At 63.4% G+C, this 230,686-nt stretch carries 205 protein-coding genes, 10 tRNA genes, 1 pseudogene and 1 CRISPR repeat array (2 of these 217 running past the window's edge); of the genes and pseudogenes, 38 read left to right on the forward strand and 178 right to left on the reverse strand.

What is annotated here, in order from left to right; all coding sequences use genetic code 11:
- On the forward strand, positions 1–22 hold the end of the coding sequence (locus BN3270_RS07905) for a fluoride efflux transporter FluC (RefSeq protein WP_058986564.1). Its footprint begins 338 nt before the window's first position; only the last 22 of its 360 coding nucleotides appear in the window; the start codon falls outside the window, past its left edge; the stop codon is at positions 20–22.
- A gap of 53 nt (positions 23–75) precedes the next feature.
- Positions 76–149, forward strand: a tRNA-Gln gene (locus BN3270_RS07910).
- A gap of 265 nt (positions 150–414) precedes the next feature.
- On the opposite strand, the gene rplA is transcribed toward BN3270_RS07910, so the two are convergent.
- The 10 genes from rplA to BN3270_RS07955 all read right to left on the reverse strand — a co-directional run bounded on the left by rplA (position 415) and on the right by BN3270_RS07955 (position 4,778).
- Positions 415–1,125: a 50S ribosomal protein L1 gene (gene rplA / locus BN3270_RS07915; protein ID WP_058986565.1), complete on the reverse strand. Its 711-nt coding sequence runs from the start codon at positions 1,123–1,125 to the stop codon at positions 415–417.
- 92 nt (positions 1,126–1,217) lie between these two features.
- On the reverse strand, positions 1,218–1,709 hold the full coding sequence (gene rplK, locus BN3270_RS07920; RefSeq protein ID WP_058986566.1) for a 50S ribosomal protein L11: 492 nt from the start codon (positions 1,707–1,709) through the stop codon (positions 1,218–1,220).
- Positions 1,710–1,842: 133 nt separating this feature from the next.
- Complete coding sequence (gene nusG / locus BN3270_RS07925; protein WP_058986567.1) at positions 1,843–2,373, reverse strand: transcription termination/antitermination protein NusG; 531 nt, start codon at positions 2,371–2,373, stop codon at positions 1,843–1,845.
- 3 nt (positions 2,374–2,376) lie between these two features.
- Positions 2,377–2,784 (reverse strand): preprotein translocase subunit SecE, encoded by a 408-nt coding sequence (gene secE, locus BN3270_RS07930; RefSeq protein ID WP_058986568.1) that lies wholly within the window; start codon positions 2,782–2,784, stop codon positions 2,377–2,379.
- 89 nt (positions 2,785–2,873) lie between these two features.
- Positions 2,874–2,950: transfer RNA gene (locus BN3270_RS07935), tRNA-Trp, on the reverse strand.
- Between the two features lie 15 nt (positions 2,951–2,965).
- A complete protein-coding gene (gene rpmG, locus BN3270_RS09355) occupies positions 2,966–3,115 on the reverse strand; it encodes a 50S ribosomal protein L33 (protein WP_082673433.1) in 150 nt (49 codons plus the stop codon).
- 113 nt (positions 3,116–3,228) lie between these two features.
- On the reverse strand, positions 3,229–4,431 hold the full coding sequence (tuf, locus tag BN3270_RS07940; RefSeq protein WP_058986569.1) for an elongation factor Tu: 1,203 nt from the start codon (positions 4,429–4,431) through the stop codon (positions 3,229–3,231).
- A gap of 99 nt (positions 4,432–4,530) precedes the next feature.
- A tRNA-Met gene (locus tag BN3270_RS07945) sits at positions 4,531–4,607 on the reverse strand.
- Positions 4,608–4,613: 6 nt separating this feature from the next.
- Positions 4,614–4,689 (reverse strand) — tRNA-Thr (locus BN3270_RS07950).
- 4 nt (positions 4,690–4,693) lie between these two features.
- Positions 4,694–4,778 (reverse strand) — tRNA-Tyr (locus BN3270_RS07955).
- A 377-nt stretch (positions 4,779–5,155) separates the two neighbouring features.
- Between BN3270_RS07955 and BN3270_RS07960 the strand changes: the two genes are divergently transcribed.
- Positions 5,156–6,775, forward strand: coding sequence for a sodium/proline symporter (locus BN3270_RS07960; protein WP_058986570.1), 1,620 nt, complete (start codon positions 5,156–5,158; stop codon positions 6,773–6,775).
- 111 nt (positions 6,776–6,886) lie between these two features.
- The gene (locus tag BN3270_RS07965) at positions 6,887–8,173 is read left to right on the forward strand and encodes an aspartate aminotransferase type Ic (protein WP_058986571.1); all 1,287 of its coding nucleotides are present in this window, start codon (positions 6,887–6,889) and stop codon (positions 8,171–8,173) included.
- 196 nt (positions 8,174–8,369) lie between these two features.
- Here the strand turns inward: BN3270_RS07965 and nifJ are convergent, their stop codons facing one another.
- The 22 genes from nifJ to rplB all read right to left on the reverse strand — a co-directional run bounded on the left by nifJ (position 8,370) and on the right by rplB (position 24,553).
- Entirely contained in the window at positions 8,370–11,927 is a 3,558-nt protein-coding gene (gene nifJ / locus BN3270_RS07970; RefSeq protein ID WP_058986572.1) for a pyruvate:ferredoxin (flavodoxin) oxidoreductase, read from the reverse strand.
- 178 nt (positions 11,928–12,105) lie between these two features.
- Complete coding sequence (locus tag BN3270_RS07975) at positions 12,106–12,675, reverse strand: very short patch repair endonuclease (protein WP_082673434.1); 570 nt, start codon at positions 12,673–12,675, stop codon at positions 12,106–12,108.
- A 10-nt stretch (positions 12,676–12,685) separates the two neighbouring features.
- The gene (locus BN3270_RS07980; RefSeq protein WP_271711967.1) at positions 12,686–14,863 is read right to left on the reverse strand and encodes a cytochrome C oxidase Cbb3; all 2,178 of its coding nucleotides are present in this window, start codon (positions 14,861–14,863) and stop codon (positions 12,686–12,688) included.
- 80 nt (positions 14,864–14,943) lie between these two features.
- Positions 14,944–15,573: an adenylate kinase gene (locus BN3270_RS07985; protein ID WP_058986573.1), complete on the reverse strand. Its 630-nt coding sequence runs from the start codon at positions 15,571–15,573 to the stop codon at positions 14,944–14,946.
- Positions 15,574–15,747: 174 nt separating this feature from the next.
- Positions 15,748–17,031, reverse strand: a complete 1,284-nt coding sequence (gene secY / locus BN3270_RS07990; protein ID WP_058986574.1) for a preprotein translocase subunit SecY — start codon at positions 17,029–17,031, stop codon at positions 15,748–15,750.
- A 2-nt stretch (positions 17,032–17,033) separates the two neighbouring features.
- Entirely contained in the window at positions 17,034–17,474 is a 441-nt protein-coding gene (gene rplO, locus BN3270_RS07995; RefSeq protein WP_058986575.1) for a 50S ribosomal protein L15, read from the reverse strand.
- A gap of 158 nt (positions 17,475–17,632) precedes the next feature.
- Positions 17,633–17,824, reverse strand: coding sequence for a 50S ribosomal protein L30 (gene rpmD, locus BN3270_RS08000; protein WP_058986576.1), 192 nt, complete (start codon positions 17,822–17,824; stop codon positions 17,633–17,635).
- 3 nt (positions 17,825–17,827) lie between these two features.
- Entirely contained in the window at positions 17,828–18,355 is a 528-nt protein-coding gene (gene rpsE / locus BN3270_RS08005) for a 30S ribosomal protein S5 (protein ID WP_058986577.1), read from the reverse strand.
- Positions 18,356–18,367: 12 nt separating this feature from the next.
- Positions 18,368–18,736: a 50S ribosomal protein L18 gene (gene rplR, locus BN3270_RS08010; RefSeq protein WP_058986578.1), complete on the reverse strand. Its 369-nt coding sequence runs from the start codon at positions 18,734–18,736 to the stop codon at positions 18,368–18,370.
- Between the two features lie 20 nt (positions 18,737–18,756).
- Positions 18,757–19,299, reverse strand: coding sequence for a 50S ribosomal protein L6 (gene rplF, locus BN3270_RS08015; protein WP_058986579.1), 543 nt, complete (start codon positions 19,297–19,299; stop codon positions 18,757–18,759).
- A 14-nt stretch (positions 19,300–19,313) separates the two neighbouring features.
- Entirely contained in the window at positions 19,314–19,712 is a 399-nt protein-coding gene (gene rpsH / locus BN3270_RS08020) for a 30S ribosomal protein S8 (protein ID WP_058986580.1), read from the reverse strand.
- Positions 19,713–19,819: 107 nt separating this feature from the next.
- On the reverse strand, positions 19,820–20,005 hold the full coding sequence (locus BN3270_RS08025) for a type Z 30S ribosomal protein S14 (protein WP_058986581.1): 186 nt from the start codon (positions 20,003–20,005) through the stop codon (positions 19,820–19,822).
- Positions 20,006–20,047: 42 nt separating this feature from the next.
- Positions 20,048–20,593: a 50S ribosomal protein L5 gene (rplE, locus tag BN3270_RS08030; RefSeq protein ID WP_058986582.1), complete on the reverse strand. Its 546-nt coding sequence runs from the start codon at positions 20,591–20,593 to the stop codon at positions 20,048–20,050.
- Positions 20,594–20,713: 120 nt separating this feature from the next.
- Positions 20,714–21,031: a 50S ribosomal protein L24 gene (gene rplX, locus BN3270_RS08035; protein ID WP_058986583.1), complete on the reverse strand. Its 318-nt coding sequence runs from the start codon at positions 21,029–21,031 to the stop codon at positions 20,714–20,716.
- A gap of 14 nt (positions 21,032–21,045) precedes the next feature.
- Entirely contained in the window at positions 21,046–21,414 is a 369-nt protein-coding gene (gene rplN, locus BN3270_RS08040) for a 50S ribosomal protein L14 (protein WP_058986584.1), read from the reverse strand.
- A gap of 37 nt (positions 21,415–21,451) precedes the next feature.
- Positions 21,452–21,712 (reverse strand): 30S ribosomal protein S17, encoded by a 261-nt coding sequence (gene rpsQ, locus BN3270_RS08045; RefSeq protein ID WP_058986585.1) that lies wholly within the window; start codon positions 21,710–21,712, stop codon positions 21,452–21,454.
- A gap of 29 nt (positions 21,713–21,741) precedes the next feature.
- The gene (gene rpmC / locus BN3270_RS08050) at positions 21,742–21,936 is read right to left on the reverse strand and encodes a 50S ribosomal protein L29 (protein ID WP_058986586.1); all 195 of its coding nucleotides are present in this window, start codon (positions 21,934–21,936) and stop codon (positions 21,742–21,744) included.
- Positions 21,936–22,358: a 50S ribosomal protein L16 gene (gene rplP / locus BN3270_RS08055; RefSeq protein ID WP_058986587.1), complete on the reverse strand. Its 423-nt coding sequence runs from the start codon at positions 22,356–22,358 to the stop codon at positions 21,936–21,938. The genes rpmC and rplP overlap by 1 nt, the downstream gene beginning before the upstream one ends.
- Positions 22,359–23,066: a 30S ribosomal protein S3 gene (gene rpsC / locus BN3270_RS08060; RefSeq protein WP_058986588.1), complete on the reverse strand. Its 708-nt coding sequence runs from the start codon at positions 23,064–23,066 to the stop codon at positions 22,359–22,361.
- A gap of 3 nt (positions 23,067–23,069) precedes the next feature.
- The gene (gene rplV, locus BN3270_RS08065; RefSeq protein WP_058986589.1) at positions 23,070–23,414 is read right to left on the reverse strand and encodes a 50S ribosomal protein L22; all 345 of its coding nucleotides are present in this window, start codon (positions 23,412–23,414) and stop codon (positions 23,070–23,072) included.
- Positions 23,415–23,433: 19 nt separating this feature from the next.
- Positions 23,434–23,700 carry a 30S ribosomal protein S19 gene (gene rpsS / locus BN3270_RS08070; protein ID WP_058986590.1) on the reverse strand — a complete coding sequence of 89 codons (267 nt, stop codon included), beginning with the start codon at positions 23,698–23,700 and terminating at the stop codon, positions 23,434–23,436.
- Between the two features lie 22 nt (positions 23,701–23,722).
- Positions 23,723–24,553: a 50S ribosomal protein L2 gene (gene rplB / locus BN3270_RS08075; protein ID WP_058986591.1), complete on the reverse strand. Its 831-nt coding sequence runs from the start codon at positions 24,551–24,553 to the stop codon at positions 23,723–23,725.
- Between the two features lie 229 nt (positions 24,554–24,782).
- On the opposite strand from rplB, the gene BN3270_RS08080 reads away from it, so the two are divergent.
- Positions 24,783–26,261: a glycosyltransferase gene (locus BN3270_RS08080; RefSeq protein ID WP_271711968.1), complete on the forward strand. Its 1,479-nt coding sequence runs from the start codon at positions 24,783–24,785 to the stop codon at positions 26,259–26,261.
- Between the two features lie 116 nt (positions 26,262–26,377).
- Here the strand turns inward: BN3270_RS08080 and rplW are convergent, their stop codons facing one another.
- From rplW to rpsL, 7 genes are read right to left on the reverse strand one after another with little or no spacing between them, the layout of a single operon-like run.
- Positions 26,378–26,665, reverse strand: a complete 288-nt coding sequence (gene rplW / locus BN3270_RS08085; protein WP_058986592.1) for a 50S ribosomal protein L23 — start codon at positions 26,663–26,665, stop codon at positions 26,378–26,380.
- Entirely contained in the window at positions 26,666–27,289 is a 624-nt protein-coding gene (gene rplD, locus BN3270_RS08090) for a 50S ribosomal protein L4 (RefSeq protein ID WP_058986593.1), read from the reverse strand.
- A gap of 23 nt (positions 27,290–27,312) precedes the next feature.
- Positions 27,313–27,933 carry a 50S ribosomal protein L3 gene (rplC, locus tag BN3270_RS08095; RefSeq protein ID WP_058986594.1) on the reverse strand — a complete coding sequence of 207 codons (621 nt, stop codon included), beginning with the start codon at positions 27,931–27,933 and terminating at the stop codon, positions 27,313–27,315.
- Between the two features lie 13 nt (positions 27,934–27,946).
- Positions 27,947–28,255 carry a 30S ribosomal protein S10 gene (rpsJ, locus tag BN3270_RS08100; protein WP_058986595.1) on the reverse strand — a complete coding sequence of 103 codons (309 nt, stop codon included), beginning with the start codon at positions 28,253–28,255 and terminating at the stop codon, positions 27,947–27,949.
- A gap of 45 nt (positions 28,256–28,300) precedes the next feature.
- Positions 28,301–30,409 (reverse strand): elongation factor G, encoded by a 2,109-nt coding sequence (gene fusA, locus BN3270_RS08105; RefSeq protein WP_058986596.1) that lies wholly within the window; start codon positions 30,407–30,409, stop codon positions 28,301–28,303.
- Positions 30,410–30,420: 11 nt separating this feature from the next.
- Positions 30,421–30,891: a 30S ribosomal protein S7 gene (rpsG, locus tag BN3270_RS08110; RefSeq protein WP_058986597.1), complete on the reverse strand. Its 471-nt coding sequence runs from the start codon at positions 30,889–30,891 to the stop codon at positions 30,421–30,423.
- 39 nt (positions 30,892–30,930) lie between these two features.
- Positions 30,931–31,305 carry a 30S ribosomal protein S12 gene (gene rpsL / locus BN3270_RS08115; RefSeq protein ID WP_058986598.1) on the reverse strand — a complete coding sequence of 125 codons (375 nt, stop codon included), beginning with the start codon at positions 31,303–31,305 and terminating at the stop codon, positions 30,931–30,933.
- 361 nt (positions 31,306–31,666) lie between these two features.
- Between rpsL and sdaAA the strand changes: the two genes are divergently transcribed.
- From sdaAA to BN3270_RS08130, 3 genes are all read left to right on the forward strand, one after another.
- Positions 31,667–33,313 (forward strand): L-serine ammonia-lyase, iron-sulfur-dependent, subunit alpha, encoded by a 1,647-nt coding sequence (gene sdaAA, locus BN3270_RS08120; protein ID WP_058986599.1) that lies wholly within the window; start codon positions 31,667–31,669, stop codon positions 33,311–33,313.
- A gap of 14 nt (positions 33,314–33,327) precedes the next feature.
- Positions 33,328–34,482, forward strand: a complete 1,155-nt coding sequence (locus BN3270_RS08125) for a putative ABC transporter permease (RefSeq protein WP_058986600.1) — start codon at positions 33,328–33,330, stop codon at positions 34,480–34,482.
- Between the two features lie 81 nt (positions 34,483–34,563).
- Entirely contained in the window at positions 34,564–35,001 is a 438-nt protein-coding gene (locus tag BN3270_RS08130) for a universal stress protein (RefSeq protein ID WP_058986601.1), read from the forward strand.
- A gap of 128 nt (positions 35,002–35,129) precedes the next feature.
- Here BN3270_RS08130 and BN3270_RS08135 read toward each other — a convergent pair whose 3' ends face one another.
- From BN3270_RS08135 to BN3270_RS08200, 14 genes are all read right to left on the reverse strand, one after another.
- Positions 35,130–35,717 (reverse strand): hypothetical protein, encoded by a 588-nt coding sequence (locus BN3270_RS08135; RefSeq protein ID WP_058986602.1) that lies wholly within the window; start codon positions 35,715–35,717, stop codon positions 35,130–35,132.
- Between the two features lie 11 nt (positions 35,718–35,728).
- Entirely contained in the window at positions 35,729–36,196 is a 468-nt protein-coding gene (gene smpB / locus BN3270_RS08140; protein WP_058986603.1) for an SsrA-binding protein SmpB, read from the reverse strand.
- A 68-nt stretch (positions 36,197–36,264) separates the two neighbouring features.
- The gene (locus BN3270_RS08145; protein WP_058986604.1) at positions 36,265–38,316 is read right to left on the reverse strand and encodes a ribonuclease R family protein; all 2,052 of its coding nucleotides are present in this window, start codon (positions 38,314–38,316) and stop codon (positions 36,265–36,267) included.
- A gap of 9 nt (positions 38,317–38,325) precedes the next feature.
- Positions 38,326–39,600: a S41 family peptidase gene (locus tag BN3270_RS08150; protein WP_058986605.1), complete on the reverse strand. Its 1,275-nt coding sequence runs from the start codon at positions 39,598–39,600 to the stop codon at positions 38,326–38,328.
- A gap of 22 nt (positions 39,601–39,622) precedes the next feature.
- A complete protein-coding gene (gene ftsX / locus BN3270_RS08155; RefSeq protein ID WP_058986606.1) occupies positions 39,623–40,537 on the reverse strand; it encodes a permease-like cell division protein FtsX in 915 nt (304 codons plus the stop codon).
- Positions 40,530–41,372, reverse strand: a complete 843-nt coding sequence (gene ftsE, locus BN3270_RS08160) for a cell division ATP-binding protein FtsE (RefSeq protein ID WP_058986607.1) — start codon at positions 41,370–41,372, stop codon at positions 40,530–40,532. The genes ftsX and ftsE overlap by 8 nt, the downstream gene beginning before the upstream one ends.
- Before the next feature lie 51 nt (positions 41,373–41,423).
- Positions 41,424–42,389, reverse strand: a complete 966-nt coding sequence (locus BN3270_RS08165; protein WP_058986608.1) for a transketolase family protein — start codon at positions 42,387–42,389, stop codon at positions 41,424–41,426.
- Position 42,390: 1 nt separating this feature from the next.
- On the reverse strand, positions 42,391–43,218 hold the full coding sequence (locus BN3270_RS08170; protein ID WP_058986609.1) for a transketolase: 828 nt from the start codon (positions 43,216–43,218) through the stop codon (positions 42,391–42,393).
- Positions 43,219–43,338: 120 nt separating this feature from the next.
- Positions 43,339–44,436 carry a peptide chain release factor 2 gene (gene prfB / locus BN3270_RS08175; protein WP_058986610.1) on the reverse strand — a complete coding sequence of 366 codons (1,098 nt, stop codon included), beginning with the start codon at positions 44,434–44,436 and terminating at the stop codon, positions 43,339–43,341.
- 90 nt (positions 44,437–44,526) lie between these two features.
- A complete protein-coding gene (secA, locus tag BN3270_RS08180) occupies positions 44,527–47,343 on the reverse strand; it encodes a preprotein translocase subunit SecA (RefSeq protein ID WP_058986611.1) in 2,817 nt (938 codons plus the stop codon).
- A 139-nt stretch (positions 47,344–47,482) separates the two neighbouring features.
- Entirely contained in the window at positions 47,483–49,966 is a 2,484-nt protein-coding gene (locus BN3270_RS08185; RefSeq protein ID WP_058986612.1) for an AfsR/SARP family transcriptional regulator, read from the reverse strand.
- A 200-nt stretch (positions 49,967–50,166) separates the two neighbouring features.
- Positions 50,167–50,243 (reverse strand) — tRNA-Glu (locus BN3270_RS08190).
- A 3-nt stretch (positions 50,244–50,246) separates the two neighbouring features.
- Positions 50,247–50,320: transfer RNA gene (locus BN3270_RS08195), tRNA-Gln, on the reverse strand.
- Between the two features lie 124 nt (positions 50,321–50,444).
- A complete protein-coding gene (locus tag BN3270_RS08200) occupies positions 50,445–51,413 on the reverse strand; it encodes an NYN domain-containing protein (protein ID WP_058986613.1) in 969 nt (322 codons plus the stop codon).
- Between the two features lie 177 nt (positions 51,414–51,590).
- Here BN3270_RS08200 and BN3270_RS08205 point away from each other — a divergent pair, with 177 nt between their 5' ends.
- Complete coding sequence (locus tag BN3270_RS08205) at positions 51,591–52,961, forward strand: CCA tRNA nucleotidyltransferase (RefSeq protein WP_058986614.1); 1,371 nt, start codon at positions 51,591–51,593, stop codon at positions 52,959–52,961.
- A 39-nt stretch (positions 52,962–53,000) separates the two neighbouring features.
- Here the strand turns inward: BN3270_RS08205 and BN3270_RS09725 are convergent, their stop codons facing one another.
- Both BN3270_RS09725 and BN3270_RS09730 read right to left on the reverse strand, forming a co-directional pair.
- Positions 53,001–53,348, reverse strand: a complete 348-nt coding sequence (locus BN3270_RS09725) for a DNA repair protein RecN (RefSeq protein WP_334258428.1) — start codon at positions 53,346–53,348, stop codon at positions 53,001–53,003.
- Between the two features lie 1,087 nt (positions 53,349–54,435).
- A pseudogene (locus BN3270_RS09730) lies at positions 54,436–54,510 on the reverse strand (hypothetical protein); the annotation flags it as partial.
- Positions 54,511–54,662: 152 nt separating this feature from the next.
- Here BN3270_RS09730 and dtd point away from each other — a divergent pair.
- A complete protein-coding gene (dtd, locus tag BN3270_RS08215; protein ID WP_058986615.1) occupies positions 54,663–55,145 on the forward strand; it encodes a D-aminoacyl-tRNA deacylase in 483 nt (160 codons plus the stop codon).
- A 58-nt stretch (positions 55,146–55,203) separates the two neighbouring features.
- Positions 55,204–56,202, forward strand: a complete 999-nt coding sequence (locus tag BN3270_RS08220; protein WP_058986616.1) for an EFR1 family ferrodoxin — start codon at positions 55,204–55,206, stop codon at positions 56,200–56,202.
- On the opposite strand, the gene BN3270_RS08225 is transcribed toward BN3270_RS08220, so the two are convergent.
- The gene (locus tag BN3270_RS08225) at positions 56,199–56,627 is read right to left on the reverse strand and encodes an RrF2 family transcriptional regulator (RefSeq protein WP_058986617.1); all 429 of its coding nucleotides are present in this window, start codon (positions 56,625–56,627) and stop codon (positions 56,199–56,201) included. The two genes, BN3270_RS08220 and BN3270_RS08225, sit on opposite strands and share 4 nt — an antisense overlap.
- Positions 56,628–56,936: 309 nt before the next feature.
- Between BN3270_RS08225 and BN3270_RS08230 the strand changes: the two genes are divergently transcribed.
- Together BN3270_RS08230 and ngr are read left to right on the forward strand one after the other, a co-directional pair.
- On the forward strand, positions 56,937–58,565 hold the full coding sequence (locus BN3270_RS08230; RefSeq protein WP_058986618.1) for a glycosyltransferase family 39 protein: 1,629 nt from the start codon (positions 56,937–56,939) through the stop codon (positions 58,563–58,565).
- Between the two features lie 336 nt (positions 58,566–58,901).
- Positions 58,902–59,678, forward strand: coding sequence for a nigerythrin (ngr, locus tag BN3270_RS08235; RefSeq protein ID WP_082673438.1), 777 nt, complete (start codon positions 58,902–58,904; stop codon positions 59,676–59,678).
- Between the two features lie 140 nt (positions 59,679–59,818).
- Here ngr and uvrB read toward each other — a convergent pair whose 3' ends face one another.
- Together uvrB and coaE are read right to left on the reverse strand one after the other, a co-directional pair.
- On the reverse strand, positions 59,819–61,945 hold the full coding sequence (uvrB, locus tag BN3270_RS08240) for an excinuclease ABC subunit UvrB (protein ID WP_058986619.1): 2,127 nt from the start codon (positions 61,943–61,945) through the stop codon (positions 59,819–59,821).
- A gap of 97 nt (positions 61,946–62,042) precedes the next feature.
- A complete protein-coding gene (gene coaE, locus BN3270_RS08245) occupies positions 62,043–62,648 on the reverse strand; it encodes a dephospho-CoA kinase (RefSeq protein WP_058986620.1) in 606 nt (201 codons plus the stop codon).
- A gap of 383 nt (positions 62,649–63,031) precedes the next feature.
- Between coaE and BN3270_RS08250 the strand changes: the two genes are divergently transcribed.
- Genes BN3270_RS08250 through pstB form a run of 5 tightly spaced genes read left to right on the forward strand, consistent with a single transcriptional unit; the run spans position 63,032 to position 67,772 of the window.
- Positions 63,032–63,997, forward strand: coding sequence for a phosphate ABC transporter substrate-binding protein (locus BN3270_RS08250; protein ID WP_082673439.1), 966 nt, complete (start codon positions 63,032–63,034; stop codon positions 63,995–63,997).
- Between the two features lie 27 nt (positions 63,998–64,024).
- Complete coding sequence (pstC, locus tag BN3270_RS08255; protein ID WP_082673440.1) at positions 64,025–64,993, forward strand: phosphate ABC transporter permease subunit PstC; 969 nt, start codon at positions 64,025–64,027, stop codon at positions 64,991–64,993.
- A complete protein-coding gene (pstA, locus tag BN3270_RS08260) occupies positions 64,986–65,945 on the forward strand; it encodes a phosphate ABC transporter permease PstA (protein ID WP_082673441.1) in 960 nt (319 codons plus the stop codon). Before pstC ends, pstA begins: the two co-directional genes overlap by 8 nt.
- A 19-nt stretch (positions 65,946–65,964) precedes the next feature.
- The gene (locus tag BN3270_RS08265) at positions 65,965–66,816 is read left to right on the forward strand and encodes a phosphate ABC transporter ATP-binding protein (protein WP_271711969.1); all 852 of its coding nucleotides are present in this window, start codon (positions 65,965–65,967) and stop codon (positions 66,814–66,816) included.
- Positions 66,817–66,857: 41 nt separating this feature from the next.
- The gene (gene pstB, locus BN3270_RS08270; protein ID WP_082673442.1) at positions 66,858–67,772 is read left to right on the forward strand and encodes a phosphate ABC transporter ATP-binding protein PstB; all 915 of its coding nucleotides are present in this window, start codon (positions 66,858–66,860) and stop codon (positions 67,770–67,772) included.
- 124 nt (positions 67,773–67,896) lie between these two features.
- Here pstB and rpsA read toward each other — a convergent pair whose 3' ends face one another.
- The 10 genes from rpsA to accB form a co-directional block, all read right to left on the reverse strand.
- Positions 67,897–69,102, reverse strand: coding sequence for a 30S ribosomal protein S1 (gene rpsA / locus BN3270_RS08275; protein ID WP_058986621.1), 1,206 nt, complete (start codon positions 69,100–69,102; stop codon positions 67,897–67,899).
- Between the two features lie 265 nt (positions 69,103–69,367).
- Positions 69,368–70,654, reverse strand: a complete 1,287-nt coding sequence (locus BN3270_RS08280; RefSeq protein WP_058986622.1) for an ArsB/NhaD family transporter — start codon at positions 70,652–70,654, stop codon at positions 69,368–69,370.
- Positions 70,655–70,797: 143 nt separating this feature from the next.
- Positions 70,798–71,136 (reverse strand): P-II family nitrogen regulator, encoded by a 339-nt coding sequence (locus BN3270_RS08285; RefSeq protein WP_058986623.1) that lies wholly within the window; start codon positions 71,134–71,136, stop codon positions 70,798–70,800.
- Between the two features lie 28 nt (positions 71,137–71,164).
- Complete coding sequence (locus BN3270_RS08290) at positions 71,165–72,484, reverse strand: ammonium transporter (protein ID WP_058986624.1); 1,320 nt, start codon at positions 72,482–72,484, stop codon at positions 71,165–71,167.
- 261 nt (positions 72,485–72,745) lie between these two features.
- Entirely contained in the window at positions 72,746–74,632 is a 1,887-nt protein-coding gene (gene dxs / locus BN3270_RS08295) for a 1-deoxy-D-xylulose-5-phosphate synthase (protein WP_058986625.1), read from the reverse strand.
- 130 nt (positions 74,633–74,762) lie between these two features.
- Positions 74,763–74,984: an exodeoxyribonuclease VII small subunit gene (locus BN3270_RS08300; RefSeq protein WP_148335514.1), complete on the reverse strand. Its 222-nt coding sequence runs from the start codon at positions 74,982–74,984 to the stop codon at positions 74,763–74,765.
- Positions 74,984–75,607, reverse strand: a complete 624-nt coding sequence (nusB, locus tag BN3270_RS08305; protein ID WP_082673443.1) for a transcription antitermination factor NusB — start codon at positions 75,605–75,607, stop codon at positions 74,984–74,986. Before nusB ends, BN3270_RS08300 begins: the two co-directional genes overlap by 1 nt.
- A 13-nt stretch (positions 75,608–75,620) precedes the next feature.
- Positions 75,621–75,965, reverse strand: a complete 345-nt coding sequence (locus BN3270_RS08310; protein WP_058986626.1) for an Asp23/Gls24 family envelope stress response protein — start codon at positions 75,963–75,965, stop codon at positions 75,621–75,623.
- Positions 75,965–77,320, reverse strand: coding sequence for an acetyl-CoA carboxylase biotin carboxylase subunit (gene accC / locus BN3270_RS08315; protein WP_058986627.1), 1,356 nt, complete (start codon positions 77,318–77,320; stop codon positions 75,965–75,967). The genes BN3270_RS08310 and accC overlap by 1 nt, the downstream gene beginning before the upstream one ends.
- Positions 77,320–79,191: an acetyl-CoA carboxylase biotin carboxyl carrier protein gene (gene accB, locus BN3270_RS08320; protein ID WP_058986628.1), complete on the reverse strand. Its 1,872-nt coding sequence runs from the start codon at positions 79,189–79,191 to the stop codon at positions 77,320–77,322. The genes accC and accB overlap by 1 nt, the downstream gene beginning before the upstream one ends.
- Before the next feature lie 391 nt (positions 79,192–79,582).
- Between accB and sstT the strand changes: the two genes are divergently transcribed.
- A complete protein-coding gene (sstT, locus tag BN3270_RS08325) occupies positions 79,583–80,827 on the forward strand; it encodes a serine/threonine transporter SstT (RefSeq protein WP_058986629.1) in 1,245 nt (414 codons plus the stop codon).
- Between the two features lie 149 nt (positions 80,828–80,976).
- Here sstT and efp read toward each other — a convergent pair whose 3' ends face one another.
- The 34 genes from efp to BN3270_RS08495 all read right to left on the reverse strand — a co-directional run bounded on the left by efp (position 80,977) and on the right by BN3270_RS08495 (position 114,340).
- On the reverse strand, positions 80,977–81,537 hold the full coding sequence (gene efp, locus BN3270_RS08330; protein ID WP_058986630.1) for an elongation factor P: 561 nt from the start codon (positions 81,535–81,537) through the stop codon (positions 80,977–80,979).
- Between the two features lie 30 nt (positions 81,538–81,567).
- Entirely contained in the window at positions 81,568–82,686 is a 1,119-nt protein-coding gene (locus tag BN3270_RS08335) for a M24 family metallopeptidase (RefSeq protein ID WP_058986631.1), read from the reverse strand.
- A gap of 75 nt (positions 82,687–82,761) precedes the next feature.
- The gene (locus BN3270_RS08340) at positions 82,762–83,841 is read right to left on the reverse strand and encodes an iron-containing alcohol dehydrogenase (protein ID WP_082673444.1); all 1,080 of its coding nucleotides are present in this window, start codon (positions 83,839–83,841) and stop codon (positions 82,762–82,764) included.
- Positions 83,823–84,374, reverse strand: a complete 552-nt coding sequence (locus BN3270_RS08345; RefSeq protein ID WP_271711970.1) for a shikimate kinase — start codon at positions 84,372–84,374, stop codon at positions 83,823–83,825. Before BN3270_RS08345 ends, BN3270_RS08340 begins: the two co-directional genes overlap by 19 nt.
- Before the next feature lie 13 nt (positions 84,375–84,387).
- Positions 84,388–85,554, reverse strand: a complete 1,167-nt coding sequence (aroC, locus tag BN3270_RS08350; protein WP_058986633.1) for a chorismate synthase — start codon at positions 85,552–85,554, stop codon at positions 84,388–84,390.
- Positions 85,555–85,692: 138 nt separating this feature from the next.
- Positions 85,693–86,553: a hypothetical protein gene (locus BN3270_RS08355; protein ID WP_058986634.1), complete on the reverse strand. Its 861-nt coding sequence runs from the start codon at positions 86,551–86,553 to the stop codon at positions 85,693–85,695.
- Positions 86,550–87,083: a YqeG family HAD IIIA-type phosphatase gene (locus BN3270_RS08360; protein ID WP_058986635.1), complete on the reverse strand. Its 534-nt coding sequence runs from the start codon at positions 87,081–87,083 to the stop codon at positions 86,550–86,552. Before BN3270_RS08360 ends, BN3270_RS08355 begins: the two co-directional genes overlap by 4 nt.
- Complete coding sequence (gene mltG / locus BN3270_RS08365; RefSeq protein ID WP_082673445.1) at positions 87,083–88,324, reverse strand: endolytic transglycosylase MltG; 1,242 nt, start codon at positions 88,322–88,324, stop codon at positions 87,083–87,085. Before mltG ends, BN3270_RS08360 begins: the two co-directional genes overlap by 1 nt.
- Positions 88,318–88,764: a Holliday junction resolvase RuvX gene (gene ruvX / locus BN3270_RS08370; protein ID WP_058986636.1), complete on the reverse strand. Its 447-nt coding sequence runs from the start codon at positions 88,762–88,764 to the stop codon at positions 88,318–88,320. The genes mltG and ruvX overlap by 7 nt, the downstream gene beginning before the upstream one ends.
- Positions 88,765–88,772: 8 nt before the next feature.
- Entirely contained in the window at positions 88,773–91,418 is a 2,646-nt protein-coding gene (alaS, locus tag BN3270_RS08375; protein ID WP_058986637.1) for an alanine--tRNA ligase, read from the reverse strand.
- A 137-nt stretch (positions 91,419–91,555) separates the two neighbouring features.
- Entirely contained in the window at positions 91,556–92,956 is a 1,401-nt protein-coding gene (locus BN3270_RS08380) for an AI-2E family transporter (protein WP_271711971.1), read from the reverse strand.
- A 34-nt stretch (positions 92,957–92,990) separates the two neighbouring features.
- Entirely contained in the window at positions 92,991–93,602 is a 612-nt protein-coding gene (locus tag BN3270_RS08385; RefSeq protein WP_058986638.1) for an MlaD family protein, read from the reverse strand.
- Between the two features lie 61 nt (positions 93,603–93,663).
- Positions 93,664–94,971 (reverse strand): replication-associated recombination protein A, encoded by a 1,308-nt coding sequence (locus tag BN3270_RS08390; RefSeq protein WP_058986639.1) that lies wholly within the window; start codon positions 94,969–94,971, stop codon positions 93,664–93,666.
- A gap of 490 nt (positions 94,972–95,461) precedes the next feature.
- Positions 95,462–95,725 carry a hypothetical protein gene (locus BN3270_RS08395; protein ID WP_058986640.1) on the reverse strand — a complete coding sequence of 88 codons (264 nt, stop codon included), beginning with the start codon at positions 95,723–95,725 and terminating at the stop codon, positions 95,462–95,464.
- A gap of 14 nt (positions 95,726–95,739) precedes the next feature.
- Positions 95,740–96,639 carry a homocysteine S-methyltransferase family protein gene (locus BN3270_RS08400; protein WP_058986641.1) on the reverse strand — a complete coding sequence of 300 codons (900 nt, stop codon included), beginning with the start codon at positions 96,637–96,639 and terminating at the stop codon, positions 95,740–95,742.
- Positions 96,640–96,650: 11 nt separating this feature from the next.
- The gene (locus tag BN3270_RS08405; protein ID WP_058986642.1) at positions 96,651–97,466 is read right to left on the reverse strand and encodes a UTP--glucose-1-phosphate uridylyltransferase; all 816 of its coding nucleotides are present in this window, start codon (positions 97,464–97,466) and stop codon (positions 96,651–96,653) included.
- 1 nt (position 97,467) lies between these two features.
- Positions 97,468–97,680, reverse strand: a complete 213-nt coding sequence (locus BN3270_RS08410; protein WP_058986643.1) for a CcmD family protein — start codon at positions 97,678–97,680, stop codon at positions 97,468–97,470.
- Between the two features lie 28 nt (positions 97,681–97,708).
- Positions 97,709–98,476 carry a cytochrome c biogenesis protein gene (gene ccsA / locus BN3270_RS08415; RefSeq protein WP_058986644.1) on the reverse strand — a complete coding sequence of 256 codons (768 nt, stop codon included), beginning with the start codon at positions 98,474–98,476 and terminating at the stop codon, positions 97,709–97,711.
- A 21-nt stretch (positions 98,477–98,497) separates the two neighbouring features.
- On the reverse strand, positions 98,498–99,214 hold the full coding sequence (locus tag BN3270_RS08420; RefSeq protein ID WP_058986645.1) for a heme exporter protein CcmB: 717 nt from the start codon (positions 99,212–99,214) through the stop codon (positions 98,498–98,500).
- A 1-nt stretch (position 99,215) separates the two neighbouring features.
- Complete coding sequence (locus BN3270_RS08425) at positions 99,216–99,902, reverse strand: ABC transporter ATP-binding protein (RefSeq protein WP_058986858.1); 687 nt, start codon at positions 99,900–99,902, stop codon at positions 99,216–99,218.
- A gap of 82 nt (positions 99,903–99,984) precedes the next feature.
- Positions 99,985–102,168: a heme lyase CcmF/NrfE family subunit gene (locus BN3270_RS08430; RefSeq protein WP_058986646.1), complete on the reverse strand. Its 2,184-nt coding sequence runs from the start codon at positions 102,166–102,168 to the stop codon at positions 99,985–99,987.
- Positions 102,169–102,190: 22 nt separating this feature from the next.
- A complete protein-coding gene (locus BN3270_RS08435; RefSeq protein ID WP_058986647.1) occupies positions 102,191–102,862 on the reverse strand; it encodes a cytochrome c maturation protein CcmE domain-containing protein in 672 nt (223 codons plus the stop codon).
- A 201-nt stretch (positions 102,863–103,063) separates the two neighbouring features.
- Positions 103,064–103,768 carry a cytochrome c3 family protein gene (locus BN3270_RS08440; protein WP_058986648.1) on the reverse strand — a complete coding sequence of 235 codons (705 nt, stop codon included), beginning with the start codon at positions 103,766–103,768 and terminating at the stop codon, positions 103,064–103,066.
- A gap of 461 nt (positions 103,769–104,229) precedes the next feature.
- On the reverse strand, positions 104,230–105,063 hold the full coding sequence (locus BN3270_RS08445; RefSeq protein ID WP_058986649.1) for a TrmH family RNA methyltransferase: 834 nt from the start codon (positions 105,061–105,063) through the stop codon (positions 104,230–104,232).
- A 59-nt stretch (positions 105,064–105,122) separates the two neighbouring features.
- Positions 105,123–105,198 (reverse strand) — tRNA-Ala (locus BN3270_RS08450).
- A gap of 67 nt (positions 105,199–105,265) precedes the next feature.
- Positions 105,266–105,580 carry a Veg family protein gene (locus tag BN3270_RS08455; protein WP_058986650.1) on the reverse strand — a complete coding sequence of 105 codons (315 nt, stop codon included), beginning with the start codon at positions 105,578–105,580 and terminating at the stop codon, positions 105,266–105,268.
- A 117-nt stretch (positions 105,581–105,697) separates the two neighbouring features.
- Positions 105,698–106,591, reverse strand: a complete 894-nt coding sequence (rsmA, locus tag BN3270_RS08460) for a 16S rRNA (adenine(1518)-N(6)/adenine(1519)-N(6))-dimethyltransferase RsmA (RefSeq protein ID WP_058986651.1) — start codon at positions 106,589–106,591, stop codon at positions 105,698–105,700.
- Positions 106,581–107,150, reverse strand: coding sequence for a flavodoxin family protein (locus tag BN3270_RS08465; protein ID WP_082673447.1), 570 nt, complete (start codon positions 107,148–107,150; stop codon positions 106,581–106,583). Before BN3270_RS08465 ends, rsmA begins: the two co-directional genes overlap by 11 nt.
- On the reverse strand, positions 107,129–108,169 hold the full coding sequence (locus BN3270_RS08470; RefSeq protein ID WP_271711973.1) for a TatD family hydrolase: 1,041 nt from the start codon (positions 108,167–108,169) through the stop codon (positions 107,129–107,131). Before BN3270_RS08470 ends, BN3270_RS08465 begins: the two co-directional genes overlap by 22 nt.
- Positions 108,170–108,171: 2 nt before the next feature.
- Complete coding sequence (metG, locus tag BN3270_RS08475) at positions 108,172–109,752, reverse strand: methionine--tRNA ligase (protein WP_058986653.1); 1,581 nt, start codon at positions 109,750–109,752, stop codon at positions 108,172–108,174.
- Between the two features lie 212 nt (positions 109,753–109,964).
- Positions 109,965–110,882: a glucosaminidase domain-containing protein gene (locus BN3270_RS08480; RefSeq protein WP_058986654.1), complete on the reverse strand. Its 918-nt coding sequence runs from the start codon at positions 110,880–110,882 to the stop codon at positions 109,965–109,967.
- Between the two features lie 770 nt (positions 110,883–111,652).
- Positions 111,653–112,210, reverse strand: a complete 558-nt coding sequence (locus tag BN3270_RS08485) for a M48 family metallopeptidase (RefSeq protein WP_058986655.1) — start codon at positions 112,208–112,210, stop codon at positions 111,653–111,655.
- A complete protein-coding gene (gene rsmI / locus BN3270_RS08490; RefSeq protein WP_058986656.1) occupies positions 112,207–113,112 on the reverse strand; it encodes a 16S rRNA (cytidine(1402)-2'-O)-methyltransferase in 906 nt (301 codons plus the stop codon). Before rsmI ends, BN3270_RS08485 begins: the two co-directional genes overlap by 4 nt.
- A 1-nt stretch (position 113,113) precedes the next feature.
- Positions 113,114–114,340, reverse strand: a complete 1,227-nt coding sequence (locus tag BN3270_RS08495) for an FprA family A-type flavoprotein (RefSeq protein ID WP_058986657.1) — start codon at positions 114,338–114,340, stop codon at positions 113,114–113,116.
- A gap of 78 nt (positions 114,341–114,418) precedes the next feature.
- Here BN3270_RS08495 and BN3270_RS09720 point away from each other — a divergent pair, with 78 nt between their 5' ends.
- The gene (locus BN3270_RS09720; protein ID WP_271711974.1) at positions 114,419–114,544 is read left to right on the forward strand and encodes a hypothetical protein; all 126 of its coding nucleotides are present in this window, start codon (positions 114,419–114,421) and stop codon (positions 114,542–114,544) included.
- Between the two features lie 6 nt (positions 114,545–114,550).
- Positions 114,551–115,309 (forward strand): alpha/beta fold hydrolase, encoded by a 759-nt coding sequence (locus BN3270_RS08500; RefSeq protein WP_082673448.1) that lies wholly within the window; start codon positions 114,551–114,553, stop codon positions 115,307–115,309.
- 142 nt (positions 115,310–115,451) lie between these two features.
- Here the strand turns inward: BN3270_RS08500 and BN3270_RS08505 are convergent, their stop codons facing one another.
- Together BN3270_RS08505 and BN3270_RS08510 are read right to left on the reverse strand one after the other, a co-directional pair.
- Positions 115,452–120,209, reverse strand: a complete 4,758-nt coding sequence (locus tag BN3270_RS08505) for a 2-hydroxyacyl-CoA dehydratase (protein ID WP_082673489.1) — start codon at positions 120,207–120,209, stop codon at positions 115,452–115,454.
- Between the two features lie 27 nt (positions 120,210–120,236).
- Complete coding sequence (locus BN3270_RS08510; protein ID WP_058986659.1) at positions 120,237–120,926, reverse strand: TetR/AcrR family transcriptional regulator; 690 nt, start codon at positions 120,924–120,926, stop codon at positions 120,237–120,239.
- Between the two features lie 275 nt (positions 120,927–121,201).
- Here BN3270_RS08510 and BN3270_RS08515 point away from each other — a divergent pair, with 275 nt between their 5' ends.
- The 3 genes from BN3270_RS08515 to BN3270_RS08525 all read left to right on the forward strand — a co-directional run bounded on the left by BN3270_RS08515 (position 121,202) and on the right by BN3270_RS08525 (position 125,907).
- Positions 121,202–122,566: a PFL family protein gene (locus BN3270_RS08515; protein ID WP_058986660.1), complete on the forward strand. Its 1,365-nt coding sequence runs from the start codon at positions 121,202–121,204 to the stop codon at positions 122,564–122,566.
- Positions 122,567–122,764: 198 nt separating this feature from the next.
- Positions 122,765–124,495 carry a polysaccharide deacetylase family protein gene (locus BN3270_RS08520; protein WP_271711975.1) on the forward strand — a complete coding sequence of 577 codons (1,731 nt, stop codon included), beginning with the start codon at positions 122,765–122,767 and terminating at the stop codon, positions 124,493–124,495.
- Between the two features lie 173 nt (positions 124,496–124,668).
- Positions 124,669–125,907 (forward strand): aminopeptidase, encoded by a 1,239-nt coding sequence (locus BN3270_RS08525; protein WP_058986661.1) that lies wholly within the window; start codon positions 124,669–124,671, stop codon positions 125,905–125,907.
- Here the strand turns inward: BN3270_RS08525 and BN3270_RS08530 are convergent.
- The 7 genes from BN3270_RS08530 to BN3270_RS08560 form a co-directional block, all read right to left on the reverse strand.
- Positions 125,904–126,662, reverse strand: coding sequence for a TlyA family RNA methyltransferase (locus BN3270_RS08530; protein WP_058986662.1), 759 nt, complete (start codon positions 126,660–126,662; stop codon positions 125,904–125,906). The genes BN3270_RS08525 and BN3270_RS08530 overlap by 4 nt on opposite strands.
- A gap of 3 nt (positions 126,663–126,665) precedes the next feature.
- Positions 126,666–128,804, reverse strand: coding sequence for an NAD-dependent DNA ligase LigA (gene ligA, locus BN3270_RS08535; protein WP_058986663.1), 2,139 nt, complete (start codon positions 128,802–128,804; stop codon positions 126,666–126,668).
- Between the two features lie 32 nt (positions 128,805–128,836).
- On the reverse strand, positions 128,837–129,376 hold the full coding sequence (locus tag BN3270_RS08540) for an HdeD family acid-resistance protein (protein ID WP_058986664.1): 540 nt from the start codon (positions 129,374–129,376) through the stop codon (positions 128,837–128,839).
- Between the two features lie 31 nt (positions 129,377–129,407).
- Positions 129,408–130,277, reverse strand: coding sequence for an NAD(P)H-hydrate dehydratase (locus BN3270_RS08545; protein WP_058986665.1), 870 nt, complete (start codon positions 130,275–130,277; stop codon positions 129,408–129,410).
- A gap of 5 nt (positions 130,278–130,282) precedes the next feature.
- On the reverse strand, positions 130,283–130,885 hold the full coding sequence (acpS, locus tag BN3270_RS08550) for a holo-ACP synthase (protein WP_082673450.1): 603 nt from the start codon (positions 130,883–130,885) through the stop codon (positions 130,283–130,285).
- On the reverse strand, positions 130,878–132,701 hold the full coding sequence (gene glmS / locus BN3270_RS08555; protein ID WP_058986666.1) for a glutamine--fructose-6-phosphate transaminase (isomerizing): 1,824 nt from the start codon (positions 132,699–132,701) through the stop codon (positions 130,878–130,880). Before glmS ends, acpS begins: the two co-directional genes overlap by 8 nt.
- A 279-nt stretch (positions 132,702–132,980) precedes the next feature.
- Positions 132,981–134,027 (reverse strand): trigger factor, encoded by a 1,047-nt coding sequence (locus BN3270_RS08560; RefSeq protein ID WP_058986667.1) that lies wholly within the window; start codon positions 134,025–134,027, stop codon positions 132,981–132,983.
- Between the two features lie 198 nt (positions 134,028–134,225).
- On the opposite strand from BN3270_RS08560, the gene BN3270_RS08565 reads away from it, so the two are divergent.
- The 3 genes from BN3270_RS08565 to BN3270_RS08575 all read left to right on the forward strand — a co-directional run bounded on the left by BN3270_RS08565 (position 134,226) and on the right by BN3270_RS08575 (position 137,208).
- The gene (locus tag BN3270_RS08565; RefSeq protein ID WP_058986668.1) at positions 134,226–135,071 is read left to right on the forward strand and encodes an Mrp/NBP35 family ATP-binding protein; all 846 of its coding nucleotides are present in this window, start codon (positions 134,226–134,228) and stop codon (positions 135,069–135,071) included.
- Positions 135,072–135,226: 155 nt separating this feature from the next.
- On the forward strand, positions 135,227–135,493 hold the full coding sequence (locus BN3270_RS08570; RefSeq protein WP_058986669.1) for a hypothetical protein: 267 nt from the start codon (positions 135,227–135,229) through the stop codon (positions 135,491–135,493).
- A 917-nt stretch (positions 135,494–136,410) separates the two neighbouring features.
- On the forward strand, positions 136,411–137,208 hold the full coding sequence (locus BN3270_RS08575; RefSeq protein ID WP_058986670.1) for a PDDEXK family nuclease: 798 nt from the start codon (positions 136,411–136,413) through the stop codon (positions 137,206–137,208).
- Positions 137,209–137,285: 77 nt separating this feature from the next.
- Here the strand turns inward: BN3270_RS08575 and BN3270_RS08580 are convergent, their stop codons facing one another.
- The 17 genes from BN3270_RS08580 to BN3270_RS08660 all read right to left on the reverse strand — a co-directional run bounded on the left by BN3270_RS08580 (position 137,286) and on the right by BN3270_RS08660 (position 156,068).
- On the reverse strand, positions 137,286–137,948 hold the full coding sequence (locus BN3270_RS08580) for a DUF6580 family putative transport protein (protein WP_271711976.1): 663 nt from the start codon (positions 137,946–137,948) through the stop codon (positions 137,286–137,288).
- A gap of 68 nt (positions 137,949–138,016) precedes the next feature.
- Positions 138,017–139,462 carry an ABC transporter ATP-binding protein gene (locus BN3270_RS08585; RefSeq protein WP_058986672.1) on the reverse strand — a complete coding sequence of 482 codons (1,446 nt, stop codon included), beginning with the start codon at positions 139,460–139,462 and terminating at the stop codon, positions 138,017–138,019.
- Positions 139,444–140,322 (reverse strand): energy-coupling factor transporter transmembrane component T, encoded by an 879-nt coding sequence (locus tag BN3270_RS08590; protein ID WP_058986673.1) that lies wholly within the window; start codon positions 140,320–140,322, stop codon positions 139,444–139,446. The genes BN3270_RS08585 and BN3270_RS08590 overlap by 19 nt, the downstream gene beginning before the upstream one ends.
- Positions 140,323–141,153 (reverse strand): DUF4430 domain-containing protein, encoded by an 831-nt coding sequence (locus BN3270_RS08595; protein WP_058986674.1) that lies wholly within the window; start codon positions 141,151–141,153, stop codon positions 140,323–140,325. It lies immediately after the preceding gene.
- Positions 141,154–141,168: 15 nt separating this feature from the next.
- On the reverse strand, positions 141,169–143,418 hold the full coding sequence (locus BN3270_RS08600; protein ID WP_058986675.1) for a prenyltransferase/squalene oxidase repeat-containing protein: 2,250 nt from the start codon (positions 143,416–143,418) through the stop codon (positions 141,169–141,171).
- Between the two features lie 389 nt (positions 143,419–143,807).
- Entirely contained in the window at positions 143,808–144,212 is a 405-nt protein-coding gene (locus tag BN3270_RS08605) for a molybdenum cofactor biosynthesis protein MoaE (protein WP_058986676.1), read from the reverse strand.
- A 70-nt stretch (positions 144,213–144,282) separates the two neighbouring features.
- Positions 144,283–145,677 carry a C1 family peptidase gene (locus BN3270_RS08610; RefSeq protein WP_058986677.1) on the reverse strand — a complete coding sequence of 465 codons (1,395 nt, stop codon included), beginning with the start codon at positions 145,675–145,677 and terminating at the stop codon, positions 144,283–144,285.
- A 525-nt stretch (positions 145,678–146,202) separates the two neighbouring features.
- Positions 146,203–146,931 carry a PrsW family intramembrane metalloprotease gene (locus BN3270_RS08615; RefSeq protein WP_058986678.1) on the reverse strand — a complete coding sequence of 243 codons (729 nt, stop codon included), beginning with the start codon at positions 146,929–146,931 and terminating at the stop codon, positions 146,203–146,205.
- Positions 146,932–147,250: 319 nt separating this feature from the next.
- Positions 147,251–148,228 (reverse strand): bile acid:sodium symporter family protein, encoded by a 978-nt coding sequence (locus BN3270_RS08620; protein ID WP_058986679.1) that lies wholly within the window; start codon positions 148,226–148,228, stop codon positions 147,251–147,253.
- A gap of 8 nt (positions 148,229–148,236) precedes the next feature.
- Positions 148,237–149,082 carry a pantoate--beta-alanine ligase gene (panC, locus tag BN3270_RS08625; RefSeq protein WP_058986680.1) on the reverse strand — a complete coding sequence of 282 codons (846 nt, stop codon included), beginning with the start codon at positions 149,080–149,082 and terminating at the stop codon, positions 148,237–148,239.
- A 23-nt stretch (positions 149,083–149,105) separates the two neighbouring features.
- Positions 149,106–149,498 carry an aspartate 1-decarboxylase gene (gene panD / locus BN3270_RS08630; protein WP_058986681.1) on the reverse strand — a complete coding sequence of 131 codons (393 nt, stop codon included), beginning with the start codon at positions 149,496–149,498 and terminating at the stop codon, positions 149,106–149,108.
- Positions 149,499–150,238: 740 nt separating this feature from the next.
- Positions 150,239–150,314 (reverse strand) — tRNA-Ala (locus BN3270_RS08635).
- A 119-nt stretch (positions 150,315–150,433) separates the two neighbouring features.
- On the reverse strand, positions 150,434–151,342 hold the full coding sequence (locus BN3270_RS08640) for a dimethyl sulfoxide reductase anchor subunit family protein (RefSeq protein WP_058986682.1): 909 nt from the start codon (positions 151,340–151,342) through the stop codon (positions 150,434–150,436).
- Between the two features lie 8 nt (positions 151,343–151,350).
- The gene (locus BN3270_RS08645; protein WP_058986683.1) at positions 151,351–151,992 is read right to left on the reverse strand and encodes a molecular chaperone TorD family protein; all 642 of its coding nucleotides are present in this window, start codon (positions 151,990–151,992) and stop codon (positions 151,351–151,353) included.
- An 86-nt stretch (positions 151,993–152,078) separates the two neighbouring features.
- Positions 152,079–152,921 (reverse strand): dimethyl sulfoxide reductase anchor subunit family protein, encoded by an 843-nt coding sequence (locus tag BN3270_RS08650; RefSeq protein WP_058986684.1) that lies wholly within the window; start codon positions 152,919–152,921, stop codon positions 152,079–152,081.
- Positions 152,921–153,544 (reverse strand): DMSO/selenate family reductase complex B subunit, encoded by a 624-nt coding sequence (locus tag BN3270_RS08655; protein ID WP_058986685.1) that lies wholly within the window; start codon positions 153,542–153,544, stop codon positions 152,921–152,923. Before BN3270_RS08655 ends, BN3270_RS08650 begins: the two co-directional genes overlap by 1 nt.
- A gap of 13 nt (positions 153,545–153,557) precedes the next feature.
- On the reverse strand, positions 153,558–156,068 hold the full coding sequence (locus BN3270_RS08660; protein WP_058986686.1) for a DMSO/selenate family reductase complex A subunit: 2,511 nt from the start codon (positions 156,066–156,068) through the stop codon (positions 153,558–153,560).
- A 275-nt stretch (positions 156,069–156,343) separates the two neighbouring features.
- Here BN3270_RS08660 and BN3270_RS08665 point away from each other — a divergent pair, with 275 nt between their 5' ends.
- Both BN3270_RS08665 and mazG read left to right on the forward strand, forming a co-directional pair.
- A complete protein-coding gene (locus BN3270_RS08665) occupies positions 156,344–157,900 on the forward strand; it encodes a helix-turn-helix domain-containing protein (RefSeq protein WP_167551334.1) in 1,557 nt (518 codons plus the stop codon).
- A 63-nt stretch (positions 157,901–157,963) separates the two neighbouring features.
- Complete coding sequence (mazG, locus tag BN3270_RS08670; RefSeq protein WP_058986688.1) at positions 157,964–158,869, forward strand: nucleoside triphosphate pyrophosphohydrolase; 906 nt, start codon at positions 157,964–157,966, stop codon at positions 158,867–158,869.
- A 122-nt stretch (positions 158,870–158,991) separates the two neighbouring features.
- On the opposite strand, the gene BN3270_RS08675 is transcribed toward mazG, so the two are convergent.
- Positions 158,992–161,904 carry an insulinase family protein gene (locus tag BN3270_RS08675; RefSeq protein ID WP_058986689.1) on the reverse strand — a complete coding sequence of 971 codons (2,913 nt, stop codon included), beginning with the start codon at positions 161,902–161,904 and terminating at the stop codon, positions 158,992–158,994.
- 161 nt (positions 161,905–162,065) lie between these two features.
- Here BN3270_RS08675 and BN3270_RS08680 point away from each other — a divergent pair, with 161 nt between their 5' ends.
- Positions 162,066–162,281, forward strand: coding sequence for a hypothetical protein (locus tag BN3270_RS08680; protein ID WP_058986690.1), 216 nt, complete (start codon positions 162,066–162,068; stop codon positions 162,279–162,281).
- 51 nt (positions 162,282–162,332) lie between these two features.
- Positions 162,333–162,812, forward strand: a complete 480-nt coding sequence (locus BN3270_RS08685) for a hypothetical protein (RefSeq protein WP_058986691.1) — start codon at positions 162,333–162,335, stop codon at positions 162,810–162,812.
- A 71-nt stretch (positions 162,813–162,883) separates the two neighbouring features.
- On the opposite strand, the gene BN3270_RS08690 is transcribed toward BN3270_RS08685, so the two are convergent.
- The 15 genes from BN3270_RS08690 to BN3270_RS08760 form a co-directional block, all read right to left on the reverse strand.
- On the reverse strand, positions 162,884–163,597 hold the full coding sequence (locus BN3270_RS08690) for a hypothetical protein (protein WP_058986692.1): 714 nt from the start codon (positions 163,595–163,597) through the stop codon (positions 162,884–162,886).
- Positions 163,598–163,608: 11 nt separating this feature from the next.
- Entirely contained in the window at positions 163,609–164,913 is a 1,305-nt protein-coding gene (locus tag BN3270_RS08695) for a U32 family peptidase (protein ID WP_058986693.1), read from the reverse strand.
- Positions 164,901–165,593: an HAD family hydrolase gene (locus BN3270_RS08700; RefSeq protein WP_058986694.1), complete on the reverse strand. Its 693-nt coding sequence runs from the start codon at positions 165,591–165,593 to the stop codon at positions 164,901–164,903. The genes BN3270_RS08695 and BN3270_RS08700 overlap by 13 nt, the downstream gene beginning before the upstream one ends.
- Positions 165,594–165,646: 53 nt before the next feature.
- A complete protein-coding gene (locus BN3270_RS08705) occupies positions 165,647–167,299 on the reverse strand; it encodes an ABC1 kinase family protein (protein WP_058986695.1) in 1,653 nt (550 codons plus the stop codon).
- Between the two features lie 8 nt (positions 167,300–167,307).
- Positions 167,308–167,682: a phasin family protein gene (locus BN3270_RS08710; RefSeq protein ID WP_058986696.1), complete on the reverse strand. Its 375-nt coding sequence runs from the start codon at positions 167,680–167,682 to the stop codon at positions 167,308–167,310.
- Positions 167,683–168,027: 345 nt separating this feature from the next.
- Positions 168,028–169,794, reverse strand: a complete 1,767-nt coding sequence (locus tag BN3270_RS08715; RefSeq protein WP_058986697.1) for a proline--tRNA ligase — start codon at positions 169,792–169,794, stop codon at positions 168,028–168,030.
- A 2-nt stretch (positions 169,795–169,796) separates the two neighbouring features.
- Positions 169,797–170,864, reverse strand: coding sequence for a flavodoxin-dependent (E)-4-hydroxy-3-methylbut-2-enyl-diphosphate synthase (gene ispG / locus BN3270_RS08720; protein ID WP_058986698.1), 1,068 nt, complete (start codon positions 170,862–170,864; stop codon positions 169,797–169,799).
- Positions 170,865–170,868: 4 nt separating this feature from the next.
- Positions 170,869–171,945: a site-2 protease family protein gene (locus BN3270_RS08725; protein WP_058986699.1), complete on the reverse strand. Its 1,077-nt coding sequence runs from the start codon at positions 171,943–171,945 to the stop codon at positions 170,869–170,871.
- Positions 171,946–171,954: 9 nt separating this feature from the next.
- Complete coding sequence (gene dxr / locus BN3270_RS08730) at positions 171,955–173,109, reverse strand: 1-deoxy-D-xylulose-5-phosphate reductoisomerase (protein ID WP_058986700.1); 1,155 nt, start codon at positions 173,107–173,109, stop codon at positions 171,955–171,957.
- Positions 173,102–174,103, reverse strand: a complete 1,002-nt coding sequence (locus BN3270_RS08735) for a phosphatidate cytidylyltransferase (protein WP_082673453.1) — start codon at positions 174,101–174,103, stop codon at positions 173,102–173,104. Before BN3270_RS08735 ends, dxr begins: the two co-directional genes overlap by 8 nt.
- Positions 174,104–174,109: 6 nt before the next feature.
- Entirely contained in the window at positions 174,110–174,895 is a 786-nt protein-coding gene (locus BN3270_RS08740) for an isoprenyl transferase (protein WP_058986701.1), read from the reverse strand.
- Between the two features lie 49 nt (positions 174,896–174,944).
- On the reverse strand, positions 174,945–175,505 hold the full coding sequence (gene frr / locus BN3270_RS08745; protein WP_082673454.1) for a ribosome recycling factor: 561 nt from the start codon (positions 175,503–175,505) through the stop codon (positions 174,945–174,947).
- Positions 175,506–175,592: 87 nt separating this feature from the next.
- Complete coding sequence (gene pyrH / locus BN3270_RS08750; RefSeq protein ID WP_058986702.1) at positions 175,593–176,306, reverse strand: UMP kinase; 714 nt, start codon at positions 176,304–176,306, stop codon at positions 175,593–175,595.
- Positions 176,307–176,482: 176 nt separating this feature from the next.
- Positions 176,483–177,859 carry a S1C family serine protease gene (locus BN3270_RS08755; protein ID WP_058986703.1) on the reverse strand — a complete coding sequence of 459 codons (1,377 nt, stop codon included), beginning with the start codon at positions 177,857–177,859 and terminating at the stop codon, positions 176,483–176,485.
- Positions 177,860–178,143: 284 nt separating this feature from the next.
- Positions 178,144–178,755, reverse strand: coding sequence for an MOSC domain-containing protein (locus tag BN3270_RS08760; protein WP_271711977.1), 612 nt, complete (start codon positions 178,753–178,755; stop codon positions 178,144–178,146).
- Positions 178,756–179,092: 337 nt separating this feature from the next.
- Between BN3270_RS08760 and BN3270_RS08765 the strand changes: the two genes are divergently transcribed.
- Both BN3270_RS08765 and BN3270_RS08770 read left to right on the forward strand, forming a co-directional pair.
- Entirely contained in the window at positions 179,093–179,314 is a 222-nt protein-coding gene (locus BN3270_RS08765) for an acyl carrier protein (protein WP_058986704.1), read from the forward strand.
- 296 nt (positions 179,315–179,610) lie between these two features.
- On the forward strand, positions 179,611–180,564 hold the full coding sequence (locus BN3270_RS08770) for an endonuclease domain-containing protein (RefSeq protein WP_058986705.1): 954 nt from the start codon (positions 179,611–179,613) through the stop codon (positions 180,562–180,564).
- A 539-nt stretch (positions 180,565–181,103) separates the two neighbouring features.
- Here BN3270_RS08770 and aspS read toward each other — a convergent pair.
- The 4 genes from aspS to BN3270_RS08790 all read right to left on the reverse strand — a co-directional run bounded on the left by aspS (position 181,104) and on the right by BN3270_RS08790 (position 186,493).
- On the reverse strand, positions 181,104–182,882 hold the full coding sequence (gene aspS, locus BN3270_RS08775) for an aspartate--tRNA ligase (protein ID WP_058986706.1): 1,779 nt from the start codon (positions 182,880–182,882) through the stop codon (positions 181,104–181,106).
- A gap of 159 nt (positions 182,883–183,041) precedes the next feature.
- Complete coding sequence (gene hisS, locus BN3270_RS08780; protein WP_058986707.1) at positions 183,042–184,388, reverse strand: histidine--tRNA ligase; 1,347 nt, start codon at positions 184,386–184,388, stop codon at positions 183,042–183,044.
- A 176-nt stretch (positions 184,389–184,564) separates the two neighbouring features.
- Positions 184,565–184,888 (reverse strand): hypothetical protein, encoded by a 324-nt coding sequence (locus BN3270_RS08785; RefSeq protein WP_058986708.1) that lies wholly within the window; start codon positions 184,886–184,888, stop codon positions 184,565–184,567.
- A 201-nt stretch (positions 184,889–185,089) separates the two neighbouring features.
- The gene (locus tag BN3270_RS08790) at positions 185,090–186,493 is read right to left on the reverse strand and encodes a lysylphosphatidylglycerol synthase domain-containing protein (protein WP_058986709.1); all 1,404 of its coding nucleotides are present in this window, start codon (positions 186,491–186,493) and stop codon (positions 185,090–185,092) included.
- 138 nt (positions 186,494–186,631) lie between these two features.
- Between BN3270_RS08790 and BN3270_RS08795 the strand changes: the two genes are divergently transcribed.
- Positions 186,632–187,468, forward strand: a complete 837-nt coding sequence (locus BN3270_RS08795) for a DnaJ domain-containing protein (RefSeq protein WP_082673456.1) — start codon at positions 186,632–186,634, stop codon at positions 187,466–187,468.
- 142 nt (positions 187,469–187,610) lie between these two features.
- Here the strand turns inward: BN3270_RS08795 and BN3270_RS08800 are convergent, their stop codons facing one another.
- The 7 genes from BN3270_RS08800 to BN3270_RS08830 form a co-directional block, all read right to left on the reverse strand.
- Complete coding sequence (locus BN3270_RS08800) at positions 187,611–188,459, reverse strand: hypothetical protein (RefSeq protein WP_148335520.1); 849 nt, start codon at positions 188,457–188,459, stop codon at positions 187,611–187,613.
- A 500-nt stretch (positions 188,460–188,959) separates the two neighbouring features.
- Positions 188,960–189,943: an XdhC family protein gene (locus BN3270_RS08805; RefSeq protein WP_058986712.1), complete on the reverse strand. Its 984-nt coding sequence runs from the start codon at positions 189,941–189,943 to the stop codon at positions 188,960–188,962.
- Positions 189,936–190,556 (reverse strand): phosphoribosylglycinamide formyltransferase, encoded by a 621-nt coding sequence (purN, locus tag BN3270_RS08810; protein WP_058986713.1) that lies wholly within the window; start codon positions 190,554–190,556, stop codon positions 189,936–189,938. The genes BN3270_RS08805 and purN overlap by 8 nt, the downstream gene beginning before the upstream one ends.
- A gap of 2 nt (positions 190,557–190,558) precedes the next feature.
- Positions 190,559–191,803, reverse strand: coding sequence for a phosphoribosylformylglycinamidine cyclo-ligase (purM, locus tag BN3270_RS08815; protein WP_058986714.1), 1,245 nt, complete (start codon positions 191,801–191,803; stop codon positions 190,559–190,561).
- Positions 191,804–191,833: 30 nt separating this feature from the next.
- A complete protein-coding gene (gene purF / locus BN3270_RS08820) occupies positions 191,834–193,312 on the reverse strand; it encodes an amidophosphoribosyltransferase (protein ID WP_058986715.1) in 1,479 nt (492 codons plus the stop codon).
- The gene (gene srtB, locus BN3270_RS08825) at positions 193,309–194,193 is read right to left on the reverse strand and encodes a class B sortase (protein WP_058986716.1); all 885 of its coding nucleotides are present in this window, start codon (positions 194,191–194,193) and stop codon (positions 193,309–193,311) included. The genes purF and srtB overlap by 4 nt, the downstream gene beginning before the upstream one ends.
- Positions 194,186–195,892 (reverse strand): hypothetical protein, encoded by a 1,707-nt coding sequence (locus tag BN3270_RS08830; protein WP_058986717.1) that lies wholly within the window; start codon positions 195,890–195,892, stop codon positions 194,186–194,188. Before BN3270_RS08830 ends, srtB begins: the two co-directional genes overlap by 8 nt.
- Positions 195,893–196,134: 242 nt before the next feature.
- Between BN3270_RS08830 and ppk1 the strand changes: the two genes are divergently transcribed.
- Positions 196,135–198,813: a polyphosphate kinase 1 gene (gene ppk1 / locus BN3270_RS08835; protein WP_271711978.1), complete on the forward strand. Its 2,679-nt coding sequence runs from the start codon at positions 196,135–196,137 to the stop codon at positions 198,811–198,813.
- 212 nt (positions 198,814–199,025) lie between these two features.
- On the opposite strand, the gene BN3270_RS08840 is transcribed toward ppk1, so the two are convergent.
- Positions 199,026–200,096 (reverse strand): aspartate-semialdehyde dehydrogenase, encoded by a 1,071-nt coding sequence (locus BN3270_RS08840; RefSeq protein ID WP_058986718.1) that lies wholly within the window; start codon positions 200,094–200,096, stop codon positions 199,026–199,028.
- A gap of 39 nt (positions 200,097–200,135) precedes the next feature.
- Positions 200,136–201,416, reverse strand: coding sequence for an aspartate kinase (locus BN3270_RS08845; RefSeq protein WP_058986719.1), 1,281 nt, complete (start codon positions 201,414–201,416; stop codon positions 200,136–200,138).
- A 191-nt stretch (positions 201,417–201,607) separates the two neighbouring features.
- Between BN3270_RS08845 and BN3270_RS08850 the strand changes: the two genes are divergently transcribed.
- Positions 201,608–202,570, forward strand: a complete 963-nt coding sequence (locus tag BN3270_RS08850) for a zinc dependent phospholipase C family protein (protein WP_058986720.1) — start codon at positions 201,608–201,610, stop codon at positions 202,568–202,570.
- Positions 202,571–202,609: 39 nt separating this feature from the next.
- On the opposite strand, the gene BN3270_RS08855 is transcribed toward BN3270_RS08850, so the two are convergent.
- The 16 genes from BN3270_RS08855 to BN3270_RS08930 form a co-directional block, all read right to left on the reverse strand.
- On the reverse strand, positions 202,610–203,287 hold the full coding sequence (locus BN3270_RS08855; protein ID WP_058986721.1) for an MBL fold metallo-hydrolase: 678 nt from the start codon (positions 203,285–203,287) through the stop codon (positions 202,610–202,612).
- 16 nt (positions 203,288–203,303) lie between these two features.
- The gene (locus tag BN3270_RS08860) at positions 203,304–205,802 is read right to left on the reverse strand and encodes a RelA/SpoT family protein (RefSeq protein ID WP_082673457.1); all 2,499 of its coding nucleotides are present in this window, start codon (positions 205,800–205,802) and stop codon (positions 203,304–203,306) included.
- Between the two features lie 16 nt (positions 205,803–205,818).
- Positions 205,819–209,157: a single-stranded-DNA-specific exonuclease RecJ gene (recJ, locus tag BN3270_RS08865; RefSeq protein ID WP_058986722.1), complete on the reverse strand. Its 3,339-nt coding sequence runs from the start codon at positions 209,155–209,157 to the stop codon at positions 205,819–205,821.
- A gap of 198 nt (positions 209,158–209,355) precedes the next feature.
- Positions 209,356–210,246 carry an HD domain-containing protein gene (locus BN3270_RS08870; RefSeq protein ID WP_058986723.1) on the reverse strand — a complete coding sequence of 297 codons (891 nt, stop codon included), beginning with the start codon at positions 210,244–210,246 and terminating at the stop codon, positions 209,356–209,358.
- A gap of 5 nt (positions 210,247–210,251) precedes the next feature.
- Positions 210,252–210,809: an aminoacyl-tRNA hydrolase gene (gene pth / locus BN3270_RS08875; protein ID WP_058986724.1), complete on the reverse strand. Its 558-nt coding sequence runs from the start codon at positions 210,807–210,809 to the stop codon at positions 210,252–210,254.
- A gap of 108 nt (positions 210,810–210,917) precedes the next feature.
- Complete coding sequence (locus BN3270_RS08880) at positions 210,918–211,886, reverse strand: ribose-phosphate diphosphokinase (protein WP_058986725.1); 969 nt, start codon at positions 211,884–211,886, stop codon at positions 210,918–210,920.
- Positions 211,887–211,964: 78 nt separating this feature from the next.
- Positions 211,965–213,326 carry a bifunctional UDP-N-acetylglucosamine diphosphorylase/glucosamine-1-phosphate N-acetyltransferase GlmU gene (gene glmU, locus BN3270_RS08885; protein ID WP_058986726.1) on the reverse strand — a complete coding sequence of 454 codons (1,362 nt, stop codon included), beginning with the start codon at positions 213,324–213,326 and terminating at the stop codon, positions 211,965–211,967.
- Positions 213,327–213,351: 25 nt separating this feature from the next.
- Positions 213,352–214,257: a peptidoglycan-binding domain-containing protein gene (locus BN3270_RS08890; RefSeq protein ID WP_334258424.1), complete on the reverse strand. Its 906-nt coding sequence runs from the start codon at positions 214,255–214,257 to the stop codon at positions 213,352–213,354.
- Between the two features lie 89 nt (positions 214,258–214,346).
- Positions 214,347–215,387: a polyprenyl synthetase family protein gene (locus BN3270_RS08895; protein ID WP_408606208.1), complete on the reverse strand. Its 1,041-nt coding sequence runs from the start codon at positions 215,385–215,387 to the stop codon at positions 214,347–214,349.
- A gap of 89 nt (positions 215,388–215,476) precedes the next feature.
- Positions 215,477–215,561: transfer RNA gene (locus BN3270_RS08900), tRNA-Leu, on the reverse strand.
- Positions 215,562–215,691: 130 nt separating this feature from the next.
- A complete protein-coding gene (locus BN3270_RS08905) occupies positions 215,692–216,636 on the reverse strand; it encodes a Ppx/GppA phosphatase family protein (protein WP_058986729.1) in 945 nt (314 codons plus the stop codon).
- Positions 216,637–216,642: 6 nt separating this feature from the next.
- Positions 216,643–217,551, reverse strand: coding sequence for an FtsB family cell division protein (locus tag BN3270_RS08910; RefSeq protein ID WP_058986730.1), 909 nt, complete (start codon positions 217,549–217,551; stop codon positions 216,643–216,645).
- A gap of 169 nt (positions 217,552–217,720) precedes the next feature.
- Positions 217,721–218,518 (reverse strand): YebC/PmpR family DNA-binding transcriptional regulator, encoded by a 798-nt coding sequence (locus tag BN3270_RS08915; RefSeq protein WP_058986731.1) that lies wholly within the window; start codon positions 218,516–218,518, stop codon positions 217,721–217,723.
- 216 nt (positions 218,519–218,734) lie between these two features.
- Positions 218,735–218,989 (reverse strand): hypothetical protein, encoded by a 255-nt coding sequence (locus tag BN3270_RS08920; protein ID WP_058986732.1) that lies wholly within the window; start codon positions 218,987–218,989, stop codon positions 218,735–218,737.
- 75 nt (positions 218,990–219,064) lie between these two features.
- Complete coding sequence (locus BN3270_RS08925; protein WP_167551335.1) at positions 219,065–219,292, reverse strand: hypothetical protein; 228 nt, start codon at positions 219,290–219,292, stop codon at positions 219,065–219,067.
- Between the two features lie 454 nt (positions 219,293–219,746).
- Positions 219,747–220,001: a hypothetical protein gene (locus BN3270_RS08930; RefSeq protein WP_058986734.1), complete on the reverse strand. Its 255-nt coding sequence runs from the start codon at positions 219,999–220,001 to the stop codon at positions 219,747–219,749.
- Between the two features lie 369 nt (positions 220,002–220,370).
- Here BN3270_RS08930 and BN3270_RS08935 point away from each other — a divergent pair, with 369 nt between their 5' ends.
- Both BN3270_RS08935 and BN3270_RS08940 read left to right on the forward strand, forming a co-directional pair.
- A complete protein-coding gene (locus BN3270_RS08935) occupies positions 220,371–221,081 on the forward strand; it encodes a hypothetical protein (RefSeq protein WP_271711979.1) in 711 nt (236 codons plus the stop codon).
- On the forward strand, positions 221,063–221,257 hold the full coding sequence (locus tag BN3270_RS08940) for a hypothetical protein (RefSeq protein ID WP_058986736.1): 195 nt from the start codon (positions 221,063–221,065) through the stop codon (positions 221,255–221,257). The genes BN3270_RS08935 and BN3270_RS08940 overlap by 19 nt, the downstream gene beginning before the upstream one ends.
- Before the next feature lie 449 nt (positions 221,258–221,706).
- Positions 221,707–223,643: direct repeats of the CRISPR family, unit length 36 nt; unit sequence GTTTGCTTACCAGTCAGAACGACACTGCTCCAAAAC.
- A 49-nt stretch (positions 223,644–223,692) separates the two neighbouring features.
- On the opposite strand, the gene csn2 is transcribed toward BN3270_RS08940, so the two are convergent.
- From csn2 to moaC, 5 genes are all read right to left on the reverse strand, one after another.
- A complete protein-coding gene (csn2, locus tag BN3270_RS08945) occupies positions 223,693–224,382 on the reverse strand; it encodes a type II-A CRISPR-associated protein Csn2 (RefSeq protein ID WP_058986737.1) in 690 nt (229 codons plus the stop codon).
- Positions 224,379–224,687, reverse strand: a complete 309-nt coding sequence (cas2, locus tag BN3270_RS08950; protein ID WP_058986866.1) for a CRISPR-associated endonuclease Cas2 — start codon at positions 224,685–224,687, stop codon at positions 224,379–224,381. The genes csn2 and cas2 overlap by 4 nt, the downstream gene beginning before the upstream one ends.
- 23 nt (positions 224,688–224,710) lie before the next feature.
- The gene (cas1, locus tag BN3270_RS08955; protein ID WP_058986738.1) at positions 224,711–225,589 is read right to left on the reverse strand and encodes a type II CRISPR-associated endonuclease Cas1; all 879 of its coding nucleotides are present in this window, start codon (positions 225,587–225,589) and stop codon (positions 224,711–224,713) included.
- The gene (gene cas9, locus BN3270_RS08960; protein ID WP_058986739.1) at positions 225,579–229,682 is read right to left on the reverse strand and encodes a type II CRISPR RNA-guided endonuclease Cas9; all 4,104 of its coding nucleotides are present in this window, start codon (positions 229,680–229,682) and stop codon (positions 225,579–225,581) included. The genes cas1 and cas9 overlap by 11 nt, the downstream gene beginning before the upstream one ends.
- Before the next feature lie 593 nt (positions 229,683–230,275).
- Positions 230,276–230,686 carry the 3' portion of a cyclic pyranopterin monophosphate synthase MoaC gene (gene moaC, locus BN3270_RS08965; RefSeq protein WP_058986740.1) on the reverse strand. 96 nt of this gene lie beyond the right edge of the window, so the window shows 411 of its 507 coding nt (coding positions 97–507); its start codon lies beyond the right edge, outside the window — the gene reads right to left on this strand; the stop codon is at positions 230,276–230,278.

Here is a 230,686-nt window from a genome sequence, read left to right on the forward strand (position 1 = left end):
ATGGACCCTCATTGGCGGTTGACGAAGAGGTGTCCTGCCGATACACTAACGTTTCGCGTACCACGCGTACGCCTGTGGGCCATCGTCCAATGGCAGGACCCTGGTTTTTGGTACCAGTTATGTAGGTTCGAATCCTGCTGGCCCAGCCAAAGAACTGAGCGCCACCCGTTCATCGAACGGGTGGCGCTTTTTCGTCGAGGGGAGTCATCGGGTGCTCCCGGGCCCCTCCTAACCCAGCAACACTCGTTGGGTCAACTCCCCGCCACCCCGCTACGTAGACGCTCACTTTCAATCGGCCGTGCAAACAAGTCCCGCCTAGGGGCGTCAGCTCGCAAACAACACGCCGGATTCCCACTGGCACAAAAAAAATGGGGCGACCGAAGTCGCCCCATTCAAAAGCTGAAAGGTGTGTAATTACGCTTCCTGCGTATAGTTGCGCTGAACGCTCGGATCGACGGAAATCGACGGGCTCATGGTAGACGCCACGTTGATGGACTTCACGTAACGGCCCTTGGCAGATGCCGGCTTCATACGGATGATCTCGTCGTAGATCGCGCCGTAGTTCTCGGCGAGCTGTTCGGGCGTGAAGCTCGTCTTGCCCAGAACGACGTGGCAGATGCCGTAACGGTCGGCACGATACTCGACGCGGCCGCCCTTGAGCTCCTTGATAGCCTTGGCCACATCGTTGGTCACGGTACCCAGCTTGGGGTTGGGCATCAAACCGCGGGGGCCGAGCACGCGGCCCAGACGACCGACCTTGGACATCTGGTCGGGCGTGGCAACGGTGGCGTCGAAGTTGATGATGCCCTTCTGGATGTCCTCGATGAGTTCGGCAGAACCCACGATGTCGGCACCGGCCTCTTCAGCGGCTCGCGCAGCTTCGCCTTCGGCGAAAACGGCGACGCGGACGGTCTTGCCGGAGCCGTTGGGCAGGCTCACCATGCCACGCAGCTGCTGGTCGGCCTGACGGGTGTCGATACCCAGACGGAAATGGCCTTCGACGGTCTCGTCGAAATTAGCAGAAGCGATCTCCTTGATGGTCTTGAAGGCGTCGATGGGAGCGTAGAGCTTGCCCTCTTCGATCTTTTCGGCAGCGATCTTCTGCTTCTTGGTCAACTTTGCCATGTTTCTTCCTTTCGTGGTACGGACGAGCATCGAGCTCTCCCACGTACGCGGTTGCCTTAAGGGCAACCGTTCCTAACCTATAGGGGGACGGCCTACTTTGCGGCGTCCATGAGCTGCTGGAGCTTGCGAGACGCGGTGTAGACCTTCTTCGGCGCACGACCCTCGATGGTCACGCCCATGGAACGGGCGGTGCCGGCAACGATTTCCATAGCGGCTTCGATGTCGTTGGCGTTGAGGTCGGGCAGCTTGATCTCGGCGATTTCGCGCAGCTGGTCCTCGGTAAGCTCGCCCACCTTCTTGAGCTGGGGAATGCCGGAACCGCTCTTGATGCCCAGCTTTTCCTTGATGAGCACGGCCGCCGGCGGCGTCTTGCACACGAAGGTGAAGGACTTGTCTTCGTAGACCGTGATCTCGACGGGGATGATGGTCCCCTTCTGGTCCTGCGTCTGGGCGTTGAAGGCCTGGCAGAACTGCATGATGTTGACGCCCTGGGCACCGAGAGCGGGGCCTACAGGGGGAGCCGGGTTAGCTGCGCCGGCAGGGATCTGCAGCTTTACAAACCCGGTGACTTTCTTGTCAGCCATTGTAAAAGCTTCCTTTCAGCTGAAGTCTTTACCAGTTATGAAACAAGCACCCGAACGAGAAGCCCCTGTCCACGAGGGCGATCGTGTGCATTGTTACCGAAAAAGCGTGCTCGAAGGACCTCGAGCAGGGGCGCTAGATGCGCGCCACTTGGTCGAAGGAGAGTTCGACCGGGGTTTCGCGCCCGAAAATCGAAACCATGACCTTGACCTTGTTGGTCTCGGGAGAGACCTCGGAAACGATACCGTCGAACTCGGCGAGGGGGCCGGAGACGACCTTGATCGTCTGACCCACTTCCAAGTCGGTAGACGTCTTGCGCGGCGCCTGACGATCGGTACGCTTCATGATTTTGTTGTATTCCTCTCGCGTGAGCGGCGCAGGACTCGCCTGGCTGCCCACGAAGCCGGTAACGCCCGGCGTGTTGCGGACGGCAGCCCAGCTGCGATCGTCAAGCTCCATACGCACGAGCACATAACCCGGGAATACTTTCTTGTCGGATTCGACACGACGACCGCCATCGCGGATTTCCGTGACCGTTTCCATGGGAATCTGGATATCGAACACGTTGTTTTCAAGGCCCATGGTCTCGATACGCGTTTCCAGATTCTGCTTTACCTTGTTTTCATACCCGGAATAGGTATGAAGGACATACCATTTTTTAGCCATCGGTTAAGCCCCCAGAGAAGAGATTGCAAGCAAGAGCGGGGTGACGATCCAGTTATCAAGGATGAATACGTACACACCAAAGAACACCAAAGCGCCAACCACAACGCCACTCCAGCGAATGACATCTTGACGATTCGGCCACGTGACGCGCTTCATCTCTGCGCGCACCTCAGAGAAAAAGCCCGGCTTCTTAGCCTTTTCCTGCTTCTTGGCCGGCTTCTTTTCAGAAGCCTTAGGCTGGGTTTCGGCAGGCTTTTCGGACTTTTTAAAGAGGCCCTTCTTTTCAGGTGCTTCGGTGGTGTTCGCGGAAGAAGAATCTTCGGCCGCGAGAACTTCCTGCTCCTGCAGTTCCTTGCGCTTCGCGCGCCTTGCAGAGGCACGAGCCCTTTGCGTCTTTGATTTCTTTGCCATCTTTACCCTTCAGAATCCCTTGGGGGGATTGAAAATTACACCGTCTAAACGCCAAACAAGCAGCCTGTTAAAGCTGCTCGTAAACAAGCTGGCAGGCCAGGAGGGACTCGAACCCCCAACATGCGGTTTTGGAGACCGCCGCTCTACCAATTGGAGCTACTGGCCTATGTTGCCTAATATCTTAGCGAGTTTCCCTGTGCAGGGTGTGATGTCCACACCACTTGCAGTATTTCTTCAACTCGATACGATCGGGATTGTTCTGCTTGTTCTTCTTGGTCGTGTAATTACGGCGCTTGCACTCGGTGCAGGCAAGCGTGACCAACGTACGCATACTAAACTCCTACTATTGAATAGATACATTCAACTTGAATTGCACAGGAAAGTTAAGCAGAAAGAATGGAGCCTCCGTGTGGAGGCTCCATTCAAAACCTCATTGAAGAATGACTACTTGAGGATTTCAGTCACTCGACCGGAGCCAACGGTGCGGCCGCCTTCGCGGATAGCGAAGCGCAGACCCTGCTCCATAGCGATAGGATGGATGAGGTCGCCTTCGATTTCGACGTTGTCGCCCGGCATAACCATTTCGGTGCCCTCAGGCAGCTTCACAACACCGGTAACGTCGGTGGTGCGGAAGTAGAACTGCGGACGATAGCCATCGAAGAACGGGGTGTGACGGCCACCTTCGTCCTTGGTAAGGACGTAGACCTGACCCTTGAAGTTCGTGTGGCAGGTAACGGAACCCGGCTTGCAGAGAACCTGGCCGCGGACCACGTCTTCACGCTTGATACCGCGCAGCAGGCAGCCGATGTTGTCGCCAGCTTCGGCTTCGTCGAGCAGCTTGCGGAACATTTCGACGCCGGTGCAGGTGGTCTTCTGGGTATCCTTGATGCCCACGATCTCGAGTTCGTCGCCGACCTTGAGTTCGCCACGTTCGACACGGCCGGTCACAACCGTACCACGGCCGGTGATGGTCATAACGTCTTCGATAGCCATCAGGAAGGGCTTATCGGTTTCGCGAGCCGGGGTCGGGATGTACTCATCAACAGCGTCCATGAGCTCCCAAATGCTGTCGACCCACTTCTGTTCGCCGTTGAGGGCGCCCAGAGCAGAACCCTTGATGACCGGGATGTCGTCGCCCGGGAAGTCGTAAGAGCTGAGCAGTTCGCGGGTCTCCATTTCGACGAGCTCGATGAGTTCGTCGTCGTCGACCATGTCGCACTTGTTCAGGAACACGACGATGTAGGGCACGCCCACCTGACGGGCGAGCAGGATGTGCTCGCGGGTCTGAGCCATGGGGCCGTCGGTAGCGGCGATAACCAGGATAGCGCCGTCCATCTGAGCAGCACCGGTGATCATGTTCTTGACGTAGTCAGCATGGCCGGGGCAGTCAACATGAGCGTAGTGACGCTTGTCGGTTTCGTACTCAACGTGAGCGATGGAAATGGTAATACCGCGTTCGCGCTCTTCGGGGGCCTTGTCGATGTCGGCAAATGCCTCGAACTTAGCCGTTGCGGTGCCGTGGGAACCGTCGTTTTCAGACAGAACCTTGGTAATCGCGGCAGTCAGCGTAGTTTTACCATGGTCAACGTGACCGATGGTGCCGATGTTTACATGCGGCTTAGTACGCTCGAACTTTTCCTTTGCCATTGAAATCCTCCTTCAATGAGAACGCCCCAAAGGACGCAGTTACTAAGCAATTTGTGAAAAGCCTCCGCTCTTTCGAGCGGAGGCTTGAACAATCAAAATTGGTAGCGGTGACTGGATTCGAACCAGTGACGCCACGGGTATGAACCGTGTGCTCTAACCAACTGAGCTACACCGCCAAAAAATGGAGCCCGTGACCGGACTTGAACCGGTGACCTCTTCGTTACCAACGAAGTGCTCTACCGACTGAGCTACGCGGGCAAGATGGTGGGCGCGCTAGGATTCGAACCTAGGTAGGCAGAGCCAACGGGTTTACAGCCCGTCCCCATTAACCACTCGGGCACACGCCCATCTTGGCTTAACTTGTGCAATTTTCAAGCTGCGCCCTCGTCTGTCGAAGTTGTTCCCCGAACAAACGAGCAAGAGGATAATACGCTAGGAACCAAACCCTGTCAACAGACGACACGCCCCCGGGCGTATCTTCACTATTCCTTCGTTTTCCCAGCTCATCGCTTACTAACGAGATAGAGGGCCCATATATCGCAAAACTTTTTTGTCCGGAGTTTTTCGCGTGCCACTCCCGTGCGAGCCGGCCCTCGGCGTTTCTTGCGCGGCCTTTACCTGGTGCTTCCCCCCTTCCGTCCATCCCTGGGCGCTTTCCCCTCTTTCCGGCGTCCTTTCACCCCTATAATGCTTTGAAACCACCACATCGATATGAGGAGTAAGTATGCAAAGTGGAGACGTCCTGGTTATCGTCGCCATCCTCTTGTACTTCATCGTCGTACTGACGATCGGCTTTATCTACGCTAAGCGATCGAACTCATCGACGAGTGAGTACTTTCTCGGCGGACGAAAAGTGGGGCCCTGGTTCACGGCTCTTTCGGCCGAAGCGTCCGACATGTCCGGCTACCTTCTTATGGGCCTTCCCGGACTCGCCTACTTCTCTGGAGCAGCCGATGCCGGCTGGACGGCCGTAGGGCTCGCCATCGGAACCTACCTCAACTGGAAGCTCGTCGCCAAGCGCCTGCGCCTCTACACCGAACGTGCCGGCGATGCGATCACCCTTCCCGCCTTCTACAGCAACCGCTTCCATGACACCAAGAACGCGATCGGCACGATTGCCGCAGTCATCATCCTTATCTTCTTCGCCGTCTACACCGGCAGCTGCTTCGTCACCTGCGGCAAGCTCTTCAACGCCCTGTTCGGCTGGGACTACTCGCTCATGATGGTCCTGGGCGCGCTCATCGTCTTCCTCTACACGATGGTGGGCGGCTACCTCTCCGTCGTGGCCACCGACTTCGTCCAGGGCTGCCTCATGTTCTTCGCCCTCGTGGTGGTGATCGTAGGCTCGATCGTAAGTGCGAGCGGCATCGACAACACGGTGGCCTTCCTTTCCGATATCCCCGGTTTTCTCTCGATGACCGCCTCCGCCGTCCCCGCCCTCGACGCATCGGGCTCTCAGATCGTCGACGGTGGCGCTCCGGTATTCGGCGACCCTGCATCATACGGAATCCTTACCATCATCTCGACCCTGTCCTGGGGCCTCGGCTACTTCGGCATGCCCCAGGTCCTCGTGCGCTTCATGGGCATCCGCGACGAAAACGAGGTGCGGACCTCCCGCCGCATCGCGATCGTCTGGGTCGTCATCTCGATGGCGAGCGCGCTCGCCATCGGTCTTATCGGCCGCTACCTGCTCCCCTCCCAGCTACTCACTCATTCAGCCGCCGAAAACATCTTCATCGTTCTTTCTCAGATGATGCTCCCCTCCTTCCTCTGCGGCCTCGTGGTGAGCGGCATCTTGGCCGCATCCATGTCGTCGGCTTCTTCCTACCTGCTCATCACCGGCTCTTCGGTCGCCGAAAACATCTATCGCAGCCTCTTCAAGAAAGACGCCACAGACGATGCGGTTCTCATCGTGTCCCGCATCACGCTCGCCGTGGTGCTGCTTTTCGGCATCGCCATCGCCTGGGACGAGAACTCGGTCATCTTCACCGTCGTGTCCTACTCATGGGCCGGCTTGGGCGCCTCCTTCGGCCCCCTCACCCTTTTCTCCCTCTATTGGCGCCGCACCACCAAACAGGGCGCCATCGCCGGCATGATTACCGGTGCCGCTACCGTGCTTGTCTGGCACAACTTCGTCAAGCCCCTCGGCGGCATTTTCGGCATCTACGAACTGCTGCCGGCCTTCCTGTTGGGGTGCCTGGCCATCTACGTGGTCTCAAAGCTCACGCCCGAACCGGATCAATCGGTGCTCGACACCTTCGACCACTACATGGACGAACCGAACGCCGGCGGGCGCAACATGGACGACCGTATTCTGGAAGGCGGGCTCGACCCGGAAGATTAAAGCATACGGTTTCCTGCGTTAGTCCTTCGTGAAGACGGCGTCCCCGACCTCGTGTCAGGGGCGCCGCGTTTTAGAATGGGGCCCATGGCACCATCGATAGAAGGGACACGTATGACTTCGTACGCCCAGACGTCCTCCGATGAGCTGCACGCACTGCGCGCAGCGCTCGAAGACGAGTACAACGGATTCAAAGCGAAGGGGCTTTCGCTCAACATGGCCCGCGGCAAACCGTCGGCCGCTCAGCTCGATTTGAGCCTTCCCCTGCTCGATATCCTGTCCTCGACAAGCGACCTGCGCGCCGCAGACGGTACCGACATCCGCAATTACGGCGTGGGTACCGGCTTGCCCGAAGCCCGCACGCTCATGGCCGTCCTGCTCGACGACGACCCGGCCAACGTGATCGTCTGCGGCAACTCCAGCCTCAACATCATGTACGACGAAATCGCTCGCTGCATGAACTTCGGCACGCTCGGCTGCGCCCCCTGGGCTACGCTCGACACCGTCAAGTGGCTCTGCCCCGTCCCCGGCTACGACCGCCATTTCGCCATCACCGAGCAATTCGGCATCGAGATGATCAACATCGCGATGGATGATAACGGCCCCTGCATGGACCAGGTAGAAGAGCTCGTGGCCAACGACCCGGCAATCAAGGGCATCTGGTGCGTGCCAACCTATTCCAACCCCGGTGGCGTGGAATACTCCGACGAGGTGGTGCGTCGCCTGGCGCGTATGACCTGCGCAGCCCCCGATTTCCGCATCTTCTGGGACAACGCCTACTGCGTCCACCATCTCGATCCCGACCCGGCCCACCACGCCCATGTGCTCGACATCGGCGCCGCCTGCCGGGAAGCGGGCCATCCCGACCGCTACCTCAAATTCGCCTCGACGAGCAAGATCACCTTCCCCGGCGCCGGCGTCGCCGCTCTGGCCGCAAGCCCTGCCAACATCGCCGAAATCGCGCGGATGATGAACGTGCAGACCATCGGGCACGACAAATTCAACCAGCTGCGCCATGTCCGCTTCCTCAAGGACGCGGACGGCATCGCCGCCCATATGGCCAAGCACGCCGCAATCATCCGTCCCAAATTCGACTTGGTAGAACAAAAGCTTTCGGAGGGCCTTGCCGACGTCGACTGCCATTGGAGCACTCCGCGCGGCGGCTACTTCGTCTGTTTCTACGGTCCGGCCGGCACCGCCAAACGCATCGTCGAGCTCGCGAAGGAGGCGGGCGTCACCATGACCGGAGCGGGCGCTCCCTTCCCCTACCACAAGGACCCCGAGGATTCCGTGATTCGCATCGCCCCTACCCTGCCCCCTATCGAGGAGCTGGACCTGGCCCTGGACGTCTTCGTCTGCTGCGTAAAGCTCGCGTCCGTCGAAGCCCTCCTCAACGACTAGCGCTCCCCTCAACCGTCGTGCGCGCAACGGGTCGAAACGCAGAAGCGTTTCGACCCGTTTTTTCGTCCTTTGAGCGCATGTTCCCGGCCGCACCTGACAGGGCCGCGCCAGGCGGGCATGAAGGCGTCGCCTGTCAGGTGCGACCCTACGAAAAGAGGGCCCGCAGGCCCTCTTTCGCACATGCCTTCCGGCGAGCTTATTCCTCGTCGTACAGGGCTTTGAGCTTTTCAAGGTGCTTGAACCGGCTCATCGCCGCTTCTTCGTTTTCTTCGAAGAGCTCTTCGGCGCGCTCGGGGAATTCGCGCGTCAGACGGCTGTAGCGTGCTTCGTTCATCAGGAAGTCGCGATAACCGCCGGCCGGCTCCTTGCAGTCGAGCACGAACTTCTTGCCCGGCTTCGCATCGGGGTTGAAGCGGTAGAGGTTCCAGTAGCCGCAATCGACCGCACGCTTCATCTCGACCATGCAGTTCTTCATACCGCCCTTGATCGAATGCATCTCGCAGGGCGAGTAGCCGATGATCAGCGAGGGTCCCGGATAGGCTTCCGCTTCGGCGATGGCCTTCATGGTCTGCGCCGGCTTGGCGCCGATGGCCACCTGAGCCACATAGACGTAGCCGTAGCTCATCGCCAGCTCGCCGAGGCTCTTCTTGGCGATCGACTTGCCATCGGCCGCGAACTGGGCCACCTGGCCGATGTTGGATGCCTTGGAAGCCTGACCGCCCGTGTTGGAATAGACTTCGGTGTCGAAGACGAAGACGTTGACGTCGTCGCCCGAAGCGAGCACATGGTCGAGGCCGCCGTAACCGATGTCGTAGGCCCAGCCGTCACCGCCGAAGATCCATACCGACTTCTTGGTGAGGAACTCGCGGTTTTCAAGAATGTCTTGAGCCTTGGCCACAACCGCTTCGTCGGCATCTGCTTCGACGGCGCGTTCGAGCTGGTCAATAAAGGCAGCCGACGCCTTGCGGCTTTCGGCGGCCTTGGTGCGGGAGGCGATCCATTCGGTCGCAGCCGAGCCGAGCTCGTCGGAGGTACCGGCCAGCTGCAACAGGGCTTCGGTGTCGGCGAGTACCTTGGCACGCACGGATTCGTGACCCACGAGCATGCCGTAGCCGAATTCGGCGTTGTCCTCGAACAGGGAGTTCGACCAGGCCGGGCCATGGCTGTTGGCGCGCACCGTATAGGGAGCGCTCGAGGCTGGGTTGCCCCAGATCGACGAGCAGCCCGTAGCGTTGGCGACGAGCATGCGGTCGCCGAAGAGCTGGGTAACGAGGCGCGCGTACACCGTTTCGGCGCAGCCCGCGCAGGCGCCCGAGAACTCGAGCAGAGGCTTGGCGAACTGGCTGTCCTTGACCGACGCGCCTTCGAGTTCGGGCTTTTCGGTCACCTTGGACACGCAGTAGTCGAAGACCTTCTGTTCGGGCAGCTGGCTTTCGGCATCGACCATCGTAAGCGAGTTGGTCGGGCATTCGCCGATGCAGACCGAGCAGCCCATACAGTCGAGGGGCGACACGGCAATCGTGTATTTCATGCCGGCAGCCTTCTTGCCCTTGGCGTCAAGCAGCTTAGTACCTTCGGGGGCAGCGGCCGCTTCCTCTTCGGTAAGGGCGAAGGGACGGATCGTCGCATGCGGGCAGACGAGCGAGCAGTTGTTGCACTGAATGCAGTCGGTCGGATCCCACACGGGCACGGTAACCGCCACGCCGCGCTTTTCGTAAGCGGCGGCACCGGGCAGCCATTGGCCGGCCGCATGCTCGGCGAAGGCGGACACGGGCAGCTTATCACCTTCCATGCGCCCTACCGGCTGAGAGATGGTCTCGACCATGCGGACAAGAGCGGGATCCCCTTCAAGTTCGGCTTGCACGGGCTCGTCGGTTGCGGTGGCCCACTCGGCGGGCACGTCGACCTTCTTGTAGGCCGTAGCGCCCACCTCGATCGCCCGGTGGTTCATATCGACCACATCCTGGCCCTTCTTAAGGTAGGACTTGGTGGCCGCCTCCTTCATGTAGGCGATGGCGTCCTCCTGCGGCAGGATCTTGGCGAGGGCGAAGAAGGCCGACTGGAGAATCGTGTTGGTACGCTTGCCCATACCGATCTCGATGGCCAAATCGATGGCGTCGATCGTGTAGAGGTTGATCTTGTTGGCGGCGATATAGCGCTTGGCCTTGGCACTCAGATGATGCGCAAGTTCCTCGTCGTCCCACTGGCAGTTAATCAAGAAGGTACCGCCCGGCTTGACGTCGTAGACGATCGGGAAGTCCTTGGTGATGTAGCTGGGGTTGTGGCAGGCGACGAAGTCGGCCTTGTTGACGTAGTAGGAGCTGCGGATGGGCGCGTCGCCGAAACGCAGATGGCTGACTGTGGTACCGCCGGTCTTCTTCGAATCGTACTGGAAGTAGGCCTGCACGAACTTGTCGGTGTGATTACCGATGATCTTGATCGAGTTCTTGTTGGCGCCCACCGTACCGTCGCCGCCGAGGCCCCAGAACTTGCATTCGATCGTGCGGGGATCGGCCGTGTTGGGCGTGTCGGGGTCTTCGGGAAGCGAGAGGTTGGTGACGTCGTCGACGATACCGATCGTGAACTCGCGCTTGGGGGCGTCCTTCTCGAGTTCCTTGTAGATGGCGAAGACACTCGAGGGGGGCGTGTCCTTGGAACCCAGGCCGTAGCGGCCACCCGTAACGACGATGCCCGTCTTGCCATGTTCTTCAAGCGCGGCGACCACGTCGAGATAGAGCGGCTCGCCGATAGAACCCGGCTCCTTGGTGCGGTCGAGCACGGCGATCTTCTTCACCGTGTCGGGCAGGGCCGCCACGAACTTTTCGGTAACGAAGGGGCGGTAGAGGCGCACCTTCACAAGGCCGACCTTCTCACCCTGGGCGGTGAGGTAGTCGATAACCTCTTCGCAGACGTCGCAGAAGGAGCCCATGGCCACGATCACGCGATCGGCATCGGGCGCGCCGTAGTAGTTGAAGAGCTCGTAGTTGGTGCCGATCATCTCGTTGATGCGGTGCATGTAGTCTTCGACGATCGCCGGCAGCTCGTCATAGACGGAGTTGCAGGCCTCACGGTTCTGGAAGAAGATGTCGCCGTTCTCATGCGAACCGCGCAGCGTAGGATGCTCTGGATTGAGGGCCTGCGCGCGGAAGTCACGGACGGCGTCGAAGTCGACAAGCGTGGCCAGGTCGTCGTAATCCCAGGCGGCCACCTTCTGAATCTCATGGGAGGTGCGGAAGCCGTCGAAGAAGTTGAGGAAGGGCACGCGACCCTTGATGGCGGCCAGATGGGCCACCGGCGCCAGGTCCATGATTTCCTGGGCATCGCTTTCGCAGAGCATGGCAAAGCCCGTCTGGCGGCAGGCCATGACGTCGGAGTGATCGCCGAAAATGTTGAGCGCCTGCGTCGCGACCGTACGAGCGCTCACATGGAAGACGGCCGGCAGCTGTTCGGCGGCAATCTTGTACATGTTGGGAATCATGAGCAACAGGCCCTGCGAAGCCGTATAGGTGGTGGTGAGGGCGCCCGCCGAAAGCGCGCCGTGCACCGTGCCCGAAGCGCCGCCTTCAGACTGCATCTCGCACACCTTGACCTTGGTGCCGAAGATGTTCTTCACACCTTTGGCCGCCCACTGATCAACGAAGTCGGCCATAGGGCTCGACGGGGTAATCGGGTAGATGCCCGCGACTTCGGTGAACGCGTACGACACATAGGCCGCGGCGTTGTTTCCGTCCATGGATTGGTATTGTCTGGTCATGTAAACCTCCTGATGAAGAGCGGTCGCTCTTGGGAATCGCGAGATCGGATCCCGACGGTCCCCCCTCTTCTGCGTTGCTATCGTAGCAGTACGGGAAAACCGCTATTGACACGCCTTGCCCGCGGGCAATCTCACTCGGCGAACGGAGGGAATTGTGGCGGGCGCATGGCGGGCTCGTTCACGACCGCGTCGGGGACGTTTCCTTTGCCGCACCCGCGCATCCGAGCGACTCCGGCCGACCGTCCGCACCGCCCACCGGATGGCCGGCGCAGGTAGCGCCGTCCTCATCTGCGGTTTCAATGACGAGCGGTTTGCCCAACTCGCGCGAGAGCACGGGAAACAACACCGATACCGTAGCGTCGATGCGCTTCTTCTTCAGTTGGCATTCCCACACAACGTGCACGTGCCAGCCCGCATCCTGCAATTTGAGGATGTTTGCAACGTCGCGTTCTTGGTTGCGGGCGAACTTGACCGTCCAATATTCCACATGACGCTTGGGCAGGGAGGGATGGCAATAGGGGCACCGGTGCCAGAAGCACCCGTTGACGAAGAGGGCCACCTTTTTGCCGGGCCAGGCGATATCGGGGCGACCCGGCACCTTCCACTGGAGGCGGTAGCCGCCCAAGCCGGCCGCCCGCAAACGTTGGCGCATGACCAGTTCGGGTTTCGTGTTCGCCCGCTTGTTGCCCTGCATCGAATGCCGCACCGCCTCGCTCGATGCACGCGGTGCCGCGATATTCTCGGTCATCAGCGGTGCCCTACGTCCAGAACTGGAACATATGGATGATGCCCTGGTAAGCCCAGGGGTAGGCATCGGAATACCATCCGGTCTCAGGAACGAGACACAAAAGAAGGCTATAGGCGACGCTGATCGCCACCGTCACCGGCAGGACCTTCATGATGACGTCGTAGCCCAGAGAGCCATGGTCGAAGTTTTCGTTCATGATGAAGAACAGGAGCACGGCAACCATGAGGAACATGATGCTGAAATCGGCATAGTAGCGCTGCAGGATGCCGGCCGCTTCGGCATCGAGCAGGGCGATAAGGATGCCGGCGGTCAGAAGGACGACGATAACGCCCGCAATGGTGTGGGTGCTGCGCGTGCGCACCCGCATTTTCACGCCCATGCCCGCGAAGGGAAGCACCCACAGGATGGGCAAGCAGGCGAAGATCCCGCCGAAGGTGACCTCTTTGATCGTTTGGCCCATATAGGTCGTATCGAAGGTGACCGGCTGCAGGAAGGGAAAGACGCCCGTTGTCGTCGGCGTTTGGAAGAAGAAGGCGAAGAGGGCCGGCGCCAGGCGCCCCGCATCCATCCCACGCTTGGTCATATCGTTGGTGGTGAGGTTGTAGTTACCCCCGAAATCGGTGAAGCTGCCGAAACGGGCATGGTTGTACCACATGATGCCCGCAGCTACCACGACGTAGGGAGCGATGAGACAGGCGAATTCAGCGGCGCCTCGCTTGGTCAGGATGCGCTTGTCGACGATATAGCGTTTCCAGAAAAGAGGCACGGCCACCAACGAGAGCAAGACGAGCTGAGGACGGCAACCAACGACCAACGCCATGCAGAGCGACCCAGCGAGATACCAGCCAAAGGGTCGTTTGGCGCTGCGGCCACGCATCCACAAGTAGAGGCCCCACATGGAAAAGGCAAGCCCCAGCATGATGGGCAGCGAATAGAAGGTGGGGAATTTCACCAAATAGAGAATGCCGCAGCAGAAGACCAAGGGGAGCTGCAAAAGCAGATAGAGGCCCAAGCTCACCCGTTTGAAATGATGGCGGGCGAAGCGGTCGAGCAATGCCGTGCACCCCAGAATGAAAGCGATGCAGGCGATCCATACACCGATGGCCGTGGGGAAATCCATTCCCGTAGTCAGGTAGTAGGGCAGATAGAACAAGACGACGGGAACGACGCCGAAGTAGACGTAATAGTGGCCGTCTCGGTAGGCCACGTCCCAGAGATAGGGTTGACCCGTTTCCTTCTGCAGTTCGTCGCGTGCGCCCTTGTCGTAGGGGTTGTCCATCTGCTTGAGCCAATCAGGCGGATCCTCTTCAAGATAGAGTTGCCCATGGGCCATGGCCCGTGCCAGATCGGCGTACTGCTGGGCGTTTTCGCCCCCCACTTCGAAGGTCGTGACGACGGTCGTATCGTCCCAGGAACCCGAATTGTAATTGGCGGTCGCGACGCCTACCAGGTTCGAGCCGGTAAACAGAACAACGGAAACGAGGTAAATCTCGAAGACGTTGGCCAGCACGATCCCCGCACGGGAGGCAAACTCATGGTCGCGAATGGAGATGCGGTAGACGGTAGAGCCCGGCCGAAACAGGTAGACGAGCACTAAGACGGCAAGAGCGATACCGAAACGGGTGGCGTTGAAGGAGAAAGGATAGGTGTTGTTGAGGTAGACGGCTTTCAGCTTGATGGGATAGACCACATCTTCACCGGTGATCTCGATGCGGAGGTTGTTGGTAACGCCCGTCGTATTGAGCTTGAGATACTCGGTCGCGTCGTTGTTGGTCGCAATCGTTCGGGTGGGAACGCCGGAAGAGTACTCAGTCGAATAGAAATAGGTCTCGTGACCGGCATCGGTAAAGGCGATGTTGACTTGGACGTTCTGGGCCGACTGCGCCCCATCGAAATCGAGACGGATGTTCTTCACCTCTTTGTTGAGGTTGCTAAACTCGATGACGTGGTTGTTTTCGGTCAGTCGGTAGGTCTTATCGGAATTCTCTTGCAGCGTAAGCTGATCGGACATGTTGACGCAATCGTAGCCGAGCGTCGCCCAATGGTTGAAGTTGAACACGAAGCATTCGAGAACAAGAGCGATTGCAAGGAGCGCGAGAGCGACGCGCACGTAATGACGGACCCGCCGTGCGTACATGCGCATGAACGACTGGAAGGTGTCGAGAAATCTGTGAAGCGTGGTTTGCATAGCTTGCATTATAAAGAACGGACCCCCCTGCGCAAACGCAGGGAGGTCCGAACGCAAAGGTTTCGCGATATGGCGCGCCCCTAGAGGTTGAGCTTCTTTTTCACATCTTCGAAGACCACTTCGGAATCGCGGTCGCCGTCGATGGTCACGAGAAGGTCCTTGCCTCGATAATAGTCGGTGAGCGGGGCCGTCGAAGTCGCGTACACGTCGAGGCGGTTGCGCACCGTCGTTTCGTTGTCGTCGTCGCGCTGGTACATCTCGCCGCCGCATTTGGGGCAAACGGCTCCATCCTCTGCAGTGCCGATGTAGCCGCAGGCCTTGCACATACGGCGCGAGGTCAGACGCTTGACGATCACTTCGGGATCGACGTCAATAAGGAGAGCGGCGTTGAGCGGGCGATCAAGCGAAGCGAGCATCGTGTCGAGTGCGACGGCCTGGGTCGTCGTACGCGGGAACCCGTCGAGAATGACGCCGGCTTCCGTGTCGGGCTGCTGAATGCGCTCTTTCATAAGGTCGATGATCAGATCGTCGGGGACAAGGTCGCCGGCATCCATATAGCCCTTGGCTTTCTTGCCCAGTTCGGTTTGGTCGCGCACGGCAGCGCGCAAGATGTCACCCGTGGAAATATGGCAGAGGCCGAAACGCTCAACGAGCTTTGCAGCTTGCGTGCCCTTGCCCGCACCGGGAGCCCCGAGCAAAACGATGTTCATATCGATTCCTTTCGCCTTAGACAATGGACCCACTATACCAAAGGTCGAGCACTTTGCGTGAGCCTGCACGGACATATCAAGAGGCGGGCTCTCCCCCATCGAAGACGCCCGCTGCCTGCCAAACAAAAAGGCCCGTACCATACGGCACGGGCCCATACAATGCACAAGGAAGGCTTATTTGAAGAAGCCGTCGTAGTTGTACATCTTCAGCTGCGATTCGACTTTGCTCATCGTGTCGAGGGCAACGCCAATCATGATGAGGATCGAGGTGCCACCGAAAGCCTGAATGAGTTGGTTGTTCGTAAAAGCGAACAGGATGGAGGGGACGACGGCAACAAGGCCGATGAACATGGCACCGGGAAGCGTGACGTGCTTGATCACGTTCTTGATGTAGTGCACCGTGGCCGAACCCGGGCGAATGCCGGGAATGAAGCCGCCCTGCTTGCGCAGGTTGTCGGAAAGCTCTTCCGGATTGAACACCATCGACGTATAGAAGTAGGCGAAGAAGATAATCAAACCGAAGGTAAGGAGCCAGTTGATCCAACCCGTCGAGATAGCGTTCGCAAAGGCATCGAGCCAACCCACGTTGAAGAGGGCGGCAATCTGCGCCGGGAAGTAAATCAGACAGCTCGCGAAGATGATGGGGATAACGCCCGCCGCATTCACCTTCAGGGGAATGTAGGTGGTCTGGCCGCCCATCATCTTCCTCCCCTGCACGCGCTTGGCGTAGGACACCGGGATGCGGCGCTGGGCACGCTCCATCCAGATGATGGCCGGAATCGCCAACAGGATGACGGCAATGATGAGCAAGGTGATGGCAAGACCCATCCCCGCATCGTCCTGGCTCGTCCCGCTCGAGAAGATAGCCGAGGGAACGCGCGAGACGATGCTCGTGAAGATGATCAGGGACATGCCGTTGCCCACACCGCGCTGGGTAATCAGCTCGCCCATCCACATGATGAAGGCCGTGCCTGCCACGAGGGTGAAGACGATGATGACACTCGTGAGCCAATAGGGCACCTGGTCGCTAAAGGTAACCCCGTAGCGATCAGACTGGAAGAGGAGCAGATAGCCCACGGCGTTGAGCAGGCCAAGGGCCAGCGTGAGCCAACGCGTGGTCTGAGTGATTTTCCTACGCCCAGGCTCGCCTTCCTTCGCCCAGCGCCCCACCGTGGGGATAACGCCCTGCATCAGCTGCATGATAATGGATGCCGTGATGTAGGGCATGATGCCCAAAGCGAACACGCTGAAGTGCGAAAGGGCGCCGCCGGAAAAGACGTCGATCATCGTCATGGCGGCGCCGCCCGCCTGCTCGTAGGCATTTGCGAACTGAGCAAACGGGATTCCCGGAACGGGAATGAACGAGCCCAAACGGTACAGAGCCAAAATACCAAGGGTGAACAGGATCTTCTTGCGAAGCTCCGGCACCTTGAAGGCTTCTACCAAGGACTTAAGCAAGGCTATTCAACCTTTCCGCCTGCAGCTTCGATCTTCTGAGCGGCGCTCGCCGACACCTTGTCGACCTTGACCGTAAGGGCCTTGGTGATGTCGCCGTCGCCGAGAACCTTCACGAGGTCGGTTTCGTGCTTGATGATGCCCTTGGCCTTCAGAGCGGCCTTGTCGACCGTTTCACCGGCTTCGAACTTCTCTTCGAGACGCGAAACGTTGACCGGGAGATACTCAACATGGTTGATGTTGCGGAAGCCCGGGAGCTTGGGGAGACGCATGTAGAGGGGCGTCTGACCACCCTCGAAGCCTGCGCGCTTCTGCTTGCCGGCGCGGGACTTGGCGCCGTTCATACCACGACCAGAGGTCTTACCGTAGCCGGAGCCGTTGCCGCGGCCCACGCGCTTGCGGTTCTTACGGGAGCCAGGCGCAGGGGTGAGGTCTTTGAGTTCCATGAATACAATCTCCTTGTATCGCTGTTACGGGGGAAGCCCTCCCCCGCTGCTGGCAGCTCGCAGCCAGCACAACTACTAAATACAGAACGGAAGATTACCGTTCTCTTCAAAACGGCCTTTGGGGAATCCCCAAAGGCCGTAAAAGAAGCATATATGTTTTACGCTTCGGTGACCTCGACAAGGTGCTTGACCTTGAAGATCTGACCACGAATGGCCGGGTTGTCGGGCAGGTCGTTGGAACTGCCGATGCGACCGAGGCCGAGGGCGCGCAGGGTCCTGCGCTGGGTCTCTGCGTAGCCGATGTAGGACTTCACCTGAACGACATGCAGGGTCTTCTTGGAATCTGCCATTGGTTAGTCACGTTCCTTCCAGCCGTAGATCTGGTTGACGGAAATGCCGCGACGCTCGCTGACGGCTTCGGGGCTTTCCATAGCCTGCAGGCCAGCAGCGGTAGCCTTGACCACGTTCATGATGTTGTCGGAACCCAGGGACTTGGCGAAGACGTCTTTAACGCCGGCAAGCTCCATGACGGCACGAGCAGCACCGCCGGCGATAACGCCGGTACCAGGGGTAGCGGGCTTGATGAGCACACGACCGGCGCCGAATTCGCCGATGATGTCATGCGGCAGGGTGCCTTCGGCGGTCAGAGGAACTTTGAACATGTTCTTCTTGGCATCCTCGACGCCCTTGCGGATGGCGACAGGCACTTCGAGCGACTTGCCCATGCCCACGCCGACGTTTCCGTTGCCATCGCCCACCACGACGAGCGCGGTGAGATTCATGCGACGACCGCCCTTGACGGTCTTGGAAACACGGTTGATGTACACGACGCGCTCCTGAAGTTCAGGGGCGCCCGACTGATGTTCTTGCTTACGAGCCATTCTTACCCTCTCTTAGAATTTCAGGCCGGCTTCACGGGCACCGTCGGCGAGCGCCTTGATGCGACCGTGATACAGGTTGCCACCGCGGTCGAACACGACTTCGGTGATACCGGCTTCGGTTGCCTTCTTGCCGATGAGTTCGCCGAGGACGGCAGCGCCTTCCACGTTGGCACCGCTCTTGCCGGATGCCTTGAACTCGGGGCCGAGGGTAGACACGGCGCAGAGGGTCTTGCCCGCCACGTCGTCGATAACCTGAGCATAGATGTTGGAGTTGCTGCGGGTAACGCACAGGCGCGGGCGCTCCGGGGTACCGGAAACCTTGCCACGAACGCGAGTGTGACGGCGACGCAGACCAGCTTGCTTCTTCTGAAGCTTCTTCATATCGTTTCCCTTCACTTTCGCTATTCGGACTTAGCGGCCTTGCCGAGCTTACGACGGACGTGTTCGCCCTCGTAGCGGATACCCTTGCCCTTGTAAGGTTCGGGCTTGCGCCAAGCGCGGACATCGGCGGCCACCTGGCCGACCTGTTCCTTGCTGGGGCCCTTCACGAGGATTTCGGTCGCGCTCGGGACTTCGAAGGTAATGCCCGCAGGAGGCTCGATGACCACGTCGTGGGAGAAACCGAGCTGCAGGTCGAGGTTCTTCCCCTTGAGGGCGGCACGGTAGCCGACGCCCACGAGCTCGAGCTTCTTGCTGTAGCCTTCGCTCACGCCGATCACCATGTTGTGGATAAGCGTGCGGGTCAGGCCGTGAAGGCTCTTGGCCTCACGGGAGTCATCGGGACGGGAGACGATAACCTCTTCGCCCTCCTGCTTGATCGTGAGGATGGGGCTGAAGCTGCGCGTCAGTTCGCCGAGCTTGCCCTTGACGGTGACGGTGGAACCGTCGATGGTGACGTCGACACCCTGGGGGATGGCGACAGGCTGCTTACCAATACGAGACATCTATCGGCTCCCTTCTACCAGATGTAGGCGATGACTTCGCCGCCGATGCCCTTCTTGCGGGCATCGCGATCGGCCATGACGCCGTTCGACGTGGAAATGATTGCGGTACCGAGACCACCCAGCACGCGGGGCAGCTCGTCCTTGCCGGCGTAGATGCGCAGGCCGGGCTTGCTGATGCGCTTGATGCCGCGAATGGTGCGGGCCTTCTTGGGGCCGTACTTCAGCGTGATGGTGAGGGTGTTGCGGGGTTCAGACTCTTCAATGTCGTACCCGGCGATATAGCCCTCTTCGCGCATAATGCGGGCGATTTCAACGAGCTTCTTGCTCGTCGGCATCGACACCGTCTGATGACCGGCAGAGTTAGCGTTACGCACGCGCGTAAGCATGTCTGCGATGGGGTCGTTCATGCTCATGTGTTTCTCCTTTGGTTCGTGATGAATCGAGAATGCGGTTCACGTGAGCCCGTAGCCCACGTGCCTTCATTAACGACACACCCAACGTGAATCGGTCGTGCCTGGAACTACCAGGAGGACTTGGTCACGCCGGGGAGTTCGCCCTTGTTCGCCAGCTCGCGCAGGCACACGCGGCACAGGCCGAACTTGCGGTAGTACGCACGCGGACGCCCGCAGCGGGTGCAGCGATTGTGCTGGCGCGTCGAGAACTTCGGCTCGCGCTTCGACTTGGCGATCATCGATTTCTTAGCCATTAAATCCTTCTTTCTTTACCTCACTCGAAAGAGTGCAGTTGCTTAATCCTTAAACGGGAAACCAAGGGCGTCGAAGAGAGCCTTGGCGCTCTCGTCATCTTCAGCAGTGGTGACGAAGGTGATATCCATACCACGGGTGCGATCGATCTTTTCGTAATCGATTTCGGGGAAGATGAGCTGTTCGGTAATGCCGAGGGTGTAGTTACCGCGGCCGTCGAACGAGGTGGCCGGGATACCGCGGAAGTCGCGCACGCGCGGCAGGGCGATAGCCAGCAGGCGATCCAGGAACTCCCACATGCGGTCGCCGCGCAGGGTCACCTTGCAGCCGATCGGCTGGCCCGCACGTACGTGGAAGCCGGCGATGGACTTCTTGGCACGGCAGATCATGGGCTGCTGGCCGGTGATCTGGCGCATGTCGGCCACGGCGGCATCGAGGAGCTTGGCGTCGCCGGAAGCAGCGCCCACGCCCATGTTCACCACGATTTTCTCCAGGCGCGGAACCTGGTTGATGTTCTTGATCGAAAGCTCTTTCTCGAGCTTGGGGACGATCTCGGTCTTGTACGTTTCCTTCAGACGAGGAGCAGTCATCTTGCCATTCCTTCCGATGATTTGAACGTAGGATTTCCGACCCTACGTCCCTTGCGTCTTGCAAGGGTCATGGCAAAACCTGCCCGTAGAGTACGGACAGGTTTTGCAAACTAGGATACTTTAATCGATATCGGCGCCGCACTTCTTGCAAACGCGAATCTTCTTACCATCTTCACGCTTGACGGCCACGCGGGTCGGCTTGCCGCATTTGGGGCACACGAGCATCACGTTGGACACGTGAATCGGTGCTTCCACATGGGTGAGGCCGCCCTGGGGATTGGCCTGCGTGGGATGCATGGCCTTGGTCACAACGTTGACCTTTTCGACCACCACGCGCTCTTTGCGGGGAAGCGCACGGATCACGGTGGATTCAACGCCCTTGTCTTTGCCGGCGAGGACCTTGACCTTATCGCCCTTCTTGATTTTCATCTTTGCCATTTGCTACCCCTCCTTTACAGCGTTTCAGGTGCCAGAGACACGATCTTCATGTACTTCTTGTCGCGCAGTTCACGAGCGACGGGCCCGAAGATACGGGTGCCGCGGGGCTCGCCGTTGGCATCGACCAGGACGCAGGCGTTCTGGTCGAACTTGATGTAGGAGCCGTCGGCGCGACGCACTTCCTTCTTCTCGCGAACGACCACGGCGCGGACGACTTCGCCCTTCTTCACCTGACCGCTGGGGATCGCTTCTTGCACGGCGCAGATGATAACGTCGCCGAGGCCCGCGTAACGGCGCTTGGAGCCGCCCAGGACCTTGATGCAACGCACCTTGCGCGCGCCGGAGTTATCGGCCACCGCGAGCATGGTTTGCATTTGAATCATTGCTTAAACCTTCCTTACGAATAGTCTTGCGAGAAGACTATTTGGCCTTTTCCACGATCTCGATGAGGCGCCAGCGCTTCATCTTCGACAGAGGACGGGTTTCCATGATGCGGACGGTGTCGCCGACGCCGGCTTCGTTGTTCTCGTCATGCGCATGGAACTTCTTCGTGGTGGTGATCATCTTGCCGTAGACGGGATGCGGCTTGCGCTCGCGCACCGTCACAACGATGGTCTTGTCGCCAGAATTGCTCGTCACGATGCCCTGGCGAACTTTGCGAGAGTTGCGTTCTTCGCTCATTCTTCTCTCAAATCCTTTCAGTTCGCGCTCTATGCGGAAAGCTCACGGGCACGCATCTCGGTCTGGATGCGGGCGATGTCCTTCTTGACCTGCTTCACACGGGCCGTGTTGTCGAGCTGGCTCGTCGCCATCTGGAAGCGAAGGTTGAACAGCTCGGCGCGTGCTTCCTTCAGCTTGGCCTGCAAATCGTCGCCGGAAAGTTCGCGGATTTCACTTGCCTTCATTATTCCTGGCCCTCCGTTTCCTTCGTGACGATCTTGCACTTGATGGGAAGCTTGTTGATAGCAAGGCGCAGAGCTTCCTTGGCGGTCGCTTCGTCGACGCCGCCGACCTCGAACATGATGCGGCCCGGCTTGACGACGGCGACCCATCCTTCGGGGTTGCCCTTACCGGAGCCCATGCGGGTTTCAGCGGGCTTGTTGGTGATCGGCTTGTCGGGGAAGATCGTAATCCACACCTTGCCGCCACGCTTGAGGTAACGGGTGATGGCCACACGAGCAGCCTCGATCTGGCGGTTGGTGATCCAATGGGCTTCGAGAGCCTGGATGCCGTACTCGCCGTAGTTCAGACGCGTACCGCCCTTTGCATGGCCCTTCATGGAGCCACGCTGCACCTTACGATGCTTAACACGCTTAGGTACGAGCATTTACTTATCCCTCCTGTCGTTGTTGCGACGACGGTTCGGACGGGAGCTGGTGCCTTCCAGAGCGGGCTGCGGAAGCTTCTGGCCCGGCAGCACTTCGCCGTGGTAAATCCAAACCTGCACGCCGATAGCGCCCATCTGGGTGTTAGCGGTTGCGAAGCCGTAGTCGATCTTGGCACGCAGGGTGTGCAGAGGCACGCGACCCTCGCGGTACCATTCGCGGCGGCTCATCTCGGCACCGCCGAGACGGCCGGAGCACTGAATGCGGATGCCCTTGGCGCCGCTCTTGCGCGCGGACTGGACGGCCTTGCGCATGGCGCGACGGAAGGCCACGCGGCCTTCGAGCTGTTCGGCCACGGACTGGGCGACCAGGTTGGCATCGAGCTCGGGACGCTTGACCTCCACGACTTCGATGTTCACGGGGCCGTTGGCGACCTTAGCGAGCTTCTTGCGAAGCGCGTCGATTTCGGCGCCCTTCTTACCGATGACAACACCCGGGCGAGCGGTGGTGATGATCACCTTGATTTTGTCGCCGGCGCGCTCGATTTCCACCTTGGAAACGGCGGCACGGGTGAGCTGCTTATCGAGGAACTCGCGGATCGCGATATCGTTCGCGAGCGTCTCCGCATAGCCCTTGTCCTGGTACCAGCGGCTGCGCCAGTTCTCGATGACGCCGATGCGGAAACCGGTAGGATTGACCTTCTGACCCATGTGTTATGCCTCCTCTCGGGTGGAAACGATGATGGTGATGTGGCTCGTGCGCTTGCGGATACGAGCCGCAGCGCCCTTGGCGCGCGGACGAATACGCTTGAGCGTGGGGCCCTCGTCGACAAAGGCGGCCTTGATGACCAGATTGTTGCCGTTGAGATGCTCGTTGTGCTCGGCGTTGGCAACCGCGGAGTTCAGCGTCTTTTCGACGGTTTCGGCAACGGCGCGGTTGGTGAACGCGAGGATCTCGCGGGCCTGCACGACGGACTTGCCGCGAATCTGATCGACTACGATACGGGCCTTGCGAGGAGAGACGCGTACGTAACGAGCAACAGCTTTAGCTTCTGCCATTGTGTTCAACTCTCCTTACTTATTTATCTTTGCGGGCATGGCCCTTGAAGGTGCGGGACGGGGCGAATTCTCCGAGCTTATGGCCGACCATGGATTCGGTGATGTAGACCGGCACATGCTTGCGACCATCGTGAACGGCGATCGTGTGACCGACCATTTCGGGGAAGATCGTGCTGGAACGGGACCAGGTCTTCACGACATCCTTGGTGCCTGCTTCATTCATTGCGTCGATGCGCTGAAGAAGGCGCGGTTCCACAAAGGGACCCTTTTTCAAACTTCTGCTCACATTTACTCCTTATGCGCTCAGGCTACTTCTTGCGACGACGAATGATCAGGCGACTCGAAGGCTTCTTCGGGTTGCGGGTGCGATGGCCCTTGGTAGGCACGCCCCACGGAGAAACGGGATGGCGACCGGAAGTCTTGTTCTTGCCTTCGCCACCGCCATGGGGATGGTCGACCGGGTTCATAACGGTACCGCGGACGGTCGGACGGACGCCCATCCAACGCTTGCGACCGGCCTTGCCAATCTTGATGTTGGCATGCTCGGCGTTGCCCACTTCACCGATCGTGGCGCGGCAGGTGACGAGCACGCGACGCATTTCGGAAGAGGGCATGCGGAGGATGGCGTACTTGCCTTCCTTGCCCATCAGCTGGATGCTCGTGCCGGCGGAGCGGGCGATCGCAGCGCCCTTGCCCGGCTGGAGCTCGACGGCATGGATGAGCGTACCGACGGGAATGGAGGACAGCGGCAGGGCGTTGCCCGGCTTGATATCGGCATCGGGACCGGAGACAACGGTGTCGCCGACCTTGAGGCCGCGAGGATACAGGATGTAACGCTTCTCGCCATCAGCGTAGTGCAGAAGCGCGATGCGCGCACTGCGGTTGGGGTCGTACTCGACCGTGGCAACCTTGGCGGGCACGCCGTCCTTGTTGCGCTTGAAGTCGATGATACGATAACGACGCTTGACGCCACCGCCCTGGTGACGCGTCGTGATGCGACCGTAGTTGTTGCGGCCTGCCTTCTTGGGCAGGGGCGTGAGCAACGACTTCTCCGGCTTGTCGCAGGTGATTTCCGCGAAATCGGAAACCGTCTGGAAGCGACGACCGGGGCTGGTCGGCTTGAATTGCTTGACTCCCATCAAAATTCCTTTCTGTCTCTGTGGCTTCCGATCGCCGCTTAACCGAGGTTGGGAGAACCGCGGTTTACGACTCCGGTTGAACCACGCGCCCGGGTGTATCCATAACCCATTTAGACGCAGAAACGAATTATATCGACTTGGGGGTAGACAAACAAGGAGATTTGAGCATTCGCCAATCGCTCATACAACACCCACAATTGAAGGGGCACCGCAGGGTATGATACCACCCATGGATACCACCTCCCCCGCACAGACCGACACGCGCACCCCCGAAAGCGCCCCACGCCTTGGCCCCGAAGCCCTGGGGGCGGAGGATTTGCGCATCTTCGGCGAGATCGAAGCCTGGCGCAAGGGCGACAGCGACGCCCAGGACCAGAGGATGCGGGCCACCTATCACGTGGACAAGGAACTTGCCTTCCGCGACTCCTATCAACCGCCCCACCCCACCATTTTGATTCTGCACGCCTCCGTGGGATCGGGCCATCGAAGCGCCGCCATCGCCATCGCCCAAGACCTCTGCGACCTGCGCGACCGCCAGCTCCCCGCCTTCCCCGACGGCAGCCCGCTCGACCCCGCTACGCGCGTGGTCGTGGCCGATATTCTGGCCTGGGGCGACCACGTCTTCGACGGCAACAAGACGGCGACGAGCTTTACCGGCTCGACGCGCCCGCTCTACGACCTCACTTGGCGCTACACCTTCACCGGGCGCGCCCTGTGGGGACAGGGCACCTTCCTCAATTACGTGATGTGGCGCAAATTCACCCGCTACATCGGGCATATCAAGCCCCTGGCGGTCATCGCTACCCACATCATGGGCGCCAACATGGCGGCGGGCGCGCGCACGATCTGCAAGCAGCACTATCCCCTGGTCTGCGTGCCCACCGACTACGAAACCGAGGGGCTCTGGCCCCATAAGGCGGCAGACGTCTTTTGCCTGGGCAACGAGTCGATGGCGGAAACCCTGCGCGCCCGGCACATCGCCGAAAATCGCATCGCGATCACCGGTATCCCCACCCGGATTGATTTCCGCCGCAGCTACGACACCGCCCAGGTGCGCGAGCGCTTCGGCTTGCCTGCCGACAAGAAGATCGTCCTCGCCCTGGCCGGCGCCACCCTCCCCCAGCCCTACGTGATTTTTCGTCAGACGCTCGAAAGCGTCATTCCCGCCTTCGCCGGGCATCCCGACCTTCACTTGGTCATGGTGTGCGGCAAGGACGCCGACTACGCAGCCCATGTGCGCCAGACGTGCGCGGAACACGGGCTCGACAACGTCACCGTGCTCGACTACGTCAACGGCATGGCCGCCCTCATGGCGGCAAGTGACGTGATCGTCACCAAGTCGGGCGGTCTCACCGTCACCGAATGCCTCGTATCGCGCACGCCCATGATCCTTGTGGGTCGGGCCTACGGCCAGGAAAAGGTCAACGTCAACATGCTCACCAACGCCGGCGCCGCCATCCACGTCACGACGGCCCGCGAGCTCGTGAGCCAAATCGACCTCATTGACCAACACCCCGAACGCCTCTCGTCGATGGTGGTCAACGCCAACCTCCTGCGGCGTCCCAACGCCGCCCACGATATCGCCCGGTGCACGCTCGCCCTTACCAAGCTGCCCGCAGACGACGTGCGCCACACGGTGGTCACCAAAAAGCTCGCCTGGACCCTCTTCAACTTCTACTGGGGAGACAAACCCGCCCATATTCGCTGAGGGGTGCGCTCGAACGTCTGCAGTCGCGAACGCAGTCGCAAACGCAGTCGCCCGCTAATACAAAAGGCCCGCTGCCACCGGCAGCGGGCCTTTTCAGACATCGATCGAACAATCGACTAGTTGGCGGCGAACAGCTCGATGGAGTCGCCTTCGGCCAGGGTGACCATGGCCTTCTTCCAGGTGCGGGTCTTGCCGACGCTCGTGCGTACGCGCTTGGGCTTCGGCTTGACGTTCAAGGTGTTCACCTTGACGACCTTCACGTCGAAGATAGCCTCGATGGCCTTGGCGATTTCGACCTTGTTGGAGTTCTTAGCCACCTCGAAGGTGTAGACGTTGTCGGCCATACGGTCGTAGCTATGCTCAGAGATGACCGGACGGATGATCACTTCGCGAGGATCCTTCATTTATGCGAGCACCTCCTCGATGCGGGCCAGAGCGTCGGCAGTGAAGACGAGCGCCTTGTTGTTGATCAAATCGTACGCGTTGGATTCCGCCACGGGGATGATTTCCACGCCCGGGATGTTGCGGAAGGACAGGTACGCGTTCACGTCGTCGTTGGCGACGACGACGGTGGTGCGGCCTTCGATGCCCAGAGCCTTGAGGACCGCCACGGCGTCCTTGGTCTTGGGGGCTTCGAAACCGAAGGTGTCGACCACGTAGAGCTCGCCGTCAGCCAGCTTGGCGGACAGGGCCGAGCGCATGGCCAGCTTCACAACCTTGTTGTTCACGCGGTAGGCGTAGTTGCGGTTGTGGGGGCCGAAGACGGTCGCGCCGCCGACCCAATGGGGTGCGCGGATAGAGCCCTGGCGCGCATGGCCGGTGCCCTTCTGACGCCACGGCTTCTTGCCGCCGCCGCGAACCTGGCTGCGGGTACGGGTCTCGTGAGAGCCCTGACGCCAGGACGCACGCTGGGCACGAACGACTTCGTGCATCACGTGGATGTTCGGCTCGATACCGAACACGTCGGCGTTGAGGTCGCGCGATTCGACCTTCTCGCCACTGGCGTTCTTCACTTCGATATTTGCCATAATCTATAAACTCCTCGGGGTTCTTACGCCATGCGGATGCGCACAGTGGCGTTCTTGCCGCCCGGCAGCGCACCCTTGATCAGGATGAGGTTCTGCTCTTCGTCAACACGCACCACTTCCAGGTTCTTCACCGTGACGGTGTCGACGCCCATGTGGCCCGGCAGACGCATGCCCTTGAACACGCGGGAAGGCGTGGCGCACATACCGACCGAACCCGGAGCGCGATGGAAGTGAGCGCCGTGTCCGCCAGGGCCACCCTGGAAGTTGTAGCGACGCATAACGCCCGCAAAGCCCTTGCCCTTGGACGTACCGGTAACGTCGACGAACTTGGTGTCGGCGAAGTTGGCGACGGTCACCGTGTCGCCGGACTTGTAGTCGGCGGCGTTGTCGACGCGCACCTCGCGCAGATGGCGCACCGGCTCTACGCCCTGCTTGGCGAAGTGGCCGGCCATGGGCTTGTTGACCTTCTTCGCCTTGATGGCGCCGAAGCCGAGCTGCACGGCTTCGTAGCCGTCGGTTTCAGCAGTCTTCACCTGGCAGATCGTGTTGGGCTCGGCCTGAACGACGGTCACGGGAACCATGTTGTCGTTCTCGTCGAACACCTGGGTCATGCCCAGTTTGGTGCCGTAGATAGCGTTAATCATTCAATACCCTCCCCTAGAGCTTGATTTCGATGTCGACGCCAGCGGGAAGGTCCAGACGCATCAGCGAATCGACCGTGTTGGGGGTCGGCTCGAGGATGTCGATCAGGCGCTTGTGCGTGCGCATTTCGAACTGTTCGCGAGAGTCCTTGTCCTTGTGCGGACCCTTCACAACGGTGAACATGTTGCGTTCGGTCGGCAGGGGGATAGGACCAGAAACCTTTGCACCGGTCTTCTGGGCGGTGTCGACGATGAGCTTGGTGGACTGATCCACGATCTCATGATCGTAGCCCTTCAGGCGGATGCGAATCTTTTGATTTGCCACTTTTGTTTTCCTCCGTATAGAAGCGTTGCGCTTAAACCCGTGGGCTTAGGCGTTGCCGCCAGCCTTGCTGATGATTTCGTCTGCCACGTTCTTGGGCACCTGTTCGTACTCGTCGAACTGCATCGTGTACGAAGCACGACCCTGGGTGCCGCTGCGAAGGTCGGTTGCGTAACCGAACATCTCGCTCAGAGGCACCTTGGCCTTGATGACCTTGGCGTTGCCGCGGTCGCCCATGCCCTGAATCTGGCCACGGCGGCTCGACAGGTTGCCCATGACGTCGCCCATGTACTCTTCAGGCGTTTCGACTTCAACGGCCATGACGGGCTCGAGGATGACCGGAGCGGCCTTCTTGAGCGCGTTCTTGACGGCCATGGAGCCGGCAACCTTGAAGGCGGCTTCAGAGGAGTCGACTTCGTGGTAAGAACCGTCGATGAGCTCGACGCGAACGTCGACGACCGGGTAGCCGGCCAGGACGCCGTTGTTGAGAGCTTCCTGGATGCCCTTGTCGACCGAGGGGATGTATTCCTTGGGGATAGCGCCGCCCACGATCTTGTTTTCGAACTCGTAGCCCTTGCCCGTTTCGTTGGGGTAGAGGTTGATGACGGCATCGCCGTACTGGCCGCGGCCGCCGGACTGACGCACGAACTTGCCCTGGACGTTCTCTGCCGGCTTCGTGGCGGTTTCGCGGTAGGCAACCTGGGGTTTGCCCACGTTGGCGTCTACCTTGAACTCGCGCAGCAGGCGGTCGACGATGATTTCCAGATGCAGCTCGCCCATGCCGGCGATGATGGTCTGGCCCGTTTCCTCGTTGGTGTGCACGCGGAAGGTCGGGTCCTCTTCGGCCAGCTTCTGCAGAGCCACGGACATCTTGTCTTGTTCGGCCTTGGTCTTGGGCTCGATGGCAACGTCGATAACCGGGTCGGGGAATTCCATCGATTCGAGCACGATCGGATGATCGGGGTCGCACAGCGTGTCACCGGTGGTGGTGTTCTTCAGGCCCACGACGGCGATGATGTCGCCGGCGGAGCACTTGTCGACGTCCTGGCGCTGGTTGGAGTTCATCTCGAGCAGACGGCCGATGCGCTCCTTCTTGTCCTTGGTGGCGTTCTGCACGTAGGAGCCCGCCTCGAGCGTGCCGGAGTAGACGCGCAGGTAGGTGAGTTTGCCGACGAAGGGGTCGGTCATGATCTTGAAGGCAAGAGCGGCGAAGGGGGCCTTGGGGTCGGAGGGACGGTTGTCCTCGTCGCCCGTTTCGGGGTTGGTGCCCTCGATAGGCGGCACGTCGACGGGGCTCGGCAGGTAGTCGACGACGGCGTCGAGGAGTTCCTGCACGCCCTTGTTCTTGTAGGCGGAGCCCACGAAGACCGGGTTGAGCTTGTTGTCGATGACACCCTTGCGGATGGCGGCCTTGAGTTCGTCGACGGAGACTTCCTCGTCCATGAGGACCTTTTCCATCAGGTCGTCGTCGCAGTCGGCGGCGGCTTCCACGAGCTCGGTGTGCAGACGCTCGGCTTCGTCCTTGAATTCAGCCGGGATCTCATCCATGGCTTCGGGATAGGTCATGCCCTTGTCGTCGGCCTTGAAGTCCCAGGCGGTCATGGTCACGAGGTCGATGTTGCCCCAGAAGTTGTCTTCAGCGCCCATGGGGAGCTGAGCGGCAACGGCCTTGGCGCCCAGACGGTCGCGCATGGTGTCGATGGCATGCATGAAGTCGGCGCCCACGCGGTCGTACTTGTTGATGAAGGCGATGCGGGGGACGTTGTAGCGCACGGCCTGGCGCCACACGGTTTCGGACTGCGGCTGCACGCCGGCGACGGCGTCGAACACGGCCACAGCGCCGTCGAGCACGCGCAGGGAACGCTCGACTTCAGCGGTGAAGTCGACGTGACCCGGGGTGTCGATGATCTGAATGCGGTACTGCTGACCGTCCTTGTCCCAGTAGCAGGTCGTGGCGGCGGAGGTGATCGTTACGCCGCGTTCCTGTTCCTGGACCATCCAGTCCATCGTGGCAGCGCCGTCGTGGACCTCGCCAATCTTGTGCGTCTTGCCCGTGTAGTACAGGATGCGCTCGGTCGTGGTGGTCTTACCGGCGTCGATGTGGGCCATAATGCCGATATTACGAGTGTGGTCGAGACCAGCTTTCTTCGTAGCCATTCTAGAGCCCCTTAGAATCGGTAGTGCGAGAACGCACGGTTGGATTCAGCCATCTTGTACAGGTCTTCGCGACGCTTCACGGACGCGCCCTGGTTTTCGGCGGCATCCATGATTTCGGCGGCGAGGCGCTGCTTCATCGTGTGCTCCTTGCGGGAGCGGGAGAAGTCGACGATCCAGCGGATGGCCAGCGTGGTGGCACGGCGGGAGTTGACTTCCATAGGCACCTGGTAGGTGGCGCCGCCGACACGCTTGGGCTTGACTTCGAGGGTCGGGCGCACGTTGTCCATGGCCTTCTTAAAGACGGCCAGGGGATCGTCGCCGGTCTTTTCGGCCACGATGTCGAACGCACCGTAGACGATGCCCTCGGCGGTGGACTTCTTACCGTCCAGGAGCACCTTGTTGATCAGCTGGGTGACCAGTCGGTTGTTATACACTGCATCCGCCTGTACTTCACGGCGGGTTGCTGCTGCACGACGCGGCATGTAACTTCCTTTCGTTAACTAATGACTAAACGGAGATGCTTATTTCTTCGGCTTCTTCGCGCCGTAGCGGCTGCGGGCCTGCATGCGGCCGTCGACGGCAGCGCAGTCGAGCGCCGCGCGGATGACCTTATAGCGGACACCGGGGAGGTCCCTCACACGGCCGCCGCGGATGAGCACCATCGAGTGCTCCTGCAGGTTGTGGCCTTCACCGGGGATGTAGCAGGTAACTTCCATACCGTTGACCAGACGGACACGAGCGACCTTGCGCAGTGCCGAGTTAGGCTTCTTGGGCGTCGTGGTGAAGACGCGCGTGCACACGCCGCGCTTCTGAGGATTGCCCTGCAGCGCAGGGGTCTTCTTCTTTGCTTCCTGGTCGTGGCGGCCCTTGCGGACCAGCTGGTTGATAGTAGGCAAATCTCACTCCTTTTGTTTCGAGACTCGCGCGCGAGGCTCGCGCGCGACGTCGTTGCCTTTCATGTTCGAGTGCGTTCAGCTGTTACGCACACGAAAAGACACCCCCAAGCGGGGGTGCGTTTGGGTACTTTATCAGCCACCTTGGGGCCTGTCAAACGCCACGCATCCGGGCGTATCCATGCCTTCAAGAGAGCATATCCCCAGGTCGCATATGGCTCCTTGTCCGTGCGTCTCCCCTTTAGAGGGACCCTGCACAGAATCTTCATGGACAAACATCTTCGAATGTGTTTACCGTAGGCGCCCCACGCGCGGCGCCGCCGTGCGCTAGCATGGAACCACCACCGCGTAAGAGGAGCTGCATATGAAACAACAGCGCATCGCCGATATCATCGGCCCGATCATGGTAGGCCCGTCGAGCAGCCATACCGCCGGGGCCCTGCGCATCGCCTCGATGGCCCGCAGGCTTTCGGCCGGCACCCCTGCCCGCGTCGAATTCAAACTCTACGGCTCCTTCGCCCACACCTACCACGGGCACGGCACCGACCGGGCGCTCGTGGGCGGCATCTTGGGCATGGAAGCCGACGACCTGCGCATCCGCACCTCCTTCGAGCTCGCCCGCGAGGCAGGCGTCGAAGTGGCCATCACCCCCCTGCCCGATGCTCCCTACGACCATCCCAACACGGTCGACGTCATCATGACCGACGCCACCGGCGCAACGGTAACCGTGCGGGGGATCAGCATCGGCGGCGGCGCGGCCGTCCTCACCCAGATCAACGGAGTCGACGTCTCCATCACCGGCGAGTGCGCGAGCGTCATCGTGCGCCATCGCGACACCGTGGGCGTGCTCGCCCACATCACCCAAAGCGTGAGCCTGTTTGGCGGCAACATCGCCACCTTGAAGTCCTATCGCGAGAAGCGCGGGGAAACCGCCTACACGGTACTCGAACTCGACAGCATGCTCTCCGATGTGGCCCGCGAGGCCATCCTTGTGCACCCCCACATCCTCGACGTGCGCGCCATCCCCGCTGACGGTCCCACGGAAGCGGCCGCCGAGCCCGACGACCGGGCCGCCCAAGAGCTTGAAACGCTCGATTTCCCCACCGGCGAGGCCCTTCTCGCCTACTGCAACGACCGCCAGACGACGATCGCCCAGGCCTTCCGCGCCCGCGAAGACGCCATCGGCCGGGCGCAGGGAAAGCCCTTCGACCTCGACGCCTACCTGGCGCGCGTCTTCTCCGTTATGAAGGCATCCGCCACCGAACCGATCGAGGCCCCTGCCAAGACGATGGGCGGCCTGATCGGCGGCGAGGCCCATGCGGTCGCCCAGCTCGAGAAAAGCGGCAAGGGCATTGCGACCGGGCAGATGGCCAAGGTCACCCGCTACGCGATGGCCGTCCTGGAAACCAACGCCGCCATGGGCCGCATCGTCGCCGCCCCCACAGCCGGCTCGTCGGGCGTCCTTCCCGCCGCCCTTCTCGCATTGAGCGAAGAAGGGTCCTATACCGACGAGCAGATTGCCGACGCGCTGGTAACCGCGGCCGCCGTCGGCTGCCTGATCACCCGCAACGCGACGGTTGCGGGTGCCGAGGGCGGCTGCCAGGCCGAAATCGGCGCCGCCGCCGCCATGGCCGCCGCCGCTGCCGTCGAACTCGGCGGCGGTTCCCCCGCCCAATGTCTGGCGGCCGCGAGCAACGCGATCGCCAACATGCTCGGCTTGGTCTGCGACCCGATCGCCGGCCTGGTGGAAGTGCCCTGTCAGAAGCGCAACGCCTCGGGCGCGGCCTGCGCCCTCGTGTCGGCGCAGATCGCGCTCGCAGGCGTCGAGAATCTCGTGAGCTTCGACGAGTCGGTCGACGCCCTCTACCGCGTCGGCCGCGCTCTCCCCTTCGAGCTGCGCGAGAGCGCGCTCGGCGGGCTGGCGGCCGAACCGTCGGCCTGCAAATGGTGCGAGAGCTTCATGTGCGCCAGCCATGCCGACCGCATCGAGTCGGCACTCGCCTCGGAATAGGAGCGTACCCGCCCATGTCCCAGAAGAAGGCACCAGCCGCACACGCCCCATCGGCACAGCCCGTCCGCATCCCCTCGGCACGTCGAGGCGCCCTGCTCGACGTCGGCTTCAGCATTTCGATCGCCGTCACCGTGGCCACCCTCGTGCTCTTCAGCATCTACTTTGCGTGGGATTTCGAAAAGGAAAGCCTGCTCACCCATGCGCTCGGCATCTTTTACCTTGTGCTCCTGGCCGCCGACGCCACCGGCTGCATGACGATGGTGGTCTTCGACTTCACAACGCATATGCGGCAGGCGCGGCAGGTAGCGCGCGCCACGATGGTCGCCCTGCTCGCCACCGTCGTGGTCGGGCTCATGGTGCAGGGCGTCAACCTGGTCAACCTCGTCTTCCTCTTCCAGTTCGTCTGCCTCATCGCCTTCCAAACCACCACCGACGCTTCAATCGCCCGCAACCGTACCTTTACGGCCCCCTGGCACGTGAGCAGCGATCCGGCGCGCACCGACTACATCCCCCTCAACTTCTTCAACCTCTTCTGGGTCTTCTTCATCGCCTCGGTGCTCGGACTCATCGTCGAAGAGGTCTATTTCGCCCTCGTCTTCGACGCCTACCCCGACCGCGCCGGCCTGCTTTGGGGGCCCTTCTCCCCCATCTACGGGTTCGGCGCCGTGCTCATGACCGTCGCGCTCAACCGCTACTGGAACCGCAACATCTTCTTGATTTTCGGGGTGTCGGGCGCAATCGGCGCGGCCTTCGAATTCGCCGTGAGCTGGTTCATGGAAACCGCCTTCGGCATCATCGCCTGGGACTATTCGGGGACCTTCCTCAACATCCAGGGGCGCACCAACTTCGCCTTCTTCTGCGCCTGGGGCTTTTTGGGCCTCATGTGGGTGAAGGTGTTCTTGCCGAGCGTCCTGCGCCTGGTCGACGCGATTCCCATCCGCTGGCGCATCGCGCTCACCTCGATCTTCGCGGTTTTCATGATCGCCGACGGTCTCATGACGCTGATCACCGTCGATTGCTGGTACGAACGTGAAGCCGGGCATGCGCCGGTCACCACCATCGAGCAGTTCTGCGCCGAAAGGTTCGACGACAACTTCATGGCGCACCGGTTCGCGTCGATGGACCTCGACCCCTCCCGCGCTCAGCGCGTAGAGGACCCGCGTGCCTGATAACCTGCATTTCTGCAGTTCAGACAGGGCAAACAGTACTACAATGGCCCTTAAGAACAGAACCCGTAAGAGAGGTGGATCATGTCTGCTGAATACCATCGCATCTTCGTCGCGCTCGACGGAACGGAAGCCCAGAAGGACGTCGCGCGCAAGGCGGTCGCCATCGCCTCCGACAACCATGCGGCGCTCCGATTCGGCCACGTCGTCGACGCCGTTCCCGCCGAGGCCAGCGCCGTCGACTTCGAAGAGCTCTGCAACACGGCCAAGGAAGACGTCTCGTCTCAAATCGCCGACCTGCTGAAAGCCGCCGAAGAAGACCCCCAGATCCCCAGCGTCGACGTCGCCGTCGAAGCCGGTTCGATCAACGACACGCTCGACAACCTCCTCATCGCCCCCTTCGATCCGGACCTGATCGTTTGCGGCGCACGCGGGCTTTCCAACATCAAGTACGCCTTCGTGGGGAGCGTGAGCACCCATCTCATCCGCACCCAGGAATGCGATGTCCTCGTCGTGAAATAGGCGATCGCCTCATCGAAGGCGAAGAGCCCGGCCCCTTAGGAGGCCGGGCTCTTTTCACATGGGCGTGACAACGGGGACGGAGGGTGTCGTCACACAGTGACGACACCCTCCGTCCCCGTTGTCACGGTCTACTTGCCCCAGTTCTTGAAGTCGAACATGCCCTGAAGGTCGTCGACGACACCCTTGAGCTCGCGAGCCGTCTGAATCCCCTCTTTGGCGATCGCGTTGAGGTCTTCGGTCGTGCGCTGCACGCGATCGTAGGTTTTCTTGCCCTCGCTCGGCTCTTCCACCTCGACGAGGTCGAAGGCAGCCCGTTCCTCTTCCGAAAGCGACTCCCAATCGACGGGATTGCCCTCTTCGTCGACGTAGACGACCTCGTCTTCGGCAGGCAGCGGGTTGCCATCAGCGTCAACCGGGTTACCGTCCTCGTCGACGTAGACGACTTCGACATCCTCGTCGTCGGCCGTCCCAGCTTCCTCTCCTTCAACCTGGGAGGCCGCGGCCGCCGCAGCTTCTAAGGGAGCCGACTCTTCCTCGATCAGGGGATTGCCCTCCTCGTCGAGCGGGTTGCCTTCCGCATCGACGGGGTTCCCCTCTTCGTCGACGTAGACGACTTCGACGTCCTCGTCGTCGGCGGAATCGAAGACAACGACTTCTTCCTCCCGCCGGCGCTCGGCGCAAGACGCTTCCGATGCCTTTTTCTTGAACAGACGCATGCCGTCCCTTCCTATCTCATACGGTCTTTGAGCGAACGCTCGATCTCCCGTTTCGCATCGCGGGCCCGCATGTCCTGCCGCTTGTCGTAGAGCTTTTTGCCCTTGCAGACGGCGAGCTCGACTTTTACCAGGTTGTTCTTGGCGAAGTATATCTTCAGGGGGACGAGGGACATGCCCCGCTCCCGCGTCTGCTCGGCCAGCATGCGAATCTCTTTACGGTGCAAGAGGAGCTTGCGATTGCGGTCGGGGTCGGGGTTGCTCAGATTGCCGTGGCTGTAGGGATGGATGTGAAGGTTGACCAGCCACACCTCGCCCTTCTTGATGATTGCGAAGCAATCGGTGAGCTGACAGTTGCTCTCGCGCAAACTGCAGACTTCCGTGCCGGTAAGCGCAATACCCGCTTCGAGCGTGCGCAGGACCTCGTAATCATGGAAGGCCTTCCGGTTCTTCGCAATGAGTTTTTCCTCTCGATGGGCCATACCCGTAGCCTCAACCTTTCGTTCGATTATGCGTTGGCCATTATACCCAATCGAGAAAACCAGTGCGCTCAGGCCAGGCGAAGCAGGAGCTTGCGGGCATGGGCCGGAGCCGCCTTGATTACCACGCGGACCTTTTGGCCCATGCGAATCCTGAAACCCGACTGGTCGCCCGTGAGGGCATAGCGGGCCGCGTCATAGGAGAAATACTCGCGACCAAGGTCGCGTACGGGGATGGTCCCCTCCACGGTGTTGGGCAAACGGACGAACACGCAGGAAGGCGTCACGTAGGAAACGATTCCCTCGCACGTCTGGCCGACGAAACGACCCATATACTCCACAAGCTTGATCTCCTGGGATTCGCGCGCGGCGGCATCGGCGATCCGCTCCATTTCCGACGCGTGGTCGGCGATCCAGGTCGCCGCATCCCGCTCTCGGAAAAGGGCTGCCGGGGAATGTCCCTGCAGGTGCGCTTTGAGCACGCGGTGAACGAAAAGATCGGGGTAGCGGCGAATCGGGCTGGTGAAGTGACAGTAGGCCGCGCTTGCCAGGCCGAAATGGGGCTCGCAGACGGGTTTGTAGACCGCACGCTGCATGCTTCGCAGGACAAGGGACGAGACGAGCTCCTCTTCCGCCGTGCCGCGCGCCAGGTCGAGAACCGCCTGAAGGGCCACCGGGTCGCCCGACACGAAGGAATCGACGCTCACCGCGCGCGCGAAGCCGAACTCCTCGAGCAAGGGCACAAGGGCGGCGAGCGATGCGGAAGCGGGCGCCCCATGCACGCGAAAGATGCCCGGAAGACCGTTCTCGATGAGAAGGCGAGCCGTGCATTCGTTGGCGAGGATCATGGCCTCTTCGATGCAGCTAGTGGCTTCGGTGCGCGTGCGCAGGCGCACCCCCTGGGCCTGCCCCTCCCCGTTGAGCACAACCTTGGCCTCGCGGGAGGCGAAGTCGATGCCCCCGCGCGCCCTGCGTTGCGCCCGCCGGCCGCGGGCGAAGGCCAAAAGCTCGCCCAGAGCCTGCGCCGCGTCCGCCACCGCGTGCGCGTCGAGCGGCAGGGACCCGTGCGGCGTGTCTTCGGCAGACAGAGCGCGCATAAGGCCTTCCGCCGAATCACCCCTCTTCACGCCGTCAAGCAGAGCCTGCGCCTGGTCGTAGGACAGGCGCGCCGCCGAGGAAACGATTGATTCGTAGCATTCAAAGGAAGACACGCCCCAGGCGGCATCGAGCACGACGTCGATCGTCAGGGCCCGCCGCGCCGTGCCGGGCACAAGAGAGCAGAGGTCGTTCGAGAGGCGTTCGGGCAGCATGGGCAGCACGCGATCGGCCAAGTAGACGCTCGTCGCCCGCGTCCGGGCATCGCAGTCGATCGGCGATTCCCAGCTGACGAAGGCACCGACATCGGCAATATGGACGCCCAAGCGCAGCGCGCGCGGCGAGAGCCTCTCGACGGAAACGGCGTCGTCGAAATCGCGGGCGTCGACGGGGTCGACGGTGAAGACGAACCGGTCGCGCAGGTCGCGATAGCCCGAAGCGAGCGCTTCCTCGATGTCCACACGGCACCCTTCTGCCTGGGCGAGGGCCTCCGCAGAAAAGCTCGTCGCCAGCCTATGACGGGTGACGATGGTGTCGATGTCGCCGCGTGGATCGTCGCTCCGACCGATGACGTCTTCGATTACCCCGGTCGCGGCGCTGTTCCTATCGGGAAAGGTCTTCATGCGCACGCGCACAAGCGCCCCGTCGGGCACCGTGGGATTGTCGGCGCGGATCGTGAAGATGTCGTAAGGGATGCGCGGATCGTTCGGAACGACCACGCCGAAGGGGTCGGCCACTTCGTAGCGGCCGACAATGAGCTCGTGCGCTCGCTGAAGGACGGTAACCACGCGGCCGGTTGGAAGCGCGCCCACCTTGTTGTGGGCCTTGCCCTCTTGGGGCCGTGAAGGGTTCACGTGAACGGGAGCCACCTCGACCAGATCGCCGTAGAAAGCGCCGCCCATCTTGGAAGCGGGTATGAACAGCGAGCCTTCGGCCGTACGGACGAACCCGTAGCCGTCCGAGGCAACGCTCAGCACGCCGTGGGGATTACTCCGAGGCCGACGGCGGGTGCGGGGGCGTTTCGCCACGAGACCTCCTTAGGAACGGACGAGCGATTGGGCGGTTTCCAAAGCGAGATTCTTCTGGTTGTCGACGGCAGCATCGGTCGAGCGGGCAACCTGCACGTCGGGGGTGATGCCGTTGCCGTCGATGGCGTACCCCAGAGGCGTCTTGTAGTAGGCCGACGTATAGCGCAGAGCCCCGCCGAAGGAAAGCTCCTGGATCGACTGGACCGAGCCCTTCCCCATCGTCTTGTCGCCGCAGATGGTGGCACGATGGTTGTCCTGCAGGGCGGCAGCGATCGTCTCAGCCGTGGCCGCGGTATTACCGTTGACCAAGACCACAAGGGGCGCATCGGTAATCGAGGAACCCGTGGCCTGGCGCGAGGACGTGGCTTCTTTCGTTTGAATCTGCACCACGACCCCGCTCTTCAAGAAGAGCGAGGACACGTTGACCGCCTGCGTGAGGTAGCCGCCGGGGTTGTCGCGCAGGTCGAGCACGAAGGACTGGGCGCCTTGGGCGGCAAGCGAGGTCACCGCAGACGACACGAGGGAATCGGCGTTCTGCGAGATCTGGGCGAGCTTGACGTAGCCCACCGAACCGTCGAGTTCGGACGTGACGTTGGGCTCGCTGTAATCAGTGCAGGTGAGCGTCACCGTATACTCGTCCCCACCCTGGGCATCGATGGTCGACGGCCGACGGAAGGTGATCACCGCCGACGACCCCTCGTCGCGAGCGAGGGCCTTGATGGCTTCAGATGCCGACCACCCGCCGTTGCCGCCCCGGTCGCCGTCGATAGACACGACGAAATCACCCACCTCGACGCCGGCCGATTCCGCTTCCGACCCGCTGAAGACGTCGACCACGTAAGCCTGCCCGTTGTTTTCGGCAAACAAGAGGCCCACGCCCGCATAGGAGGCGGATACGTCCTTCAGATACGTGGCGTAATGGGAGGCGTCGTAGTAATGCACCGACGTGTCGTTGGTGGTGGCGGCCAGGGCGCCGATGACGTTGCCCGTTGCCGTGTCGAGGTCGTAGCCGTCGAGGCTGCTCGTATCGAGGATGCCCTGCACTTCGGCAAGACGGGCGGACACCGAGTTGTAGGTGTTGCCCGAAACGGTCATCCCTGGGTTCTGGATTTTGGGCGCGGCGTCATCGCTCATGCCCAAACGGTCGAGCACGGCCGAATTGCCCCGCAGGGTAAAGCCGAGGACGAAAGCGCCAACGATGAACAACAGGCTGACCATGAACTTGATCAGCCTGAAGTTCCGCTCGCTGCGCTTTTGCAACGTGATATGAGATCCACGCGACATGGGATTCGCTCGCGCGCCTTTCCTACACCTTCAGGTAGCGGCGCATCGCAAGCGCCGAACCGAGCAAGCCGATAACGAGGCCGCTCACGAGCAGCATGAGGTAGATGAGACCGAAATCGGATCCGGGGATGTTGATGGGCAGCCAGGGAAGCGAGTTCTGAATCTGCGGCAAGGCGACGCGACGAAGCACTTCCATGAGGACGATCGCGAGACCGGCGCCGATGATGGCGTGCAAGGCGCCCTCCATCAGGAAGGGCCCGCGAATGAAGTTGTTCGAGGCGCCCACCAAGCGCATGATGGCGATTTCCTTGCGACGGGCCAGGATCGACAGGCGAATCGTGTTGTTGATGAAGACGAAGGCGATGAAGATGAGCAAGACCACAAGGGCAACGCCGATCGTGCGAATGTAGTTGGTCACCGTGAAGAGACGGTCGACCGTCTTCTGCCCGTACTTCAAGGAGTCGGACGGATCGTTGGCGTTGTCGGCGATCTTCTGGAAGGTCTCGTTCGATTCGATTTGGCTCGCCACCGATTCCACCATCTGGGCGTCGGAAAGCTGAACGTCGATCGAAGCGGGCAGCGGGTTCTGACCGTCGAGCTGATCGACGATCTCCGGGTTGCTCGTCATCGAGTTCTTGAACTTTTCGAGAGCCTGGTCCTTGGTCGTGAAGTCGATCGAAGCGACGCCGTCGAGACCGGTGATGTAGTTCTCGACCGCATCGATATCGTCCTGGCTCGCGTCGTCAGACACATAGGCCGTGATGGAAACCTTGTCTTCAACCGAGTTCACGATGTTGTCGACAACGAGGCCGCCGATGAGGAAGACGCCAATGATGAGCAGGGACAGGAAAATCGTGACGATCGAGCCGAGCGCCGTGGAGAGGTTGCGCGCGAAGCCCTTGAGGGACTCGCTGAAGAAATACGCGAAACTAGACATCGAAACCGTACACACCCCTGTCCTGGTCACGGGTCAAGCGACCCTTGTCGAGCGCGATGACGCGCCGACGCATGTTGTCGACCATTTCTCGGTCGTGCGTTGCCACGAGCACCGTGGTGCCCGTGCGGTTGATGCGCTCGAGCAGGTCCATAATGCCGCGCGAGGTCTGCGGGTCGAGGTTGCCGGTGGGCTCGTCGCACACGAGCAGCGGCGGGCGGTTGACGATCGCGCGGGCGATCGACACGCGCTGCTGCTCGCCGCCGGAGAGCTGGTCGGGATACTTGTCGAGCTTGTCCTGCAGGCCGACGAGACGCAGCACTTCGGGCACCTGGGTGCGAATGACGTGCCGGGACTTGCCGATGACCTCCAGGGCGAAGGCGACGTTTTCGAACACCGTCTTGTTGGGCAGGAGCTTGAAGTCCTGGAAGACCGTGCCGATATTGCGGCGCAGATAGGGAACGCGCCAGTTGCGCATCGTGGAAAGGTCTTCGTCGGCGATGTAGATATGGCCTTCAGTCGGCTTGATCTCGCGGATGATCATACGCGTGAGGGTGGTCTTGCCCGAGCCGGAATGGCCTACAAGGAAGACGAATTCGCCGGCAAACACCTGCAGCGAGATATCGTAGAGCGCAGGCTTGCTCGGCTGGGCCGGGTACACCTTGGTCACATGGTCGAACGTGATGACGGGCGTACCGGAAGGCTGAGCGACGGTGTCCAGATCGAGGTCCGGCAACTGGGCGGACAGCTGGGCCGTGAGATTGGGCCGCGCCGGTGCTTTCGCCCCCGCGGAATGGCCAGCGTGAGCAGGCATTCCTTGGTTGTTAGCGTTAGTCACAAATAGCTCCGATCACATAGTTGAAACGGATAAATACGAAGTCTAGCAGACCTATTTCTCGGCTATCGCCCTCTTCACAGCATCGACAATGGCAGCCGAATCGAGGTTGAAGAAGTTCATAAGCTCTTCGAACGACCCCGATTTGCCGAAACGGTCCTGCATGCCCACGTACTCCATGCGCACCGGATGACGCTGGGAGAGCGCCTGGGCAACGGCGCTGCCCAGGCCGCCGATCACCGAATGCTCTTCGGCGACGACGACGGCGCCCGTTTTCGCGGCGCTCGCCGCAATCGTGTCGGCATCGAGGGGCTTGACGCTGAAGGCGTCGATGACCTCGACCGACACGCCCTCGCGCGCCAGCTCGTCGGCCGCGAGCAGGGCTTCGCGGATTTCAACACCCATGGCCACGACCGTGACGTCGGTGCCCTCGCGCAGGACGTAGGCGTGCCCCACCTCGAGTTCGACCCCGGGCGCGTAGACCGCCGGCAGGGCGGCGCGGCCCATGCGCACGTAGACCGGGCCGGGCGTGGCGGCTGCCAGCTTGAGGGCACTGCGCGCCGCTTCGTAGTCGGCCGGCACGAGCACGCGCATGCCCGGCAGGGCCCGCATGAGGGCCACGTCTTCGAGCATCTGGTGGCTGCCGCCGTCGGGGCCCACCGATACGCCGGCGTGGGTCGGGCAGATCTTCACGTTGAGGCCCGCGTAGCAGACCGTGTTGCGAATCTGGTCGTAGGCGCGGCCGGTGCCGAACACGGCGAAGCTGCCGGTGAAAGCCGTCTTGCCCGTGAGCGAGAGGCCGGCGGCGACGTCGATCATGTTCTGCTCGGCGATACCGACGTTGAAGAAGGAGTCGGGATGGGCGGCTGCGAACTTGTTGAGGGTGGTCGACCCCGAAAGGTCGGCGTCGACGGCGACGATCGGCTCGCCGGCCTCGGCGAGTTCGTTGAGCGTAACGCCGAATGCGGCGCGCGTGGCCTTCTTTTCAGCCTTCTGTTCTTCGCTTGCGAAGCGCACCATGCTATGCCCCCTGCTTCTCGAGTTCGGAAAGTGCTTCCTTGAGCTGGTCGCCGTTAGGCGCCTTGCCGTGCCAACCCACCTGGTTTTCCATGAAGGAGACGCCCTTGCCCTTCACGGTGCGGGCGATCACCGCATGGGGGACGTCGCCGCCCTGCCCCTTCAAGCGCGACAGGAGGTCGACCAGCGCGTCGATGTCGTGGCCGTCGACGTGGCTGACGTCCCAGCCAAAGGCCTCGAACTTGCTGGCGAGCGTGCCGGTCTGGACGACGTCGGTCACCGGGCCGTCGATCTGCAGACCGTTGGCGTCGACGATCGCCACGAGGTTGCCGAGCTTTTCATGGGCGGCGAACATGGCCGCTTCCCACACCTGGCCCTCTTCGCATTCGCCGTCGCCCAGCAGGGCGAACACGTGCGACGGATTGCCGTCGATACGCAGGCCGCAGGCGATGCCGCTCGCAATGGAGAGGCCCTGGCCCAGCGAACCGGTCGAGGCCTCGACGCCGGGGACGAGATGCATATCGGGATGGCCCTGCAGCTTGCTGCCGAGCTTGCGCAGGGTCGCGAGCTCTTCACGCGGGAAATAGCCGGCCTGGGCGAGCGCGGCGTAGAGGGCCGGCGCCGCATGCCCCTTGCAGAGGATGAACCGGTCGCGGGCCGGATCGTCGGGTCGGGCCGGATCGTGGTTGAGCACGCCGCCGAAATAGAGCGCCGTCAGGATGTCGGCGCACGAGAGAGACCCGCCCGGATGGCCGCTGCCGGCCTCGGCGATCATCTTCACGATGTCGATTCTCATCTCGTTCGCGGCATGCCGCAATGCATCTGAGTTCATACAAGAACCTTCCCTGGGTGGACGAGCCCGCTCTGCGGGCACGGAATCGACCCTATTGTGGCACGCTTGCCGCCATGCGCCACACCGGGGAGGGGAATAGACGAAAAAACCGAAAGGAGGCTACTGCTGGGACGCTTCCGCACGCCAACGGTGGTAGCCGATGACGAATTCGTCGATGTCGCCGTCGAGCACCGCGTCGACGTTGCTCGTCTCCACCCCGCTGCGCAGGTCCTTGACGAGCTGATAGGGATAGAGGACGTAGTTGCGTATCTGGCTGCCGAAGGAGTTCTCGAGCTTCTCGCCGCGCAGGGCGGCGATCTCCTCCTGGCGCTTGCGCTCCTCGAGATCGTAGAGGCGCGAGCGCAGGACCTGGAAGGCCACTTCCCTGTTCTGAATCTGAGACTTCTGGTCCTGGCAGGTGACGACGATGCCGGTGGGGATATGCGTGAGGCGAACCGCCGAGTCGGTCGTGTTGACGCACTGGCCGCCGGGACCGCTCGAACGGTACACGTCGACGCGCACGTCGTTGGGGTCGAGGTTGACTTCGATGTCGGTCGGCAGAAGAGGCATGACCTCGACGCTCGCGAAGGTGGTATGGCGGCGCTTCTTCTCGTCGGTGGGCGAGATGCGCACCAAGCGGTGCACGCCGATCTCGCTGCGCAGCATACCGTAGGCGAACCGGCCGTCGACGCGGAAGCTCGCGCGCTCGAGCCCGATTTCGGTGCCGGGGACGACGTCGAGAAGCTCGATCTTCCACCCCTTCGACTCGCAGTAGCGCACGTACATGCGGTAGAGCATATCGACCCAGTCTTGGGCTTCGAGCCCGCCCGCACCGGGATTGATCGTCACGATCGCCGTGCCTTCGTCGAACTTGCCGGTGAACCAGGATTCGATCTCGAAACGCTCGAGCAGATCGTCGAGCGCGCGCGACGCCGCTTCGGCATCGGCGGCGAACTCGGGGTCCTCTTGCGCCAGCTCGAGGGCGGCGCGGCAATCGTCGGCCAGGGACCGCGCCCGCTTGTAGGCCGCGAGCAAATCGCGCAGGTCGCTCGCCCTCTTCGAGACCTGCTGGGCATGGTCAGGGTCGTTCCAAAAATCGGCCGCCGCGCTCTCGTCGTCGAGCTTTTTGAGCTCGGTCTGCTTCTCTTCGATGTGAAGGAAGGCATGCGCCTGGTCGAGGCGCGTTTCCTGGTCGTGTATTGTCTTTTCGTCTACCATTCGATCTCCGCCTGTGCTCCCCTGCGCAGGGCAGGGGATTAATCTTCCCGTAACTTGAATCGGCCATGGGCCGAAAAGCGAGGAAGCACGTCAGAAGCGGTTGCGGCCGTGGCACTTCTTGAATTTTTTGCCGCTGCCGCAAGGACAAGGATCGTTGCGCCCGACGTTTGCATAGGGGTCGTTCTTGTCCTTGACGTACGTCGCGGGCTTTTTGGGCTGCGCGGGCGCAGGGGCCGGCTGGGCGACGGGGGCTCCTTGGGCCTGACGGGCGGCGCTCTGCATGCGTTCGGCCGTGGACAGCGACGAATCGTCGAGGGTCTTTTCGGGCGAGCTGTAGTTCATACGGTGCTCGGTGGGATCGCGCTCTTCGGGCATGGCGGGCTCGGCCTTCTTGGCGATCTGCAGGCGAAGCATCGTCTGCAGGAAGGACTCGTACATGCCGGCGGTCATCTCGCCGAAGGCCCGGTGCGCTTCGGTCTTGTATTCCACGAGCGGGTCGCGCTGGCCGAAGGCGCGCAGGCCGATGCCCGTGCGCAGGTAGTCCATGTTGGAAAGGTGCTCCATCCAGCGGGTGTCGATGATGCGGAGCATAACCTGGGCTTCGAGGTTGCGCATGAGGTCGTCGCCCAAAAGGGCGCGCTTCTCTTCATACACCGAAAGGAGCCGATCGGTCGTTTCCTCGATGACCACCTCGGGGTCGTCTTCGTGGTCGATGTCCTCGATCTTGAAGTCGGTGCGGCCGTCCATCTGGGCGATCCACCGGTCGACGGCAGCCATATCCCAGTCGTCGCTCGGCACGCGCTCGGGGCAGTTCTCCTCAACGACGGCCTCGACGCAATCGTGGGCGATTTCGGGTACGCGCTCGCTCATGTCCTTGCCGTCGAGGAGGGCGTTGCGCTCGCCGTAGATGGCGGCGCGCTGCAGGTTCATGACGTCGTCGTATTCCAAGACGTTCTTTCGGGCGGCGAAGTTCATCTGCTCGACCTGCCGTTGGGCGCCCTCGATGGCCTTGGTGACGATCGAGGCCTGAATGGGCATGTCGTCGGGCAGGTTGGTGCGCTCCATGGCGGCGCTCACCTTGTCCATGCGGTCGCCCGCGAACAGGCGCATGAGGTCGTCTTCCAGGCTCAGGTAGAACTGGGTGGCGCCCGGGTCGCCCTGACGGCCGGAACGACCGCGCAGCTGGTTGTCGATGCGGCGGCTTTCGTGGCGCTCGGTGCCGATGACGCACAGGCCGCCGGCAGCGACGACCTTGTCGTGCTCGTCGCTCGTAATCGCGCGCGTTTTGGCAAGCGCGGCGGCACGATCGTTGTCGGAGGGCGCAGGCAGACCGCCTTCGGGAACCTCGGCACCGGCGGGCAGGTCGGGGTCGAAGCCCTCGTCGCGCAGGACGTCTTCGGCGAGGACCTCGGGGTTGCCGCCGAGCAGGATGTCGGTACCGCGGCCGGCCATGTTGGTCGCGATGGTGACGGCGCCCAAGCGGCCTGCCTGGGCGACGATATGGGCCTCGCGCTCGTGGTTCTTGGCGTTCAGGGTCTCGTGTTCGATGCCCCGTTTGTCGAGCAGGCGGGAGAGGCGTTCGGAGCTCTCGATCGACACCGTGCCGATCAGGCACGGCTGGCCTGCGGCGTGGCGGGCGGCCACTTCGTCTGCCACGGCGTTGAACTTGGCGTCGATCGTGCGGTAGACCAGGTCGTCTTCGTCCTTGCGGATGACCGGCTTGTTGGGCGGGATGGCCACGACGGGCAGCTTGTAGATCTCGCGGAACTCGGCATCCTCGGTCATGGCGGTACCCGTCATGCCCGAGAGCTTGTCGTAGAGACGGAAGTAGTTCTGCAGGGTGATCGTGGCGAGCGTCTGGTTCTCCTCTTTGACGAGCACGCCTTCCTTGGCCTCGATGGCCTGGTGCAGGCCTTCCGACCAGCGACGGCCTTCCATGATGCGGCCGGTGAACTCGTCGACGATCTTCACTTCCCCGTTGGCGACCACGTAATCCTTGTCGCGGTGGAAGAGGTACTCGGCCTTCAAAGCCTGCTGGAGATGGTTGGGCATCTGGCCGGTGGGGTCGTTGAAGAGGTCTTCGACGCCCAGACGGTTCTCGATCTTCACCAGGCCCGATTCGGTCGCCATGATCGTGCGCTTGGCCTCGTCCATCTCAAAGTCGACGTCGCGCACGAGCCCCCGGCAGGCGCGGGCGAAGCTCTTGTAGGTATCCGCCGCGCGCGAACCCGGGCCCGAGATGATGAGCGGGGTGCGGGCCTCGTCGATGAGGATCGAGTCGACCTCGTCGACCACGGCGAAATGGTGGCCGCGCTGCACGCGACGGTCGGCGCGCGTGACCATGTTGTCGCGCAGGTAGTCGAAGCCGAATTCGGAATTGGTGCCGTAGGTGACGTCGGCCCGGTAGGCGGGCACCTTGTCCTCGAGGCGCATGCCATTTTGAATCAGGCCCACGTTCATGCCCAAGAACCGGTAGACGTTGGCCATCCACTCGCTGTCGCGCTTGGCCAGGTAGTCGTTGACGGTCACGATGTGGACGTTGTCTCCGCCGAGGGCGTTGAGGTAGCCGGCAAGGGTGGACACGAGGGTCTTGCCTTCGCCGGTCTTCATTTCGGCGATCTGACCGTCATGCAGGGTCATGCCGCCGATCAGCTGGACGTCGAAGTGGCGCAGCCCGATGGAGCGGCGCGAAGCCTCGCGCACGGTGGCGAAGGCTTCGGGGAGGAGCTTGTCGAGCTTTTCGCCATTGTCTATACGGGTACGGTATGCGCCGGTCAGAGCCCGCAGCTCCGCGTCCGAGCGTTCCTTCATCTGCGGTTCGATATCGTTGATACGGTCGACGACGGCACGGTACTTTTTTACCTGCTTGCCCTCGCCCGCCGTGAGGATCTTCGAAAAGAAACCCATTGCCGCCTAACTTTCTTCTTGGTGGGGCGTGCGCCGGCACCGGCCCGTCCACGCCCCTGAACAGTCATTCGTACTCTAGCATAGCCCCCTGTCCTGCAGCGGAAATACACACCGCCGCGCCCGAGGCGTCACGCTCGCGTTACGCAAGCACGGCCACGTCGCAGGACCCGTCGACGATGCTGTCGTAGAGCGAGCGGATGGAGGGCGAGGCGTCGAGCCCGGCAGCATCGACTTGCGCCAGATAGGCCTGCCAGGTTTCGACGACGTTCATTCGCAGGCCGCAGGCCGCCTGCGCCCGCATGAGCTCGGCGTAGGCGATCTCGCAGTTGGCGTCCCATTCGATGACGGCGCGGGCCATGGGAAGGACCTCGCCATAGGCGCCTTCGGAGGAAAGGGCGCGCATCGCGCTCGCCACCGACGCCACCACCTGCCGCCGCACCGATGCGCGCACCGCCTCGGTGAAGGCATCGGTCCCGCTGGCGGGCATGAAGGTGCCCCGGCAAATCTCCTCGATGCGCTCGAAGGAGCGGGCGCGGGCCTCCGGCTCGATCACCTTCGACGATGCCACCCGACACAGCTCGCTCAGCTCGTGGTAGTCGCTCTTCAGCAGATCGCTGCGCAGGCACACCACCCCCTGGGAGCGCGCCACGTAGGGCTCGGCCCCCGACGGCAGAGTGAGCGCCGTGCGCACATGGGAAAGCGAGTTGTAGAAGTTGTGCAGCGCCTTGGAGGGCACGCTGCGCGGCCAGAGCTTTTCGGCGACCGCCCGGCAGCTGACCTCTTTACCTGCGTTGACCACGAGAAGGGCGAGAAGGGTGCGGTCCTTGCGGCGCGAAAGGGCCGAGAGGTCTGCCTCTACCCCGTCGAAGGCAATCGACAGACGGCCGAACAGCTGCACCGAGAGCACGGGGAAGGAACCGCGCGGCTCCTGGGACGGCGCCTGTCCTGTCGCCTTGGCCCGCGGCCCCTGCCCGACGAGCATACGCGTATAGGAGACGCTCTGGTCCTTGAGAGCCCTTTCGAGACGGTCGTCTTCGAGCGGTTTGGGGAGCAGGGCCGGGTGGGAAGACAGGCCCGCCGGGCCGAGCGCGGCGAGGGCAGCCCGCAGAAGGTGCTGCTCCATCGTGATGCCCGACCCCGCCTCGAGCGCCGCGAGGGCCCGGCGCTCGAAATCCGCGGGCACGGGGACGCCCTGCGCAAGAGCGGCCCGCGCGGCACAGGCACAGGCGAGGGAGAAGGTCGTGGCGGCCCTCTCCGCCCCCTCGAGGGCCGCCACGCGCGAGAAAGCCGTCGGGAGGTCATGGGCATGGGCCCAGAAAGCGAGCAGCACGCGCGCCTCGGGCGCCAATCGCTCGGCGGGCACCCAACGCCCGACGGCGGCGATGCCCTCGGTCGTGCCGGCCTCGGGCTGGGCGCGGTCGACATGCGAGCCGAGCAGATAGGCCCAACTTGCCGCGGCAAGTCTTACGCAAAGGGGCGCTTCCCCCTTGTGCGCCAAACGCGCAAGGGATTCGACGGCGTGCCGGTCGCCCAGAAGGGAACGGCGCACGAGCGACGCCGCCCGCACGTCGGTCGCCTGCGCATGGCGCTCGGGCTGCAGGCTGCGGTAGAGGGATTCGCCCGCCAAAAGCGCCGGGGCCGAAAGCAGGTCGGCCTCGTGCGCTTCAAGCCATGACGTCCGCGCGTCAGAGGAGGCAAGGGCGACGAGCAGCCGGGCGGCGCGGTCGAAGGCGCCCGACGCGACGAGCGCGTCGGCAAGCCCCACCACGAACCCCGTGCTCACGCCCTCGGGGGACACATAGGGCACGCACGACCGCAGGACGGCCTCGAAGGGGATGCCGCGCGCGGTGATCGTGCCATCGACGGGATGCACCTCGACAAAGGGGAAGAAATCTCCGGTCAGATCTTCTCGAGCGATGCCGCAAAGCTCATGGACCGCATCGACCGTCGTTTCCTCGAGGACGAGCAAAGCGCAGGTCGCGCGACGCCGAACGGGGTCCTGGTCGAAAAGGAGCTCGGCCAAGAACTCGTCGTAGGAGCGCACGCCATGCAGGGCAAGGCCCGGAACCCAATCCGCGGGCTTGGCATGGTCGAGAGGAGGGACGAAGGAGGGCTCGCATTCGCGCAGGGCCTGCATATCCGCACGACCATAGACGAGGTCGTGCGCCCTGAGTACGAGACAGCGCTCCGCAAAGGGGGCAAGCGGGTCGGCGCCGGGCGTGGTGGTCACGATCACTTCGGCGCCATGGGAAAGAAAGCTGCCGCAGGCCTCCCACAACAAGCGCGCAGTCGCTTCGTCGAGCTCCGGCACGTCTTCGATCACCACCAGGCCCCCATCGACGTGGGCCAGCCCCTCTTCGACGAGGAGGCCCGACACCAGGTCGCGCTGGAAGCAGGCGCTCTTTCCGTTGAACCAGAGGGTATGGGCGTACTGGAAGACGACCTCGGCATAGGTTGCCGCAAGAGCGGTCTTGCCGCAAAGGGAAGGCGCAACGAGGTAGCGCACGGAGCCCCTGTTGCGCATCATCGCCGACAACAGCGCATTCCGATAGAAGAAGTGCTTCGCCGCAAGGGCGCGCGGGCGCGCGCCGTCACACACGGAGTGCATGATGAAGTTATTCATAGGTCCTCATTCCTGAGAACCGGTTGCGTGGGGGCGCCCTCACCATACGATGCCCCGCGACTCCCTGTCCACGACTTTTCGGCGGGATGGGGGAATTTCGGATGGATTGGCGGGAGTATGCAGGAACAGGCATGCGCACGGCTCGCACCTGCGATACGCACGAAAAAGGCCGCCGGTGAAACCGACGGCCTTGACATGTGTGGTAGCCCGTACCAGATTCGAACTGGTGATCTCCGCCTTGAGAGGGCGGCGTCCTGAACCGCTAGACGAACGGGCCAAATGGCTGGGGTAGCAGGAGTCGAACCCACACATACGGTACCAGAAACCGCTGTACTACCATTATACGATACCCCAATGGCATGTGTTACACAACGAGGAACGCTCCGTAACGCGAGTGATAATATTACGCAGGGTATACCGCTCTGTCAACACCTTTTTTCGATTCGGCGAAAATCGCCCGCGGACCGACGGCGCTCCCCTAGTCGTAATCGGGCGTGACGCGCACCGATCCGCCCTTCGACGTGACGATGACCCCATCGACGTCGTGCTTGACGTACTTTGATAGCTTGGCGAACCCATAGTCCTTCATGCTGAACGTCGGGAATGATTCGCCGATGGCCTGCCCCAGTTTGCCGAGCGCTACGCCCTCGGTGCCGTGGGCGCGCACTTCCTGGCGGATGAAGGCGTTGACCTCGTCGCGCAAATCGTCGTTGCCCCGCAGGCTCACGAGCACCGCCGTGTCGCGCTTTTCGAGCTTGAGGTTGTCGAAGCTTTCCAAAAAGCGCGACAGCTGGCTGTAGCCGAAGGCGCGCACGTCGAAATCGGGGTAAATGTTGGGCAGCCGGTTGCCCACCGCCCCGAGCGCGACCTGGCCTTGGGCATTGCCCTCTTCGTTGACCATGTCGACAATCGCGCCGAGGATCTCGCGCTTGGTCACCGTGGTCGCCCCGTCGCCCGCAGCGTCGTCGCGAACGTCTTCGGAGGGCGCCTCGTCTTCGTCGGCCAGGAGCAGTTCAAGGCCGGTAAAGACCGTGCAGGCGTTGCGGAAAGACCGCGGGGTCTTCTTCTCGCCCATCCCCACGACCACCATGCCCGCATCGCGCAGGCGGCTCGCCAAACGCGTGAAGTCGCTGTCGCTCGACACGATGCAGAAGCCCTGCACCTTGCCCTCGTAGAGGATGTCCATGGCGTCGATGATCAGAAAGCTGTCGGTGGCGTTCTTTCCCTTGGTGTTGGGGAACTGCTGCATGGGCGTCAGGGAGAACTCGGCGAGCACGTCTTTCCACTTTGCCATCTGGGGGCTCGTCCAGTCGCCGTAGATGCGACGGTAGGTCACCTGGCCATGCCGGCTCGTGAGCTCGTTCATGATGCCCTGAATGTACTTTGCCGACACGTTGTCCGAGTCGATGAGCAGCGCAAACGATTTGCGCTCTTCGGTTTCCGTCACCTTGCACTCTCCTTTCGCGCCGCCGGCGCTCGCTTTTTCCACCGATTCTAGCGCACCGCACCCCGAGCGCTTGCAAAACCGTTGCCGCATGCCCACAATCGAAGGACAGTTACTCCGCGCGCACGCGCGCTGCCCGCGGAGCGTCGAGGCGGCCCTGCCGCAGCGCGCGAGGTCCCCGTGCCCGAACAGATTCCAAACCCCACGCATACCCCCGCCGTCCCCGCGTCGGCCCGACGGGTCATCGACGCCCTCGAGGACGCCGGCTTCGAAACGTGGATGGTAGGCGGCTGCGTGCGCGACGCGCTCTTGGGCCGTCCCGTCAACGACATAGACCTGGCCTGCGCCGCCCGCTGGCAAGACACCCAGCGGGTCTGCGAAGCGGCGGGCATGAGGACCTTCGAGACGGGCGTTGCGCACGGAACGCTCACCGTGGAAGCCGACGGCACCACCTTCGAAGTGACCACCTTCCGCACCGACGGTGCCTACACCGACGCGCGCCACCCCGACGCGGTTCGCTTCGTCGCCGACGTCCGCGAGGACCTGGCCCGCCGAGATTTCACGATGAACGCGATCGCCTTCCATCCCGACCGGGGCCTGCTCGACCCCTTCGGGGGGCGCAACGACATCGAAGCGGGGACGATCCGCGCCGTGGGCGACCCCTCCCTGCGCTTTCGCGAAGACGCCCTGCGCATCCTGCGCGGCGTCCGCTTCGCCAGCCAGCTGGGCTTCGCGATCGAGCCGGCCACCGAAGCGGGCATGCTCGACGCGCGCAACCTCCTGCGCAAGGTATCCGCCGAACGGGTGGCGCACGAGCTCGACGCCATGCTCTTGGGCGACCACATCCATGATGCGATCATGGGCTATCCCGGCGTTCTTGAAGCGGTCGTCCCCGAACTCGGGCCCATGCGCGGCCTCGACCAGCTCACCAAATACCACATCTACGATGTGCTCGAGCATTCCGCCTGGGCCTGCCAGCTCATTCCCGCCACCCCCCTGCTGCGCTGGACCGCCCTTCTGCACGACGTGGGCAAGCCGAGCACCTTCTTCACCGACGACAACGGGATCGGCCATTTCTACGGGCACGCCGAAGCGGGCGTCGACATCGCCGCGGGCGCGCTCAAGCGCCTCAAGAAGAGCCCCCGCTTCATCCACGACGTGCGCCTCTTGGTGCGCTACCACGACACGCCCGTGCCCGCGCAGCCCAAATACGTCAAGCACATGCTGCGCATGTTCGACGGCCGCATCGATCTGGTGCGCGCCCTGTGCGACGTGAAGCGGGCCGATTCGGCCGCCCATGCCCCCCGTTACCAGAGCGGCATCCGCCTGGCCAACGATATCGACGCCTGTCTGGACGAAATCGTCGCCAAGGACGAGGCCTTCACCTTGAACCAGCTCGCCTTGAACGGCACCGACATCATGGCCCTGGGCGTGACCGCCGGCCCCTCGGTGGGCCGCATCCTTCGCGCCGCCCTCGCCGCGGTCATCGACGGCAAGGTGGCCAACGTCCACGACGACGTGGTGGCCTACGTGCGCGACCGCCTGATCTAGGCCGCCCGACCCACGGGCGAAGCGGTTGCAAGGGGCACGCTAGTCCCTGCGCGCCTCGAGCATCTGCCGGGCATGCGACAGGGACGCCTGGCTTTCGTCGCCCGAAAGCATCCGGGCGATTTCGCGCACGCGTTCTTCGCTCGACAGGCGCACGAGCTGCGTTTCGGGTGCATCGTCTCCTTCCTTGCGCACCAGGTAGTGCACCGAGCCCGCCACGGCGACCTGTGCCAGGTGGGTGACGACGATGACCTGGTGCGTGCGCGCCAAATCGACGAGGACATCGGCGAGCGCGCGCGCCACGGCACCGCCTACCCCGGCGTCGACTTCGTCGAACACGAGCGTGTCGACCGCGTCGGCCTCGCCGAGCACCACCTTGATTGCGAGCATGACGCGGCTCACTTCGCCGCCCGAGGCTATTTTCGCAAGCGGGCGCGCCGTCATCCCCGAGGCGGGCTGGAAGAGAAACTCGACGTCGTCGGGGCCGTGCGCCGTCCACTTGGCGCGCGGAAGCTCTTCGACCGCGCAGACGAGCCGCGCGTGGCCGAGCTCGAGCCGGGCCATCTGGGCCGTTACCGCTTCGGAGAAGCCGGGGGTCGTAGGCTTCCCGCACTTCCTTCATCGTGGGGCCCCATTTGCGCATGAGCAGCTGAAGCTCGCCCATGCGGTTCTGCATGGCTTCGAGGTCGGCCTCGTCGAAGTCGACCGCATCGCCCCATGCGCGCACGTCGCGCGCCACGTCTTCGACGATATAGCCCGCTTCGCGCAGGCTCTGGGCGAGCGCGCCCAGATCGGCGTCGACCGACGCCACCCCCTCGAGCAGGGCCGCTGCGCTCCCGATCGTCTCGATCGCGCCCCCGTCGCCGGAAAGCGCCTCGCGGGCGCCCTCGACAGCGCGGGACAGGTCGGCCGCATTTTCGACCTTGACCACCTGTTGGGAAAGCTCGTCGTACTCGCCTTCGAGCGGGTGCACCTCGTCGATGCGGGCGAGGACGAACCGGGCCGCTTCCACCGACTGGGCGTCGAGGCGCCCCGCCTCGCGCACCGCTTCAACCGCGCGCGCGGCCTCCTGCGCCCTCTTGAAGGCGTCCCGATAGGCGTCTTGGGCGGCGCCCACGTCCCCTTGCGCCCATTCGTCGAGCACGGCCCGATGGTGGGCCGATTTCATAAGGCGCTGGTGTTCGTGCTGACCGCAGAGGTCGATCGTGGCGCCCACCGTCTGGGCGAGTTGCTTGACGCTGGCGATCGACCCATCGATGCGCACGCGGCTGCGGCCGTCGGCGCTCACCGTGCGCTCGGCCACGCAGCCCTCCGCCTGCTCCGCTTCCCCGCCGCCGTGAAGGGGAAAGAGGCGGCCTTCGACCCGCAAGCCCTCTTCGCCCTCGCGCACCATGGCGGCGTCGGCGCGATCGCCGCCGAGCAGTTTGAGCGACCCGAGCAGGGCCGTCTTACCGGCGCCCGTTTCGCCCGTGATCACCGTAAGCCCGCGGGCGGGTGCGAGCGTGGCGTCGCGTATGAGCGCAACATTCTGGACATGCAGTTCGTCGATCATGGGCGCTCCTTTTTGCCTCAGGGTGGTAACGCGAACAAGTGTACCATTTCACGAGCCAGGGAAAAGCTTAGTGCACTTCGCGCGCAAACCTAGCGAAAAGCTATCGCCGCCTGCGGTATGCTGTGCCCACACGCGATTTGAGGGAGGCACCCATGAGGGCTTTGCTGCAGTGCGCGACGTACGCATCGGTCAAGGTAAACGACGATACCGAAGGAACCTTCGAGGGCCTCATCGACGGCGCTCCGGCCCGGTCGATCGACCGGGGACTCGTTATCTTCCTGGGCGTGGGCACTTCCGACGGCAAGGCCGAGGCCGAAAAGCTCTGGCGCAAGATCTCGAAGCTGCGCATCTTTCCCGACGAGAACGGGAAAACCAACCGCTCTCTTTCCGACGTGGGCGGGGGCGTCCTCATCGTGTCGCAATTCACCCTCTACGCCGACTGCAGGCACGGCAACCGGCCGAGCTTCACGGCGGCAGGCGACCCCGCACGCGCCCGCGACCTCTACCGCTCCTTCGTGGCCCTGGCCCAAAGGGAGGTCGAGAACGTTGCTGTAGGGGAATTCGGCGCCGACATGAGCGTCTCCCTCACCAACGAGGGCCCCTTCACGATCTGGCTCGACACCGACGCCCTCTAGCCAGCACGCCTACCCGCGCACGGCCCGCCGCCCTGCGTCCTGCGCAAAGGAACCACCGATGATCTTCTACTTCACGGGAACGGGAAACTCGTTCGCCGCCGCCCATACCATGGCCGAAATCACCCATGACGAGCTCGTCGACATCGGCGAGTCCTATCGCATGGGCCGTTTCGGCTTCCGCGTCGAGCAGGGCGAGACCCTGGGCTTCGTCTTCCCCGTCTACGACCGCGCCGTCCCCCGCATCGTAAGCGCCTTCATCGACTGGCTCGCCTTCATCACACCCAACGGCAACCCCTTCGTGCCCGGCTACTGTTTCTGCGCAATCACCTGCGGGGAGTCGGTGGGCACGGCGGCCAAGGCGTTCGCCAAGGAGCTCAAGGCCGCCTTGAACATCCGCCTGGATGCCTCGTATTCGATCGAAGACGTCGACAACTGCATTATCAAGCACTCGCCCGGGTCGCCCGAGGAGCGCCGCATGCGCAACCACGCCGCCCACCGGCAGGCCCGCGCGGTTGCCTTTTCAGTCAACGCCAAGCGCATGGGAAGCATGGAGAAGAAGGGTGCCTGGAGCGCAGCCGTAGGGGCGCTTTCGGCCTTGGGCTCGCATGCGATCGACATCGAGCCCTTCACCGTCGATCGGTCCGTCTGCGTGGGCTGCGGGACCTGCGCCCGCCTCTGCCCCACGCATACGGTGACGATCGAGAACGGCGCGCCGCGCTGGGACGGAGACCAGTGCACCCTGTGCCTGGCCTGCCTGCAGCGCTGCCCGGTGTTCGCCATCGATTACGGAACGCGCACGCACGACCGCGACCGCTACGTGAACCCCGTCTTCAAGCGCACGCCCACCCGCCTGACGGCGCTCGCCGCGAGCGTGGACATGACCGTCCCCGACCCCGACGACGTCGTGCGCCAAGGCGAATACGAGGAACCAGACGTCGACGAGCCGAGCGCGGCGGCCCTTTCGCCCTATGCCGCGCCTGACGCCGGCGCGACCCCGGACGATCGCGCTTGCGCACACGAAAACGGAGCGGCCGAAACCGACCGCCCCGCTCGCTAGCCCGCTTGGGGAACGCGCACCTGCTTGCGCACCATATCGTCGACCGAAACGCTGTCGACGTAGCTTTCGATGGTTCGGTCGAGCCCGGTCCAAAAGTCGACCGTCTCGCATTCGCCGCGCATGGGGCAGATGCCCGCGCCTTCTTCCAGGCAGGCGACGGTCGCCATGCTACCTTCGCTCGCCCGCAGGATATCGCCGGCCGTGACCTCGGTCGCCGGACGCGAGAGGCTGTAGCCCCCATGGGCCCCGCGCGTGCTGCGCAGCACCCCGTAGCGGGTGAGCTGGCCGGCGAGCTGTTCCATATACTTGACGGAAATGCCCGTGCGTTGGGCGGATTCACGCAGCGCCACCGGCCCCTCGCCGGCATGTTCGGCGATATCGATGACCATGCGCAGGGCGTAGCGGCCTTTCGTGGAAATCTTCATGCGTCGTCCTTTCAGAGCTTTTGATGAGAGTATGGCACAGCTTCGACGTCTGCTGGCAGTAATTCCCAGTAAATGATTAGGAATTGTGAGGTTCCCGCGACCTCGCCCGCGGGCGCCCGGGGCACGGACGGCTATGGGAGCCCGCAAGCTTTCGCAGGAGCCCTGCCCCCGCACGGTCCGCGGCCTGAGCGCAAGCCGCGACATTCGCGCGCCCACGCCGCGCCCTTCCCGTGCGCCTACGAAGGTCGCTATTTCGTGGATGTTCCGTCGAAGAGATGTGGCGGCGGCGCGAGCGGGTACCATACGCCTATGGCTTCCAATCGACACCCCCTGCTCTCCTCCCGCTGGTTCCACCTCCTCGTGCTGGCGGTCGGCGCCGCCTACCTGCTTTCGGGCGCCTTCCACGACAACATCTGGTTCGACGAGAGCTACTCGGTCGCAATCGCCAACTACTCCTTCCCGGAAATCTGGCACATCACGTCGGGCGACGTGCACCCGCCCCTCTACTACTGGGCCCTGCACGTCATCCACCTTTTGGGCGGCGACATCACCGCCTACCGCGTCTTCACCGCGCTGGGTTCGGTGGCCATGGCCGCCATCGGCTTCACCCACCTGCGCCGCGATTTCAGCTGGCGGGCCGGCCTGCTCTTCACCATCTTCGCCCTGTTCACGCCTTACGTGTCCTTCATTGCCATCGAAGTGCGCATGTACGCCTGGGCCTCCTGCCTGGTCATGCTCACCTTCGTCTACGGCCTGCGCATCATCCGCTGCAAACCGACGCCCGACGGGGCGCGCCGGACCCCCCGCTCGACCTGGGTCCTCTTCGCCGTCTGCTCGCTTGCAGCGGCCTACCTGCACTACTTCGCCGTCATGTCGGTCTTCCTCGTCAACCTCGAGGTGCTCGTCTGCCTCTTGGTCAAGCGCCGCGAGCGCGCAGCCGACCTTAGGGCCTTCGTTATCCAGGCCGTTGCCCAAGTTGCCCTCTACACGCCCTGGCTCGTGTCCTTCGTCTCCCAGCTCGGCGTCGTGTCGAACACCTACTGGCTCAACTTCGAATTCCCCGGCACCCTCATCTCGCTCGCGCGCTACCCCTTCATCACGATGCAGATCGACTTCGCCTGGAAGGGCGACTACGGCATCGTCGCCCGCATCGCCGTCTGGGTGCTCATCGTGTGCGCAAGCATCCTGCTCATCGCCCTTGTCTACCAGGTCGTCAGGGCCGTGCGCGCCCACCGGCACCGCTCGGCGCAGCCCCGAACCCGCAACCCCTTGGCCCGTTTCGGCGACTGGCTCGCGTCGCCAGCGGTCCTGCCTGCCTTCCTGGGCATCGCGGTCTACGTGGGCCTGTTCGCCCTGTCGGGCGCGGCCTCGGCGCTCATGCATTCCTTCATGGTGTACTTCCGCTACGTGTTCATCGGCATCGGGCCCTTCCTCTTCGGCCTCGTCATCATTCTGCGCCGCGTCGACTCGAACGCCCTCACCGCTTCCGCCTGCGCGGTGCTCATCAGCATGGCGCTCGTGGGCCAATCCCTCATCCTGCGCGACGACTACTCCAACCAGAACCGCGAGCTCTTCCAGTACATGCAGGCCAACATCGGCGCCGACGACCTCGTGATCTCGAGCGACATCGGCATCGAGGGCGTCACCGCGGTCGAGCTGCCCGACATTCCCCAGTACTACATGGAATGGCAGAAGGGTAACTGGGATTTGGCCTATTCCTGCTACGAACCCACGCTGCGTATCGTGCACAGCTGGGAAGAAGTCCTCAACGACTACCACGGCTATTTCTGGGTGCTCGGCCAGTCGACCGATGCGGTTCCCCCGCGCGACGTCGACGACCTAAAAGCCAAGGACGGCATCTCCCTGATCGACACCCAGCTCTTCTACCGCCCCTACGAGCGCGGCTACTACACGATTGCCCTCATGTACAAGGAATAGGCTGCGCGCTCTCGGACCCCTCCTTAAGCGAAAGCCCACGCTCTCAGAGCCGTATCGCACGGGCGGTCGCTCCTTCGGGCGAGCGTATGGCCGGGATGCGCTCCATCACCGACTGGATGACGTATCCCCGTCCACACCTTGGGGGGCAGGCGCATCCTGAGTATCTTAACTAATGGTAAAGGCTCTTATTATGACAGGAAAATTCTGTCGTCACCAGTATGGTATCCCTCTTCTTATTAATATAGATTATCAATATCGACAGTGAGAGAGCTATCGTAACGCAGACGGCGTGCGAACTCTGCAGCATCGCACGCCGCATACACATGAGGAGGAGTCATGTCCGAACTGTCACGCCGCGACTTTATGAAAGGTGCCGTCATCGGCACCGCCGCCCTTTCCGCTGGCGGCCTCTTTGTTGGTTGCGCACCGAAGTCGTCCGCATCATCAAGCGCGAGCTCTCAGACGAGCAGCTCGAGCAGCGCAACGACGGACACCGCTTCCTACGTGCTCGACCCGAAGACCGCACCCGATGCCAGCACCGGACACAACTTCGACGTCGCGCCCGACAGCAAGACGACGGTCGGCACCACGCTTGAAAACCTGAAGTCGGCCATCGCCGGCGAAACGGCCGCCACGACCAAGTACGCTACGTGGGCCCAGGCCGCCGAAAAGGAGGGCTTCCCCGAGCTCAAGCGCCTGTTCACCTGCACGTCCGACGCCGAGAAGATCCATATCGAGCTGGAATACGCCCTGGCCAGCAAGCTGGATCCCAGCTACCAGAAGCCGGCGGTCCCCGACGTGCCCACCTACACGAGCGGCATCAACCTGATTGAAGCGGCCAACGGCGAGATTTACGAGACGTCGGACATGTACCCTTCCTTCATCAAGGCCGCTCAAGCCGAAGGCAACACCGAAGCCGTGCAGATCTTCACGCGCGCCAAGCTGGCTGAAGCCTATCATGCCGAACGCTATCTGAACGCCTACTCCATGATCGATACCCCAAGCGATGAGAAATACTATCTCTGCCCCGTGTGCGGCTACATCCACAAGGGCGAAAACTTCACGGCCTGCCCCATCTGCCTGACCCCCAAGGCTTCCTTCAAAGCCTACTAGGTTCCCTTTTCTCCTGTATTCCTTCCCTTCCTTCCCAGAACCGGCCGCGCACGCACCTGCGAGCACGGCCGGTCTCTTTGCCTCGCCCTACCAGGGGAAGGCCCTTCCGTTCGGTTACCCCAGCCGGAAAACGCGCGCGCTCACTTCCGCTTGCGCCTGCCGAAGTCGCTGCCCTTGCGGGCGCTCTTGCGCAGATCGGCCAAGGCGCTCTCCTCAGTCGAGCCTTCCACCTGGGCGCGCAGCTTGACGACCTGGTCGCGCAGGGCGGCGGCGCGCTCGAAGTCCATATCGGCCGACGCCTGCCGCATCTCCTCTTCCATCGACGCCACCACGCGGTTCACCTCCGACCGCGACAGGTTGGCCAGCTCGCGGTTGACCTCTTCGGCCGTGCGGTTGCCCGCATCCTGCTGGACGTAGTCGAGAATGTCGTTGACGTCCTTTTTAATCGTCTTCGGCACGATCCCGTGCTCCTGGTTGTAGGCCATCTGGATACTGCGGCGTCGCTCGGTTTCGGTGATGGCCAGATCCATCGAATCGGTGCGCTTGTCGGCGTACATGATCACCTGACCATGGGCGTTGCGGGCCGCGCGGCCGATCGTCTGGATGAGCGAGCGATAGTTGCGCAGGAACCCTTCTTTGTCAGCGTCGAGAATCGCCACCAGGCTCACTTCCGGCAGGTCGAGCCCCTCGCGCAAGAGGTTGATGCCCACGAGCACGTCGAACTTGCCCAGGCGCAGGTCGCGCAGGATGTCGACGCGGTCGAGCGTGGCGATGTCGGAGTGCATGTAGTTGGCCCGGATGCCCTCGTCGAGCAGGTGGTCGGTGAGGTCTTCGGCCATCTTCTTCGTGAGCGTGGTGATGAGCGTGCGCTCGTGGCGCTCGGCTCGGATCCGCGCCTCGTCGATGATGTCGTCGATCTGGCTGGCGGTGGGCCGCACGATAATCTCTGGGTCGAGCAGTCCCGTGGGGCGGATGATCTGCTCGACGCGGTTCTCGCTCACGCGCTTCTCATAGTCGCCCGGAGTGGCGCTCACGTAGACGAACTGGGGAATGCGCTCCTCGAACTCGTCGAAACGCAAGGGGCGATTATCCAGGCAGCTCGGGAGGCGGAACCCGTGCTCGGCGAGCGTGACCTTGCGGCTGCGGTCGCCTTCGTGCATGCCGCGGACCTGGGGCACCGTCACATGGCTTTCGTCGATCATGCAAACGAAGTCTTTGGGGAAATAATCAAGCAGGGTGTAGGGAGGCTCGCCGGGCGCGCGACCGTCCAGATGGCGGCTGTAGTTTTCGATGCCACTGCAGAAGCCCATGGTCTCCATCATTTCCAGGTCGTAGGACACGCGCATCTCCAAGCGCTCGGCTTCGAGCAGCTTTCCCTCCTCTTTGAACTGGGCCAGACGCTCGCGCAGCTCCTCGCGAATCGTCTTGATCGCATGGTCCATCTTGGGTTTCGCCGTCACGTAGTGCGACGCGGGCCAGATGGGAAGGGCCTCGTACTCGTTGACCACATGCCCGGTGACGTTGTCGACTTCGGTGATCGACTCGATTTCGTCGCCGAAGAACTCCACGCGCACCGGGTTGTCGGCGTAGGGCGGGAAGACGTCGAGCGCATCGCCGCGCACCCGGAAGGTACCGCGCGTCATCTCGTAATCGTTGCGGTCGTATTGGATGTCAATGAGGTCGCGGATCACGTCGTCGCGCTCCGCAGGCTTGCTCTTGTCGAGAAAGACCGCCATGCCCGCATAATCCATGGGGCTGCCGATGCCGTAGATGCAGCTCACCGAAGCGACCACGATCACGTCGCGGCGCGACAGCAGGGCGCTCGTGGCGGCATGGCGCAGCTTCTCGACCTCTTCGTTGATCGAGGCGTCCTTCTCGATGAAGGTGTCGGTCTGCGGGACGTAAGCCTCGGGCTGATAGTAATCGTAGTAGGACACGAAGTAGACCACGGCATTGTCGGGAAAGAACTCGCGCAGCTCGGCCGCGACCTGGGCCGCCAGGGTCTTGTTGGGCTCGAGTATGAGCGTGGGCCGCTGGGTGGCCTCGATCGTCTTGGCCATCGTGAAGGTCTTGCCCGAACCGGTCACGCCCAGAAGCGTCTGGTAGCGCAGGCCGTCTTCGATGCCGCGCGCCAAGCTCGCGATCGCCTGGGGCTGGTCGCCCGTGGGCTCGAAGGGGGCCACCACCTTGAAGGGCTGGGATGAAAGGCGCACTTCGGGCAGTTTGCCTTCCATTTCCGCCCCGTCAATATTTGAAAGATGCGGCATCGCTGCCTCCTTGAGTTCGCATCGCAGAAGCGGTCCCCACGGACGCCGCCTTCCGGCACCCGTGGGGACCGCACCCCAAGCCGTTATACCACGCTGGCTAGCGCTTCAAAATCTGTTCCCACACTTCGTCGACGCGAGCGCGCAAATCGTCGAGCGACCCCTTGTTGGAAATGACGTAGTCGCTCCAGAGGGCGCGCTGCTCGTCGGACACCTGACGCTTGATGCGGTTGCGCACGTCCTTTTCGGAAAAGCCCTTGGCTACGGCACGCTCGATGCGCAGGCGCGTGGGCGCCGTAACGCAGACGATGCCGTCGTCGCCGCGGAAGAGGGGGGCGAAGGTGCCGTCGGGGCCGTCGTAGGCCGAAATCTCGACGAAGGAAATCGCGCAGCCCTCTTCCTCGAGCTTTTCGAGGCGGTCTTCGGCCACCTTGAGCAAGCGCGGCTGCGTGATCTGGTTGAGCTTGACCGTCGCGCTCGGGGTGGCGAACGCCTTGGCCGCGAGCTTCTTGTGGTCGATTTCCCCGTTCGCGTCGAGGATGTCGCTCCCGAAGGTTTCGGCCAGCATGCTGATGACTTCGGGCTTCAGGAGCACTTCATGACCGCAGTCGTCGAGATCGACGCACTGGGCCCCATGCTCTTGCAGCATCCGCGAGACGGTTGATTTTCCCGAACCGATTCCGCCGATGAGCACGCATCTTTTCATAAAGTACCCCCCTTGCAGGCACCGTGCCGACCTGCGTGCACGGGCCAACTCGAACCCTCCGTATGGAACTCCTTCATCCTATCACGCGTACACCCGCCCGCACGCGATGGCCGAAATCGGTTCGGTAACCGTGCACCGTCAGGGGCCGCTTCGGCCCCCTAGCGACGATCGGCGGATTTTGCCCAATCTTTTCGCTTGCGGGGAATGTCACGGATGGGTCATGAACGGGCAAAGGCAATTCGTCGGCCGAAAGCAAATGGGCGCCCGAATTCAAAATCAGGGCAATATCTGCCCGCCGTCTTTCCCCACGCGTCCACGATGTCCCTATGATGCCGACCTGATGGGCCCTGAAGAGGCACCACGTAGATCGAGAGGATTAAGGTATGTCATATCGCATCGAAGGCACGCAGTTCTCACGCCGTTCGTTCTTGGGTCTGATGGGCGTCGCGGGCGTCACCGCGCTCAGCATGGGCCTGACCGGCTGCGGTTCCAGCTCGTCCAGCTCCGCCGGCTCGAGCTCGTCCACCTCTTCGAGCGCCAGCTCGAAGGCGCTTTCGGGCAGCATCACCGCCGTGGGCTCCACCGCCCTGCAACCACTTGTCGAAGCTGCGGCCGAACAGTTCATGCAGCAGAACCCCGGCGTGCAGATCACCGTTCAGGGCGGCGGCTCCGGCCAGGGCATCACGCAGATCTCCCAAGGCGCCGTGCAGATCGGCGATTCCGACGTCTTCGCCGAAACCAAGCTCTCCAGCGCCGACGACCTGGCCAAGATCAAGGACAACCAGGTCTGCATCGTGGGCATGGGCCCGGTCGCCCACAAGGACTGCGGCGTGACCAACCTGAGCATGGAACAGCTCCAGGGCATCTTCACCGGCAAGATCGCCAACTGGAAGGAAGTGGGCGGCGCCGACCAGGCCATCGTCGTCCTCAACCGCGCTTCGGGCTCCGGCACCCGCGCCACCTTCGAAGACGCCGTCCTGAAGGGCGTCGACGTTCCCGAAAGCTTCAAGCCGCAGGAGCAGGATTCCTCGGGCACCGTGGCCAAGATGGTCAAAGAGACCCCGGGCACCATTTCCTACCTGGCCTTCTCCTATTTCGACAAGGACATGGTGGCCCTTTCGGTAGACGGCGTCGAGCCCAAGGAAGACAAGGTGGAAACCAACGACTGGAAGATCTGGGCCTACGAGCATATGTACACCGCCGCCGACCCCGACGAGACCACCCAGGCCTTCATCGACTACATGATGGGCGACGACGTTCAGGGCAGCCTGGTCGAGCAAACCGGCTACATCCCCGTGACCGGCATGAAGATCACCCGTGACAAAGACGGCAACGTGAGCAGCAAATAACCCTGCACGATCGTTCGGAGGACAACGATGGCCGAAGCAGCACAGACGGCACGGGCGTCCCACCCCTCGCCCGAAACGTCGAAAGCGCGCGTTAAGCGCATGATGCCCAAAAGGCGCGTCGAGCTTTTGGGAAGGGGGATCAGCGGGGCATGCGCGGGCTTGGCGACCCTGCTCGTCGTTACGCTGATCTTCATGGTCGCCCAGCACGGCTTGGCGACCTTCACCGCCGACGGCATCTCTTTGGCCTCCTTCTTCGGGGGGACCACCTGGAACCCCCATGCCACCGACGACGCCGGCGCGCCCCTCGTGGGCGCGCTGCCCATGATCGTCGGCTCCTTCGGGGTGACGATCATGTCCACCCTGTTCGTCTTCCCCTTCGCCATCGGCGCCGCGATCTTCGTAGTGGAGATCCAACCCGCCTTCGGGCGCACGGTCCTGCAGCCCGTGACCGAGCTGCTCGTCGGCATCCCCTCGGTCGCGTTCGGCCTCATCGGCCTGACCGTGGTCGTGCCCTTTATCCGCGGCATCGCGGGCGGCACCGGCTACGGCCTGCTCGCCGGCTCCATCGTGCTCGCCGTCATGGTGCTGCCCACGGTCACCTCCCTGTCGATCGACGCCATCGCCGCCGTTCCCAACAGCTACCGGGAAGGCTCCTACGGTCTGGGCTGCTCTCGCTGGCAGACCATTTGGAAGGTCGTCCTGAAAAGCGCCCTGCCCGGCATCATGACCGCCCTCATCCTGGGGATGACGCGGGCGTTCGGCGAAGCGCTCGCCGTGCAGATGGTCATCGGCAACGCCGCCGTGATCCCCACCTCGCTCGTGACGCCGGCGGCGACCCTTACCTCCGTGCTCACGATGGGCATGGGCAACGAAGCCATGGGCACCCTGTACAACGACGTCCTCTGGTCGCTCGCCCTCGTGCTGCTCGCCATGTCGCTCGTCTTCATCCTCATCGTCCACCTGATCGGCCGCAAGGGAGCGAAGATCAATGGCTAACCCCGCAACGCCCGCACCCACCCCTCATGGCCTCATCGACCCCGATGCCGTCGTCGCCCACGTGACCCGGGCACGCCGGCAGAGCGCCGCGGCCACCGCCGTACTCACGGCGATCGCCGGCGCGATCTGCGTCCTGCTCGCGGCCATCCTGATCTACATCATCTCCGCCGGCGCGTCCAAAGCCTTCGACCCCGCCTTCCTGACCGGCCCGCCCCAGCAGTTCAAAGAGGGCGGCGGCATCGGCCCCGAACTGTTCAACTCCTTCTACCTGCTCGTGCTCACCTTGGCTATCTCGATCCCCCTGTCGCTGGGCGCCGCCATCTTCCTGGTGGAATACGCCCCCGACAATGCGATCACCCGCGCAGTGAAAACGGCAATTGAGGTGCTCTCCAGCCTGCCCTCGATCGTTGTGGGCCTGTTCGGCTTCCTGTTTTTCGTCCTGCAGATGGGCTGGGGCTTCTCGATCATCTCCGGCGCACTCGCGCTCACGATGTTCAACATCCCCATCCTGCTGCGCGTGATCCAGCAGGCGCTCGAAGCGGTCCCCACCGACCAGCGCGACGCCGGCTTGGCGCTCGGAATGACCCGATGGGAGACGACGGTACATATCCTGCTCCCCTGCGCCATGCCCGCGATCATCACCGGCGTGATCCTGTCAGCCGGCCGCGTGTTCGGCGAGGCGGCCGCCCTCATCTACACAGCCGGCCAATCGGCGCCCGCCCTCGACTTCACGAGCTTCGACCTCGCCAACCCCGCCTGCCCGTGGAACATCTGGCGCCCCGCCGAAACCCTGGCCGTGCACATCTGGAAGATCAACTCCGAAGGCGTGGTCCCCGACCTCACGGCCGTATCCGACGGCACGGCGGCCGTGCTCGTGATCTGCATCCTCGCCTTCAACCTTATCGCCCGTTTCGCCGGCCGCCGCATTTCCAAGAAGCTCACGGCCGAATAGAGAAAGCTGATCAGCGCACATGGAACAAATCAAGATGAACGCTCCGGCCGCGCCGGCTGCCCCCGTGTCGTCGCACACGCAGGTGGCGCAGGCCCGTGCCGTATCCAAGGAGGTTGCACTCCGCTCCCGGGACACGGGCGTGTTCTACAACGACGACCGGCAGGCCCTGCATGAGGTGAGCCTCACCTTCCACAAGGGCGAGGTCGCCGCCCTCATCGGGCCCTCGGGGTGCGGAAAATCGACCTTCCTGCGGTGCCTGAACCTGATGAGCCGCGAAATCCCCCACTGCCGGATCGTCGGCTCGATCGAATACCATGGCGTCGACATCGTCAACGAGAAAATCAACCTCTTCGATCTGCGGACCCAGATCGGCATGGTCTTCCAGCAGCCCAATCCCTTCCGCAAGTCGATTTACGACAACGTCGCCCTCGCCCTGACCCGTCACGGAAGGGCCGCCAACGCTGCCGACCTCGACGACCAGGTGGAGGCCGCGCTGCGGGAAGCCGTCCTCTGGGACGAAGTGAAGGACGACCTGAAGAAATCGGCCTGGGCCCTCTCCGGCGGCCAGCAGCAGCGCCTTTGCATCGCCCGCGCCCTGGCTCTTCGGCCGGACGTCCTGCTCATGGACGAGCCCTGCTCGGCCCTCGACCCCATCGCCACGCGCGCGATCGAGGACACGGCGCGCCGCATCGCCGAGGCGGGCATCTGCGTGATCATCGTGACCCACAACATGCAGCAGGCGGCCCGCGTCTCCGACACCACGTCCTTCTTCTATCTGGGCGAGATGGTCGAAACAGGACCTACCCGGCAGATGTTCACCGCCCCGAAAGACCCGCGCCTTGCAGCCTACATCTCCGGTCAGTTCGGCTAACCCACCCCGTTCCACCGCATCCTGATTCGAGGGAGTTTATCATGCAGCAACAATCCAAGAAAGCACGCAAGTCCGATACGGTCCCCGAAGGGGCCGCACGTTCAACGGCGGGCGCCGCCCCCCGCGTATCGCTGATCGACCGCGCCGCCGTGCTCGAGGAGGCAGACGCCATCTCGCATTACGCGGCTCCAGTCGACGCCAACGCGGACGTGAAGATGCGCACGCGCAACGTGAACCTGCACTACGGCGATTTCCATGCCCTCAAGCACGTCAACCTCGACATTCCCGAACACGAGGTGACGGCGCTCATCGGGCCTTCGGGCTGCGGTAAATCGACCTTCCTGCGGTGCCTGAACCGCATGAACGACCTCATCGAAGGTTGCCGGGTGGAAGGCGAGATCCTGCTCGACGGGATTGACGTCTACCGAGACCTCGACCCTGCGCTCTTGCGCTGCCGGGTGGGCATGGTCTTCCAGCACCCCAACCCCTTCCCCATGAGCGTCTACGACAACGTGGCCTACGGACCCCGCGCCCACGGCATAAGGAAACGCGCCGACCTCGATAGAATCGTCGAGCAGAGCCTGCGCGACGCCGCCGTCTGGGACGAGCTGAAAGACCGCTTGGATGCCAACGGCCTGGGTCTATCCGGCGGCCAAGCCCAACGCCTCTGCATCGCCCGCGCCTTGGCCATCACCCCCGACGTCTTGCTCATGGACGAGGCGACGAGCGCCCTCGATCCCCTTTCAACGGCCAAGGTCGAGCAACTCGTCGCCGAGCTCAAAGACCGCTACACGATCGTCATGGTCACCCACAACATGCTGCAGGCGACCCGCGTGGCCCAAAAGACCGCCTTCTTCCTCATGGGCGAGATGGTGGAGGCGGGCCCGACCCTGCAGATCTTCGAAGACCCCAAGGACACGCGGACGAAAGACTACGTGTCGGGGCGCTTCGGATAGGGCGAGGCATTCCTTCCGACACGTCAGCACAACAAGCACGGCAGCTCGATACGCGATCCCCCCAAAACGAAAAGGGCGCCCTCCCGAAGGAAGGCGCCCTTTGCATGCGATCTATGCGCGCGAGCTATTCGGCTTCGCGGGCGGCGCGCTCGGCGGCGCGCTTGGCCTGGCGAGCTTCCTTGGCGGCAAGCTCTTCCGGCGTGGGGTCGGCAACGGCGATCTCGATGCCCAGCTCGTCGGCAGCGGCCTTCATGGACAGGCTGATGCGACGACGCTCGGTGTTGACGTCCATGACCTTGACCTTCACTTCGTCACCGGCATGCACGACCTGGGTCGGGGTGTCGATGTGCTTGTTGGCCATTTCGGAGATGTGCACGAGGCCTTCGACGTTGGGGCCGAGCTCGACAAAAGCGCCAAACGGAACGGTCTTGGTGACCTTGCCGTCCTGGATGGAGCCCACGGGGTAGTTCTCGACGAGCTTGATCCAGGGGTCGGGCGTGGTCTGCTTGAGGCCGAGCGAGATGCGCTCGCGCTGCAGGTCGACGTCGAGCACCTGAACCTCGACTTCCTGACCGACCTTGACGACCTCGGAAGGATGGTTGACATGGGACCAGGACAGCTCGGAGATGTGCACGAGGCCGTCGATGCCGCCGAGGTCGACGAAAGCGCCGAAGTCGACGATCGAGGACACGGTGCCCTTCAGGCGCATGCCCTTGGACAGGCGGGAAAGAATTTCCGCACGCTCGTTCTTGCGGCCCTCTTCGAGGAGGACGCGACGGGACAGGACCACGTTGTTGCGGTTGCGGTCCATTTCGATGACGCGCGCTTCGAGTTCGGTGCCCAGGTAGGCGTCGAGATCCTTGACGCGGCGCAGGTCAACGAGGGAGGCAGGCAGGAAGCCACGCAGGCCGATGTCGAGGATGAGGCCGCCCTTGACGACTTCGATGACCTCGCCGGTAACGGTTTCCCCGGCCTTGAACTTCTCTTCCACGGAAATCCAAGCGCGTTCGTACTCGGCGCGCTTCTTGGAAAGAATCAGACGACCGTCCTTGTCTTCCTTCTGCAGAACGAGGGCTTCGATCTTGTCGCCCAGGTTCACGATTTCAGAAGGATCGGCATCCTTGCGGATGGACAGCTCGCGAACGGGGATGACGCCCTCGCTCTTGAAGCCGATGTCGACGAGCACTTCATCGTGCTCGATCTTCACTACCGTGCCGTCAACCAGGTCGCCTTCGTCGAACTCGGTCAGCGTGCCATCGATCATCTGGTTCATCTGCTCGTCGGAGATGTCCTCGAAGTCGATGACGGACGGATTTTGAATTTCGGTCAAAATGGACCCCTTTCGAAAATAGAGGGACCCTTCGTCATGATTGCGTGTACATATGCCATGTTCACGGTGCCGCTTGCACAGCGGCAAGCCAAACATGTCTCGGGGGCCAACAGTTCCTGCTTGCATTCCGTTTTTGCAAGCTCGCCCAGTGTACCACAGGCAAGGCCCCGCCCCCGCCAGAATCGGCGAGCGCGGGGCCTTGCGCACAAGCCCTTCACGTTGTGATCAGCTGCGACGTTTCTGCAGCTAAAGGGCGATATTTTCGCTAAGCGAACAGGGCAGGCGCATAGCGTACGATGCAGTAGACCGTGGCCACCGCAACGGTGAGCAGCATGATCGGCATGCCCTCTTTGGTGAAGTCCATGAAAGTGATCGGATAGCCTTCCTTGGTGGAAATCGAAGAGAGCACGACGTTGGCGCTCGCGCCGATGAGGGTGCCGTTGCCGCCCAGGCAGGCGCCCAGGGACAGGGCCCACCACAGGCTCGACACGTCGACGCCCGTGGCGCCGATAGCGGTGATGATCGGGATCATGGTCGCCACGAAGGGGATGTTGTCGAGGATGGAGCTGATGATCGCGCTCGCCCACAGGATGACGAGCATGAGAGCCAGCGGATTGTCGTTGGTGATCGACATGAGCCACTGGGCGAGCATGGTGATCACGCCCGTTTCAGACAGGGCGCCCACCACCATGAAAAGGCCGCAGAAGAAGCCGATCGTCGTCCATTCGACGCTGAAGACCGACAGTTCCAAGTCGGCCTTGCCGATGAGGAGCATGATGCAGGCGGCGGACAGGGCGATGACCGACGAGTCGAGCCCCAGCTGGCCGTGGAGCATGAAGCCCACCACCACGAGGGCGATCATCGCCAGGCTCTTCTTGAAGAGGGCCAAGTCGCGAATGTGGTCTTTGGGCTCGAGCGCCATGACCTTCTTGCGGTCTTCCTCGGACGAGTCGAGCTTGCGCCCGTAGACGAACTTGAAGACGACGATGACCACGACAAGGATGATGACGACCGCCGGCGCGTCGTTTGCGATGAAGTCGAAGAAGGTAAGACCCGCATTCGAGCCGATCATGATGTTGGGCGGGTCGCCGATCAACGTCGCGGTGCCGCCGATGTTGCTTGCCATGATTTCCGTGACGAAGTAGGGCACCGGGTTGGTTTCGAGCAGCTTGCATACCACAAGCGTCATGGGGCCGACGAGGAGCACCGTCGTGACGTTGTCGAGAAAGGCGGAGAGAACGGCCGTGATCAAGATGAAGGCCACCATGATCCGCCAGGGGTCGCCTTTGGCCTTCTTCGCCGCGGCGATAGCCGCGAACTCGAAGAGACCCGATTCCTTGACCACCGACACGAAGAGCATCATGCCGAGCAGGACGCCGATCGTGTTGAAGTCGATATGGCTGATGCCCGTGTCGAAGGAGATGACGCCGGTGATGATGAGGATAAGCGCGCCCGCCAGAGCCGCAACGCACCGATGAACCTTTTCGGAGGCCACGAGCGCCATGACGCCGACGAACACGATGATAGAGATGATTTGCGCTGAGGTTAACATGCCATCCCGTCTCGTTGAACTGTCTGTAACGTCACCCGATTGTAGGAGATAGTCCACAAAACGGCAAAGCGGCATGCTCCAGGCCGAAACGGGCCCGAAACATGCCGCCTGGAAAACGGATGCGTTTCCACGTACGCGGTGGCTTAAATGGCCGCCTCCCCGCGCTCGCCGGTACGGATGCGCACGACTTCCTCTACGCCCGAAACGAAGATCTTGCCGTCGCCCACCTTGCCGGTGCGCGCCGCCTGGCAGACGACGTCGAGCACCTTGTCAACCTCTTCGTCGGCAACGATCAATTCGAACTTGACCTTGGGGACCATGTTGAGCAGCACTTCGGTTCCGCGGACGTATTCGCTCCATCCGTGCTGGTTGCCGCAGCCCTGCACCTGGCTGATGGTCATGCCGTTAACGTCGACTTCGAACAGGGCGTCCTTGAGCTTTTCCATCTTTTCGGGACGTACGATAGCGGTAATCCTCTTCATGCGGGAACTCCTTTCCTCTCCCAGATCTTTAGTCGAGGCCCATGAAGGCCGGGTAGGCCGACTCGCCGTGGACCGTCACATCGAGGCCGAGGGCTTCATCCTCTTCGCTCACGCGCAGGCCGCCGAAGGCCGCCTTCACGACGAGGCCGATGACCAGGCTGCCGACGGCAACGAAGACGATCGTGACGAGGATACCGAGAATCTGGCTGCCCAGAAGGCTGGGGTCGCCCGTGTAAAAGAGGCCGCCATAGTCGGTCCAGGACAGGTCGGGCACGCAGAACAGGCCGGTGAGGATGCCGCCCGTGATGCCGCCCACGCAGTGGCAGCCGAAGGCGTCGAGGGCGTCGTCGTAGCCGAACTTTGCCTTGGCCTTGGAAATCGCCAGGTAGCAGATCGGGGACACGATGATGCCCATCACGACAGCCGCCCAGGGCTCGACGAAACCGGCAGCGGGCGTGATGACGACCAGGCCGGCAACGAGGCCGGTGGCGCCGCCGGTGAGCGTGCAGTGCTTGGTCTCGAGCTTTTCGACGACCAGCCAGGACAGGCAGGCAGCGCCGCTGGCCGCCACCGTGTTCACCAGCGCCAGGCCCGCCGTGCCGTCGGCCGCGAATTCAGAGCCGGCGTTAAAGCCGAACCAGCCGAACCACAGAAGGGTGGCGCCCAGAAGAACGAAGGGCACGTTGTGCGGACGGTTGCGCATGACGCCGAAACCCTTGCGCTTGCCGAGCAAGATGCACAAGATGAGGCCGGTGAGGCCCGAAGAGATGTGGACCACGTCGCCGCCGGCGAAGTCGAGAGCGCCGATCATGCTGCCGATCAGGCTGCCCTCGCCGCCCCAGACCATGTGGGCCAAGGGGGCGTAGACGAGCACGACCCAGGCCACGCAGAAGGCGATGACCGCACCGAACTTCATGCGGCCGGCCACGGCGCCGGTGATGATGGCCGTGGTGATCATGGCGAAGGCCATCTGGAAGACGACGTTGATGATGGCCGGGTAGGTTGCCTTGACCGCCGTCGGATCGATGGCGCCCGCCCCGGTGAGCACCGCGAAGACATCGGGCGTGTTGGCCGCTTCGTCGAGCATGTCCTGGACGGTTCCGATCAGTCCGATTTGGTCGAATCCGCCGAAGAAAGGAATCGATCCGTCGCCGCCGTATGCGAACGACCACCCGCATACCACCCATGCGACAGCGACGACACCGATTACCGCAACCGACATGATCATCGTGTTGACCACGTTCTTACGGCGCGACAAACCGCCGTAGAAGAACGCGAGCCCGGGCGTCATGAGCAGCACGAGCATCGTGCAGACCAGCATGAAGGCCGTTGATCCCGTATCGATCATGATGTTTCCTCCTTGCATCCCATGGCCCCGCCGGCGCGCCCGGCCGGGCCTCATTTCGCGTACAAGAAGGATTGTTGCGCCCCGCGGCGCCCGATGACGCGAGGCAGTCGGGAGTTAACGGAACCGAACGCGCGTGTTAACGGACGCGAATCGATTTGTTCACAGATGCGAAACACGAGCCCCCGCCCGCGCCTGCGGACGCGGGCATAGCTTGCGAGCAAACGAGGAGAGGCCAGCGGCTCGCTTGCCGCACGCCCCCCCTTAGAGGGAGGCGAGCTTTTCCTCGATGCGGGCCAGCACGCCGCGGGCGTCGAGCCCCAGACGGGCGCGCACCTGGTCGGGCTTGCCCTGCATCACGAATTCGTCGGGAAGGCCGATCAGAAGCGTGGGGACCGCAGCGCCCAGCGAGGACAGCACGTCGAGCACGCCTTCGCCGGCGCCGCCGTCGAGGGCCCCCTCTTCGAGCGTGACGACGAGCTTGCAGGAGGCCGCTTGGGCCACGGCGTCCGCATCGATCGGCTTGGCCCAGCGCATATCGACCACGCGGGCGGAGATGCCCGCTTCTGAAAGGGAATCGGCCACGTCGAGGGCCGTGTTGACCATGTTGCCGAAACCGAGCAGGGCGATATCGTCGCCCTCGCGCACCGTGTGCGCCCTGCCCTCTTCCCAGCATTCGGGCTCGGCGGGAACGGGCACGCCCACGGCAGCGCCGCGCGGATAGCGCAGGGCCACCGGTCCCGGCAGGGCAAGCGCCGTATGCAGAGCGCTCGCGAGTTCGGCCTCGTTGGAAGGCGTGAGTACCCGCATATGGGGAATCGTGCGCATGTAGACGATATCGAAGGCGCCCGTGTGGGTGGCTCCGTCGTCGCCGACGATGCCCGCACGGTCGATAGCGAACACCGTATCCCGTTCGGCAAGCGCGTTGTCGATGACGATCTGGTCGAAGGCGCGCTGCAGGAAGGTGGAGTACACGGCCACGACCGGCTTCATGCCGCCGGCGGCAAGGCCGCTCGCAAGGGCGACCGCGTGCTCTTCGGTAATGCCCGTGTCGATGAAGCGCGAAGGGAACTCCTTGGAAAAGGCGTCGAGGCCCGCCCCGTCTTTCATCGCCGCGGTGATCGCGACGATCTTCTTGTCGGCACGCGCTTCGCGCACGAGGGCATCCCCGAAAACGCTCGTGTAGGTCGGGGCCGAAGGAGCCTTTTTCTTCACCTGGCCCGTAGCGATGTCGAAGGGGCTGACGCCGTGGAAGGTTTCGGGGTTGGCCTCGGAGGGCCCATAGCCATGGCCCTTCTGCGTGATCACATGCACGAGCACGGGGCCGTCGCTTTCGAGAGCGATGCGGAACATCTGGCGCAGGGCGGCCACGTCATGCCCGTCGACGGGCGCCGTGCAGGTGATGCCCAGCTGCTCGAAGATCATCGCATGGGGAATCACGAACTGTTTCATCGACTCTTTCATGTTGCGGCCCAAATCGACGAGCCCGCGCGAAAGAACGCCGCCGGCTTCCATGGCCTGCTGCAGGGCATCGCGCGTCTGCCGGTATTCCGAGCGTGTGCGCAGATAGCCCAGATGACGCACGAGGGCCCCCACGGGCTTGGAAATCGACATGCCGTTGTCGTTGAGGACGATGACCATACGGGTCTGGTCTTGCCCGATGTGGTTGAGGGCTTCGAAGGCCATGCCGCCGGCCAGCGACGCGTCGCCGATCACCGCCACGACCTTGTTGGCACCGCCCGCGATGTCGCGCGCTTTGGCCAAGCCCATGGCCACCGAAAGGCTGTCGGAGGCATGGCCCGAGGGGTGAGCATCGTAGGGGCTTTCTGCGGGATTGGGAAAGCCGGTGAGGCCGTCGATCTGGCGCAGCGTCGGAAACGCGTCGCGGCGGCCGGTGAGAAGCTTGTGGGCGTAGGCCTGGTGTCCCACGTCGAAGACGAGCTTGTCGTCGGGGCAGTTCAGCAGCGAGTGGAGAGCGACGATGATTTCAACGGCACCCAAGCTCGAAGCAAGATGACCGCCCGTACGCGAGGTGACCTCGACCATTTCCTCGCGCAATTCTCGGCAGAGAATAGCGAGTTCTTCGTCGGTGAGGCACTTCACGTCGGCCGGGCTCTTGACCATATCGAGTATTCGCTTGGATTCGGTCATCCGCACACTCCTTCTGCCTGTGCACACATCACAGGATATAGCAATACGGGGGCATGGTCAGGGGTAAATGGAGCCCCTGATGCGCGAGCGGCCCCGCTGGGCGCGGGACCGCTCTCATGCGGCACTGTCTCTAAGCGCGGGACGAGGCGTCCGCGTCTTGCGGGGCACCCGGCGCTGCCTCGAGGTTGTCCTCGAGCAGCGAGGAAGCGCGCATCCCCAACCCCACCGCTTCTTCGAAGAGGTCCAAGGCGTCGTCGAGCGGCATCTGCTCGTCGGCCACCGCGTCGGCGATTTCCTTCAAGCGGTCGTTGACCTCGGAAAACGACCGGTGCTGCACGCTGTCGTCGGCCACTAGAGCTCCGCCTTCGCAGGCGCGCCCTCTGCGGCGGGCGTTTCGCCGTCGGCGGGCGTTTCGCCGTTGACGTCAGCTCCGTCCGGCGCGGGAGCGGAGGTGTCCGCCGCGGGCGTCTCCGCTGCCGAAGGAGCCGATCCCGTGCCCAAAACGCCCTGAGCCACAAGCTCGTCGACGGAAAGCTCGGAGGGAAGGATGTAATCGGGGTCGTCGAGTTTGCGGGCGATGCCGCCCAGCACGCCGTTGACGAAGCTTCCCGACTCGTCGTCCCCGCCGAATTGCTTGGCGAGCTCCACGCATTCGTTGATGGTCACCGATACGGGAACATCGTTGCGATAGACCATCTCGAAGACGGCGATGCGCATGATGGCGCGGTCGACGAGGGGCATGCGGTCGACCGCCCAGTTCTGCGAGGACTGGGCGAGCAGGTCGTCGATGAGCCGCGCATGATCCTCGACGCCGTCGACCAGGGTCAGAGCGTAGGCAGGCAGTGCGCCCACGTCGGGAATCGCATCCTCGCGCTGGCAAATCGCACGGGGCGATTGGCCGGTAATTTCGCTTTGATAGAGAATCTGCGTGGCGCATCGACGCGCCACGGAGCGTTCTTCATGTCGTTTGGGCATGGTTACCTTTCGATTATTCGAAGCGCAGGCCGTCGATGAACACGTTCACCGCTGCGACCTTCACGCCGACCTGAGTGAGGACGGCATCGCTGACAGACTCGCGGACGCGAGCCGCCACTTCGGGCAGGACCTGGCCGAAGAACACTTCGATACGCACCGAAACGGTGACGGTGTCGTCGTCGTTGACCTCGACGTCGATCCCCTGGGTAGAGGGCTTGGCCTTCATCTGGGACAGGAGGCTCGCAGAGGCGGGCGTCCCCACGCTCGCTACGCCTTCGACGTCTTTCACGGCGATGGCGATGATGGTTTCGATGACGCCGTCTGCCAGCGCCATTCCGCCGATATTGAGATCAGACATTACTTATCCCCCATCTCGGTCTCGATGAAATCGGTATAGGCTTGACCCTTCTGGAAGGCCGGCACGTCGAGCACCGCCTGATGGAAGGGAATGGTCGTGCGGATGCCGTCGCCTTCGATGACGAACTCCGAAAGCGCGCGTTTGCCGCGGGCGATGGCCTCGTCGCGATCGGCGCCCCACACGATGAGCTTGGCGATCAGCGAATCGTAGTAGGGGCTGATTTTGCTGCCCTCTTCCAGGTAGCTTTCGACACGCACGCCCGGACCCGCCGGGAACCGCAGCTTGGTGATCGTGCCCGGACAGGGACGGAAGCCGTGGTCGGGGTCTTCGGCGTTGATGCGGAATTCGATCGCATGGCCGTTGGGAGAGAAACGCGGGATGTCGGCCGAGCGCATGCGCTCGCCTGCGGCGATGCGCAGCTGTTCCTTGATGATGTCGACCCCGGTGATCATCTCGGTCACCGGATGCTCGACCTGCACGCGCGTGTTCATTTCCATGAAATAGAATTTTCCGTCCTGATCGAGCAGGAACTCGATCGTGCCGGCCGAACGGTAGGACACCGCCTCGACCGCCTTGCGGGCGGCTTCGCACATAGCCGTGCGCGTCGCCTCGTCGAGCGCCGGGCTCGGGGCCTCTTCGAGCAGCTTCTGATGACGGCGCTGAATCGAGCAGTCACGCTCGCACAGGGCGGCAAAGTTGCCGAAGTTGTCGGCGAGCACCTGGATCTCGACGTGGCGCGGACGCAGGACGAGCTTTTCCAGGTACATGTCGTCGTTGGCGAAGGAGGCCTTGGCCTCGGCCTTGGCGGCGAGGAATTCCTTTTCGAGGTCGGCCGGATCGTGCACTTCGCGCATGCCCTTGCCGCCGCCGCCCGCCGACGCCTTGATGAGCACGGGGTAACCCACCGATTCGGCGAAGGCGCGCGCCTCTTCCACGGAATCGACGGTGCCATCGGAACCGGGAACGGTGGGCACGCCGCAGCCCTTCATGGTGTCGCGGGCCTGGCTCTTGTCGCCCATCCGCTCGATGCATTCGGGAGCGGGCCCGATCCACACGAGGTCGTTGTCGGCGCAGGCGCGCGCGAAATCGGCGTTTTCCGAAAGAAAGCCGTAGCCTGGGTGCACGGCCTGGGCGCCGGTGATCTTGGCCGCCGCGATGACGTTGGCCATCACCAGGTAGCTCTTGTTGGCGGGCGCCGGCCCGATGCAGACGGCTTCGTCGGCGTAGCGCACGGGAAGGGTGTCGGCGTCTTCGGTCGAGTGGACGATGACCGTCTTCACGCCGAGCTCGCGACAGGCGCGCTCGATGCGCAGGGCGACTTCCCCGCGGTTGGCGATAAGGATTTTGTCGAACATTAGTTGTTCTCCGGATCGTGCGGTTCGAGGTAGAAGAGGACGGTGCCGAACTCAACCGGGTCGGCGTCCTTCACGCACACCTCGCGAATCGTGCCCATCTGGTCGGCCGTGATCTCGTTCATGAGCTTCATGGCCTCGATGATGCAGAGGGTCTGGTTGGCCGTCACCTCGTCACCGACCTTGACGAAGGGCGGCTGGTCGGGCGCGGGTGCCTGGTAGAAGGTGCCCACCATGGGAGCCTTGACGGGAATCCAGTTGGCCGGGCGGTCGGACGCGGGCGCGGCCGGAGCCTGTTCGGGCGCAGGTGCCGGAGCGGCAGCCACGGCAGGGGCGGCGGGCTGGGCCGCAGCAGTGGCCGCGACGGCGCTCGGCATGCGCACGGCGATGCGGGCGCCTTCTTCTTCAACTACGATCTCGCCGACGCCGCTTTCCTCGGCTACGCGCACAAGCTCGCGAATCTGATTGATATCCACGTAATCGTCCTCCTTGGTGCCGCTCGATTCCTCAGCCATGAGGAAATCGACTTTTTCGGATGTGCGGTGCTTGCTCAGATAGGTGCGCGCTTCGTTGGGGAACAGCGCATACATGAGCACGTCTTCTTCGCTGTGGGCCAAATCGCCGATCTCTTCGACGAGCTCGTCGTAGGTGGTGGTGACCAGGGTGCTCGGGGCGATCGACGGGTCGAGAATCTCGCTCGGGTCGCGCACGACCTTCTTCACGATTTCCTGGTCCATGGGGCCGGGAGCCTTGCCGTAGTAACCGCAGATGTAGTCTTTCATTTCTTTGGACACGACGCCCCACCGCTTGCCGGTGAGCACGTTGAAAACGGCCTGGGTGCCCACGATCTGGCTCATAGGGGTCACGAGCGGCGGATAGCCCACTTCGGCGCGGACCTTGGGGATTTCCTTCATCACATCGTCGAGGCGGTCGCTGGCGTTCTGCACCTCGAGCTGGGCCATAAGGTTGCTCATCATGCCGCCGGGGACCTGATGGCTGTAGACCTTCATATGCACCAGGCTCGACACGCCGCGCTTGTGGTGGGTGCGCTTGCGAACCTCTTCCCAGTATTCGGCGATCTCGAAGAGCAGGTCGAGGTCGTAGTCGGTGTCGAAACGGCTTTCCTTGAGCGCGGCCACGATCATCTCCACCGCCGGGTGGCTGTTGCCGAAGGCCAAAGGAGCGCTCGCCGTGTCGGCGATGGCAGCGCCCGCTTCCGCGCCCTTGATGATGTTGGCCGGCGCCATGCCGCCCACGTAGTGGCAATGCAGGTGCACGGGAAGGCCGATTTCCTCGTTCAGGGCCTTGACCATGCGCTCGGTGCGGTAGGGGGTGAGCATGCCCGCCATGTCCTTGATGGCGATGGAATCGGCACCGAGGTCCTTGAGCTGCTGGGCGTATTCCAGATAGCTGTCGAGCGTGTGCACCGGGCTGATCGTGTAGCTGATCGCGCCTTCGAACCAGCCGCCGCATTCCTTGATCGCCTCGGCGCTGTCGCGCACGTTGCGAATGTCGTTCAAGGCATCGAAGATGCGGAAGATATCGACGCCGTTGCGCTTGGACGCTTTGATGAAGCGGTTGACGATTTCCCTGCTGTAGTGCTTGTAGCCCACAAGGTTCTGACCGCGCGAGAGCATGGCCAGGCGGGTGTTGGGCGTCTTGGCCTTGATCTGGCGCAGGCGCTCCCAGGGGTTTTCGTCGAGGAAGCGCAGGCACGTGTCGAACGTCGCGCCGCCCCATGCCTCGAGCGCCCAGTATCCGACCTTGTCCATTTTAGGCAGGATGGGGAGCATATCGCCGATGGGCATACGCGTGGCCCATAAGCTTTGCTGGCCATCGCGAATCGTGGTGTCCATAAGTTGAAGTTTTGGCATGCTGGTCGAGCACCTCCTAATGTTCGAGTTCCTTATTATAGGGAAGGTCCGCAGCCTCGCGCGCGGGCACCAGTAATTTCACCTACAAGGTACACGAAGCAGGGCGCCCCGCCCGGCAACCGTTCGGCTACGCGCCGCGAGCGGTGCCCACGGGCCCGCATCCGCCCCACGACCCGCGCACAGCCTCGAACGGCGGTGCGCGCGGGCGCCCTATCGCGCAGCCGCAGGCACAATCGGTGGCGACTGAGGCGCGCCCCTCTCGAATTGCCTACGGCCGACCCTCAGACGCCGCTGCGGGGGAATCCCCCTCTTTTGGCTCGGAATTGCTTTGATGCTTTAGTCGAATAGAGTATAACTAGACTATTACTTTCACGCAGACGGAAGGAACCGTATGAAAAAAGCATGGGAAACGTGGAACAGCTGGAGCCTGATCGGGCGTATCGCCTGCGGTCTGGCCATCGGCGTCCTCCTCGCCCTGGTGATTCCAGGGCTTGACGGCATCGTGCTTCTGGGCACCCTGTTCGTATCCGCCTTGAAGGCCGTGGCCCCCATCTTGGTCTTCTTCCTCATCATTTCCGCCCTCTGCAATGCCAAGCAGTCCGGCGCCATGAAGCGGATCATCCTGCTCTACCTTCTGAGCACCTTTCTCGCCGGCGTCGTGGCCGTGCTCGCCTGCTACCTGGTGCCCCTGCACCTCACCCTGGCCGACGCGGTCGACAAATCCGCCCCGAGCGGCATCGGCGAGGTCATGACCAACCTGCTCACGAGCGTCGTCGCCAACCCGGTCGAAGCCCTTGCCAAGGCCAACTTCCTCGGCATCCTCACCTGGGCTATCCTGATCGGCATCGCCCTGCGCGCCGCGAGCGAAACCACCAAAGAGGTCATGGGCAACATCGCCGACGCCGTGCAGACCGTCGTCCGCGTCGTGATCGCCTTCGCCCCCTTCGGCGTGTTGGGTCTGGTCTACAACGCCGTGTCCACGAGCGGTCTGGGCATCTTCACCGAATACGGCATGCTCCTGCTCGTCTTGGTGGGCTGCATGGTCATCATGGCCTTCGTGGTCAACCCCGCGATTGTCTACGCGCAGATCCACCGCAACCCCTACCCGCTCGTCATGCGCTGCCTGAAGGATTCGGCCATCACCGCCTTCTTCACCCGCAGCTCTGCCGCCAACATCCCCATCAACCTTGAACTCTGCAAGAAGCTCGGACTGAACAAGGACAACTATTCGGTGTCGATCCCCCTGGGCGCCACGATCAACATGGGCGGCGCCACGGTGACCATTTCTGTCATGGCCATGGCCGCCGCGCAGACGCTCGGCATCCAGGTCGACTTCGTCACCGGCGTCATCCTCTGCGTGCTCGCCGCGGTGTCGGCCTGTGGCGCCTCGGGTGTGGCAGGCGGATCCCTCCTCCTCATCCCCGTGGCCTGCTCGCTTCTGGGCATCCCCAACGACATCGCCATGCAGGTGGTGGGCATCGGCTTCATCATCGGCGTGATCCAGGACTCCTGCGAGACCGCCCTCAACTCCTCTTCCGACGCCCTCTTCACCGCGACCGCCGAATACGTGCAGTGGAACAAGGCCGGCCGCGACTACGTCCCCGGCCACGACAACGCTCCGCTTGCCCAGGCCTAGCGCCCATCGCGCATACCGCGCCGCTACGGGGCCCCGAGCATTCGGGGCCCCTTTTCGTAGGTCCCCACCCTTGCAGCGGGCACGCAAAAGCGCCCCGGCCGTTCGAACGAAACGGCCGGGGCGCTTTGCAAGATCTAATAAACGCCGAGCTAGACGCGCTTGATGAAGCGGCCGTCGCGCGTGTCGATCTGGAGGACGTCGCCCACGTTGATGTACATGGGGATATTGACCACGGCGCCCGTTTCGAGCGTCGCCGGCTTGGTGCCGCCCTGGACGGTGTCGCCCTTGAAGCCCGGGTCGGTTTCGGTGACCGCGAGCTCAACGAACATCTGCGGGGTGATGCTGATCAGTTCGTCGCCGGCGTACTGAAGGGTGACCTCGTCGTTTTCCTTGAGCCACTTGGCCGTGTCGCCCACCACGTCGGCAGGAATGGACATCTGCTCGTAGGAGTTGGGATCCATGAAGTAGAAGTCTTCGCCGTCGTTGTAGAGGTAGGTCATCTTGCGCTCTTCAAGACGGACCGTGTCGAACTTGGTGCCGCTGTTGAAGGTGTACTCGACCACGCGACCGCTGCGGACGTCACGCAGCTTGGTGCGGACGAAAGCGCCGCCCTTGCCCGGCTTGACATGCTGGAACTCGTTGATGGTCCACAGCTTGTTGTTGTAAACGATGCACATGCCGTTCTTGAAATCGGCGGTCGAAATTGCCATTGATCCTCCTGGTGAAATGAACAAACGGTTTTACAGTATAACCATTTCGTGCGTAGACCTGGTGAAGACCTCGTAGCCGTCATCGGTGATCACGCCGAAATCTTCGAGCCGCATGCCGAACTCCCCGTCGAAGTAGACGCCCGGCTCGACGGTGACCACGTTGCCCGCAACGAGCGCGTCTGTATTGCGCGGCGCGAGCACGGGCGCCTCGTGGATGTCGATGCCCACCCCGTGGCCCAGGGCGTGGCCCATCTTGCCGGCGAAGCCGTGCTGGGCGAGGACCTCTTCTGCGCGGTTGTGCGCCTGGGCTCCCGTCACTCCGGGTGCGAGCAGGGCCTCGACCGTTTCGTTGGCCGCCCGTACGGCGGCATAGGCGTCGCGCAGGCGAGCGCTCGGCTCGCCGATGAAGACGGTGCGCGTCATGTCTGAGCAATAGCCCTGGGAACGGGCCCCGAAATCCATGACCACACACTGCCCCGCCTCGAGCGCAACCGGACCCGGAATCGCATGCGCCATGGCCGCGTCGGGGCCGCACGCGACGATCGAGGAAAACGCCAGCCCCACCGAACCGTGCCGATACATGAAGTCCTCGAGTTCCACCTGCACCTCGCGTTCGGTCATGCCGGGGCGGATGAAGGAGGTGATGTGGGCGAACGCAGCATCGGTGATTCGCTGGGTCGCCCGCATCCGCTCGATTTCCATCGCGTCCTTGACCGCGCGCAGGCCGGGGACGAAGTCGGCGGTTTCGACCAAGGTGGCCGAAACGCCTTCCGCTTCGAGAGCGGCCGTAAGGGCGCGGTATTCGCGCAGGGGCAGGTCGTCTTCGATGCCCACGGTTACCGGAGCGCCCGCTTGGCCCAACCGGCGGGCCGCCCAGACGGCATGCGCGGCCCGCTCGTCTTCGACGACGATGGGGCCGCCCTGCGCGGACAGACGGCAGGCAAGGGCGTAGCGCGAATCGGTATGCAGAGCCGTGCGCGCCCCCTCTACGAGCACGGCATGGGCCGGCTCATCGTCGAAGACGTCGTCGAAGGCCGTGAGCCAGGCGATGCTCGAGGTGCCGCGCACATAGAGGGCGTCGAGCCCCTGTGCCGCCATGCGGGCGCGCGTCCGCTCGAGACGACGCTCGCTGTAGTCGCTGTTGTTCATAGTCAACTCCTAGCAGAGAAGCCCGCGCACCATAGGGAGCGCGGGCGATGGGTTGGTTCGCGTTCAGGGGAGGCGCTAACTGCGAGCGCGCGCCCAGGCGCGCACGTGCTCGCGCAGGACGCTCTCGTCGACGCGGTCGACGCTCCACTCCCCCACGTCGTGCGGGAGCAGAAAGGCGGGCACGGCGCTGCCGCGCACGAGCTCCTCTATAAGCTCGTCGGGGTCGGGGGCTTCGGCCACCACCGGCAGGCCCAGGTCGGCGAGCAGGGCATCGAGGGCATGGACGGCCTCGACCGACAAGCCTTCCACCTCGACGCCCAGGCGTGCGGAAAACCGCATGCCCTCAGCGCGATAGGCGGGCGGAATCGCGTCGAGCCCCTGGGCACGGGCGAGCGCCCAGCCGAACTCTTCGCCGAAGGCCCCCGCTTCGAGCACAGCGGACGTGCGGACGAGCGCATCGGCCTGGGCCACCGCGCACCGGGCCACCGCTTCAGAAGCGACGGCGGTATCGCGGTCGTCGAGGGCTTCGGCGTGATCGCCCAGCCAGAAGAAGAAGTCGTCGGAATCGAGAAAGGCCCAGCCCGCGATATCGGCAAGGCCCTCTTGCCACGAGACATCCGACGTGGTCGCGAGCGTGCGCACGTCGGCGCAGACGTAGGCCGGGTGGATGCGCACCGAAAGCACGTCGCGCTCGTCGCCCACGTCGACGAAGGAGCGGGCGCCCACACAGCGGCGCACCATGGCATGGACGGTCGTCGGCACGAGCACCGCGTCGAGGCCGCCTTCGTAGGCATGGGCCGCGAAACCGGCGATATCGAGCACGTTGGCCCCGCCCACAGCCACGAGGACCGCATCGGAAGCGACTCCCCGCGAAGCGAGCGCCGACCAAATCTCAAGCGCGCAGTCGGCGCTTTTCGATTCCCGGCCCGACGGCAGGGTGATGTCGGTCACCTTGAGCCCCACCTGCGCAAGCTGGTCGCGCACGAAAGGTCCGAAGGCCTCGGCCACGTGCGCGTCGCTTACAAGGACGGCGCGAGCGGCCCTGGGGGCGCAGGCGGCGCAGCGGGCGCCCAAGGTGTCGGCCGCCGTATCGCCGATGCGCATATCGTAGCTTGCGCCCTCCGGCAGGTTGACCACTACTTTGATGTTTGACATAGCACACCCCGTTTCAGAAGAATGCAGCGGATGTCCCACGCAAGCTTGCCCACCGAAGCCCCCTTGGTGTCGACCGTCACATCGGCAAGCTGGGCGTAGTAGGGCAAGCGGGCGCTCGACGCCGCGCGGAAGGACTCCATCGATTCGAGATAAGGCCGTGTCGAGTGGTCGCTGATGCGGGAGGCGCTCTCCTCAGGCGTGACTTTCAGGTAGACGGCAAACCCGCGCTCGCGGATGATCGCCCGGCTCCGCGCGCCCATGACGATGCCTCCCCCGCACGAGATGAGCAGCGGGTCGCCCGCAACGAGCTCTTCAAGCTGATCGGCCTCCAAGTCGCGGAAGCGCTCTTCCCCGCAACGGAGGAAGAGCTCTTTGGCCCGCATATCGAAGGCGCGCTCGAGGCAGCGGTCAACATCGACCGACGCGAGGCCGCACATGCGGGCGAGTCGGCGCGTGACGGTGGTTTTCCCCGCCCCCATGAACCCAATGAAGAAGACGGGGCGGGTGAGCTGATAGGTTTTCTTCGACCCCACGGCACTCGCCCGCTTACTTCGAGAGCGTCTTGATGCGGTCGAGGTAGTTGCGCAGGTTGGCCTTGATGTCGTCCATGTTGTCGCACCCGAATTTCTGCAGGTAGGCGTTGGCGAGCACCATGGCCACCTCGGCTTCGGCCACCACGGCGGCAGCGGGCACGGCACAGACGTCAGAACGTTCCTTAGAGGCCTTCACGACTTCCATCGTGTCCATGTTGACCGTGTTGAGCGGGGTGCGCAAGGTGGGAATGGGCTTCATGCCCACCGTGAGGATGAGCGGCATGCCTGTGGTCATACCGCCCTCGAGGCCGCCCGCATTGTTGGATGCCCGCGAGAAACCCGTTTCGGGAGACTGGATGATCGGGTCGTGGACCTGGGAGCCGGGACGACGGGTCGCTTCGAAGCCCAGCCCGAACTCGAGCCCCTTTTGGGCGGGTATCGAGAAGATGGCCGCTGCGAGCTGGCTTGTGAGGCGATGGGGGCCGGCGTCGAAATCGCCCAGTCCGGGGATGAGCCCCGTGACGACGATACGGTAGACGCCGCCCAGGCTCTCGCCCTGGACCTTGGCCACATCGATCATCTTCTTCATGCAATCGGACGCTTCGGGGTCGGGGCAGCGCACTTCGCTCGTCTCGATCTGGCCGGTGGTGTACGCAGTCGCCTGAGAGGGGTCGTCGTCCATCGCGGCAGACCCGATACGCACCACGTAGCTGCGCACGTCGACGCCCAGAGCCGCCAGAAAGTCCTTGGCGATGCCGCCGGCGGCGACGCGGGCGGCCGTCTCACGGGCGCTCGCGCGCTCGAGGATGTCGCGGCAGTCGTCGGTGTTGTTCTTCAGAGCACCCACCAAATCGGCATGCCCCGGACGGGGCCACACCTCGCGGCGCATGCCTTCGGGACGGTCTCCGAACTGGGCCATTATGCGGGTCCAGTGAGCCCAGTCGCGGTTGACGACCTGCAGGCAGATAGGCGTGCCGAGCGTCTTTCCGAAACGGATACCCGACTGAACGACCACCTGGTCCGATTCGATCTTCTGCCGTCCACCGCGTCCATAGCCCGACTGGCGGCGCTTGAGGTCGGCGTTGATTTGCTCGATGGAGATGGGAAGCCCGGCCGGAACCTCGCTCACGATGGCCGTGAGCGCAGGGCCATGGCTTTCCCCGGCTGTTACGTAGCGCATGGTAGAACCCTTTTCTTCTCGCGTGTTACAGCGATTCTACCAAAGGCCGCCTGACGCCACGCGATGCGAGGCCCACATTTAGCCAAAGCGCAAACTCCGGCAATCGGGTCGAACGCGCGGTCCCGCCGCACGATCTGCCTACCAGACAGGGGCAAAGGCCTCTTCGAGGCAGCGATAGAGGTCGTCCCAGGAAGGCAGGCCCTCGACGCTTTTCAAGCTCGCGTGCGCCAAGGTCGTCGAGCAAGCGAGCGCGGCCGTGGCATGGACGACGCTGCCGCTGGCCATCCGGGCGTTGGGAACACCCATCTCGATCACCGTGCAGGCGGGAGCAAAGAGGTCGCGGGGCATGGGCGCGCCGAAGGGGTGCAGGACGAAATCGGCCTTGGAAAGGGCCGTTTTCGACGTGGTCGCCGAAGCGAAGAGGAATTCCGTTTCCTCGTAAGCCTCCCGCTCGCTTTTGGGAAAAGGCTCGTGAGGACCCAGGTCGACGCCCCCGAAGGCAACCGACCGCAGACGGTCGAGGTAATCGTCGAGGGCGACGCGGGCCCGTTCCTTGTCGTCATCGGCCACGATGACGCGGCGGGCGCCCGAAAGGGCCGCCGCGTGCACGCCCGAAAGCGACAAAGGGGCCGCACCGAGCACCGCCACGCAGGAGCCGGCGAAGTCGACGCCCTCGTGTTTCATCCGCCAGGCCAGTCCCGCGCTCGCCACGTCGCTACCGAACACCGTCCCCTTCAGGTTGATGAGGAAATCGGCGCGGCCGGAGACGAGGGCGGAAGCCGCATGGCGGTCGCAGAGCGAAAAGACGCGGTGGGCCCAGTCGGCAGCCACCACCGCCGTGTCCCAGGCATGCGCCGACACCGCTCCCCCCACGGAAGCGAGGTCGTCTCCGGGGTGCGGGGCGATTTTCATATCGAAGTCGAAAGCGTCCACGAGCACACGCAGCATGCGGGCGAGCAGGGTCGACTCATCGCAGGCGATGAGCGCACAGGTACTCACAAGGGATCACCCTTTCTACAGGCGTTGGCAGGGTCGCGCCCCTCGGGCGAGCCGATAAGCGCGCGTTCGAGGGCCCGCACGAAACGGGTGTGCCCCGGCTCCCCTTCTTCGACCAGGGGCGCCACCAAATAGGCGCGCATCCCGGCCAGGTGGGCGCCGAGCACGTCGGTACTCGGCTGATCGCCTACCACCACCGTATCGGCGCGTGTGCCGCCAATCTTGCGAGTTGCCGCCGCAAAGCCGGACGGCAGGGGTTTCATCGCCTTGGCGACCACCGGCAGGGCGAGCGCCTCTCCGGTGGCATAGGGAGTGCGATGCCAGTTGTTTGACAAGAGGCAGAGACGGATACCCGCCCGTTTGGCATCGCCGATCCACTTCATGACGTCGAGCGGGACACTGTGCGTCGCGCGCGAGAGAATCGTGTTGTCCATATCGAGCAGGACATGCGTCAAGCCCAAGGCGAGCAGGTCGTCATCGAGGGAGACCGCCGACACGCGGGAGAAGTACCGATCGGGTTCGAGCAGGGACACTAGTTGCCCGCCCCTGTCTGCTGGCCGTCGCCGGAGCCGTTCGACGACTGCGTGCCGTTCGAACCCGCATCGCCACCGTCGCCGGCAGCGCTCGCGTTCGACGAGGCTCCCTTGATGGCCTGCAGGTGCTCATCGTAGGTCTTGCTGAAATAGTAGTTGAGCGTGCCGTCGTCGTTTTTGGTGAAGTAGAAGTAGAGGTAGTCGGTCTGGTTGGGTTGGCAGGTCGCCTGCAGGGACTCGAGCCCCGGCGAGCAGATGGGGCCGGCCGGCAACCCCTTGTGCTGGTAGGTATTGTAGGGGCTGTCGACCGAAAGGTCGCTGTGGGTAGGATCGTGTCCCACGACGTAGGCAATCGTCGCATCGCTCTGAAGGGCCGTATTGCCTGCCAGGCGGTTGTAGAAGACGCTCGCAACGTCGGCGCGCGTGTTGGAGTCGGATTCGCGTTCGACCACCGAAGCAAGCTTGAGCACGTCATAGGCGGAAAGGCCCTTCGATGCGGCGTAAGAGTAGTCGAGCGTCGCCACCTCCTGCGCGTACTGGTCGAGCATCATGCGGACGATCGAGTCGGCGGTCGCGTCCTTGGGCAAGGTGTAGGTCTTGGGGAAGAGGAAGCCTTCGAGCGAATTGTTATAGGCGTCCGCCACGAAGGGATACGCGTCCGCATAGGCGCTCGCGTTTCCGGCGGCCGCTTTGAAGTCGTCGGCGGTCACCGCGCCATCGGTGGCCTTTTCCACGGCGTCGGCGGTGCGGGAGACCGTGTAGCCTTCGGGAATGACGAGGGAATTGCTCGAGGGGCCCGCCACGAGCATGCTCACGATATCGGCAGCGCTCGTGCCGCCCTCGATCTGGTAATCTCCGGGCTTGAGCTGCGAAGCGGCGTCGGAGGCTTTCACCGCATCGGTGAAGGAGCCGGCGTTCGCGATGAGCTTGGCGTCTACCAGGGACTGGCCGATCTGCTGGGCGCTCGCGCCGTCGGGCACGGTCACCTCGACCGTGGTGCCCGGCTGAACCAAATCGGTGGAGGAACACCCGCGGCTGCACGAAGGAACGGCGATGAGGAGGACGATGGCGGCAACCACGGCCACCACGATCGCGATCAGGGTCGGGCCCTGGGGCACCTTCGAACGCGGGTTGATATACGACGTGTCATAGGTGCGGAAGGCACGGCCCCCCCGTGCGTGAGCCGAGCGCGCCGCATGGGTCGAATGCTTGGAATAGGTAACCTGGCGTCGCCTTACCATGGGCGTACCCCCTCTGTGTGCGATTCGTTGGATTGCCGCCTGTCGAGCCACGATTGCAGAAAGAGGCTGGCAGCCACGCCGTCGACCTTGCCGCGCATATCGCGCTCGGTGAGACCCTGCGCGCGCAGAATGCGTTTGGCCTCGCGCGAGCTCAAACGCTCGTCGGCAAACTCAAGGGGAAGGCCGGCGCGCGCGGCGATTTTCTGGGCGGCGGCGCGGATACGGGCCGCCTGCTTGCCCTCTGCGCCGGCCATCGTTTTGGGAAGGCCCGACAGCAGAAGGTCGGGCTCCCAATCTTCCAAGACGCGGCGAAACTCGGGAGCATTCTCGAGCACCGCACGCGTGGGAAGCACCGTCACGGGACTCGCAACCGATCCGCGCGGGTCGCTCACCGCGATGCCGCAGCGCACTTCGCCGATATCGATCGCAAGCACCCGCATCGGCTCTCCTACAAAAGAATCTCGCGCGCCTTGGCGAGCGCGTCGTCGATGCCGGCGGCGTTCTTGCCGCCTGCCTGGGCCATGGTCGGCTTGCCGCCACCACCACCCTGAATGGCCGGGGCGATCGCCTTGATGATCGCGCCCGCATTGAAGCCCGCCGCTACGGCAGCGTCGGTACCGGCGGCCAAAAGGAGCGGCTTATCGGCATTGCGGCCCGCGAGCACGCAGGCGCACGCATCGCCGCACTGGGAACGCACGACGTCCCAGGCGTTGCGCAGGGCGCTGGCCGACACGTTGTCGACGCGGGCGATAACCACCGGATAGCCTGCCGCAGACGTCGTCACGGCTTCGGCAGCAATCTTCTTGAAGTCGCCGGCAGCGGCGGCTTCCTTGGCGCGCTTGGCTTCGGATTCCATCTGCTTGAGCTTTTCAGCATCGGAAATCGCGCGGCCCGCCGCTTCGAGCGGCCTCACGCCGAGCGCTGCGGCAAGCGTGCGCAGCTCGGCCTCTTCGGCGTTCAAATACGCGAGGGCGTCGAAGCTCGTCACCGCTTCGATGCGGCGCAGGTTCGAGCCCACCGACTGTTCGGATTCGATTTTCACGAGACCGATTTCGGCGGTGTTGCGCACATGGGTGCCGCCGCAGAGCTCGCGGGAGAAGCCGTCCATATCGACCACTCGCACCACGTCGCCGTACTTTTCGCCGAAGAGCGCCGTCACGCCCTGCTCGCGGGCCTCTTCGAGACTCGTCTCGTAGGTGGCGACCGGATGCGCTTCCATGATCTTCTCGTTGGCGATGCGCTCGACCTCGTCGAGCTGGGCGCGCGTCACGGCTTCGAAGTGAGCGAAGTCGAAGCGCAGGCGGTCGGGGGCCACGTAGGAGCCGGCCTGCTTCACGTGGTCGCCGAGCACGGTGCGCAGAGCCCAATGCAAGATGTGGGTGGCGCTGTGGTTGCGGCGAATGCGCTCGCGGCGCAGGACCTCGATCGCGGCATGGGCGGCCACGCCCACCGTCACAGAGCCCTCTTCCACCGTCACGTAGTGGACGGTGAGGCCCTTTTCGGGGGATTTGGTATCGGTCACGCGGGCGCGGAAACCTTCGCCTTCGATTGTGCCCGTATCGCCGATCTGACCGCCCATCTCGGCGTAGAAGGGCGTGCGGTCGAGCACGATCGCGCCTTCCTCGCCGGCCGCGAGCGCATCGACGCGGGCGCCGTCCTTGAGCAGGGCCACCACGGTGGCCGCGCATTCGTTCTTGTCGTAGCCTTCGAAGACGGTCGCGCCCACCTCTTCCAAGATGCCCGACATGGTGCCGTCGTAGGTCGACCAAGCGGCTTCCGCGTCGTCCTGGGTGGCGGCGCGAGCGCGCTCTTTCTGCTGCTCCATGCAGCGGGCGAACTCGTCGGTATCGACCGCGATGCCCTCATCGGCGCAGATCTCCTGCGTGACCTCGAGGGGGAAGCCGTAGGTGTCGTGCAGGGTGAAGGCCACGTCGCCGGAAAGGACGTCGCCTTCCTTCATGCCCGCCAGCGCCTGTTCCAGATACACGCGACCCTGGCGCAGGGTGGCGCCGAAACGTTCCTCCTCGTTGCCCACGACGCCCAGGATGAGCTCGCGGTTCTCGACGATTTCAGGATATTCGTCGCCCATAACCTCGACGATCTTGTCGACGTAATGGTGCATGAAGGGGCCTTCGATGCCGAGCAGCTGGCCCTTCATGATGGCGCGGCGCAGCAAGCGGCGCAGCACGTAACCGCGGCCTTCGTTGGAAGGCAGGATGCCGTCCGCGATCATGAAGGTGGCGGAACGGGAGTGGTCGGCGATCACGCGCAGGGCGGCGTCGTCTTGTTCGGTGCCCGATTCGTACGTCTTGCCCGACAGGGACTCGCCCACGCCCACCAGGCCGCGCAGGATATCGGTGTCGAAGTTGCTCGTCACGCCCTGCATGATGGCCGCGATGCGCTCGAGGCCCATGCCGGTATCGATGTTCTTATGCGGAAGGGGCTTCAAGCTACCGTCTTCCTGGCCGTCGTACTGAGTGAACACGCAGTTCCAGTACTCGAGGAAGCGGTCGCAGTCGCAGCCGGGATGGCAATCGGGACGGCCGCAGCCCACTTCGGGGCCCTGATCGTAGTAGATTTCAGAGCAGGGGCCGCAGGGGCCGGTCGGGCCGGCGCGCCAGAAGTTGTCGTCTTCGCCCAGACGGGACAGGTGGCTCTCTTCGACGCCCAGGTTGCGCCAAATCTCCCAGGTCTCGTCGTCGTCTTCGAAGACGGTCATGTAGAGCTTGTCCTTGGGCAGGCCGAGCACGTTGACCGAGAAGTCGAGCGCCCACGCGCACATCTCCTTCTTGAAGTACCGGCCGAAGCTGAAGTTGCCGAGCATCTCGAAGAAGGACAGGTGGCGACCGTCGGTGCCGATGAGGTCGATGTCGTTGGTGCGCACGCACTTCTGCGAGGTGGTGGTGCCGATGTAGGCGTCGTCAAGATGCTTCTGCTGCAAGAAATAGGGCTTGAACTGCACCATGCCCGCGCTCGTGAGCAGCAGGCTGGGATCGTCGGGAATGAGCGAGGAGGACGGCATGCGCTTGCATCCCTTCCCCTCGAAGTAGCTCAGGTAGGCTTCGCGGATTTCCGCTGTGGTCATGTACTGCATGAATGTCTGTCTTTCTTGCCGATTGCCTCGCATGCGGCCGGGCGCGCGCGCCGGCCCGTGCATCGAACGAACTAAATTATTCTATCTCGCCCTCCTGCGCCCCCATCGGCGCGGCGGGAACTCTTCAGAATTCCTCTTCAGTGGCCTGCGGGCGCATTGGGAGGAGAGGCGGGCGCGGCTGCATCGCGCGCCTTCGCAGCGTCGCCGGCTCCTTCGGAAGCCGGCCCTCCCCCACGGTCTTCGGGCTCGGGGCGCTGCGTTGCGGCCCCGCCCGCGCGAAAGCGCTCGGCCGTCCCCATCACGCGGGCCGACTGCTCGATGGCCGTCACGGCCTGATGGGCACGCGCCCTGATGCGGGCGCGCATCGTGGCCGTGGCGTCTTCGGCCGGGTCGATGGTATCGCCTTCGGAGGGAACGCCCTTGAAGAAGACTCCGTCGGGAGCGACGATCTGCCGGCCCGTGCGGTTTTCGAAATAGTAGACGAAGACCGCCTTGAGGATCGCGGCGAAGGGGATCGAGATGAGCATGCCCGTAAGGCTGCCCACAAGCCCGCTCATCTGCCAGCCGATCGCGTAGCCGCACATCATCGACATGATGACGAGGATGGGATGCACGTCGACCGAGTCGCTCATGATCTTGGGCGAAACGAAGGTGTAGACCACCTGCTGGATCGCGATCGTCACGACAAGCGACACGATAGCCGATACGGGGCCAAGGGACAGGGCCGCCACGGCCGCCGCCACGCCGCCGAGCCAGGGCCCCACCACGGGAATGATGTTGAGAATGCCGCAGATCACGCCGAAGGCCACCGCGTTGGGCACGCCGATGGCCATGAAGGCGATGACGCAGCCTACGCCGATGATCGCGCACTGCAGAAGGGTGCCGCGTATGTAACCGCCCACCACCCGGGAGAAGGTGAGACGGAAGAAGCGCACGCCGTCGGCATGGGCGTCGCCGACAAGACGGTCGAACTCATGACCGATGTCGGGAGCCGAAAGGAGCAGCCAGAAGGCCACGACGAGGGCGAAGCCCACGCAGACGAGCGTGTTGGCAAGGGCCGACCCGATATCGACCAGGCTGTCGAGACCGGTGTTGACGATCGTCCGGCCGAAATCGGCGAGCGCGGTCTGCAGGTCGTTTGCCCAGGCAGCCACCTGAGGGTTCTGCGTGAGCGCCGGATGCGCTTCCGAAAAGGCATCGTAGGCGTCGGAAAGGCCGGCGAAATAAGAGGGGGCGTTTTCGACGATACCGGTGAACTGGGACCCCACGCCCAGAAGGGGCGACGACACCACGTAGAAGACGAGCGCGAGCACCGCGCCCATGATGACGTAGGCAATGGTGACCGCGGCGGTGCGCGACAGGCCGCGGGCGGCGAGGGCGGCCACCACGCCCCTCAGGCAGAAGACGATGATGGCCGTCCAGATCACGATGCCCACGGGTACCGAGAGCACCGAGAGCACGAAGCCCAGGCAATAGGTGATGATTGCGGCCCCCACCAGGGTCCACGCGACGAGCGCCGCGCGGCGCCACGCCGCCATCGATCGCTCGCGCGCGTTCGACGGGGACGGTTCGCTACTCATCATGCTCATGGGAATAGGTGTAGTAGCGCGGAGTCTCGTCCTCCCCCGCCGTGCCCGCATCCGCCGCAGGGACGGGCGTCGCAGGGGCGGGAGCGTGATCAAAGCGCTGGTCGGCTTCGCGGACGGAAAGCTCGGCAACGCGAGCGTCGGCCTTGGCCTTGGCGGCAGCCAGGCGCGCCGATTCTTCGGACGCCTTACGGCCCGAGAAAGCGCCGTGGAGCTTATCGGTCACGTCGTTGATCATATCGGCCGGTTTCTTCGCGACGGCGTCGAGCGCCTTGGAAGCGTCGGAGACCGTCGAGGTCACGTCGGTTGCATCTTCCAGGATCTCGTCGACGCGCATGAGTTCGAGGTTGACGGCGTCGAGCGTGAGCTGAGCCCGCTCGACCAAGGGGTCGGCCTTCTTGATGACGGGCTGCAAATCGTCGGTAATCTGCTGCAGGTGGTCGAGGGTGGGTTGCAGGCGCTCGGAGGTGGCGTCGACCATCGCGCGCACCGACTTCATCGTCTTCGCCAAATGGACGACAAAGACGATGAGGGCAACGAGCAGGGCGGCGACGAGCAGAGGAAGCACGATGCCGGTGAGGATATCGGAAGCTTGCATGAACGTCCCTTTCGAGAGGAAATACGCACGTATACGGATGGGATTCTAGCACGCTGACCGGCTACGGTCGCGGGGGCCGGTCGCGCTTCACGGCATCGGTGCGATAGCCCTCCCAACCGCGCTCGGTCGGCTCGAAGAAGCAGCCGCGATCGAGTCCTTCGGGCAGGTAGCGCTGGTCGACCCAGCCGCTGGGGTAGTCGTGCGGATAGAGGTAGGCGCCGTAGCGCTCGCTGCCCGGGCGATGGCGGTCGCGCAGGTAGTTGGGGACGGCGCGCAAGGGCCCGCGCCGCACGTCGGCGAGGGCCGCGTCGATACCGGCTTCGACGGCGTGGCTTTTGGGCGCGAGCGCCACATAGAGGGCCGCTTCGGCCAGGTTGATGCGGCATTCCGGATAGCCGATGACCTCGGCCGCCTTGAAGGCGGCTTGGGCCACGAGCAGGGCTTGCGGGTCGGCGAGCCCTACGTCCTCGCTCGCATGCACCATGATGCGGCGCGCGATGTACTTGGGGTCTTCCCCGCCGTCGATCATGCGAGCGAGCCAGTAGAGGGTGGCGTCGGGGTCGCTCCCGCGCATCGACTTGATAAAGGCGGACACGATGTCGTAGTGCAGGTCCTTATTCTTGTCGTAGGGAAGCCCCCGATGAGGGACGGCCGCCTCGACGCATGCCTGGGTAATCACGCGCGAGCCCTGTTCGAGCGCCACATTCGAGGCGAGCTCGAGGGTCGTGAGGCTAGCCCGGCCGTCGCCTGCCGAAGCGGCCACGATGGCGTCGAGGGCATCCGCCTCGAGAGTGAAGGCAGCCGCAAGGCCGCGCTCGTCGGTCACGGCGCGGCCCACGATGGTGCGGATGTCGTCGTCGGTCAGGCTCGTGAGCTCGACGACGCGCGAACGTGAGAGCAGGGCCCCGTTGACCTCGAAATAGGGGTTTTCGGTCGTGGCGCCTACCAAGATGACGGTACGGTTTTCCACCGCATGGAGCAGGGCGTCCTGCTGGCTGCGATTGAAGCGGTGGATTTCGTCGACGAAGAGGATCGTGCGCATGCCGTGCGCGCCCAGGCGCGATTCGGCCGCCTTGATCTCGCGACGCAGGTCGGCCACCGTGCCGCCGATGGCCGACACCTCGACGAAGGCGGCTTTCGTGCTTTCGGCAATGATGTGGGCGATACTCGTCTTGCCCGTACCGGCTGGTCCGTAGAGGATGGCCGACGACAGGCGGTCGTGGGCGATTGCCGAAGCGAGCCAACTGCCCGGCCCCACGGCCTCTTCTTGGCCCACGAGCTCGTCGAGGGTGCGCGGGCGCATGCGCACGGCGAGCGGGGCGTTGGCGTTGACCGCCTCCTGTTCCATTGCGGTAAAAAGGTTGTCCATGCGGCTCCTTCGAATGTGGTTCGAAGGACGATTATACGATGGCAGCATCCCAAGCGCCCAACAGTCACGTACGCACATGTCAAGACTTTTCTTTACGCAAGGCCCTTCCTATACTTGCTGATGCTCCGTTCTTGATTCCCGCATTTTGCGATGGACCGATGCATTTTCCGAGGGAGCTCTACATTGCGCGTGTAATGGGGATTCGTGCCCGTCGGCACGAAAGCCAGGCAGCGCACTGCGAGCACCCACCTGTACGAGGTGGGTTCATCCTCCGGGCAAGGACGGAGTTTTTCTTGGGCGCCTCCGGGCGCCCTTTTCTCTTCCAAGAGCCCCCTACAATGCCGCACGCACCCGCCCGCCTCGCCAGCCGGCCGTAAGGCACGCGCGGATGCCGCGAGCAACCCGCTCCGTCAGCCCCAGGCTCGCCCATACGAAAAGCGGGACGCCTCGCTCGAGGCATCCCGCACAGTCAATCTTCGTTTTGCACGCCCTATTCGACGGTGCCGTAGACCTGGCCCCAGGAATGGCCGTTGATCGCCGAGTTCAACTGGTCGCACATGGTCTGGCGGGCGTAGAGGCCCGGGGGCAAGAGCGACACGATCTCGATGAGGTCTTCCGGCAGGTCGACCGATTCGGCCCGCACGACCGCATCGAGCCGAGACACGAATTCCGCTTCCCGATAGAGGTCGTTGACCAGGCGCTGAAGGGCGCCGTAATCGTCGCTGCGGTTGATGTTGGACAGAGGTTGCCGCATGACTCCCCCTGCGCCTACCGCACCGGGACGAGGCCCGCGCACGCTGCCGCAAGCACGCCCGTATGGGCCGGTAGAGCGTTTCCCGCCGCACGCAGGAACTGGGCGCCGGCCGCCACCAGAGCGGGCACCGCCTCCCCCATGCGGGCCGCGTCTCCATAGGGGTTGCCTTCAAGTGTCCGCTCGAAGGCGCGGGGCACATGACCGCGTATCGCTTCCTTGACGTCGAGCTGCACGAGCAGGGGCACCGCGCAGGCCGCGGCCGCGCGGCGCGTGAGGGCGACCGAGATGTCGGGAGCGGCGCTCGTGCAGAAGCCCGCCACATCCGCTTCGAGGTCCTGCATGATCGCCACGATTTCCTCAATCGGCTCGCGGCCGGCAAGGCGGCCGTCGCTGTCGATGTCGACCGACGCGATGACGGGCGTGGCGCAGACCTTGCGCACCCCCATAAGGGCGCAGCGCACATCGGCGGCGCTTGCCAGGCCGTTCAGAAAGAAGGCGTCGACGCCTTCGGGGCCGATCGCCTCGACTGCGCGCGCGTACTGGTCGCGATTGGCCGAAAGCGAGGTCTTGCTCGTCGGGTCCAAAGGCAGGCCCGTGGACCCGATTTCGGCGATGAGGTGCTGGGGGCGGAACTGGGCCGCCGCACTCTTGGCCGCCGCCGCGACTTCGGCATCGCGGTCGGCCGCACGCTGGTGCGCGAGGCGAGCCCGCGTGATACCTGCCGTCGGCGCAACCAAGCAGGGAGCGCCGGCAACGTAGTGCAACTTCAACGCCTCATGCACGGCTTCGGGGTCGAGAACGGCCTCCATCGTCGCGCCGAAGGACAGATCGACCCCCTGCGAGGCCAACGTCGCATCGATCGGCGACGAAAGCGCGAGTACGTCGCGATGGAAACGCAGCTGAATATCGGCCAAGGATGGACCTCCTAGTTCGCCTGGGCGCGGGCGTACAGGCGGTTGTTGGTATCGAGCCAGGTAGCCACCGTGCCCGTGTCGAAGCCTTCGTCGGGGTCGATGGCCATGGCGTACATCTCCTCTTCGGCGAGCACGGCATCGAGGGCGTCGGTGAGCTGGATCTCCCCGCCGGCACCCGGGGCCACGTCGCCCAAAAGCTCCATCACGCGGGGCGAGAGCAGGTAGCGGCCAAAGACGGTGAGGTTGGACGGAGCCTCTTCAACCGGCGGCTTTTCGACCAGACCGTCGACCTTCCACACGCCTTCAGAGACCTCGGAGCCGCTGATGACGCCGAAACGGGAGACCTGGTCCATGGGAACGGGCAGGACGGCGATCACGCTTGCGCCCTCGTGTTCGTCAGAGATCTTCTTCATACGGTTGAGCATGTCGTTGCCCGGCACGATCACGTCGCCAAGCAGAACGAAGAAGGGCTCGTCGCCCGTCTTTTCGGCGGCGCAGCGTACGGCATGGCCCAAACCGAGGGGCTCGTCCTGATAGACGAAGCTCACCGGCAGGTGGCCCGCATGGTGCACGGCTTCGGCACGATCGTCCTTGCCGCGCTCGTGCAGGGTGGCTTCAAGCGCGGGGTCGGGCGTGAAATGGTCTTCGATGGCCTTCTTCTCGCGGCTGTTGATGATGACGACCTCGTCGGCGCCGCTGGCCAGGCCCTCCTCGACCACGTACTGGATGACGGGGCGGTCGACCACGAGCAGCATTTCCTTGGGTACGGCCTTCGTCGCCGGCAGGAAACGGGTTCCCATGCCCGCAGCGGGAATAAGTGCCTTCATGTTAGTCCTTCTTCAAAACGGATGCGGTTTCGTCGGCCTGGCGATGCGCCAGCGCCTCTTCCAGCGCGGTCACCTGAGCTTCGGTGCGCTTCAGGCGAACCGTGACAAATACAACGTACACCAGAAGGGCCAGCCAGACGAGGGCATACGCCGCAATAACAAAGGGGGCCGACGGCAGAATCGTCGCGTAGATCTGTTCCAAAATGGGATTCATTGGTTCTCCTTAGCGTTGAACGCAGGCCTTAGGCCTCGTCGAGTTGTTCCTTGATATGCTCAACCCTCTCGTCGAGCTCCTGCGCGCGCAGACGCAGGCGGAAAAGCCCGTAGGCGATGCAGAGCATGCCGAACAGGGACAGCAGAAGCGGGATCAGCATGTCGGGCGACAGGCCCGAATCGGTGCGGAAGATCGTGGGATGCACGCTCGAGGGGACGATGCGGGTGATCGCGAAGGTGATCGGCACGTCGATGAACATGATGATGCTGTAGACGCTCGCGAAGGTCGCGCGACGTTCGGGCTCGTCGAAGGAGGCACGGAGCACGAAGTAGGCGATCACGAGCAGCATGAGGATGAAGTAGGTGGTGAGGCGCGGCTCCCAGGTCCACCACACGCCCCACTCGAAGCGCTCCCACATCTCGCCGGTGAGCATGGTGGCCAGCACGAAGAGCAGGGCGATGCCCGCGGCGATGCGGCCGCGCACATCCCAAGCGGCGTCGTGCGTCTGCAGGAATCGGATGCCGAAGTAGGCCGCGAAGCCGAGCAGCACCATGCTCGTCACGGCGACGGGCATATGGAAGTAGAAGATCTTCTGGCTGAAGAGCAGCTGGTTGGACACCATCTGCCCACCGATGACTTCGACGCCGTTGACCGTGGCACCGTTGACCGGCCCCGCCAGCGTGAAGGCCAGCACGAAGCCTGCTGTGGAAAGCAGAGCCCCGATCAAGGTGACGAGAGGCGCGATTCGATCGAGCGTACCGCCCGTTCGAGGCGACCGATATCCGTCTTTTCGCATTGTTCCCCTTTCTTAGCGCGCCTATGCGCTGATCACAAAATCGTAGAGCACCCAGCTCAAGAGCACCATGACGACGTCGTAGCCCCCGGCGAGCAAAAGCGCGTTGCCGAACACGCCTTCGACATCGCCGCCCGCAAGCACCACCGTCGACGCCGCCACGCAAGCGTAGAGGAGCGGGAAGACGAGCGGGATGAAAAGGACGGCGAGCAGGACGTCCTTGCCCCGCGAGTTCACGGTGATCGTGGCGAGCAGGGTGCCGATGCCGGCGATGCCCACCGTCCCCACGAGCAAAGGCACGGCGATGAGCGGCCAGGTGTCGGCCGGCTGGGTCGTCGTGAGGAAGAAGAAGTAAAAGAGCGGCAGGACCACGACCTCGACCACCACGAGAAAGATAAAGTTGCTCGTGGCCTTGGCCAAAAACACAACGCTGCGGTCGAGCGGGACGAGCAGGATCCCCTCGAGGCAGGCGTTCTCCTGCTCATGGGCGAAGGAGCGGTTCAAGCCCAAGAGCGAGGTAAACACCACGAGAGCCCACAATAGGCCCGCCGCCATCTGCAGGATGTCGAACTGATGGGAGGTCTGTGAGAGCGCCGCCCCGTAGACCACCAGGACGAGCAGGGCGTAGATGCCCATCGCGGTGAGCATTTCCTTGGTGCGGAACTCGCGGCGCAGATCCTTGCCGAGCAGTGTGCGGTATTGGGCGAAGGTGCCCGGCTTCCTGATGTGAGCGCGCGCCATCCTAGGCCACCCCCATTCCCACCGTGCGTCGATAGAGCGCCTCGAAGGCGTCGTAGTCGATCTCGTCCTTGGCGGCGAAGGCGACCACCCGCCCGCGCGCGAGCACGAGGGCGTGCGAGCAGGTCGCGAAGCCCTTCTGCAGGTCGTGGCTCACCATGACGAAGGTGCGGTCTGCGCGCACCGCGGCGATGAGGGCGTCGAAGATCTCGACGGCGTGCGGGTCGAGGCCCGAATAGGGTTCGTCGAGGAAGACGACGTCGGGGTCGTGCAGCAAGGCGCGGGCGATGCAGAGGCGCTGGGTCATGCCCCGCGAGAAGGTGCGCACCACGTCCATGCGGCGATGCGAGAGCTCGACGGCGTCGAGCATCTCGTCGACGCGCTCACGGGCGTTGACGATGCCGTAGAGCTTGGCCGACAGCATGAGGTTCTCTTCGGCCGTGAGGTCGCCGTAGAGCATTGAGTTATGCGAGATGAGCCCGATATGGGCGCGGACCGCGTCGGGGTCTTCCTTCAAGTCGATACCCATGATCTTGGCCGACCCCGACGTGGGACGCGAAAGCGTGGCGAGCATACGCAGCAGGGTCGACTTGCCCGCCCCGTTGGGACCGAAGATGGAAAGGAAGGCCCCCGCTGGCAGGTCGAAGGACACGTTGTCGACCGCGCGACGACGCCCGAAGACCTTGCTCACGTGTTCGAGGGAAAGGGCGGGAGCGCCCCCAGCGGGCGCCCCCTCCTTCGTTTGGCTTTTGCCGATCACGCGCACATCCCCTTTACGCCTGGGCTGGATCCGGGCTCTTGGCAGCAGCACCGCCCGGTGCCGACACCCGGGTATCCTTGGGCTCGCGACGGCCAAGCGCAGCGATTGCGCCGCCCGCCATCAGCATGAAGAAGCCGACCCACACAAGGGAAATCTGCGGGTTCACGCGGACGTCCATACTGAAGTCGCCGTCGTTGTTCACGCCACGGTAAACCACGAAGAGGTCCTCTTCGGCGAAATGGATGACAGCCGCGTTGCTCTTGGACTGCTGGGTCGTCGCCACGAGCTGCACGTTGGGGGTCACATGGCCCACGTACTGGTCGCCGCGATAGACGTCGAAGTCGACGTAATAGAAGACGTTGTTGCTGTCCTGGTCGACCGAATTGCCCGTGTACTTGAGCGTAAAGTCCTGAATCGTGAGGTCGGGAGCCGAATCGTTGACCTCGTCGTAGGCCAGATAGCTGGCGTTTTCAGTCACATACATGGACGAGCAGATGAGGCCGACGAGAATGACCGACATGGCCAGGTGGGCGATGTAGCCGCCGATCTTGGACGCCGCCCCGTTCCACATGCCGAAGAAGGCGCGCACCGGGTTCGTGTCTGCAGCCTTGGCGCGCTTGGACACCGTGCGGCCAATCAGGAAGAGCGTGTTGAAGAAGAGCAGGCTCGCCACAAGGAAGCCCACGGCTGCCAGGCCGTTGTAGTACCAGGCCGGACCCTCGTTGGCCAAGCCCTCGCCGATCGTGCCGCCGGCGGCGATCGTCGCGTTGTAGCTGGGGACGAGGTAGGTGGCCCAATAGACCATGAGCACCACGAAGAGCACCACCGCGCAGATGGCGGGCACCTTGGCGCGCTTGACGAAGTCGGCCTTGTCGGTCTTCATCCAGCCAAGCAGGGGGCAGACCGCGATGACCGCGCAGTAGACGATGCCCAGGGGGCGCGCCACGGCGTTGTAGGCACCCGCCGTGATCGACTGCCCGCCGAAGGGCAGCCAGGAAGGCAGAGCCTGGGCGATCGTGAGGTAGCAGATGACGCAGGCGAAGGCGACCATGATCACGTTGTTGAAGTAGTAGGCAGCCTCGCGCGAAACGAGCGATTCGACCGCCTCATCGGCGCTGTTCTTGGGAGCGAAGCGCTTCCAGCGCAGGGCAAGCCCCACGATGCCGGCGAGCAGGGACACGACGATCATACCGCCGAACAGGCCCAGGGACACGGGGTCGCCCTCGAAGGCGTGCACCGACTGCACCAGGCCCGAACGGGAGATGAAGGTGCCCGAGATCACGAAGGCGAAGGTGACGCAGGTGCACATAATCGCCCAGCGCTTGAAGGCGCCGCGCTTACGGTAGACGGTGAGGCTGTGGATGAGGGCCACGCCCACCAGCCACGGGAAGAAGCTGGCGTTTTCCACGGCGTCCCAGCCCCAGTAGCCGCCCCAGCCGAGAACGACGTAGGCCCACAGGGACCCCAGTCCGATGCCCACGCCCAGCATTACCCAAGCGACCATCAGGTAGCGCTGGCACTTGCGCACCCAGACGTCGCTCGAATCGCCCAGGATGAGCGTGGCGATCGCGTAGGCGAAGGGCACGGTGAGGCCGGCGTAGCCGATGAAGAGCGCCGGCGGATGCACGGCCATGGCCCAGTGCTCGAGCAGGGGGTTCATGCCGAAGACCGACGCAGCGGCCGTAAGGGACCCGTCGGGATTCAGGTAGGAGGCCTTGGTGGCGATGAAGGGGCTGTTGGCTTCGGAGAAGAGCATGAGACCCACGAAGACGGCGCAGACGATCTGCATGACCATGATGGCCATCGAGTCGAGCTTTTCGGTCTTGCGGACGTTGCGCAGGGTCATGATCAGGGTGAACAGGGAGATGAGCCAGGCCCAGAAGAGAAGCGACCCTTCGCGGCCTTCCCACAAGCCGGAAATGCGGAAGAAAACGCCCCACATGCCCTCTTGATGGCTGCGGCCCTGCACGACGTATTCGATCGTGTTGTCCCCCGAAAGGAAGGCCACCACGATGATCACGCAGCAGAAGGTCAGGCAGGCAAAGGTGAGGATGGCGGCGATATGACCGGCCCAGGTAAGGGTGTCGGCATTATCGGATTTCTTGCGTCCCAAGAAGCCGCCCACCGCCAGGCAGACGATGGAGACCGCGAGCGACGCGAAGCCGATGAGCAGTCCGAACAGACCAATTTGCGACATGGATCAAACCTTTCGTATGTCGTTAACCTTGCAGGGCGATATCGGTCGCCGAGAACTTGCCGTCCAACGTCAGGTCGCCCGTGAGGACCACGTTGGCCCCGTCGGCAAGCGTCTCTTCGGAAGCGGCGCCGTCGAACTTCACCGACATGACTTGGCTGGGGTCGTCAGCATCGGCCACCATGAGGCGGTCACCGGTACCCGCGGCGTTCTGGCTCCCGGCCACCACGGTGCCCACCACGCGCACGGTCTTACCCGCGATCTCGTTGCCGTAGGAAAGGGTGCGAGACACGGAAAGGGCCTCGGTGCCGCTTTCGTACTTGGAGGGGCACTTGGTCACAAGCTCGCCGGCATGCATCACGCCGTCGTCTGCGATCTTGCCCGTGCAGATAGCCGTCACGTCGTTGCCGAACGTCGAGGCCGCGGCACCGTCGTAGAGGACGTGCAGGGTGGGCGTGTCGGCGTTGTCGGGATCGTAGATGTCGAAGGCAAGGACGTTGCCGTCTACGGAATACGAGTCCTTCACCACATTGCCGGTGACCTGAATGCGCTCGTTGTTCACCTCGCCGCTCGTGGCCTGGGCGAGGCTGACGGTCTTAGCCGAGCTGTTCCCGCCGACCACGGCGAGGATGATGGCCATGACGATCACGATCACGCCCGTCACTATGATGAGACGCTTCTTCGTCCGTGCGTTCACAATGTCCTCCTTCTTTTCTTTCGCGCGCATGCCCTGCGCACATGAGTAGCCATACTACCCGAGGTGCCCTCTATCACCCACGGGGAAAGCCCTAAAACAAAAAACGAGGGACCTACCGATTGCTCGGTACGTCCCTCGTCTGTGTGCAACCGCTTCGCTGAACCCCTCCGGCTCGGCGGCTGCTCTACCCTCGAAAGGCGGCTAGTTGGACATAGCCTGCTTCTCGAGTTGGTCGCCCGTCTTGGCGTCGACCCAGCCGTCAGGCAGCTCGGCTTCCGCGTCGGAATGGCATTCGGTGCAGATCAGCACCGAAGCGCGATGCGACTTGTGGCAATCGGAGCATTCCTGCTCGCCATGCTGCCAAGAGTGCGGGTTACGAGGCATATCGCTCGTAAGCTGCGTGAGGTCTGCACGCGTCATGTCGTGGCAGCCGCTCTTCAGGCAGAACTGATCGCCGGTGCCTTCTTCATGGCCCGAGTTGACCATCAGCTCTTCGGTGCCGACCTCGGCCAGCGGCACATAGTAGTCGCCGGTAATGGTCTCGCTCACCTCGGAAAGCTGCTGGCTCAGCGTAGGCACATGGCACTGCAGGCAGTTAACACCTGCCTGCTTGTGGGCCACGACCAACATCGCGTTGGTGTTGGACACTTCGTTGCCCCACTTGTCGGTGCCGGTGGTGTTGGCATCCTGGTCCCAGGTTGCTACGTAGGAGTCCATGGATTCATGGCAGAACGCGTTGCAGAAGCTCGGCTGCTCATGCCAGTTCCAGAAACCGATGCCGGCAACAACGATGACGGCAACGATGACACCTACGACGATCGGCCACTTCTTCTTCTTTGCAGCAGGCTCTGCAGCTGCCTGCTTCGATTCCGTGGCGGTCGTCTCCTCCTTCTTTTCTTCGCTCATATTGTTTCACCTCTCTCTTCTCTTCTCGCACCAATATGAGTGTGGTCGGCGCGAAACGGATGCTGCAAGATCCGAACTTGAGCGCCCCTCCACGACGACCAAGCTATCGAAAAGCCCACTTCAGAGCATCACCCATAAAGGGGGAATTTCGACTGAAGGCATTCTATCACGCTCCCTACCCCTTCTGGACCAGAAGATTTCTCTTCCTACAACGTTTGACGTATGCCGGATGCGCCCTTCGGTGGAGCTCGCAGGAACGAAACGGGGACCGACACTCCGAAGGGGCTTTGCAAAGGGTTTGCAAAGGAAACCGGTCTGCATGCTCTCGTCGGCGTACCCGAGCCCGAAAGGAGCGGCATGGCACGCATCGTTTCCAGCAAGCGCCTCGCCAATCGCCCATGGTTTCGCGCGCTCACCCTTTGCGCTCGCCCTCTGCGCGCGCAGGGCATCGCGACAAGCCGCTAGCCCCGCCAGCGCAGCTCCCAGAAGGCCACGGCGCTCGCGGCAGCCACGTTCAGGGAGTCGACCCCATGGGACATGGGGATCTTCACCGTCCAGTCGCAGGAGGCGATCGTGGAAGCGGAAAGGCCGTCCCCTTCGGTCCCGAGCACCAAGGCAAGCCGGTCGATCGCCCTAAGGCGCGCGTCGTCGACGGACACCGAATCGTCGGAAAGGGCGAGCGCCGCCGTCTGAAAACCGAGCTCGTGCAACAGGGGGACGCCTTCGGCCGCCCAATCCCGCACGCTTCCTATGCGGGCCCAGGGCACCTGAAACACGGTGCCCATGCTCACGCGTGCCGCGCGACGGAAGAGGGGGTCGTGGCAGGACGGGGTCACCAGGACGGCGTCGACGCCCAAGGCGGCCGCGCTGCGGAAGGCCGCGCCGATGTTGGTGTAGTTGGTGATGTCTTCCAAAACGGCGATGCGGTGGGCTCCGCGCGTGACCGCAGCCACCGTACGCTCGGCCGGCCGCTCCAAGGCGCCCAGGGCCCCACGGGTCACCTCGTAGCCGGTGACCGCGCGAAAGGTCGCATGGTCGACCACGAAGGCGTCAACGTCTGCATTGCTCGCCGCAAGACGGTCGATGATCGGCTGGGTCTTCCTGACCCATTTGCGTTCCATGAAGAGGGCCCGGCAGGTCACGCCCGCATCGAGCGCCCGGTTGATGACTTTGTCAGATTCCCCGATGAAGAGGCCGTGGGGCGCATCGGGCCAGGCGCGCAGGTCGGCGTCGGGCACGCGGCGAAAGACGTCGAGACGGGCGTCGCTTGGGTCGGCGATTTCAATGAGGGCCATGGCACTCCTTCGGGCATGAAAAAAGCAGGTGCGCGATGCGCACCTGCTTTCGGTTCAAATGGTGGAGATGAAGGGGTTCGAACCCTCGGCCTCAGCGTTGCGAACGCTGCGCTCTCCCAACTGAGCTACATCCCCATTGGCTTAGCAAGCGATATTGTATTCTGCTGGTTCCGCAGTCGCTTGTCAAGGATAAAGGAGGATTTTACTTAACCGCTTCCTTGTCGTCGCTGTTCTCGAGCTCGTCGATAAGAGGCTGGAAGAGGGACTCGCCGTTCTGGCTGAGTTCCACCGTGCCGGTGAGGACGTCGACGTACTGGTAGGACTGACGGGTCTTGCGGCCGCGCTTGCGGTCGACCTCCATGATGAAGAGCTGCGGGTGCACCTGCACGAGCACGCCTTCGGATTCGACGATCTTGGAGCGACCCATGTTGGCGCGCACCGAAAGGCGCTGGCCCACGTACTGGTCGAGACGGTCATGGATGGCACCGACGATATTGGCTTGTTTTTCGAGTTCCATGCATCCTTCTTTGAAGCGATTGGACAGATAGAGATGTGACAAACGAGCATTTTACCATGCCTGTCAATCTGCGCAAGGCGTATCGCACAAGCTCCAAAAGGGCTCGGTCGTCTCTACTCAGCGGGCGCCTCGCGTGCGCCCGGCGATGCCGCGCGCACAGGCGCAGCGGCCGAGCTCTTTGAACTCGTCGATCGTAAGCGACTCCCCCCGGCGGCGCGGGTCGATACCCGCCGCAGCGAGCAGGGCCGCGATGTCGCCGGCGGACAGGACCTTGCCGAAGTAGGTGTGCATGGAGTTTTTGATCGTCTTGCGCCGCGTGGCGAAGGCCGCGTCGGCTATGGTCGCGCAGGCGGCACGCTCGGCGGCGGTAAGGTCGGGGTGGACGTAGCGGTCGAGCCGGATGACAGCTGAGTCGACATGGGGCGGCGGGAAGAAGTTGCCGGGCGCCACCATGAAGCGCGAGACCGCCCGAGCGTACAGGGCCAGTTTGACCGTATAGGCCCCGTAGTTCTTGGTGCCGGGCGACGCCATCATGCGGTCGGCCACCTCGGCTTGCACCATCACCGTCGCCCGTTCGATCGATGCGAAGCGCTCGAAGTAGTCGAGCACCAGGGTCGCCGCCACCGCATAGGGCAAGTTGGCGATGAAGGCAGTGGGCGCGAAGGGCAGGTCGGCGGGTGACACCGCCAGGGCGTCGTTGGAAATCAAGGTAAAGCGGTCGGCCCAGGGAGCGCAGGTCTCGGCAAGGACCGCCGGCAGGTCGGGGTCGCGCTCGATCGAGCAGACCCGGCGCGCATGCGCGAGCAAGGCCACGGTGAGCGTGCCGATGCCCGGCCCCACTTCCACCACGTCATCTTCAGGCCCCACGGCCGAAAGGTCACAGATACGGCGGATCACCTCGTCGTTCACCAGGAAGTTCTGGCCGAGCGACTTCTTGGTGGCCAAGCCATGGGCTTCGAGAATTGCCCGCGTCGCCGACACGCTCGCAAGCGCGGAATACCTATCTCCCATCGTGGGGACTCCCTTCTCCTTCGCGATCGTTGCCAAGGCCAATCCAACGGGGCACGGCGGCACGCGCGCCTGCGGCCCCCGTGCCGATGCAGGACGCGACCGACGCGAGTCGAAAGCCCGCCACCGCCAGGGCAGAGCGCGTGCACACCACAAGCGGATCGAAGCCGTGCGGGTCGCCTCCCGCGCCCGAAACAAGCAGGTGGGCGGGCCGGCGGGCGCCTCCCCGCTCGAAGGTCCAGAAATAGGGCTGCAGACGGTCGAGCAGAGCCTTGTAGCCGGCGGGCGGACCTGCGAAGTACACGGGGCTCGCGATGCAGAGAACGTCGGTCTCGTCGAGCGCCGCGATGACCCGGCCCATGTCGTCGCGCATGAAACAGCGGCCCAGCTGCTTGCAGCGGTCGCACCCGATGCAGGGGGCCACATCGAGTTCATGCAGAAAGAACGTGCGTGGCGCAGGCTCCCCCGCCACCGCCAGCAAACGACGTGCTTCGCGCGTTGCCGTCGCACAGGCCCCGTGCGGGCGCGGCGAGGCGCAGATTATCGTGCGCTCAGCTGCCATGCGGTGGGCTTTCGGTCGAGCAGGCCGAGGGCGTTGTCGTGCAGCTGGGCGAGGAAGGCCCGGCGGTCCTCCCCCGGTTCGATGCCGCGCACCGAAGCGAGCAGGGCGGCCGTAAAGACCATATACTCCGACCCGTTTTCGATTCCGCGCAGGGGCTCGGGCGTCATGTAGGGACAGTCGGTTTCGGTGAGGAGACGGTCCGTCGGCACGAGCATGGCGCCTCGGCGGGCGTCGTCGAGTTTCTTGAAGGTCACCGCGCCCCCGTAGGCGATAAAGCAGCCGCGGTCGATCCAGGGTTCGAGCTCCGCCGGAGGCAAGCTGCAGCAATGCAGGATCGCGCCCGCTTCCGGGAACCCTTCCTCGTCGAGAATCGCAAGCGCCTCGTCGTGGGCGTCGCGGATGTGCAGGGCCAGGGGCAGGCCCGTTTCGTGGGCAAGGCGAATCTGGGCGCGGAAGACGCGGCGCTGATCGTCGCGCGGCGACAGGTCGTAGTAATAGTCGAGCCCCACTTCGCCCAGGGCTGCCGTGCGCGGGTCGGCCAAATAGCGTTTGAGCTCGGAAGCGGCGTCTTCGTTCCAGTAGGTGGCGTTGTGCGGGTGGACGCCCACCGCCAAACGGTAGCGCACGGGGGCAGCGGACGTAGCGGGCGCGTCGTCGGCGGCCGCGGCCCACGAGCGGGCCTGAGCTTCCCAATCGGACAGGCAGGCGAAGGTCTCGGCGGCGTCTTCGGCCGGGTCGCACACGTCGCAGGCGAAGTCGACGCCCCAGGCGGCCGCGCGCGCCATGCTCGCCGCGCGGTCGGCCAAGGGAGCCAGATGGCAGTGGGTATCGGCCAGGGGGCCTTCGAGAGCCGGGTCGGGACCGCCGATCACCCGATACTTCCCGTGCTTGCGCCGCTGATGGAAGAGAAAGTCGGTCAAGCGAGGCTCGGCGGGCCTGCGCCCCTCGTGCGCGGAAGCGCCTACGGAGACATCCGCCAGCGCTTCCGGGGCTGCGGTCGATGCGATCGGGTCGGCCACGGCTAGTCCATGTTCAGGTCGATGTCGTCGAGGTTGAGGCGCGGGAAGAGGGGGTCGCCCTTCTCGACCGGGTTGCCGGCGGGAAGCTTGCCCCAGGCCGCTTCGCCCTCGATGTCGGTGACCGCGTTCACGTCGCCCAAGCCCAAACGGCGCCAGGTTTCTGCCGAGGTGTTGGGCATGAAGGGCGCGAAGAAGAGGGCGATGATGCGGCAGGCCTCGAGAGCGTTGTAGATGACGGCGGCAAGCTCGTCGGCGCGGGCCGGGTCCTTGGCCAGGTTCCACGGCGCCGCATCCTCGATGTAGTGGTTGGCGGCGCTCGCCAGCTTCTGCACGGCGGCGGCCGCAGCCGTGAAGTCGACCGCGTTCATAGCCTCGTTGTAGGTGCGGTAGAGGTCGGCCGCGATTTTGGCCAGCGGGTTTTCGGCAGCCGAAGCCGGCGCGGCGGGCACGACCCCGTCGAAGTACTTGCCCGTCATGTTGAAAACGCGCGACACCAGGTTGCCCCAGGTGTTGGCCAGATCGGCGTTGTAGACCTGGACCATGCGCTCCATCGAGATGTTACCGTCATGGCCGAACTGAACGTCGCTCATGAAGTAGTAGCGGTACGCGTCGACGCCGAAGACGCGCACGAGGTCTTTGGGCATCACGCCGTTGCCCTTGGACTTGCTCATCTTCTCGCCCTTGGTGAGCAAAAAGCCGTGGCCGAACACCTTCTGGGTGATGGGATAGCCGGCGGCCATGAGCATGGCCGGCCAGATCACGCAGTGGAAGCGGACGATGTCCTTGCCCACGAAGTGGTAGTTCATGGGCCAACGCGCTTCGAACTCGCCTTCGCGGGCGGGGTCGGCATAGCCGCAGCCGGTGAAGTAGCAGAGCAGGGCGTCCGCCCACACGTAGGCCACGTGGCCCTCGTCGAAGGGCAGGGGCACGCCCCAGTCGAAGGTCGAACGGGAAATCGAAAGGTCCTTCAACCCGCTCTTCACGAAGTTGACGACCTCGTTGCGGCGGGTGACCGGCTGGATGTAGTCGGGATGCTCGTCGTAGAAGGCGAGCAGCTGGTCCTGGAAGGCGCTCATCTTGAAGAACCAGTTTTCTTCGCCCGAGGACTGCTGCACGGGACGGTGGCACTCGGGGCAGACGAAGACGCCGTCCTCGTTCTTTTCCAGGTCGGATTCCGCGTAGTAGGTCTCCTCGTGCACGCAGTACCAACCCTCGTAGCGGCCCTTGTAGAGCCAGCCCTTTTCGTAGAGGTCGTTCCAGAACTTCTGGACGGTGCGCGCGTGGCGCGGCTGGGTGGTGCGGATGAACTCGTCGTAGTTGATATCGAGCAGGTCCCACACCTCGCGGAAGGCCGGCTCCATCGAGTCGCACCATTCCTGCGGGGACATGCCCTTGGCCTCAGCCGTGTCAGCCACCTTCTGGCCGTGCTCGTCCATACCCGTCATGAGCAGGGTGTCGTAGCCGTCCATGCGCTTGAAGCGGGCGATGGTGTCGGCGCCGACCGTCGTGTAGGCCGTGCCCAAATGCGGCGCGGCGTTCACGTAGTAGATGGGCGTGGAGATGGTGAAGGGACCCTTGGACATGTGTGCTCTCTTTCCAGCGCGGCGCGAATGGTGCGCCGGCGCCCTGTGCCCGCAGCGCGGATGGTGCCCTGCCGGCGATTGCCTATGGTGCGCGGATGCGCGACTGGCTATTTTAGCAAACCCACGGGTGCGGGTCCGCCGCTCCAGGGAAAGAGCATGAGGGAGCCCCGCCCCCCTACGCGAAGGGGACGGCCGCAGCCGTCCCCTTTTCGCTAGATCGTCGCCATCTGGGCGCTCACGTTGGCGTACCAGCCCGACGGGTTGCTCGTGCAGTACTTCTGCGCGGCCCCCTTCGTGAGCTCGCCGCCATAGCTGCGGGCCAAGCCGGCAACATGGGCGCGAATGGCCTCTTCCCAGCTGCCCCAGCTCGAGCGGCCCCAGCCCCAGGCGTTGTGGGCCTTGAAGCACTTGGCGCCCTTGCTGCTTTCGACGGCGGAGATCGCCGGAGAGAAGCGCGGGTCGACGCCGTAGTCGTAAGCGGCACAGGCGAAGGCCTCGCCGGTGCCCGCAAGCGCCGAGCCGGCCAGGTAGGCGTCGATGCGCGGGGCCCATTCGGCCACGTAGGCGGCGCGAGCGCTTTCGGCGGCTGCCTGGGCCTGGGCTTCGGCTTGAGCGGCCGATTCGGCTTGGGCTTGGGCCGCTTCTGCTTCGGCGAGCGATTGGGCGGCGCGGTCGATGGCATCCTGCGTTTGGGCCTTGGTCGACTGCAGGTTGGCCTGCGTAGCTTCCAAGCTCGTCTTTTCGCTGATCAGGCGGTGAAGGTCTTCTCCGGCAAGGCCGGTCGCATCGGATTCGGCGGCCGGAGCCGAGAAGGCGGTGGAGGTTGCGTCGTCCTGCATGCGAAGGTTGACGCTCACGCGGTCGGAGGGGCCAAGTCCCAGCTGCCGCGTTTGGAGGAGTTCCTCGAGTCGGTCGATGCTGCGGTCGTTCTCCTCGATTTGGGAATCGATGGCAACCGCACGGTCCTTGGCCGCTTGCAGTGCCGACGCCGTGGCGTCCACTTGGCCTTGAAGGCGGGATACCTCATCGGCCATCGCCGTCGCAGGCGCGCCAAGCGCCGCAACCAAGCCTACAAGCGCGACAGCCGCCAGGGGCCGCCGCAGGGCCTTGCTCGAAAACGTCCGATCCATGCATTCCTTTCGTCGTGGTCTGCACGCAGCGTAGTCAACATGGCCCGTGTGGCGCATGCCCGTACGCGCGGAGGCTGGGCGAAGCCGTGGGCCCCCGCACGCCTGCCCGCGGCCGGCGCATGATGCCGGCGCCTGCGGGATACGCGGCGCGTCGCAAATTGGGGAGAAAGTATACAGGGGCGACGATTATGTTGCCGAACGCCTCCACGGTTCCTCCCTAGCCCCACGTCACAGAAGTGATGCATAACGCGGATAGGTTGTCAAATGAGATGAATGAGCCAGAAAGGCAGGGGGCGTACGGACCATTTCCGATGCACCCTTCCGCGCTCTTGTTCATTGTGCAGAGCCGGTGCAATCGCCTGCTCGTTTCGCAGGGCCGGTGCACGGGATTGCGAGCTGCAGCTCCGCATGCGGGGCCCTCTGCTCGGAACGCAGGGGGATGTCGCGCCGAACGGGCAAATCCCGCTCATCCCGCAGGGCCCTTGCACGGTTCCGCTCAAGATGCAGGGCCGTGACGGGTTTCGCGTGCCTTTCCCTTGCGAAACGAGCTTTGGAAGCGGCATTTCCCGTTCGGCGTGCAAGGGCCCTGCATGTTGAGCAGGCGGGCGGAAAAAGCGGGGCGGCGAGGGGCAGGCAAAAGGGCGAACGCACGAGTCCCCGCCAGGCGCGCATCCCTCCTTTTCCTGCGGACCCCAGACTTCCCCATTCGGAGTCCGCGCATCCGTGGCTCCTTTGGCTCAGAGAGGTGACAAGCTGCAGCCCTTTTGGACTCACGCGCGCAGCTTGCGCTCGGCGGCGCGCCAGTTGGGCAGGGCCGCATCGAGCAGAGCGTGGAAGCGCGGGCCGTGGTTGGGCTCGCGTAAGTGCGCCAGTTCGTGGACCACCACGTACTCTAGGCATTCGGGCGGGTAGAGGGCCAGGCGCACGTTGATACAGATCCGTCCCGTCTTCGGCTGGCAGCTCCCCCATCGACTGGTCATGTTGCGATAGGCAAGACAACCCGCGCGCACGCCGAGCACGGGCTCCCATTTGGCGACCAGGTCGGGCACGAGCGCCTCGACGATCGTGCGCCAGGCGGCCACCTCTTCTTTGGAAGCGCGAGCCGCCGTCCCTTGGGGCGACGCAGCAAGGCGCTCCTGCTGAGCCCGGATCCAGGGCATTTTGGCGCGCACGAAATCGATAACGTGTGCGGCCGGCATACCCAGAGGCACGCTCGCCTCCACCTGGCCGTCGGCGGCGGCCACGCGAATCCGCAGGGTCTTCACCTGCTTGCGGCGGATGCGCACCCGAACGCCGTCGACGACGATGCCGGAAACGGCACCGGTCATCGGTTGCCCTCGCCCGCGCCGTAGACCAAATCGTAGGCATCGTTGCGCTTCAAGCCGAACTCCTCGCGCAGGGTGCGCACGACGTCCTTCTTGCTCAGGTCTCCCTGGGCCAGAAGCTCGGCCGCCCGCGCTTGGGCGGCGCTTTCGACTTCCTGCTGCGCCGCCTGGGCCTCGCCGGCGCTCGGAGCATCGATGACGATCGCGCATTCGCCCCGCATCTGGCCCGCTTCGGTGCGCGAGGCGATCATGCGGGCCAGATCGGGTGCCGCTTCGACGACGACCTCTTCATGCACCTTGGTAAGCTCGCGGCAGAGGGCCACGCGACGTGTGGGAAAAGCCGCGGCAATCGCTGCGAGGGCCGCGGCTGCCCGCCTTGGGCTTTCGTAGAAGACGAGCACGGCGTCGATGGAGGCCAGCCCCGCAAGGGTGCGCTTTTGCTCGCCTTCCTTGCGCGGGAAGAAGCCGCCGAAATAGAAGCGCGGACAGGTGAAACCGCTCGCCACGTAGGCCGTGGCCGTAGCCGTAGGACCGGGCAGAACCACCACGGGCACGCCCGCCTCGCGCGCCGCCGCGATGAGCCGCTGGCCAGGGTCGGACACGCCCGGCATGCCGGCGTCGCTGCAGTAGGCCACCGTTTCGCCTGCGGCGACGCGGGCGATCACGCCCGATGCCTTCGCGGTGATGCTCGCCTCGTCGAGACGCTCGAGATGGGCGCGGATGCCGAAGGCCGCGAGCAGCTTGCCGGTCACCCGCGTGTCTTCGGCGCAGACCGCATCGGCCGCCGCCAGGGCATCGAGCGCACGCGGGGTCATATCGCGCAGGTTGCCCAGGGGCGTGGGACAGATATAGAGGGTGCCGGGGCAGACGGGCGCACGGTCGCCGGACGCGGTAACGTCTGCCATCCTATTCGGCACCCGTTTCACCGAAGTCGCCTGCGCGCACCGCTTCGACCCCTGCCGCCACCTGGGCGCGCAGCTCGTCGAGGTAGGCGTCGTCGCCCGCCCAGGCATGGGCGAAGGTACCCAGGGCGTTGGTGTAGCCGATGCGCGCGAGCTCGTCGGCCACCTCGCTGGGGCCCGCCGGCGCCCACCCGTAGGAGCCGAAGGGAATGCCGATGCGCTCGCCGGGCTTCATGCCGCGCGGGGTGAGCCCGCGCAGGTAGCAGAGGAAGGCGGCCACGGTGGCCATCATGGTCGAATTCAAGGTGGGCGAGCCCACGGCCAGGTACTTGGCCGTCAGGGCCTCGCTCACGATGTCACTCATCGCGTTGTTCTTGAGGTCCATAAGGCGCACGGGCACGCCGGCGTCGGTGAAGCCCTCGACGATCGCGTCGGCCATGCCTTCGGTCGCGTGCCACATGCTGTCGTAGACCACCAGGGCGCTCTCGTCGGTTTCCTCCGAGCTCCACGACGTGTAGAGGTCGACAATCCGCCCGATGCTTTCGGCATCGCGCCAAATCACTCCGTGCGAAGGGCAGATGGTTGCGATATCGAGCGCGCCAAGGACGCCGAGGGCCTTGCGCACCTGCTTGGCGTAGGGAGCCACGATGTTGGCGTAGTAGGTACGTGCCTGGGCGAAGACGACCTCCCCCACCTGGTCGGCGAAACGCTGGCTCGTAGCCAGGTGCTGGCCGAAGGCGTCGTTGCTGAAGAGGATCTTGTCGTGGGCGTCGTAGGTGACCATGCTGTCGGGCCAATGGACCATCGTGACCTGCGCAAAGTGCAGGGTGCGCGCGCCGATCGACACCTCTTCGCCGTTGGCGACCGGCGTCACGTTCAAATCGCCGTAAAGGGCGTTGAGAAAGCGGGCCCCCTGGGGCTTGCTCGTGTAGATGGTCGCCTGGGGGCAAAGGGCGCGCAGGCGCGGCAGGGCGCCGGAATGGTCGCGCTCGCTATGGTTGCTCACGATCACGTCGATCTTGGAGGGATCGACCACGCAGGAAATGCGTTCGAGCATCTCGTCGGTGAAAGCGGCCTTCACCGTGTCAATCAGGGCGACCTTCTCGTCGACGATCAGGTAGGCGTTGTAGGTGGACCCGCGGTCGGTGGTGTAGCCATGGAAGTTGCGCTCGTTCCAGTCGATGGCGCCCACCCAGTAGATGTTGGGAGCGATTTCCAACGGACGATACATGCAGACCCCTTTCGTCGGCAGATGTAGACTGTGCAAGAAGTATAAAAGCTTTGCGAAGTGAAATAGTCAGGGAAACCCATGCAACACCAACTTGTAGAAACCACCGTGGAAGGCGGCCATCTGCACGGCTGCCTCGACGCGCCTGACAAGGCGCGCGGGCTCGTGCTCATCGTGCACGGCTGCTGCGACCATTACGGACGCTAAGACAAGCTGACGACCGCCCTGGTGACGGCCGGCTTCGGCGTCCTGCGCTTCGACCAGCGCGGTTACGGACGCAACCACGGGCCGCGCGGGGCCATGCGCGACTTCCAGCAGATGCTCGACGACATCGATTCGCAGGTGGGCATGGCCATCGTCCAGTGCGGGGATGCGCCCCTCTTCATCGTGGGCCATTCGATGGGCGGTTTGGAAACGGCCGTGTTCGCGAGCAAGTTCCCCACGGTGATTTCGGGCTACGTGTTCGCGAGCCCCTTTTTGACCGACCCCCACGGCCATTGCCACATGGGGCTGGGACTGCCCGCCGACCGCGAGCTTCCCATGGGCCAGTTCAGCACGACGGGCAACACGTCCGAAGCCTCGCGCGCCCGCGAGGCCGACCCCCTTATGGCCAACGTGGTCACGGCCGGCCTGCTGCAGGCGGGCGTGGCCGCCCAGGACTGGATCGGCGCCCATGCCGAAGATGTGACCGACCCCGTGCTCATGATCACGGGCGCCGCCGACGGGCTCGTGCCGCCCGCAGCGACCAAGCCCGTCTTCGACCGCTTCGGTTCAACCGACAAGACCTACCGCTGCTACGAGGGCCTGGGGCACAACCTCTATACCGACTCCCGCAACGACGAGCCCATCAAGGACACGGTCGCCTGGATCCAGCAGCGCGCCTTCCGCGTCATGCGCGACCTACTGCAGCAGAAGGCGGGCCGGGTGGCCCCCGTGCCCGGCAGCGCCCGCGCAAGGCGGCCCCTGCCTTAAATCCGCAGCCGAGCACCGTGCGCGATCGCGCGTATGCCGAACCGTGGGGTGTGAAACGCGCGCGCCCCGCCGCTCCATAAGAAGAGGCCCTGCAGACCACCTGGTCTGCAGGGCCTCGAACATCAGGCCTTATGCCTGTGCGCTATTTGCTCGACGTGAGCACGGGCTCGTCGTGGACGGCCCCCTGCTCGTCGACCTTCTCGCCATCGAGATCGAAGAATCCCACCGCGCAGGCGGACGGCACGGGCTCCGGCTTGGCGTAGCTGGCCGTGCGGGCGGCGCGCGCCTCTTCAATCTTGTCTTCCATATTGCTCTTGGCCACCGCAATCATGAGCTTGATGCGGTTGAGCTGGTTGACCTCCGACGCGCCCGGGTCGTAGTCGACGGCCACGATATTGCTTTCGGGGTACTGGCGGCGGAGCTCCTTGATGACCGCCTTGCCCACCACGTGGTTCGGCAAGCAGGCGAAGGGCTGGGTGCACACGATGTTGGGCGCCCCGTGCTTGATGAGCTCGATCATCTCGGCGGTGAGCAGCCAGCCCTCGCCCATCGAGTTGCAGAGGGACACGATTTCCTGAGCCCAGTCGGCTAGCGTGAAGATGTCGGTGGGCGCTTCGAGGCGGTTGCTGCGTTCCATGGCCTCGAGCATGGGCTTGCGGGCGGTCTCGATGTACTTCAAGACGCCGCGCGCGCCGATCGCGCCCTTGGCCGAACGGCCCAGCGGGTCCTTCTGGAAGATGCGTCCCGCGATGCCGAAGAGGAAGAACTCGATGAGCCCGGGCACGACGGCCTCGCAGCCTTCGGCCTCGATCTGCTCGACAATCTGGTTGTTGGCCGTGGGATGGAACTTCACCAGAATCTCGCCGACCACGCCCACGCGGGGCTTGGTGCCCTCGCCAGCCAGCGGCAGGGCGTCGAAGTCGTCGACGATCGCATCGCAGGTCTTCTTGAACCGGCGGCGGGTCTCGCCTTCCCTCATCTGCTTCTTGCAGGTGTCCATCCAATGGCGGAAGAGGGCGTGGGCGCTGCCGGGCTCGACCTCGTAGGGGCGGGTGCGGTAGAGCGCGGCCATGAGCATGTCGCCGTAGGACAGAGCGTAGATGGCCTGCTGCAGCATGGGCAGGGTGATCTTGAAGCCCGAATTGCTCTCGTCGAGGTTGTTCTGCAGGGCGAGCGAGATCACGGGGATATGGGAGAGCCCCGCGGCCTTGAGGGCCTTGCGGATCAGGCTGATGTAGTTGGTCGCGCGGCAGCCGCCACCCGTCTGCGTGATGAGCACGGCCAGGTGGTCGGTGTCGTAGCGGCCCGAAAGCACCGCTTCCATGATCTGGCCCGTGACGAGGATCGACGGGTAGCAGATGTCGTTGTTCACGAAGCGCAGGCCCGTGTCGACGGCCTCATGGTCGACCGACGGCAGCAGCTCGAGGTTGTAGCCGTTGGCCAAGAAGATGGGCTGGAGCAGCTCGAAGTGGATCGGGGCCATCTGCGGGGCGAGGATCGTGTAGCCGGCGTCCTTCATCTCCTGGGTGAATTCCACGCGCTCGAATTCGGTCGTGCTGCCTTCGCGCTGCACGAGCTCGTCGCGGTCGACCATGGCGGCGTCGGCGCTGCGCAGGTCGGCGGCGTTGTCGATGCGGTCGGCAGCGATCTTCTCGGCCACGGCAGCCGCAGCCTTGGCCTCGGTTTCGCCCGTCTTGGCCGCGCGACGGGCCTCGAAATCCTCCACGAGCTTGTTGGCGGCCAAATCGCCCACCGGGCAGCCCCGTTCGGCGGCCGCCTTCTCGGCTTCCTCGTCCTGCTGTTCTTTGAGGGCGGCGAGCAGGCTGCGCACGCGGATGCGGGCCGAACCCAGGTTCGAGACCTCGTCGATCTTCAACACCGTGTAGATCTTGCCCGCGGATTCCAAGATCTCCTGCACCTGGTCGGTCGTGAGGGCGTCGAGGCCGCAGCCGAAGCTGTTGAGCTGGATGAGGTCGAGGTCGCGGCGCTCGGTGACGACCTTGGCGGCGTTGTAGAGGCGGGTGTGGTACATCCACTGGTCGACCAAGCGGATGGGGCGCTCGAGTTCGCCCAGGTGGGCAATCGAGTCTTCGGTGAGCACGGCCAGGCCGAAGCTCGTGAGCAGCTCGGGGATCGCGTGGTTGATTTCGGGGTCGTTGTGGTAGGGACGGCCGGCGAGCACGATGCCATGGGTGCCCGTCTCTTCCATCCAGGCGAGGGTTTCCTCGCCCTTCACGTGGATGTCGTGCTTGAAGCGCAGGTCCTCTTCCCAGGCCGCGTCAACGGCCTCGTCGATCTCGCGGCGGCTGGGCGCCTGGGCGTAGCGGCCCATAAGTTCGCCGTGCGCCTCCACGAGCTCGACATAGAGGCGCTTCTTCAGCTTGTCCTTCTGGTCGTAGGGCAGGTAGGGGTTGAGGAATTCGACGTCGGTGCTGTTGAGCTCGTCGATGTTGAGGCGCAGGGTTTCCGAATAGCTCATGACGATCGGGCAGTTGTAGTGGTTGCCCGCGCCCTCGTCTTCGCCGCGCTCCCACTTGGCGCAGGGCATCCAGATGAAGTCGGGGTGCTTGGCGAGCAGGTTCATGATGTGGCCATGGCTCATCTTGGCGGGATAGCACACGTTTTCAGACGGGATCGACTCGATGCCCGCTTCGAAGGTCTTCTTGGTCGACGGGTCGGACAGCTCGACGCGGAAGCCGAGCTTGGTGAAGAAGGTGAACCAGAAGGGGTAGTTTTCGTACATGTTGAGCGCACGGGGCATGCCCACGGTGCCTCGGGTCGCCTGGTCCTTGGAGAGCGGCTCGTAGTCGAACAGGCGGTGGCTCTTCCACTCGAAGAGGTTGGGCACCTTCTTCTCGTTCTTGGCCATGGCGCCCAGGCCCTTTTCGCAGCGATTGCCCGTGATGAAGCGGCGGTGCTTGCCGGTGGCCTCGTCCTTGCCGAAGTCGTTGATGGTGAGCAGGCAATGGTTGTTGCAGGCCTTGCAGCGCAGGGTCTTGTGGGTGGGATTCAGGGCGTCGAGCTGGTCGGGTGTGAAGAGGGTCGAGACGACCGCGGCCTCGTTGCCGCCCGCGCGGGAGACGGCCTGCTCGTAGCGATCGCGCGCCAGAAGGCCGGCGCCGTAGGCGCCCATGTTGCCCGCGATGTCGGGGCGCACCGCATGCACGCCGGAAAGCTGTTCGAAGGCGCGCAGGACGGCGTCGTTTAAGAAGGTGCCGCCCTGGACGATCACGTGGTCGCCCATTTCGCGGGGGTCGCGCATCTTGATGACTTTGAAGAGGGCGTTCTTCACAACGGAAATAGCCAGGCCGGCAGCGATGTCGCCCACCGTGGCGCCTTCCTTCTGCGCCTGCTTGACGCGGGAGTTCATGAACACCGTGCAGCGGCTGCCCAAATCGACGGGGTGCGCGGCCTTGTTGGCGGTGGCGGCGAATTCGCGCACGGGCAGGTTCAAGCCGGTGGCGAAGCTTTCGATGAAGGAGCCGCAGCCGGCCGAGCAGGCTTCGTTGAGCATGATCGAGTCGAGCACGCCGTCGCGCACCTTCATGCACTTCATGTCCTGGCCGCCGATATCCAAGATGAACTGGACGTTGGGCAAGAGTTCCTTGGAACCGCGCAGGTGGGCGACCGTTTCGATCTCGCCCGAATCGACGCGCAGGGCTTCGAGCAAGAGGCCCTCGCCGTAGCCGGTCACCGTGGCGTGGCCGATCTTCACGGCCGGCGTGCCGTCTTCGTTGGCCGGCAGGTCGGCGTAGAGCTTGCGAATGCCCTCCTTGGCGGTTTCGAGCACGTCGCCGCGGTTGTTGGTGTAGTAGGTCCACAAGAGCTCGGAGTTTTCGGAGATGAGGGCCATCTTGAAGGTGGTCGAGCCGGCGTCGATGCCCAAGAAGGCCACTCCCCGGTAGGTGGCCAGGTCGGCCCGCTTCACGCGCTGCTTGTCGTGGCGCTCTTCGAACTCGCGATAGTCATCGTCGCTGGCGAACAGGGGCGGCATGCGCACGACTTCGCTGCCCTGCAAGTCGCCCAGACCCTCGAGGCGCTCCACGATGCCGTTCAAGAGCGCGGGTTCACCTTCCTTGGCGCCCGCGAGCGCGCAGCCGGCGGCCACGAAGAGGTGGGCGTTTTCGGGCACGATGATGTGCTCTTCGTCCAAGCCGAGCGTGACGTAGAAGCGCTTGCGCAGCTCGGGCAGGTACTGCAGGGGGCCGCCCAAAAAGGCCACGTGCCCGCGAATGGGGCGGCCGCAGGCCAGGCCCGAGATGGTCTGCGTGACGACGGCCTGGAAGATCGAAGCGGCGATGTCCTCCTTGGCGGCGCCTTCGTTCAAGAGGGGCTGCACGTCGGTCTTGGCGAACACGCCGCAGCGGCTCGCGATCGGGTAGATGATCTTGTGGTGGCTGGCGAGCTCGTTGAGGCCCGAAGCATCGGTGTTGAGCAGGGCAGCCATCTGGTCGATGAAGGCGCCCGTGCCGCCGGCGCACTGGCCGTTCATGCGCTGTTCGATGTTGCCGTCGAAGTAGATGATCTTGGCGTCCTCGCCGCCGAGCTCGATGGCGACGTCGGTCTGGGGGATGAGGGTCTCGATCGCCGCCTTGTTGGCGATGACCTCCTGGATGAAGGGAATGCCGAGCCACTGGCCGAGCAATAGGCCACCCGAGCCGGTGATGGCGCAGGTCATCTCGTAGCCGCCGAATTCCTTGGCCGCCCCGCGCAGGACCTCGACGATCGTGGCGCGCACGTCGGAATGGTGGCGCTGGTAGACGGAGTAGTGCACCGTGTGCGCTTCGTCGACGATGGCCAGCTTGACCGTGGTCGAGCCCACGTCGATGCCCAGATGGAGACCGCCTTCGATTGCGGGAGCCGATGCGGCGGCGTCGCCGCGCTTCGTTTCTTCGTTCATGTTCATGATGCCTTTCTTGCGAGCGCGTTAGAGCTCGATGGATTCGCCGGGTTTGATGAAGAGGAGTCGCTGGGCGATGAGCGCCATCTCCTCGGAGGATTCCTGCATGCCCGTTTCGACCCAGCGGTTGATGATGCCCAGGTAGGCGTTGGCGAAGAAGGCCACGTAGTACTCGACGAAGGGCGTGGGGTCGGTACGGTACTTTTCGTGCAGGATCGACTGGATGAGGCAGGTGCACACCGAATCGCGCAGGCGCGGGGCGAAGCGGACGTCGCCGCCGTCGCCCATCACCGCGTGCAGGAAGCTGCTCTGGCTGCGCAGGTAGTCGAAGAGCTCGACCAGGATGGGAAGCGGCCGGCGCCGCGAGACGCACCAGGCGAGCTCGACCAAGGACAGCTGGGCCATGCGGCCCTGGATATCCTCGAGGTCGGCGATGAGATCGTCTTCGAAGGTGGCGAGCAGGTTGTCTTTATCGGTGAAGTGGTTGTAGAAGGTCCCGCGGTTCAAGCCGGCGCGGGCGCAGAGCTCGTTGACCGTGATGGAGTCGAAGCCCTCTTCTTCCATCAGCTCGATGAGCGCGTTGCGCAGGGCCCGCTTCGAACGCACGATGCGCCGGTCCTCGCCGGCGCGCGCCGCCTTGCGCACATTGCGGGGGGCGGCTTCCTTTGCGGTCGGCGCTTTCGCGAGCGGCCGTTTTTCGATTGTGTCGACGGTCATGGACGCATCCTTCCATCGGTCCGTTCCACAGAAAATAGACAGTTTGACCTTTTTTGAACAGACTGTACATTTGCGATTGTACTGAGGGCGCGCGGTCATTTCAACCAAAGGGACCCGGCCCCACACAGGCCTTGCAGAATCGTCACGAACGCCCCGCTTGCGCTGCGTCCCGAACCGTCGGAGGCGCGCTTCTCCATCCCCGTCACACATCTGCCTTTCGCCCTGAACGCGCGCGCTATAATGGGCGAAATTTCATCTGACGCGAAGGAACGCTCATGCAAATCACCCCTGCCGAAGTCGCCGAAACCCTTGCGATGGTCAGCCAGCAGCACCTCGACGTGCGCACGATCACGTTGGGCCTGAACCTGCGCTCCTGCATCGACGCCGACATCGACGCGATGGCCCGCAAGGTCTACGACCGCATGACGACCGCCGCCGAAAACCTGGTCCCCGTGGCCGAACAGCTCGAGCGCGAGTACGGCGTGCCCGTAGTCAACAAGCGCATCTCGGTCACCCCCGTGTCCGAAATCTGCGACGCCACCGACGCAGACGACCTCACCCCCATCGCCCTTGCCATGGACAAGGCGGCCAAGGAAGTGGGCGTCAACTTCGTGGGCGGCTTTTCGGCACTCGTGCAGAAGGGCGCCACGCGCACCGACGAAAAGCTCATGAACTCGATTCCCCGCGCCCTGGCCGAAACCGACCTCGTGTGCAGCTCGGTGAACGTGGGCTCGACGCGCGCCGGCATCAACATGGACGCCCTGTGGAAGATGGCCAACATCGTGCTCGAAACCGCGCACGCCACCGAAGACCGCGACTGCATCGGCGCGGCCAAGCTCGTCGTCTTCTGCAACGCCGTGCAGGACAACCCCTTCATGGCCGGCGCCTTCCATGGATCGGGCGAAGCCGACGAGGTCATCAACGTGGGCGTGTCGGGCCCGGGCGTCGTGCGCAACGTCCTGGCGAGCATGCCCGAAGACGCGAGCTTCACCGAAATCTCCGAAGCCATCAAATCGACCGCCTTCAAGATCACCCGCGTGGGCGAGCTCATGGCCCGCGCCGCAGCCGACCGCCTGGGCTATCAGAAGGGCATCCTCGACCTGTCGCTGGCGCCCACCCCGGCCGAAGGCGACAGCGTGGCTGAAATCCTCGAAGCCATCGGCGTGGGACAGTGCGGCGCCCCCGGCACCACGGCAGCCCTGGCCCTGCTCAACGACGCAGTGAAGAAGGGCGGCGTCATGGCGTCGAGCAGCGTCGGCGGCCTTTCGGGCGCCTTCATCCCCGTGTCGGAAGACGCCGGCATGATCCGCGCCGCCGAATCGGGCTGCCTGCGCATCGAGAAGCTCGAGGCCATGACGAGCGTCTGCAGCGTGGGCCTCGACATGATCGCGATTCCGGGCGACACCACGGCCGAGCAGATCGCCGGTATCATCGCCGACGAAGCCGCCATCGGCATGATCAACAACAAGACGACCGCCGTCCGCGTGATTCCCGCCTTCGGGAAGAAAGCCGGCGAGACCCTCGAATTCGGCGGGCTTTTGGGCAGCGCGCCGATCATGGCCGTCAACGAGCAGGCCGGCACCGTGTTCGCCCATCGCGGCGGCCGTATCCCCGCCCCGATTAACTCGCTTAAGAATTAAGCGTTTATCTGCGCAAACGAAGCAAGGCGCACGCCGATTTGGCGTGCGCCTTTTTTCATGCGGGCAAACCCCGTCTCCCCTGCCGTCATTCGTGTTAGTACCATGCATTCCGCCCCCACCGGCAGGCGAGGTGCGTATACTTCGGTATCTGTTCGAGCAATGCCGTAAGCAGGGCTCGTGAATGAGAGGATGAACCGCATGAACGCAAACAAGGGGAAGCACGAGCAGGGGCGCATCGTTCCGAACGCGTCCCCCGCTGCGCCGGGAGCGCCCGCGCAGAAACCCGCTCCCACCGGGAACAAAACCGTCACCTACCGTCAGGCACACGCCGGCCAACAGCCTTCCGGCCCCGCCGCGCAAAAGGGCACGGCACACCAGATGCCGCAGGGCCAGGCCCCGGCGCGCCCCCAGCAGCAGGCGCGCCCCTCGCAGGCGCCCGCCCCGGGAAGCCGTCCCGCCCAGCAGGCGCGCCCCCAGGGAGCCCCGCAGGGCCAGCAGGCCGCTCAGCCACAGCCCCGCCCCCAGGGCGTCCCCCAGCAGATGCCGCCTCAAGCCGGCCGGCCCCAGCCGCACGCCGGGCAGCCCCGCCAGCGGCCTTCTGCGCATGCCCGCACCCAGGCCCAGCCCCTTCCCCACCAGTATCAGCCGGCGCGTTACGCCGCCGCGCCGGGAAGCCGGCAGAACTATGTGAGCGAAGCCCAGCGCATCGACGCCTATAACCGAGAGCAGGCGCAGACCAAGCGCAAGCGCAAGCGCAACGCCAAGATCTTCGCCGGCGCAGCGGCCGCCGTGGCGGTCGTCGCCGTGATCTACGCCAACTTCTTCTCGCCGATCAACGTCACCGTCGACGGGACGGACTATTCGGTGGGCCGTTCCGACACGATCGCCCAGGTGGTGGCGAACAACAACATCGCCACCACCCCCGGCCGGCTGCTCGCCGTAGACGGATCAGTGATTTCCGCCGACGGCGGCGACGCCTTCAGCGCCACGGTCAACGGGTCCGACGCCTCCGCCGACGCCACCCTGAACGCCGGCGATACCGTGCAGATCGGCACGGGCGCCGACAAGACCGAAGACTACACCGAAACCACCGAGCCCATCGCCGCCCAGTGGGTCGACAGCACCGAGCGCGGCGCCTTCCACGAGGTCACCGGCACGGGCACCGACGGCGTAAAGGCCACCCGCACGGGCAGCGTGTCCGGCATCACCGCCGACGTAGTCGAGCAGGAGCCCTCCAACCTCACGATCGAGCGCTACAGCGTGCGCGGCGAAACCGGCGACGACAAGGTGATAGCCCTCACCTTCGACGACGGCCCTTGGCACAACAACCAGACCTCCGACATCCTCGACATCCTGCAGGAAAACGGAGCTAAAGCCACCTTCTTCGTCATCGGCGAGAACATCAGCAAGATTTCCGGCGGGTCCGACCTGGTCCAGCGCGAGAAGGACGCGGGTATGCAAGTCTGCACGCATACCTACGACCATGCCGCCGGCAGCGGCAAGGGCGTCAACCTGTCCTACATGAGCCCCGACGAGCAACGCGACGAAATCACCAAGGGCTACGAGGCCATCCGCAACGTGATCGGCGAAGAGCCGAGTCACGTGGTGCGCACTCCCGGCGGCAACTACCCGCTTTCGGTGGCCCAGAACCTCTACGGGCTTATCGATTACGAAGTCGACTGGAACGTCGACACCGAAGACTGGCGGCGTCCGGGCGCCGATGCGATCAAGCAGAGGATCCTGAGCGTCAAACCGGGCGATGTGGTCCTCATGCATGACGGCGGCGGCGACCGCAGCCAGACGGTCGAAGCCCTGCGCGCGGCCCTCCCCCAGCTGAAGGCCCAGGGCTACTCCTTCGTCACGATCGACGAGCTCCACGACTACCACGAGCGCGCCAAGCAGGCCCAGGACGATTCGTCCAACAGCTAGAGCGCCTCTTCCGCAGAGCGCCGCTTCACGCCTCCCCCACGCACCGCTTCGGCCGCGCAGGGGAGGCGTTTTCATGTCCGGCAATCAGCGAGGCAATCCAAGCCGTCTCCTGCGCTACGATGGCACATGAAAGAAGGACGCCCCGCCAAGGGGCAATCGACGAAAGGATTCCCATGACCCTGTCATTCGACGAAAAGCTCGCCCGCTACGCGCGCCTTGCCGTGGAGACCGGCTGCGCACTCAGGCAGGGCCAGGAACTCTTCGTGGCCGCCGACGTAAGCCAGGTGGCACTCGTGCGCCATATCGTGAAATGCGCCTACGAAGCCGGAGCCGCCCGCGTGACCACCCGCTTCACCGACGAGAAAATCGTCCGCTACGACTACGACTACCAGCCCGCCGAAGCCTTCAAAACCTTCCCCGACTGGCTCGCCCTTCTGCAGAACGGCGTCGCCGAACGCGGCGCGGCCCTTCTGTTCGTGACGAGCGAAGACCCCCTTGCCATGGCCGGCGTCGATCCCGCCAAGCGCACAAACCGCCAGATCGCCGCGCATGAAGCATGTCGCGCCTGGCGCGACGGCATGGATTTCGGCCGTAACGTCTGGTGCATCATCGGCGGCGCGAGCCCGGCCTGGGCCGCCCGCGTCTTCCCCAACCTTCCCGCAGACCAAGCCACCGCCCGGCTCTGGGAGGCCATCTTCACGACAGCCCGCTGCACGGGCGACGACCCGGCCGCCAACTGGGCCGCCCATCAGAAGAGCTTCGAAGAGAAGAAGGCCTGGCTCAACGCCCAGCGCTTCGACGCCCTCCACTACACCAACGGCCTGGGCACCGACCTTACGATCGGCCTCAACCCCGGCCACGTCTGGGAAGGCGGCGGCGAAACGACCCAAGACGGGACCCTGTTCTTCCCCAACATGCCCACTGAAGAGGTCTTCACGACCCCCGACCGCACCCGAGCCGACGGTGTCGTCTACGCGAGCCTCCCCTTGAACCACGGCGGGAGCTTGGTCGACGGCTTCCATGTGGAATTCAAGGACGGCCGCGTGGCGGGCTGTGCGGCCGAAGTGGGCCAAGACGTGCTCGAGCAGATCATTGGCACCGACGAGGGCGCGCATCACCTGGGAGAATGCGCCCTGGTACCTAAAACGAGCCCCATCAAGCAGGAGGGCATCCTCTTCCTCAACACCCTCTTCGACGAAAACGCCGCCTGCCACCTGGCCCTGGGGATGGGCTTCCCCGAATGCCTGGAGGGTGGGCGAAACCTCACGAGCGACGAGCTGGTCGCCCGCGGCGTGAACCAAAGCGCCACCCACGTCGACTTCATGATCGGCACCGACGACCTCGCAATCGACGGCATCACGGCAGACGGCACCGTCGTGCCCGTCTTCCGCGACGGGACCTGGGCCAACTAGCCCTCGTCGGTTCCGCGAAAGACCGCACGCACCAGGTACTCTACGTTACCCGACCGCTTGCCGCGGATCGAGGATTCCACAACGCCCGACACCGAAAAGCCCGCCTGCGCGAGAGCGTCTTCCACCTCGCGCACCGTGCGGGCGCGCACGGCCGGGTCGCGCACGAGGCCATGGTCGTCGGTCTCGCCCTGGCGGCTTTCGAACTGGGGCTTGACCAGGCCGATGAAGACGCTGCCCGGCGCACACAGACCCGCGAACACGGGCGCCAGGCTCGCCAGGCCGATAAAGGAGAGGTCGGCCACAAGCACATCGAAAGGGGCGCCCAAATCGGCCGGGGCCACCGTGCGGATGTTGGTGCGTTCGAAGACCCGCGTGCGCGGATCGCTGCGGACCTTCCAAGCCAGCTGCCCGTAGTTCACGTCGACGCAGGCTACCTCCGCCGCGCCGCGCTGCAGAAGGCAATCGGAAAAGCCGCCGGTCGACGACCCGATGTCGATGCAGCGCTTGCCTTCCACGCGTTCCCCGAAGCAATCGAGCGCCCCTTCGAGCTTGTAGCCTCCGCGCGACACGTAGCGGTCGCGGCCCTTCACCGACAGTTCGGCGTCGGGCGCCACTTTGGCCGCCGCACTCGTCGCGAAGGCCTCGCCCACCTTCACCTCGTGGGCGATGACGGCCCGTTTGGCCGCCTCGCAGTCGGCAGCGAGTCCCCGCGCCACGAGGAGGTCGTCAAGCCGGACTTTCTTGGGCGCACCCATGCCCTACTCCGCCGAAAGGCCGGCGGGCGGCTCGCCCGTATCCAGAATCGCGAGGAAGGCGTCTTCGTCGATGACAGGCACGCCCAGGGCCACGGCCTTGTCGTATTTGCTGCCGGCCGCCTCGCCGGCCACCACACAGCTCGTCTTCTTCGACACGCTGCCCGTAACCTTGGCGCCCATCGCCTTCAGGGCATCGCCCGCTTCGCCGCGAGTCATCCCGCTCTTCACCAAGCTGCCGGTGAGCACGAAGGTAAGGCCCGAAAGCGTCTGCGGGCGGGCGTCGGCCGCAGTGGCTTCCGCCATCGACACGCCCAAGTGGGCCAGGCGGTCGATGACCTCGATGTTCTGGGGGGTCCGCATAAAGACGTGGATGCTTTCGGCGATCACCTGGCCCACGCCGTCGACGGCGGCCAGGTCGTCAACGCTCGCCTTCTGCAACGCTTCCATCGTGGGAAAGGCTTTGGCGAGAGCTGCCGCCGTGGTCTTGCCCACATGGCGGATGCCCAGGCCGAAGAGGACGCGGGCGAGCCCGCGGGTCTTGCTCTCTTCCAGCTGGGCCATGATTTTCTTGGCCACAACGCCGCCCAGATGGATGGCCTCGCCGTCCTTGGTCACGCGTCCCATATCGAGCGTGGCCAGGTCGTATTCGGTGAGGTTGTAGTAGTCGGCCACGTCGACGACGCGCTCGGCTGCAAGCAGTCGGCCGATGACCTCGTCGCCCAAGCCCTCGATGTCCATCGCGTCGCGACTCGCCCAATGCACCAGGCGCTCGCGCGCCTGGGCCGGGCAGTCGATCGACACGCACCGAGCCACGGCTTCGCCCTCCTCGTGCACCACGGGACTCCCGCAGCTCGGACAGGTGGCAGGCATATGCCACACCTCGGCCTGGGGCGGACGCAGCTCGCGCACGGGGCCCAGGATTTCGGGAATCACGTCGCCGGCCTTGCGCACGATGACGGTGTCGCCCACGCGCACGTCCTTGCGATGGACCTCGTCTTCGTTGTGCAAGGTCGCGCGGGCTACGACCGACCCACTCACGCGCACGGGCACGAGTTCGGCCACCGGCGTGAGAGCACCTGTGCGGCCCACCTGCACGGTGATGTCGCGCAAGAGCGTCGTTTTCTCTTCGGGCGGGAACTTGTAGGCAATCGCCCAGCGCGGAGCACGGGCGGTGAATCCCATGGCGTCCTGGGTGGCGAAGTCGTTGACCTTCACGACCACGCCGTCGATGTCGTAGGGCAGCGATCCGCGCTTCTCACCCACCGCGCGACAGAAGTCGAGCACCTCGTCCTTGCTGTGACAGAGGGCGACGTCGGGGTTCACGTGGAAGCCGGCCCGGCGCAGCCATTCAAGAAGCTCCCACTGACCCGTCAGCTTGAACTGGTCGTTGCGAGCCGTGGCGTAGATGAAGGTCGACAGATTGCGGTGGGCCGTGATCGACGCGTCCTTCTGGCGCAGGCTGCCGGCCGCGGCGTTGCGGGCGTTGGCGAAACCCTGCTTGCCCTGGGCCTCGGCGGCCGCGTTTAGGGTCTCGAAGCTCTTTTTCGGCATGTAGACCTCGCCGCGCAGCTCGAAGGCCTCGTCGCCTTCGGTCAGGTCGGCGGCCGCCCCCTCGCGCAGGCGCAGGGGCACGTCTTTTATCGTGCGGATGTTAACCGTCACGTCTTCGCCGGTCGTGCCGTCGCCACGGGTCGCCGCGCGCACCAAGCGGCCGTCCTCGTAGGTGAGGGCGATGCCACTGCCGTCGATCTTCAGCTCGCAGCACAAATCGACCGTGCGCCCCAGGGTGTCGAAGGTGCGGTCGATCCAGACGGAAAGCTCCTCGAGCCCCATGGCGTCGTCGATCGAGTACATGCGCGCCGCATGGGTCACGGGCGCGAACTGGTCGCCCACGTAGCCGCCCACGCGCTGGGTGGGCGAATTGGGGTCGTAGAATTCCGGATGCGCGGCTTCGAGGGTGCGCAGCTCGCGCATGAGCGAGTCGAAGGCGGCGTCCGAAATAGCCGGGTTGTCTTCGGCGTAATAGAGGTACGAGTTGTGCTCGATCTCGCGACGGAGCGCCTCGATGCGTGCACCCGTATCGCCTGCTGTTTCCGCCAGCGTATCCGTATCGAAAAGCGTTGGTTCCGTATCCTGTGCCACGAATGCCTGGTCCTTTCAGAAGGGCGCGCGCCCTAGAGGTCGATGATGTCAGATTCGCGCGAGGAAACCGTGCCGTAGACGATCAGCGAAATGCCCTGCATGACCGCCGCGAGCCCGAGCAGAATCGCGAAAATCTCGGGGACGTTGAAGAATAGGATGCCGATCAAAATCGACACGATGCCGCTCGCCAGCGGCCAGCCCCACATCCGAAAGCCCAGCGAGCGCACGTTGAAGCTCGCCACCGCTTCGAAGACGCCCAGCACGAGAACGAGCGCGCCCGCCACCCAGGGGAGCACGACCGAGGTGAGCGCCGGATGGATGACGAAGACAAGGCCGACGATCGCGTCGATGATGCCGTAGGCAAGCGTCCAGCCCGCGAAACCGATCAGGTCGCGCGTGCGCACCCACAGGGCGATGTGGGCGACGCCGGCGGCCAGAAAGCCCGCCCCGCAGAGGATGGCGAGCACCACGAGCGTGGGGTTGGGAAAGAACAAGCAGACCAAACCAATGGCCAGCAGGGCCACCCCTCCAAGGATCAGTTCCCAGTCATGGCTCCACCGTGTGCGTTCCATACTATCGTCCCCTTTCCATCGATGGTGAACGTTACTCCTGAGAAAACGTGCCCCACGCAGCCGGAAGCGCGTCGACCACGTCTTCAGCGATAACCGAAACGGCACCGACCGCGTCTGCGGCGGCCCTGCCTGCGCGCGCATGGACCGTCGTACCGAGCATGCAGGCATCGACCGCCCGCACGCCCTGGGCGAGCAGGGCGCCTATGATACCCGCAAGCACGTCGCCCGTGCCCGCTTTGGCGAGCGCCGCCGTGCCTTCTCTCATCGCGAAGGTGCGGACGCCTTCCGACACGAAGGTATCGGGGCCCTTGAGCACCACGACCGCCCCGTAGGCCCCGGCCAAACGGGCGGCCAGACGCTCGGGGTCGCCTGTGGAAATGCGCAGGGGGGCGGCGAGCCGGGCCGCTTCCCCGCCGTGAGGTGTGAGCACCGTGACGAGGCCGGCGCGGTAGCGCTCGACGCAGGCCCGGCGCATCTTCTCGCAGGCGAGCAGGGACAGGGCCCCACCGTCGACGAGCACGGGAGCCTGGGTCCCCCGCAGGACCGCCCGCAAGACGCCCGCCTCTTCAGACCCCTGGGCGTCGAACCCGCTCCCCACGGCCACGGCCCGCGGATGGCGGTCATCGAGGGGACGCTCGCCCTTGAAGGAAAGCGCGCTCCACGGGCGCACGACCAAACTGGCCTGAGCCTGGCGCACGTAGGGCAGAGCTTCCGGGCTCGCGAACACCTCGGTGTAGCCGGCGCCGGCGCGCTGGGCGGCGCGGGCGGCGAGCACGGCGGCACCCGGATAGGCCGGGGAACCCGCGACGAGCTCGAGTTTGCCCCGGGCGTATTTGTTGGCATCGGGCGCCGGATAGGGCACCAAACGAGCGAGCCGATCGGTAGCGTAGGTTTCCGCCATCGCTCTTACGCCTCCTCTTTAGGGCCGCGCGCGGGAATCTCGTCGAGCAGCGACCGCGTTTCCTTGAACTGGCGAGCGAGCTCTTCCATGGGGTCGGTGCGCGCCTCGGTCGCGCGCACGGAATCGTCAGTGATCGCCATCGCGCAGGCCACCGCATCGGTATGCGTATAGGAAAGCGAGATGGGCAGATCGCGCACACCCAGGTCGTGGGCAACCTGTGCCGCGCGACGATGGAGCTTTGCGGTGGGCCGCCCGTTCTTGGGACGCACCACTTCCACGTCGGCCGGGGCGATGCCGCGCGAAAAGCCCGTTCCCAGGGCCTTGAGCACGGCCTCCTTGGCCGCGAACCGGGTGGCGTAGTGCACGTGGGGTTGGGCGGTCGCCTCGCAGTAGGCCCGTTCGCCTTCGGTGAAGACGCGCAGGGCGAAACGGGGCGACCGATCGAGCACCCGCTTCATGCGGGCGATGTCGACGATGTCGACGCCGAGCCCTACCCCGTCTTCGATGGGCGCAGGCCGCCCCTCTCCGGACGAATCCGGAGTTTCCGCGGCGGCGGCAACCGTTGCCTTGGCCGCCGAAGAGGGGTTCTGTGCGCCCGCCTTACTCAACGGTGACCGACTTCGCCAGATTGCGGGGCTTGTCGACGTCGCACCCGCGCGCAATCGCCATCGAGCGCGCGAAAAGCTGCAGGGGCACGCTCGCCACGATCGGCATGAAGGCGTCGCGCACCTTGGGAATGTAGATCACGTAGTCGGCGTTGGCTTTGATCTCCTCGTCGCCTTCGGTGGCGACGGCCACGATCATCGCGCCGCGCGAACGGCTTTCCTGCAGGTTGGAAACCACCTTGTCGTAGACGGGCGACTGGGTGGCCACCGCGATCACGGGGAAGCCGGGCTCGAGCAGGGCGATCGGACCATGCTTCATCTCGCCGGCCGGGTAGGCTTCGGCGTGCACGTAACTGATCTCCTTGAGCTTCAGGGCGCCTTCGAAGCTGGTAGCCGATCCCATCCCTCGCCCGATGAAGAAGGCGTCGGTAGCGTCTTTGCAGGCGCGGGCGGCTTCGTCGATGGCCTCCGTGTCGGACAGAACGAGCTCGACCTTTTCGGCCGTGTCGGCCAGGTCCTTGAACAACAAGCGCACCTGGTCGTTGGTCAGCTTGCCCTTGGCCTGGGCGAGCACCATCGACAGCAGGGTGAGGCTGACCACCTGGCCCAGGAAGGACTTGGTGGAGGCCACGGCGATTTCCTTGTTGGCCTTCGTGTAGATCACGCCGTCGCTTTCGCGCGCCACCGGGCTGCCGATGACGTTGGTGATGCCGAAGACCTTGCCACCCTTGATACGGGCTTCGCGAATGGCCGCCAGGGTGTCGGCCGTTTCGCCGGACTGGGAGACAGCCACTACGAGCGTCGAGGGGGTGATGATCGGGTTGCGGTAGCGGAACTCGCTCGCGACCTCGACCTCGGTGGGGATGCGGGCCCAGCCTTCGATGAGCTGGCGGGCGATGAGCCCGGCGTGGTAGCTCGTACCGCAGGCCACGATGTAGACGCGGTCGATGAGGCGAAGTTCTTCAAGCGACATGCCCAACTCGTCGATCGACAGCACGCCGTTGGTCATGCGGCCCGCCAGCGTATCGCGGATGACGCGGGGCTGTTCGTGGATCTCCTTCAGCATGAAGTCGGGATAGCCGCCCTTTTCGGCCACGTCGACATCCCAGTCGACGTGCATGATCGAGGGCTCGATTTCCTTGAGGTCGGCGTTGTAGTAGGTGATGCCGTCGGGGCGCATGTCGGCAAGCTGACCGTCGCCCAAGACCGCGACGTCGCGCGAAGCTTCGATGACGGCGATGATGTCGCTCGCCACGTAGCTGCCCGCTTCGCCATGGGCGAGCACGATCGGGCTGTCTTTGCGGGTCGCGACGATGCGACCGGGTTCGGCGGCGCAGGTGATGGCCAGGCCATAGGCGCCGATGATGTCGCGGGTGGCGCGGGACACAGCGGCGAGCAGGTCGCCTTCGTAGTAGTCTTCCACCAGGTGGGCGACGACTTCGGTGTCGGTGTCGCTCCTGAAGGTGTGGCCCTTGGCCGCAAGCGCATCGCGCAGCTCCTGGAAGTTTTCGATGATGCCGTTGTGGACCACGGCGATCGACCCGTCGCAGGACACGTGCGGATGGGCGTTGCGCTCGCTCGGGGCGCCATGGGTGGCCCAACGCGTATGGCCGATGCCGCACGTGCTCGAAGTGGGCAGGTCGGCCACAGCTTCGGCCAAACCCTCCACCTTGCCCACACGGCGCGTGACCGAAAGGGAACCGCCCTCCTGCAGGGCGATGCCCGCAGAGTCGTACCCGCGGTACTCAAGACGGCGAAGGCCCTCGATGAGGACGTCCTTTGCGAGCTTGGTCCCCGTGTAGCCTACGATTCCGCACATAGATAAGCTCCTTCCGAGCGGTTCCGGCGCGCGGGGCGCCGGCGATGAGAGCCTTGCGGCTCGACGAAGCAAAAACACACAGGCCTGATTATCCCGCAAAACCACGGTCCGCGCGCGGCGGGGACCCGTTTGCCATACACGCATCACAGGCGCACCGCGTGACAACGTGACAACGGGGACGGAGGATGTCGTCCCACCGCGACAACGGGTGACAACGGGGACGGAGGGTGTCGTCCCACGGGACGACACCCTCCGTCCCCGTCGTCCCAGGCGAAAACGCTAGCGAATCGTGACGTTGGCCTGGGCGAGCACCCAACCGCCGGCCTTCAGGCGCTCGGCCGATTCCTCTATCGCGAACAGGTAGCCGGTCTCGCGCATCTGGGCTTCGGCCTCGTCTTCATGGCCGGGGGCGATGGCCGCAAGGGCCGCCCGCCGGTCGTCGTCGGTGACCGCGAGCTTTTCATGGCGGAAGACCGCATCGAGCGCCACCGACTGGCGCAGGGTCTCGCGGGCTTGGTTCTGCGCGCCCACTTCGAGCGCGTCGCGCGTCATCTGCTGGGCGGCGAGAAAATCGTCGAGAGTAGTGTGCTGGGCCGCAAGCGTATCGCGCAGCTCGTCGAGCATCGACTGGCGCAGGGCGTCGACCAGATCGGCCGCCACGTCCTCTTCCAAGCGCTTGGCGATTTCGGCGGTCGCCCTGCTCATCTGGTACTGGACGAACTGCTGGCGCTTGTACTGGCGGCCGGCGGCAGCAAGCTGGCCGCGCAGGGCGGCCACCGTGTTGCATCCCTCGTCGGGGATGTGGGCGGCCACCCAGGCGTCGTCGATCGCATCGGGCGTGCCGTCGAGGTTATGGGCGAGCGTGCCGTTGCGCACCGCTTCGGCGGTGATTTCGGCCACGCGCTCGTCGATTTCCGCTTCGGTCACCGTGGGCGCCTCGACCTCGATCGACACGGGGTCGTAGCTCGTGAGGTCGATTTGGGGGCGTGGGTACATCGACACCTCGAAAACGAGCGGCTCGCCTTGTGCGGGCGGGGCGGGAAAGGTGCCGCGCGGGTCGCAGATGGGGTGAAGGCCCGACTGCTCGATGGCGCGTGGCAGAAGCCAGTTGACCGCCGCATCGAGCTTGGCCGCCGCCACGTCGCCGTCGGCGCCGACCACGTTTTTCAGGATGGGATCGACCTCGCCGGGGGCGGGCAGCGCGTCGGTGGGCTTCAAGAAGAACGCGCGCACGCCGGCGCAGACCGCGTCGCGGTATTCGGCGGGGCTTGCCTCAACCCGGACGGTGACCTTGCTCCCCGAGCGACCGATTTCTTCCACCTTCATTCTAAAACTCCCCTTTCACAGGCACGTAGGGCCTCTCTGCATCTTGGTCTCGCCTACGAGTATAGGCAGGCATTTCCCCGATGGCTTCCCACCTATGTCCTTGTTTGAGAACAGTAACCCGTGTGATACGATGCAGCCCAGACGAGATGCGCCCGAGCGCGCATGCGATTTCACGCACCATTCCGAAAGAAGGTTTATATGGCAGCGAACACCGCTCCCCTCTCCGACGAGGAGAAGGCAGCCCTGCAAGGTTGCGGCGAAGACAAGGGACCCAAGGTTCTCGAACCCAACGGGCGCTCGACGATTCATCACGTGATCGGCGTCGTGTCCGGCAAAGGCGGCGTGGGCAAGAGCCTGGTCACCAGCCTGCTCGCCAGCGAGGCGAACAAGCGCGGCAAAAAGGTCGGCATCCTCGACGCCGACGTCACCGGCCCTTCCATCCCCAAAACCTTCGGCATCACCAACCCGCTGACCGCCGACAACGACGGCATCCTGCCCGCCCAGACCCAGAGCGGCATCAAGGTCGTGTCGACCAACCTCATGCTCCCTGAAGACGACATGCCCATCGCCTGGCGCGGCCCGGTCGTGAGCAACGCGATTCGCCAGTTCTTCAACGAAACCAACTGGGGCGAGATCGACTACCTCTTCGTCGACATGCCTCCGGGAACCTCCGACGTCCTGCTCACCGTCTTCCAGAGCCTGCCGGTCGACGGCATCGTGACCGTGTCGGCCCCGCAGGAGCTCGTGGCCATGATCGTGGGCAAGGCCGTGAACCTGGCAACCGAGATGAATGTCAAGACGCTCGGCCTGGTCGAGAACATGGCCTACTTCGAATGCCCCGATTGCGGCAAGAAGCACCACATCTTCGGCGAGCCCCAGGGCAAGGAAGTGGCCGAAAAGTACCACATTCCCGCCTACGCAACCCTGCCGATCGACCCCAAGTTCGCCGCCCTCTGCGACGAAGGCAAGGTCGAAGCCTACGATGTTGCCGGCCGTCTGGACCCGGTTATCGCCGAAATCGAAAAGGTACCCGAGCGCGCCTAAGCGTCACACGACTGCCACGCCTGCGAGCGGCCTTCGGGCCGCTCGTTTCGTATAGGGTGCAGGCGACTGGCCATGAGACGATGGGGCGGCGGATGTGCTTCCGCGTTGCCGCGGGTGCCGGCGTGCCGCCCGCTCGTTTTGAGGAAAGGACTGTTATGACGAACAAGGACCCCAACCCGAGCGTGGTCGGCACCCCTTCCGACCCCCATGCCCACGTGGTGCGCACCCTGCTGCCCAGCCAAATCGCCAAGCTGAAGGCTGAGGCGCTGGCCGCCGGGCGCGAGGCGCGCATCGAAACAGATGCGCAGGGAGCGGCGCCGATTCGCGCGATCAACGAGGACGACGACGGCTACGACCCGTATTCCGATCTTCACGACGCACCCACCCGAGAGCCCCTCTTCGAGAAGGATCCCTGGGACTAGGGCGGCACGCCTGGTTCGCTGCGCATCCCCTGCGCTACCGGCCGACCGGCACGAGCGTCCGTCGCACGCGGGCTGCTCGTGCCGTGCGCCCCTGCTGCAATCGCTTGATTCGCACGCCTAGTGCGCACCCTTGCTCGAAATGCGGGTTTCGGGCAGTCCCCTGCACAGTTCGCAGGGGAGCCGCACGCGGGACGCTCATCCTGCAGGGTCAATGCGATCGGCCGCACAGTTCGCAGGGACGCCGCACTCCACCTGCTCAACCTGCAGACCTGCTGCAACCTCCCGCTCATTTTGCAGCGCCGTTACAGCAGATCGTGCGTTCAAACCTCATATACGGTCGTCGTTGCTCGTTTCGCAGGGGGATATCACGACAACCGGGAAAAGCTGCTCAGAACGCAAAGAGATTTCACGAATCTGCTCAACATGCACGGGTCTGCCAGTTTCTGCGTGCAATAACCCTGCGAAACGAGTTTCCCATCTGCTTGAACCCGTTCGAGCTGCACTAGACCTGCGATTTGAGCCCGGTTCCTTTGCGAGCCAGGCCGCAGCGCACAGGCGAGCGCCGAAGATTCGCTTGCGACACGCGCGCAACGAATGCGCGAGCCTTCCGCGTGACGGCCGTGACCGCCACGCGACGAATCTCGATGCAATCCGCGCAATGAGGCCGTCATCCTCGATCTATGAGCGAAATCGTACTGAACAACCGCACGGCCTGGCGCTTCTGGACGGACGCGCCCTCCCCGCGCGCACAGCTTCTTTTGCAGAACGCCCATCCTTCCGACCGTACCATCTTGCCGAAGAACCCACCTGTTTGCGAGCTCTTCGACGCTCTATGCACAGCGGGGCTGGTGCGGCCAGGCGAACCCATCCATTATCTTGTGTCAAACCAAGCACCGCGCGCCGGACGACGCAACGCCGTGCGTCACTCTTCCTCGCTGGCGCTTCCTCGCGGCTCGCTCGTTCGCATCGCCGAAGGCATCTACGTGCTTTCTCCGGAAGCCCTCTACGCCGAAGCGACGCGCGGGCTTGGTTGGGCAACATGCGCGCGACTCGCCAACCGCTTGGCAAGCGCATACGCCATCGAGCCCGACAGCAAGGCACTCCTCGAGTGCACCCCGCACACCAGCGTTGCGGCAATCGAATCCTACCTGCACAGACTCGCACGAGGCGAGCGGAACCCGGCGTTGCGTGCGCTCGCATGGGCGGTCGACGGCTGCGCCTCGCCCATGGAGTCGCACGTCGAGCTGCTCGCCTGCCTTCCCCAACGCTTCGGTGGATGGGGCCTTCCGATTCCCCAGATGAACTACCCCGTCGCCCTTTCCGCGCAGTCGCGCGTCACCCTGGGCTGCGCCACCTGCCGCATAGATCTCGCGTGGCCCAACGCACAGGTGGGCCTGGAATACAACAGCCGCTCCTTCCACGACGAACAGCGCGCTTGGGAGCATGATGCGCACAGGCAAAACGTCCTCGAGGCGCAGGGATTCCGCATCGTGCCCCTTACCTGGCCCCAGCTTGCCGGACCGTTGGAATTCGAAGCGGTGGTGCGGCACCTCGCCCGATTGATCGGCCATCGTGTGCAGGTGCGCAACGATTCCGCCCGAAGGGCAGCCGAGTGCGCCCTGCGCGATGAGCTCTTCGGGGAGCGAGGAGAAGGGATCAGAGGCGATGGCACAACCGGGCTTGCATACGATTCGGCCCTCAAAACGCCGGGATAGACAAATGCGCACGGGCAGCCGAGTGCGCCCTGTTAACGAGAAACTCGACGTGGGAAACAGGCGAGAACGTCGAGCCCTTACAATCCGTACTTCACCTTCACGCGGGCGATCTTACGCCGCCAAGGAGCATAGAGAATGAGCAGGAAGGCCACCGTCGCCACGCCATGGGCGATATCGAAAGGCAGCGCTGCTGCGTACACGGCAAGAGCCTCGGCCACCGTCTGCGGGTGGAAAAAGCCCAGAATGCTCCACAGGTTCAAGATGAAGCCGTAGCCCAAGCAGGCAACGAACCCGTAGGCGCACACCCCGGCCGTGCGGGAGAACAGGCGACTGCGCGCGAGCAAACCGGCCCCGTAGCCCACCAGGCCCCAGGCGTACATCTGCCAAGGCGTCCAGGGTCCCTGCCCGAAGAAGAAGTTGGACACGAGCGCGGCGAGGGCCCCCACCATGAATCCGCTCTGCCTCCCGAACGAAGCCCCCGCCACGATCGCGATCGCCGACACGGGCTTCACATCAGGGAAGGGAGCGAAAAGAATGCGGCCGGCCGCGGCAAGAGCGGCGAGGACGGCAACGGGCATGGTCTCGCGCAGACGCGGACGCCGGCGTTCGTAGACGGAGAAGAAGAGGGCAAGCGCGGCGAGGACGACCACCAAGGTGAGCAGGGCCGTCTGCTCGATGCCCGCGACCGCGCACGCCACCATGGCCACGGCGGGCGTCGTAAGAGCCACGGCTTCGAGCACGGCAAAAAGAACCCTGCGACGAGCGAATGCATCGCCGCGCCCGTCAGGGGCGATTCGACCGTCCCCGGTCATCGCAGGGCTCCGAAGAGGCGGGCGCGCTCATGCGGGCGATAGATAAGGTTGCCCTCGAAAAAGCGGGCCGCCGGCTCACAACAAGCTGCCTGGCCGTCGAAGAGCATCGTAACCGTGTCGGCCACGACATAGGCGAAATCGAGGTCGTGCGTGGCCATGACGATCGCCGCGCCTTCGCGTGCCGCACGGCGAATCGCGCGGGCGACGCAGGCCTGAGCCTGAGGGTCGAGCCCCTTCGACGGCTCGTCGAGCAGGTAGACGCTTGGATGCAAAAGGGAGAGCTTGGCGAGAGCGAGCAGCTGTTGCTGGCCGCCCGACAAATCATAAGGATGGCGATCGAGCATGCCGTCCAAGCCGAAGCGCGCAAGCTGTTCCTGCTCGTCTTCGGCAGCGTACCCAGCTCGGTCGCGCCATTCGGCCAGCTCTTCGGCCACCGAATCGCAGACGAAGAGGGTCTTGGGATCCTGCGGCAGATAGGCGCAGGTCGCGCGCGCGAACGTGCGCACGCTGCCCCGCTGGGTGCGCATGGCACCCGCCGCAACCTTGAGCAGGGTGGATTTGCCGCAGCCGTTGCCGCCCACCACGGCGTGCACGGCGCCGGCGCGCGCGGTCAGGTCGGCCCCGCGCAGGACCCAGGCGCCGCCCCGGTCGTAGCGCGCCCATACGTCGCGCGCCCGCACGATGTCCTCCCCCGGCTCGGCCGAACCGCGCAGCAAGCCTTCGGCAACCGTCTGGGGACGGGGCGCTTGCGGTTCGAGAGGCGACAGGGACACCGTCTGCGTGGCAAACCGTTCGCCCTCTTCGGGCATGTGCGTCGCCATGATCACCGTGGTGCCCAACTCGCGGTTGACGCGGCCGAGCATATGCAGAAAGATTCCGCGCGCATAGGGGTCGAGCTGGGCCGTGGGCTCGTCGAGAAGGATGAGGCGCGGCCGAAGAGCGAGCACGCCCGCCAGGTTAACGAGCTGCTGCTGACCGCCCGAGATGTCTTCAGTGCGCATGCGCACCCAAGGCTCGATGCCCAGGAAATGAGCCGCTTCAGCCACGCGCCGCCGCATCTCGTCGGGCGCCACGCCCAGGTTCTCCAGACCGAAGGCGATTTCGTGCCAGACGGTATCGCAGACGATCTGGGCGCCGGGGTCCTGGGAGACGAAGGCGATCTGCCGTGCCGAATCGGCGGGGAGCAGGCCCGTCACGCGCTCCCCCTCGCGCACAAGAGGCGCACCGAGCACCGACAAGCTGCCGCCGAAGGCCCCCACCGGGGCCAGTTCGGGTTTCATCGCGCGCAAAAGGGTGGTTTTACCCGAGCCCGTCGACCCCACGAGCAGGCAGAAAGCACCTTCTTCAACCGAAAAGGACACGGGGGCAAGGGCCTCGCAGGAAGGGCACCCCACTTCCGCCGCGTAGGCAAACGACAGATGATCTACTTCGACAATTGCCATTGGGCGCTCTCCTTGAAAGATAGGACCGCCGGCACCGCCATGAGCGCGACGTAGGGCGCATAGCCCCACCAGGCCACCAGGCGACTCGCGGTGGGATAGAAGGCGTACTGGCTGCAGGCAACGCCAGCGAGCAGGCCGCTTAACGCCACAAGCAAGCAGACGACGGCGAGCGCCGCCCCGTCGCGCCCGCGAAAACGCACGCGGCGGTAGAGGGTGCGCGGGATTCCGCATTCGTAGCCTCGCGCCCGCATAGCATCGCTGCGCACGATACCGTCTTCCATCCCCCAGCCCATGAGCACCGATGCGATGCGGGCGTTCAAGCGCAGGCGATCGCGCTTTGAGAGGGACGCCGGCGGAAAAGCCGCGTCTTGGGCGGCCCGCACGCTGCGTCCGCGACGGACGAACTGGCGGGTAAGACGCATGACCTGGGTCACGATGAGGGCCACCGTGGGAGCGCGGCGGCCGAACACGGCAAGCAGGGCCTCGCCGTCGAGCACGGCCGACCAGACCGAAAACCACATGAGCATGGCGGCGAACATACCGCCCATCACGAGGCCAAAACCCAAGGCCTCCGCATAGAAGGCGCGCTCGCCGATGCGGAAGAGCTCGGTCGACCCCTGCGCAACGAAGACGAGGTTGCCCGCAGCGACCACGGCCGCGAATACGAGCGAGAAGCCCAGCGTGCCGAACGCGCGGGCGGGACCGCGCACAAGGCAGGCCGCCGCCACAGCCCCCGCAAGCGACAGGGCCACGTAGACCGGGTGCACGGCCGCCATCGCAAAGACGATGACGGCCGAAAGGTAGACGACGGGCACCACCGGATGGAAGGCCTCGAAGGGATTGGCACGAGCGGAATCCACCTAGGAAACGTCTCCCTTGGTGACCGTGTAGGCCCACACGATCGACTCGCCGCCCTGCAGCTTGTACTTTCCGCAGGCATAGTTGGGATAGACGCCGTTGACCTTGTACATCCAGCCGCTGCCGGACCCGCAGGCCTTTTCGGCGAGGCCGTTGATCGAACTCACGTAGGTCGAGCTGCCGCCAATCGAGGCGCCCGTGGCTTTCAGGGCGTCGTAGACCGAAGCGCCGGCGGGCACCGTCACTTGCTTGGAGCCCATCGACGAGGGGTAGGAGGCGTTGACCTTGTGAGCGTTGGAAGCATCGATGGTCACCGTGACCGTGATCGTCGCGGGAGCGGGAGCCGCTTGCTGCTGCTGGGTCGAGCCGGATGCGAAAGGCGCCTGAGCGCTCTTCGACCCGCCGCCCGCAGCAGACGCGGAGCCGGTCGATGCCGACGAAGCGGCACCGCCGCCGCCCGACGAGGCGGAGGAAGCGCCCGACTGTCCGTCCGAAGAGGCCCCCGCTTGGCCCGTGCCTGCACCAGTTGCGGAAGAGGCCACGGCAGAGGCGTCGCCCTCGGCGGCCGCCTGGTCGCTCGAAGCCGCTGCGTCATCGGCAGAAGCCGCATCGTCGGCGGGCGCTTCGGCGTTATCTTCCCCGTCGCCAGTCACTTCGGCGGTATCGGTGGCAGAGTCCTCGTCCGAAGCGACCGTCTGCAAGGCGTTGCTGTCCCACGGCATGGTAACGCCTGCGGCAGGCAGGACGAAGAGCAGCACGGCAAGAAGGGCGGCGAGAACCGCCGCCCCTGCATAGAGTCGTTTGCGTGTCGTATCGCGTTCAGGTAGCTTCATAAGCCCGTCGCCCCGTTAGGCCCGACGCGCCTTCGCGCGCGCCACGCCGCCCGCGACGCCGGCTGCCAGCAGCACGGCGACAAGCGCCGCCGGGAAGGCATCGCCGGTCTGCGGCATCGTGGAAGCGGAGGAGCCGGTAAGGGCCAGATCGCCCCATTGAGCATAGAGAACCGTATCATCTTCGGGTACCGTATACGTTTCTCCCGCTTTGTAGAGCGCGCCCGTGTGGTTTTCCGCCGTGTTCCATCCCTCGAACGAGGCGTCCGAACGATATACCAAGCGATCGGGCAGCGCAATCGTCGATCCTGGCGCCGCCTTCACCGTCATCGATTGGTTATCGTCGGCGCTGCGGGGGTCACCCGTATCGACGAAGGTGATCGTCACCTCGCCGCTCTGCGGGTCCACCGACGCCCCCGTCGGACCGAAAACGAGCACGTTGGCCGCTTTGCCGTCCTTGTACGCGGCAAGGGCGAGCATCGCATCGGAGTCGAGCATCTGCGAGTCCCAATTCGACTCGTATCCCGTCAAATCCGATTTCGCCTGGTTGAGCAAGTAGTACATCGGCGTCTTCCCTGACGCGGCACTCGCCGTGTCGGAACCGTTCACGTTGTAGCCCAGCGCATCGAGCGCTGCGCACACCTCGGCGGTCGCATCCGCATTGCTCGTGGTATCCCCATAGCTGTAGCTGAAACCGCCATCATCGTTCTGCATGCTCAGAATCGTAGTCTTCGCCTTATCGATGAAATCCGAGGCGTTTTTGTTGGTGTCTTTGTAGGGAAGCAAAGCCAGAATGGCCTGAGCGGTCGTCTGCGTATCGGGGTAACCGTCGTAGCCGACCAAGCCCGTGTTCGCGTCCGCCGCATCGACGATGGCATCGATAAGCTCTTCGGGCGTCATCCCCGTCTCCGTCTGCATCTCATAGCCCTGGGCACTGTAGATGGGAAGCATGCACACGTAATCGGTGACGGACAGCGCAGCCCCCTCTTCGGATTCTTCCATTTCCTTGACCAGATTGCGCGTGGTGCCGTCGATATCGACGTGCGTGCAGTCGACGCCCGCAGCGGTGAGCATGGTGATGTACTTGGCCATGGTACCCGCGGGGACGGTGTCGCTCTGGGCAATCGAGGCAATGACCTCGTCCTTCGCGACATCGGAGGCGCGGTCCATGGCGCGCAAGGCGATGGCGGCATTGTAGCGGTTGTTAGCTGTGCTGCCGTCTTCAAGTGCGGCACCGCTGCCGCCCTCGCGATAGGTGTTCGCCAGGTTGTCGAGAAGCGTTGAGAGTTTGCCCTCATCGGCCGCCATCAACGTAGGGGTCGAAGACCCGTCGGTGCTCGAGGGCTCCGACGACACCCCAGAATCCTTTTCCGTCTCGGAAGACGCCGGTGCGGCGGGAGTATAGCCGGCAAGCGGATCGCTCACCTGCGGAACGACCGAGGTCACCTTGTCGGGAATGCTTTCCGAATACGAGAACAGGTAGGGATTCGCCTTCGAATTCGTATACACGTATTGGTAGTGACCGCCCTTGACGAGCTGAGAAGCAAGCATCGCCGAGGCGTAATTCGCGCTCGAGCCATTGAAGACCGTCATCCAATAGGCGCCGGTGGTCGAATCGTATCCCTTCCCCTCGAAGTAGGGAGAGCCGTAACTCTCAACGTAATCGAGCCCGGTCTTCTTCACCATATCGGCAACCGTATCGCTCGTCGTAAGGCCCGACACCGTGTCGTTGTAGACCACGGTCGACCCGTTCATCTCATCTACCACCGTGAGCTGGACGGGAGCAGACGTATCGTCATAGGAAAAATCGCCCGTGCTCGAATAGATGTACTGGTAGTGGCCGCCATCGACGAGCTTTGACGAAAGTTGAGCGGAGGCCCAGTTGGCGCTCGAGCCGTCGAATTCAGTCACCCAATAAGCGCCAGTGTCCTTGTTGTAGCCCTTGCCCTCGAACGTGGGCGAACCATAGCTCTCACCGTAATCGAGGCCGGCTTTGTGGAGCAGGTCGGCAACCGTGCTGCTCGACGTGAGACCGTCGACCGCGCCGTTGTAGACCGTCTTGCCCACCACGTTGCCCGCATCGTCGGTCGCCGTGGTGTCGATAACCGTGAGCGCCACCTTCACGTTCGCGGCGCTCGAGCTCGCGCTGCCCTCATCGGCCGCCTCCGCCTGCTGCGGCATCGCCGGCCAGGCGAGCACGACGAGCAGGACCGCCGCCAGCGCGCAGCGGGCGCTCTTTTTCCACAATGATGCAAGAGAATAGCCCATACGCCATCCTTTCCCTCGTGCGCGTTCCCCGCGCATCAAACCCAGAAGAAAGAACAGCGCCGGCCCCGTGGCCGGACGTTACGCGAAGCCGCCGAAGGCGGGGAGCTGGGCGGTGCGACGCCGCGCAGCTGGCACGCTTCTCGGGAAGTGTTCTGACTGACGGGCCCATGGGCCCGAACACAGTGGCGGCACCGCGGGGGATTCTCACCCGGATTTCCTTGCACCGAGACGTCTTCTTCTGCGCCCGCGATTGTAGCATATGAGCCGCTGCGGTCACCTACCTGCGAGAAAAGCCGCCCAGCGCGGGCGCGCAGGAGCCCCGGCGCGCAGGCCGGAGCCCTGAAAGAGCGAGGGAGCGCAGCCCCGCGACCGACAGCCGCCGAGCGGCCCTACCGCTCTTCCGCGTACACTTCCTTTTCCACCACGAGCTCGTTTTTAATCGTGCCCACGAGCTTCTGCAGCGCGTCGATGCAGCGCGGGCGAATGTCGCCGCCGACGAGCACGTACATGAGCGAATCGCCCACCGCACAGCGCCCTTCGTTGAGCCACACGCGCACGTAGTAAATGCCGTCCCAGGTCAGCGCCTCGTCGATAGCCTTCTGCAGGCCTTCGGCGTCATAGGAGAAGTCAACGGCAACAACTTGGCCAAGGCCCTGCACGCCTTCGCGCACCTGGCGCTTGGGCGTGGCGCGCACGACACCGTTGTGCGCAAGGAACATCCCGCACTGGTCGGCATGCGCGCTCGCTTTCGCCTCACGCAGCCATTCGTCCATCGACGGTTCCGGTAATGCCATGATCGGTCCTTTCGTTTCAGTTTCGTTGCACCGGCGAAAGCAACGGAGCGCCCGAAGCGCCCCGCCCGCCTTAGTCCGCCAGGGCTCCCAAGGGATCCCACGGCGCCAGCACCGTGGGCTCTTCGGTGTCGTACACGCGGCGTTCACCGTCGGTCAGGTATTTCTTGTCCACAACCACCTGATAGACGTATTCCCCGAACCAATCGTCGGTCAGGCTGTCGAAGCCGTCTTTGCCGTGGTCTTTGCCCCAGCTGTTCTCGACCTTCCACAGCGTCGGCTTACCGTTCGCGTCGAGGTTGACGCCTTCGAGCGTCATCGCGTGCGTCATGACCGACTCGCCGAAGTCGAGGCGTTGCGCCTTGTCGAACCCGCGGTCGATTTCGAACCCGAAGAGGGCGTCGACATTCACCGCATCGCGGTCCATCACGCCGTCCTTCTGCAGGTAGGACTGGTCGACGTCGCAGCCAAACCACACCGGCAAGCCGTCCTTGAGCTGGGTCGCCGCCATCTCTTTCAGGCGGTCGACGGGCAGGTTGAGATAGCGTACGCCGCCGACTTCGACCACGTTGCCCAAGCGTTCCACCGTGTAGGTATGGCCGAAGGGCTTGTCCGCCGTGGGAGCGCTGATCACCGACACGTAATCGTCGAGCTCCATCCCCACGGTTCGCTCGAAGAATTCGCGCGGCGTAAAGGTCCCCGACAGCGCCAGCTTGTCGTCGGTATCGCGCAGCCGCACGTCAAAGGTTTTGGGCGGTTCACCCAGGCAGATGGTGAGCATGCGCTGCACGTTGGCCAACATGCGTTCTTTGGCAGAGCGCAGCTCATCGACAGAAGCGCCGCCCTCGTGGGCGCAACGCAGTTCGCAGGCGCATTTGCGCAGGTAACGCGTGAGATAGGCATCCATTTCGTAGGTGTTTTTGGCGCACGCGGTATCGGGCATGGCCTCCTTGGGCACCACCCCGTACTTCTTCACCAGGGCGCGGAACATGTCCCACTGGCCGCCGTCCCCCACCGGGTCGGCGAGCAGAAAGGCCACGAGGCGGCCATCGCGCGGTTCGTCGAGCGTGCTGAGGATGTTCTCGAAGAACCAGTTCGCCTTCTCGAGCTTGTCCCAGTACAACGGGTAGGCCTGACTGAACTCGAAGGTCTTCAGATTGAATTTCTTGATCGTGCGGATACGCATCGTGTTCAAGCTGGCGAACATCCAGCAACGGCCCGAGCGCTGCTGGTCGGTGCGGTCGCCCTGCTTGATTTCAACGTCGAACACGGTGGTGTTGCGAGCGACCTGTTCGGGAACGCGCGCAGCTGCGCGCACCCCGTTGCTCGTCACCGCATTCTTCGCCACGACGTTGCTGCGGTCCGCGGCAAAATCCCTCGCATTGCGCGCAATCGCGTCGAAGGTGAGGGCGCCCGTTTCGCAGGCAGAGGCCGAAGGACTTGTGGTTTCGTTAGGAGAATTCGTCATTGCATGCTCTTTTCTCTTTCGCTTATCACCGGCGATTCTAGCACGAGCATCTTACGCGGCCCCCTCTTGCAAGCAGACCGTCACCCGCCGCAGGGCGCGAGCGCAACGCACGCCCGCCCCGGCAGAACACCCCGCAGCCGGGGGCGACAGAGCAGCGCCGCACCCCTTCAGGCAAACGCGGACTGCCTCGAGCTGCAATCGAGGCAGTCCCTCACGCCAGAGGTACGGAAATGGCACGCCAATCGAGTTTTCGAGGAATATCGGCCTGTGTGAACGATTTTCAGCCACTTTTTTGAACATATATTATATTTTCGTTTACTAAAATCCGCAATGCAGTGGAAAACGGCTCGAAAACTCGATTGGCGTGCCATGGCGGCGTCCATTTCGTTTCCGGACGCACGTGCAGACGTGCGGGCTCGAAGGGAAAAGCGCAGCCGGGGTCCGGGTGAAGGCGGGCGCGACGGGAAAATGTCGCCCGGCACCGGGAGTGCGAGCGACGCGCACGCGTCCCGCCAGCCCCGGCACCTATTGAAAGCGCTTATCGTGCCGCGCCGCCGCCCGCGCAATCACAAAGTTGATCAGGTAGATTGCAATCACCACCACGAAGAAGGCGCCCATGGACTCCTCGGTCTGCACCATCGCGGTGGAATCGTAGAGCCCGTGTAGACCCACCGACAGCAGGTAGCCCACTGCAACGCAGCCCTTCGACACCAACCCATGCCCGCGGGCGTCGAGCAGCTTGCCCTGCCCGTAGAACATGCCGAAAAGCACGGCGAAGCCCATATGGGCGGGAATCGCCATGAAGGCGCGGGCGAAGAGCACGCCCGTCCCATAAGTCAGACCGTACATCACGTTTTCTACCGCCGCGAATCCCAACGAGGTGAAGACCGCATACACCACGCCGTCGAATCGGCAGTTGAAAGCCCGCGCGCGCCAGGTCCGCCTGCCCATGAGGACGTACTTCATGCCCTCTTCGACAAGCCCTACCACCAAAAAGTCCGACGCCACGGTGAACTGCACGCTGTTGGGGTCGAGCCCCGAAAAGAGCCCGAAGACTTGCATGCCCACTGCTTCGATCAGACCGGCCACCAAAGCCGCCGCCCCACCTGCAACCACCAACGACCAGAGCAGGCCGGCCGGCTCCTTGTCGATCGGATCGAGCCGGTACACATAGATCATCAGGTAGATGGCGGGAGCCAAGGCGATGGCCAGGAACAGGAGCAGATACAGATTCAAGCCGGTAAACAGAAGCATGGGCGCGACCTTTCGACGACCGTCCCAGTTTCCCACAAATAGCCACGAGCAGACGGCTCTTCGCAAAGTCCGCCATTCGAAGGATTTCACTCACCTGTACCTATTCAGGTACACGCATGCTCCACAGCCTGCGTAAGATACGTATCGTCTTCGGGGAACACGCCCACGAAGACCTTCTGCCGGATCAAGGCCGCGCGTCGGTGTTCCGCACTTGCATACACCTTTGTTCACCATCCTCCGACGCGCGCCCGGCCGCAATGAAAAAACGGGGTCGCCCACCGGACGACCCCGTTCCCCTTTTGCACGTATGGGCAGACTCTTACGCCGCAGCCGACTTCTTCGCATCGGCCCCCGCAAGCTCGGGCTCTTCGGTATGGCGGCAACGGAAACTCGCGAAAATCGATCCCGCGATGTTGTGCCACACACTGAAAACGGCGCCCGGCAGGGTCGCCAGCGGATTGGCGGCAAAGTTGGCTGCCGCCAGACTCACTGCCAGGCCCGAGTTCTGCATGCCCACCTCGATGGAGAGGGCTGTGGTCTTGCGATAGTCGAGCTTGAACGCGCGAGAAACCAGATAACCAAGCCCCATACCGATGCCGTTGTGCAGTGCCACGACGGCGAGCACGAGCGCACCCGACTGCACGATTTTGGCGTTGTTGACGGCCACGATGCCGGCAACAATAAGCGCGATAGCGAGCACCGACACCAACGGCAGCACGCCCGAGATCTTCTGAACGGCGTTACCGGCCATGAAGTTCACCAGAATGCCGGCGAGCACGGGCAGGAGCACCACCTGCACGACCGACTGGAACATGGCCCAGAAGGACACCTGCACCCAGGCGCCGGCAAGCAGGTAGACGAGCGCCGGGGTCACGAGCGGCGCGAAAAGCGTCGACACGATCGTCATGCCCACCGACAGGGGCACGTCGCCCTTGGCGATGTAGGTGATCACGTTCGACGCCGTGCCGCCCGGGCAGCAGCCCACTAGAATCACGCCGAGCGCGATATCGGCCGGCAGATGCAGGGCCGTGGCCAGGGCGAACGCCGCAAGCGGCATGATTGTGTACTGGCACACGGCGCCGAGCACAACCTCTTTGGGATGGGTGAAGACGACGCGGAAGTCGCTCGCCTTGATCGTGAGCCCCATGCCGAACATGATGATGCCCAAGAACACGGTGGTGTAGTTGGTCGCCCAGGAGAACATGCCCGGGGCGAAGAAGGCCCACACGGACAGGGCGATGATGATCACCGCAACGTAGCGCGTAAGCACGTTGCCGATTTTGGATAGCGTGGCCATAGGTGCCCCTAGTCTTCCGGTTCCCAGCTGAAGTTGTCGATCAGGCGCGTGGGGCCCACGTGCACGGCCATGGCCACGAGCACCGGACGGTCGATCGTCTCGACCGGCTGCATCGTGAGCGCATCGACGACCTTCACGTATTCGGTGTCGGCCAGAGGCTCGCTATCGAGCACCTTCATCATCTGCGCGACCAGGTCGGCAGAGGCCATGCCCGCCTTGATGACGCGCTGGCCTTCGGCGATGGAGCGCGACAGCACCGGGGCGGCGGCGCGCTCTTCGGGAGACAGGTAGGTGTTGCGGCTCGACTTGGCGAGGCCGTCGTCTTCGCGCACGATCGGGCAGCCGGTGATCTTCACGTCGAAGTTGAGGTCGAAGACCATCTTCTTCACGATGGCGAGCTGCTGGGCGTCCTTCTGGCCGAAGTAGGCGTTGTCGGGCTGCATGATGTTGAAGAGCTTGGTGAGCACCGTGCAGACGCCGCGGAAGTGGATCGGGCGCGCCAGGCCGTCCATGCTCTCGGTGAGCAGGCCCATGTTGACGTAGGTCTCGTGATTCTTGTACATCTCGGAAGGCTCGGGATGGAACACGAGGTCGGCGCCCATTTCCTCGGCGAGCGCACAATCGTGGTCGAAGTCGCGCGGATAGGAATCGAGGTCCTCGTTGGGCGCGAACTGGATAGGGTTCAGGAACACGGACACAACGACTTTATCGTTGTTCTCGCGCGCCTTTTTGATCAGGCTCGCATGGCCTTCATGCAGGTAGCCCATCGTGGGAACGAGCCCGATGGTCTGACCTTCCTTCTTCCATGCGCGCGTGATCCGTTTGGCATCTTCTACCGTGTAGGCGATCTGCATTGGAATCCCTTCTCGAAGGACCGTTAGTCCATATCCGCCAGCAGGCCGTGCTTCTCGTAGCGCGTCACCCGCGAGATCTTGTTGTCGTCGTCGACGAAGACGACCTTGGGCGAGAGCGCCGCGGCCTCTTCGGGCTCGACGGCGGCGTAGGCCATGATGATGACCTTGTCGCCCTGCTGGGCGCAGCGGGCGGCCGCCCCGTTGAGGCAGATGATGCCGCTGCCGCGTTCGCCGGCGATCACGTAGGTGACTAGGCGCTCGCCGTTGTTGACGTCGGCGATTTCCACGCGTTCGTATTCCAGGATGCCGGCAGCGTCCATAAGGTCCTCGTCGATTGTGATGCTGCCCACGTAGTCGAGGGCGGCCTGGGTCACGGTCGCGCGGTGGATTTTGCCATGCAACATTTGAATGGACATAGGGAAAGGCTCCTCTTTCTAAAAAAGCGAATGGCGCCGAAACCCCTCGTGCTCGGTCGCCGTCCTGCATTCTGACCACCCCTCCCCCGCAGCGCAAATATAATTGCAATAATGCGGGGGACTGCGGGGGACTACTAAAGAGAGCGCTCGTTGCGCCAATGCGCACGTGAGCTGGGAGAACAGGGGGACGGCTGTCCCTCGACATGCGGAAGACAATAGACGATGCCAATGCTTCGTGCCGCTTGGCAGGCGCATCTTCTATAGAAGGGGCCAGAGGGCAGGCGGCGTTGGTCCCCGTCTGGCGCGGGCGGTCGGTTGGCGGCGCAGGGCCCAACCCGACGCAGGCGGTCGGCAGGCAATGGAGATGCTCGCCATGCACAGCCGGCGAGCGAAGCGCCCCGCACGGGATGCACGGTTGATGCAGGATTCCGTTCAAGATGCACGGTCATGGCGGTTTTCCGATGCAACAAGCCTGTAAAACGAGCTCCAAGAAGATAATTTCCTGTTCGGCGTGCGATTCCCTTGCGCTTTGAGCAAACGCACGGGATTCTGCAACGTCCGTTCCGTCAAGCGGAAGATGCGCTTGGCCTTTCCCTTGGCAGACCCCTCAAGCAATGCGCTTGAATCTCACGCACATGCCCCGGCCGAACGCCCTGGCAACTGCTCAAGATAGTGGGCGCCCGTCGTCGTCTGAACATACAAAAATCGCCGGCATCTTTCGATACCGGCGATGGCAATTGTGGTGGAGCCTAGGGGGTTCGAACCCCTGACCTCATGGCTGCCAGCCATGCGCTCTCCCAGCTGAGCTAAGGCCCCGTAAGTCAGCGATATGTATAATAGCAAAGACCGAATTTCGGTCAAGCATTTTCTGAAACTTTTTTCGAAATCTTTTTCGCCTCATCTCTGAACTGGGGAAACGGCTTCAATAGCAAACCTTACACCGCGACCCCGACCGTCAAATGCATCATGTAAAAGGAAAATCGCATGGCGAAAATTGCAACGAAGACAAGGGAGAGCGAAAGAGAGAGCAGCGCAACGCTCTTAACCGATCGCCTTCGAGCGCCTTCTCCCCCTCTCGCTCGAATCCCGAACGCCAGCGCAACATACGAAGCGCAGAGCAAGAGCGAGACAACAAAGAGCATGGGATAGTACAGCGGCACCAAATCGGAAACGACGTAGACCTCGTTGCGCATACCGAGGATGCCCCCGCCGACGATAAGATGGAGCACAACCCACGAAAGAGCGGCAACGGCCGAAACCGCGCATGCCCAACAGGCCAGCCGGCGCGAGCACTCGAAGCCTTTCGACACCCATAGGACGAGCAGGGCGATCAAGGGCCCGCCCATGCAGGAGCTCACCAGTACCGTTGCAACGAACAAGGGGCTGTCCCAGGTCCTGATGGTAGGCACCGAGTAGGCAACGCTCATCATCGCCAGGAACACGACGCTCATTGCGCACATTCCTATGCGCAAGGCGCAATCAACCCCGCGATGCCATTGCAGCATGAAACCGCAGAGCCAGTACATAGCAACGAGCGCAAGGAACCCTGCCGCAGTGAACACCTCATTCGAAAGAGGGCTCGCACCTACGCGCGACAGCACATAGAGGGCGTTCGAGGGATTGCCCAAATGAGTGGCGGATGCGATAAGCCCGACCATACAAAGCAGAAGCGGAATCCACATGTTCTTGCGAATCTCGCGTCTCGCACCCTCGCTTACCCGACCGAACGAAAGCGGCACGAGCAATGCGAGCACCGCAAACACGGCAGAAGGTGCTATCGAAGTGAAGACGGCAAGGGTCACTTCGCCCAGTGCATTGGAAAACGCAAGATCGGCTCCCGCCATAGTTTCCCCTATCGATAGAATCTCGCAGGCTGCACGTTCAATTGCAGCGAAGAGCTCACGCCCGACAACGTCGCATCCGTCACCTCGGCAAGACCTTCGTAAAGCGGATGGCGGCTCACGGATCTCAGCAATTCCAGATAGTGCGAAGCCCAGGTAAGGAAATGAGCCTCAAGGAAGGTACGCACCAGCTCGGGACGCTGTACCGCGAGCCATGCCATAAGCTGGAGCATAGTACCAATATGGTCATCGGGCAGGGCATGGCCACCCGAGACGGATACCCCGTTGGCAGACAGCCAATCATGAAGGGCGATTTCGGTCGACCCGAACATCACGCCATCGCGGTCGGTATAGACCGAGCCCCACGGACTCGCTTCTTTACGACCGGGACCGATGAACAAACGGCGATACGCTTCCGAAGCTTCTGCGCGATCGCCGGAGGCACCCTTGCGCATCTTCTCCAAGGAAGGCTCTATTTCAGAAGGAAGGACGAACGGCCATTCGTTTGCAGCCTCCGTCACTTCAAGGGACGCGAAAGCGTCGAGCACGACCCCCGCACCATCCGCCAGCGGGTCTTCCAAAAACAGGGGCGCCAACGTTTGCCCAACGAACGTCAACCCATCAAGCTGCCCTTCGCTCACCTCAACCGCCATGACTGTCCTCCGCTCATCTGTTGCGCAAGCGCGTTCCGCCCACGCGCAAAAAGAGCGGGCCGATCGCTCGACCCGCTCGCCGAATGCTACATCACCGTCACGCCAACCGAAAGGTAGAGCGCGTAGAAGACAAGCCTCAGCATGAAAACGCCTACACATGATTCCACGATCGCACGCGTGGCGATAGCGGACGTCATCGCGCCCTTGTAGCCGCGCGCCAACTCGAAGCATGCTACCAGCACCAGCACGATGCCCACGACAGCGCAACCCATCGCGCCGCCCACAAGCTGAGCGCCCGAAGACACAGCGTTCGATGCCCCGGCCACCAGTACGAGATGGGCCACCTGGGCGATAACGGCGACGACCGCTCCAATCACTGCGAGCAAACTGAGCGTGTGCGCCGCCTTGCCTTCGTTGCCTGCCAGCACCAGTGCGGCAAACGCGCTGCCTCCCAGCAGGGCGAACCCGAGCACCTCGACGGGCACGAGCGGGGTGCTCCACGACGCGATGGTCGCAACGTTATAGGCAAGCCCGACAAAGAGGGCGAACAGGATTCCGAGCACGCCCGTCACGAGGGCGAACGCCTTGCGTCCGCCCTTGAGCTTGCCACGCGTGGCCATAAGGGCGTACACCAGAGCGACGAGGACGAACACACCGCCCACGCAAATCTCATTCGTCAGTGGCGAATGCCCCAAACCGCTGAGGGCGAACACGCCGTGAGACGGGTTGGCGGTATGAAGGGCGGAAGCGACGAAACCCACCAGTACCGCGACAAACGGCACCCAGGTAAGCTTGTCGATTCTCTTCAAAGCCGTCTCGTCGTAATCATTTGCGGAAAAGGCGACCGCGAGGGCAAGGAAAGCGCCTGCGCCCAAGGGAGCCAACGTGGTGAACACCGCCAGAGGCAGTTCGGCAAAAGCAGTTTCCATTATTGAGCCACCTCCGCGGTGTTGATGACGCTGCCCTCGTCCGAATCGACGGGCTTCGCATCGTCGTTGGTTTTGATGTAGAGGTTCGGGTTGGTGTAGGAGCTGTCGGGCAGCGGCGCGATGTTTGCACGTTCGCCGAGCTGCTCCATTTCCTCCACCGTGCCGAATTCGAGTGCACGGAGCGGGCACGCGTCCACGCACATGGGGTTCTTTCCCTGCGCCACTCGATCGGCACAACCGTCGCATTTCACCGAATGGCCGAGCGACCGATCGACGCGCGGAGCATTATAGGGGCAGGCCATATGGCAGTAGCCGCAGCCGATGCACTTGTTGGCGTCCACGGACACGAGGCCCGTTTCGGCATCTTTGTGCATGGCCCCCGTGGGGCAGACGCTCGTGCACGCAGGGTTATCGCAATGGTTGCACGACATCGAGATGTGGTAGACGAAGGTCGTGGTCATGCACGTGCCATCATCGGCGACGTCCCAGGAACCGCCCTCGTAGTCGAACACCTTTCGGTAGGCCGTGTCGACGCTAAGGTCTTTATAGTCTTTGCACGCCATTTCACAGGTCTTGCAGCCCGTGCACCGCGTGCTATCAAAATAAAACGCGTACTGGGTCATTTCGCTACCTCCCCTACGCCTTCGTCACTTGCACGATCATGGAATGCGCCGGGCCGTTGCCACGGGAGAGGGCGTTGGGCTTATACGTGGTGAGCGTATTGACGCAGCCGCCCTTGTCCACACGGTCGCCATCCATGTCCGCATCGTGCCACGCGCCCTGGGGGATGCCGACGGTTCCGGGAATGATGCGGTTCGTGACGCGCGCCTCGATTTGAATCTCACCCGCAGGGCTCTTCACGCGTACCTGGTCCAAATTGGAAATACCGCGCGAGTCGGCATCGATTGGGTTGATCCACACCTGCTGGCGGGCGGCCTGTTTGAGCTCGTCGATGAATCCGTAGCTCGAATGGGTACGAGACTTGTGATGGAAACCGGCGCAATACAGCGGGTACTCATCGGTCGTGGAGCCATATCCTTCGAAGCCAGCGGTAAAGCGAGGGATGGGGCTGATGATTTGATCTTCGTCGTATTCCCAGGTATCAGCGATATGCGCCAACGCCTCAGAGTAAATCTCGATTTTCCCAGAGGGAGTGCCCAGCGGGTGCGCTTCGGGATCCTTGCAGAAATCTTCAAGGCCGATGACGTTAGGCAGCGCTTGCTTGAACACGCCCTGTTTCTTGATTTCTTCCCACGTGGGCATCTGAATGTCTTCTAGAGCAGCGGCCTCCCGACCTTGCTCGTAGAGGTATTGCACCCATTCATCGTGAGTTCTGCCCTGGGTGAATTCATCCTTCACGCCCATTTTGTCGGCGATATCGGCCATCACGTCATAGCTGGAACGGCATTCGCCTGGGGCTTCCTGCGCGGGCCCGCCTACCGTAACGCCCGTATACCATTCGCTGTATCCCTGCGTCTGCATGTTCAGCTGTTCAGAGCGCATCGCATCCGGAAGCAAGATATCCGCATACTTGGCGGAGTCCGTCAGTACCGTATCCCAAACCAAAATGAACAAATCGTCATCGTCCTTCTGGCTGAGCATCTCATGGACCTTGTCGATATTGCCGTGCTGATTCGTGATGCAGTTGCCCGCATAGTCCCAAATAAAGTGAATGTTGTTCTTGAGCTTGCCGTCGGGCAGCGCATTCTTCTTGTCGACAATACCCGCATTCGTTGTTGACATGTCGGTGCCATGGTCCACGGCATCGAGCCACTCGTAACAAGGAATGGACCAGGTTACCGCATTTGCAGGTACACCGCCTTCAGGCACGACGCCCGTTTCGGAATCTGCATCGTCGTTCGGAAGACTGTCGACCAGGTACGTAGGCGGCTCAGCCTCGCGCTGGCCCGTATTGGTGCCCGGCTTTCCAATTTGGCCCAGAGCAATCGGAACCATGCAGATCGCACGCGTCGTATCTTCGCCATTCGTATGGCGCTGCGGGCCCCAACCTTGGCATACAAAGGGCGCCTTGGCGTTCTCCAAATCCGCAGCCAGCTCGCGAATCCTCTCAGCGGGAATCTGCGTGATCGGCGCCGCCCATTCCGGAGTCTTCTCCACCTTGTCGTAGCCGGTTCCCATCACATAGTCCTTGAAAGACTTGTTCTGGCCCTTGGCAGACTCGGGCATCGTCTGTTCATCCCAGCCAACGGTATGGGTGAGCAAGAATTCCTCGTCGGTTTTCCCGTCCACGATGAACTCGTGAATAAGGGCCATGCACAATGCGGCATCGGTTCCCGTGCGAATGGGCAGCCACTCATCGGCATGGCCGGACGCGGACTCGTTCATTCGATAATCGATATTGATGACTTTGCCGCCACGCGCCTTAATTGCTTCACGAGCGCGGGCGAAATCCCAAGTAGTGTTGGCACCGCCCATACGCGTCTCCGCGGGACTGTTGCCAAACATCACCAAAAGGTCGGAATGGTCTGCCGCCTCAGTCATCGATGATGCGTTCACCGCATCATAGGGACTGAATACGCTCCCCTTCTTCTTGTCCGAACCGTACATGTACGGCATCGCAACCAAAATCTGGTTGGTGGAATAGTCGTAGGCACGAGCCAAGTATCCGCCGCATGCGTCCAGGAGGCGCTTGGACGGGTTGCCCGTGGTGGAATACATGCCCGTTGCATAAATGAGATGAATCGCATCGTTTCCGTAACGCGAGATAGTGTCTTTCAACTTGTCGGCGATGGTATCAATCGCCTCATCCCAGCTGATGCGCTCGAACTTCCCCTCGCCGCGTTTACCCACGCGCTTCATGGGATAGAGCAGGCGATCGGGGGAATTCACCCAACGGCGCATACTGCGGCCGCGGAGGCAGGCGCGCGCCTGGAAATCAGCATCGCCCGTGTCGTCGGTTTCCATATATTGGATTTTCCCATCCTTGGAATGCCACTTGAATATGCAGTTGCCACCGCAGTTCACGTTGCACTGGCTCCAATGGATGTCTTCCGTACCCGCGGCTTCGTCGGCCTTTGCCTGAACGACGTTTTCCGTCAGCGCGACTGCGCTGCCGGCTCCCGCAAGTGCCGCCAACGCGCCCGCCGATTTGACGAACGTCCTACGGCTCATGTCGGTCTTCGGCATAGCTTCTCCTCTCCTTCTCATTCGGAAATCCCCTTCCTTGCAAGGGCAACGGCATCTACCTGCATCCGCCGAACGGGACTCCCTCCGCAGACAAAACTACCAGAACCCACCCGAGACCCCTGTCACATAAATCGTGCGATTTTATGGTTACACCCGTTTGAGCTGGGGAAACAGTTTCTCCCCATGCAATGACCCTGCGAGCTTTGCCGCAACCCCGCCCGTGCGCCTTTGCTATCATCAGGTGCGCGAAACAGAGGGAGGAACACGTGCAAAGCATGCCGTTGGACAAGATTGCGCCGAACGTCGGCATACTCGGCTATGCCCTCTTCCTAGCCGTGAACGCCACGGGGATCTGGGGCGGCGTCTTTCCCTTTCTACCGATGAGCCTGCAAACCCACGAGGTTATGTTCTGGTTCTACTTGTCGCAATCCGTCGCCCTTTTCGTCACCCTGTTCCTGCTCGCACGGGCAAGCTACATCAAGCATCGGCTCGCCCTCACCTCGTTGATTCTCATCGCTGCTTTCGTGTACGCCATCGGCTGGGCCTGTCTCGTTGCCGCCATGTACCTTCACGGCTTCGAACTCGCGCTCTCGATTGCAGGCGGCATAGCCCTCGGCGCCGGAAGTGCGCATTTTTACCTTCCTTGGCAGCAGTTCTTCGCAGCAAGCGATCCCGAAGAGGGCATGCGCGACCTTATATGCGGATTCGCCTATTCAGCTGTCATCTATTTCGCTCTCTATCTGCTCCCCCATGCAGTGACCGCCTACCTCATTCCCCTTGTCTTCGCCCCCTTGTTCACGCTCGCCCTCATTCTGAGCAACCGCCGCATCGACTTCAGCCAACCGATGTTCGAAGACAAGCCCTCGGAGAACGTACGCGTCTACCGTCGATTCGTCACCGCTTCATGGCGCAGCATGCTCGCCGTGGGGGCGATTGCCTTCTGCGCTGGCGTAGTAAGGTCCATCGCAATCGAGCAGCCCGAAATCGGGACCATAGTGAACGTGCTTTCCATGTTTGCCCTGCTCGCCGTAGCGCTTCTCGTCATCTTCCTCTGGTCCCGAAAAGGGCTGCGTCTCAACATCATGAAGCTCTACCGAATCGTCTTCCCGCTCCTCATCGTCGCTTTCGCCCTGCTGCCGTTCGCCAACATTTCCTATACGCGTTTCCTCGCTGCAGCGCTGTTCGCCCTCTATTCCATCGGCTTGATGCTTGCGATGATGCAGTGCGCCCAAATCTCGCGCGACAACGGCATCGCCCCTCGATTCGCCTTCGGTCTATTCGGCGGCGTCATCTACGCCATGCACGACGTAGGCTTCCTCGTAGGAACCGGCTCCGACTACCTTTCTTCCCAAGGGCTTCCCGTGCTCTTCATCGCGGCGCTTCTAGCGGTCTCGATCCTGTCGCTCATGTTCTTTTTCGGATCGATAGACTTCAAGAACGCACGGTCCCAGCTCATTTGCGGCGATATCCAGCTCATAGCGCCCGTCTCCGCAACTGTCGAAACAGATTCCGTGCGAGACGACGAGCAAGCCGCAGGCAACCGACCTGCTTCTAAGCCCCGTTCCGAATCCGTAGGCTCCGAGAAGATGCACAATCGAGGCGCTTTCAACGACCGTCTCTCCCTTAAGGTTTCCGCCGCCCAGCAGGCCTACGGCTTAAGCGACCGCGAAACCGAAGTGACCGACTACGTCGTACGCGGCTATACCGTCGCCAGCATCGCCGAACAGCTCTATGTGTCCGAGAACACCGTGCGCACGCATATGAAGCGCATCTACGCCAAGTGCGACGTTCATAAGAAACAGGAACTCATCGACTTGGTAGAAGCACGCTAGCACTACGTCGTCCCGCCCGACGCGGTATCCTTGCACCAGCACCCGCCAGAGAAAGGACCGCCCATGAGCGAAGAGCACGCCTACTTGCCCGTCCCCCGCCCCGCAACCGCTGTTGACCATCCGGAATTCAACGCCTTCGTCGAAACGATCGCCTGCTTGCGCGCCCCCGACGGCTGTCCCTGGGACCGCAAGCAGACCCACGCCTCCATCGCCAAGAACATGCTCGAGGAAGCCTTCGAGGCCGTCGCCGCCATCGAGGAAGGCGACGTCGACCACATGCGCGAGGAGCTCGGCGACGTCCTGCTCGAAGTGGTTCTGCAGGCGCAGATTGCCGCCGACGCCAGCGAATTCACGATCGACGACGTGGCCCACGACGTCAACGAGAAGATCGTCCGTCGCCACCCGCATGTCTTCGGTGCCGAAGCTGCCTTCGCGGCCGCCGGACTCGATGTATCGACCGTGGAAGACGCCGACGACGTCGAGGCCCTCTGGGACGTCGTGAAGGCCCACGAACGCGCCCAGAAGGCCGCCAAGCACGCCGAAAAGCTGCGCGCCGCCGGCCTCGACCCCGAAGCGCCGCGCGGGCTGCTCGAAGACGTGGCCCGCACCCAGCCCGCCCTCATGGAGGCCCAGGAAATCTCGCGCAAGGCCGTGGGCGCCGGCTTCGAGTGGGACACCGTCGACGAGGTCTGGGACCAGGTGCGCTCCGAAGTCGCCGAATTCGAAGCCGCCGTCCCGCGCAGCGCCGAAGCCGAAGAGGAGTTCGGCGACATCCTCTTCTCCCTGGTCAACGTCGCCCGCAAAGAGCACCTCGACGCCGAAACCTGCCTGCGCCGCAGCTGCGACAAGTTCCGCCGCCGTTGGGAAGCCATGGAGCAGGCGGCGTGGAAGGCCGGAAGGAAGATCGACGACTACACCACCGCCGAGCTCAACGACCTGTGGAAGGCCGCCAAGAAGCAGGTCGGCTAGGCAAGCGCTCCCGCGCGGCCCAGCGGCACCCTGGGTACGCGTGCCCTCCTTCGCGAAAAAGCGCCTGCCGGCAGCAAACCGACAGGCGCTTTTCCTTCGTTGCAGGCGCTTTCGCGCCGCCTCTATTCGGCGAGCAGATCGACCACGCGGTCGAAGGGCGCATCGGCCGCCTCGATCGCCTCGCGCGAGCCGAACACGCACACGGCCGGCGATGCGGCCACCGAGCGCAGGGTCCCCGCGCAGGCCCGCACCGCTTCCGGCGTGACGCGCAGCTCCTGGTCGCGCAACATCTCGCGCCATACGGGCGCCCTATGGGCGAAGTAGCCCACGTCCTGTCGGCGCGCCACCAAACGCGGCTTGACCGGCGCGTCGTGCGCCGCCACCGTCGACACGATGTAGCCTTCCATCTCTTCTTCGCTCGGGTCGAACGACGCGATCCAGTCGGCGGCGCGGTCGTAGCGCTCGATGGTCTCGTCGATATGCGGGTCGCGGAAGGAATAGAAGCGCGCGAAGCCCATCGGCGTCCGCTTGAAGCCCACGCCGTAGGCCCCGCCCTTCACGCGCACCTCGTTCCACAGATAGTCGAGCGACAGCGCGTTGCCCAGCACCACCCAGGCGCCCGCGTAATCGCTGATCTGGTGCACGTCGGCGCCCTTGGCCACATACGACACGTCGCTCGGGACGATGAAGGCCTCGCGCTTGATTTCGGGTCGGGGAATCTGAACGTAGAGCCCAAAGGGCGGTTCGGGGCTTTCCGGCAGGTCGAAGTCGCCTGCAAGCTCGAAGAAGCGGTTGCGGTCCTCGGGTGCGCCGGTAAAGCTCACCACCACATCGTTTTTCACGAAGATCTGGGCGCTCACCTGGGCGAGCTTTGCCTTCAGCCCCTCAAAGCGCTCGTCGAAATGGGCGATGAGGTCCTTCAGGAAGAGGTAGTAGCCCACGCCCGACAGCCGGTCGGCGAGTACCCCGCTGCCGAAGAGGTAGGACTGCAGGCGCGCCGAGGCCTTGGCGTGTCCTTCGTTGGCGAAGCCCTGTTCCATCGCGATGCGCTGCTGCACGAGCACGTCCTTGATGCGCGCCGCGTCATCGAAACGGGTCTGCGCCCACACCTCGCGCGGGAGCGCAGCCAGGCTCTCGACCTCTTCGGAAAGGGCGCTCGCCGCCACGGTGAGCGTGGCGCGGAAGGTGCGCGGGTCGGCCGTATCGACATGCACGTCGGTGAAGAAGCGCAGAGACCCCAAATGCAGGCGGCTTTCCACATCGAGTTCGGCGGCGGTGCGCTCGTCGGTGTCCAGTTGGCCCAAGAGCGACGCGAGCACCGTGACGTAGGGAACGTCTTCCCAGGCCACGCGGCCCAGATCGAAGTAGGCGTAGAGGTAGTCGATCTTGCGCGTGGGCACCGTGTGGTAGAGGCAGGGCAAGGGCGTTTCGGAAAGCTCGACCATGGCGGGGTCGGGTACGCCCTCGCCGATGTCGTCGACGCGCAGATGCGGCAGCGTCGCCAGGTCTTCGGGCGCGTCGGGCGCCTCCTGGCGCTCGCGCAGCGATTCTACCTCGCCCTCGATGCGCGCAGCGTCGTCGTCGGAAAGAGCGGCGGCCTTTTGGGCGAGTTCTACCGCCTGAGCGCCGGCCCCCTCCTGCGGGGTGGGCACCAGGTCGACGAGCGCCTTGTGGCCGCTTTCCACCACGAGTTCCTCGAGCAGGTCCTCGAAATAGGTGCCTTCAAGCCCGGCGCGCATATGCGCGAGCGGCTCCTCGTAGTGCAGGTAGGTCGTCGCATCGGCGTCGTCGTAGAGCCAGCCGGCCAGAGCGTTCATGGCAAGGGCAACGCCGTCGGCGATGCCGCGGTCGCGTTCGCGCAGGTCGAAGGACATCTGCGCCAAGCTCGCGCCCAAGAGGTCCTTGGGGATCCCGTCGCGCACGAGCGCGGCGGCCTGGTCTTCGACGATTGAGCGGAAGGCGTCCGCCGCGCCCGGATGCGCCCCGCGCAGCAGGAACATGATCGCCGGCTGGGCCTGGGAATCCATCAGATAGGCCGTGCAATCGCCGCCGATGCCCGCATCGAGCACCGCGCGCTTGATCGGCGATTCGTTGCCGCCCATGAGCGCGTCGACGAGCACGTCGGCCGCGAGCACCCGTTCGAAATCGTGCGCGTCGCCCACCGCGTAGGCCAATCCCACGCAAGCGTTTTCGGGCGCCGTATCCATTTCGAAGGTGGCGTCGGAGGCCACGAAGGGGGCCTGCCGGCCAATCGCGTTGGGAGCCTCGTCGCTGCGTCGCTCGGCCTTCGACAGGTAGCGGTCGTCAAGGAAACCCAGCACGCGGTCGACGTCCATATCGCCATAGAGCACGATGTAGGAGTTGTCGAGACGATAATGGCGGGCATGGGTGTCGAGATAGCCTTCGTAGGTGAGGCTGGGGATGGCCGCCGGGTCGCCGCCCGATTCGAAGGCGTAGCAGGTGTCGGGCAGGAGGGCCGTGCCAAGCGCATGGTAGAGCACGCTTTCGGGGTCGGACAGGGCGCCCTTCATCTCGTTGAAGACCACGCCGTTGTAAGAAAGCCGGCGCGCCCCCTCTGCCTCGTCGAGCTCGTAGTGCCAACCTTCCTGCTCGAAAATGCGCCGGTCGCCGTAGATGGCCGGATGGAGCACGGCGTCGAGGTACACGTCCATCAGGTTGAGCAGGTCCTGCTCGTTGGTGCTCGCCACCGGGTACATGGTCTTGTCGGGGAAGGTGAGCGCATTGAGGAAGGTCTGCATCGAGGTCTTCAGCAGGTTCACGAAGGGCTCTTTGACGGGGAATTTGTCGGACCCGCAAAGCACCGAATGCTCCAAGATGTGGAAAACGCCCGTGTCGTCGGCGGGCGGGGTCTTGAAGGCGATCGAGAAGGCCTTGTTGGGGTCGTCGTTTTTCAGATAGAGCAGCCGCGCCCCGCTCGCCTCATGGCGGAGCACGAAGGCTTCGCCGTCGATTTCGGCGAGGGGCTCGCGCGAGAGCACGTGGAATCCGTGCCGGTCTTGATTGGGTTCTAGCATACGCGCGTACCTTTCACTTGTTGTGCTGGGTATTCTAGCGCAAGGGCGCAGGCCCCCGCAGATCGGTTGAGGGCCCGTTAATTGGGCCGTCCGCGCGTCCCCGGGTGCGCTACCATAGGGAAAAGCCGCTAGGCGGCAGTCACCGCGAAAGGAGCGATCCGATGGCCCACCCGTACTTCACCCCGTGCCCCAACTGCCACGGAACCAACATCCATATCGCCGAATGGTTCACCGACAGCGGGGAAACCGAATACTACGGCGCCTGCGATGACTGCGGCTTCGAAGACGATGCGCACAGCGCCACCGAAGGCGAGGCCATCGACCACTGGCGCCATTTCGTGTCGCCCGCCGACGCCGAGGACGAAGGATCCTTCTAGCGCCCCGCGCCTGCACGGCCGCGCGTCGCTTACGTACGAGAAAGAAGACTCATGGAAACCTTAACCGAACCGCAGAAGAAGATCGCCTCCCTGCTCATCGACTGGGTGCGCGGCCACCGCATGCTCGACGCCGCAAAGCTCGCCATCACCGAAGACGAGCTCGCCCGCGAGCTGGGCGAGCCGGCCTGGCACCGCGCCCACACCGACGACCTTTGCATCCTATGCGCCTACTGCGACCGCAAGCACTACCCCATGGTGCCCCTTATGGTGGTCATCCCCGGCCTGGGCAAGCCCGAAAAGACCATCTTCACCCATGCGCTGAAGAAGACCCTCACCACGGCCCAGAACAACAAGGCCTGGGCGGAAGCCATGCAGGAGATCAAAGACGCCGACCCGGCTGTATGGGACGCCTTCGCCGCCGACGTGGCCCCCGAAGAGCCCAAGCCCAAGAAGGGCGCAAAGAAGCCGGTGAAGGAAACCGCCGCCGAAGCTCCCGCAGCCGCCGCGGAGGAAACGAAGCCCGAAGCCTAACGCGCTCAGGCCCCGCCTTTGCGCAACGCCTCGAAGGACGTTCCTTCGAGGCGTTTTTTCATGCCGGCGCCCTAACGGTCGCGCCGATAGCACACGCGGCCGGCGGCGCGAATCGTGCAGTAGGGCCGCGCCGCGCACCAGGCGCATCCCAGCTTGGCACGGGCAGGAGGGTCGGCGAACAGCCCCACCACGGCCGTGATGCTGCGGCTCGGGGCGAGGAAACCGCCGTCGACCGTCCGCATGCCCAACGCCGCTTCCGCATCGAGCGCCGCCAGGAAAGCGGGGTGCACGGAAAGCGGGAGGTCCCCGTAGCCGGGGCTGTAGCGGTCGTTGGCGTACCAACCGCGTTCGAAGGCCTCCTGGCGCACGCGGGCCTCGAGCTGGTTGGCAGCGTCTTCGACCAGGTCGGCGAGCACCGCCCCGTAGAGGACGCCGTCAACGCGCGACGCGTCCCCAAAAGCGCGAAGACGCTCGTCGGCGGCGGCGCCCATCGTCACGGCGAGCAGGCAGACCGCGCAGGCGCCGTCCAGGTAGTCGGCGATGCTTTGCCCCGGCAGGGTCAGATGGGCGCCGGGCACGCGCACGTCGCCTTCGTCGGCGTCCCCCATCGAGAACATGCGGAAGGCCCCGTGCGCGCATTCGATCTGCTCGGCCGCCTCCGCGAGCGCACGGGCGCGCTCGCGCACCGCCGGCGTCGCCTCGATGCCGGCGTAGCCCGCATAGCGCAGGGCCTCGTCGACGCGGACGGCCCCTGCGCGCGGCGGCAACGCGATTGCCTCGGTCATCCCCACCGCCCCTATTTGGTCGTGCGCTTGGCGCGTTTGATCCGCAGCATGTCGTGCGGATGCAGCTCGAAGGGCACATCGAAGGCGTAGCGGTCCATACCGCGGTTGGCCACCTCGACCGGCAGCTCGACCACGCCGTCATGGAAGACGGCGCCGGCGGGGATGCGCCCCTCGCGATCGCGGTAATCGTCGGGCACGTTTTCGGGGTCGCAGACCAAAGCCGCGTTGCGCACGCGGAAGGAGCGCACCGGCTCGCGGGGCGCGAGCACCTCGAGTTCCGATCCCTCCCAGAACCGGTTGCGGCACACGCCCACCGCGCGCCACCCGTCAGTTGCGGGCGCGCATGTTTCGACGTCGATCGCCCAGTCATAGGGACGGATGTAGGCGTCGGAATCGGGCGTTTGGTGGGCCGGCCCGTAGTAGAAGCCCGTACCGTAGGGCCGGTGGGACACCGTGTCGAGCTCACCTTCGAACGCCGCCGGATCGGCCCCGTCGAGCACCTGCCGGTAGGCGTTGACCACCGTGGCCACGTAGAAGGCCTTCTTGTTGCGGCCTTCGATCTTCACGCTCGCCACGCCCGCATCGGCCAAATCCTGCAAATGGGAGAGCATGTTCATGTCCTTGGCGTTCATGAGGTAGCTGCCGTGGGCGTCCTCTTCCACCGGGAAGTACACGCCGGGGCGCTTTTCCTCTTCGAGCACGTAGTTCCAGCGGCAGGGCTGGGTGCAGTTGCCCGTCACGCCGCTGCGGCCGGTCATGAAGTCGCTGATCAGGCACCGACCCGACACCGCCATGCACATGGCCCCGTGCACGAAGGCCTCGATTTCCATGTCGGGGGGCAGCTCGCGGCGCATGCGGGCGATGTCGGCAAGGCTCATCTCTCGCGCGCACACCACGCGGCGGGCGCCCAGCTCGTACCAGACGAGAGCCGCCTGGGCGTTCGACACGCTCGCCTGGGTGCTCACGTGAATCTGCATATGGGGCGCATGCGTGCGCGCGACGCGCAGGGCGCCCAGATCGCTCACGAGTACCGCATCGACGCCGGCGGCATCGAGGGCTTCCAGATAGGCCGGCAGGGTGTCGAAATCGTCTTCGTGCATCTGGATGTTGCAGGTCGCATGCACCCGCACGCCCCGTTCGTGGGCGTAGTCCACCACGGCTGGCATGTCGGCGAGCGGGAAATTGTCGGCGCGCTGGCGCAGGCCGAACTTGTCGGTGGCCAGATAGACGGCGTCTGCCCCGAAGCGGATGGCCGCGCGCAGCTGCTCCCAGCCGCCCGCCGGCGCGAGCAGTTCGGGAATGGCTAGCGGTTGCATGCGGCGCCCTCCCCTTGCGCGAAGCGGGCTATCGCGCCCGGCAGATCGGCGGGAGCCGCGCACACGACCCGCGGCCGTTCGGCGCGAAGCGAGGCGAGCGGGTGCTGGCCCCAGCCCACGGCCACGGTCGCGGCGCCGGCTGCGGCCCCGGCCTGCATATCGAAGGGGCTGTCGCCTACGTAGAAGCAGGCCTTCGGATCGGCACCCATAAGGCGGGCGCCCAAGGCCACCGGTTCGGGATCGGGCTTGGGAGCCGCTACATCGTCGCTGCCCACGAAACACTCGAACAGGCCGACGTAGCCCAGCTGCTCGAGGTTTTCCATCGCCACGCTATGCCGCTTGGACGTCACGACGCCCAGGGCGAATCCGTCGGCGCGCAGGGCGTCCAGCGCTTCTCTCATTCCGGGAAACTCATGCAGGGCTTCGTGTTGAATGGAGGCATAGTAGGTCCGATAGCTTTCGACAAGGGCGTCGACCTCCCCCTCGCTGCGCGCGTAGAGGGCGAACTGGTCGACCAGGGGTTTGCCGATCGTGCGGTTGTAGGCCTCCATCGATTCGTCGTGGCCGAAGACTTCGGTCACCGCATGGTGGAAGGACCGCTCGAGCAGCTCGTAGGTATCGAGCAGCGTGCCGTCGAGGTCGAACAGAACCGTATGCATCCCGCGCGGAGATAAGAACATGAGGGACACCTTTCAGGAAGCCGCCCAGGCGGCGCGAAAACGTACCCTCCAGTCTAATGCCTGCGCCAGATGTCCACGATGACCCACACCGATAACACCATAGCTCCCGCATAGCCGAAGAACGAAAGCGGGTTGAGCCCCATGATTTTGGGCCCATCGGTATAGGGGGCGATCAGGCTCGACCCCACGAAGAGGCCCGCGATCACGATGGCGATGGTCAGGCGGTTCATGATCTTCGACACAGTGGCCAGGGGCGCGTCGGACCCGAGCACTTCCATGTTGAACTTCAGCTGGCCGCGCGTGAGCATCTTGAGCGTCTCCCCGGCGTACTGGGCGGCTTCCACGCTGCCGTCGGCCGCCCGCTTGAGGTTCTTGGCGGCGGCGGTGAGCTCGTCTTCCAACCGTTCCTTGGAACTTTGGCTCGTTTGGATGTGGGCGTTGATGATGTTGATGATGCTGTTGTTGGGAATGAACTCTTTAACTGTGCCCTCGATAGCCACGATGCCGCGCGACACGTTGGTGATCGACGGCGGCAGGACCACCTTGCTCATGCGGGTAAGGGCAAGGATGTCGTTGATCATGTCGCCGATATCGAGGTCGGCCACGTCGCATGACGCGTAGTTGCCGAGCAGGAGGTCGAGGTCGTCGAGGAAGCGGGCGTGGTCGATCTTCGCGTTGTCCTTCTGCTGGGCGAACCCCAGCAAGGCCTCTTTCAAGGCGGCCGAATCGCCCATGCCCACCGACTGCACGATCTTGCCGAAGCCGGCGCGCTCGTTGGGCGTGAGGCGACCCACGATGCCCAGGTCGATGTAGACGATTTTCCCGCCGCGAATGATGATGTTGCCCGGGTGGGGGTCGGCATGGAAGAAACCGTCGTCGAGGATCTGCGAGGCGTAGTTGTCGAGGATCTTCTCGCCGATTTCCGTCAGATGGTAGCCGGCCTTCTCCAGCTCGGCGTGCTTGTAGATGGGGATGCCCTCGACGTACTCCATCACAAGGGCGTACTCGCTCGAGATCTCAGGGTAGACGCGCGGGCAGGAAATGAAGGCACAGTCCTTGTTGAGCTCGGCGAACCGCTGGAGGTTTTCGGCCTCGCGCGTGAAATCGGTCTCTTCGACGAACGTCGACCACATCTCCTCGACCACGTCGTTCAGGTCGAGCATCGCGTCGTCTTTGACGAACCGCGATGCCCGACGCGCGAAGATGCGCATGATGTCGATGTCCTGGGCCATGGTCTGCTTGACGCCCGGCCGCTGGACCTTCACGGCCACGGTTTCGCCGTTCGCGAGCGTGGCCTTATGCACCTGCGCGAGCGACGCGCTGCCCAACGGATGCGGGTCGACCGAAGAGAAGACCGCATCGAAATCGTCGCCGTAAATCGCCTTCAGGGTTGCCATCACCTGGTCGAAGGGCAAGGGGTCGCAGGCGGTTTGCAGCTTGGACAGCTCGTCGCAGTAGGCCTGCGGGAGTATTTCCGACCGCGTGGAGAGGACCTGCCCGACCTTCACGAAACTCGGGCCCAACTCTTCGAGCACCACGCGAAACTGCACGGGCGTGAACCCGTTGAGCACGTGGTGCTTGCGCGCGATCGCGAAAATCTCGCGCATGCGGCGAGAACGCGACTTCCGGTTCAGGTTGAATTGCCGTTCCGGGTCGACGTCCTCGCCGTAACCGAAGAAGTGTTTGAGCAGCGTGTTTTCAGGCATGAAGGAACCTATTTCGCTTCGGGTGCCTCTTTTGCGTCTTCCGCCTCCGCGGCAGGGGCCTCTTCGACCACTTCGGCGTCGACGACGACCTCGTCGGCCTTGGCGTTCTGCTCGCTCGCGATACGGGTGGCCTCTGCGACGAAGGCCGCGCGCTCTTCGGGGGCCATGGCCGCCATGCGGGCCTCGAGGGCCGCGTCGCGCACGGGCTTGGTTGCCTCGCTCGCCTTGTGCACGAGTTCAGAATTGACCGCCTTGCCCTGCTCGACGGTGAGCTCGCCCTTTTCGACGAGCTGGTCGACGAGCTCCTTGGACTTTTCGCCCGTGATGGCCAGAGCACCGATGCCTGCCAGGAAGATGTTCTTGAATCCGTCTCCGATTGCCATGATGCACGCTCCCTTTCTGCTTTGAACCGTCGCGCCGGCGCACGCCAGCCGTGCAGGACTTTCCTTTTTGCGCCATGCACCTGCGCTTATGCATAAATTGTGCATCAAAACGCCCCAGAGCACAACGAGGGTTTGCCACCCGTTGCCAAGAGGGGATGTACCCGCGGCCCACGGGGCGCACATAAGGCGTGCGCGCCCCGTCCCTTCCCACCGACGAGAAAGGACGGGCGAAGCCCCGGAACGGGGTGGAACGCAAGCGCCGTCCCGCACCCCCCCCATCGCCAAAAAGGCCCGAGGGGCGTGCGCGTCCCCTCGGGCCCTCGATCGCGTCGCGCGATTGCAGGCTTACGCGTGAGCGCGCGCCTGCGATTCTTCGATCAGCTGGTTCAACGCCGCGCTCGCGAGCGCCGGGGCATGCTTGATCATGCTCACGATGTCGTTGAACTCCTCGATGGGGATCTCGAAGCGGTCGCCCGTATGACGGTTCTTCACTTCGTAGACGCCGTTGGAAAGGCCACGCTTGCCCAAGATGATCTGCAGGGGCCAGCCGATGAGGTCGGCGTCGGCGAACTTCACGCCGGGACGTTCTTTGCGGTCGTCGATCACGACTTCCAGACCCACCGAGGAAAGCTGGTCGGCAAGCTTTTCCGCCGCGGGAAGCACCAGGTCGTCGTTGACCGAAAGGGGCAGGATGCACACGTGCGCCGGAGCGATTGCCGCCGGCCATTTGATGCCGTATTCGTCGTTGTACTGCTCGACCACGGCGGCCATGCTGCGCGACACCCCGATGCCGTAGCAGCCCATGATGAAGGGGCGGTCTTTGCCGTCTTCGTCGCTGAAGGTGGCGCCCATGGTCGTGGAGTACTTGTCGCCCAGCTCGAAGATCTGGCCCACTTCGATGCCGCGCGCAAGGGTGATCGGCTTGCCGCATTTCGGGCACGAATCGCCCGCTTTTGCGGTGCACAGGTCGGCCCAGAAGTCGACGGCGAAGTCGCGGCCCTGTTCAGCGCCCACGTAATGGTAGCCGTCCTCGTTGGCGCCCACCACCCAGTGCTTGATGTCCTTGAGGCTCTCGTCGGCGCCGATGCGCACGCCTTCGGGCAGGCCCACGCAGCCGATCGAGCCCTTGGGCAGGCCGGCAGCTTTGATCTCTTCGTCGGTCAGTAGCGTGAAGCCCGGCACCGCGCGGTCGATCTTGATCTCGTTGAGCTCGTGGTCGCCCGGCAGGAAGAGGGCGACGATGGCGCCTTCGGCGTCCTTGCCCACCATGGCCTTGACCGTAGCGGTTTCGGGGATGTGCAAGAACTCGGCAAGCTCGGCGATCGTATGCACGCCGGGGGTCTCGACCTTGCGCAGCTGGGTCTCGTCGTACTCCTTGGGGTGCGGCAGGCAGGCGGCCACTTCGGTGTTGGCCGCCCAACCGCAGGTGCAGCTGGCAAGCTCCGCTTCGCCGGCGTCGGCGAGCGCGTGGTATTCGATCGTGGCGCTGCCGCCGATCTGGCCGCTGTCGGCTTCCACGGGACGGTAGTCGAGCCCCAGGCGCTTGCAGTAGCGCTCGTAGGCCTCGCCCATCTCGCGGTAGGTTTCATCGAGCGATTCCTTGGTGGCGTGGAAGCTGTAGGCGTCCTTCATGATGAACTCGCGGCTGCGCATAAGGCCGAAGCGCGGGCGAATCTCGTCGCGGAACTTGGACTGGATCTGGTAGAGGGTGGTGGGCAGCTGCTTGTAGGAGCGCAGCTCGTTGCGCACCAGGCTCGTGACGAGCTCTTCGTGCGTGGGACCCAGGCACAGGCCGTTGCCGTGGCGGTCCTCCATGCGCATAAGCTCGGGGCCGTAGTCGTTCCAGCGGCCGCTCTCATGCCAAATCTGCGCGTCCTGCAAGATGGGCATCATCATTTCCTGGGCGCCGATACCGTCCATCTCGTCTCGGATGATGGCCTCGATCTTCTTGATCACGCGCCAACCCAGGGGCAGGTAGGTATAGAGGCCGGTTGCGCTCTTGCGCATGAAGCCGGCGCGCAGCAGGAGCTGGTGGCTCGGGATGGCCGCGTCGGTGGGAACTTCTTTGAGCGTAGGAGCGTAGATGTTGCTCATTCGCAGTACGTGGTTCATGATCACAGTCTTTCTATTTCTTCCATAAGCGCACTCACGATAGACGCTTCATCGACCTTGCGCAAGGTCTTGCCGTCTTTGAAGATGATGCCCGACCCCTTGCCGCAGGCCACGCCGATGTCGGCGTCGGCCGCTTCGCCGGGGCCGTTCACCACGCAGCCCATCACGGCCACCTTCACCGGCTTCTTCACCGATTGGAGCTCGTCGTCGACCTGCTTGGCTAAATCGATGAGGCCCACCTGGCAGCGCCCGCAGGTAGGGCAGCTCACGATTTCGGGGCCGCGCCGGCGCAGGCCTAAGGCCGAAAGGAGGGTCCAGCAGGCGCGCACTTCCTGCACGGGATCGTCGGTGAGCGATATGCGCATGGTGTCGCCGATGCCCTCTTCGAGCAGGATGCCCAAACCGGCGGAGCTCTTCACGAGCCCCTGGAAGAGGGTGCCCGCTTCGGTGACGCCGATGTGCAGGGGCACCTGGGGCAGACGCTTAGCCATGAGTCGGTAGGCGGCCACCGTGGTAGGCACGTCGGAAGCCTTGGTGGAAATCACCAGGTCATGAAAGCCGCGGTCGGCGAAGTAGGCGGCATAGCCCGCCGCCGATTCCACGAGCTTTTCGGGCTGGGTAAGGTCGGTGCGGGCTGCCAACTCGTCGTCGAGCGAACCGGCGTTCACCCCGATGCGAATGGGGATGCCCGCCTCCCCCGCCGCGTCGATGATAGGGTCGCAAGCGGGGAGCCCGCCGATGTTGCCCGGGTTGATGCGGAGCTTGGCGGCGCCGCGGCGGGCCGCTTCAATCGCAATCTTCGCGTTGAAGTGCACGTCGGCGACCACCGGCAGGGGCGACGCTGCGCAGACCTCCTGGAAGGCATCGAGGCAGTCGAGCCGGGGGATGGCCATGCGCACGATCTCGCAGCCGGCATCGGCCAAACGGCCGATCTGGGCAAGGTTAGCGTCGACGTCGTCGGCAACTTCGCAGAGCATCGACTGTACCGCGCAGGGGGCGCCGCCGCCCACCGGCACGTTGCCCACCATCACGCGATGCGTGCGGGCGTTCGGTTTCTCACGTTCGATCATGTTATCAACTCCAATTGCCCAAAATGAACCGCTGGATGTCCTGGTTCGCCATCACGACGAACAAGGCGAGGAAAAAGGCCATGCCCGCCAGGCTCAGCCGGTTGAGCGCCCGCGGGCTCACCACCACGCGGCGGATGCGCTGGTAGATTTCAACGACGAAGCGACCGCCGTCGAGCGGCGGGATCGGCAGGAGGTTCATGATCCCCAAGGACACCGAAATCATCGCGGTGAACATGGCGAAGGAGAGCAGGCCCTGGTCGGCGGCCGTTTTCGACATGGCGGCCACGCCGATCACCGACGAGGAATTCTGCACCGTGTCGGCGGCCGTCTGGGGGTTGAACAGGCCCGCCACGGCGACGATGACCATGCCGATGTAGCTGAAGCCCGCTTGGATGCTGCGCAGGGGATCGACCTGGATATGCACGAGCTCGCCCGTGTTGGGGTTGGTCACGTCGACGCCCACCAGCGAATACACCACGACAAACACGAGAATCGCGAAGAGCAGGTTGACCACCGGCCCGGCGAGCAAGATGACGCAGCGCTTCCAGAAGGGCAGGGCCCGGTACTGCTGGGCGCGTTCATGTTCGAAGAAGGCGTCGAGGTCGTCGACGGGCATGGGGTCGCCTTCGGCGCGCGTGCCCCCGTCGCCCGCCGCCTTGCTCGAAAGCGTGCGGTAGACGTTGTATTTGTCCGAGCGGCGCGGTCCGGCGATGGTTCCCCATTCGGCCAGTTCGTCGAGGGCGGCGTAGGCCTCGTCGTCGGTGATCGAAAGGGCGCGCGCGGCATCTTCCATAAGCACCTCGCCGCGCTCGAGCACCAGACCAAGCACCTGCTTGAGATAGGGGCTCTCCTCCCCCGGCTCCATCCCGCAGACGCGGGCGTAACCGCCCAAAGGCACCGCCGTCACGCCGAAGCGGGTGCCGTGCCACATGAAGCCCACGCGCGGGCCGGGCAGGCCGACCATGAATTCCGATACGCGCACGCCGAAGGCGCGGGCCGAAAGGTAGTGGCCCCCTTCGTGGATGACCACGAGGAAGCCCAACACGATGATGCCGTAGAAAATGGAAAGGGCTGCGTCCATAGGCGGCTCCTAGAGGGAATGCGCTGCCACGAACGCGCGGGCGTGGGCGCGAGCGGCGGCGTCGACGGCGGCAAGCTGTTCGAGGCTTTCCACCGGGGCGTTTTCGTGCGCGAGCATCGTGTGCTCGACCGCGTCGGCAATCGAGAGGTAGGCGAGCTCGCCCGCCAGAAAGGCGGCCACGGCCACTTCGTTGGCCGCGTTCATCGCGCAGGGCAGCGTGCCCCCTTCGGCTCCGGCCTGCCGCGCGAGCGCCAGGCAGCGGAAGGTGTCGGTGTCGGCCGGATAGAACTCGAGCTTGCCGATCTGCGTGAAGTCGAGCGGCTCGACCGGGGCCTCCCAGCGTTCGGGGTAGCTAAGGGCGTACTGAATGGGAATGCGCATGTCGGTCGTGCCCAGGTGGGCCTTTACGCTGCCGTCGACGAACTCGACCATCGAATGAATGGCGCTCTGCGGCTGCACGACCACCTTGATGCGGTCGTAGGGCATGTTGAAGAGGTGATGGGCCTCGATGACCTCGAGGCCCTTGTTCATGAGCGTCGACGAATCGATCGTGATCTTGGGCCCCATGTGCCAGGTGGGGTGCGCAAGGGCCTGGGCGGGCGTGATGTGGGCGAGTTCGTCGCGGGTACGGCCACGGAAGGGACCGCCCGAGGCGGTCACCCACAGGCAGTTCACTTCTTCGTGCGCCTCGCCCACGAGGCACTGGTAAATCGCACCGTGTTCGGAATCGATGGGCAAGAGGGTCTGCGGGGTCGTGCGGGGCATGATCAGATCGCCGCCCACCACGAGCGACTCTTTGTTGGCCAAGGCGAGCACCTTGCCCGCCTCGATCGCAGCCAGGCTCGCGCGCAGGCCCGCGGCGCCCACGAGGGCGTTCACCACGAGGTCGACCTCGGGCAGGTTGACGAGCGCCACGACGTCGTCCATGCCCCGGCCCACGTCGATGCCGTCGGTGGGAAGGGTGGGCTCGGGCGCGTCGTCGGCGCCGATGGCCACCGAGCGCACGCCGAACTCACGAGCGGCTTCGATCATCTGGTCGACCCGGCGACCGCACGCGAGCGCGACCACCGAAAGTTTGTCGGGATGCTGGCGCACGACGTCGAGCGTCTGCGTGCCGATAGAACCCGTGCAGCCGAGCACGGCGATGCGTTTGATGTTAGACATAGGGAAGACACCCTCCTGCGAAGAGCAGCACGACGGCTGCCACAGATGCGAAAAACAGCGAGTCGCAGCGGTCGAGCAGGCCGCCGTGGCCGGGCATGATCGTGCCCGAATCCTTCACGCCCACGTTGCGCTTGATGCGGCTTTCGGCCAAATCGCCAATGACGCCGGCGCCCCCGCAGAGCACACCGTAGAACATGGCCTGCGGGATGGTGATCGACACGCCGGGGATCAGGACGAGCAGGCACCACAAGCCCGCCGACGTGATGAGGCCGGCGATGAAGCCTTCCCAGCTCTTCTTCGGCGACGTGCGCGGGGCGAGCTTGTGCTTGCCGATCTTGCTGCCCACGATGTAGGCCATCGCGTCGTTGAACCAGACGCTGCAGAAGAGCACGAGCAAGAGCACGCCGCCCCAGGGCTCGGGCAGGGCCTGGCGCAAGAGAATGAGGCTCGACAGGAGCATACCCGTGTAGGCGGCCCCGAAAAAGCTCACGCTCACGTCGGGGATGCGGGCGCGCATCCAGTAGACGTACCAGATAAAGAGGGCAAGCAGCAGGGCCACGGTGACAAGGGCGATGCCGGTCATCCCCCACAGGTACATGGCCACCGGGTAGGCGGCGGCGCCGACCACGCCGATCATCTCGTTGGGGAGCTTGGCGTCGACGCGCATCATGTAGCAGAACTCGCCCGCGCAGATGCCGGCGACGAGCGCCAGGTAGAGCGTCGTCGTGAGGTCGTTGACGAGCACCGCCACGATCGAAACTGCGGTGTAGACCAGACCCGTGCGGAAACGCACCTGAAAGCTCGAGGCGTTCTTGAACCGCGACGGGGTCTTTTCGTAGGCGACCTGCTTGGCGTGGGCGCGTTTCTTGGCGAACGTCGAGGGTTCGCTCGCATCGGGTGTGGCCACGCTGTGGGCGTAGAGCTCTTCGGCCCGGCGATCGCCCGAATCCGGCCGGTCGACCGGTCGGTTCTCGTTTGCTTGCTCGTCGTTCATAGGTCGCTACTTCACCCCGCCGAAACGACGCGTACGACCTTGGAAGTCGAGCAGCGCGCGTAGAAAGTCGTAGCGGTCGAAATCGGGCCAGAGTACATCGGTAATGTAGAACTCGGAATAGGCGATCTGCCACAAAAGGAAATTGGAAATGCGCATTTCCCCGCTCGTGCGGATGACGAGGTCGGGATCGGGGATGTCGGCGGTATCCAAATGGCGCGCAAAGGCCGCTTCGTCGACGGGGGCGAAGGGGACGCCGGCGGCCTGTTTGGCCGCGGCTTCGCGGGCGATGTCGTTTGCCGCGCGCAGGATTTCCGCACGGCCGCCGTAATTCACCGACACCACCAGGGTCATCCCCGTGTTGTTCCGGGTCTTTTCCCAGGCTTCGGCGAAGGCCTGGCGGGTCTTGGGCGGCAGGGCGCTCGCGTCGCCGATCGTCATCACGCGCACGTGCTCTTCATGCAGGCCGTCCACTTCCGCCAGCATGGTCTTGGCGAAGAGGTCCATGAGCCCCCGGACCTCGTCTTCGGGGCGTTTCCAGTTCTCGCTCGAGAACGCGTAGATGGTCAGGTAGCGCACGCCCACGTCGGACGCGCAGCGAATCGTTTCGCGCACGGCGCCGATGCCCGCCTTGTGGCCGGCTAGGCGCACCTTGCCGCGCTCTTTGGCCCATCGGCCGTTGCCGTCCATGATGACGGCAACGTGCGCGGGCACCTGGGCAGGGTCGAGCGCCCGGGCGTCCAAACCGTCCGGCACGCTGGGAAAAATCTCATCGAGCGGCTTATGGAACGACACATCGACCCCCTTGACTTCTTTTGAATCTGCGCAGAGAACCCGAAGCGGCCTAGATGGCCATGACTTCGGCTTCCTTCTTCTTGAAGTGCTCTTCGACCTTGGCGATGTAGGAGTCGGTGAGCTTTTGGATGCGGGCCTCGGCGCGGCGCTGCTCGTCTTCGGGCAGGCCCTCTTCCTTGACCTCTTTTTCAACGGCGGAATTCGCTTCGCGGCGGGCGTTGCGCACGGCGATGCGGGCCTCTTCGGCGTAGGCCTTGCACTTCTTTACGAGCTCGCGACGGCGCTCTTCGGTAAGCGACGGGAAGGCGATGCGGATGACGCTGCCGTCGTTTGAGGGGCTCAAATCGAGGTTGCTCGCGTTGATCGCGTGCTCGATGGCGCCGAGCGTGCCCTTGTCCCAGGGCTCGATGACGAGCATATGGGCGTCGGGCGTCTTGATAGCGGCCATCTGGTTGATCGGCGTGGGAACGCCGTAGTACTCGACGCGGATGCGGTCGAGGACCATCGCGCTCGCGCGGCCCGTGCGCACGTTGGTGAACGCTTCTCCCAGCGAGTCGATTGCCTTGTCCATGCGCTCTTCGGCTTCGAGCATGATTTCGTCTAGTGCCATCGTGATCCTTCCCAAGACCTTGCGGGGTGGCTGCCCCAATGATGAGTGCGGCGGGGCCGGCGGCCCCTTGGTGCGCGTGCGAGCAGGTTAGCTCACCGTTGTGCCGACGTTTTCGCCCTTGAGCACGCGGGAGATGTTGCCCGGCGCCGTGATGTCGAACACGAGCATGGGCATGTGGTTGTCCATGCACAGCGACGTGGCCGTCGTGTCCATGACGTGGAGTTCCTTCGAGATCACATCGAGGTAGGAGATGTGCTCGAAGCGGGTGGCGTCGGGGTTCTTCACCGGGTCGCTGTCGTAGATGCCGTCGACCTTGGTGGCCTTCATCAGGCATTCGGCTCCGATTTCGAGGGCGCGCAGGGCGGCCGTGGTGTCGGTGGTGAAGTAGGGGTTGCCCGTGCCGGCGGCGAAGATGACGACGCGGCCCTTTTCCAGATGGCGGATGGCGCGACGGCGGATGTAGGGTTCGGCCACCTGGCGCATCTCGATAGCGCTCATCACGCGGCAGGCGATGCCGGCGCGCTCGAAAGCGTCCTGCAGGGCAAGGGCGTTCATGCAGGTGGCAAGCATGCCGATGTAGTCCGCCTGCGAGCGATCCATGCCCTCGGCGGAACCGGCGAGGCCGCGGAAGATGTTGCCGCCGCCCACGGTGACGGCGACTTCGATGCCATCGTCTGCAATCTGCTTGATCTGCTGGGCGAGGTCGTCGACCACTTTGGGGTCGATGCCGTAGCCGGTGTCGCCCATGAGAGCCTCGCCGGAAAGCTTCAGAAGAACGCGTTTGTACTTATAGTCGGACATGCGCACACCTTTCAGTCGATTCAACTTATCTTACCCGATTCGCACGGGGCGCGGGGCGCGGGGGCGCGCATATGCACCGTTTCGTTGCAAGCTCATGGAGGCAGCCGCCTAGCGCAAAAAACGGGCCCGCCGAACGACGGGCCCGTAGAGGAGAGCGGCTTTGGCCGAGCGATGGGCTAGGCGGCGTTGCTCGACGCGCCGTTGCCGCTGTAGCTCGAGCCGCTGTTGCCCCAGCCCCAGCCGTACTGCGTGCCGAGCTCTTCGGACAGGGATTTGCTCGTATCCTCGTCGGACTGGAGCGTGACCTGGGCGGTCTGTTCCTGGCCGTTGCGCAGGTAGGTGACCGTCACCGTGTCGCCCACGTTATGCGAGCGAACCGCGGCGATCAGGTCGGTGCTCGAGGTCACCTGCGTGCCGTCGACCTTGGTGATGATGTCTCCCTCTTGCAGGCCGGCGGACTGGGCCGCGCCCGAAACCGAGTTGACGTAGGCACCGGAATCAGAACCCAGGTTGTAGCGCTGGTTCAAATCGCTCGTGACGGAAATCGTGGTGATGCCGAGCTGAGCATGGGTGGGCGTCTTGCCGTCGATGATCTGCTGGGCGATGTTCATCGCGTAATCGACCGGGATGGCGAAGCCGACGCCCGAGTAGTTGCCCGAGTAGCTTTCGATCACGGCGTTGATGCCGATCAGCTTGCCGTTTTCATCGACGAGCGCGCCGCCCGAGTTGCCCGGGTTGATGGCCGCGTCGGTCTGGATCATGTTGGTGTAGATCGTCGAGCTGCCCGAACCGGCGCTGTAGCCCGAAGAGGAATCGGAGTTCGACACGCTGATCGTGCGGCTCGTGGCCGACACGATGCCGGTGGCGACCGACTGTTCCAAGCCGAAGGGGCTGCCGACCGTCATAACCCACTGGCCCTGCTTCAAGTTGGCGGAAGAGCCGATTTCGATTGCGGTGAGGTTGCTGGCGTCGATCTTGACCACGGCCAGGTCGGTGGTCTCGTCGGTGCCCACCACGGTGGCGTCGTAGGTCTGGCCGTCGGCGGTAACCTTCAGGGCGTCGGCCCCTTGGACCACATGGTAGTTGGTGAGGATGTAGCCATCGCTCGAAATGATCACGCCGCTGCCCAGGCTCGTTTGCTGCAGGGTCTGGCTGCCGCCCGACGAGCGGCCGAGCATGCTGCCCGAAGACGAGCCCTGATAGACGTCGATGGCCACGACCGAAGGCAGGACCTTGTTGGCCACCTGTTCGGCGAGCTCGGAACTCTCGCCGCTCGCGCTCGCGGTGATGTCGCCGTTCGAAGACGACCCCAGCACGACCGACCCCGTGGAGGATTTGCCGGTTGCGGTGTTGTAGGCGGCGAACCCGCCGAAGGCGAGGGCGCAGGCGAGGCCCGCCCCGATGAAGGCGGTCGCAAAGGTGCGGCCGCGCCCGCTCTTGGGCGCAGGTGCGGGGGCGACGTAGGTCGTGCGCTGGGTGGGTTGCGGGGCGAAGCCCGACCCCTGAGGGGGAACCGGCGCCGAGTTGCGCGGGTCGAAGTTGTTGTCTGCCATAGTATTCACACTCCACATCTTCACTAGACGGTTGCGCTTCGTTCGTTCTGCTCGTACGGTAGCACGCATGCCGCGAAACGCCGCCCTACCCGCACGGCTGTTAACGTGATGCAACAAACCGGCGCGCCGGGCGCCGTCCGGCGGATGCGCCGAAGCGCTTTCCCCGAACAAGATGGTTCACACTCTACGCATGCGCGCTTAAGCAATCCTGAAAGAGGGGCAACGCGGTGGCTACGCGCGCGTGGCAAATCACGGAAGCGACGCGAAGCGAGGCCGCGGCAGACCTAGGCCTTCACGTCCTCGATGCGGTTTTCCTTGAGCGGGGCGTCGGTGATGAGGTGGTGCACCTCGCCCGCGCCGAGCGAAAGAACGCGCACCTCGTCTCCCACATGCACTTCGCCCGGTTTGGCCACCCAGCCGAAGACGCCCTCGCGCGGGAAGATGCAGTCGCCGGCGAGGTAGAAGATCGCGCAGCGGCTGTGGCATTTCTTGCCGATCTGGGAGATCTCGACTTCGGCGTCGCCCACGGCCAGGCGCGTGCCCAGGGGCATGCCCTTCATGTTGATGCCTTCGACGGTGATATTCTCGCCGAAATCGCCTTCCGCCACGTCGAGCCCGTGCTCTTTCGCGACGTCGATCGACTCTTCCATAAGGAAGGACACCTGGCGGTGCCAGTTGCCGGCGTGGGCATCGCCGCGCACGCCGTAGTCGGAATCGAGTTCGATCGTGCCCGAATCGACGGGGTGCTTGCGCGTGCCCTTGTGCTCCGAGACGTTCACCGACGTGATGCGGCCCGTGCTCCCCACTTGGGGAGCGGGCATGTCGACGCTGCGCATGGGCTGCGCGGGTTCGATAGGGGTTGTCGTGTCCACCGGCGTCGTCTTCTGGTCTGCCATAGTTGTCCTTTCGTAAGGATAAATTCACGTCAGATTATAGGTCTATTCTCGCGCGCGCACAATGCGCGCCCGGGCCGGTCGCCGCTTTTCGTCCCGATTCGTCATCCTTGGTCATGTGCCCGCCCCCACGAGGACGGCGATTTCACCTTCCCCGTGAGATAAGCACGACGCGCGACCGCCAAACCGCCCACGGGGGGCGACGTGCAGGCCTTGTAGGCAACGATTGACGGCTTGATGGAGCAGACCCGCGCACGAGGGTCGAGTCTGATAGAATGTGCGCACTCCGGCGCCGCGCAAAGACCGATGCGGGCGCCATTCCACCAAGAAAGGAACGCCCATGGCCACCATCGATACCGTGAAGGAAATTCTGAACGACAACCTGGACATCGACCCCGAAACCGTTTCCGAAGATTCCACGTTCGAATCCCTCGGCATCGACTCCCTCGATATGGTCGAGCTCACCTGCGACCTCGAAGAGCGCTGCGACATCGAATTCGGCGAGCCCGAAGGCCTCGAGACCATCGGCGACCTGGTTAACTACATCGACGGCCTCAAGTAGGTTCCCCTCCCCATCGATTGAAAGCCCGGCTCCGGCCGGGCTTTTTTGCGCCCCGATGCAGCCGGGCGCCGGCGCGCGCAACCGCCGGCGACTCGTTGCGACGAGCGGGGAAACGCGGCAGACCGATCGGCGAAAACCGCGAGAGGCCGAGGCGAACCCCGTTCGGCCACATGCCGTCCCCCGTTTCCCATCGCAGGGCCATCAGATTCTCCTCCCTTTTCTCACCTGGGGAAATAACCGAAAATTCGATCCCTCAATAGGTGGATGGCCCCGCATGCGCCTGCTAGGATGCCGCTATGAGCATCTGCCTTTCACATACTACCGCCCAAAGCTATTGGCTCCACGCCGCAATGCTCGAGCCCGAAGCCGACCCGCGCGCCTTCGCATTGTGCGCGGGCGACGTGCGCGCCTGCCACGACGAATTGGAGCGCGCGATTCCGTCGTCGATTCTCGCCGCCGACGACCCTCTGCACGTGCTTGTGCCGCGAACGAACACACGGACCAGCACGTCTGCGGTCGTGTTCCATGTTCACACACCGCCTCTCGCCCCGAACGCGCTCAAGCGTCTTGGCCCAAACGTGTTCATCGTCTCTCCCGAGCTGTCGTTGGCCCAAATGGCGTTGAGCCGCTCGGTTGCCCGAACGGCTCAGTACGGATCGTTTCTGTGCAGTTCGTACCGCCTGCCCTTCGACCCGGATTCAACAGAGCTGCCAGCGCGGAACCCCCTCGTGCACCGCTCGGAACTTGCTGCATTCCTAAGTGGCAACCAGGCACAGCATGGGTGCAAAATCGCCCAGCGCGCACTTCCCTGGATTGTCGAAGGGGCTGCTTCCCCGCCCGAAGTGCAGCTAGCGCTCCGGCTTTGCCTCCCCTTCCGGTATGGCGGCTACAACATGCCGCTCCCCCAGATGAATGCCGTAATCGACCTTACCGCGGACGAGCAAGGCGTCGTAGGGAAAGAATTCCTCAAAGGCGATGCGGTCTGGCCCGATGCGCAGCTCGTCGTTGAGTACGATGGCTTCTACCACGCAAGCAAAACGCAGATGCAAGCCGACGCCGTAAGACGCGCCACCCTGCGTCATGCCGGCTGGACGGTTATCGAAGTCACCAACCGCCAAATCACCAGCATCGACGCATTCGAGCAGGTTGCCCAGCTCGTTGCCAAGCAACTTGGCCGCCGCCTACGCAGATGCTACCTGGGCGCCACGCCCGCACGGCTCAAACTCATCGATGAGCTCTTCTTCCTGTAGCAGCATCAGATCGCCCTTGCCCCGAACGGCCAATTCCAAGGCTCAGACATACCGCCATGGGACAAATCTTAGGGGGGGGGCGCTGGCAGAGATTCATCGATATGTAGCAATTCTTGAAGGACTCTGGCACGGAAGTGCCGATATGCAGCATCCGATTTCTCAAGCTGGCAAAGAAGCGCCGATTTGCAGCATTGATTCCTACTGCAAATCGGCGCTTCTGTGCCATTGCATGAAATGCTGTGCTGCACATCGGTATATCCGTGCCATCTAATCGAATATTTTGCTGCATATCGGTTATTTCGTGCCATTCTCACACGCAGATTAGCACCCGAGCAGGAACCGCGCCGCGAAATCGCCGTCAAGCCTTTGCCCCCGCTGTCGTTTCAGCCCATAAACAGGGAGCGGGAGGGTCGGGCGCTTGCGAAGCGACAGGCGGCCCGATGCCGGTTCCACCCGCAGACAGAAAGCGGGAAGCCCGCACGCAAAAGCGCCCGCACGAACCGTGCGGGCGCTCTCGTCGCTCGATATGCCGTTGCAGCCTAAAGCAGACGCAAGGACACTTCCTTGAGCTGCTTGGCGGATACGGCGTTGGGGGCACCCGTCATCGGGTCGCTCGCCGAAGAGGTCTTCGGGAAGGCGATGACGTCGCGAATCGAATCGCGGCCGGCCAGCAGCATGATAAGGCGGTCGAGACCCAGCGCAATGCCGCCATGGGGCGGCGCACCCAGCTCGAGCGCGTGAATCAGGTGGCCGAAGCGCTCTTCGATCTCGTCGTCGGAAAGGCCCAGACGATGCAGGACGCGCTTCTGCAGCTCGGCGTTATGGATACGGATCGAGCCGCCGCCGGCCTCGAAGCCGTCCATGACGATGTCGTAGCTGTAGCTCGAGCATGCCATCGGGTCGGATTCGATCTTGTCCCAGTCCTCTTCGGGAATCATCGTGAAGGGATGGTGCTCGGCAGCGTACTTCTTCTCGTCTTCGTCGTACTTGAACATCGGGAAGTCGACGACCCACAGAAGCTTATGGCCTTTGCGCTCGATGCCCAGCAGGTCGGCCATATGCAGGCGCAGGGCGGCAAGCACGGCACTCGCGGTGTCGAAGGTGTCGGCGGCGAAGAGGAGCAGGTCGCCCGGCTCGACGTTCATCGCTTCCTTGATCTTGGCATGCACCTCGTCGCCCAAGAACTTGATGATGGGGCTCTTTTCCTTGCCGTCGGTGGTGTAGGCGATCCAGGCCATGCCCTTGGCGCCGTTGGCGGCTGCCACGTCGGCCAGCTTTTCGATGTCGCCGCGGCTCCAGTCGCCCGCGCCCTTGGCGTTGATGGCCTTCACCACGTTGCCCGCTTCAACGGCCTTGCTGAACACGCCGAAACCGCAGCCGCGCACGATGTCGGTAAGGTCGACGAGTTCCATGCCGAAGCGCACGTCGGGGCGGTCGCACCCGAAGCGGTCCATGGCTTCCTTCCAGGGCATGCGCTGGAGCGGGAAGTCCTGCTCGACGCCGATCTGGGCGAAGACCTCTTTGAAGACGTCTTCCATCATGGTCATGACGTCGTCGGCGGTCACGAAGCTCATCTCGATGTCGACTTGGGTGAACTCGGGCTGGCGGTCGGCGCGCAGGTCCTCGTCGCGGAAGCAACGGGCGATCTGGTAGTAGCGCTCGATCCCGCCCACCATGAGCATCTGCTTGAACTGCTGGGGACTCTGTGGCAAGGCGTAGAAGGAGCCCGGGTTGGGGCGGCTGGGCACCAGGTAGTCGCGCGCGCCTTCGGGCGTGGAGTTGGCCAGGATGGGGGTCTCAACCTCCATGAAGCCGCGCTCATCGAGGGCGCAACGGATGGCGTGGGCCACCGTATGGCGCAGCTTGAGGTTGGCGAGCATTTCGGGACGGCGCAAGTCCATATAGCGCCACTTCATGCGGGTGAGCTCGTCGGTCTCGATGCCGTCTTCGATGGCGAAGGGCGGGGTCACCGACGTGTTGAGCACCTTGAGCGAATGGGCGAGCACTTCGATCTCGCCGGTAGCCATGTGCGGGTTGACGCTGCCTTCGCCGCGGGCGCGCACCGTACCGGTCACTTCGATCACGAATTCGCGGGCAAGATGCTCGGCGGCGTGGAATTCCTCTTCGGTCACGCAATCGGGGTCGAAGACCACCTGCGTGTAGCCCGCGCGATCGCGCAGGTCCACGAAGATCAGGCCGCCATGGTCGCGGTTGTGCCACACCCAACCCGTGAGGGTCACGTCGCGGCCTTCGTCGGCCAGACGCAACTGTCCGCACGTGCTCGTGTGCATGCAGTATGCGTTCAAGAAATCGCTCATCTTGACTTTATGCTCCTTGCCAAACATCTTTGCCTGCAAAGGGCCCGCACCCCGTTGGAGCGCAGGCCCTTAGGTTTCGAACCAATGTATTGTAGCGCACACGCCCAGGGTGAGGAATCGCCCACCGCTGCTCTGCACGCAATCCACGAGACGCACGGGCTAGCCGAGCAGCCCTTCGACGGTGCCCGTAGCCCCTGCAGCGCACGCGTCCAGGTAGGCGCGCACGGCCGCCAGGTCGAGGTCACGCTCGTCATGGGAAGCCATGTCGCGCACGTGCAGCTTGCCGGCCGCCAGCTCATCGGGGCCGAGGATGGCTGCCAAGCGAGCGCCTTGCTTGTTAGCCTGCTTCAGCTGGCTCTTCAAGCTGCGGGACTGATGGTCCATTTCGGCGCTCAGGCCGGCATCGCGCAGCTGCTGTAGGAAACGGAAGGCTTCGGGACGCAGGTCGTCTTCGACGGCGGCCACGTAAACGTCGAGGGTCGCCGGAACCGACGTCTGCGCGCCAGCCGCTTCGATGGCCAGCTTGCAGCGTTCCAAGCCCAGCGCGAAACCGAAGCCCGGGGCCGGCTTTCCGCCGATCTCCTCCATGAGCTTGTCGTAACGGCCGCCCCCGCCGATCGCGTTCTGCGACCCCATGCCGTTGTCGACCTGCACCTCGAAGACGGTGCGGGTGTAGTAATCGAGCCCGCGCACGAGCGTGGGGTCTTCCACGTAGGCGATGCCGGCTGCGTCGAGCAAAGCCTTAACCTGCTCGTAGTGGGCCTTGCAGTCGTCGCAGAGCCAATCGGGGATGAGCGGAGCGCCGGCCATCACGCGCTTGCAGCCCTCCTTCTTGCAATCGAAGGCACGCAGGGGGTTGACCTCGGCGCGATGCAGGCATTCGTCGCACATGTCCTCGGCGTGGGCGAAGATGTACTTCTTCACCGCGTCGCGGTAGGCGGGACGGCAGTTCTCGTCGCCCATCGAGTTGATGAGCAGGCGCATGCTCTCGCGCGGGATGCCCATCTCTTCGAAAAAGCGCATCACCATGATGATGCCCTCGGCGTCGACCGTGGGGTCTTCGGCGCCCAGGCATTCGACGCCCACCTGGTTGAACTCGCGCAAGCGCCCCTTCTGCGGGCGTTCGGCGCGGAACATAGGGCCGGCGTACATGAGCTTGACGGGCGCGCCGCCCGGCACGATCAGACCGTTCTGGGCAATGGCGCGCACGACGCCCGCCGTGCCTTCGGGACGCAGCGAGAGCCGGCTTTTCGCCGGAAGATCCTCCCCCGCCACGAGCTTGGTCAGGTTGCCGCCCGACACGACGGTGAACATCTCCTTGGACACAACGTCGGTCGCCGTGCCGATGCCGCGCACGAAAAGGTCGGTTTGCTCGAACAGGGGCGTTTCGATCGGCGCATAGCCGTAGCGGCCAAACACGCGGTATGCCGTATGGATGAAATGTTCCTTGAATCGCGCGTCGTCGGGTAGCAGGTCCTCGGTACCGATCGGTCGTTGTATCGCCATTGCAGGAATGCCTTTCTTCGCAACATGAAAGCGCCGCGCGTATGCGCGGCGCACCGTTCGTATTCTACCCCACCCCGCGAGGCGCGTGTGCATCTTGTAGCGAGCGAGCCGGGCCGCACGATGCGATCGCTCGCGCACCCGGCAAGATTCCTCGATTCGTTTGGCGAAAAGACCGGCTAAAAGGCGCTGCCTGCAGACGACGACCCGCCGCCCGTGGCGCCGCCCGCGCCCAGGGGAGCGAACGACGACATATCGACCCCCATGAGGCCCAAGACGATCACGTCGAGCAGGGCGCCCAAGAGTATGCCGATGCAACTGTATTTGAGCGCCTGGGACCGCAGGCTGCGCGTCCGTACGTCGGGCCCTAAAAACGAGATGAAGGCAACGAGCAGGCTGAAGATGCCGATCATCATGCCGAGCACGACCCAGAGGGCCTTCATCGCCCCCGACATCTGGGCTGGCTGGTCGCCCTTGTAATTGGGGTTGGGGATGAAAGGCATTTGGTCGTTGGGTAGCTGGAAGGGGTTGCGCGGGCCCGTGTCGCCCGAAGGCGGCGCCTGCTGCGCCCTCGGGGCCTGCGGTGCGGGCCCCTGCGGTTGCCCCGCAGGGGCCTGTTGTAGCAACGCGCCCCACCGGCGCCACGCTATCGACGCCAGCATTACTGATTCGTAGGAAAGGCGCCGCACGCGCGACGCATCGGGCTACTTTCCGAACACGATCGCATGCAAATCGCGCGGCACCGGCCTATCAAACGAGGCGCGCTGCACGAACAGCCACACGGCGAGCGCCACCGACACGATGGCCACGGTGATCGTTTCGAAAAAGAGGAATTGGATGCTCGCCAGCAACACGAGCACGGTCACGGCCAGGGCCATGGCCGTGCGATAGCGCCGCACGAGGCCCACCGCCATGATGATCAGCACGAAGCCGAAGACCACGATCGTAGGCCCGGCAAAGATGTTGCTGAAGTCGACCCATTCGACGAGGGCGCGATAGGGCGCCAAAAACGAGGGAATCGCGTACGAGATGATCGCCACGACCCCCATGAAGCCCACGAGCGTGCCCGAAATCCAGGCGATGTCCTTGTCGTGCTGCTCCTGCGAGGGGTCCTTCTTGTTCTGGAAGAAGCCCGACTGCGACAGGAGCAGGGCCCCGATGCAGAAGGGGATCCAGAACATGATGCCGCGATAGAGCAGGGCGATGGCCGTCGCGGTGGGCAGAGAGCAGCCGTCGGCGGTGAGCACCGCGGCGATGGCCGCCTCGACCACGCCGATGCCCTGGGGCGTCGGGCTCAAGATGACCGAAATGGCGCCAAGAGCGAAGGCGGCCACGAGGGCGGGCACGTTTTCGAAGCCGAAGGCGTAGCCGATCGCCACCAGGCTCATCATGTTGAGCACGGCCGAAAGCGAGGCCCAGGCGATGCTCACGGCGGTGCCCGTAAGGTTGCCCGCCATCACGCGGGCCGCCTTGATGAAGGAATCGGCGGTGTCCTTGCCCCACGTGGGCGAAAGGGGATGCTTGACCTTGCGGGCGACCGCGCCGACCGGGCGCGCAATGGCGTTGAACAGCTTGTAGAGCCACCGGGGGCGGAAATAGCCCACCACGTACATGCTCGAGAGCCCGAGCAAGACGAACATGAGCAGCAGAGCGCCCACGACGAAGACCATGTTGACCGTGTTCGAGAAGATCATCGTGAGGAAGCCGACGATCGAGATCACGAGCAGGGCCGCGAAATAGCCGATCTGCGAAAGGATGGCGCCGCTCGTCGCGCGTCCCAGGTCGGCCCCGTTGCGGTGGGCGTCGTCGACGATGAAGGCCACGCCCGTGGCGCCCGAAAAGAGGCAGAAGGTGTTGATGAACACGAGGCTGAAGATGAGGACGATGTAGTCCCAAAGCTTGCGGCCCGCGAATCCCACGGCCTCGAACGCGGTTTTGTAGGACACGGCTTGGGTGAGGTGGCGCAGAATCATGATGACGCAGGCGATCAGCAGCGGGGTGGTCGCGCCCGCCTGCGCGGCGTCATAGATGCTCGCGATGGTGTCGGCGTTGCCCGTGATAAAGCACAGCGCGATGATCGCGACAACGATGAGCAGCGCCTTCTTCACAGGGAACGTCCTTCCTCGATTTACCGAGCAGAAATTATACCATCGGCCCTCCACGGCACGCGCACCGCACGGTTACGCCACGGAAACGGCCCGCGGAGCGCGCATCAAACCTTCACCCCCACTGCGTATAGTGCAGGCATGAAAAAATCAGAGGCACTGAACATACTCGGGTTGCACGACGGCGCCACGCCCGAAGAGATCAAGCAGGCGCATCGCACGAAGATCCGCGAGAACCATCCGGATCGCTTCTCCGACCCTGAAAAAAAGCGCGCGGCCGAAGAGAAGACCAAGCTCATCAACGAGGCGCGCGACGTGCTCAACTCCGGCAAGTGGGACCCTGAAAGCGGCCCGCGCAACGCCGGCTACAACCCCTACGCCAGCTATGGCCGCCCCCAGCATGCCGCTGGGCAGAACCCCGACCCCTTCGCCGGCATGCCCTTCGATTTCGTTTGGACCAGCTGGGACAACGTGGGCACGCAGGGCCAGAGCTCCCACCGAGGGTACCGCACCGAATGGGACGCCTACGATCCGCGCGATCCCTTCGGCACGGGCTTCCAAAACGCCGACCCCTTCGCGTCGGTCTTCACGCGCGAACCTCAGAAAAGCCCCGAAGAAGAGGTAGCCGAAGCCAAAGCCGACATGAACCAGGTGCTCGTGTCCTTCGCCGTGAAGCTCGCGGTGCTCGCCATCTGCGCCTTGGTGGGCGGGCTCGCCGTGGGCATGTTCATCTACGTGATCGCCACCCTGCTCTTCGCGATCGCCCGCGAGGCGAGCGGGTGCTCGAGCTTTCTGATCATCCCCTTCCTCTTCGTCTTCGGCCCCATGATCGCCGTCTTCATGCCCGGCATCGGCGCGCAGATCGGAGCGGGCCTGCTCGTCTTCTTCGGCATAGCCGTCGCCTATGACATAGGCATCATCCGCCGGTGCGTGTCCGCCTACCGTACCGCCACCGAAAAGGCCAAGGTATCCCGCTAACGCACACGAGCCCGTCGACCGCGCAGTCAGCGGGCTCGTTTCATGAGGCGCCGACAGCGAAAAATAACGCACAATTTCGAACTATTATCGAGTTCTTTCTTACCGATGAATCGATATTGTGCGTTAATTGCCGTCCGCGCTGCTAGAGACGGACGAACTCGTCATCGAAACCGAAGTCGGGCAGGGTTCTATCCTTGCCTGGGACGAGCGACCAAATCAGTTCCTGTCGCTTCTTCAGAGCGAAACGAGACGCAAGCGCCTCACGTTGCGCATCGAGACGTTTCCCCGCATGGGCCTCGATAGCCGCAACCGCTTGGGCCACGACCGTGTCGAGCCCACCTTCGCCGTACACATCCCCTTTCACCACGGGCAAGATGGTGAGACCCTGCGCCGCCAATTCCCGATTGCGGCGCAAATCGTCGAGGGCCTTGGCCCGCACCGCTTGCAGGCGTGCGCGAAGCTGCCGATCGGCCGCCCCGCTCCCCGGTTCGGCGCAGAGCCGTTCCGTCGCTTCGACGATAGAAGCAAGGTCGAGATGACTATTGCCATCGTAATTGAATCCCACGCCCGTATGCGGAATCATGATATCGGGCACGCGCGAAGAGCGCGCCGTCGTCGTTTTCAGCGTTTCAGGCGTCTCATGGCGTTTGTTGAGAATGCAGCGGCCCAGTCCGTACCCGCCTTCTTCGAGCGGAAGCGCGAGCAGTGCCGCCACGAGCGCCTCCATCGGAGACCACGCGTTATCGGCAACCAGCCTCAGCGCGCGGCGTGCCCGCTTGCGACCCCGCAGGCCCTCGCATGCGTCGACGAATGCCGAAAGCCTCGCTACGTTCGTGACCGGCGCGACGCCCATCGCAGCCGCTCCCTCTTCCGCGCCGTCGGGAGCGAGGGAGAACCCGCCGCACAGCTCGAGCCCCAGCATGAGTCGATTGGGAAGCGGAAGCTCTTGCGACAGTTCCACAAAGAGGAGCTCGGGAGAGCTTATCGCCACCCCCCTCCCCTAGATCGACAAAGGCACCCGCTGGCACATCGCACGAAAAGGCCCGATTCGAGACGCCCCTCAACCTGAGCCTGCATTCCTGTTTCGACACGGCAACGGAACGCACCTCCCCGCTACCCATCGGAGCGGGCAGCGAAAGCCCTCGCAACAGCCCCCACGTCCAGCGAGTGCGGGGCGAAGGGTCCGGATTCCGCAGGTCGCAGCGAGGGAGGCTACGATCACGAGAGGACGAGCATCTCAGCGCCCGCAACTGGCGCAGAGCCTCGCTACCGCAAAGCGTCAACTGCATACAGGCCACCTTTGCTTCCCATGCGAACGGAAATCCCCTTGAAAAGGAAGATTAACGCACAAAACCGGTCGGTATCGGGGGATTTTCAGGCATGCGTTTCACTTTTGTGCGTTATTGAGGCGCAAACGGAGGCGCGCGCGGCGTTGGCGGCGGCGCGCGCGAGCGAGAGGCAGCGCACACCGCGACGCAGCCAGAGCGAACGCTAGCGTCCCAGATGCTCTTCGTGCTGGGCGCGTTCCGCCGCGCTCGTCCGGGCACGGTAGCGCACGTCGACGAGCTCCGCCACGATCGCGATCGCCAGCTCGGCCGGGGTCTTGGCGCCGAACTTCAGGCCAATCGGCCGCTTGACGCCCTCCCATTGCGCTTCGGTCATGCCCGCATCGAGGCAGACCGCCTTCACGTTGTCGTTTTTCGATCGGCAGCCCATCATGCCCACGTAGCCGGCCTGATGGCACACGGCCCACACGCAGGTTTCGGGGTCGTGCACGTGCCCGCGCGTGAGCACGCACACGTAATCGCCCGGTTTGATCGCCAAGCGCTCGAGGTCGGCGTAGCTGTCGAGCACGACCCGCTCGACGCCGGGGAAACGCGCTTCATTGAGAAAATCGGCGCTATCGTCGACCGCCACCACCGAAAAGCCCACGTGAGACGCAAGGGCCGCCGTTTCGGCAGAGGCATCGGTGGCGCCCACGAGCCACACGCGCACCGTCCCCGGCAGAGCGCAGGCGGACCAGGTGAGGCCGTCGAACTGGTCGGTGTGCATGGCCGGACCCCGCGTGACGTCGAGAATCTGGAACTCGTCGCGCGCAGAGAAGGGGCGCGACCCCACGACCTCCCCCGCCTCGTTAGCGAAGAAGACCGCCGGCCTCCCGTCGGCCGAACCAGTCGTGCCGAAGGAGGGGGTCACCGGGTTGTCCACGTTGCGCGTGGCGGCTTCGGCATCGAAGACGAGCTTGAAGGCGAGCCATGCCGTCTCCCCCGCTTCGGCCGCTTCGAGCGCACGGCGGAAAACCGCGCAATCGGCCGCCGTCAGACTCGCGGCCACGCCTTGCGCCGCGGCTTCAGCCGACGGCACGATTCCCTTGCGGGCCGCCTCCGCAAAGCAGGGGAAGTCGCCCGCCGCCAGCACGGGCTCCTTCCCCTGTTCGAGCGATTCAACAACGGCCGAAAGCGCTTCCTTACGCATGTGCGATATGCACCTTACTGTGTTCGTCGAGCGTGATGTCGCCCGCCGCCAGGTGCGCGAGCACCCAGATATAGAGCTCGTGTTCGGTTTCGTGGATGCGCGCCTCGAGCGACTCGAGCGTGTCGTCTTCGGCCACCGGAACCGCCCGCTGGGCGATGATGGGGCCCTTGTCGTATTCGGCGTTGGCCAGATGCACGGTCACACCCGTGACCTTGACGCCGAAATCGAAGGCGTCGCGAATGGCGTGCGCCCCCTTGAAGGCGGGCAGAAGGGCCGGGTGAAGGTTGAGTACCTTGTCTTCGAAGGTGCCCAGGACCACCGGCCCCAGCATGCGCATGTAGCCGGCCATGACCAGGTACTGGGCACCGGCTTCGACAAACTCGCGGGCGATGCGCGCGTCGGCGGCCGCGGCGTCGGCATAGACCGACCGGTCGAGCGCGACCGCGGGAATGCCCGCGGCGCGGGCCCGCTCGAGCCCGTAGGCATCGGGGCGGCTCGACAGCACCTTGACGATTTGCACGTTCAAGCCGTCATGCGCGATGGCGTCGATGATCGCCTGCAGGTTGGTCCCGCTCCCGCTGATGAGCACGCCGATCTTCAGAGCATCGGACATGGCTAGTCCTCCTTGTCCTCGTCCTCTTCGTAGAAGACGTCGCGCTCCGCCGTGCGCTCCGCCGCGCCCGGGGCGGGCGTGCGTTCGGGCACATCGTCGTCGCTTTCGAGTTCGGGGAAGAGCGCGGATTCGTTGACGTAGGTGACGCTGCCCGTGCCGGGCACCACGGTGCCCACACGCCAGACCGTCTCGCCCATGGCCTCGAGGGCTTCCTGCACGGCAGGGGCCTGGACGGGATCGACGATAAGCACCATGCCGAGCCCCATGTTGAAGGTCTTCAGGGCTTCGGTTTCGTCGAGCTTGGCCGCCTTGCAGACGAAGGGGATGATGGGCTCCATGTTCCAGGCGCCCACCTCGACGCGGGCGTCGAGTGTCGCGGGCAGGGCGCGGTTGAGGTTTTCGGTGATGCCGCCGCCCGTGATATGGGCGAGGGCATGCACGGCGCCGGGATGGGCGGCGAGGGCGGCGCGCACCTGCTTGACGTAGATGCGGGTGGGTGTGAGCAGGGCGTCCTGCACGCTTTGGCCCTTGAGACTCTTGCGCGGAAGGCGCAGCTCGTAGTGGGTGCGTCCCTCGACGCAGACCTTGCGGGCAAGGGAGTAGCCGTTGGAATGCAGGCCGCTCGAAGCCAGGCCCAGCAAGACGTCGCCTTCCTTCACGTTGGCCGGGTCGAGCATCTTGGCCCGATCGACCAGGCCCACCGTGAAACCGGACAGGTCGTACTCGTGCGGGTCCATGACGCCGGGGTGCTCGGCCATTTCGCCGCCGATGAGGGCGCAGCCCGCCTGGCGGCAGCCCTCTGCGATACCCGACACGATTTCGGTCACGGCTTCGCTCTTGAGCTTGCCGATCGCGATATAGTCGAGGAAGAAGAGGGGCTCGGCGCCCGTGGCGAGCACATCGTTGACGCACATGGCCACCAAATCGATACCCACCGTGTCGTGCTTGCCGGCCAGCTTGGCCACCTGCAGCTTGGTACCCACGCCGTCGGTGCCGCTCACCAGGATGGGGTCGTCCATGTCCTTGGCCGCGGCGATCGAGAACAGGCCGCCGAAACCGCCGATATCGCCCACCACTTCGGGGCGGTAGGTGGAATGCACGGATTCCTTGATCGCGTCGACGGCGCGGGCGCCTTCGGCCGTGTCGACGCCCGCCTGGGCATAGGTGACCTGGTCGTCAGACACCCAGCTCGGCATGGCGGGCGCGTCCTTGCCCGACGCGGCGCTCACGGTGATTCTCTCGGTCATGTTCGATGCTCCTTAGATAGGTGCCCAGCGCTACTGGTTGTCGGCGGCGGCGATGCTGCGCCGCCCGCGGTTTTCGGGGAAGAAGCCCTTGTCCTGCAGCTCTTCGGGGATTTCGGTGATGTAGTCGCCCGTGAAGCAGGCGTCGCAGAAACCGGGGTGGTCGGGCTTGACGGCGTTGCGGAAGCCTTCGAGCGAGATGAAGGCGAGCGAATCGGCGCCGATGAAGTCGCACATCTCGTCGACCGTCATATTGGCGGCGATGAGCTGGTCCTGGGTGTCGGTGTCGATGCCGTAGAAGCAGGGCCACTTCACTTCGGGCGAGACGATGCGCAGGTGCACTTCGGAAGCCCCCGCCTGGCGCAACATGGCGACGAGCTGTTTGCTCGTGTTGCCGCGCACGATGCTGTCGTCGATGACCACGAGCCGCTTGCCGGCGATTACCGAAGGCAGGGGGTTGAGCTTGATGCGCACCGCGTTCTGGCGCATGGCCTGGGTGGGCTGGATGAAGGACCGGCCCACATAGCGGTTCTTCACGATGCCATCGACGTAGGGAATCCCCGACGCCGCCGCAAAGCCCATCGCGGGCGGAACACCCGAATCGGGCACGCCGAGCACGAGATCGGCGTCGACGGGGGCCTCTTCGGCAAGCGTGGCCCCCATCGTGCGGCGGGCCTGGTAGACGCTCTGGCCGTCGATGACCGAATCGGGGCGGGCGAAGTACACGTATTCGAAAATGCAGGAGGCGCGGCGGCCGGCCGGCACGCCCTGCATGCTGCTCATGCCTTCTTCGGAAAAGCGCACGATCTCGCCGGGCTCGACGTCGCGCAGATACGCAGCCCCCACGATGTCGAGACCGCAGGTCTCGCTCGACACGACCCAGCCGCCGCCCGGCAGCGTGCCGATGCAGAGGGGCCTGATGCCGTTGGGGTCGCGGAAGGCGTAGAGGGAGTCGGGGCTGGCAAGCACCATCGCGTAGGCGCCTACGAGCTCGTTCATCATCGCGCGAATGCCGTCGCGCAGGTGGTGGGTGCGGCGCGTTTCGGCGCCGATGAGTTTGGCGGCCACTTCGCTGTCGGTGTTCGAGCGCAGGTGCTCGAGCGTTTCCATAAGGGACTGGTTCTCGCGCACCTCGCCCGTGTTCACGAGCGTGCCGTTGTGGGCGAGCGCGATGAGCACGTTGTCGATCGCCGAGATGTGGGGCTGGGCGCCTTCCCAACCACCGCCGCCCGCCGTGGAATAGCGGCAGTGGCCGATGGCGAGGTTGCCCTTCAGGGCCGAAAGCGACCCTTCGTTGAAGACCTGGGTGACCAGACCCAGATCCTTGTAGGCCATGACGGTCTCGCCGTCGCCCACCGCGATGCCGGCGCTTTCCTGGCCGCGGTGCTGCAGGGCCTGGAGGCCGAAGCAGGTCAGGCGCGCGACGTCTTCGCCGGGCGCGTACACGCCGAAGACGGCGCATGCCTCTTCGAGCCGATCGGGCTTTTCGCCGGGGAGCAAGCTGGTGCTCATGCACCCTCCTTCACGGCGCCAGACAACGCCGTCTCGTCTTCCTTGCCTATAACCCCACCATTATGCGTATTGGGGGCCGCGCTGTCGACAACTTGCGCAAAGAGCACAGCTCTCCCGTTGCTTTCCTGGTAGTCGCAGGTGGCCAAGGTGAAGAGCTTTTGCACGGCCGCCGGGTCAGGAAATCCCTCGGAGGGAGTCACCACGCTGCGACTTTCCTTGTCGGCCACGTAGGCGGCGCGGGCTTCGGGCGTGGCGAAGGCAGTCTGCACGATCGCGTCGGTTGCGTTGGTGAGCACGAGCGAGAAGGTCGTGCACCGGTAGTTCATCGCGGGGGTGAGCACGTAGACGGTGCGGTGGTCGTTGAAGGGGCCGTTGTTGGAAAGGTCCTTGGAAAGGCAGGCGAACATGGACCCGTCGCGCATATGGTGGCCGTAGAGCACGGTGTTGGCGTCGGAGGCATCGGGGGCGTTGGCGGCGTCCATGAAGATGGAGCCCGCCCGCGCCGCGAAGCCCGTCTCGCCGGAGAAGGACCGGTGCAGGTAGACGTCGTTGTCGGCGCCCTGCACGACCGGGTAGTTCACACGCGTGCCCGGGATGTAGACCCAGGCCACGACGTCGGGGTTGACGCTCTTCAGGTAGTCCCAGTCGACGGAAAGGTCGCCGAGCAGGGTCGCATCGCCCGCCTCGCCGGCGGCCGCGTCGGCCGCGGCGGGGTCGAAGGCCTGGGAGGCGACGTCCTGGTATTCCTTGTCGGCATGGTAGTAGGTGTAGCCGATGTAGCCCAAAGCCGCCAGGGCGCAGACGAACACGGCGAGGGCGATCCAGAAGACCGCCCGCCACACGCCGCGCTTCGCGCCCGCAGGTGCGCTTTCCTTACGCATGCGAGAGGGCCTTCAGACGGGCTTCGATCGCGTCGTTGATGATACGCAGGGCCTTGACGCGCGCATAGCGCTTGTCGTTGCTTTCCAGGATGATCCAGGGAGCGAACTCGGTCGAGGTGAGGCGGAACATGTCTTCGACCGCTTCGCGGTACTGGGGGTACTTGTCGCGGTTGCGCCAGTCCTCGTCGGTGATCTTCCACTGCTTGGCCGGGTCGGCGGCGCGCGCCTCGAAGCGACGCAGCTGTTCTGCGCGGTCGATTTCCACCCAGAACTTCAGCAGGATGGCGCCCCAATCGGTGAGCTCGCGTTCGAATTCGTTGATCTCGTCGTAGGCGCGCCCCCATTCGGCCGGGCTCGCGAAGCCCTCCACGCGCTCCACGAGCACGCGGCCGTACCAGCTGCGGTCGTAGATGCCCACATGGCCGGCCCTGGGCAGGCGGGTCCAGTAGCGCCACAGGAAGGGGTGCATGAGCTCGGGCTTGGTGGGCGCCGGGCTGGGGAAGATCGTGTAGGCGCGGGCGTCGAGGGCCTGGGCGACGCGCTTGATGTTGCCGCCCTTGCCGGCCGCGTCCTGGCCTTCGTACATCAGGATGAGCGGAATGCGCTTGCGATACATCTGCATTTCGAGGTTGAACAGGCGCTTCTGCTCGCGCTTCAGGGCCTCGCGGTACTGGTCGGCCTCCAGGCGCAGGTGGTAGTCGACGCCCTGCAGGGTGGGATGGTCGCTTACGATCTTGAAACGCGACGAGGCGGGCGCGAGCGCCGCCTGTTGCTGGGCGATCACTTCGTTGGCCTGACGGACGGCGCGCTCCTCTTCGGGGGTGCGGGTGCGCTCATCGGTGGCCGCGCCGGCGCCCTGGCCGGCCGAATTGGCCTGCGCTTTGGCGGCGGCAGCAGCGGCCGCCGGGTCGGGGGCGGCGTGCACGGCCTGGTCGAGGGCGGTCACAATCGTACGGACGATCGCGAGGTTGGCGCGGCGTTTGTCCTCGCCGTTGAGCACGACCCAGGGGGCGAAATCGAAATTGGTGCGCGAGAGCATGGCCTCAAGCATCTCGGCCTGCTGGTCGTAGCGGTCGATGTTCTTCAGCGCCCCCTTGCTCACGCGCCAAGCGGTCGCCGCATCGCCCGCCAGGCGCTTGAGGCGCTGGCGCTGGGTCTTCTTGCGAATGTGCAGAAAGAACTTGAGCACGATGTAGCCGTCGCTCACAAGCTGGCGCTCGAAGGTGCCCAGGGCGTCGAGGTACTGCTCGACCTCGCGGTCGGGCGTGTCATCGACGGTGATGTCGTCGGGGCTCAGGTGCGGCTGGGTGATGAGCAGGCGCCGCAGGGCCGCCTCGTACCAGCCGCGGTCGAAGAAGGTCATGTTGCCGCGCGGGCCCAAGGCCTTCCAGAACTGCTGCATCATCGGGTAGAAGTCGTGCGCGCCCAGACGCTCCTCGTGGAAGGTGCGGGCCGTGCGCGAATCGAGCCCTTCGGTCACGTGCACGCTCGTCGCGCGCGCGTCGAGGTTGTAGAGCAGATCGGAGATGCGGCCGCCCTTGCCGGCGCCGTCCCACCCCTCGAAGAGGACCACGACGCCGATGCCCTTGCTGTGGGCTTCCTGCTGGAGCACCGTGAGGCGCTTCACCAAGGCGTCGTGCTCGGGCTTGTACTCGTCTTTGCTGATTGGCGCAACGTCGAAATCGATCTTGTCGAGCATAGCCCCTCTTTCCCGCCGGCGGAGTGGCCGGCATCGTCGGAAACGGCGGGAACCGCGCCCCGCCCACGGTCAATCCACCTTACCGCGAAGGCAAAATCCGCGTCAAATCAGGGCTTTTCACCAGTCACTTCAACGGGGCGGGCCTGCGGAAACGCTCAAAGCGCTACTATGTAAGGAGAGAATTCAGACAGTTGCGGAGGCCGTTGTTCTTCGCCCCCGCATACGCGATACGAGGGGGAATCATGGATAAGAAGCTCTCACCCGACGGCGCTATGAAAAAGCCGATCATTTCGGCGAGCGACCTGAGCACCGCCGATGCGGAGGCGCGCCGCAAGGCCCGCGTACCCTACATGCAGAACCGCGAGCTGTCCTGGCTCACGTTCGACGAGCGCTGCCTCGACCAGGGCGCCGACGAAAGCGTGCCCCTGCTCGAGCGCCTGCAGTTCGTCTCCATCTTCTGGAGCAACCTGCAGGAGTTCTTCATGGTGCGCGTGGGCAGCCTGACCGATCTGTCCCTCCTGAAGAAGGTCATCATCGACACCAAGTCGAACATGACCCCGCAGGAGCAGCTGAAGGCCATCTACGCCCGCTGCCACGAGCTCTACCCCGTCGAAGAGCAGATTTACCAGAACGTCCGCGCCGGCCTGGCCGAAAAGGGCGTGCGCCGCTTGGAGTGGGACCAGCTCACCGGCGACCAGCGCGCCTACGCCACCACCTACCTGAAGGCCAACGTCCTGCCCTTCCTTACCCCGCAGATCATCAACGCCCGCCATCCCTTCCCCCACTTGGAAAACGGCGACCTCTACATCATCGTGCGCCTGACCGAAGAGAATGAAAAGAAGACCAAGGAAAACCGCAAGAAGGCCAAGGACGTGGGCGCTGAAGGCGTGACCCTGGGCATCGTCCCGCTGCCCGGCAACGCGAGCCGCGTCGTGAAGCTGCCCGGCGAGGGCTTCAACTTCATCCTGCTCGAAGACCTGCTCGAGGCCAACCTGCAGGAAATCTACTCCATGTACACGATCAAGCACACCAACGTGATCTGCGTGACCCGCAACGCCGACCTCGACGCCACCGAAACCGCCGACGAAGGCGAAGAGGATTACCGCGAGCACATGAAGAAGATCCTGAAGAAGCGCGCCCGCCTGGCGCCGGTGCGCCTGGAAAGCAAGCGCCGCCTGTCCGACACGGTCGCCGGCTTCCTGCTGCCCCGCCTGAATCTCGAGGCCTACCAGTGCTACGTGACGAGCGTGCCGCTCGACATGGGCTACGCCTTCGCCCTTTCGGGCATGGTCGACCCGGTCCTGCGCGCCAAGCTCACGAGCGAACCCTTCGCCCCCGCCTGGCCCGCCGAAGTCAAGCGCACCAAGCGCGTGATCGAACAGGTGCAGGAACGCGACCTGCTGCTGAGCTACCCTTACGAGAGCATGGACCCCTTCGTGCAGATGCTGCGCGAAGCCGCCGCCGACCCCGACGTGGTGTCGATCAAGATCACCCTCTACCGCCTGGCAAGCCGTTCGCACCTGGCCGAGGCCCTCATCGCCGCCGCCGAAGCCGGCAAGGAGGTCACCGCCCTCTTCGAGCTGCGCGCCCGCTTCGACGAAAGCAACAACATCCAGTGGTCCCAGCGCTTCGAGGAAGCCGGAGCCAACGTCATCTACGGCTTCCACGACTACAAGGTCCACAGCAAGATCTGCTGCATCACGCGCCAGACCGAACACGGCCTGCAGCACATCACCCAGCTGGGCACCGGCAACTACAACGAAAAGACCGCCAAGCTCTACACCGACTTCAGCTACATCACCACCGATGAGGAAATCGGCCAGGACGCCGTCGAGTTCTTCCGCAACATGGGCCTGGAAAACGCTTCGCGCGCCTACCAGACCATCTGGGTGGCCCCGCTGCAGATCAAGCAGAACATCCTGAAGAAGATCGACGAGCAGATCGCGCTCGCCAACGCCGGCAAGCCCTGCGGGCTCTTCTTCAAGACCAATTCGGTCACCGACCGCGAAGTGATCGAAAAGATCGCCGAAGCCAGCAAGGCCGGCGTCAAGGTCACCATGCTCGTGCGCGGCATTTCCTGCCTGGTGCCCGGCGTGCCCAAGGAAACCGAAAACATCCGCGTCGTGTCGATCGTCGGCCGCCTGCTCGAGCACAGCCGTATCTACGCCTTCGGCCCGCTCGACTCTTCGGAAATCTACCTGTCGAGCGCCGACCTCATGACGCGCAACATGGACAAGCGCGTCGAAATCGCCTGGCCCGTGCGCAACCCCGACGCCCGTCGCAAGATCCTGCACTACGTGCATACCTGCCTTGCCGACACCGACAAGCTGCGCGAGCTACGCTCCGACGGCACCTTCACCCCCCTGCACGCCTTCGTGACGGCCGGCGAAGCACCCTTCAACGCCCAGGAAACCCTGATCAAGGAAGCCCACGACGCGTCTGAAGCCGCTCACGAAGAGGAGATGTCCGAAAAGACCGCCTTCGAGAAGCTTTCGATGCAAGCCCGTGACAAGCGCCGCAAGGACGTCAACGAACGCCGCGCCTTCACCGATTTGGAAGAGATGTACCGCGAGGCCCTGCAGCATCAAATCGGCGGGACCGACAACGACGCGATGGAGTCCTTCGTAAACGCGGCGGCCAAGGCCTTTGCCGAAGTCGAGGCCAAGAAGCTGCAGGCCGCGGCCCTTTCCGGCGGCGAGCCTGTGACCGACCCGGCGCCCGCACCTGCGCCTGCACCTACACCCGCCCCGGCGCCCCAACCTGCGCCAGCGCCTGCGCCCGAGCCCGTCCCGGCACCCGCGCCGGCTCCCGAACCGGCACCTGCGCCCCAGCATGCGGCCGCACCCGCACCCGCGCCCGCCCCGGCCAAGGAAGATCCCAAGCCCGAAAAGCACGGCTTCTTCTGGCGCCTCTTCCACTAGAGCGCGCATGCGTGCCACTCCCCGGGGAGTGCGGCACACGAGGGAAACGCAGAGGGCCACGGCATCGCGCCGTGGCCCTCTTTTTGCGGGTGCCCTACCCCGGGGTTCGGCTCACGTGAGCGCCGCCTGCGCCACCCCCCGGGTGTGGCGCAGGCGGCAGCACGAAAAAGGCCGCCCGAAGGCGGCCTTACGCAACGGTCTGCAACGCCCCGCTAGGGAAGCAGGCACTGGGCGATCTGCACGGCGTTGAGCGCAGCGCCCTTGCGGATCTGGTCCATCACGAGCCACATCGCGATGCCGTGCTCTACCGAGGGGTCATCGCGCAGACGGCCCACGTAGACGTGGTCGGACCCGGCAAGCAGGCCCGGCATGGGATAGACGTTATGGGCGGGATCGTCGCGCACCTCCACGTCCTCGCCGGCCATAAGGGCGCGGCGCGCGTCGGCCAGGGACACGGGCGCGTCGAACTCGACGTTGAGGGATTCGGCATGGCAGCGCAGGACGGGCACGCGCACGCAGGTGGGTGCCACTTCGATCGTGTCGTCGCCGAAGATCTTCTTGGTTTCGACGACCATCTTCCACTCTTCCTTGGTGTAGCCCGGCGCCACGTCGGCCGCCATATCGGACCCCTCGTCCAGGAAGACGTCGATATGGGGGATCGTGTTGAAGGCGATCTGGTCGCTGAAGGCGCTCACGGTAAGCTCTTCCCCGTTGAGGAACTGGCGGGTCTGGTCGTAGAGCTCCTGCATGGCCTTGGCGCCGGCGCCGCTGGCCGCCTGGTAGGTCGACACGACGACGCGCTTGATGTGGGCCAGGTCGTTCAGGGGCTTCAGGGCGACGACCATTTCGATCGTGGAGCAGTTGGGGTTGGCGATCACGCCGTTATGCCAGGCAAGGTCGGCCTTGTTGACTTCGGGCACGACCAGGGGCACGTCGGGGTCCATGCGGAAGGCGCTCGAATTGTCGATCATGACCGCGCCATGAGACACCACGGCGTCGCGCAGCTGCTTGGAGACCCCGGCACCGGCCGAAAACAGGGCGATGTCGACGCCTTCGAAGCTTTCGGGCGTCATTTTCTCGACCGTCAGGTCGCCGGCAGGCACCTGGCCGCACCCTTCGAAGGCAAGCTTCTTGCCGGCCGAACGCGCCGAGGCGAGCGCGCGCACCTCCTTGGCGGGGAAATCCACGTCGTGGAGCACCTTGAGGAACTCGGCCCCCACCGCGCCGGTCGCACCGCATACGGCAACCACGGGCTGAGCAGGCATTTCCTTCGTCCAAGCCATTGTTCATACCTTCCTATTGGAACGATCGATACCTAAGGTTTAGCGGCCCTTCTGCTTCTTGGCAGCAAGCTCTTCGGCAGAGAGCATTTTCTCTTCGAAGACGCTGTCGCCATCGAGCCCGAAGGCCGTGTGCAGGCAGCACACCGCGCGCTCGACCTGTTCGGCTTTCACCACCATGGACAGGCGGATGGGGCTCGTGGAAATGAGCAGGATGTTGACGTCGTTGTCGGCCAGGGTCTGGAAGGCCTTAGCGGCCACGCCCGGGCTCGACTTCATGCCGGTGCCCACGATAGAGACCTTGGCGATGCTTTCGTCGACGGCGTATTCGCGGGCCTTCAGGGTGCCGAGCAGGCCCTCGATCACCGTGCGGGCGCGCGGGAGGTCGGCTTCGGGGCAGGTGAAGGTGATGTCGGTATGACCGTCTTCCGACACGTTCTGAATGATCATGTCGACGTTGACGTTGTTGCTGGCGAGCGCCGTGAACACGTGCGCGGCCACGCCCGGGGTGTCCGGAGCGTCGCGGATCGTGACCTTCACTTCGGACGTGTCGTGTGCAATGCCGGTGACTACCGCTTGCTCCATAGTGGGATCGGCCTCCTTGACGAGCGTGCCCGGCGTATCGGTGAACGCGGAGCGCGCGTGGATGACAACATGGTATTTGCGCGCGAACTCGACGGCGCGGCTCTGCAGGACGCCCGAACCGGCGCTCGAGAGCTCGAGCATGTCTTCGTAGCTGATGGCGTCGAGCTTGCGAGCGCGCGGGTCGACGCGGGGGTCGGTGGTGTAGACGCCGTCGACGTCGGAATAGATTTCGCACATATCGGCGCCGATGCCGTAGGCCACCGCCACCGCCGTGGTGTCGGAACCGCCGCGACCGAGCGTGGTGATGTCCCCGTTCTTGTCGATGCCCTGGAAGCCGGCGACGACAGGGATGATCCCCTGGTCGATGGCCGCCTTGATGCGGTCGGCGTGCACGAGGGTGATCTTGGCCTTGGCGTGCTCGTTGTCGGTGTGGATGCCCGCCTGACGACCGGTGAAACTCATAGAGCGGTACCCGTGGGCTTGGATAGCCATGGCCAGCAAGGTCATCGACACCTGCTCGCCCGTGGAAAGCAGGCGGTCGATCTCGCGCGCGGGCGGATTTTGGGAAAGCTGCGCCGCCAGGCTCATGAGCTCGTCGGTGGTCTTGCCCATGGCGGACACCACCGCCACGACGTCGTTGCCTTCTTGCTTCATCTTGATGAGGCGATTGGCGACCATTTTGATTCGTTCGGGCGACGCGACTGACGTGCCCCCGAATTTGGCTACGATTAGTGACATCGGCTACTTCCTGATCGAAAATCTTGCGTTCACTATACCAGCATGGAGTGCGACCGAAAGGGGGATGCTCTAGACGCACAAATTTCCTCATCGAGCGGGATTTATCGGTGCCTTCGGCAAAAGGGCAATGGGTATGATAGACGGGAGAAAACCCACGCGCATGCGCCGCCAACGTAGTACAGGAGCTGCCTATGCCATCGATGATCACGCACGACCTGTTCGCGAAAGACCTGCTCGAAGAAAGCGATCTGCGCCTTGCCGGCGAGGTGAAGAAGGCCTTCCTCTTGGGCGCCCAGGGCCCCGACCCCCTCTATTTCCTGCGCGTCGACCCCCGCTACCTGGCGCAGGCGCCCGGCACCCTGGCCCAGCACCTCCACACGCGCAACACGACCGCCCTGCTCGTCTCCCTGCGCCACTGCCTCGACCGGCTGCCAGCCGCCTTCCAGCCCTTGGCGCACGCTTACGCAGCAGGCTTTTTGGCCCACTACGCGCTCGACTCCACAGCGCACCCGCTCGTCTACGCGCTCGAATACCGTATCTGCGACGCCGGCGTCGAAGGGCTCACCCGGCAGAGCAAGGGCGAGGTGCACCATGCGATCGAGCATGAACTCGACGAAGCTCTGCTCTTCCGCCGCACGGGCGAAACGGTGGCCCGTCACAACCCCGGCCGCGAGATCCTGCAGGGCGCGCGCTCCACGCTCGACGCGATCGGGACGTTCTACGTGCAGATCGCCCGCGCCACCTACCAGCGCGCGATCAGCGACCGCCTCTACGGCGACGCCGTGCGGGCCTACCGGACGGTCGAGCGCCTGCTCTGGTCGCCAAGCGGCCGCAAGCGCGCCGTGCTCGGTGCAATCGAGGAATCGGCCCGCCCCTTCTCGCTCGTGAAGGCCTTCACCCACCGGCCCGTGCAAATCGAGACCACCTGGTTCGCCAACGACGCCCACCACGATTGGGAAAACCCCTTTACCGGCGAGCTCACGCGGAAATCCTTTGCCGACCTCTACGACGAGGCCCTCTTGCTCGCCCTCGACCTCACGCGCGCCTTCGAAGCGGGACCCTTCGACGAAGCGACCGTGCGGACGCTCACCGGCGGCCTCAACTTCGACGGCGACGTCCCCAACGACCTCTACGAGGAGGGTGCAATCGCCTAGCGGCGGGCCGGGCGCGCGGGCGCCCGCAACGCGCAGACCCTACATGAGCGCTTCGATCGTGCGCTGGCGTTCGTCGCCGATCGTGGTAGTGCGGTTGTGGCCCGGCAGCACGATGCAGGCATCGGGCAAGGCGGAAAGGGTGCGCAGGGACGCACGCATCTGGCCCATGTCGCCGCCTTCGAAATCGGTGCGCCCGATGCTCGCGAAGAAGAGGGTGTCGCCCGAAAGCAGCAAGGGCCGGCCGGCATGCGGGGCCGAAGCCGGATCCAAGAAGAAGCACATCCCGCCTGGGGTATGGCCCGGCGTGGCGATGCAACGCCAGACGGTGGCGCCCACCGCAACGGTGTCGCCGTCGTCGAGCTTATGGTCTACCGGGCACGCCTGTGCCGCGCCCATGAAATCGCGCTGACCGCTTTCGATGAGCCCCGCATCGATACGGGGCGCAAAGACGGGAGCGCCCGTTTCGCGCACGAGCGCCGCCAGCCCCGACACGTGATCCCAATGGTTGTGGGTGACGAACACGGCCGACACGCGGTCGATGTCGAGCGCGTGGGGCAGCTTTTCGGCATGCGAGCTGGGATCGACGACGATCGTGCCCCCTTGGCCGTCGTCGACGAGATAGGTGTTGTTCTCGATGGGGCCGAGCACGGCATAGCGGACGTCGGCGCAACCGCCGCTCACCTTCCGTACGGGGATATGCGAGGATTCGTAGGCCATAGCAGGTCCTTCCGATTTATTTCTTCGACACCGTGTCGCCCGGCATCATACGGCGCGCTTCGATGACGCCGTCGATCGATTCGAGCTTGGCGATGATGCGGTCGATCGAGTCGACCGTGCTCACCTGGAACAAAAAGCGCATGTCGGCCATGCCGTCGCGATGCGACGCCGTGGAAGACGAAAGCACGTCGGCCCCGCATTCGGAAAGCGCGGCCACCACGTCGACGAGCAGGTTCAGGCGATCGAGTGCCTCGATGAAGAGCTCAACCTTGTAGGAGGTCTTCGACTGGGGGTCGGATTCCCACGCCACGTCGATGATGCGCTCGGGATGGTCCATGAGGCTTTTGGCGTTGGGGCAGTCGCGCCGGTGCACCGACACGCCGCGCCCGCGCGTGATGAAGCCGATGATGTCGTCGCCGGGCACGGGATTGCAGCAACGCGACAGGCGCACGAGCATGCCCGAATCGCCCTTCACGATCACGCCGTTCGACGCGTGCTCCTTCTTGTGGCGCGGCGCGCGCACTTGGGTGATCATGGGCGGCATGATCGACGTGGTCACGCTCGCGGTCTTCGAAGCCGCCTTGGCGGCCTGGGCGCTCTCTTCGGCCACTTCGGGCGCAAGCTCCTTCAAGAGGCGGTTGGCCACGGAAAGGGTGCTTTCCTTGCCCGTGCCCACATGGGCGAACATCTCGTCGGGGTCTTTGAAGCCCATGCGTTCGGCCACAAGCTTCTGGGCGCGGATGCTGCGGGCGTTCGAGATGCCGAACCCGTGCTTGCGCATTTCCGCCGCCACGCGGTCGCGCCCCAGCTGGACGTCGTCGGAATGGGAAGCTTTGGTGAAGTAGGCGCGGATCTTGCTGCGAGCGCGCGGGGTTTTCACGATCTTGAGCCAGTCGCGGCTGGGGCCGGCGCTCTTCTGGGTGAGGATCTCGATGCGGTCGCCCATCTGCAGCTCGTAGGTGAGGGGCACGATCGACCCGTTGACCTTGGCGCCCACGCAGTGGTTGCCCACTTCGGTGTGAATGGCGTAGGCGAAGTCGACCGGAGTCGACCCGGCGCGCAGGCTCATGGCCTCGCCCTTGGGGGTGAAGACGAAGACCTCGCTCGGAGCAAGGTCGACCTTCAGCGATTTCAGGAACTCGCGGGAATCCTGGGTTTCGTCCTGCCAGTCCATCATCTGGCGCAGCCAGGCGAGCTGGCGGTCGAAATCGGCGTCGCCCTTGCCGCCTTCCTTGTAGCGCCAGTGGGCGGCCACGCCGTACTCGCTCTTGCGGTGCATTTCCTCGGTGCGGATCTGCACTTCGAGCGGACGGCCGGCCGGACCGATGACCGTGGTGTGCAAGCTTTGGTACATGTTGTACTTGGGCATGGCAATGTAGTCTTTGAAGCGCCCCGGCATGGGGTGCCACAGGCTGTGCACGGCGCCCAGGGCCGAATAGCATTCGGCCACCGTGTTCACGATGATGCGCACGGCAATGAGGTCGTAAATCTCGGAAAAGTCCTTGCCGCGCACCGTCATCTTCCGATAGATCGAGTAAAGGTGCTTGGGGCGGCCCATGATCTGGCAGTCGATGTGAACCTTGTCCATCTCGCCGCGCAGGATGTCGATCACGTTGCCCAGGTACTCCTCGCGCTGGGCGCGGCTTTCGGCCACCATGCGCGAGACCTGCTTGAATTTCAGCGGTTCGAGGTAGAAAAACGACAGGTCCTCGAGCTCCCATTTGATCGACCCGATGCCCAAACGGTGGGCGATCGGCGCGTAGATTTCCATGGTCTCGCGGGCCTTGAAAATCCGCCGGTCCTCGCGCAGGGCAGAAAGGGTGCGCATGTTGTGCAGGCGGTCGGCCAGCTTGATCACGATGACGCGGATGTCCTTGTTCATGGCCACGAACATCTTGCGGATGGTGGCCGCCTGTTCGTCGGAAAGCTCTTTGACCTCGATGCGGGTGATCTTGGTGACGCCGTCGACCAGCTGGGCGACGGCGGGATTGAACATTTCCGCAAGCTCGTCGAGCGTGGTGTCGGTGTCTTCCACCGTGTCGTGCAAAAGCGCCGCGCAGAGGGTCTCGACGTCCATGCGCAGGTCGGCCAGGATGATGGCCACTTCGACCGGATGGGCCACGAAGGGCTCGCCGCTCTTGCGGCACTGACCCTTGTGGGCCTTGCGGGCGAAGAGGAAGGCGCGCTTGAGCATTTCCTCCTCGTAGGGGCCCAGATACGACGAGGTGGCTTCCTGCAGGTCGGCGAAGCGCTCTTCGGGGGTCTTGGTGCGGGTCACCTTGGTGGGGTCGGCCGCACCGATCACGTTGGCTTCGAAGGACAGGGCCTGCGCCCCCTTGCGGCCGATCAGCTGGTCCGACCCGTCGCTGAAGCGCGGGGCTTGCGGTTCGCCAGCGTCCGAGGGGCGCGGATGCCCGATAAGCGGCTCGCCGCCCTCGTCGACCGACACCAGCTTCGCCTCCGCGTCGCCGGGCGTCCCTTCCCTTTCGGGAACGTCGTGTGCATCGCTGCCCATAGGAGCCTCCTTGCAGTTAGTTGCCCGCACCGGGCAATATCGGCCGGATTATGCGGTCGCGCACGGCGGCGGGACTGCATGTCATCGCCCACTCGCCGAAGGCGCGGAAGATGCGGATCTCGTCGAGGCCTTCCCGGTAGCGCACGCTGTCGGTGAGCTCGACTTTGGCTTTCGCGGGCACCACCGAAAGCGCCCGCACCTCGGGCGCGCCCGGCACCGCAGAGGTCCTCACCAAGCCCAGCTCGCGGAAGACGGCAATCGCACAGGTCGCCGATTCGGGCGCGACGTCGCGAGACAGACGGGCCGCCGTGACGTGGGCGATCTCGTCGTCGGTATCGAGAATCGCGCCGCCCTTTTCGGACTTGGCCATGCCCGCGATCGTGCGGTAGACCTCCCCCATCATATCGTGGTCGGGGGTCCAGGCGGTGAGAATCTGCTCGTTGACCTTGGCATCGGCCGTACCGAAGAGCAAATGGACGGTGGCCTTTTCGCCGTCGCGACCCGCACGACCGCTCATCTGGTTGAACTCCACCTCGTTGAAGGGCAGATGGTAGAGGACCACATGGCGGATGTCGGGAATGTTGACGCCCTCCCCGAAGGCCGACGTGCTCACCAAGACGGCCAGCTGGCCGCGGCGGAACATCTCTTCGACGCGCTTGCGGTCGGCGCGGGGCAGGCCGGCGTTGTAAAAGCCGATGAAGGGGGCCATCTGGGGCACCTGCTTGCGCAGCATGCGGGCCAGGGCAACCGACTGGCGGCGCGAGTTCACGTAGACCACGGTCTTTTCGCCAGCAGCCACCAAATTGGCCAGGTAGGGATCGCGATGGCGCAGATTGCGCTGATCGTCGACGACGAGGTTGTCGCGCGCCGTGTCGTCGAAGACGCAGCGGGTGATCCCGAGCGTGCGCTCGATGTCGTCGGCCACGTCGGGACCCGCCGTAGCCGTGAGGGCGAGCACGCAGGGGTTGCCGAGAGCCTCGACCGCCGCATCGAGCTGGATGTAGGCAGGGCGCTGGCCCGCCTTAGCCTGGCCGATGTGATGGGCCTCGTCGACCACCAAAAAGCGGATGCGGCCGCTCGCGGCGAACTCGCGAGCATGGAAGCTTAAGAATTCGGGCGTGGTGAGGACGATGTCGACCGAACCGTCTTCCAGCCCGGCGAATACGGCGGCGCGCTCGTCGGGCGTCGACTCGCCGGTAAGCACTTCGGCGGCGATGCCGAAGGGCGCGAGCGATTCGCGCACATGGTAGGCCTGGTCGGCGATCAGCGCGCGCAGGGGGTAGACGAACAGGCTCGCCTCGCGCGCGGCGAGGGCCCGTTCGGCCGCATGCAGCTGGAAGGTGAGCGACTTGCCGCGGCCCGTGGCCATGACGGCCAGGGTCGACTGGCCCTGGGACAGGGCGTCGAGCACGGCTTGCTGGGACGCGAACAGGTCGCCGTCGCCGATGAGGGCCGACACGATCTCGCGGCGCAGCTCGTCGGGGCGGTCGGCGGCAAGCTGCTCCCACTGGGCGCGATTGCGCTCGCGTTCCTCTTCCAGGCGATTGTCCTCTTCGGGGTTGTCGGCGCAGTCGGCGCAGAGGTCCGAATCGCTTTCGGCATACATTTCGGTCACGTAGTTGCGGTGTTCGCTCGAAATAAGGGCTTCGAGCGCACAGCAGGGCTTCACCGGGGCGATCGAAGACAGCATGGCCTTCACCGACCGGCGCCCCCGCCATTCGTCGACCTGCACTTCGAAGGCGGCGTTGACCACGCTGTCGCAGCGCATGAGCTGGTCGATGTAGGGGCAGTGGAACATGATGCCCGCCACCGAATGCACGCCGTCGGTGAGGGTGGTGGAAAAGTGGTTCTTGTCGGCGCCCACCGCGCGCGACCGCGTGAGGGTGACGTCGCGGGCCAGGTAGCGCGGCTGGCGGTTTTCCTGCCCGAAGGGGGCCAGGGCGTCGAGGGCTTCCACGTTTTCCAGCGTGAGCTCGCCCAAATCGACGACGGCGTCGATGTCGATGCGCGGGTGGAAGCTGCTCGCGGGCAGGGAATCCATGTAGGCGCACAGGCGGTCGGAAAACTCGCCCAGGCGGTCGGCCGGCAGGGTCACGCCCACGGCGGCCTCGTGCCCGCCGAAGCGGGTGAGGATGTCCTTGCAGCTTTCCACCGCTTCGAAGAGGTTGACCTGGCCCACGCTGCGGCCCGACCCGCGGGCCACGCCCTCGTCGTCGATCGTGAAGAGGATGCAGGGCACCCCGTAGCTGCGCACCAGGCGCGAGGCCACGATACCCTTCACGCCTTCGTGCCAGCCCTCGCCGCCCACCACGAGGGCGCGCTGGCCGTGGTAGACCTCCTTGGCCTGCAGGCTCGCGATTTCGGCGAGCTCGGCTTCGATCGCCCGGCGTTGGGTATTGACCTCTTCGAGCACGGCGGCCTTGCGGCTCGCGGCGTCGAAATCGTCTTCCAGGAGCAGGTCGAGCGCCACCGCGGCATCGCCCATGCGGCCAGCGGCGTTCAGGCGCGGGATCAAGCTGAAGGACAGCGAGGTGGCGGCCACCGGTTTGTCGGCGGCGCCGGCGGCGGCCAGAAGGGCGGCGATGCAGGGTCGGGGCGCGTCGTTCATGCGAGCGACGCCGTCGGCGACGAGGGCACGGTTGCCCGCCTGCATGGGCATGAGGTCGGCCACGGTGCCCAGGGTCGCGAAATCGGTGTATTCGCGCCACAGGTGGGGCTGGCCGAAGCGGGCGCCGAGCACCTGCACGAGCTTCAAGGCCACGCCCACGCCGGCCAGAATGCTGCTTTGGCAATCGGGGTCGAGCTTGGGGTCGCAGACAGGCACCCCTTCGGGGACGAGATCGGCCGGTTCGTGATGGTCGGTGATGAAGACCCCCACCCCGCGGTGCTTGAGCGTGCGCACTTCTTCGCGGCAGGCGATGCCGCAGTCGACGGTGACCACCACGTCGGGCTCGCAGGCCATGAAGCGATCGATCGCCGCCTGGGTGATGCCGTAGCCTTCGTCGGTGCGGCGCGGGATGAAGGGAATCGCCGTGGCGCCCAGGGCGCGCAGACCGCGCGTGAGCACCGTAGTGGCCGACACGCCGTCGACGTCGAAGTCGCCGAAGACCAGGATGCGCTTGCCGTCGCGGATGGCCGCTTCGAGCCCGTCGGCCACTTCTGCCATACCGGGGATGTCGTAGGGATTGCGCCAATCGCGTTCGAGCGAGGGATTCAAAAACTCGCGGGCTTCCTGGGGCGATTCGATGCCGCGGGCGACCAGGGTGGCGGCAACGATATGGGGAACGCCAAGCGTGCGTTCGAGAACGTCGACCACGGCAGGGTCGACGGTGCGGATGTTGAAACGTGCGGACAATGGAATCAAAACCTTATACGTGCTGTGTGTCTTTCGCTCGCTATTGTCGCACAGTCTCATTCCCGCGAGGCCGGGAAACGGGACACCTTTACGCGCGCGTAAAGCAAAGAGCGTCCACAATGCGCGTATCTAGGGGAAGCGTGCTTCCGAGGAAAGCCCGTCCGTTTCTGCGCCCGCGCCTCCCCTCAACACGAAGGGTTAGCGAATGCCCTGGTCAGCGAGGTAGGCCTTGAGTTCGGCTTCCATGCGCGCGAAGGCCGCACGCGTTGCGGGGCGCACGAAGGGGCGCTCCATCATCTGGAAGACGTAGCCCTGCTCCACCATGATGCGCCGGCTCTCCGGATAGGCGAGCTCCCAGGCGAAGCACACGTGGCCGAGCAGGATATCTGCGGGATAGTGGCGGGCATCGCGGGGGATGGTCGAATGTCGGGAGAACCAGGAGACGGCCTCGTCGGACAAGGCGCTTTCGAGTATCGCGCTCTCCGGCATGCCGTAAATCGATTCGACGGAATCGATGCAATTCACCTTGAGGATGTCGACTTTATCGGCATCGCGCAGGATCTCGCAGAAATGGCGCGTGCGCTCGTCGAGGCCTTCGGGAAGCCGCCAGGCGCTGTGCAGGGCCACCGCCGTGCGGATACGGTCGTCTTCGGCATCGTCTTCGACGAAAGACCGAATAAGCGGCGGGCAGCCGTGCGCGCAATCGAACAGGATCCGAGCGCCCAGCTGGGCATGCCCCACCGACTGGGCGTCGTTGAAGGTGCCCCAGCGGCGCACCTGCTCGAAACGGCCTATGTCGTGCAGAAGCCCCAGAAGCCAGGCCAGCCCCGCATCCTCGTCGCCCGTGCCGGATGCTCCTGCGGATGCGCAGTCCGCGTCGGCATCGCCCTGCCCCGCCGCAGCAAGAGGGCCCGCGCAGGGCTCAAGGGAGCGCGCGATGCGCTCGGCAAGCTCGGCCACGCGATAGGTATGGTCGACCTTCAGGGAGATTTTCGGGTCGGCAGGGTCGTACGCCGCCACATAGGCAGCGAATGCCCCGAGCGCCCGGTCCTTGTCTATCTTCACCGCCACGTCGTCTTCGGTCCCCACACGTCCTAGGACCAGCGGCGTTGGGCCTTGTCGAGGCCGTTACGCACGATGAAGTCGACGACCTGGGCCGCCTCGTCGCATTCGGCCTCGAGCTCTTCCAAATCGCGCTTGCGCACGTCGGCAAGGACGAACTTGGCAACCGGCATCTTTCCCGGCGGGCGCCCGATACCGCAGCGCACGCGGATGAAGTCATGGGTGCAGAGCTTGTCGCAGATCGACCGCAGACCGTTGTGGCCGGCATGGCCGCCGCCCTTTTTCACGCGCACCGCGCCCGCAGGGGTTTCCAGGTCATCGTGGACCACGATCAGGCGGTCGGGCTTCAAGCGATAGGTGGAAAGGACCTGCTTGACCGGCCCGCCCGACACGTTCATGAAGCTCTGGGGCTTGGCGAGCACCACGTCTTCCCCGCCGATGGTCGCCTTGGCGGTAAGCGAGCCGCACTCGGTTTTCCAATAGCGCACGCTCAAATCGGCCGCGAGGCGGTCGATCGCCATGAAACCGGCGTTGTGCCGGGTATGGGCATATTCTTCGCCGGGGTTGCCCAGCCCCACCACTGCGTACATGCGCACTCCACCTCTCACAGGAAAGCGCCCCGCGGACGGGCGGAGCAGCCCCGAAGGACCGCACCTGCCGCACTCACGCGGGGCGCTCGGGATACGATTCGAAAATGCCTAGCTGAACAGGGCCGACACGCTGCCGCATTCGTAGACGTTGCGGATGGTTTCGGCGAACAGCGGGGCGAGCGAAAGGACCTTGATCTTGCCGTTCTGACGGTCGAGCGGCACGGGCACCGCGTTGGTGACCACGACTTCCTTGATCTGGGAGTTCTCGATGCGCTCGTAGGCCGGGCCGCTGAACAGGCCGTGGGTGGCGCAGGCGTAGACCTCGCGCGCGCCGCGGTTGCGCAGGGTGTCGGCCGCGGCGACCAGGGAGCCCGCCGTGTCGATCATGTCGTCGTTGATGATGCAGATCTTGTCCTTGACGTCGCCGATGAGGGCCGTGATTTCCGACTGGTTGTGACGCGGACGGTCCTTGTGCATGATCGCGATGTCGCAATCGAGCATGGTCTGGAACTTCTTGGCGGCCTTGGCGCGACCCACGTCGGGCGACACGACGCAGACCTCTTCGGGGTTCCAGCCCTTCTGCTTGTAGTATTCCACAAAGATGGGCATGGCCGTCATGTGGTTCACCGGCAGGTCGAAGAAGCCCTGGATGGCGTCCTGGTGCAGGTCGATCGTGATGACGTTGTCGGCGCCGGCCACCGAAAGCAGGTCGGCGACGAGCTTGGCGGTGATGGGCTCGCGCGGGGCGGCCTTGCGCTCCTGACGCGCGTAGCCGTAGTGGGTGATCACGGCGGAAATGGAACGGGCGCTCGCGCGCTTGGCCGCATCCATCATGATGAGCAGTTCCATCAGGGCGTCGTTGATCGAGGGACCGGCGACCGACTGCACGATGAAGACGTCGGCGCCGCGCACGCTTTCCTGGTAGCGCGCGTAGATTTCCCCGTTCGCGAACTTCTCCAAGCGTACGTTGCCCAGCGGGACCTCGAGCTCTTCGGCGATCTCCTGCGCGAGCGAGGGGTTCACCGAACCCGTGAACAAGGCGAGGCGCTTCGTGATGGGAGTGTTTTCGTATGCCATGATCAACCCTTCTATTGTGGCAAGCAACACTTGGATTCTAACGCGCCGCACAAGCCGACGCCACGGACGGATGCGGCCCTAGTCGTCGACGGGGCGGTTGCGGTCGGGTTTGACGACCTGGCGAGCGCGACCCAAGGCGAGCGCGTAGTCGGGCACGTCCTGGGTGATGACGGAACCGGCGCCCACGAGCACATGAGCGCCCAGGTTCACGGGGGCCACCATCATGGTGTCGCTGCCCACGAAGGAATCGTCGCCGATCGTGGTGGGCCACTTCTTTACACCGTCGTAGTTGCAGGTGATCGACCCGGCGCCGATGTTGACGCCCGAACCCATCGTGGTGTCCCCGATATAGGACAGGTGGGGAACCTTGCTGCCCTTGCCGATCGTCGATTTCTTGATCTCGACGTGGGTGCCGGCCTTGGACCCGTCGCAGAGGTGGGTCTGCGGGCGCAGGTAGGCGCGGGGGCCGCAGTCGACGTCGTTGTCAATCGTCGTTTCGATGGCGACCGTTTCGTCGATCGTGCAGTTGCGGCCCACCGTGGTATCGGTGAGGCGACTGCAGGGGCCCACCACGGTGCCGGTGCCGATGTGAGTCTTCCCCGCCAGCATGACCTGGGGCAGGATTTCCACATCGGGATCGATCGTGACGTCGGGGCCGATCCAGACGGTGTCGGGGTCGAGCATGGTTACGCCGGCAAGCATATGGCGCTCGTTGATGCGGCGCTGCATGATCTTGGTGGCGGCGGCCAGCTGCACACGCGTGTTGACGCCCAGGCATTCGGCCGCGTCGGCCGTGTAGGCCACCACGGCGCGTCCGGCCTTGCGGGCGATTTCAATCACGTCGGTGAGGTAGAACTCGCCCTGGGCATTGTTGGTGTCGACCTTGCCCAAAGCATCGAAGAGGAGCTCAGCATCGAAGCAGTAGAAGCCCGAGTTGCATTCGCAGATCTGCGCCTGTTCGGGCGTGCAGTCCTTCTGCTCGACGATACGCTCCACCTGGCCCTGGGCATCGCGCACGATGCGGCCGTAGCCGGTGGGGTCGTCGACCTTCATGGTAAGGACCACCACGCCGGCGTCGGCTTCGTCGCGCGCCTGGGCGAGCGCGGCGATCGTCTGCGGGGTGATAAGGGGACAATCGCCCGAAAGCACGAGCAGCGACCCCGTGGCGCCTGCAAGCGCGGGCACGGCGGCGGCCACCGCATCGGCGGTGCCGCGCTGTTCGACCTGCACGGCCACGCGCGCGTCGCCCGCCACAATCGGTTCGACCGCTTCGCGGCCATGGCCGAGCACGCAGACCACGTCTTCCACGCCGGCTTCGTGCGCGGCGTCGACGACCCAGCGCACTATCGGCTTGCCGAGTACCTCGTGCAGCACCTTCGGCTTGGCCGATTTCATGCGCGTGCCCTCGCCGGCGGCGAGAATGATTGCCTGAAGTCCCATATGTCCCCCTAGAGAATGCGCTCGACTACTGGCAGTCGGCGGCAAGCGCCGCGCACAGGGCGTCGAGCAGAGTGATTGCGTAATGTTGGGCCGAACGGTCGGGCCCGGCGTCTTCCCACTGGCTACCCGGCAGGCAGACCGACACGCGATGCGGGTGCTGCTCGCGCGCCACGCCCAAGGCCGATTGCAGGCGCAGACCCAGCGTCGATTCGTTTTCGAATTCCACGAAGGGCACGCTCCCAGAAGCGTCCTGCTTGCTCGTGACGATGTGCACGAGCGTCATGTCGTCGCCCGGCAGCACGAGCAGGTTGTCGGCGGAAACGATCTTCGACGAGGGGTTGGTGGCCAGTGACAGGTTGGACATGCGGTCGGCCACCGAACGGGTGAAGTCGTCAGTGCCGAACAGGCACACCGCGTTGGTTTCCAGCACGTCGGCCGCACGGGCGAAGCCCACGTGCTTGGTGGCCTGCGGGCCCGGTTTGCCCTCCCAGGAATGGTGGAGGTTGTTGATCGCGCGGTAGGTGAAGGCACCGGCGATGCCGTCGGAAGGCAGGCCCATATTGAGCTGGAATTTGCGCAAGGCCGATTCGGTGTAGGCCCCGAAGATGCCGTCTTCGCCGCAGGCGAAGCCCAAGGCGTTGAGCGCCGACTGCAGCTGCTTGACATCGTTGCCGTGGAAATAGGGCATGTGCAGGTAGAGGGTGCGATCGCCCAGGGTGAACGTGGCGTCGAGCAGGGCCGCCCAGATCTTGTCGTTAACCTCGCGCAGTTCCGGCAGGCCCTCTTCGCGACAGAAGGCCGCCACCGCTTCGGCGGTGGCTTCGTCGAAGGTGCCCGTTGCTTGCTTCGGCCCCAGGAATCCCAAATCGATCAGCTTCTGCTGAACATCGGATACGCCAGCGCCGGTGTCGTGTAACTGAATTGCTTCCATGTGCGCCATTCTATTCCGGAGGTGTCCCGCAGGCGCGGGCCTGCGGCTTTTTCAAAGATATTCGCACAGCGTGCACGCGTCGCGCGCTGTTAGCGCAGACGATTCACAAACCAATCGGCCATGGACAGGAGCAAGTCGCGCGCCTGCGAAGGCTCGATCACGTCGACCAGGCGAATCTTGGCTACGCTCGTGAGGTTTTCGGCATACTCGCGCGCGTAGTCGATACTGCCCGATTCCTGCATGATGTCGACCGCTTCGGCGAGGACCGCCGGGTCCTTTTCGTGGGAGGACAGGATTTCGACGAGCCGGTCGCGCTGGGCGGAATGCTGCAGGGCGTGCACCACGACGAGGGTGCGCTTGCCTTCGGTGATGTCGCTGCGGAAGTCCTTCTTGGTGGATTCTTCGGCGCCGATCAGGTTGAGCAGGTCGTCTTGAATCTGGAAAGCGAGCCCGGTGTCGAGGCCGTAGTTGCGCAGACCCTCGATTTCGGTTTCGGTGCCGCCGCCGATGATGGCGCCCACGGCCAGGGGCACGGCCCCCGAGTAATGGGCCGTTTTGTGGGTGGCCATGACCAGGTAGTCTTCGGTCGTGATGTCGTAACGGCCGTCGCGCGCCCAGCCCAAATCGAGGGCCTGACCTTCGATCGTGCGCTGGGTCATCTTGATGAGCTCGCGCACCACGCGCACCTTGGTCGCGTCGTCGAGGCTTTCGTCTTCCATCACCGTGCCGTTAACCAGGGAAAGCCCCAGGTCGCCGGCGTTGATCGCGATGCCCTCGCCTTCGGTGAGATGCAGGCAGGGCTCGCCACGGCGCAGTTCCGCTTCGTCGGCGATATCATCGTGGATGAGAGCGGCGGTGTGGAAGTGCTCGATGGCCGCTGCGGCGCTCGTGGCCTTCACGATGTCGCCGCCCACGGCCTGGCAGGCCGCAAAGCAGATGAGCGGGCGATGGCGCTTGCCCCCGTTCTGGCTGTACGTGAACAGGGGGTCGTAGAGGTAGCGGTCCATATCGGGATGCGTGCCCCGCGGAATATAGGTGTTGATGAGGTCGCCTACCTGCTTGGCGTAGCTGTTCAGGTAGTCCTGGAAGTTGCCCGGTTGGGCATTCACCGAACGGATGATTTCGCGGATGTTTTGAACAGTGGTCTCAGACACGTGTGCCGCACTCTTTCCCGGGCGTATCGCGCAAGCTGCCCGCAGCTCTGCATCGGTTGTTACGGTGGTAGGAGCGGTGGGACTCGAACCCACATATCCGAAGATGGCGGATTTTAAGTCCGCTGCGTCTGCCAGTTCCGCCACGCTCCCGCATCCTTTTGATGCAATTTCCCATCATAGCAAAAGGCGCAAGCCCACAACATAGTGCATAGAAAGCGCCCACGACGGAAGCAAATGCGCGAACGGCACGGTTGCAGGGCCCAATGCTGAGCCGAGCGGGTTAGGCGCGGCCGTCCATGCGCTGGGCGGTCGACATGATGATGCCCTGCAGGATGTCGTTTTCGCTCGCCGTGAACGACCCGGTGCCGGCCAGGTCGACCAGGTCCTGCAAGATGAGCATGCCGGCCACGATTACCGGCGCCCGGCCCGCCTGCAGGCCCGTGATGCGCACGCGTTCGGCCAGGGGCACGCTCGCCACCTGCGTGGTGACGCGGGCAAGATCGGCGGCCGTCACCTGGGCGCCCTGCACGCGCGACGAATCGTAGACTTCCATCCGGTCGCGAATCGACACGACTGTGGTGGCCGTGCCCGCCACCGACACCATGCGGTCGATTTCGAAACCCTGGGAGCGCACCTCGTCGAAGAAGGCCGCGAACTGCGGGTGGCACCAAGCGCGCGCGGCCGCGATCTCTTGGGCCGTGGGCGGGTCGCCCGCCAGGTTGCGTTCAGTCACGCGGCGGCACCCGATGTTGAAGGAGTGCTTGAACAGGGGTTCCTGGCCGCCTATGCCGCAGATGAGCTCGGTCGAGCCGCCGCCCACGTCGGTCACGAGCAGGCGCTCGCCCGGGAAATCGGCCGAAGCGCCCAAAAACGACAGGGCCGCTTCGCGCTCGCCGGGAATCACCGTAAGGGTCACGCCCAAACGGGCAAGCTTATCCTGGAAGACCTGAGCGTTCTTGGCGTCGCGGCTTGCCGAGGTAGCCAGGGCGACCACGGTGACGGGCGCGCCGGGCTCTTCGAAGCCGCGCACCACGTCCATATAGGAAGCGACCGCGGCGCACGTGCGCTCCATCGCCGCTTCGGAAAGAACGCCCGTCGCATCGACGCCCTCCCCCAGGTTCACGATTTCAGCCCGCTTGGCGAGCTCGTCGAGGCCGTGTTCGGTGACGTCGGCCACCAGCAAACGAGCCGTGACCGTTCCGATGTCGATTGCCGCGATGCGCATGGTTACCTACCCTTCGAAGCCGAACAGAGGATCGAGTATGCCGGAATACCAAGTAGCGGGCGCCGACGCATCGATGGATGAACTCGACACAGTCGACGAAGCGTCGCTCGAATCGTCGAGACCCGCAACGTTGACCGCGCTCTCGTCGCCGCGCACCCAGCCGTACTGGTCGCGCACCGCGTCTTCCTTGCCTTCGTCGGTGGAAAGGTAGTTCACCTGGTTCTGCAGGTCGGTGTTGCGCTGGGAAGCGATGTCGTAGGCCGCTTGGGTCTTGGCCTGCTCGCGCAGGGCCAAGTAGTAGGACTGGGCCGGCGCGTAAAGGAAGGCCGCGCACATCACCGTGCAAGCCGCAACGACCACGGGCACGAAGAAGGCCGAATGGCCCGTGCGCGCCTTGTGGGCGTCGAACTTGGCGCGCACCCCCGACGCACTGCCGGCCGCCTCGTTCTGCAGGCGAGCCGACCGTTTATGGGACGCCCCCATCTTGCCGCGGTAAAGCGCGGCGCGCGGACCTTCCGGCGCCGGGGCGTCGTCGCGCACCGTGCGGTCGTAGAGGCGGTCGGCGCGGCGCTTGGCGGCCTCGCGGCGACGACGGCTGCGCTCGTCTTCCGCTCCGGCTGCGCGGCCGTCTTCGGCATCGTCGTGCTCGTCGCGGCGGGCGAAGGCGTCACGTCCCACGGCGGCCGCTCGAGCCTCGCGGGCGCGCAGGCGCTCGCGGGCGGCCTCGCGCGCGTCTTCCGACATGTTGTCCAAGGGAGAGGAGGCCCCGCGTTCGGGGCGCGACTCGGCGTGAGCACCGCGGCGCACCGCGCGCGCGGACGCTCCGGCATGGCGGGCACGAGACCTGCTGGCCTCGTGTTTCGCCTGTTCAAAGTCGAGAATGCGAGCGCTTCGCTGTGTGTGGTCGTTGGGCACGAACGTCGGTCCTTTGCAGTTGGGTGGTACGTTTCGGTAGGCTGGATACTGCTTTGGTGGGACCTACTATAACACCCGTTTCAAGGATCGGAGAAAGCCCTTTCGGAATATCAAAAACGCCCTTCCGCGTGTGGCGGAAGGGCGTTCGAAGAACCGCTTGAAACGGGGTTTACTCCTCTTCGAGAGCCGCCGCGATTTCGTCGGTGATGTCCATGGTGTGGTAGACGCCCTGAAGGTCTTCGAGCTCTTCGAGCTTGTCGACCAGGCGCATAACCTTCTTGGCATCGGACACGGAAACCTGGGTCGGGGTGGTGGGCAGCATGACGAATTCGGCGCCGGCCGTTTCGATACCCTGGTCCTCGAGACCCTTCTTCACGGCCATGAGGTCGGAGGGGTCGGTGTAGACGATCCAGCTGTCGTCGGCGTCTTCGTAGTCGGAGCCGCCCGCTTCCATAACCTGCATCATGAACTCGTCTTCGTCGACGGCGTTTTCCTTATCGGGAACCTTCTTCGAATCGGATTCGATGATCTTGGGAACGCGGATCTGGCCCTTGCGCTCGAACTGGAAGGCCACCGAACCGCTCGTGCCCAGGTTGCCGCCCGCATGGGCGAAGGCGCTGCGCACGTCGGCCGCGGTGCGGTTGCGGTTGTCGGTCAGGGCCTCGCAGTAGATGGCGACGCCGGCCGGGCCGTAGCCTTCGTAGACGACCGTTTCGTAGTTCGCGGCGTCCTTGCCGGAACCGAACGCTTTGTCGATAGCCGTCTTGATCTTGTCCTTGGGCAGCGAATAGCCCTTGGCCTTTTCGATGGCGGCAGCAAGAGAAGCGTTGTTGTCCGGGTTGGGGTCGCCCCCCTCCTTCGCGGCAACGGTGATGTTGCGGGAAAGCTTACCGAACAGCGCCGAACGCTTAGCGTCCTGAGCTGCCTTGCGGTGCTTGGTGGTAGCCCACTTTGAATGCCCTGACATAGCACTTCCTTAATTGTTGAATAGCCGGTGGATACGCACGCAGTCGTGCGGCAAAATGCAATTTGCTAGTGTAGCACAGGCGGAGCAAGCGTGCAGATGCACACCCCTCTCCCCCGTATCGTCAAATGGCGCCGAACGCCACCGGCGTACGCGATTTTCATGGGATCCCTCGCACCGCAGACCACCCCCGCGTGTGCGGGGAGCGCATGACTGCTCCTATTCCTCGAAGGCGGGCATGACAACCTCATAGCCCTCGTCGTCGACAATGCGCGGGCGCTTGAGCCCGTGCTTTGCGAAAATCTGCTTCACCGCCAAGTCGAGCTCTATCACGCTGAGCGCCTTCACATGCTCGTCCAGCACGTATCCCTCCCATTTCTGAAACTTCGCATCGGCCGTGAACAACTGCGGGATCATCTCATCGTGCACCTTGCCCACGCACTTGTCGTTCCACATGATTGCCAACGTCTGCATGACCCCGCCTCTCCTCGAACGTCGTCCCGATTGTAGGGCAACAAAGCAGAGCAGCGCGCTGGAACGAAAAGGCGGCTATTTGAAAATCGAGGAGGGTGCACTTCCAAGCTTGTTCCCCTTTACCACCCACGAGTTGCCGCAGTCCTGGCAGATGGCTACCTTTTCCTGAACGGTCTTCGTTTTATTAGTGCCCTTCGATTTCTTCCAGAAGAGGTTCGACACCCCCAACGTCATAACCGCAGTTGTCGCGCGCGCTGCGTTGTTCATATGTCCGCCGAAGCCAACCCCCTTTTTGTTAGTCATCTGCCCCTTTTCTACCATCTGGATGGTCACGTTGTTGGATCCGCAACTTGGGCACTGCATTGTGCATGCTCCTCTCGTTCGTGCTATAGCGCACCTTGTCCTACAAACGACCAGGCAGTACGAGTATCGCTCGACCATGAGCAGCGCACATTAGCTGTCAGCTAATAACGGAACCGCCAGCGGAAAGCAGCTTGGAGACAACATCGTTTGCGTTAGGTCGAACGCCAACCATTCTTGTGGGACATTCCATTCGGCGAAGCATTCAATCGGCCTGCCTACCGTCTCCTGAAAGGATTATTGAATGCCCTCAGCACATGGCATACCAGCACAAAGGAGACACGCGGTTGAGAGCGAAAAGGCCTTTCCGCCCGCAAGATAGCAGATAGGATTCATCAAGGGCCCCTTGGAACTGAAGTGAACCCTCCCCGCGTGTGCGGGGAGCGCATGACTGCTCCTATTCCTCGAACGCGGGCATCACGACTTCATAGCCCTCGTCGTCGACTATCCTCGGGCGCTTCAAACCGTGCCGCTTGAAAGCCTCGCGACACTTCATAGTGAGGTCGAGCGCACCGAATGCCTTTATCGGCTCATCGAGCACGTACCCACTCCATATTTGAAATTGAGCTTCGGAAGTCGGCAGCTGCTTCTTCATCCCGTCGCTCACCTTGCCCACGCACTTGTCGTTCCACATGATTGCCAACGTCTGCATAGAACATCACTTCCCCATTGCTGCCGATGCACTCAAACAGATAGCGAATGAGCACGGTAACGCGAACGCTACCTGAACCATTAAGTCGTACATGCAACCTCTTACCATAGCCAACGCCTGAAATGCCAGCCCGCTCGATGCAAGCGGTCTGGTATCAGCCCCGCGTGTGCGGGGAGCACTCACCAAGCTTCCCGACCGCAGTTTCGATGCCGAGCACCAGCGCTTCGTCATGGGGCCCAATGAGTACTACGAGGCCACGCAGCGGCAGCGGTCGATGGAGAGGGCGGCCGCAAGACCAAGCGCCAGGTAGCCGCGATGGAACAGGCGGGCGTCGGCCACGAGTCGCCGACCTCCGTGCAAAAGCGACTTGTGCTGGGGCGCCAGCAGAAGCGCCTGCGCGACTTCTGCAGCGCCAACCGCCTGCAGCGCATGCCCGACCGCGAGAGTGCCTACGGAGTGGCCAAGCAGCCAAGGGCGCTCACGGGCGAGAAGTGGAAGGGCGAAAGGGGAATACCGAAGAAGAAGAACGCCTTGGAAGGGGCTGAAGTGGACCTGAAGCTCATAGCTTCAAAAGAGTACGCCTCCTCATTCAAAGGCCTGACCGGCAATGACGCAGCAGACAAAGCAGTCTTGCAAGCTGCCAGGATGATGCTCACTCATAGGAGCGGGACGCATGGCGAGGACCTTTGCCTCGTTTCGATCGTCGACGGTGAAGTGAAGGTGTCGGTCACTGACAGCAAAGGATTTCTCGCGGTGACGCCGACAAGCGACATTCTAGACGCCGTTTCGAGCAATCCAGAGGGGACGTTGTTCTCAGTGCACAACCATCCGAGCAACATACCGCCTATCGGTTCCGATCTCGCCGTATCGGCGTCGAGAAGGTACACAGGCGCCATTGTTGTTCTCCATGATGGCGGTGTGTACTATTACAAGCATGGGGATATAGCGTTCACTTCAACGCTCTTCGATATGAAGTGCACTGAGCTGGTAAGCGCGGGCAAGTCCCAAACGGAAGCTGCGATCGAAGTGCTCGACGAGTTCAAGAAAAGGCACGGTGTCAAATGGAAAAAATTAAGGTAGGAGTAAAGCATCCAGAGCGACTTTCCATCCCCGACGCTCCCGTTTCGTGGAAATACGAAGGGTATACGGAAGAAGAGATAAAGGAAATCATAGCTATCGAGGAACAGAAGTCGTTGGCGATGGGCCACTGGCCTAAGCGCGGCGAGTTCCCAGACGATTGGCCAAACAACGTGTAACGGACCGTATTAATGCAGGCCCCGCTTCGGCGGGGCTTTTTTCATGCCCTCGTGCCGAAAGCGACACCTGCGCGACCATCTCATCATCGCCTGGCCCGAGTGGAGAGGGCCGCATCGCGAGCGCCGAGCGGAGAGGCGCAACGTCAGCCGCGCAGTAAAGCGCGAACCACACACGAGGGATGAAGCAGGCATGGCAGAGGAAGCAAGCCAGCAGGCAGCCGCGCAGGAAGCGCCGAAGGGAGGCCTCGACCTCTCCGAGGCGAATAAGCGCCTCGGAGAGGTCGAGCAGGAATCGCCCCCGCGCGCGCGGGGAGCGCTATTTGTAATATAAAGTTTTTGACGGCGGATGGCTCTGCATAGGGGCTTCCGCCGTATTGATATCTTCTGTATAGATCCGTCGCTGTGGACCACTATTACACTGCGTATCCCACGATGGTCTGTCACCCGTTGTTTAACTACCAGTCAGAACGACACTGCTCCAAAACAATCCACGCACCCGCGAGGGGTGCGACACGTTTGATTACCAGTCAGAACGACACTGCTCCAAAACAAGTTGTTGTTCGGCGCCGGTTCTAGCTTGGTTTGCTTACCAGTCAGAACGACACTGCTCCAAAACAACACAAACCTATATTTATGGCTTTCGTCTGTTTGCTTACCAGTCAGAACGACACTGCTCCAAAACCTTCGCGCATCCGCCTTTCCCGTTCCAGGTGTTTGCTTACCAGTCAGAACGACACTGCTCCAAAACCGGGCACGCATGACTGTCCGATGAATGACGGTTTGCTTACCAGTCAGAACGACACTGCTCCAAAACCACCGTTGACACTTATGCCCCCAGCTTGCCGTTTGCTTACCAGTCAGAACGACACTGCTCCAAAACAACATCTCCGAATACGACAAGAACAAGGTAGTTTGCTTACCAGTCAGAACGACACTGCTCCAAAACGCATCCCTTGCGCCAATCGCGGGCCATTGCGTTTGCTTACCAGTCAGAACGACACTGCTCCAAAACGGTTTTCGCAGTGCGTACGGCTGTCGAAAGTTTGCTTACCAGTCAGAACGACACTGCTCCAAAACATGCTCAGAAGGCCGTGCGAGCTTGTGGTGGTTTGCTTACCAGTCAGAACGACACTGCTCCAAAACGCCACGCGCTCGTGCAGACGCGCTGCATTAGTTTGCTTACCAGTCAGAACGACACTGCTCCAAAACATGCCCCTTCCACGATGGTTGCCATTGCTGTTTGCTTACCAGTCAGAACGACACTGCTCCAAAACTACACGACGCCCAGCACGGACGGGCGGAAGTTTGCTTACCAGTCAGAACGACACTGCTCCAAAACGATGACCCCGAACACAACAACGGGGATAAGTTTGCTTACCAGTCAGAACGACACTGCTCCAAAACGAGCGCACGCTGGGGAAGAAGATTCACAGGTTTGCTTACCAGTCAGAACGACACTGCTCCAAAACGCAGCCCTTGCTCCAATCGCGGGCCATGGCGTTTGCTTACCAGTCAGAACGACACTGCTCCAAAACGAGCGCACGCTGGGGAAGAAGATTCACAGGTTTGCTTACCAGTCAGAACGACACTGCTCCAAAACCCGCCTGAAAGCCTTGAGCTCAGCCGCCGAGTTTGCTTACCAGTCAGAACGACACTGCTCCAAAACCGAGCACCCGTTACAACCAGCTCGACGTTGTTTGCTTACCAGTCAGAACGACACTGCTCCAAAACCGAGCACCCGTTACAACCAGCTCGACGTTGTTTGCTTACCAGTCAGAACGACACTGCTCCAAAACTCAAACGCCATGCGGTTGAGTTCGAGCATCGTTTGCTTACCAGTCAGAACGACACTGCTCCAAAACTGATGCAAGCGGGAATCGTGTCTTTTTCGAGTTTGCTTACCAGTCAGAACGACACTGCTCCAAAACATCGACCTTGTGCGTGTGGTTGATTCGCGGTTTGCTTACCAGTCAGAACGACACTGCTCCAAAACGCGCAAGGTCACGGCTGCAATTGCCAAGGGGTTTGCTTACCAGTCAGAACGACACTGCTCCAAAACGTTTCCTTTCTCTCGGTTGCCTTCTTATTGTTTGCTTACCAGTCAGAACGACACTGCTCCAAAACTTCACATTCATCGTGCTTTAGCGTTTTCGAGTTTGCTTACCAGTCAGAACGACACTGCTCCAAAACGAAGTCATCGCGTCAGAAGTCGAGATCATGGTTTGCTTACCAGTCAGAACGACACTGCTCCAAAACAGCTGTCTTCGTGTGATATCATGATGCAAGTTTGCTTACCAGTCAGAACGACACTGCTCCAAAACCGTCTATGTGGTCTACTATCTCGTATTTAGTTTGCTTACCAGTCAGAACGACACTGCTCCAAAACCGATGAGCTTAATTCCTCCTGCAAAGGAACGGTCGAACTGACTGTTTTTTCACCAAGACTCTTCAACAAAGTCCTGGTCAATAAGCAGTTTTTTCTCTCTTCCAAGAATATGCTCACGATGGCCGCGCTCAACAAGAAGAAGGCAAATTCTGGAAAAAAATGCCTGATCGTACAACGATTCCAGCTCCGATTCCGTTAAATATGCCGTCAAATTCACGAAGAGTAGCGGTCGATCGAGCCGCACATCCGAGGCAAGAGAGATAAGTAATATCAACTTGTCAATGAGCGGCCCAGCATCGTCAACGTCAACACCGAAGCGAAACGTTTTCAATAGCTTGGGCACGTCCCATTCTAAGGCAAAGCTATAGTCGCCGTTCATCTTGAAGGCAACAAGGGTAACGAGGTTTTTCAGCTCGGCAAAGCCTCTTTCGAAGTCCTGTCTACAGCCATCTTCCTCGAAAGCGATATTCTCGAATCTCGAAAAGAGAGCGCCCGCCAAGCAGCGATCGTCCCAGGGAATCATCAGAGGCGAGGGCACCGAAAGGAATGCGTTGGCAGCACGAATCTCCTTCCCAGCATCGTCCCAAATCGTATAAGGCTCCTTCGCCTCTTCTCCAAGACCTGAACACAGAGATTCTGCCACCCTCGAAAACAGCGTGGGGTTTTCTATCTCCAGCACAAACGGTCTATCGGGGGAAAGGGCAAGGGCATGTTCTACGCCTTCGATGTTAACCCTCATAGGACCAAGAGCTCCTCCGGAGAGTCCACCTCGTCGAAATCACCGCGCTTTCCCGTAACATACGTCATCGTTTCGAATTGACGCTCCGTCACCTTCAGCACTTGAACCAGCCCATGCGGCGGACGATATTTCTCCATGCGCGCTATTGCGGCATCAGCCGCTGCATCGGTGACCACGAGCTTGACATACACCGATTCTTGCATCATGAGAAAACCCTCTTTGATCAGGTTCTTTCGAAACCGCCGGTAGTCCTTGCGTTGCTTCGCTGTTTCAACCGGAAGGTCGAAAAAGCATACGAGTCGCATGTATCTTCCCCACTCAATAGAACTCACGGAACATCAAAGCCTTCGATTTCATCGACGCATATCTTTTTATTAAGTGCGTTCAGGCAATCTTGCACATAGAGGCTCACAACGGAATGAAGCTTGTAGAACCCGCCCCTATACGCAAGCTGCGAATTACCCACATCTACAAGCACGCGCTTCTCGTCTTTCCCGAATGAGCCGTTAATGTAGGTGCACACCAAGCGGTCGACGACGGGGCGAAAGGGTTCCATAAAATCACACGCGAGGTTCAGCTGGTTATATTCGTTCCTGTGGTTGACACCCATCTGAGTAAGATAACCGCGAGCTGCAATTTCCCGGCTTACCATCGAAAGCAAGATGGCGTACCCATAATCCAGACCCGCATTAATCGCGCAGTCAGCGCTACGGCTGAAATCAGCACCGAAGAGGGCGCTGAAATAAATACGAGCTGCTTGCGCTTCTCGATTCGTTGCATCCCCGGAACGCACCTCAAGTACCGCTCCATGCAACGTTTTCGCTTCCTTCAGAAAGTCGTTATCCTCCAGGACACGTGCTTGCTGAAATATCTTATCCTTCACCACACGTTGCCACACGCGCTTTTTGATCGGCAGCCCCCATTCAAGCTGCTCGTTAACGCGCGCACTCACATTGTGGGCACCGTAAAGCGGTAAGTACTGTCCTATGGGGTTATGCTTCTCGTCGGACACCACGAGAGGAATCTTGTTCTTCGCAAGTTCCGCCAACAAGTAGGCGCTCATCATTACCTGTTCGGTTCCAAGAACGAGAGACGAGATCTCCGACAGATGAATCTTCGTCGTATTGTCCTGCTGTCGGACACAGAGGTACCCCGATTGATACGAGCAACGGCACGGGTTTTCAATTAAGACTGTCCTAAAGGCCAATTTCTTGCCGCCTTTCGAACATGCCTGTTACTGACTGGTCGATGAGAGCAGTTGTGCTATTTGAACTTAGTTCTTTGCTAAGAGTCAGCTGAATTTTACCCGCGAACGAAGGGCCATTTATCAGCTTCAGATTAGCGACATTTTTTTGCGCATTCACCAAATTCAAAATCTCGCAAATTATCTGCTGTTTGCCTTCCTCATTCAAGGAATAAAACGCTCGTGCACGTTCCTCGATCCGCAATAGACCTTCCTGCCTGGTCGCGTATCTATGAAGAAAACGCAGCAACGTGCCAAACGCTTCATCCAGTACGGCTTCATATCCCGTAGGATCGTCAGCCTCAATAGCCTCAGCCTCCGCAAGGCTAAAGCACGGCTCGATAGCGTTGCGCACTTCTTTATTACCGCGGATATAGAAGCGCTCCCCGTCAATCTCTATCAGCTGATCCTGAAGAATCTTCCTTCGTACAATGGCTTCGAACGCAAGCCCTTCATTACGCGCAAGTTGTTCGGCATACTCAGACAGCACGAGATCGCCACGTTTAATGCGAGAAGCGACAGAAACGGGAACGCCCGCATAGCGCAGCACCCTGCCCTTGGAACCTTCTGCTCTATACACGAAGAAATATGCGTTCTTAAGACTCGAATAGCCACCATATCGTGCAGGATCGAGACCACCCTTTAACGGAATGGTCGGCTTAGTTCTCCCGCCCTTCGGCGAGTAGATCGTCGCGTCCCAGAACGTTCCCGTCTCCTCGATAGGCATCCGCGAAATGAAGCACTGCCGATAGTTCATAAACTTTTTGATACGTGCGACTTCCGCATCTGCATCCCACGTATCGCGGAAAATTTCACCGGTCTCCTTACTGAAGCCTGAGGTAAGGAAACTCTGCACGATAAATGAAGCGTCCTCGGGAAGACGCTTGGTCTTCGCATAGCGTTCGGCCTGCTCCTGAATGTATTTTCTGATCACATGTTGAAGTGCCACCGGGTTATCGAACACGATGCTATGCCTCAGCTCTATGAAGCGGCCCATCTCTTCAGCGAGATAGGCATCATGCGCATGGTGGAAGTCGTTCGCGATACGTGATTTGACCAAACCGCGGCGTACACGCAATTGGTGAGACAAGCTCGCCTTGATAGACCGAACGTTGGTTTCCGGATAGCGCTCCTGCAGCATCGTGCGCACGAACTTGACCACTTGGCTTGTTTCAACAATCTGCCGATTAATGAAGCCCTTCATCTGCATGTTCGAGATGTGGCTACGCATAAGGTTGTTGAACTTCTTCTCCCCCATCAACCCGGCATCGTGAAGAGCCCGCCACGTCGGCGCCATTTTCCTGCGAATCGCATCGCTGAGCAGAAGCGAGTCCGTTTTACGTTGATTCTCTTCCGCGAGAACGAGCGCCTTGTTTTCGAAGCTGTCATCTTTCGTATAGGACTGCGGGATAATATGGTCTACCTGATAGGACGAAAGCTTCCTGATATCGAGCGGAGCACCCGAATAGAGCGACTTTCCGTTCTGCATGAAGTACAGCGCGAGCCGTTCGGTGTCGAGTTCTGCATACGACCTGCTCGCAAGGTCCTTCTTCAGATCTGCATCCGCTTCAGCGCCGAGCTTCTTCAAGGCCTCTTTAATCGCATCGTAACGCTTCTTGGTGCGCTTGCCGCGTTTATCGACATCATCATCTCTCGTCGTTTCGATATAGATGTTCGCAGGCGCGCATCCTGCAATCGAAACGATTTCATCTACGATTTTGAGCGCCTGATTAACGCTCCTGCGCAACGCAGGCGATCCGGGGATTTCGTCGATGCCGAGCTTCCCATGGGATTCCATCCATGCCTTATTAGCTTCGGCGATGGCTTTTTCAAATCCCAGGTTATCGTCGTGGAGCGCCTCCATGAGCACCATCGCCGCACCCGGGTGGTTGTTGTTGGGGTCTCCCTCTTCAAGAACGTCCATGATTGACTTAGCGCCATTATCGGTCGGCACCGTGATACCCGTTAAGAACTTTTTCGAGAGCCGGCCCCATCCCGTAAAGCGCTTCTTGCAAATCTGCCTGATTTGGCTGGGCGAAAGCACGTCCCCGTAATGCCGTTGGATCCCTTCTTTCAAAATGTCGCGATCTTCGAACAGCGTGTTCCACAGCACGAGATTCTCGATCATTTCAATAGTCTGGGCATCAAAATCATCGATCCCAAGCACCTTTTTGAAGAAGAGATATGATCCAAGTTTAGACTCGAACCCGGTTTCCCCTTGGCCGCCCTTTACGTGAGCGTTCAAGGCGATATTCTCACTTCGTAGCCAGTGTTCAATCTTCTTGTACGTAACCGTGCCGCGCGTAAATAGCTCATCGAAGATGCGCGCACGCAAATCGTACGAGAAGCGATGCCAATCGTCTCCGTCCTGAGACCAACGCGCCCCATTGAGCTCATTTAGCACGCAGAATTTTTCATACAGAAGCGACGCGCGGGGCAAGACTGGCTCGCCCTGAAGATAGGTGCAGGTTCCCGTCATGCGCTGAATAAACGCGGCTGCACTCGCGTGCTTGTCGATTACCTCTTCCCAGTTCCACGGGCGAATTGGAGTGTTCTCTTTGCCAGGGTTGCGCACCGACCAAGCAAAGCGGGGCTCCCCATGCGCAACCGCAGCGTTCTTCTGCGTGAGAGGTCCCACGTAATAAGGGATTCTGAACGTGACGAGAGACTCGATTTCCTTCTCGTGTTTCTTGAGGAAGGGATAATACCTACCCTGGTTCGCAATAATCGCCTTCATTTCTTCCAGATGGAGCTGGAAGGGGATGCTGCCGTTATCGCTTGTCTTCAGGCGACGGAGAAACGTCTGCTCGTCGAAACGACCCATCATCTTGATATACCGTTCATCCGATTCGGCGCCTGTACCCTTGAAAAGTTTCTTAACCTGCGAAGCGAAATCGTCATAGGAAAGCTTGGTGGTACCCAGATTGTAGAGCGTGTAGCCTTTAGCCTTCGAAGGATCGTAGTCTTTTGAGCAGGCACCTTCATAGTGGGGCCCACGGAAAAACTCATCATACCGAGTAGGGGCATACTGCCGCACTAAGTCTTTGAGTTCGCGCAAGTCTTTGCCGTACTGCTCGTATTCGTTGACCTTGCAGTAGGAAATCGTGCGCCCATCCCCTCCTTTGAGAATGCCCTGAAGGATAAAAGAAGAGTGCGCAGCCAGGAGAGAATCGAACAATTCGGCACCCTCGTCGGGAACCGAGCTGCGGAATTCTTCGACGGCGGCGTCATTAGAAAGATCGAATGTCGGGTCGTCGGTCTCAAGAAAGAATACCTTTTTCAGATCGGCTTTGTAGCCGAGGACGGCGCCGATAACCTGCTTCGCAATACGCTTATGGGCTGCGTCGGTCTCTAGCCCGAGGAACGGTAATCCCTTATCACGCATTTCGCCTCGCGAAAGCGAGACATCTTCCAGAACAGCGCGCAGCTTTTCGGGTTTTGGTTCGCAGGAACTTTCCGGGTCCACCTCGCCCATCCATTCTGCAAGGGCAGAGCAAAGACGATCGACCGACTCTTTCATGTTGGCGTTCTTTGCGCTTAAGCGTTCGTTGTCCTGATGCAGAAAATTGCCACGCGTTTTCACTATGTTGTGAAGCGCGAGGTATACAAGCCGCACATCTGCTTGCTCGTCGGTTTCCATTAGCCACACGCGCAGGTGGTAGATCGTCGGGAACTTTTTGTAGTAATCACATTCGTTGAAATCTTCATCGTTAAAGAGGGGCCAATGGTATGCGGCATGCTGCGGGTCGCGGTCTTGCGGCCACAGCTGTGACTGACGAAGCCGAATGAAGAATTCAGGATCCACGGAAGCCATCGGCTCCAGGAAGAAGTCCTGCAGGAGGTCGAGTCGTTGCCTGCGCCTATCATAACGGCGGCGCTGTCCGCGATGGACACGTGCTTCTGCAGCGGTATTGGCACTGGGAAAAAGGCGGCTCCCCCAAGTAGGCTGTTTCTTGAAATGGTACAGTTCCCCGTTTTCATCGGTTACCGCCCACCCGACTGAGCCCGTGCCGAGGTCGAGACCGATATTGTAATTTTCCGCATGCCTCAGTTGCATTGAATTCCCCTATCCAACCGTGTTACACTGGCACCGTCTTGATACCAGTCAGGACGACACTGCGAGTCAAAATAACGGCTTAGCCTTGAATGTCCTTTTGGACGCCACGTAGGTGGCAGCTTTTGACTTGCCAAAGAGCCCTTCGGGGCTCTTTTTGTTTTCCTTCCCTTTCATAATTCTAGTCATTATTGGCTTTTACCTGCGGGATTCCAGCAGCGGGTGCTGTTCTGGACGACGAATGGAGCAGGTCCTATTGCATAAACACACCCTGATTCAGTATCGCTCTTTCCGTCAATACACGTGTACATCAATGAGGACACTTGAATATCCCTTAAGATTTATGGTGGAGAGTTATTCATAGATATAGGTACGGCAGTTCAAGTTGAACGAGATGTTCATAGATCCTGAACGCCAGACCTTTGCGCTTCAATAACAATCGCATACGCTGAAGCGCCCAAAGGCGAATCGCAAGCCTTTGGGCGCTTCAGTTGTTGCTATGCAATTGAAAGAGGGTGCTACAACCTAAACTCGAAAAACAGGTTCGGCCAACTGAAACACCCCGCCAATAAGCCAAACAGATGCAGCCCCTCGACTCACTCTTTGCGCTCCCACAGGCCGGTTTTGCCGCCGTCCTTCTTCAGCAGGCGCACCTCGCTGATTTCCATGCCGCGGTCGACTGCCTTGCACATGTCGTAGATCGTCAGGCAGGCCACGCTCGCCGCCGTCAGGGCTTCCATTTCGATGCCGGTCTTGCCCGTCACGCCGAAGGTCGTGGTCACGTGGATGCCGCATTTCCCGTCGGCCCGATCGCCCGGGCGCACGGGCTCACATTCCACCTTCGACTTGGTGATGAGCAGCGGATGGCACATGGGGATGATCGCCGACGTCTGCTTGCCCGCCATGATGCCGGCCACGCGCGCGCAAGCGAGCACGTCGCCTTTGGCCGCCTTGCCCTCCACGATGAGGTCCAGCGTTTCAGGATGCATGGCGATGAAGCCTTCGGC

This window comes from Hugonella massiliensis, from assembly GCA_001486445.1.
In the GTDB taxonomy this organism is placed as follows: Bacteria; Actinomycetota; Coriobacteriia; order Coriobacteriales; family Eggerthellaceae; genus Hugonella; species Hugonella massiliensis.

Bases quoted from the DNA above. Each gene is read 5' to 3' on its own strand.
- BN3270_RS08520 (WP_271711975.1), top strand. From the start codon at position 122,765: ATGAACGCAAACAAGGGGAAGCACGAGCAGGGGCGCATCGTTCCGAAC.
- BN3270_RS08710 (WP_058986696.1), bottom strand. From the start codon at position 167,682: ATGGCAATCGGAGACGGATTCAAGAACATCTTCCTGGCAGGCATCGGT.
- rplN (WP_058986584.1), bottom strand. From the start codon at position 21,414: ATGATTCAAATGCAAACCATGCTCGCGGTGGCCGATAACTCCGGCGCG.
- pstC (WP_082673440.1), top strand. From the start codon at position 64,025: ATGGCCGAAGCAGCACAGACGGCACGGGCGTCCCACCCCTCGCCCGAA.
- BN3270_RS08600 (WP_058986675.1), bottom strand. From the start codon at position 143,418: ATGGGCTATTCTCTTGCATCATTGTGGAAAAAGAGCGCCCGCTGCGCG.
- BN3270_RS08695 (WP_058986693.1), bottom strand. From the start codon at position 164,913: ATGCAACCGCTAGCCATTCCCGAACTGCTCGCGCCGGCGGGCGGCTGG.
- BN3270_RS08845 (WP_058986719.1), bottom strand. From the start codon at position 201,416: ATGTCACTAATCGTAGCCAAATTCGGGGGCACGTCAGTCGCGTCGCCC.
- BN3270_RS08290 (WP_058986624.1), bottom strand. From the start codon at position 72,484: ATGATCGATACGGGATCAACGGCCTTCATGCTGGTCTGCACGATGCTC.
- BN3270_RS08225 (WP_058986617.1), bottom strand. From the start codon at position 56,627: ATGAAGATTTCCACGAAAGGCCGCTACGCCCTGCGCATGGTCATCGAT.
- aspS (WP_058986706.1), bottom strand. From the start codon at position 182,882: ATGAGCGATTTCTTGAACGCATACTGCATGCACACGAGCACGTGCGGA.
- BN3270_RS08680 (WP_058986690.1), top strand. From the start codon at position 162,066: ATGGCCCACCCGTACTTCACCCCGTGCCCCAACTGCCACGGAACCAAC.
- BN3270_RS08310 (WP_058986626.1), bottom strand. From the start codon at position 75,965: ATGTCTGATCTCAATATCGGCGGAATGGCGCTGGCAGACGGCGTCATC.
- purN (WP_058986713.1), bottom strand. From the start codon at position 190,556: ATGTCCGATGCTCTGAAGATCGGCGTGCTCATCAGCGGGAGCGGGACC.
- pth (WP_058986724.1), bottom strand. From the start codon at position 210,809: ATGTACGCAGTGGTGGGGCTGGGCAACCCCGGCGAAGAATATGCCCAT.
- smpB (WP_058986603.1), bottom strand. From the start codon at position 36,196: ATGGCCCATCGAGAGGAAAAACTCATTGCGAAGAACCGGAAGGCCTTC.
- rsmA (WP_058986651.1), bottom strand. From the start codon at position 106,591: ATGGGAGATAGGTATTCCGCGCTTGCGAGCGTGTCGGCGACGCGGGCA.
- BN3270_RS08805 (WP_058986712.1), bottom strand. From the start codon at position 189,943: ATGCGTAAGGAAGCGCTTTCGGCCGTTGTTGAATCGCTCGAACAGGGG.
- BN3270_RS08420 (WP_058986645.1), bottom strand. From the start codon at position 99,214: ATGGCGCGCGCTCACATCAGGAAGCCGGGCACCTTCGCCCAATACCGC.
- BN3270_RS08530 (WP_058986662.1), bottom strand. From the start codon at position 126,662: ATGGGTGCGCCCAAGAAAGTCCGGCTTGACGACCTCCTCGTGGCGCGG.
- rplW (WP_058986592.1), bottom strand. From the start codon at position 26,665: ATGAAGGATCCTCGCGAAGTGATCATCCGTCCGGTCATCTCTGAGCAT.
- secA (WP_058986611.1), bottom strand. From the start codon at position 47,343: ATGGGTTTCTTTTCGAAGATCCTCACGGCGGGCGAGGGCAAGCAGGTA.
- BN3270_RS08515 (WP_058986660.1), top strand. From the start codon at position 121,202: ATGCAAATCACCCCTGCCGAAGTCGCCGAAACCCTTGCGATGGTCAGC.
- rpsE (WP_058986577.1), bottom strand. From the start codon at position 18,355: ATGGCTCGTAAGCAAGAACATCAGTCGGGCGCCCCTGAACTTCAGGAG.
- metG (WP_058986653.1), bottom strand. From the start codon at position 109,752: ATGTCCAAGGGTCCCTTCACCATCTCCACGCCCATCTACTACGTGAAC.
- BN3270_RS08220 (WP_058986616.1), top strand. From the start codon at position 55,204: ATGATCTTCTACTTCACGGGAACGGGAAACTCGTTCGCCGCCGCCCAT.
- BN3270_RS08700 (WP_058986694.1), bottom strand. From the start codon at position 165,593: ATGTTCTTATCTCCGCGCGGGATGCATACGGTTCTGTTCGACCTCGAC.
- BN3270_RS08585 (WP_058986672.1), bottom strand. From the start codon at position 139,462: ATGGCAATTGTCGAAGTAGATCATCTGTCGTTTGCCTACGCGGCGGAA.
- BN3270_RS08760 (WP_271711977.1), bottom strand. From the start codon at position 178,755: ATGGCAGACCAGAAGACGACGCCGGTGGACACGACAACCCCTATCGAA.
- BN3270_RS08410 (WP_058986643.1), bottom strand. From the start codon at position 97,680: ATGAATCCCATTTTGGAACAGATCTACGCGACGATTCTGCCGTCGGCC.
- rplF (WP_058986579.1), bottom strand. From the start codon at position 19,299: ATGTCTCGTATTGGTAAGCAGCCTGTCGCCATCCCCCAGGGTGTCGAC.
- BN3270_RS08850 (WP_058986720.1), top strand. From the start codon at position 201,608: ATGCCATCGATGATCACGCACGACCTGTTCGCGAAAGACCTGCTCGAA.
- BN3270_RS08395 (WP_058986640.1), bottom strand. From the start codon at position 95,725: ATGCGGCAACCTCTGTCCAACATCAACCGCAGCGACGATTACGGCGCC.
- BN3270_RS08880 (WP_058986725.1), bottom strand. From the start codon at position 211,886: ATGGCATACGAAAACACTCCCATCACGAAGCGCCTCGCCTTGTTCACG.
- BN3270_RS08755 (WP_058986703.1), bottom strand. From the start codon at position 177,859: ATGGCAGACAACAACTTCGACCCGCGCAACTCGGCGCCGGTTCCCCCT.
- mazG (WP_058986688.1), top strand. From the start codon at position 157,964: ATGAGCGAAGAGCACGCCTACTTGCCCGTCCCCCGCCCCGCAACCGCT.
- sstT (WP_058986629.1), top strand. From the start codon at position 79,583: ATGAAAAAAGCATGGGAAACGTGGAACAGCTGGAGCCTGATCGGGCGT.
- accB (WP_058986628.1), bottom strand. From the start codon at position 79,191: ATGCCAAAACTTCAACTTATGGACACCACGATTCGCGATGGCCAGCAA.
- secE (WP_058986568.1), bottom strand. From the start codon at position 2,784: ATGGCAAAGAAATCAAAGACGCAAAGGGCTCGTGCCTCTGCAAGGCGC.
- BN3270_RS08640 (WP_058986682.1), bottom strand. From the start codon at position 151,342: ATGGCGGGAGCCGATCTTGCGTTTTCCAATGCACTGGGCGAAGTGACC.
- srtB (WP_058986716.1), bottom strand. From the start codon at position 194,193: ATGCGTAAGGAAAGCGCACCTGCGGGCGCGAAGCGCGGCGTGTGGCGG.
- BN3270_RS08525 (WP_058986661.1), top strand. From the start codon at position 124,669: ATGACCCTGTCATTCGACGAAAAGCTCGCCCGCTACGCGCGCCTTGCC.
- sdaAA (WP_058986599.1), top strand. From the start codon at position 31,667: ATGAAACAACAGCGCATCGCCGATATCATCGGCCCGATCATGGTAGGC.
- BN3270_RS08440 (WP_058986648.1), bottom strand. From the start codon at position 103,768: ATGAGCGAAGAAAAGAAGGAGGAGACGACCGCCACGGAATCGAAGCAG.
- BN3270_RS08570 (WP_058986669.1), top strand. From the start codon at position 135,227: ATGACGAACAAGGACCCCAACCCGAGCGTGGTCGGCACCCCTTCCGAC.
- glmS (WP_058986666.1), bottom strand. From the start codon at position 132,701: ATGTGCGGAATCGTAGGCTACACGGGGACCAAGCTCGCAAAGGACGTC.
- BN3270_RS08735 (WP_082673453.1), bottom strand. From the start codon at position 174,103: ATGAACGACGAGCAAGCAAACGAGAACCGACCGGTCGACCGGCCGGAT.
- ruvX (WP_058986636.1), bottom strand. From the start codon at position 88,764: ATGCGGGTGCTTGCGATCGATATCGGCGAAGTGCGCTGCGGCATCGCG.
- nusB (WP_082673443.1), bottom strand. From the start codon at position 75,607: ATGCCCAAACGACATGAAGAACGCTCCGTGGCGCGTCGATGCGCCACG.
- BN3270_RS08650 (WP_058986684.1), bottom strand. From the start codon at position 152,921: ATGGAAACTGCTTTTGCCGAACTGCCTCTGGCGGTGTTCACCACGTTG.
- BN3270_RS08385 (WP_058986638.1), bottom strand. From the start codon at position 93,602: ATGCAAGCTTCCGATATCCTCACCGGCATCGTGCTTCCTCTGCTCGTC.
- BN3270_RS08455 (WP_058986650.1), bottom strand. From the start codon at position 105,580: ATGGAACTCGAAAAACAAGCCAATATCGTCGGTGCCATCCATGACCGT.
- rpsC (WP_058986588.1), bottom strand. From the start codon at position 23,066: ATGGGTCAGAAGGTCAATCCTACCGGTTTCCGCATCGGCGTCATCGAG.
- pyrH (WP_058986702.1), bottom strand. From the start codon at position 176,306: ATGTCCGACTATAAGTACAAACGCGTTCTTCTGAAGCTTTCCGGCGAG.
- BN3270_RS08265 (WP_271711969.1), top strand. From the start codon at position 65,965: ATGGAACAAATCAAGATGAACGCTCCGGCCGCGCCGGCTGCCCCCGTG.
- alaS (WP_058986637.1), bottom strand. From the start codon at position 91,418: ATGCAGTACATGACCACAGCGGAAATCCGCGAAGCCTACCTGAGCTAC.
- BN3270_RS08925 (WP_167551335.1), bottom strand. From the start codon at position 219,292: ATGACTAACAAAAAGGGGGTTGGCTTCGGCGGACATATGAACAACGCA.
- BN3270_RS08915 (WP_058986731.1), bottom strand. From the start codon at position 218,518: ATGTCAGGGCATTCAAAGTGGGCTACCACCAAGCACCGCAAGGCAGCT.
- BN3270_RS08485 (WP_058986655.1), bottom strand. From the start codon at position 112,210: ATGACCGGTGCCGTTTCCGGCATCGTCGTCGACGGCGTTCGGGTGCGC.
- BN3270_RS08840 (WP_058986718.1), bottom strand. From the start codon at position 200,096: ATGGCTTGGACGAAGGAAATGCCTGCTCAGCCCGTGGTTGCCGTATGC.
- BN3270_RS08130 (WP_058986601.1), top strand. From the start codon at position 34,564: ATGTCTGCTGAATACCATCGCATCTTCGTCGCGCTCGACGGAACGGAA.
- rpmC (WP_058986586.1), bottom strand. From the start codon at position 21,936: ATGAAGGCAAGTGAAATCCGCGAACTTTCCGGCGACGATTTGCAGGCC.
- ngr (WP_082673438.1), top strand. From the start codon at position 58,902: ATGTCCGAACTGTCACGCCGCGACTTTATGAAAGGTGCCGTCATCGGC.
- BN3270_RS08335 (WP_058986631.1), bottom strand. From the start codon at position 82,686: ATGAACAACAGCGACTACAGCGAGCGTCGTCTCGAGCGGACGCGCGCC.
- rplO (WP_058986575.1), bottom strand. From the start codon at position 17,474: ATGGAACTCAAAGACCTCACCCCTGCGCCTGGCTCCCGTAAGAACCGC.
- BN3270_RS08905 (WP_058986729.1), bottom strand. From the start codon at position 216,636: ATGCGCATCGCGGCAATCGACATCGGAACGGTCACGGCTCGTTTGCTG.
- BN3270_RS08230 (WP_058986618.1), top strand. From the start codon at position 56,937: ATGGCTTCCAATCGACACCCCCTGCTCTCCTCCCGCTGGTTCCACCTC.
- accC (WP_058986627.1), bottom strand. From the start codon at position 77,320: ATGTTCGACAAAATCCTTATCGCCAACCGCGGGGAAGTCGCCCTGCGC.
- BN3270_RS07960 (WP_058986570.1), top strand. From the start codon at position 5,156: ATGCAAAGTGGAGACGTCCTGGTTATCGTCGCCATCCTCTTGTACTTC.
- BN3270_RS08165 (WP_058986608.1), bottom strand. From the start codon at position 42,389: ATGGTGCGCTTCGCAAGCGAAGAACAGAAGGCTGAAAAGAAGGCCACG.
- BN3270_RS08480 (WP_058986654.1), bottom strand. From the start codon at position 110,882: ATGGATCGGACGTTTTCGAGCAAGGCCCTGCGGCGGCCCCTGGCGGCT.
- BN3270_RS09725 (WP_334258428.1), bottom strand. From the start codon at position 53,348: ATGCTCGCAATCAAGGTGGTGCTCGGCGAGGCCGACGCGGTCGACACG.
- BN3270_RS08285 (WP_058986623.1), bottom strand. From the start codon at position 71,136: ATGAAGAGGATTACCGCTATCGTACGTCCCGAAAAGATGGAAAAGCTC.
- BN3270_RS08920 (WP_058986732.1), bottom strand. From the start codon at position 218,989: ATGCAGACGTTGGCAATCATGTGGAACGACAAGTGCGTGGGCAAGGTG.
- BN3270_RS08610 (WP_058986677.1), bottom strand. From the start codon at position 145,677: ATGACGAATTCTCCTAACGAAACCACAAGTCCTTCGGCCTCTGCCTGC.
- BN3270_RS07985 (WP_058986573.1), bottom strand. From the start codon at position 15,573: ATGAACATCGTTTTGCTCGGGGCTCCCGGTGCGGGCAAGGGCACGCAA.
- BN3270_RS08465 (WP_082673447.1), bottom strand. From the start codon at position 107,150: ATGGCAGCTGAGCGCACGATAATCTGCGCCTCGCCGCGCCCGCACGGG.
- BN3270_RS08615 (WP_058986678.1), bottom strand. From the start codon at position 146,931: ATGCTTCTGTTTACCGGCTTGAATCTGTATCTGCTCCTGTTCCTGGCC.
- BN3270_RS08645 (WP_058986683.1), bottom strand. From the start codon at position 151,992: ATGGCGGTTGAGGTGAGCGAAGGGCAGCTTGATGGGTTGACGTTCGTT.
- rpmD (WP_058986576.1), bottom strand. From the start codon at position 17,824: ATGGCAGATTCCAAGAAGACCCTGCATGTCGTTCAGGTGAAGTCCTAC.
- rplE (WP_058986582.1), bottom strand. From the start codon at position 20,593: ATGACTGCTCCTCGTCTGAAGGAAACGTACAAGACCGAGATCGTCCCC.
- BN3270_RS08280 (WP_058986622.1), bottom strand. From the start codon at position 70,654: ATGTTAACCTCAGCGCAAATCATCTCTATCATCGTGTTCGTCGGCGTC.
- nusG (WP_058986567.1), bottom strand. From the start codon at position 2,373: ATGGCTAAAAAATGGTATGTCCTTCATACCTATTCCGGGTATGAAAAC.
- BN3270_RS08080 (WP_271711968.1), top strand. From the start codon at position 24,783: ATGGATACCACCTCCCCCGCACAGACCGACACGCGCACCCCCGAAAGC.
- panC (WP_058986680.1), bottom strand. From the start codon at position 149,082: ATGCAGATCGCCTACACGGTAGAAGATGCCAAACGGATCACGCGCGCA.
- ispG (WP_058986698.1), bottom strand. From the start codon at position 170,864: ATGATCGAACGTGAGAAACCGAACGCCCGCACGCATCGCGTGATGGTG.
- BN3270_RS08765 (WP_058986704.1), top strand. From the start codon at position 179,093: ATGGCCACCATCGATACCGTGAAGGAAATTCTGAACGACAACCTGGAC.
- BN3270_RS08405 (WP_058986642.1), bottom strand. From the start codon at position 97,466: ATGAAGGCACTTATTCCCGCTGCGGGCATGGGAACCCGTTTCCTGCCG.
- BN3270_RS08390 (WP_058986639.1), bottom strand. From the start codon at position 94,971: ATGGACAACCTTTTTACCGCAATGGAACAGGAGGCGGTCAACGCCAAC.
- pstA (WP_082673441.1), top strand. From the start codon at position 64,986: ATGGCTAACCCCGCAACGCCCGCACCCACCCCTCATGGCCTCATCGAC.
- rplP (WP_058986587.1), bottom strand. From the start codon at position 22,358: ATGCTCGTACCTAAGCGTGTTAAGCATCGTAAGGTGCAGCGTGGCTCC.
- cas2 (WP_058986866.1), bottom strand. From the start codon at position 224,687: ATGCGACTCGTATGCTTTTTCGACCTTCCGGTTGAAACAGCGAAGCAA.
- coaE (WP_058986620.1), bottom strand. From the start codon at position 62,648: ATGAAAAGATGCGTGCTCATCGGCGGAATCGGTTCGGGAAAATCAACC.
- BN3270_RS08185 (WP_058986612.1), bottom strand. From the start codon at position 49,966: ATGAATAACTTCATCATGCACTCCGTGTGTGACGGCGCGCGCCCGCGC.
- nifJ (WP_058986572.1), bottom strand. From the start codon at position 11,927: ATGACCAGACAATACCAATCCATGGACGGAAACAACGCCGCGGCCTAT.
- csn2 (WP_058986737.1), bottom strand. From the start codon at position 224,382: ATGAGGGTTAACATCGAAGGCGTAGAACATGCCCTTGCCCTTTCCCCC.
- dxs (WP_058986625.1), bottom strand. From the start codon at position 74,632: ATGACCGAATCCAAGCGAATACTCGATATGGTCAAGAGCCCGGCCGAC.
- rplV (WP_058986589.1), bottom strand. From the start codon at position 23,414: ATGGCAGAAGCTAAAGCTGTTGCTCGTTACGTACGCGTCTCTCCTCGC.
- BN3270_RS08380 (WP_271711971.1), bottom strand. From the start codon at position 92,956: ATGGCGGCGTGGCGCCGCGCGGCGCTCGTCGCGTGGACCCTGGTGGGG.
- pstB (WP_082673442.1), top strand. From the start codon at position 66,858: ATGCAGCAACAATCCAAGAAAGCACGCAAGTCCGATACGGTCCCCGAA.
- fusA (WP_058986596.1), bottom strand. From the start codon at position 30,409: ATGGCTACGAAGAAAGCTGGTCTCGACCACACTCGTAATATCGGCATT.
- tuf (WP_058986569.1), bottom strand. From the start codon at position 4,431: ATGGCAAAGGAAAAGTTCGAGCGTACTAAGCCGCATGTAAACATCGGC.
- prfB (WP_058986610.1), bottom strand. From the start codon at position 44,436: ATGGTAGACGAAAAGACAATACACGACCAGGAAACGCGCCTCGACCAG.
- rpsQ (WP_058986585.1), bottom strand. From the start codon at position 21,712: ATGAGCGAAGAACGCAACTCTCGCAAAGTTCGCCAGGGCATCGTGACG.
- frr (WP_082673454.1), bottom strand. From the start codon at position 175,505: ATGGCACTAGACGAAATCATGCTCGAAGCCGAAGAGCGCATGGACAAG.
- dxr (WP_058986700.1), bottom strand. From the start codon at position 173,109: ATGTCTAACATCAAACGCATCGCCGTGCTCGGCTGCACGGGTTCTATC.
- BN3270_RS08505 (WP_082673489.1), bottom strand. From the start codon at position 120,209: ATGAACGAAGAAACGAAGCGCGGCGACGCCGCCGCATCGGCTCCCGCA.
- BN3270_RS08795 (WP_082673456.1), top strand. From the start codon at position 186,632: ATGAAAAAATCAGAGGCACTGAACATACTCGGGTTGCACGACGGCGCC.
- rplB (WP_058986591.1), bottom strand. From the start codon at position 24,553: ATGGGAGTCAAGCAATTCAAGCCGACCAGCCCCGGTCGTCGCTTCCAG.
- ccsA (WP_058986644.1), bottom strand. From the start codon at position 98,476: ATGCGAAAAGACGGATATCGGTCGCCTCGAACGGGCGGTACGCTCGAT.
- BN3270_RS08690 (WP_058986692.1), bottom strand. From the start codon at position 163,597: ATGACCGAGGCAATCGCGTTGCCGCCGCGCGCAGGGGCCGTCCGCGTC.
- BN3270_RS08150 (WP_058986605.1), bottom strand. From the start codon at position 39,600: ATGTCGCGTGGATCTCATATCACGTTGCAAAAGCGCAGCGAGCGGAAC.
- BN3270_RS08665 (WP_167551334.1), top strand. From the start codon at position 156,344: ATGCCGTTGGACAAGATTGCGCCGAACGTCGGCATACTCGGCTATGCC.
- BN3270_RS08595 (WP_058986674.1), bottom strand. From the start codon at position 141,153: ATGAAGCTACCTGAACGCGATACGACACGCAAACGACTCTATGCAGGG.
- BN3270_RS08565 (WP_058986668.1), top strand. From the start codon at position 134,226: ATGGCAGCGAACACCGCTCCCCTCTCCGACGAGGAGAAGGCAGCCCTG.
- BN3270_RS08830 (WP_058986717.1), bottom strand. From the start codon at position 195,892: ATGCTCGACAAGATCGATTTCGACGTTGCGCCAATCAGCAAAGACGAG.
- glmU (WP_058986726.1), bottom strand. From the start codon at position 213,326: ATGGGACTTCAGGCAATCATTCTCGCCGCCGGCGAGGGCACGCGCATG.
- rpmG (WP_082673433.1), bottom strand. From the start codon at position 3,115: ATGCGTACGTTGGTCACGCTTGCCTGCACCGAGTGCAAGCGCCGTAAT.
- BN3270_RS08685 (WP_058986691.1), top strand. From the start codon at position 162,333: ATGGAAACCTTAACCGAACCGCAGAAGAAGATCGCCTCCCTGCTCATC.
- rplR (WP_058986578.1), bottom strand. From the start codon at position 18,736: ATGAAGAAGCTTCAGAAGAAGCAAGCTGGTCTGCGTCGCCGTCACACT.
- BN3270_RS08605 (WP_058986676.1), bottom strand. From the start codon at position 144,212: ATGGCATTACCGGAACCGTCGATGGACGAATGGCTGCGTGAGGCGAAA.
- BN3270_RS08770 (WP_058986705.1), top strand. From the start codon at position 179,611: ATGAGCATCTGCCTTTCACATACTACCGCCCAAAGCTATTGGCTCCAC.
- aroC (WP_058986633.1), bottom strand. From the start codon at position 85,554: ATGCGCTACGTAACAGCCGGGGAAAGCCATGGCCCTGCGCTCACGGCC.
- BN3270_RS08340 (WP_082673444.1), bottom strand. From the start codon at position 83,841: ATGTCAAACATCAAAGTAGTGGTCAACCTGCCGGAGGGCGCAAGCTAC.
- rplK (WP_058986566.1), bottom strand. From the start codon at position 1,709: ATGGCTGACAAGAAAGTCACCGGGTTTGTAAAGCTGCAGATCCCTGCC.
- dtd (WP_058986615.1), top strand. From the start codon at position 54,663: ATGAGGGCTTTGCTGCAGTGCGCGACGTACGCATCGGTCAAGGTAAAC.
- BN3270_RS08430 (WP_058986646.1), bottom strand. From the start codon at position 102,168: ATGTCGCAAATTGGTCTGTTCGGACTGCTCATCGGCTTCGCGTCGCTC.
- BN3270_RS08655 (WP_058986685.1), bottom strand. From the start codon at position 153,544: ATGACCCAGTACGCGTTTTATTTTGATAGCACGCGGTGCACGGGCTGC.
- rplC (WP_058986594.1), bottom strand. From the start codon at position 27,933: ATGATTAACGCTATCTACGGCACCAAACTGGGCATGACCCAGGTGTTC.
- BN3270_RS08025 (WP_058986581.1), bottom strand. From the start codon at position 20,005: ATGGCTAAGAAATCGATGATCGCCAAGTCGAAGCGCGAGCCGAAGTTC.
- BN3270_RS08890 (WP_334258424.1), bottom strand. From the start codon at position 214,257: ATGGAAGCAATTCAGTTACACGACACCGGCGCTGGCGTATCCGATGTT.
- BN3270_RS08135 (WP_058986602.1), bottom strand. From the start codon at position 35,717: ATGCGTCTGTTCAAGAAAAAGGCATCGGAAGCGTCTTGCGCCGAGCGC.
- BN3270_RS08620 (WP_058986679.1), bottom strand. From the start codon at position 148,228: ATGGCCACGCTATCCAAAATCGGCAACGTGCTTACGCGCTACGTTGCG.
- BN3270_RS08540 (WP_058986664.1), bottom strand. From the start codon at position 129,376: ATGGAACGCACACGGTGGAGCCATGACTGGGAACTGATCCTTGGAGGG.
- BN3270_RS08855 (WP_058986721.1), bottom strand. From the start codon at position 203,287: ATGGCCTACGAATCCTCGCATATCCCCGTACGGAAGGTGAGCGGCGGT.
- BN3270_RS08170 (WP_058986609.1), bottom strand. From the start codon at position 43,218: ATGAACTCAGATGCATTGCGGCATGCCGCGAACGAGATGAGAATCGAC.
- hisS (WP_058986707.1), bottom strand. From the start codon at position 184,388: ATGGCGATACAACGACCGATCGGTACCGAGGACCTGCTACCCGACGAC.
- BN3270_RS07965 (WP_058986571.1), top strand. From the start codon at position 6,887: ATGACTTCGTACGCCCAGACGTCCTCCGATGAGCTGCACGCACTGCGC.
- BN3270_RS08495 (WP_058986657.1), bottom strand. From the start codon at position 114,340: ATGTATCGTCCGTTGGAAATCGCTCCCAACATCTACTGGGTGGGCGCC.
- panD (WP_058986681.1), bottom strand. From the start codon at position 149,498: ATGTCCATTCAAATGTTGCATGGCAAAATCCACCGCGCGACCGTGACC.
- BN3270_RS08930 (WP_058986734.1), bottom strand. From the start codon at position 220,001: ATGCAGACGTTGGCAATCATGTGGAACGACAAGTGCGTGGGCAAGGTG.
- ftsX (WP_058986606.1), bottom strand. From the start codon at position 40,537: ATGTCTAGTTTCGCGTATTTCTTCAGCGAGTCCCTCAAGGGCTTCGCG.
- rplA (WP_058986565.1), bottom strand. From the start codon at position 1,125: ATGGCAAAGTTGACCAAGAAGCAGAAGATCGCTGCCGAAAAGATCGAA.
- BN3270_RS07980 (WP_271711967.1), bottom strand. From the start codon at position 14,863: ATGCAAACCACGCTTCACAGATTTCTCGACACCTTCCAGTCGTTCATG.
- BN3270_RS08860 (WP_082673457.1), bottom strand. From the start codon at position 205,802: ATGGGCAGCGATGCACACGACGTTCCCGAAAGGGAAGGGACGCCCGGC.
- efp (WP_058986630.1), bottom strand. From the start codon at position 81,537: ATGGCAATTTCGACCGCCGATTTCAAGAACGGCATGTGCATCGTTTAC.
- BN3270_RS08705 (WP_058986695.1), bottom strand. From the start codon at position 167,299: ATGCCTGAAAACACGCTGCTCAAACACTTCTTCGGTTACGGCGAGGAC.
- purM (WP_058986714.1), bottom strand. From the start codon at position 191,803: ATGACCGAGAGAATCACCGTGAGCGCCGCGTCGGGCAAGGACGCGCCC.
- BN3270_RS08675 (WP_058986689.1), bottom strand. From the start codon at position 161,904: ATGCTAGAACCCAATCAAGACCGGCACGGATTCCACGTGCTCTCGCGC.
- purF (WP_058986715.1), bottom strand. From the start codon at position 193,312: ATGAGCACCAGCTTGCTCCCCGGCGAAAAGCCCGATCGGCTCGAAGAG.
- BN3270_RS08940 (WP_058986736.1), top strand. From the start codon at position 221,063: ATGGAAAAAATTAAGGTAGGAGTAAAGCATCCAGAGCGACTTTCCATC.
- rpsG (WP_058986597.1), bottom strand. From the start codon at position 30,891: ATGCCGCGTCGTGCAGCAGCAACCCGCCGTGAAGTACAGGCGGATGCA.
- BN3270_RS08715 (WP_058986697.1), bottom strand. From the start codon at position 169,794: ATGAACCACGTACTGCGAATGAGCAACATCTACGCTCCTACGCTCAAA.
- rpsH (WP_058986580.1), bottom strand. From the start codon at position 19,712: ATGAGCATGAACGACCCCATCGCAGACATGCTTACGCGCGTGCGTAAC.
- BN3270_RS08785 (WP_058986708.1), bottom strand. From the start codon at position 184,888: ATGCCTTTCATCCCCAACCCCAATTACAAGGGCGACCAGCCAGCCCAG.
- BN3270_RS08125 (WP_058986600.1), top strand. From the start codon at position 33,328: ATGTCCCAGAAGAAGGCACCAGCCGCACACGCCCCATCGGCACAGCCC.
- BN3270_RS08660 (WP_058986686.1), bottom strand. From the start codon at position 156,068: ATGCCGAAGACCGACATGAGCCGTAGGACGTTCGTCAAATCGGCGGGC.
- cas9 (WP_058986739.1), bottom strand. From the start codon at position 229,682: ATGCAACTGAGGCATGCGGAAAATTACAATATCGGTCTCGACCTCGGC.
- BN3270_RS08510 (WP_058986659.1), bottom strand. From the start codon at position 120,926: ATGACCGTCGACACAATCGAAAAACGGCCGCTCGCGAAAGCGCCGACC.
- BN3270_RS08250 (WP_082673439.1), top strand. From the start codon at position 63,032: ATGTCATATCGCATCGAAGGCACGCAGTTCTCACGCCGTTCGTTCTTG.
- BN3270_RS08725 (WP_058986699.1), bottom strand. From the start codon at position 171,945: ATGGACGCAGCCCTTTCCATTTTCTACGGCATCATCGTGTTGGGCTTC.
- BN3270_RS08445 (WP_058986649.1), bottom strand. From the start codon at position 105,063: ATGGCCCTCATTGAAATCGCCGACCCAAGCGACGCCCGTCTCGACGTC.
- BN3270_RS07975 (WP_082673434.1), bottom strand. From the start codon at position 12,675: ATGACCGAGAATATCGCGGCACCGCGTGCATCGAGCGAGGCGGTGCGG.
- mltG (WP_082673445.1), bottom strand. From the start codon at position 88,324: ATGGTAAGGCGACGCCAGGTTACCTATTCCAAGCATTCGACCCATGCG.
- BN3270_RS09720 (WP_271711974.1), top strand. From the start codon at position 114,419: ATGCAACACCAACTTGTAGAAACCACCGTGGAAGGCGGCCATCTGCAC.
- ppk1 (WP_271711978.1), top strand. From the start codon at position 196,135: ATGGATAAGAAGCTCTCACCCGACGGCGCTATGAAAAAGCCGATCATT.
- BN3270_RS08560 (WP_058986667.1), bottom strand. From the start codon at position 134,027: ATGAAGGTGGAAGAAATCGGTCGCTCGGGGAGCAAGGTCACCGTCCGG.
- rplX (WP_058986583.1), bottom strand. From the start codon at position 21,031: ATGGCAAAGATGAAAATCAAGAAGGGCGATAAGGTCAAGGTCCTCGCC.
- BN3270_RS08545 (WP_058986665.1), bottom strand. From the start codon at position 130,277: ATGGCGGAAACCTACGCTACCGATCGGCTCGCTCGTTTGGTGCCCTAT.
- rplD (WP_058986593.1), bottom strand. From the start codon at position 27,289: ATGGCAAATATCGAAGTGAAGAACGCCAGTGGCGAGAAGGTCGAATCG.
- uvrB (WP_058986619.1), bottom strand. From the start codon at position 61,945: ATGCCGCATCTTTCAAATATTGACGGGGCGGAAATGGAAGGCAAACTG.
- rsmI (WP_058986656.1), bottom strand. From the start codon at position 113,112: ATGGCAGACGTTACCGCGTCCGGCGACCGTGCGCCCGTCTGCCCCGGC.